Genomic DNA, 223,520 nt, shown 5'->3' on the forward strand with positions numbered 1-223,520 from the left:
GTGTCGGACGCGACGGCTGGGAGCCGGGCGGAATGCCGCGAGTTCGTACGGAGGGGGAGGTGTGAGGTGGGGGGGGGGGGGGCGCCGCGGCGGGGGGGCGGGGGGGGGGGCGCCCCCCCCCCCCCCCCCCCCCCCCCCCCCGTCCGCACCCTCCCGGGAGCCGCCGTATGACCGTGATCCTCGGTCAGACCTTCACCGGCATCAGCATCGGTGCCGTCCTGCTGCTCATCGCGCTCGGTCTCTCGCTCACCTTCGGCCAGATGAATGTCATCAACATGGCGCACGGTGAGTTCATCATGGCCGGCGCTTACACCACGTACGTCCTCCAGAAGTCCATTTCCAGCGCGGGAATTTCACTTCTTCTCGCGCTGCCCATCGCCTTTCTTGTCTCCGGCGCCCTGGGCGCGCTGCTCGAATGGCTCTTGATACGACGCCTGTATCTGAGGCCACTTGACACTCTTCTCGTCACGTGGGGTGTCTCGCTGATGCTTCAGCAACTCGCTCGGGACGTTTTCGGTGCGCCGAATGTGCAGACCCGGGCGCCCGACTGGCTCACCGGGAACATCACCGTGCTCGGTGGCGACGACCCTCTCACCTTCGCCAGCAGTCGGCTGTTCATCCTGGGCCTGGCGGTCGCGGCGGTGGTCGCGCTGTCGCTCACGCTGCGGCTGACGCCGCTGGGCCGCCGGGTGCGGGCCGTGGTGCAGAACCGGGACCTCGCCGAGGTGTCGGGCATCTCCACGAGCCGGGTCGACCGCACCGCCTTCTTCCTCGGGTCCGGGCTCGCGGGGGTCGCCGGGGTGGCGCTGACCCTGGTCGGTCCGATCGGGCCGACGATGGGCACCAACGTCATCATCGACGCCTTCCTGGTCATCGTGGTCGGCGGCATCGGGCAGCTCAAGGGCACGGTCATCGTCGCCTTCGTGCTGGGCGTACTGCAGTCGGTGCTCGAGTACTCCACCACCGTCAGCGTGGCCAAGGTCCTGGTGCTCGTCGCCATCGTCGCGTTCCTCCAGTGGCGGCCCCAGGGGCTGTACACGCTGCGGACGAGGAGTCTGGTATGAACCTGCTGAAAGGCCGTCCGGCGCGGGCCGCGGCAGGCTTCGCGTCGGCCGCCGTCGTGCTGTTCGCCGTCGCCCCGCTCGTGCTGTCCGACTTCCGGCTCGGGCTGCTCGCCAAGTACCTGTGCACCGCGATGGTCGCCGTCGGCATCTGCCTGGCCTGGGGCCGCGGCGGGCTGCTGACGCTCGGTCAGGGCGTGTTCTTCGGGCTCGGCGGCTACGCCATGGCGATGCATCTGAAGATCGCCGACGCCGGCCCGGGCAACCTTCCCGACTTCATGCAGCTGTACGGCACGGCCACCGAACTCCCCTGGTGGTGGCAGCCGTTCGGCAACCCGCTGTTCGCCATCGCCGCGACCGTGCTGCTGCCGATGACCGTGGCCGCGCTGCTCGGCCTGTTCATCTTCCGGCGCCGGGTCAAGGGCGCCTACTTCGCGATCCTCAGCCAGGCCCTCGCCGCCGCGTTCGCGATCTGGCTGGTCGGCCAACAGGCCACGACCGGCGGCACCAACGGGCTCACCGACATCCAGGGCTTCTTCGGCTACTCCCTCGACGACCCGGTCAACCAGCGGATGGTGTACTTCGTCATCGCCGCCGTCCTGCTGCTCCTCATCGCCCTGGCGCGTCAGCTGATCCAGAGCCGCTACGGCGAACTCCTGGTCGCCGTACGGGACTCGGAGGAGCGGGTGCGCTTCCTCGGCTACGACCCGGCGAACGTCAAGCTCGTCGCGTACGTCGTCGCGGCCGGCATGGCGGGCCTCGCCGGCGCGCTGTTCGTACCGGCGGTCGGCATCATCTCGCCCGCGCTGATCGGCATCGTGCCGTCCATCGAGTTCGTCATCGGCGCCGCCGTGGGCGGCCGGGCGAGCCTCGCCGGCGCCGTACTCGGCGCGGTCGCGGTCGCCTGGGCGAAGACGGCCCTGTCGGAGGAGTTCCCGGCGGCCTGGACGTACTTCCAGGGCCTGCTGTTCATCGTCGCCCTGGCGTTCCTGCCCGGCGGCCTCGCCTCGCTGGCGGTGTTCGTACGGCGCCGCAGGGCCCCGAAGGCGCCGGAGCAGACGGCGCCCGTCGTACCGGTGGGAGAAGCGGCATGAGTGAGCTCTCAGGTCTCGAGATACGGCAACTGCGGGTGTCCTTCGACGGTTTCACCGCCGTCGACGGGGTGGACCTCGACGTCCGTCCGGGCGATCTGCGCTTCCTGATCGGGCCGAACGGCGCGGGCAAGACCACTCTGGTCGACGCGGTCACCGGCCTGGTGAGGGCGACGGGCTCGGTGCGCTTCGGCGAGCAGGAGCTGCTCGGGCGGAGCGTCCACAAGATCGCCCGGTTGGGGATCGGGCGCACCTTCCAGACGGCCACCGTCTTCGAGGAGTTGACGGTCCTGCAGAACCTGGACATCGCCGCGGGCGCCGGCCGGAGCATGTGGACCATGCTGCGGCGCCGCAAGGACGTCCCCGAGCCGGTCGCCGAGGCGCTGGAGACGGTCGGGCTCACCGAGCTCGCCGATTCCCTGGCCGGGACGCTCGCGCACGGCCAGAAGCAGTGGCTGGAGATCGGCATGCTGCTCGTGCAGGACGTACGGCTGCTGCTGCTCGACGAGCCGGTCGCCGGCATGAGCCACGACGAGCGCCAGGCGACCGGCGAGCTCCTTGAGCGGATCAGCGAGGAGCGGACCGTGGTGGTCATCGAGCACGACATGGACTTCATGCGGTCTTTCGCGCGCAGCGTCAGCGTGCTGCACGCGGGCAAGGTGCTCAGCGAGGGCACGGTGGCCGAGGTCCAGGCCGATCCCAAGGTGCAGGAGGTGTACCTCGGGCACACGGTGGCCGAGGACGCCTCCGACACCGCGGTCGCACAGGAGGCGTGATGCTGCAGATCGAAGACGTCCGGGTCGGCTACCACCGCAGCAGCGTCCTGCACGGGGTCACCGTCGAGGTGCCGAAGGACGGCGTGGCCGCGGTGCTCGGTCACAACGGTGCCGGCAAGAGCACCCTGCTGCGGGCCGCCGTCGGGCTGCTCACGCCGAGCAGCGGCACGATCCGCCTCGACGGCGAGGACATCACCCGGCGCAGGCCGCACGAGCGGGTGGCGCGCGGGATGGCGTACGTCCCGCAGGGCCAGCAGGCGTTCCCGCACCTGACCACCGCGGAGAACCTCCAGCTCGTCGCGGACGGCCGCAAGCGCGGAAAGGCCGCGGTCGCCGAGGCGCTCGACCTCTTCCCGGCGCTGCGGACCCTGTCCCACCGCCGGGCGGGCCTGCTCTCCGGCGGGCAGCGGCAGCAACTCGCCATCGCCAGGGCCCTGGTGACGGAGCCTCGGATCCTGCTCCTGGACGAGCCGACCGAGGGCATCCAGCCGACGGTGGTCGCCGAGATCGAGGAGACGATCCTGGCCCTGGCCGCCCGCGGGGGACTGTCGGTGCTCCTGGTCGAGCAGCACGTCGGCTTCGCGATGCGGGCGGCGCAGCGGTACTACGTTCTGGAGGCCGGCCGGGTCACCTCCTCGGGTGAGGGTGGCCAGGACGCCGAGCGGTCCGTGCGTCAGGCGTTGAGCGTGTGATGCGGTGGTGGTCTCGTGCGACGGGATCCTCGCCCCTGCCGCCCCTTCCCGTCCCGTCCCTGGGGGCTGCCGCGCTCGTCCTCAAACTCCCCCAGAGGGGGGGACCCCCAGACGGGCTGAAATCAGCCCCTCCGGCGTTTGAGGAGCGGGGGTTTGGGGGCGGAGCCCCCAAGGTCGGGAACGGGAAGGGGCGGCGGGGGCGGAACCCCCTGTGAGCAGCACGGGCTAGGCGCGGTCCAGGGTCCGCCGGGCGCGTTCGAGGTAGGCGCGTTGGGCCGGGTTCTCGGTCAGGGCGACGGCCGTCGCGTACGCGTCGGCGGCCTCGGCTGCTCGGCCGAGGCGCCGCAGCAGGTCCGCCCGTACGGCGTGGAAGACGTGGTAGCGCTCCAGGCCGAGGCCGTCCACCAGGCCGAGGGCCGGCCCCGGACCCTCCACCTCGGCCACCGCGACCGCCCGGTTGAGGGCCACCACGGGACCGGGTGCCACCGCCATGAGCTGGTCGTACAGCTGAAGGATCTGCCCCCAGTCGGTGGCGTCGGCGGTCGGCGCGTCGCTGTGAACGGCCTGGATGGCGGCCTGGATCTGATACGGCCCGGGCCGGTTCCGGCGCAGACAGCGACGCACGAGCGACTGGCCCTCGGTGATCAGGGCACCGGCCCAGCGGCCGCGGTCCTGCTCGGGCAACGGCACGAGCACTCCGTCGCCGTCCTGCCGCGCCGCCCGGCGGGACTCGACGAGGAGCATCAGCGCGAGCAGCCCGGTGACCTCGGGCTCGTCCGGCATGAGGTCGCTCAGGAGGCGTCCGAGGCGTATGGCTTCCGCGCACAGTTCGGCCGGACCGTCGTATCCCTCGTTGAAGATCAGGTAGACGACGGCGAGGACCCCTTTGAGGCGGTCCGGGAGATCCGCGTCGCGCGGCACGCGGTACGGGATCCGGGCGTCGCGGATCTTCGCCTTGGCGCGCACGAGCCGCTGGGCCATGGTCGGCTCGGGCACCAGGAAGGCGCGGGCGATCCGGGCCGTGCTGAGCCCGCCGAGGAGGCGCAGGGTGAGGGCGACCTGTGCCTGGGGTGCGAGGGCGGGGTGGCAGCAGGTGAAGATGAGCCGGAGCCGGTCGTCGCGCACGGGTCCCTCCTCGGGCGGCTCGTCGGAGGCGTGCAGCAGGGCGGCCTCGGCGTGGTGTGCGGCGCGCCCGGCCTCCCGGCGCAGCCGGTCGATCGCTCTGTTGCGTGCGGTGGTGATGATCCACCCGGCCGGGCTCGGCGGCACACCGGTCTCCGGCCAGCGCTGCACGGCCGTGGTGAAGGCGTCCTGGACCGCTTCCTCCGCGAGGTCGATGTCGCCGAGGAAGCGGACCAGGACCGAGACCGCACGGCCGTACTCCGCACGGAAGACGGCCTCGACGTCAGCGGTCATCAGGCTTCCGCGCCGTGCATGAACGGCCGCACCTCGATCGGCAGCGTGGTCGCGAGGGCGGCCTTGCGACCCCATTCCAGGGCCGCGTCCAGGTCGGGCGCCTTGACGAGGCAGATGCCGCCGAGCATCTCCTTGCCCTCCGCGTACGGGCCGTCGGTGACGAGGACGTCGCCGTCACGCGGCCGCAGCACGGTCGAGGACTCCGGGCCGTGCAGTCCCCCGGCGAAGACCCAGGCGCCCGCCTCGCGCAGCTCCTGATGGAAGACGTCGAGGTTCTTGCCGATCTCCGCGAGGACCTCCGGCGGGGGCGGGTCGCCCACCGGCTGCATCACGCTGAGCAGGTAGTACTTCATGACGGCCTCCTTGCCACTCCGGTGTGTCCGTGCCCGTCTCCGGGGCGTTCTCTCACCTCCTACACGAACGGCGGCCCCCCGGATCGACACCGCGCACGACGACATCGGGAGAATTTCCTCCATGACCATCGCCCCGCACCCGCACCCCCTGGTCGTCCGCGCCCGCCGACTCGCCGACGACCTGCTCGCACCGCACGCCGAACGGGTCGACCAGGAGGGCGTGCCCGCCACGCACATGGAGGCGATCCGGCGATCGGGACTGCTGGGGCTGAACGCGCCCGAGGAGTACGGCGGCGCGGCGGCGCCCGCGGCGGTCGCGAGGGAGATCGCGGAGATCCTGGCCGGGGCGTGCTGCTCGACCTGGTTCGTGCAGACCCAGCACCACACACCCGTGACGACCCTGTCCAAGAGCGACGGCCCGGTGCGGGACCGTCTGCTGGGCCCGCTGGCACGCGGCGAACTGCTGTCCGGGGTGGCCTACGCCCACCTCCGGGCACACCCCCGGACCCCGGTACGGGTCACCCGGGAGCGGGGCGGCCGGCGCTTCGACGGCACCGTGCCCTGGTACACCGGCTGGGGCCTCAACGACGTCATGCTCCTCGCCGGGGTGACGGACACCGACGAGGCGCTCTTCGCCTTCACCGAGGCCCGCGAGCAGCCGGGCCTGCGCGCCTCACCACCCATGCGCCTCGCGGCGCTCACCGCCGCGCACACGGTGTCGCTGGAACTGGACGGCCTGTGGCTGCCCGAGGAGGCCGTGGTCCTCCGGCAGCCCTACGAGCGGTGGGCCGCGGCGGACCGTACGAAAACGGCGAACACCTCCCCGGCGGTCTTCGGAATCACGGAGACCGCACTCGCCCTGCTGGACGACACCACGGCCGAACCCCTGCGCGCCCGCCTCACCGACATCCGCGCTCGCGCCTACGCCCTGGCCGACCACCCCGCACCGGACGAGCACCGGGAGGAGCGCCTGGCCCTGCGCACCCAGGCGTACGAGCTGATGCGCGCGGCCACCACGGCGGCGGTGGTGGCCGGCGGCGGCAGATCGCTGACCCTCACCAACACGGCCCAACGCCTGGCCCGAGAGGGCCTGTTCCTGTTGGTCCAGGGCCAGACGCCGGAATCACGCGCGGCACACCTGAAAGCACTGGCCGGCTGAAACCCGCCAGGGGCGCGGGGCTGTGACACATGCGGCTCCGCCGCGTGGGCGCGACCAGCCACAGGCAGCCCGCACACGCCGGACGACAGTAACCACCCCACTCAGCCGGCGAACGGCACCTGGGCCGACGACACGGCCCGGTCGCCGTATGGATGCCGCCACAAGCCCTGCGCGGCCAACCGCGGCAGCACCCCCTCTCCGAACCAGTACGCCTCCTCCAGATGCGGATACCCGGAGAAGATGAACTCCTCGATTCCCAGCGCGTGATACTCCTCGATCCGCTCGGCGACCTCCTCGTGGCTGCCGACCAGCGCCGTCCCCGCGCCACCCCGCACCAGCCCGATGCCGGCCCAGAGGTTGGGATAGATCTCCAGCCCGTCCCTGCCACCGCCCCCGTGCAGCGCCAGCATCCGCTGCTGCCCCTCGGACTCACTGCGGGCCAGCCCCGCCTGCACGGACTTCACGGTCTCCGTGTCGAAGCCCTCGAGCAGACGGTTCGCCTCCGCCCACGCCTGCTCGGACGTGTCGCGGGTGATCACATGCAGCCGAATGCCGAAGCGCAACGTACGCCCCTGCTCCGCCGCCAGCTCCCGAATCCAGGCGATCTTCTCGGCGACCTGCGCGGGCGGTTCCCCCCAGGTGAGGTACACGTCGGCATGCCGGGCGGCGACCTCCCCGGCGACCGGCGAGGAACCGCCGAAGTACACCTCGGGCACCGGATCCGGCACGCGTGCCAGCTTCGCGTCCTCGACCTGGAGGTGCTCGCCGTGCAGATCGACGGTCTTGCCCTCCCACAACGCCCGGACGATTTCGAGGAATTCACCGGTACGGCGATACCGCGCGTCCTTGTCGAGGAGGTCACCGTAGGCCCGCTGCTCGTGGCTCTCGCCGCCGGTGACGACGTTGAGCAGGAGCCGCCCGCCGGTCTGCCGCTGGAACGTGGAGGCCATCTGCGCGGCGAGCGTCGGTGAGACGAAGCCGGGGCGGAAGGCGACCAGGAACTTCAGGCGTTCGCTGTGCTGGGCGACCATCGCGGTGGTCAGCCACGCGTCCTCGCACCAGGCGCCGGTGGGGGTGAGCGCACCCTCGAAGCCCAGGTCCTCGGCGGCGCGGGCGATCTGGCCCAGGTAGGCGACCGTCGGGGGCCGGTCCCGCCCGGAGGCGGTGGCCGGCGTGCCGTGGCCGCCGCCGACGACATGGCGGCTGTCGCCGTTGGTGGGGAGGAACCAGTGGAAGGTGAGGGACACGTGTGGTCTCCGTTCCGGAAGATCTTCTAAAGGAGGCCGTGGCGTGGTGGCCGCGTGCCGTTCAGCACGTACCTGCCGATGTGCTGGACCTTCCAGCGGGCGGGATCGTGCAGGGTGTGGGTGCGCGCATCGCGCCAGTGCCGGTGCAGATTGAGGGAGTCGAGTGCGGCACGGGTGCCGGACACCTCGAACACGGCACTCCCGGCCTCCACGGCGGTCTGCGCGGCGTGCGCCTTGGCCGCGGCGACCGCGATGGATGCCTCGGCCGCCGAGTCGTCGGTGAGGTCGGCGCGGGCCGCGTCCACGGCACGGGCGGCCTCCCGCAGGAGCGCCTCGGATGCCCGTACCTGGATGGCGAGTTCACCGAACCGCTGGATCAGCAGCGGGTCCTCGGCGGCCGTCTCGACGCCGCTCTCGAACCAGGGCCGGCTCTTGGTGCGGACGAACTCGGCGGCCTCGGCCAGCGCTCCCTGCGCGATGCCCACGTCGATGGCCGCGTGGAGCAACTGGGCGACCGCGCCGTGGAGTTGGGGTCCTCGGAAGGTGAGGTGGTGCGGCAGCACCCGGTCGGCCGGTACCGGCACCGCCTCCAGTCGTACGGTGCCGCTGGCGGTCGTACGCTGGCCCATGCCGTCCCAGTCGTCGATGACCGTGAGCCCCGGGGCGTCCCTGGGCACGTACGCGACGTGCAGGTTGTCGTCCTCGGTGCGGGCGAGCACCGGGATCCAGTCGGCGAAGAGGGCACCGGTGGAGTAGTGCTTGACGCCGGTCAGCGTGTACGAGCCGTCGGGGTGGGGTTCCAGGCGGGTGCGGATGTCCTGGACGTGCTTCGTGCCCGCCTCCGACTGTGCGTTGCCGAAGCGGCGCCCGGCGAGGACCTCGTCGAAGAAGAAGTCCCGCTGCTCCGGTGTGCCCTGATGGCGAATCACGTTGACGTACACGAAGTGGCTCTGCGGGATCTGGGCGAGGCTCGCGTCGGCCGAGGCGAGCAGCCGGAAGATCTCGGCGAGGGTCTCCTGGCGTACGTCCGCTCCCCCGTACTCGGCGGGCACGGTGACCGCCAGCAGTCCAAAGGCGCTGAGGCGGTCCAACTCCTCCCGGGGCAGGCGGCGTTCGGCGTCCCGCTCGGACGCGGTGGCGCGGAACTCGTCGGCGAGGTCCCGGGCCACGGTCAGGGCCTCCAGGTCGTCGGCGATGACTTTCGCGGTCATGGGGTCAGCCCGCCGCGGCCAGCAGCGGCGTACGGCCGAGGGCGGTGGAGAACTGGTCGAGCACCTGGGTCAGGGCCTCGCGCGCGGTGGGGGCGACGGTGAGGGAGCCGTCCTCGTGGGCGGTGATGTCCTTGTCCAGGGTGAACCAGCCCTGCACGATGTGGCCCGCGCCCATGGAGCTCAACACCGGGCGCAGGGCGTAGTCGATGGCCAGCACATGGGCGGTCGAACCGCCCGTGGCCAGCGGGAGGACGGTCTTGCCGGCGAGGGCGTACTGCGGGAGCAGGTCGAGGAGCGCCTTGAGGACACCGGAGTAGGCCGCCTTGTAGACGGGGGTGCCGATGACGACACCGTCCGCGCGCTCGAAGAGCTCGGTCGCCTCGACGATCGCGGGATGCCGGAAGTCGGCACCGAGCAGGGCCTGGGCCGGGATGGTGCGCACGTCGAGCGGGATCACCTCGTGGCCCTGGGCGGCGAGGCGGCCGTCGAGGTGGCGCAGGAGCCTGGCGGTGCGGGAGGAGGCGGAGGGGCTGCCGGAGACGGACAGGACGGTGGCCATGGGCCCTCTTTCGGGGAGGAGGGGCGCCCCCGCGCGGGAGGCGCCCCCGGTGGTCAGGAGTACCAGGTGGGTTCGGGCAGTTCGCCTTCGAGGACCCAGCGGCCGACCTCGCGCCGCTTGTAGGCGACGGGGTCGTGGAGGGTGTGGGTGCGGACGTTGCGCCAGAAGCGGTCGAGGCCCTCGGCACTGGCTGTGGAGCGGGCTCCGGTCACCTCGAAGACGCGGTTCGCGATCTCCAACGAGACGTCGGTGGCGCGGGCCTTCACCGCGGCCACCCGGACCTCGAAGTCGCCGCGGGCCTGCTCGGTCACGGCGTCGGGGTCGTCGTGCAGCTTCTGTCCCTCGGCGGCGACGGTGTCGGCGAGGGCCTCGACCGCCCAGAGCTTGGCGGTGAGGTCGCCGTAGGTGTCGATGACGTACGGCTCGTCGACCGCGCGTTCGTGGCCGCCGTGCAGCCAGGATCGCGCCTTGGTGCGGGTGTAGGTGGCGGCCGTCTCCAGCGCGCCGCCCGCGATGCCGAGGTAGAAGTTGACGAAGACCAGCTGGATGGTCGGGACGTTGAGGGTGTTGTAGGTGCGCGGCTGGAACTGCTTGTCGACGTAACCGGCCGCCGAGGACCAGGGCGTGCGGACCCCGTCGATCGTGACGCCGCCGCTCTCGGTGAGGCGCTGGCCGATGTTGTCCCAGTCGTCGTGGAAGGTCAGGCCCTCGGAGTCCGAGGGCACGATCGCGAAGACGTGCTGGTCGGTGCCTTCCAGGACGCCTTCGAGGACGGTGACGTCGGAGACCTTGCTGCCGGTGGAGAAGGATTTGCGGCCGGTGAAGACGAGGTCGTCGCCGTCCTCGGTGACGGTCACGTCCTTGTCGCGGGGGTTGACCGCTCCGCCGAAGAACCAGCGGTTCTTGGCGGCCTCGGCCTCGAGGTACTCCCATTGTTCGCGGGTGCCGACCAGGCGGGCGGCCCAGTTCCACAGGTAGTGGTAGCCGAGGAGCTGGCCGATGGATCCGTCGGCCTTGGCGACCTCGCGGACCACCCGGTAGGCGGTCGGCCAGTCCTGCCCCGCGCCGCCGTGCTCCGTGGGGCCGAGCAGGGTGACCAGGCCGGAGTCCTTGAGGAGCTGGACCTCGGCGTACGGGGTGGCGCCGGCCCGGTCGCGTGCGGCGGCGTCGGTGGCGAGGACTGCGGCGACCTCGGCGGCGCGGGCGATCCAGTCCTCGGCGGTCCGCGGGGCGGGGCTCTGCTGCCAGTGGGTGGGCGTGACGGTGCTCATGCTGGGGTGACCTCTCTCGCAGTGCGGTGCGGAAGCTGTGGGGGCGGTCAGGCGTGGGCGTGGGCGTGGGCGTGGACGGATTCGGGCTCGCTGTCCGGGAGTTGGGCCTCCAGCTCGCGGACGAGGGGCAGCACCCGACGGCCGAAGTACTCGACTTCCTCGTGGTAGTGCAGGAAGCCCAGGAGGAAGAGGTCGACGCCGAGCTTCTTGTAGGCGACGATGCGCTCGGCGATCTGCTCCGGGGTACCGATCAGGCCGGTGCGAAAGCCGTCGTTGTACTGCACCAGATCGGCGAAGCTGGAGTCCTGCCACATGCCCTTGCCGTCGGCGGCGGACTGCCCCGCCTGCTTCACGGCGGCACCGAAGCCCTCCACGGCCTCGGTGTCGGCCTGCGCGACGATCTCCCGGAGGGTCTCGCGGGCGTCGGCCTCGGTGTCGCGGGCGATGAGGAAGCCGTTGAGCCCGAACTTCGGTGCGCGGCGGCCGACTTCGGCGGCGGACTTGCGTACGTCCTCGATCTGTTCGACGACCCCGTCGAAGTCCTTGCCGTTGGAGAAGTACCAGTCCGAGACGCGGCCGGCCATGGTGCGGGCGGCGGTGGAGTTGCCGCCCTGGAAGATCTCCGGGTGCGGGCGCTCGGGGGTGTTGAGCGGCTTGGGCTTGAGGGAGAAGTCGCGCAACCGGTAGAAGTCACCGGCGAGTTCGGTGTGGTCCTCGGTCCAGATCTGGCGCAGGGCGCGGATGAACTCCTCGGAGCGGCGGTAGCGTTCGTCGTGCTCCAGCCAGGGCTCGCCGAGGGCGGTGAACTCGCCCTTGAACCAGCCGGAGACGACGTTGACGGCGAAGCGGCCCTTCGACAGGTGGTCGTTGGTGGCGCCGAGCTTGGCCAGGACGCCGGGGTGCCACAGGCCGGGGTGGACGGCGGCGATGACCTTCAGGCGCTCGGTGGCGAGCAGCAGGGCGAGGCTGAAGCTGGTCGACTCGTGCTGGTACTCGGCACCGTAGCTGGCCATGTAGCGGACCTGGCTGAGGGCGTACTCGAAGCCGTTGTTCTCGGCCAAGACGGCGAGTTCGCGGTTGTAGTCGTATCCCCAGTCGGTGCGCTGCTCGATCTTGCTGGTGACGAGGCCACCACTGACGTTGGGGACCCAGTAGGCGAATTTCAGGGGTGCTGCGGGCATGCGGAACTCCTGTTGCGGAATACGCGGGGATTTTCGGGGACGCCGAATCGAAAGGGCGCGAAAATTCGCTGCATTCAGGCGGTGAAGGGAAAACGCGAGAGGCTCCTGTCCCAGGCCAGGACAGGGCGGGCGCGGAAGGAGGAGCGGCGGCGGATCAGGCCGCGGCGCAACAGGAGGCGCTGGAGACGCGCGCGAGGTCGACGTGGCGTCGCCGCGTGAGGTCCAGTCGCATCTTCATGCCGTCGATGGTCGCAGTCGGCCGCGACGGGCGTCAAGGAAAACCCGACCGGTCTCGTATCGCGGACCATTGAATTTCACGAACGTGTGACAGGGAAACCCTTGAACTGCCCGTGAAATCACCCGCATTCTGCTGCGGTGCGGACCGAACAGCTGGAATACATTGCGGCGGTGACACGGCTCGGCTCGCTGCGCCGGGCGGCGGACGAACTGCGCCTGTCGCAGCCCGCGTTGAGCGAGACCGTCAGAAATCTGGAGCGGGAGCTGGGAGTCGGCCTCCTGGAGCGCAAGCGGTCCGGCGCGACGATGAGCGCGGAGGGCCGGGAGCTGCTGCCGTACATCGTCCATGTGCTGGAGGCGGTGGACCGGCTGCGGGCGGCGGCCGGTGAACAGCACCGCATCAGCCGTATGGTGCGCGTCGGCACGGTGAACGCGGCGACCGTGCCATTGCTCGTACCGGTGGTGCGAGAGTTCCGTGCGGCGCATCCGGTCACGCAGGTCGAGGTGGTCGGCGCGCAGCAGACGGAGATCCACCGGGCCCTGTCCGAGGGCGGGTTCGACCTCGGTCTGGTGAACCACCTGGACGGTGACGACGTGCCCGCCGACGTCGAGTCGACCCAGTTGCTGTGCGGCCGGCCCGTGGTGTGCGTGCGTCCCGACAGTCCGCTCGCGTCCCGGTCCGCGGTGACGGTGGAGGAACTGCTCGCCGAGCCCCTGATCGCGATGCGCTCCGGTTACGTCATGCACCGCTATGTCCACCGGCTCCTGGACGGCCGCACCCCGTCCTTCTCCTACTCCACCGACGGCGCCGAGATGGGCAAGCTGATGGTCGCCGAGGGGCTCGGCGCGACGGTTCTGCCGGACTTCAGCGTGGCCGGGGATCCGCTGGAGCGGCTCGGCACGATCGCCTACCGGCCGATCGCGGGCGACACCACCCGGGTGCTGCTGATGCTGCAACGCCGGAAGGCCGAGTCGGTGCCGCGGGCCGCGCAGGACCTGTACGAGGTGTTTCTGCGGAGGGCGGGGGACCTGGGAGGCACCCTGTCCGACCGTCCCCTCAGTCTTCCCCGCGCCACGGAACCACCACCAGGAACGCGTCCGACTTCAGGTCCATGACGACGGTCGCGTCCTCGCCCTCGGCCCGGCGCGCCGCGGCGTACTCCTCCGCCGGCCACGATCCGCGCGGAGATCCCGCAGGAAACCGCTCCAACACCTTTGCGCCCATAAGGCAGACACCTCCAGCATCGACCGTCGCCCCGAACGACAACGCTCGTATCCATGCGCCTGCCCGCGATCGAGCCGGACATGTACCTTTCACGGCCGGTAGTCGCGAGATCGCGGGCCGAGCCGCCCCGGTCGTCCGCCGGGCCCTCTGACCACTACACATAAGGATGAAATAAGCGCAGAATAAACGTACGCGGCGCTCTACCGCATACCGCACCAGACGCGGTCAGACCTGCAAAGTCAGGAGGAGACGACTCATGGCCAACGTCTCTCACACCAGAGGGGACATCACCACCCACCCCGACGCTTCGGAAATGCGGGAACGCTACGACCGCGTGCTCGGCGGTCGCGATGTGGCACTCGTGGACGGACCGGTGTTCCTGCTCGGTCTGTACTGTGCCGTATCCCCGTGGGTGGTCCACTACACGACGAGCCAGCCCGACCTCGTGATCCACAACCTCATCATGGGGATAGCGATCGGCCTGCTGGCCCTCGGGTTCACCCGGGCTCCGGAGCGCATGTACGGCCTGAGCTGGGCCATGTGCGCGCTGGGCGTGTGGATGATCGTGTCGCCGTGGATCGTCGGCGAGAGCCCGGACGCCGGGGTCATCTGGAACAACATCGTCATCGGTGCCCTCGCTGTGATCCTCGGGCTGATGTGCACCATCACGGCGGCGAGGAGCGCCCCGAGGGCATAGGAGCCCGTGAGGAAGGACAGACGCACCCACAGGCCGGTCCGCGCCCGCGCGGACCGGCCCTCTCGAACCGAGGTGTCAGCCCAGCAGGGCCCCGAGCTCGCGACGATGCTCGGCGACCCACTCCCAGGCACTCCGCACCTCGTCGACGGCTCCGGCGTCGCGCAGCGCGGCCATGGCGGGTTCGCCGCGGTCCGCGGCGGCGTCGATTCCCCGCCAACAGCGGTCCTGCCACCACAGGACGGTGTCGACGAGGACACCGCGCTCGTCGAGGTCGTAGGCGTCGCACACGAGACGGATCCGGCGCGCAGCCTCCGGCATGTCGGTCACCTCGGGGCCCAGGTCCAGGTACTGCCAGCACAGGTGGGCGACGTCGTGGACGCGCTCACCGGGAGCGGCGAGATCCCAGTCGACGAACGCCAGCGGCCGCCAGTCGTCGCCCCGCACGGCGTACACGGTGTTCTTGGGGGCGAGGTCGTTGTGGCAGACGACGTCCCGGTCGCCGGCCGACGGGGTGCCGTGTGTCAGGTCGTGGAAGGCGCGGACGAGCCGCGCGACACGGACCAGGTTCGCGTCGGTGCGGGCGGCGGCCCGTTCCTCGGGGGTCACGGCCGCCCGACCCTCGATGTAGCCGAACGTCTCGCGGCCTCGCTCGTCCATGCCCAGGTGGCGCGGCGCCCCCGGCCATCCTCGCCGCTCGAACAGCGCGAGCAGGTCCCGCACGTAGTCCGACCGTGCCGTCGGCGTTCGCCGCACGGTCGCGCCGATCCGCACGACCACGTTGAAGGCACCGCCTTCGAGCGATGTCTCCTCCATCTTGAACGCCTCCACATACCGCTCGACTCCGAAAGAAGTATCCAGGGTCGGGGAACAGAGCGCGCGAGGCGCGGCTGCCGGACGAGCGTGCGCCCGCCGGCACCCTACGGGTGGTGACCGACGGGCGCCCGGTGCCCGACATCGCGGCCGAGGTACCGGCAGCGACCGGATGGGCTTCGCTGCGGATCAACTCACGTCGAGCGCCGTGTCGTCGAGCACGAACGATGTCTGGAGCTTGGAGCCCTCCGTGCCGGTGAGCTTGACCGTGACGGTCTGCCCGGCGTAGCCGCTGAGGCTGAATCCGCGCTGGGCGTATCCGGAGGCGGCGTTGAGGTTCGAGTACGTCGCAAGGGTGCCGAGGACGGTGCCGGAACTGTTCAGGACCTGCACCTTCAGGGTGTCGTAGGCCGTGCTGGTGGTGGTCTCCGCGGTGTCGATGTGCAGGTAGAAGCTCAGGGTCGCGGCGCAGCCGGACGGGATGGCCACCGACTGGGCGAGGGTGTCGGTGGCGGCGGTGCCGCTGCCACCGAGCCAGGAGTAGTACGAGCCCGAACGGGCGGACTGGCCGCTGGAGTTGGTGATGACACCGCTGGTGGCGGTCCAGGTCGTGGCGCCGGATTCGAAGCCGGCGTTGCCGAGGAGCTGGGCGTCGGTGCAGGCGGTTCCGCCCCCGCCTCCGTCGCCACTCGCGCCGGAGAGCCATTCGGTGGCGTTCAGGGCGAGGGGCCCGTTGGTGGCGCCAGTGTCGTTCCAGCCGTCGTAGAGGGTGTTTCCGGACTGTCCGGTGCCGTCGTCGATCGGCGAGCTGTCGCCCCAGAAGGCGACCCGGCCGCTCCCGAAGGTGCTGGTGGCGAAGAAGGCACCGGTGTTGCCGGAGTAACCGCTGCGGTAGAGCAGCCCCTTGACGCCGGCGTTGTCGGCGGGCTTGAGGGTGGCGGTGGTACCGCTGGCGATCAGGCTCTTGGTGACGGTGCCGAAGGAGCCGTGCAGCACGGGGTCGCCGCTGTCGCTGATGGCGGCCGGGTAGCCGGAGCTGATGCTGAGCGAGTCGACGGAGAAGCCGAACGGGTCGGTCGAGTCGACGCTGTTGTTGGTCATCAGGTCGTTGAGGATCTCGACCGCGTCCTCGCCGTCGTTGTTGCGGTCGGCGCCGGTGTGGTCGGAGATCATGAACAGGCCGCCGCCGTTCTTGACGAACGTCATGATGGCGGTCTTCTCGGCCGTGGTGAACAGCGTGTTCGGCTCGGGCAGGACCAGCGTGTCGAAGTTCGACAGGTCGTTCGTCGCCGAGGCGCCGTAGGTGAGGGCGGAGCCCGAGGGCAAGGTCTTCAGGCTGTAGTCGCCGGTCTTCTGCAGGGCGACACCCCAGGAGGACAGCGCGCCGGTCCAGTCCGTCTCGGCGGAGGGCGTGGAGTCCTGGCCGAGCGGGTCGGGCTGGCTGGTGGAGACGATCCAGTCGGCATTGCCGGCCGTCTCCGCGTGAGCGTTGTCGAACAGGACGCGGTGGGGGGTGGCCGCGTGGGCGAGCGTCGTGGTGGCGGCGGACTGGACGGCGACGCCCGTGGCGAGCAGCCCGAGGGCGGCGAGAGCGGTGCCGAGTCTGTGGCGGGGCCCAGTGAGTCCGAGCATCCGGCATACCTCCGTGAGGGGTTGGGGAAGGAGCGGTGCGGGGCCGGACCTACGCGCGTAGATAGAGCGCACATCTGCGCGCGTAGAGCATCGGCCGTACGTACTCTCCGCGCGACCGACGGCTTGAACCGTACATGGCAACCAGAGGCCTGAACAGGCGCCATCGGACCGCGGGACCAGACGTTGACCCGGCTTTGGCCATTGGTTGAAGCACCGGCGGACTGTCCGTGGTTCCAGGGGGCACACGCACTGATGCGGGGGTCTTGACAACAATGCGTGGGTTTTGACGAAAAGGGGCGGAGATGGAGATCGACGGCATCATCAGTGCCATCGTGATCGGCATCGTCATCGGTGTCCTGGGCCGGCTCGTGATCCCCGGGCGCCAGCGCATCGGAATCCTGTGGACGATCCTCGTCGGCATCATTGCGGCGCTGATCGGTTCCGCGATCGCCGGCGCCTTCGACGTGGCCGACACCAAGGGCGTGGACTGGGTCGAGTGGCTCATCCAGATCGGCCTCGCCGCACTCGGCGTGAGCGCGCTGGACCGGTCGAAGGCACGCCGCCGCTGAGGCGCGCGATGGGCGGCGTACGGCAGGCGCCACAGGCGTAGGTCGCGGCGACGGAGATGAAGCGAGGCGCAGTACGTGACACGAGGCGGGCGCCGCATATGAGCTGAGGCGCGCCCGCGCACACAGGGCGCGCCTTGTATGCGAGACGGGGGCGCAGCGGACCCGAGCAGCGCTCGGCGTGTCCCGGGCTCCTGAAGACCGCTCAGTGAGCCCCGCCGCTCATCGCCGCGAGTCCGTCCCGGGTGGACGGGAACGTCGGCGTCCACCCCAGTTCCCGCTCCGCCTTCGCCGTGGAGACCCGCAGGGTCGTCGACATCATGGTGTGCGCGTACGACATCGGCTTCATGAGCAACAGCGGTACGGTCATCGGCTTCGGCAGTCCGAACCGCTCGGCCACGCAGAGCACATGGGCCCGGAAGCCCAGAGGCGTGCGGTCGGCGACGTTGTACGCCTGGCCGGGCCGGCCGCGTTCGACGGCGGCCACCACCGCCCGCGCCGCGTCGGTGAGTTCCACCCACGGCAGGACCCGGCCGTGGTCGTCGGGGACGAGCAGCTGCCGCTTGCGGAGCAGGGGCAGGAGGGCGTCGGTGCCGCCGGGGCCGTAGAAGAGGCCGAAGCGGAGGGCGATGCCCTCCAACCCCGGAGTACCGAAGGTGAGTTGCTCCTTGGTGCGCATGGCCGCGAGGTGTCTTTCCAATTCCGGTGACGTGCCGTGCGGGCCGAAGGGGTCGTCCTCGGCGACCGGGTGGTCACCGTGGTCGCCGTAGCCGTATCCGAAGACCATCGACTCGGTAACGAAGCGGCGGGCGCCGACGGCCTGCGCGGCCTCGACGAGATGGGCCGTCCCCTCGGTGCGCAGGGCGTCGGTGGCGTACATGTCGCGGTGGCGCATGGGGGCCTTGCGCAGGGCGGTCGCGGCGTGGATCACCGCGTCGAACCGCTGTCCGTCAACGGCGCGCAGCAGGCCGTCGCGGTCCATGAGGTCGGCGCGGATGCCGGCCGCCGGTCCGCGGCCGAGTCCCGTGACCTTGTGACCGGCCTCGGTCAGGGCGTGGGCGATGTGCCGGCCGAGGACACCGGTCGCGCCCGCCAAGAGGATGCTCTGGTTCTGGTGGATCGTGTCGTTGGTCGCCATACCCGTACGACGGATCGGACCGCCGGGGATGTGACATCCCCGGCGGCATCGACCCCACGTCGCGTCACTGCCGCGCGAGCCACTCGCCGTACCAGGCCACGGTGGCGTCGACCGTCTCGGCGAGCGGTGTCGGAGTGACGCCGAAAGCCTGCTCGAAGGCGGAGGAGTCCACGATCTGCGGCTCGGTGTGCTGGTAGAACATCTCCGCGTACTCGGCCACGAACTGTTCGTCGAACGGCCCGAACGGGCGGAGCTCCGCCAGGACCACGACGTCGAGCAGTCGGCCGACCCGCTTCTCGATCATGGTGTGGATCTCGCGGGTGCTGACGGCGGGCGCGGTGGGCAGGTGCCAGACGCGACCGTCGCCCTCCGGGTGCTCACCCAGGGTGGCGAGCCCGGCGGCCACGTCCTGGATGCTCGTGTAGCTGTGCGGGAGGTCGATGTCGCCCAGCCCGAGGACCGTGCCGCCGGTGAGCGCTCCCGGGAAGGTGGTCGCGCCAAGGCTCGAGTTGAGCACCCCCGGGCCGACGAAGTCGGCGGAGCGGCCCAGGGACACCCGAACCCGGCCCTCGCGGTGTGCGGCGAGGTACTTCTCGTCGAGTTCGGCGCGCATCCGGCCCTTACGGGTCGTCGCCTTCCACGGGGTGTCCTCGGTCATCACCGCTCCCCCGGTCTCGCCGTAGGGGTAGAGGGTGTCGAGGACGACCAGGCGACTGCCGGACACCTCCGCGGCGCCGAGGACGGCGTCCAGGATGCGGGGCATCACCTCCACCTGGAGGTGATAGCCGACGTTGACGCAGTGATACACGACGGCGGCTGCGGCTGTCGCCTCTCGCGCCCCCTCGGCCGTGCTGACGTCGGCGGCGTACCGCTCGACCCCTTGGATCGCCGGCCCGTCGCCGTTCCGGTCGACGAGGCGTACGGCGTGGCCCCGGCGCACCAGTTCGCGGGCCAGTGCGGTGCCGGCCGGGCCCGATCCGAGGACGGTGTGCAGGGAGCGAGCGGCGTTGGCGTGGGCAGTCACGGTGATCCCTTTCCCGAAGGAGCAAGTGGTCGTCACTTATGTTAGAGACTGTAACTCTTCCAAATACCTCTCGCAAGAGTGGTGTGCTCGGACTGCCGTTATGGTGTGTCACGAGGTTCGAGAAGGGAGCCACCCATGGCCGGGAGCGTGCAGAGTCCGAGGGCCCGTTACCGCGAGCAGACGCGTACGGAGATCAAGGAGATCGCGCTGCGGCAGCTGGCCGAGGGGGGCACGGCGGCCGTGGCCCTGAGCCGGATCGCCAAGGAGGTCGGCCTCTCCGGGCCGGCCCTGTACCGCTACTTCGACAGCCGTGACGCGCTGCTGACGGACCTGATCCGCGACGCGTACGCCGACCTGGCGGCGGCCGTCGTGGCCGTCGGTGCGGCCCTTCCGCCGGACACGGCGCCGCGCGCCAGGCTGCGGGCGCTCGCGGCGGCCTGCCTGGACTGGGCGGCGAGTCAGCCGCACCGCTATCTGCTGATCCAGGGCACGCCCGTACCGGGATACACGGCGCCCGCGGACACGCTGGACAGCGCGCGGGCAGTGCTCTCGCCCTTCCTGCCGGCCTTCGAGGGGTCCGAGCCGTCGGCGGCGGTGGCGCCGGTGGTGGCGCAGATGAGGACTTGGGCGGACGACGACCCCGCGGTGGCGGAGTGGGCGCGCGGGCACGTGGCAGCCGGGGCCGAGGGCCCTGCGCTGGCCGGAGCGGTGCTCGCCTGGGCGCACATGCACGGGGCGGTCAGCCTGGAGGTGTCCGGCCAGTTCGAGGGCATGGGCCATGACGGGGGCACGCTGCTCACAGCTCAGATCGACGCGCTCGCGGACGCGTTCGGCCTGGACTGAGCCGCTCCGGCGCCGCCGAGGGACGTAGGAAGCCAGGGACTACGGGAAGCGACGGACTACGGGCACGACGGACTACGCGTAGCGAGGGACTGCGTGAGGGACAGCGCGAACAGCGCGCCTACGGCACGTACACGTACGGCGTCGTCGTGCTCAGCGGATGGAAGCCGAGGCGTTCCAGGATGGGCCTGCTCTGGCTGGAGGCGTCGACCTGGAGGTAGCGGTAGCCGCGGTCGACGGCGGCACGGGCCCGCTGGGCGACCAGCGCGCGGTAGATGCCGCGGCCGCGGCAGGCCTCGACCGTGCCGCCGCCCCAGAGGCCGGCGAAGCGGGTGCCGGGCACGAGCTCCATGCGGGCGGCGCTGACCGGCGTGTCACCGGCGAGCGCCACGACGGCGACGACGGTGTCCGGGTCGTCCGCCAGCCGGGCGAGCAGCTGGTGGCGCAGCCGGGAGCTGTCGGTGCCGAAGGCCTTCTCGTGGACCTCCGCCACGAGGTCGACGCCCGCCCGGTCGGTGGCCGGAAGGAAGCGGATGCCCTCGGGCGGCTCGGTGTCCAGGATCAGATCGGCGACCTCGGCGATCATCAGCGTCTCCTCGGGCTCGGGCGTGAACCCGGCGGCCCCGAGCCGCGGTCCGAGGTCCATGGGCAGGTCGTGCCCGTAGAGCTTCCACTCGAAGTCGAGGCCGAGACCGGAGTAGCGGGCGACCTGCTCGGCGATCGCCGCGTCGGCGCTCGCCTCGTCCAGGTCCGACCAGACGACGCCGTTCCAGCCGTGCGCGGCGGCGACCTGACGGACCACCCGCCCCGACCGCTCGATCCGTGCACCGGGGCCGTCCGGCTGAGCGCCTTCGCGCATGTCCCGGTCGTACAGGGCCAGTACCGCGGCATGATCCATGCGTTCACTCCAGCACCCGGCCCTGGCCGGGGCAACAGCTTTACAAGGTCCTCCCTGTTCGGCCGCACGGCTGAGATACGCGCGCAGCCGGTTGCGGACCAGACAGGGGATGCGCGCCTGGAGGCGGTCGATCTCGTCGCGCAGCAGAGTCGCGATCTGGGGGGGGCAGGTACTGCGGGGGCAGGTGGATCTCGTCGGGGCCGGACAGATCGGGCAGGATCGCCCGGATCATCTCCGTGGTCAGTCCGGAGTCGAGGGTTCGCGGATCTGCTGGACGTCCCGGAGTGCTGCTGGCGTTGGGGGCGGCCACGGTGGCCGGGATCTGGATCACTGGCGTCCTGGTCGACCGGCGGTTCGGCCGACCCTGCTCGCCTCTCTCTCGCTCTGCGCGCCGTGATGCTCGCGCTCGGCCTGTGCGCCGGCATGCCCGCCGTGCTGCTGGTCTCCGTGGCCCTGTGTGGGGTCGGGCACCTTTCGCCCCCGCTCGTCCGGAGGCGCGTCCTTGGCTGTGCACCTATCGTGATCGAGGGCGCTCGGACCGAGCGCCGGTCCCGGTCCGCGGCAGGCGTCCCTGGAGGCATCCATGCCGGCCAAGCTGTCGACACGGCCCACGCTCCGGCGCTGCGCGCTCACCGGAGGCGTCGGTCTGGCCCTGCTCGGCGCGGGACTGCCGGCGGTGGTCTCTGCGAGCTCCGAGACCGACCTGTCACGCTTCTACCGCCAGGAAGTCGCCTGGTCGAAGTGCGACGGCGTGGAGATGCCCGAGGACCTCCAGTGCGGGAAGGTCACCGTCCCCCTCGACTACTCCAGACCGCGGGCAGGCACCCTCGAGCTGGCTCTCGCCCGCTACCGGGCGACGGGGAAGTCACGCGGCTCGGTCCTGCTGAACTTCGGCGGCCCCGGCGGCGCGGGCGTGAGTGAACTAGCGGCCGGCGGCAAGGACTTCATGAGCCTGACCAACGGCTACGACGTGGTGTCCTTCGATCCCCGCGGCGTCGGCCGGTCCTCACCGGTGACCTGCGGCGACGCCTCCGACGAGGTGGCGGCGACGACGGACGAGGTCATCGGCGTCGATCCCGAGGCCGTCCTCAAGCAGTTGCGCAAGGCGGCCGACACCTGCGCCAGGCACTCCGGTCCCGTCCTGGCGCACATCGGCACGGTCAACGCCTCGCGTGACCTCGACGTGATGCGCCAGGCCGTCGGCGACAAGAAGCTCAACTACCTCGGCTTCTCCTACGGGAGCCGGCTCGGCGCGGTGTACGCGGCCCAGTTCCCCAAGAAGGTCGGGCGGATGGTGCTCGACGGCGTGGACACCCTCACCGAGCCGCTGACCGAGCAGGGCGTGGCGGGCGCCGCGGGTCAGCAGACCGCGCTGGAGGACTTCGTCGACTGGTGCGTGAAGGACATCGCCTGCCCGTTCGGTACGGACGCGCGCACGGCCCGGGAGGAGGTCGTACGCCTCGTCGAGTCGCTCGACCAGGACCCGGTGCCGACCGACTTCGGCGAGGACTTCACCGGGCAGGACCTGGTGGGCGCCATCGGCCAGGCCCTCTACAGCAGGGAGTTGTGGCCGTCCCTGGAGCGGGCGCTCGCCTCGCTGGTCGAGGACGGCGACACCGGGCCACTGCTCTGGTTCTCCGGCGGTGGATCGGGCGTCCGTGCAGGTGCGGGCCCCGCGCTGCACGCCGACGACGGTACGGACGGCGGCCTGGTCGACCAGGAGGACGTACCACTGGACAATCTTCCGGCGGCGCTGATGGCGATCAACTGCGCGGACGATCCCGACCGCCCCAGCGCCCGCCGGATCACCAGGGAACTCGGCCGGCTGCGCGCCGCCTACGAGCAGGCGTCGCCGGTGTTCGGCCGCTACCGGCTCACCGAGGTGCTGACGTGCTACGGCCGCCCCAAGGGCACCGACTTCATCCGCGAGGAGGTGCGTGACGTCCGCACCCCGAAGATGCTCCTCGTGGGCACCCGGGGCGACCCGGCGACGCCGTACCGCTGGACCGTGGAGACGGCCGAGCGTCTGGGCGACTCGGCCGTCGTGCTCGACAACAAGGGCGATGGCCACACCGGTTACGCGTCCTCCAAGTGCGTGCACCGCAAGATCGACACGTTCCTCCTCTACGGCTCCCTGCCACCCGACGGCAGCTCCTGCGGGCCGGAGGACGACGACCGCTGAGGTACGCCCCCGGCTGGGCAGGACCGATCCGCCCCGCCCGGCTCCCGGGGTGACCGCATTGTTGCCGCGAGCAAGTTGCCGGTATTGCCCGACTTGGTTGCCCCTAATGCCCGATCGGCGATTCGGCCCTATCGTGCTGTTATGGAGCACGCACTCAGTCCCACGACCCTCACCGAGCTGCGCCGCCCGCGCCCCTATCCGGCGGTGTCCGTGCTGACGCCGACGCATCGCCGGGAACCCGAGAACGCCCAGGACCGGGTCCGGCTGCGCAATGTCGTGGCCGAGGCCAAGAAGCAGCTGGAGGCCGATCCCGCGATCCCCCGGGATCGGCGCCTCGACGTCTCCCGGCAGCTCGACCAGGCCCTTACCGAGATCGACCTGACGCACGCCGAGGACGGCCTGGTCATCTTCGCCGCTCCCGGTGAGCACCAGGTGTGGTCGCTGGCCCGTCCCGTTCCCGAACGCGTGGTGCTGTCGGACACCTTCCTGACCCGCAACCTGGTCTCCGCACAGGCCGCCGAGCAACCGTTCTGGGTGCTTACGGTCTCCGCCGACCAGGTCACTCTGTGGAGCGGCGGTACGGACCGCGTCACCGAGGAACGTACCGGCGGCTTCCCCCTGACGCGGAGCCGCGAGAACTTCGACGCCGAACGTCAGGAACGGATCGGCGATCTGCGGAGTACGTTCCGGGACGAGGGCACCCGCCAGTTCCTGCGTGAGGCGGACACCGCGATGAACACGGTGCTGCGCGATCGGGCGAGGCCGCTGTACGTCACCGGCGAGACGGCCGCGCTGTCCCTGCTGGACGAGGTCGGCAGCGTCACCAAGAACGCCGTCCACGTGCCGCACGGCGGGCTCGCGCACGGCACCCCCGACGCCGTGTGGCAGGCGGTGCGGCCGCTGGTCGCCGCGGAGGCGCGCAAGAGCACCGACTCCGTGACGCGGGAGCTCGAATCGGCCCGCGGTCACCGGGCGTTCGCGGCCGGGGTCGACGAGCTGTGGCAGAACGCCCGCCAGGGCCGCGTACGGCTGCTGGCCGTCGAGGAGAACTACCGGGTGACGGTCCGCGACGACGGCGGCGACCATCTGATCCCGGCCGCGGGCGGCGACCTCGACGCCCGCGAGGACATCGTGGACGAGATCGTCGAACAGTGCCTGGAGACCGGCGCCGAGGTGCGTTTCGTCCCGGACGGCACACTGGGCGACGCGGCCGGGATCGCGGGAGTACTGCGGTACTGAAGCCCGGCGGGGCACATCAGACGCCGCCGAAGAGCGAGGCCGGCCCCTGCTCGACGGCGGCGCCGACATCCTCCCGACCGGCGCCCGCGACCGCGAAGGTCCGCAGCAGGGCGCGGGCGGGCCGCACGTCCGTGATGTCCATGCCCTTACGAGCTCGCAGGTGCCGTTCGCATTGCACCTGACCCTGACCTATTAATGTGACCTGCATCACGCAGCCTGGAGTGCGCCGCCCCGATTCCCGAGCAGGTCCATATATGCCAGACTCCCCATAGCGAACACAGTGCCGTCGAACACACAGATGAACGCCGCGCCGGGCCCCCGCCCGTCCCTCAAGTCACGTACCTCTTCTACGACTTGAACCACCCGGCGCCCCACGCCGGACGTACGTCGGCCTCACCTCGTGAAGACTGTGGCATATGCCAGAAGCACCACCGTATCGGGTGTTGCCAAATCTCTTACAGGGCGTCGCGGGCTGTGCAACAGTCGTAACGGTCCTTCCGTCCGCCCTGGTCGTACCGTCCCCCATCGGAGTGCGTCATGCCGTCCCATCTCTCTGCGGACCGCCCAGCCGCCCAGCCGCCCGGACGTGGCTCGGTCGACGCGCTCATCTCGCAGGCGCGCCGCCTCAAGGGCGACATGGACGCCGTACGCCGGGACACGCGGAGTGACGGTTCCGATCCGGAGGACCGGTGGCAGCGCGCGCTGTACGACCTCGCGCTGCACCAACTCAACGACTTGGACGAACACTTGGCACAGCTGCGGGACGGCCCGCCGCCCGTGCCCCCGTCCAAGGAGGCGGCGCCCGCCACCCGAGCCGTGCCGCCCGCTCCCCGGCGCGGCTCGCTCCTCAGCCGGGTCGGCAGCGCGGAGTGGAACCTGCTGACGGACGAGGCGAGTTGGTCCGGCGAGCTGTACCAGATCCTGGGCCGTGATCCCGCCGCTCCTCCGCTGACCCTCGACGAGCTGCCGTCCCTGGTGCTCGACGAGGACCGGCTGAAGCTGACGGCGATGGTCACCGACTGCCTCGTCGACGCCAAGCCCATCGACGGCGAGTTCCGCGTGGTGCGCCCGGACGGCGACGTGCGGACCGTGCACATGATGGGCGAGCCCGTGCTCGACACCGACGGAAGCACCGCGTCCATGTGGGCGGTGCTGCGGGACGTCAGTGAACTGCGCCGCAGCCAGCGGGCGGTGAGCGAGACCCGTGACTCCTTACAGCGTCACCGGCACCGCGCGCAGGCCGAGCACACGCTCGCGGTCGAGCTGCAGGAAGCTGTGCTGCCTCCGTGGCGCGGGTCCCTGCGGCTCCCGCACCAGGGACCCGAGACACTGGACCTCGCGGCCCACTATCTGCCGTCGTCGGCGAGCGCGCTGATCGGCGGCGACTGGTACGACGCGCTGCAACTCGCCGACGGCGAGACGCTGCTCAGCGTCGGCGACCTCACCGGCCACGGAGTCGCCGTGGCCTCGGGCATGGCGACCCTGCTGGGCGCCGTACGCGGCATGGCGATGGCCGGCACCCAGCCGGGCCAACTGATGGCCTTGCTCAACCAGTTGCTCGACGCCACCGTGCAACCGGCCCTCGGCAGCGCGGTCTGCTGCCGCTACCGGCCCGAGACCCGCACCCTGGTGTGGGCACAGGCCGGACACCCCGCCCCGCTGCTGTTCCGCGACGGGACGGGGCGCAGGCTGCACGCACCGGACGGCGTCCTGCTCGGCGCCACCTCGGGAGCCGTGTACGAGCAGGCCGAGGAAACCCTCCGGCCGGGCGACCTGCTCCTGCTGCACACCGACGGACTGGTGCCGAGGCACAGCGATGGAGAGGCCGTGAACCGCCTCCTCGACCTGGGCTCGCGGTTCGCCGAGGCGCGCACCGCACAGGACTGCGTACGGATCGTCATGGAGGAGTTCGGCGAGGCCGAGCGCGAGGACGACGCCTGCGTGCTCCTCGCCAGGGTGACCGCTTGACGTCGCCAGGGTGACCGCTTGACATCAACGGCAGGTCAGGGGCGCAGCAGGGGCGCAGTCCCCCGGTTTTCTATGCCCTGGCGCTGCTGCCGCCCTTCCCCTTCGTCTTGGGCAGCGCCAGCCTGATCTCCTCGCGCAGTTCGTGGATCTTCGGGTAGTTGGAGTACTCGGCGGTGAGCCGGTACATCTGACCCAGCCGGTCCCAGGTACGGCGCGAGGAGTTCGACCCCATCGCCATCAGGGCCAGCCGCGCGTACCGGTCCGCCTGTTCGGGGTCGTCCGCGATGAAGCAGGCGGAGGCCATGGACAGATGGTCGAAGATTTTCGACCGTTCCCGTCCGTCGACCCGCAGGACCAGGGCCTTCTCCGCGTAGTGCTGGGCGTGCACGGCCGCGCCCGGCTCGTGCTCGGCCAGCGTGCGGTAGGCCAGGGCCTGCATGCCGTACAGGTCCTCCTCCTTGAAGGTCTGCATCCAGCTCGGCGGCGGCACGTCGCCCCGGTCGGAGACGAAGAGGTCCTCCGCCTGGCCGAGGGTGCGGCGCATGGCCTGGCCCTTGCCCATCGATGCCTGCGCCCAGGCCTCGATCGTGTAGAGCATCGCCTTGGTGCGGGGCAGCACCTGGTCGCCGGAGCCGGACTTGGCCAGCTTCATCAGGTCCAGCGCGTCGTCGGGCCGGCCCAGGTGCACCATCTGGCGAGCCGCTCGGGAGAGCGCCTCCCCGGCGCGGGGCCGGTCGCCGCCCTCTCTGGCGGCATGGGCGGCGATGACGAAGTACTTCTGGGCCGTGGGCTCCAGGCCGACGTCGTGCGACATCCAGCCCGCGAGGACGGCGAGGTTGGCGGCGACGCCCCACAGGCGCCGCTGGAGATGGTCGGGATGTCGGTAGGCGAGCATGCCGCCCACCTCGTTGAGCTGGCCCACGACTGCCTTGCGTTGCAGTCCGCCGCCGCGGGCCGCGTCCCAGGCCCGGAAGACTTCGACGGAGCGCTCCAGTTCCTCGATCTCCTGCGACCCGATGGGGGCGGCCTCGTAGCGGTCGAACCCGGCGGGGTCGGCGTGCAGGGGGTCGTCGTACTGGGGAGCGTCGGCGGTCAGGGCCGGATCGGTGTGCAGCCAGTCGTACATGGCACTGCTGAGTGCTGATCCCGCGGCGAGCGCGGCACCCGCGCCCACCAAGCCGCGTCGGTTGAGCATGAGGTCCATTCCCGTGAATTCGGTGAGGACCGCAGCAGTCCGCTCGGGCGCCCACGGCACTGAGTCGGGATGTTCCGCATTCCCGCCGCGTGGCCGTTTCCCCGTACGCCCGTGCCGGACCAGACCGAGGTCCTCGATGGTCACGACACGGCCGAGACGCTCGGTGAACAGGGCTGCCAACACCCGCGGCACCGGATCGCGCGGGATCTCTCCCATGTCGATCCAACGCCGCACCCGGGAGGTGTCGGTCGAAAGCTGGGGGTGGCCCATGGCCGCCGCCTGCCGGTTGACCAGCCTCGCGAGTTCACCCTTGGACCAGCCGGCCAGGCCGAACAGGTCCGAAAGACGGGTGTTGGGTTGTCCGCTCACGTCAAGCCCCCAGGTTCTCGGCTGAGTTGACAGTAGCCCGGTGAGAGTTGCCGGGCGACTATTCGCCAGGGTTCGCCAGGGCACGCCAGATGGTGTGCCACTGGGCATCTGGTGTCAGGTAGGAAAGCGCCACCCCGACCCGGTCGCCTTCTTGGAACCCTTCTTGGAACAAGGGATGCATTCCCCAGGGTGCACCCGGGCGACCGGGTCGGGCAGCGCACTGTCGTCGCAGGCACACGAAGGGATCTGTTTCGCCCATGTACGCAGCATCGTCCTCCGTGTCCGCCCCGCCCCGGTCGTTGCATCCCCGTCCGGTGGGTGGCGGCCCCTACCTCGACCCCGCGCGTCCGGCGGCCCCCGTACTCGGTGCGGGCCGGCCGCGCCGCGCCGCGGGCCTCGGCCCTCAACCGCTCAGCGGGAGACTCGACTTGTCCGGCCCTCAGGGCGCCCAGCTGCGCACGGCGATCGCGTCGGTGCACCGGATCTGCCCGGAGTTCGCCCCGGTGCAGGTGTTGCGCCGCAGCGGACGCTCCGTACTCCTGGTCGGCACGACCGGACGCAGCACCGCCGTCGCCAAGTGTTTACTGGACCACTCCCCCGCGTGGGCCGAGCGGGTCCGCCACGAGATAGCCGCATACCGCTCGTTCGTCCGGCACCGCCCTCCAGTGCGCGTGCCGAGACTGATCGCGGCGGACCCGGACAACTGCACGCTGGTGATCGAGCGGATGCCGGGACGGGTGGCGGCGCTGCACCGGCACCCGGCGGAGGCCCCGCCCCGCGCGGACATCAGGGCGGCACTCGGCGCGATCTGCCGGGTGAACGCCTGGCGGCCGCCGGCGGGCACCTTCGACGCCCCGCTGGACTACGCGACCCGCATCAACCGCTACCACGAGCTGGGCCTGCTCACCGACCGGGATCTGGGCGACCTGCAGAAACTGCTGCACGGCATCGCGGCGAGCGCGGGTCGCCACGGCATGGGCCAGTTCTGCCACGGCGACGCACTGTTGTCGAACATCCTCCTGTCACCGGCCGGTCCGGTGCTGGTGGACTGGGAGCACGCGGGCTGGTACCTGCCGGGCTACGACCTGGCGACGCTGTGGTCGGTCCTCGGCGACGCGCCGGTGGCCCGTCGGCAGATCAGCCAGATCGCCCAGTCGGCGGGCCTCGCCTCACGGGACGCGTTCCTGGTGAACCTGATGCTCGTGCTGACCCGTGAGATCCGCACCTACGAGATGGCCGTGCAGCGTTCCATGCACGACACGACCCCGGCGGCACCGGGTATGGCCCATCCGGGTGCTGCGCCGTCCGGCGAGGAACAGCGGCTGCTGCTCAGGCGGCTGCACGACGACTGCCAGCTGGCCCGCCGGGCCGTGCGCGCGGCGGTCGGCACTCGCTGACGGGGACAGCGGTCCGCGGTGCGCCACGTCAGCGGCGCACCGCGGACCGTCGTATGTCCGGGTGTACTGGCCGTCCTGTACGGCCCATTGGTGTACGCCAGTGACGCCCCGCAGGCCCGCCCGCCTTCGCCGCGAAACACCCCGCCCACCTGGATTGACGAGGGAAATCAGCTGCCTCTGGGCATCATTGACGGATCGTCGGCAGGCCGGTACCACTGACGGATCCGGCCCGGCACGGCGCATCGCGCTCGACCGTCCCAGGAGGCTGCATTGCGAGGATCCGCCACCGCCACCGACCGAGCCGCCGGGCGCAGACGTATCCGAAGAACCGCGGGCGCGGTGGGCTGTGCCGCCCTGCTGTTGCCGCTGCTCGGTGCGGCCCCGTCCGACGCCCGGGGCTCCGCGGCCGGCCTGCAGCAGGCGTTCGCCGCCGCGGCCGCCGAGTACCACGTGCCGCAGAGCGTGCTCCTCGGCGTCTCCTACCTGCAGTCCCGATGGGACGCGCATGCCGGGGCGCCCAGCGTGACCGGCGGGTACGGCCCGATGCACCTCACCGACGCCCGCGCCGCCCTCGCCGAGGCGCCGCCGCACCACGGCGAGGGCACGGAGGACGCGCGCGGCGACAGCGCCCGCACGCCTGTGTACCCCGAGGCGAAGGTTCCCGAGAACTCCGAACTCCCGGACCGGCTCAAGACCCTGGCGAAGGCGGCCGAGCTCACCGGCCTGCCCGCCGAGCGGTTGCGGACCGATCCCACCGCGAACGTGGCCGGCGGTGCCGCGCTGCTCGCCGCCGCGCAGAAGGACCTCGGCGAACCCCTGAGCAAGGATCCGGCGGACTGGTACGGCGCGGTGGCGCGCTTCTCGGGCGCGGACGACAGCGCGACAGGAGCGGCGTACGCCGGCGACGTCTTCGACGTGCTGCGCACCGGTGCACAGCGCACCACCGACGCCGGTCAACAGGTTGCCTTGGCCGCCCGGCCGGACCTCACCCCCGACACCGCCCAGCTCGCGCGGACGGGGCTGCGCACGCTCGACGCGGACGGCACCCAGTGCCCGACAACGGTGTCCTGCGAGTGGATCCCGGCTCCCTACGAGGAGTTCGGCGAAGGCGACTACGGCAACCACGACCTGGGGAACCGTCCGGCGTCCCAGAGCATCAGGTACATCGTCATCCATGACACGGAAGGCGCCTGGGAGGGTGTCCTCAACCTGGTGCAGGACCCGACCTATGTGTCGTGGAACTACTCGCTGCGCTCCACGGACGGCCACATCGCCCAGCACGTGAAGGCCAAGGACGTGGCGTGGCACGCGGGCAACTGGTATGTCAACGCCAAGTCGATCGGCCTGGAGCACGAGGGCTTCCTGGCGAACCCGGACGCCTGGTACACCGAGGCGATGTACCGGTCGTCGGCGCGGCTGGTGACATACCTGTCCGAGAAGTACGACATCCCGCTCGACCGGCAGCACATCCTCGGCCATGACAACGTGCCCGGCCCCACCACCGGGACCATCGCCACCATGCACACCGACCCGGGCCCGTACTGGGACTGGGGCCACTACTTCGCGCTGCTGGGCCGCCCCTTCGAAGCCACCGCCGAAAAGAACGGCGGACTGGTGACGATCCGCCCCGACTACGCAGCCAACCAGCCCGAATACACGGGCTGCGTCGCCGCGGGCGAGCCGTGCGCGGCCCACGGTTCGAGCGCGGTGCGGCTCCACTCCGGGCCCGGCAAGTCCTACCCCCTGATCAAGGACGTCGGCCTGGGTACCACGCCGACCACCGGGGTGAACGACCTGTCCTCACGGGTCTCCACCGGCCAGCAGTACGCGGTCGCGGACCGCGACGGCGACTGGACGGCGATCTGGTACCTCGGCCAGAAGGCCTGGTTCAAGAACCCGAAGAAGGACCCGACCGCGGTGGACGCGACCGGCCTCGTAGTGACACCCAGAAAGGGCCTCACGAGCGTTCCGGTCTACGGGCGCGCCTACCCGGAGGCGTCCGCGTACCCGGCGGGAGTGCCCGCCCAGTCGGTGTCGCCGCTGCCGTACAAGCTGCTCAAGGGCCAGCGGTATGTGGTCGGCGACAAGGTGCCCGGCCAGTACTACTACGCGGTGACCTTCGACGAGGAATCCCACAAGGTGGTGGTCGGCAAGGATCTGTACTACGAGATCCAGTTCGGCCACCGGGTGGCGTTCGTGCGTGCGGCGGACGTACGCGTCGGGCAGTCGGCCGGGTAGGCGCCCTCAGCCCTGCTGGAAAAGCTCCGCGGGGAGCGGCTTCAGCAGGGCGTACAGGTCGTCGGTGATGGGGCGGTCCCAGGCGGCGATGGTCACCAGGACGTTGTCGCTGCGGTCGAACTGCACGCAGGAGATCCGGCTCTCCGACAGCTTCAGGCGGCGCACGATCAGGAGATTGTCGCCCTGCATCACCGGCATGTCCTCGACGCCGACGACGGTGACCTCCTCGTCGTTCTCCAGCGCCAGCAGGAGCTGGCCGACCTCGAAGGGGATCTCGTCCTCGGCGACCTCGCGGGCCGGGGAGCCCTCCGGAAGGTTGCCGATGATCATCGCGGGGCCGCGTCCGCCGAACAGGTCGTAGCGCAGGTAGACGCCCTGGCAGGTGCCGTCGGGGGCGGGCAGCAGGCCGGCGCCCAGATTGCCGGGCCAGTCGCCCGGGTCCATGGCCAGTACGTCGAAGTCGGGCCCGGCGGGCGTGGCGCTACGGCGGCGGAGGAACGACATGCCGCAATGGTACGTGCCCGGGGCCCTCGCGTGACGTGCGGGCGGCCCTTCCGCGCCGAGCAGGTCGGGCGAAGTCGGCTGCGGTTGTGCAGCGTGCCGAAGGGGCGCGGTGGACTGTGCGACCAGTGACGACGGATCCGCGGGTGAAGCCCCGGACTTCCGGCGGAGCGCTCAGGGGTTCTTGCGGTGCCGTTCGTGGTGGCGGGCGACGCGGGCGCGGTTGGGGTGTTCCAAGGTGTCTCAGTCCTCCGCCGGCGCCGGTGGCACCACCGCGACCGGGCTCGCCGCGTGCAGCAGGACGGCCTGGGTGACGGAGCCCATCATGCGGGCGGGGGCCAGCAAGCGGCGTCGGTGGCGGCCGACGACGACCAGGTCGGCGTCCTTCGAGGCGGCGACGAGGTGACCGGCCGCGTCGCCCGGTGCGACGTACGGCTCGGCCCGGACCTCGGGGTGCCGGGCGCCATGCGGGGCGAGGAAGCCCTCGGCGAGGGCGCGGGTCTCGCTCTCGACGGCGTCCTGGTCGATCATCGCCGGGACGAGTTCGCCGGGGGCCGCCCAGCTCTCGATCGGCCACGGGTAGGCGGCGACGACCTGGAGGCGCGCACCGCGCAGGGCTGCCTCGGTGAAGGCGAAGTCGAGCGTGGCCTCGTCGGGGCCGTCCACCTTGAGGCCGACCACCACGCGGGGGCCGGGCCCGGCCGGCGCCTCGCCGTGCACCTCGCGTCCGGGGCGGGGCACCACGACGACGGGGCACTCGGCGTCGCGGGCGGCGGCCATGCTGGTGGAGCCGAGCAGCAGACTGGCGAAGCCGCCGCGGCCCCGGGAGCCGAGCACCATCAGCTGTGCGGTGGAGCCGAGTTCGAGCAGCAGGACGCCGACGGCGCCGTCCAGACCCATGTACTCCGTGTCGGGCAGGTCGGCCCGGTTCTCCAGGTGGGCGCGCACGTCGGCGAGCACCTGGTCGTCCTTGGCGGCCGGCGCTGCGACGACCGGGGCGCCGGGCGGGGTCCAGGCGGCGTACTGCCGCACATGGGCCACCCGCAGTGGCGCCTCGCGCCGGCGGGCGGCGTCGACGGCCCAGTCCAGGGCGCGCAGGCTGTCGTCCGAACCGTCGACCGCCGCGACCACCGCCAGAGTGCTCATGCGTTCCTCACCTCCGGAGTACGACCTTCCGCGTTCCGGGGTCAGCCTTGCTCAGCATCGGCCCCAGGAGAGCGCTCAAGGTCGCGTGTCCGGAAAAACGGTCGGAACACCGCCGGATCGGCCCGTCGGCACACGTGTCGGCCCGTCGGCCCGTCGGTTCGGGCGTCGGCCCGTCGGTTCGGGCGTCGGCCCGTCGGTTCGGGCGTCGGCCCGTCGGTTCAGGTCAGGTCGAACTCCCCTTCCCTCGCGCCCGACACGAACGCGCCCCACTCCGCGGGTGTGAAGATCAGGGAGGGGCTCTCGGGCCGACCGCTGTTGCGCATCGCGATGAATCCCTCGACAAAGGCGATCTGGACATCCCCCAGGCCACGGCTGCTGGAGTGCCAGTCGGCGTTGCTGAGGTCCAGCTCGGGCTTGTCCCAGCCCATGAGCGGCTGCTGCTGGATGGTGGTCTCGGCCACGTCCGTGCTCCTCCCGATTGCGTCGTCCGCGGCCAGCCTAGCGATCGGTCCCGGGTGCCAACAGGCCACGTGAGCGGGACCTTTCAGGAGGCGGGGGGCTCGGACCCCACGAGCCACATGGAGAAGAACTGCGATCCGCCGCCGTAGGCGTGCCCGAGCACCCGTCGCGCCCCCTCCACCTGGTGTTCCCCGGCCAGTCCGCGTACCTGGAGCGCGGCCTCCGCGAAGCGGATCATGCCGGAGGCGCCGATGGGATTGGTCGACAGGACGCCCCCCGACATGTTGACGGGCAGGTCCCCGTCGAGCTCGGTCACCCCGGACTCGGTCAGCTTCCAGCCCTCGCCCTCGTCGGCGAAGCCGAGGTTCTCCAACCACATGGGCTCGTACCAGGAGAACGGCACATACATCTCGACGGCGTCGATCTCCCGGCGCGGATCGCCGATCTGGGCCTGCCGGTACACGTCGGCCGCGCAGTCCTTGCCGGCCTGCGGGGACACGGCGTCCTTGCCGGCGAAGAGGGTGGGTTCGCTGCGCATCGCGCCGCCGTGCATCCAGGCGGGCGGCCGGGGCGAGCGGGCTGCTCCCGCGCGGTCGGTCAGGACCATCGCACAGGCGCCGTCCGAGGACGGGCAGGTCTCCGAGTAGCGGATCGGGTCCCAGAGCATGGGCGAGGCCTGAACCTTGTCGAGGGTGATGTCGTGCTCGTGCAGGTGCGCGTACGGGTTCTTCAGCGCGTTGCGCCGGTCCTTGTACGCGACCAGGGAGCCGACGGTGTCGGGCGCGCCGCTGCGGCGCATGTACGCGCGCACGTGCGGGGCGAAGAACCCGCCGGCCCCGGCCAGCAGCGGCTGCTGGAAGGGGATCGGCAGGGACAGTCCCCACATGGCGTTGGACTCGGACTGCTTTTCGAAGGCGAGGGTGAGCACGGTGCCGTGGACGCGGGCGGCGATCAGATTCGCGGCGACCAGCGCGGTCGACCCGCCGACCGAGCCCGCCGTGTGCACCCGCAGCATGGGCTTGCCCACGGCACCCAGCGCGTCCGCCAGGTACAGCTCCGGCATCATCACGCCCTCGAAGAAGTCGGGCGCCTTGCCGATGACGACGGCGTCGATGTCCGCCCAGTCCAGCTCGGCGTCGTCCAGGGCCCGTCGGGCGGCCTCCCGCACGAGCCCCGCGATGGACACGTCCCGGCGTGCCGCCACGTGCTTGGTCTGGCCGATTCCTACGACGGCCACGGGCTCCTTGCTCATCGCGGATCCCCTTCGAGTACGGCGACCAGGTTCTGTTGGAGGCAGGGGCCGGACGTGGCGTGGGCGAGGGCCCGGTCCGACTCGCCGCGGTGGATGCGAACGGCGGCCTCGCCGATGCGGATGAGCCCGGCGGCCATGACCGGGTTGGCGGCGAGGGCTCCGCCGGAGGGGTTGACGCGCACGTCGTCGTCCAGCCCGAGCGCGGCGCGCAGGACTACCTCCTGCGAGCTGAACGGCGCGTGCAGCTCGGCGGTGTCGACGGGTCGTTCGAAGGCTCCGGCCTTCTCGGCGGCCAGTCGGGTGGACGGTGACTCGGTGAGGTTGCGGACGCCGAGGCCGTGGGCCTCGATGCGGTGGTCGATGCCGCGGATCCAGGCGGGCCGCGCGCACAGGTCCCGGGCCCGCTCCCCGGCCGCGAGGACGACCGCGGCGGCGCCGTCACCGACGGGCGGGCAGTCGCCGGTGCGCAGGGGGCGTACGACGTAGTCGCCCTGGGACGCCGTACCGGCCCGGGAGTTGCGGCCGCGGGACGCCACGGCCGCCGGCGCGGGCTCGTCCGTCATGCCCTTGTCGATGAGTGCCTGCGCCTGGAGGGCGGCGAGGGCGACGGAGTCGGGCCACAGGGGTGCCAGGTAGTACGGGTCGAGCTGGCGGGTCAGGACGTCGCGGACGGAGCCGGGTGACGACTTGCCGTAGGAGTACACGAGGGCGGTGTCGGCGTCGCCGGTCAGCAGCTTGGTCCAGGCTTCGTACAGCGCCCACGCGCCGTCCATCTCGACGTGTGACTCGGAGATCGGCGGCCAGGCGCCCACTCCGTCGAGGGCGAGGGTGAAGGAGAAGGCGCGGCCGGCGAGGTAGTCGCAGGAGCCGGAGCAGGTGAAGTCGATGTCCGCGGTCTTCAGGCCCGTCCGGTCGAGCACCTCGTGCAGGACGGGCATGAGCATCTCCACCTCGGAGAGCTCGTCGGCGGTGCGCAGGTGGCCGGTGTGCGCGAAGGCGACGACGGCAACGTCCCTGAGTGGCCGCATCTACAACAGCTCCTTGTACGTCTCGTAGTCCGCGTCGGGCTCACCGGTCGGCCGGTAGTGGTCGGGGTGGCGGGCCCCTTCCGTCCACACGGGTTCGACGCGCAGGCCCATGCGGACCTGGTCGTAGGGGATGCCTCCGATGCGGCCGTGCAGGGCGAGGTCGGCGCCGTCGAGGGCGATGTGCGCGTAGACGTACGGCACCTCTATGTCGAGGTTCTTGGCCTTGATGTTGACGATGCAGAAGGTGGTGACCGTGCCGCGGGGACCCACTTCCACCTGTTCCGATGTGGCCACGCCACATGTGGGGCACGCACCCCTCGGCGGGACGTACACCTTGTGGCAGGACGGGCAGCGCTCGCCGACCATCCGCTGGTCGGAGAGGGCGTGGAGGTAGGCGGACTGGGCGCGGCCGGGCGTGTAGGTGTAGTCGAGTCGGGCCGGGGCGACGATGCCGGTGACCGGGTTGTCGAACTCGCCGGTGTGGCCCGCCACCTGGGCGGCGTCACCGTCGTACGGCTCGAAGCAGGCGATGTCCGTGATGGTGCCGGCGCGTTCGTCGGCCCAGCGGACGCGGACGCGCATGCCGGTGTGGACGGCGTCGGGGCCGGGGGCGTCGAGGGCGTGCAGGAGGGCGGTGTCGGCGCCGTCGAGGCGGACCAGGACCCAGGCGAAGGGGGTGGACAGGGGCTGGCCGCGGCGGGGGGCGTGGTTCCAGGCCCAGGTGGTGACCGTGCCGGTGGGGGCGACCTCGACGAGGTCGCGTATCTCCTCGGCGGTGACGGGGTCGTACTCGACGGGTGGGACGACAACACGGCCGTCGCCGGTCTTCACCCCGAGGAGGACGCTTTCGCGCAGGCCGGTGAGGAAGGCGCTCTGGACGGGGCCGAGGGAGCGGGTGAAAGGGAACTCCACGACGAGGGGCGCTGTGAGGACTTCGGGCATCCCGGGTGTCTCCTTCTGCTGCGGGAGGTCGGACGCGCTGCACGAGAGGTCAGGCGCGCTTGTACTCGGGCGGTCGTTTCTCCGCGAAGGCGCGGGCGCCCTCCTTGGCGTCGGCCGTGTCGAAGATCGGCCAGCCGCGCTTCAGTTCGGCGGCGAGTCCGTCGGCCTCGGTCAGCTCCGCGGTCTCGTACACGGACGCCTTGACGGCCTCGACGGCGAGCGGGCCGCAGGCGTTGACCTGTTCGGCGATCTCGAGGGCCTTGTCGAGAGCGGTCCCCTCGGGCACGACGTGGCCGATCAGGCCGATGGCCGCGGCCTCGCGGGCGGTGTACGGACGGCCGGTGAGCAGCATCTCCAGGGCGTGGGTGCGCGGGATCTGCCGTTGCAGCCGGACGGTGGAGCCGCCGATCGGGAACAGCCCGCGTTTGACCTCGAACAGCCCGAAGGTCGCCGACTCGCCCGCGACCCGGATGTCGGTGCCCTGGAGGATCTCCGTGCCACCGGCGACGCAGTACCCCTCGACGGCGGCGATCACCGGCTTGCGGGGGCGGTGGTGGCGCAGCATCGCCTTCCAGTGGAGGTCCGGGTCGGCCTTGAGGCGGTCCCGGTGCTGCTCGCCCTCCATGCCCTGCCCGGCGAGGGCCTTGAGATCCATGCCGGCGCAGAACGCGCCGCCCGCGCCGGTCAGCACGATCGAGCGGACCGCATCGTCCTCGTCGGCTTCCACCCAGCCGTCGTACAGGCCGACGAGCATGGACAGCGAGAGCGCGTTCCTGGCGTCGGGCCTGTTGAGCGTGAGCACCAGTGTGGCGCCCTCGCGCCGCACGGTGAGGTGTTCCGTCCCACCCATTGCCCATCTCCCCTCTGAAAGAACGAGAACAGGTTGCAGGAGGCGCCTGGGCACTTCAAGGGTTTTCTGACACTCAGTCAGATTTCTTCGACGCGGACCCTTCACAGTTGCGGCGCCCTTTGCTCTGATGACCGGCGAACCGTCCGACAGCCAGGGCCCGTCCGAGGTCAGGAGGAGCGGTGGAGTACAACCTTGCCGACCTGTTCGAGTCGGTCGTCGACGTGGTCCCGGACCGCGAGGCGCTCGTGTACATCGACCACCCCGGTACGGGCGCGGAGCGCCGTCTGACGTACGCGGAACTGGACGCCGCCGCCAATCGCGTCGGCCACCATCTCCTCGACAGCGGGGTGCGTCCCGGCGAGCATGTCGGGCTGCACCTCTACAACGGTGTGGAGTACCTCCAGACCGTGCTGGGGTGCCTGAAGGCGCGGATCGTGCCGGTGAACGTCAACTACCGTTATGTAGAAGAAGAGTTGGTCTATCTGTATCGGGATGCCGATCTGGTGGCCGTGGTCTTCGACGCGGAGTTCACCGACCGGGTGGCGGCGGCGCTGCCGCACACGGACGCGCTGCGGCACCTGGTGCGGGTCGGGGCGCCCGGGCCGGGAGCGGCCGCGGTGGCTGCCGTGGACTTCGCAGACGCGGAGGCTTCCGGGTCCACGGAGCGCGGGTTCGCGTCCCGGTCGGGCGACGACCAGTTCATCATCTACACCGGTGGCACCACCGGCATGCCCAAGGGTGTGATGTGGCGCCAGGAGGACCTGTTCTTCTCGGGGCTCGGCGGTGGCGCGCCGACCGGCGAGCCGGTGAAGAAGCCGGAGGAGCTGGCCGAGCGGGTCGCGGCCGGCGGCGCGGGGATCACCTTCTTGCCCGCTCCCCCGCTGATGCACGGCACCTCCACGCTGACCGCGTTCATCGGGTTCAACTTCGGGCAACGGGTCGTACTGCACCGCAAGTTCGTGCCCGAGGAAGTGCTGCGGACGATCGAGCGGGAGAAGGTCACCAGCATGTCGCTGGTGGGCGACGCGATGCTGCGGCCGCTGATCGACGCGCTCGAAGGCCCGCTGAAGGGCACCGACATGTCGTCGATGTTCAGCGTGTCGTCCTCGGGGGCGATCATGTCGGACACGGTGCGCAGGCAGTTCCAGGCGCTCGTCCCGAACGTGATGCTGCTCAACAACTTCGGCTCCTCCGAGTCCGGCTTCAACGGCACGGCGACGGAGGACTCCGGCCCCGAACGCGGCTTCCGCGTCCGCGTCAACTCTCGTACGCAGGTGGTCGACCCGGCCACGCACGAGCCGGTCGCCTTCGGGGAGGTGGGCCGGGTCGCCCAGTGCGGCCATGTGCCGCTCGGCTACTACAACGACCCGCAAAAGACCGCCGAGACCTTCTTCGAGAAGGACGGCGAGCGCTGGGTGCTGCTCGGCGACATGGCCACCGTCGACGAGGAGGGCGTGGTCACCGTCCTCGGCCGCGGCTCCCAGTGCATCAACACCGGTGGCGAGAAGGTGTATCCGGAGGAGGTCGAGCAGGCGCTCAAGTCCCATCCGGACGTGTACGACGCGCTGGTCGCCGGGGTGCCGGACGCGAAGTGGGGCCACCGTGTGGCGGCGGTGGTGCAGTTGCGCGAGGGGGCGGTACGGCCGTCCCTGGAGGACATCCAGACGCACTGCCGTTCCCGGCTCGCCGGTTACAAGATCCCGCGCCGGCTGGTGATCGCGGAGACGCTTCGTCGGTCACCCAGCGGCAAGGCGGACTACCGGTGGGCCCGGGAGGTGGCGGCGTCTGCGGACGGATCAATTCCGGGGCCGTCGGCTTGAACCGAAGGTGACGTGCGGACGTACTGGGGGGTGGCAGGCTGGGCCTTCGGGCCACGGTTGCCATGCCATCGCACGACCGCACGGAAGGACCTCCGGGTGTCACTCTTCACTCGCTCTCGTCAACTGCCGGGTACCGCCGAGGGCGAGGCGGATGCGGATGGTGGAGGGGCTGCGGGGGAAGAGGTTGCCGAGGACGTCGTGAAGGAGACCGGGTCGGGCGAGGTCGGCGAGGCACCGGAGCACGAGGAGTCCGCCGACGAAACCCGCCCCGTCGCCCCCTCCCCCGGCTGGTTCGGCTGGCGGCGTCGCTGGCCCCGCGCGTCGCGTGGCGTGTCCGTGGGGACGAGCGTGCTGGCCGGTGTGCTGGTGGCGCTCGCGCTGCTCCTGCCCAACCGCCTCGACAAGACCTCCCTCGTCTCGTTCGTCCGCCTCCCTGTCGAGGGGATTCTTCTCGCGGTCGTGCTGCTCGCGCTGCCGCCGAAACCACGTCGGTTCACGGCGATCGGTGCGGGCTTGTTCCTCGGGCTGTTCACCGTCCTGAAATTCATCGACATGGGCTTCTACCAGTTCCTGGCCCGGCCGTTCGACCTCGTCTTCGACTGGATCCTGCTGGACGACGCGACGGACTTCCTCAGGGAGTCGTTCGGGCGATCGGGTCAGGTGCTCGTGGTGACCGGGGTGATCGTCCTCCTCGTCGCCGTGCTCACGCTCAGCACGTGGGCGGTGGCGCGGCTGGCGAAGGTCATGGACCGACACCGCACCGTGGCGGTCCCCACCACCCTCGTCCTCGGCACCGCGTGGGTCGCCTGCTTCACCCTGGGCGTGCAGTCCGGCTCAGTCCCCTTCGCCAGCAAGGGCAACTCCGAGGTCCTCGCCAACCGTGTGGAGTACATCCGCAACGGCCTCGGGGACGCCAAGGTCTTCCAGAAGCAGGCCGCTGTCGACGCCTTCGCCGACACCCCGCCCGACCAGCTGCTGACCGGACTGCGCGGCAAGGACGTCCTGTTCACCTTCGTCGAGAGCTACGGCCGCGTCGCGATCGACGACCCGGCGATGGCGCCCGAGATGGACGCGACCCTCGCGGAGGGCACGAGCCGGCTCAAGTCGGCCGGCTTCGACTCGCGCAGCGGCTGGCTGAGGTCGCCCGTGACGGGCGCCGGCAGCTGGATGGCCCACTCGACCTTCCTGTCCGGTCTGTGGATCAAGAACCAGCAGCGGTACCTGAGCCTGACCACCGGCGACCGCGCGACCCTCACCAGCTACTTCCAAAAGACCGGCGCCTGGCGCACGGTCGGCATCGTCCCCGGCGTACGCAAGGCCTGGCCCGAGGGCAAGTACTTCGGCCTCGACCACATCTACGACTCCACCCACCTCGGCTACCAGGGCCCCTACTTCAGCTGGACGCCGGTGCCGGACCAGTTCAGCCTGGAGGCCTTCCAGCGCCTGGAGCACGGCAAGAAGAACCGCGACCCGATCATGGCGGAGATCATCCTGGCCTCCAGCCACAACCCCTGGTCGCCGATCGCCCACACGATCGACTGGGAGGACCTCGGTGACGGCACGGTCTTCAACCAGATCAAGAAGGAGGGCACGAATCCGACGGAGGTCTGGAAGAGCCGGGAGCGCGTGCGTACCGAGTACCGCAAGGCCGTCCAGTACTCCGTGGACAGCCTCACCCAATGGCTCGAGCGCTACGGCGACGAGAACACGGTCCTCGTCTTCCTCGGCGACCACCAGCCGGTTCCGACCGTCACCAAGGGCAGCGCGAGCAGGGACGTGCCGATCACGATCGTCGCCAAGGACCCGAAGGTGCTCGACCGGATCTCCGACTGGGGCTGGACGGACGGCCTCAAGCCCGCGGAGAACGCGCCGGAGTGGGGCATGGACAAGTTCCGCGACCGCTTCATGACGGCGTACGGGAAGTGAGGTCTCGCTCCTCCAGGAATGCCTCCACGACGGCCAGGAACTCCTCCGGCCGGCCCCGTGCACCAGATGCCCGGCGTCGATGGTCACCAGGCGTACGTCGCACGGCGGCTCGGCGAGCGCCGTGACCTGGTCCTGCGGTGTCAGACCGGTCGGCCCGCCCGCGATGAGGAGCGTGGGCATGGTGATCCGCCCCATGTGAGCCCACCACACGGGATGGGGGGGCGTTCCGCTGTGCGTCGGTCGCCCGCACCATGGCCCAGTCGAACGGCAGGGCTCCGTCGGGTCGTTCGGTGGGCGGCCGGGGCGGATCGAGGGACAGCGGCGCGGGTACGTCCTCCAGCACGAGGCGACGTACCACCTCGGGCGCGTGCTGCGCGCGCAGGTGGGCGACGGCACCGCCCAACGAGTGCCCGACGATGTCGACGCGGCCGATGCCGAGGCAGGTGGGAAAAGCGAGGACATCGTCGCGCATGGCTTCGTACGCGTACGTCTCGGGCCCGGCACCCGGTTCCGTGCCGGGGCGGTCGCTGCCCCGTGGCCGCGCAGGTCAGGGGCGTACACCCGGCGCGGGCGCGGACCGGCGGCGAGCCGTTCGGCGTTGTGGGCCCAGTCCGTGCCGTCGGCGCAGCGGGAGTGCAGCAGGACGACGGGCGGCGCGGCCTGCGGAGTACGTCCGTCGCGGCACCGTCTCGGTCACCGCCGCGCTCGATGCGCACCCCGAAGCGAGCCGAGGTGGACTGCCTTCCCGAATACTTGGCTAGCCACATGATTGCTGCTACCTTGATTATGTGGCTGGCCACGCTTTTGGTGGCCGAAGGGAATGGAGTCATCATGAAAGCAATCGTTTTCGACCAGTTCGGCGGCCCGGACGTGCTGCACGAGGCGGACATCGAGGTCCCGCAGCCCGGCCCCGGCCAGGTCCGGGTCCGCGTGAAGGCCGCCGGGCTGAACGCGCTGGACGGCAAGATCCGCGCCGGGATGCTGGAGGCCGTCCGCCCGACGACCTTCCCCGCCGTCCCCGGTGGCGAGCTCGCCGGCGTGGTGGACGCCCTGGGTGAGGGCGTGAGCGACGTGCAGGTCGGCGATGAGGTGCTGGGCTGGTCGGACACCGGCTCGTACGCCCAGTACGCGCTGGCCACCACCGTGGCCCCCAAGCCCGCCGGCCTCGACTGGCAGCACGCGGTCGCGCTGCCGGTGGCCGGCGAGACGGCCGAGCGGGTCCTGAACCTGCTGGAGGTGGCCGCCGGGGAGACCGTGCTGATGCACGGCGCGTCCGGAGCGGTGGGAACCCTGGCGGTCCAGCTCGCCACCGCCCGCGGAGCACGCGTGATTGCCACCGCGGGCCCCTCCAACCAGGACTACCTCACCTCGCTCGGCGCCACCGCGACCGTGTACGGCGACGGTCTGGTCGAGCGGGTGCGAGCGCTGGCCCCCGACGGCGTGGACGCGGTGTTCGACCTGGCCGGGAAGGGCGCCCTGGAGGACTCCATCACCCTGCGGGACGGCCCCGACCGCATCGTCACCATCGCCGACTTCGGTGCACGGCAGCTGGGCATCACCTTCTCCCAGGGGTCCCAGGAACGCTCGACCGCCCGCCTGGCCGCCCTGGCCCAGGACGCCGCGGCCGGCAAGCTCGTCACCACCGTCACCGCCTACCCGCTCGACCAGGCGGCCACGGCCCAGCAGGTCAGCGACGCCGGGCATGTGCGGGGCAAGCTCGTCCTGAGCGTCGACTGAGCACGCCCGCCCACCGGCTCCCCACGACCACCCGCTGCCTTTACGGTGACCGGCCGGTCACCGCCCTATCGAAGGACCCCCTCATGCTGGATTCCCTGTGGACGCCGACCACTCTCGGCGGCAGATCTCTGCCGCACCGCCTGGTCATGGCCCCCATGACCCGTGACCGCTCCACGCCAGAAGGCGTACCGACCGAGCTGAACGCCGAGTACTACGCCCAGCGGGCCTCGCATGCGCTCGTCATCACCGAGGGAACCCAGCCCTCCGCCGACGGCCAGGGCTACCTCCTGACCCCCGGCATCCACAATGACGAGCAGATCGCCGGGTGGCGCAAGGTCACCGACGCCGTGCACGCGGCCGACGGCCGGATCGTCATCCAGCTGATGCATACCGGACGCATCGCCCACCCCGACAACACCCCCCACGGGCGCCGGCCGGTCGCCCCTTCGGCAATCCAGGCGCAGGGCGCGATGTTCACCGCGTCGGGGCCCCAGGAGATGCCGACCCCCCGTGCTCTGTCGACGCAGGAGGTCGCGGCGACCGTCGACGACTTCCGGCGCGCCGCAGCGGCTGCCGTCGCGGCAGGCGCCGACGGCGTGGAGATCCACGGCGCCAACGGCTACCTGGTGCACCAGTTCCTGTCCGACAACACCAATCAGCGCACCGATGGCTACGGCGGCTCGATCGAGGGCCGCATCCGCTTCGCCGTCGAGGTCGCCGCCGCGGTGGCCGACGAGATCGGCGCCGAGCGCACCGGCATCCGTATCTCCCCCGGCAACCCCTACAACGACATCGCCGAGTCCGACACCGCCGAGCTGTATCCGGCACTCCTGGACGCCCTGCGCCCCCTGGACCTGGCCTACCTCCACGTGCTCCACGCGGGCGACGAGGAGCTGCTGGGCACCCTGCGCGCGCTGTGGCCGACCACGCTGATCCTCAACCGGGGCGGCACCGACCTGCCCGCCCGTGCCAAGGACATCGACAACGGCACGGCCGACCTTGTCTCCGTCGGCGCCCTCGCGCTCGCCAACCCGGACCTGGTCGAGCGGCTCCGCGCCGGCGCGCCGCTGAACACCCCCGACCCGGCGACCTTCTACGGCGGAGGAGTGGCCGGCTACACCGACTACCCCACCCACACCGACTGAGGACCGAACCATGCCCACCCCCGAACCCCGCATCCCCACGACGGCCGGCGCAGGACCGATGAGCTACGCGATCTTCCAACTCGCCCGCGCCCACCGCGCCTACGCCGCCGCCATGCTCCGCGAGATGGACCTGCATCCCGGACAGGAGCTGCTGCTGATGCACCTTCTTGACCGGGACGGCCAGACCCAGTCCGAACTGCTCGACAGCGTCGGCCTGGACCACTCCACCGTCTCCAAGTCCCTTCGCCGCATGCAGGACGCCGGCCTGCTCATCCGTGAGCCGGCCGCACATGACCGGCGCGTCATGGTGGTCCACCTCACCGACAAGGGCCGGGCGATGCGCGAGCCCCTGGCAGCCCTGTGGCAGGCCCTGGAGGAGACCTCTGCCCGGAATCTGTCGGAGCAGCAGGCGGAGTCCTTCGTCGAGACCGCGTACGCCATCACCGAGGCGATCAGCAGCCGCGCGCTGCCGGAAGAAGAGTCCGCGTGACTCCCCGGTGTGCACCCCACGCGGACTGGGGTGCACACCGTCCCGCATGCGGCGCGACCACCGCCAGGTCGGCCCTATCACCCATCCCGTAGTGGCTGCCTTCGGACGCGGCACGTTCCGGCGGCGAGGCGCACTGCGGATCCGCCCCCACGGCCCGCCTCCATTGGCCCGCCCGGCACGCAGGCGCCCCAGGTCTGCAGCCGCGCCTGCCCCGCCCACCAAGCCCCTCGCTGATGACCTGACTGAAAGTGAGACTCCCATGCCTGCCACCGACTCAACCGCCCTCCCGGTCCTCGTCGTCGGGGCGACCGGCTCCCTGGGAAGCAAGGTCGTCGACGAACTTCTGGGGCGCGGCAAGAACGTCCGCGCCCTGGTGAGGCCGGCCAGCGACGCCAGCCGGCTCGAAAGCCGGGGTGTGGAGATCGCCCGCGGCGACATGCTCGACGTCGACTCGCTCGTGGCCGCGATGAACGGCGCCGATGCCGTCATCACCACCGCCGCCGGCTACACCCGCGGCGGCAAGAACGCCCACGACATCGACACCATCGGCAACGCCAACCTTGCCGAGGCCGCCCACCGCACCGGCATCCGGCGGTTCGTCCTGACCAGCATCCTCACCAGCGACCAGACGCCCCAAGTCCCGCACTTCTGGCACAAGAAGCTCGCCGAGGACAAGCTCGAACAGCTCGGCGTCCCGTTCGTCGCCCTGCGCCCGGGAGCGTTCCTCGACCAGGTCGCGAGCATGGCGGGCGACCCGGTCGACAAGGGCCGCATGTTGTGGATCGGCAAGGCCACCGTCCCGCTGACCTTCGTCCACACCTCCGACCTCGCGGCGTACCTGGCAGCCGCAGTCGACGCCGAAGCCGAGGCCGGTGAGCGGATCGACATCGGCTGGGACCGTCCGGTCAGCATGCGAGAGGTGGCCGACGTGATGGGCAGCCGGGCCGGAAAGAAGATCAAGGTGTGGGCCGTCCCGTCCGCCGTCGCCCGCGCCGCAGGAGCCGTCGCCGGCCGCTTCATGCCCCTGATCAAGGACATGGCCGCGATGTTCCGCTGGTTCGAGACCGGACGTTATGTCGCCGACCCCCGCCGCCAAGAGCAGCTGTTCGGTCCCGTCCCCACGGCCGAGGACGCCCTCGCCCGGTTCACCGACGAGCTGCGCACCGCACAGCACCGGTGACAGGCCCGCGTCCCATTCTCGCCGCCCGGCGCCTGACCAGGACGCCTCGGGCCCATCCTTCCCAGACCAGACCCGAGGAAGGAAACACTCATCAACGGGTCGACCCTGCAGACGTTCGCCGCCGCGTGCGCGGAGGAACTTCCCGGAGCCCAGCTGGAGCATCCTTTCGGCCCCGACTGGGAGGTCTACAAGGTACGCGGCAAGGTGTTCATGCTGATGACCGACGTCCCGGGGCGGCCCGTGGTGATCCTCAAGGCGGACCCCGGCGAGGCCCACGCCCTGCGGGAGCAGTACAGCCACATCACCCCCGGCTACCACATGAACAAGAAGCACTGGATCACCCTGGAGAGCGGAGAAGGCGTCGACAAGGAGCTCGTCAGGGAACTCGTCACCGACTCCTACCGGCTCGTCGTCGCCCACCTGTCCAAGGCCGAGCAGCCCGTCGACCCGCACACCTACGGCACCAGCACGCGGGCGGCCCGGTGAGCACGGCCGGTGACCGCCTCCAGGACACCGCCCGCAAGGCGGCCCTCGCCCTCCCCGACGTCAGCCACGGCCGCCCTTTCACCCCCAGACTCGACGTGTACAAGGTCGCGGACAAGGTGTTCCTGATCGTCACCGACGACCCGGAGGAACAGATCATCACGGTCAAGTGCGAGCCCGAGCGCGCGCGGGCACTGGAGCGCGGCTACGCCTCGATCACCCCGGGCCGCTGTCTGGACAAGAGGCACTGGATCTCGCTGGGGCCCGGGCGGGGCATCACGAAGCAGCTGATCAACGATGCGGTCGAACACTCCTACGACCTGGTCATCGACGGTCTGCCACAGAGCGAGCGCCCGCCGCGAGCCCCTGGCCCGGACGCGGCCGCCAGGTGAACGTTGGCCGCGCCCCCTTGGACACTGGCTGGCCTCAGGCCAGCCCGGCAGCTCTGGGAGCTGGGCGATGACGTCGCCTCATCGCGTCTCCGTGGCCGACCGGTCGGCGTCCGCCGGGTTCCGGGACGGCAGCAGCCGGCCCCCGGTGACCGATGTGCGCAACGCGCTGGAGCACCTGGATGCCAGCGTCGTCAGCGGCAACGCGGGATTCGGCTACGGCATCGGGGAGGACAGGGTGCTCATTACCCACAACGGCACCCGACTCGACCTTGCTCGTCTGTCGCTTCTGGGTCGAGTGATCAACGAACCGGCCTGTGGCAGGTTCTCTGCGACCTGGAAACTGTGCTTCCAAGGGCGTGTCCGTGCACCAAAGTTGCATGCGCTATCGTCGTCTTGACCGCTTCTGAGCTGCGTGAATCCCTACCGCACACTCAGGGCGCCCCAGAGAAGGCACTACGGCAGACAGGCCCCGTCTGCGTCCAGGAACGCGACGGTACGCCGTACGAACCACTCGGGGTCGTCCAGCCAGGGGTAGTGCCCGGCAGCGGGCTGGACCACGAACTCGGCGTTGGGGAACACCTCGGCGGAGCGGCGGGCGAGATCGGGCCGCGGGCCGCCGTCGAGTTCACCGGCGAGGACGAGGACCGGCGCGGTGAGCCGGGAGAGCGCGGCCCGGGTCGCGGGCGGGTCGTAGGCCCCTTCCGAGCCGTACCCGTCGGCCGCGTCGTCGTTCGTCTCCTCATCTGTGTGGGCGTCGTGCTCCTCGGCCGCCTTGTCCCAGCGGCCGTAGAAGAAGGGCCCGAACACGGGGTCGAAGTCGCCCGTCCCCGCCGCCCAGGCCTCGAACGCCGGATACAGCTGCGCGAACCACGGCTCCCCGTCCCGCAGCCGCGCCGCGGCCAGCCGGTCCTCAGCTGTGGCATGCATGCCCAGGGCCCGGGGGATGGCGGTGATCAACGCGAGACGGCGCACCCGCTGCGGGTACCGGGCGGCGTACAGCATGGCGAGACTCCCGCCTGCCGAGTGCGCGAGCACGTCCATGCGCTCCAGGCCCAGGTGAGCCCGCAACGCCTCCACGTCACCCACGAGCCGGTCGCACCGGTACGTGGCCGGATCCACGGGCACCCCGGAGTCGCCGGTGCCCCGCAGGTCCAGAAGGATCAGACGCCGGCGGGTGGTCAGACCCCCGAGGCCCCCGAGATAGACGGAGGCTCGCATAGGGCCTCCCGGCAGGACGACGAGGGACTCACCCTCACCCCGCACGTGATAGGCGAGTTCGGTCCCGTCGGCTGCGGCGAAGGTCGGCATGGTGCCGATCTTCGCGGCCCGCCACCCCGGCCGCAACGAAGTTGTGGGAAGGCAGGGCGAAAGTGCGTACCGACCCCTTGCCTGCGTCCGGGCATCCTGGATTACTGATCCGGAGCAGCTCGACCGAATGATCGGTCGCCCGGAATATTGTGGTTGGTGAGGGAGAAGACCTCATGTCGGACGCGAAGGACCTGCTGGACACCGGCGAGCGGCTGGACTCGGAAGGGCTGCGGGCACTGCAGCTGGAGCGGCTACGGGCGTCGCTGCGGCACGCGTACGGCAATGTGCCCTTCTACCGGGAGTCCTTCGACAAGGCGGGCCTGCATCCGGACGACTGCCGGTCTCTTGCCGACCTGGCCCTTTTCCCCTTCACCACCAAGGCGGACCTGCGCGAGAACTACCCGTACGGCATGTTCGCCGTGCCGCAGGACCGCATCCGCCGCATCCACGCCTCCAGCGGCACGACCGGCCGACCCACGGTCGTCGGCTACACGGAAGGCGACCTTTCCCTGTGGGCCGACATGGTGGCCCGCTCGATCCGCGCGGCGGGCGGCAGGCCCGGCGACAAGGTTCATGTGGCATACGGCTACGGCCTGTTCACCGGCGGACTCGGCGCGCACTACGGTGCCGAACGACTGGGCTGTACGGTCATCCCCGCGTCCGGCGGGATGACCGTCCGCCAGGTCCAGCTGATCCAGGACCTGGGGCCCGAGATCATCATGGTGACGCCCTCCTACATGCTGACCATCCTCGACGAGTTCGAGCGGCAGGGCGTGGACCCGCGCGGCACCTCCCTGCGCGTGGGGATCTTCGGCGCCGAGCCCTGGACCGAGCGGATGCGGCAGGAGATCGAGGAGCGGTTCGCGATCGACGCGGTCGACATATACGGGCTGTCGGAGGTGATGGGCCCGGGGGTCGCGCAGGAGTGCGTGGAGACCAAGGACGGACTGCACGTGTGGGAGGACCACTTCTTCCCCGAGGTCGTCGACCCGATCACCGGCGAGGTCCTGCCGGACGGCGAGAAGGGCGAGCTGGTCTTCACCTCTCTCACCAAGGAGGCGATGCCTGTCATTCGCTACCGGACCCGGGACCTGACGCGGCTGCTGCCGGGCACCGCTCGTGTCTTCCGGCGGATGGAGAAGGTCACCGGGCGCAGCGACGACATGGTGATCCTGCGCGGGGTGAACCTCTTCCCCACGCAGATCGAGGAGATCGTGCTGCGCACGCCGGGTGTCGCGCCCCACTTCCAGCTCCGGCTCACCCGCGAGGGGCGCCTCGACGCCCTCACCGTACGGGCGGAGGCCCGGCCCGGCGCCACGCCCGAGGACCGGGACGCGGCCGCGCGGGCCATCGCCGCGGCGGTGAAGGACGGCATCGGCGTGTCCGTCGAGGTGGAGATCGTCGAGCCGGAGTCCCTGGAGAGGTCCGTGGGCAAGATCCGCCGGATCGTGGACCTGCGGTCGCGTCAACAGCAGGGGCAGCCTAGGTGAGCGAGCGGCGGGAGGCCTCACCTGGGCAGTAGTCGGGCTCATCCACATGGATGAGTGCGCAATGGCGTTTGCGACGACTCCGTGCGCGATTGTGGCCGGTGCCGCCGGCTCGGCCCGCTCAGGGTTGGCGAACGTGCTGCCACCATGTGCGCCATGGTGGATTCGGGGGAGCACCGGTACGACGTCTTTCTGTCCTACGCCCGCGCCGACGATCCGAACTTCAGGCAGGCTCTGTCGGACGGCCTTGCCCGGGCAGGGTGCCGGGTCTGGCTCGATCGGGAGGTGATGCCCAATCGAGGGACCACGTTCGGGCAGGAGATCCGACGTGCCATCGAGGCCTGCGACCGCCTCGTCCTTCTGGCCGGGCCCGGAGCCCTGTCCTCCGAATACGTCACCCAGGAGTGGCGATACGCGGACGACATCGGCAAGCCCGTCGTGCCAGTCGTCCGGTCGACCGCCTTCCACGATCTTCCCGAACGGCTGCGCCACTACCACGGAGTAGAAGCACGGCAGCAGACGGTGGACACGGTGGTCGCCGACCTGGCCAGACTGCTGGGCGAGCCGGTGCGGCCGCTCGGGCCGATCACGACCCGAACCGGAGATCACGGAATTCGGCGAACTCCCGCCTGCGGGCGTGTTGATCGCGTCCTGAGTGTGCTTCCACCTCCCGTGACAGCCCCCGCACGCCCGCGACCGCGGCGAGCTGACCGGACACCTGTCGCGCACACTCCTGCCGGACCGGATGCGCCCACAGGACGTCGGCCGGGCGCCACGCGTGGCGGTGCTCTACGGCGTCCCAGGATCCGGGAAGAACACGGTTGCCGCCGCCTTCGCCGCGGCCATCCGCACCCGTCGGGTGTTCTCCGACGGCATCGTCTGGCTCACCGGAGGAACCGAGTTCGCCGGTGCGCGCTCCGACATCGGACCCGAGGCTGCAGATACCCTCCCATGCCGCTGCCTCCTGATCCGCCAAGCAGGAAGACCGTCCACGAAGACTCCCGCGGCTTCCGAGCCGTCGCGTCGGTCGCCGACCGGCCCACGGCTCCGCGCTCTCCCGCCGCCTTCGCCGGTACGCGATCGACCGCCCACGGCGCACGAAGGCCGCCGCCCGGGCTCCCGTAGTCAGCGCAACCGGTCCCGCAGCTCCCGCTTGAGGATCTTCCCGCTCGCGTTGCGCGGCAGCTCCTCCACGAACACCACCCGCTTCGGCGCCTTGAAGTGGGGGAGCTTCTCGCGGGCGTGGGCGATGAGTTCCTCCTCGGTGACCTCGCCGCGGGGGACGACGACCGCCGTGACGGCCTCGATCCACCGCTCGTCGGGCAGGCCGATCACCGCGACCTCGGCGACCGCGTGATGCGTGTACAGCGCGTCCTCGACCTGGCGTGAAGCGACCAGTACGCCACCGGAGTTGATGACGTCCTTCACCCGGTCGACGATGGTGAAGTAGCCGTGGGCGTCGCGCACCGCGAGGTCGCCGGAGCGGAACCAGCCGTCACGGAAGGCCGCGGCGGTCTCCTCGGGCTTGTCCCAGTAGCCCTCGCACAACTGCGGGGAGCGGTAGACGATCTCGCCGGGTGTGCCGTCGGGCACGTCCTTGCCGTCCTCGTCGACCACGCGGGCGTCCACGAACAGGACGGGCCGCCCGCAGGAGTCCATGCGGCCCTTGTGCTCGTCGGGTGCGAGGACGGTGGCCAGGGGGCCGATCTCGCTCTGCCCGAAGCAGTTGTAGAAGGCGAGTTTCGGGAGGCGTTCGCGCAGCCGCTCCAATACGGGCACCGGCATGATCGACGCGCCGTAGTACGCCTTGCGCAGACCGCTCAGGTCACGAGCCGCGAAGTCGGCACGGTTCGCCAGGCCGATCCACACAGTGGGCGGGGCGAAGAGGCTGTCCGCGCGGCCGGTCTCGATCAGGTCGAAGAGGCGGTCGCCGTCCGGCGCGTCGAGGATGACGTTGGTGGCCCCCACCGCGAGGTACGGCAGCAGGAACACGTGCATCTGCGCCGAGTGGTACAGCGGCAGCGAGTGCACCGGCCGGTCGCCCGCGCTGAGGTCGAGGGCGGCGATCGCGCTCAGGTACTCGTGCACCAGGGCGCGGTGCGTCATCATCGCGCCCTTGGGCAGCGCCGTCGTCCCGGAGGTGTACAGCAGCTGCACCAGGTCCTCGCTGCGCGGTTCGGGACCGTCGTACGCGGGCGTCGTGGCCAGCCGCGCCAGCAGGGAGTCCTCGGCGTCGCGCAGGGGCACCGTGCGGACCCCCTCGGGGAGTCGCGCGGCCAGGTCCGGGTCGGTGAGGACCAGGGAGCTGCCGGACTGGCCGACGAGGTACGCCAGGTCGTCGCCGGTGAGGTTCTGGTTGACCGGCACGTGGACGAGGCCCGCGCGGGCGCAGGCGAGGAAACCGATCAGATAGGCGTCGGAGTTGTGTCCGTAGGCGCCGACCCGGTCGCCGGGGTCGAGTCCCTGGTCGAGCAGGAGGCTCGCCGCGCGGGACACGGCCTCGTCGAGTTGCTCGTAGGTCCAGGAGCGGTCGCCGTACTCCACCGCCACCCGCGCCGGGGTGCGTCGGGCGCTGCGTCGCAGTACCCCGTCTACCGTGCTGCCGTGTCCGGGCGTCATGACACATGATCCTGGGTCCGGGAAAGGGGGAGGTCAAGCACCGGGGCTCAGGACGGATACCTGCCAGTACGGGGACGTCCCGTCCTCGCCCCGGTACGGGATGTCCTGTCCTCGCCGACGCCGGTGATCGTCCTCGTACGCGAGCGCTGACCATGTGGTCCCATCCCACATGGGGCGGGACCACACCCCGTCAGATGGTGATGTGGCCGAGCTTGTCCGGGTTGAGGATCACGTAGATGGCGTCGATGCGGCCGTCACACACGTCGATCGTGACGAACTGGTCGACGCCGTCGACCGTGATCGCGAGGGCGGGACGGCCGTTGACGTCCACGCGGCGCGGTGTCCCGAACGAGTAGCGGGCGACCAGGTCCGCGGCGAAGGCGATGACCTGCTGGCCGCCCTCGATGGGCCACAGGGCCGCCCGGACCTTGCCGCCGCCGTCGTTCCAGGCGACGACGTCCTCGGTCAGCAGGTCGGCCAGTCGGGCCGCGTCGCGGTTCTGCGCGGCCTCCAGGAACCGGGCCAGAAGTTTGGCGTGGTCGTCCTCGGAGAGGGCGAACCGGTCGCGTCCGGCGGCGAGCCGGCGGCCGGTGCGCAAGTGCATCCGACGGCAGTTCGTCTCGGTGGAGTCGAGCAGGCGGGCGATCTCGCCGTACGAAAATTCGAGTGCCTCGTGCAGCACGAAAACCGCGCGTTCCGCAGGTGACAGACGCTCCATCAGGTGGAGGGTGGCATAGGCGACGGTGTTCCGCAGCCCGGCGGTGTCCAGCGGGCCCAGTGCGGCGGTGGCCACCGGATCGGGCAGCCACGGCCCGGTGTACGCCTCGCGCAATGCCTTGGCCGACGTGAGCCGCTCGAGGGCGAGCCGCGCGACGACGGTGACGAGGAAGGCCCGGGGGGCACGGGTCTGGACGGGCTCGGTGCCCGTCCACCGCAGGTGGGCGTCCTGGACGACGTCCGCGGCGTCCCCCATGGTGCCGAGCAGCCGGTAGGCGAGCCCGAGCAGCAGGGGACGGTAGGTCTCGAACTGCTCGGTCGCCGGCTCCGGGATTTCCAATTTCCGTGTCCTTCCCAGTCGTTCGGTGCGGTGGTCGGCATCGGTGTGGGGTGCCCAGTCAACTCCGCCGCGTCCCCGTCGCGCCACTCGGCGTGACGGGAGCGCCGATCTGGAGTAAGGGCGGCGTGCGCGGACCGCCCCACGCACGCCGTTCACGATGCCGACCTGCCGAACGAAGGATCCGCCGGTGGTCCGGATCGACTCGGGAAGGTCACGCCGGTCATACGGGGCGCGTACGGCCCTCCCAGTACGGATCCCGCAGCCGACGCTTGTACAGCTTGCCGTTGGGGTCCCGGGGCATCTCCGCGACGAAGTCGAGGCTCTTGGGCCGCTTGTAGCCGGCGAGTTGCCCGGCGCAGTGGTCGAGCAGCGCGGCGGCGAGGGCGGGGCCCGGCTCGAAGCCGGGGGCGGGTTCGACGACGGCCTTGACCTCCTCGCCCCAGTCGTCGTGGGGGATGCCGAAGGCGGCGGCGTCGGCGACGGCCGGGTGGGCGAGCAGGGCGGACTCGATCTCGGCCGGGTAGATGTTGACGCCGCCCGAGATGATCATGTCGATCTTGCGGTCCCGGAGGAAGAGGTAGCCGTCCTCGTCGAGGAGACCGAGGTCGCCGACGGTGAAGAAGTCGCCGATGCGGTTCTTCCGAGTCTTGTCCTCGTCCTTGTGGTACGAGAAGCCGCCCGTGTTCATCTTCAGGTAGACGGTGCCGAGTTCGCCGGGCGGCAGCCGGTTGCCGTCGTCGTCGAAGATGGCGAGTTCGCTGATGGGCCAGGCCTTGCCGACGGTGCCGGGTTTCTTCAGCCAGTCCTCGGCGGTGGCGAAGGCGCCGCCGCCCTCGCTGGCCGCGTAGTACTCCTCCACGCAGTGGCCCCACCAGTCGATCACGGCCCGCTTGACGTGGTCGGGGCAGGGCGCGGCGCCGTGGATGGCGTGCCGCATGGAGGAGACGTCGTAGCGCGCCTTGATGTCGTCCGGGAGGGCCAGCAGGCGGTGGAACTGGGTCGGGACCATATGGGTGTGCGTGCACGTGTGGGTGTCGATGAGGCGGAGCATCTCCTCGGGTGTCCACTTGTCCATCAGGACCAGGCGGTGGCCGATGTGCAGGGACGCGCCGGCGAACTGGAGCACGGCCGTGTGGTAGAGCGGTGAGCAGACGAGGTGCACGTTGTCGTCGAACGGCCGGATGCCGAAGATGCCGAGGAAGCCGCCGAGGTACGCCTCCTCGGGGAGCTTGCCGGGCAGGGGGCGCCGGATGCCGCGCGGGCGGCCGGTGGTGCCCGAGGTGTAGTTCATGACCCAGCCGAGGGTGCGGTCGGCGGGCGGCGACTCCGGTTGCCCGTCGAGGAGTTCGGCGTACGGCCTGAAGCCCTCGACCGTGCCGACGGCGTACCGGTGGGCGGCCGGGAGTCCGGCCTCGTCGGCGGCGTGGCGGGCGGGGCCGGCGAACCGTTCGTGGGCGAGGAGCACCTTGGCGCCGGAGTCGGCGACGATCCAGGCGATCTCGGGGCCGACGAGATGGTGGTTGACGGGGACGAGGTAGAACCCGGCCTGGGTGGCGGCGAGGTACGCGGTGAGGAATTCCGTACCGTTGGGCAGGACGACGGCGAAGGCGTCGCCGCGTTCCAGCCCGGCCGCGCGCAGGCCGTGGACGAGCCGGTTGGCGGCGGCGTGCAGACGCCCGGCGCTCCACTGTTCGCCGTCGGGGGCGACGAGCACCCCACGTGTCGGGTCTTGGGTGGCCTGGGCCCAGAAGCCCACGGGAGGTGTGCTCGTCACGTGCCGCTCCTTCCGGCGATGCGGTTGACGCGGTCGACGGCTCGCTCGAAGCCGCTGGTGAGGTCGTCGAAGACGGCCTGGACGCTGCGTTCGCTGGTCATCCGGCCGACGATCTGGCCGACGGGCGTCCCCAGCAGCGGCTCGACCTCGTACTTCTGGATGCGCGAGACGGCTTCGGCGACGAGCAGGCCCTGCAGGGGCATGGGGAGGGTGCCGGGGCCGGCCGGGTCGTCCCAGGCGTCGGTCCACTCGGTGCGCAGTTGGCGGGCGGGTTTCCCGGTGAGTGCGCGGGAGCGGACGGTGTCCCCGGAACCGGCGGCGAGCAGCTTCCGGGTCAGGGCGGGCGAGTGCATGTCGGCTTCGGTGGTGGTCAGCCATATGGAGCCCAGCCACACACCCTGGGCGCCGAGTGCCAGCGCGGCCGCCACCTGCTGACCGCTCCCGATGCCCCCGGCCGCCAGCACGGGCAGCGGATCGACGGCCTCGACGACCTCGGGCGTGAGCACCATGGAGGCGATCTCGCCGGTGTGGCCGCCTGCCTCGTGCCCCTGGGCGACGACGACGTCGATGCCCGCCTCCTTGTGCTTGCGGGCGTGCCGGGCACTGCCGGCGAGCGCGGCGACAAGCACGTTCTGGTCGTGGGCGCGGGCGACCACGTCGGCGGGCGGGGAGCCGAGGGCGTTGGCGAGCAGCTTGATCGGATAGTCGAAGGCGACGTCGAGCTGGTTGCGGGCGACCTGCTCCATCCATCCGGTGATACGCCAGCCGGAGGCCTCGCCCTCGGCGAGTTCGGGGACTGCGTGCTTGGCGAGGGTGTCCTGGACGAACTGCCGGTGCGTCTCGGGGATCATCGCCTCGACGTCGGCTTCGGTGACGCCTTCGACCTTCTTGGCGGGCATGACGACGTCGAGGCCGTACGGCTTCCCGTCGACATGCGCCTCGATCCAGTCGAGGTCGCGTTTGAGGTCGTCGGGGGCGGTGTAGCGGACCGCGCCGAGCACTCCGAAGCCGCCGGCCCGGCTGATGGCCGCGGCGACGGCGGGGAACGGCGTGAAGCCGAAGACGGCGTGCTCGACTCCGAGTGTCTTGCTCAGCTCCGTCTGCATGGGCGCAGAATGCCTCAGTACTCCGACCGACGGAAGAGCTTTTCTGATACTCCGTCAGGTTTCTGCGCCGGCAACGTGAAGACGTACTTGTCCGTGGACATCCGCAGGGCCGAGATCAGCCGCATCCGGCTGTCGAAGTCGAACCAGTACCCCGCAAGGGGCCGGACGTCGGCATCGACGTGGGCGTTGGCGTGGCTCTTACCCTCTCCGACGGGAACGCCTGGCCGTGAGGACGGGCTTGAAGAAGCCGCTCGTGTCCGGGGCCAGGCCGCGGCGCTGGACGGCCTCGTCCGCCGGCGGCTCGGCCCGGGGCCGCACCGGGCGAGTCGTAGAAGTCCCGGGCCGAGAAGGTCACTCGCCCGTCGCCTCCAGCACCGCCATCGCAGCGTTGTGCCCCGGTACTCCGCTCACTCCCCCGCCCCGCACCGCGCCCGCCCCGCACAGCAGCACGTTCGCGTGGCGGGTCTCCACGCCCCAGCGGCCGGTGTCCTCCTGGGCGTAGGGCCAGGTGAGTTCGCGGTGGAAGATGTTGCCGCCGGGGAGCCGGAGGTCGCGCTCCAGGTCCAGCGGCGTCTTGGCCTCGATGCAGGGCCGTCCGTCGGCATCGGTGGCCAGGCAGTCGGCGAGGGGCTCGGCGAGGTGGGCGTCCAGCTGCGCGAGCGTGGACTTGAGGAGTTCCTCGCGTACGGCGTCGTTGTCCCGGTCGAAGAGCCGGGCGGGTGTGTGCAGGCCGAACAACGTCAAGGTCTGGTAGCCCTGTTCGACGAGGTCGGGGCCGAGGATCGTCGGGTCGGTGAGGGAGTGGCAGTAGATCTCGGAGGGCGGGGCGGCGGGCAGTTCACCGGCGGCGGCCTGGGTGTGGGCGGTGGCCAGTTGCTCGTAGCCCTCGGCGATGTGGAAGGTGCCGGAGAACGCCTCGCGAGGGTCGACGGAGTCGTCGCGCAGCCTCGGGAGCCGGGTGAGGAGCATGTTCACCTTGAGCTGGGCGCCCTCGGCGGGGGTGGGCGGCTCGTCGCCGGTGAGTGCCGCCAGTTCCTGCGGGGAGGCGTTGACGAGGACGTGCCGGGCGCCGGCGACGCCCTCTCCGTCGGCGGTGCGGTACGTGATCTCGGCGGTACGCCCGTCCGTGTCGATCCGCACGGCCTCGTGTCCGGTGGCGAGGACGGCGCCCGCGTCGCGTGCCGCCGCGGCGAGGGCGTCGGTGAGGGCGCCCATGCCGCCGACGGGTACGTCCCAGGCGCCGGTGCCGCCGCCGATCACGTGGTAGAGGAAGCAGCGGTTCTGCGGGAGGTCGGGGTCGTGGGCGTCGGCGAAGGTTCCGATGAGGGCGTCGGTGAGGACCACGCCCCGCACCAGGTCGTCGCTGAAGCGGTCCTCGATCGTCGCCCCGATGGGCTCCTCGAAGAGGGTCCGCCAGGCGTCCTCGTCGTCGATGCGGTCGCGCAGCTCGTCGCGGGTGGGCAGCGGTTCGGTCAGGGTCGGGAAGACCCGCTGGGCCACGTGGGCGGTCATGGCGTAGAAGCGCTGCCAGGCCTGGTGCTCGCGCTCACCGCCGGTCAGCCGCGCGAACGCCTCCCGGGTACGGCGTTCGCCGCCGCCGACCAGGAGTCCGGTCGGCCGGCCGTCCCGTTCGACGGGGGTGTACGACGAGACGGTGCGGGTGCGGACCCGGAAGTCCAGCCCGAGGTCGCGCACGATCTTCTTCGGCAGCAGGCTCACCAGGTACGAGTAGCGCGACAGCCGCGCGTCGACGCCGGCGAACGGCCGCGTGGAGACGGCGGCGCCACCGGTGTGGTCCAGCCGCTCGAGGACCAGTACGGACCGTCCGGCCCGGGCCAGGTAGGCGGCGGCGACCAGGCCGTTGTGGCCCCCGCCGACGACCACGACGTCGTACCCCCGGCGTCTGTGGAGGACTCGGTCTTCCCGGTGTCCTTCGCGTGCAGGCATGGTTCTTGGTAACACGCCTTGATCCAGGTCGGCCAGAGGTGCGGGCACAGGACCCAGAGTTCTCTTTCCTCGTTCATGCAGGGCTCGTGATGGTTCTTGATGCGAGCCGGCACCACGCCAGAGCGATTGCAATACTTTCGCCTCCGCCTGGAAAATTCCCCCCGACCGAAGCAAGAACAAGAATTTCGAGCGCCATTTCCTATATTCACTCGCATTGCCAAATCTGCGGCAACTAGGTGATGTTCGCGCGTCTCGGCATTTCGGTGCACCAACTGGTTCTTTCCGCTCTCCATGATGACCCCCGGGAATTCCGATATCAGCCTCCATGGCTGCGCATCAAGGAAAGAAGGTCACGTTGACGACCAGACGAAGCGTTCGTCGAGTCCTGCCACTCGTGCTGGCAGCACTCACGCTGGCCTTGGGTCTGCCCGAGGCGGCTACGAGCGCCCCAGCGGGGGACCAGGGGGCCGCCGTGGTGGCGACCGACCAAGTCGCACTGCCCGCGACGAAGGCCGTGACCCCCCGGGGACATGCCGAGTCCAAGGACACCCGCAAGCCCAAGGGGCCGCTCCGCACCAGCACAGGCGAGCAGCTTGCCGCGGCCCAGCGATTTTCTCGGCAGAAGCGGCCGGAGGTCGGCAGCCCGAGGTCCGCGCGCCTGGCGCCGCCCGCCGGTCAGCTCAGCTTCGAAGGGCTCAACCAGGGGACCACTGGCCTGCGCCCACCGGACACGCACGGCGCCGCGGGCCTGAGCTACTACACGGAGGTCACCAACGGCGCGGGCATCGGCGTCTTCCGGAAGTCCGACGGTGTCAAGGTGCTGGGCGTGTCGTTCGCCAGCTTCTTCAACTACACCACGTCGACGATCTTCGACCCGCGGGTCGTCTACGACAGGAAGTGGAACCGCTGGGTCATCGTCGCCGAGGCGTTCCCCGAGCCGAGCAACCCGTCGGTTCAGAACGTCTTCGTCGCGGTGTCCCAGTCGTCCGACCCGACCGGCGGGTGGTTCCGCTACCGGCTCGACCTGCCGGAGGGCACCGACTTCTTCGACTACCCGCAGGTGGGCCTCGACCAGGATGCCGTGATCATCACGGGCAACGTCTTCAACGCGGCCGGCACCGCCTACCTCCGCACGCGTGCGTTCGGACTCGCCAAGGCCGACATCTACAACGGGCGCGCCACCGGGTTCCCGTACTTCAACCTCGGGGCGCCGGGTACGGTGGCTCCTCCCATCGTGGAGGACAACAACTCGAACGCCTTCCTCGCCTCGGCCAGCCTCGCCACCCCCACCGCCGTGAAGCTGTGGCGGGCCTCGGGCCTGGGCAGGAGCGGTGCGAGCATCGCTGCCCCGGTCAACGTGGCTGTGCCCGGGTTCGCCGCACCGCCGAACGCGCGCCAGCCCGGATCGGCCGACCGGCTCGACTCGCTGGACGCCCGCTTCCAGAACGCCAGCACCCAGATCGGCAACCAGCTGCTCAACATCCACACCATCGCGACCGGCTCGTTCCCGACGCCGAAGTGGTACCAGATCAACACCAGCACCAACGCCGTGACCAGCTCCGGATTGGTCTTGGAGTCCGGTGACTCGGACGACTTCAACCCCTCGGTGGTCGGCTCCTCGGTGGGCGGCACCTCGACCAACCCCATCGGGCGTATGTTCTTCACCTGGTCTGCGACCGACGCGGTGGGCTCCAACCTCCACCAGGCTGCCGTCAAGGGGAGCGGCCGCCTCGCGACCGATCCGACGAACACCACCGGAGGCGTGACCCTCGCGCAGGCATCCGTCGCCTACAACCCGTCGTCGAGCACGGTCGAGCGTTGGGGTGACTACTCCGCGGTCACGATCGACCCGGTGGCCGTCACCGGCTGTTCTGCCGGCCAGCGTGCCTGGCTGGTGAACGAGCGACAGACGAGCTCGACCCTGTGGGGCTCGCGGTTCGGACGGCTCGGTTTCTGCTAGCTGAGCAGAGCTGAATCGCCGTCGAGGGCGGAGGGGTGGCGCGGCGCCACCCCTCCGCCCTCGTTCTGCCCGTCACGCATCGGGCGTGGCGCTCGCACCTCCTACAGTGGAGTCATGAGGGGCCTGTGAGCGGTACGGAGAGACAGCCTGAGCCAAGGGAGGCGCATTGTGCATTCAAGTGCCTCGACCGCGCGGGTCGCCCCACCCCGCCAGGAGAAGCCTGGGGGCCGGCGCCACGCGCGCGCCGCCGTCACGTCGCTGATCGTGCTGGCGGCACTCGCCTCGTGCGGGGGTTCGCCGCGCGAGGAACCCAGCAGCTCGCCGACGGATGCCGGGGCAGGGATCACAGGGGTCGTCGTTCTGTGGCCTACCTGTCCCGTCGAGGGAATCCCGGAGCAGCGCGAGGACGACTGCCGGGGCCTGCCGACCGAGGCGACCCTGCGCGTGCGTGACCGCGGCGCGGACACCGTCGCCGCGACGGTGCACGTCGGGCAGGACGGCCGGTTCCGGGTCGCGCTGCGCCCCAGCGAGTACACCGTGACGTCCGAGGCTCCAGGGACTGAATACTGCCACCCGGTCGACGTCACCGTCCGTTCAGGCGAGTACACGGACGTGGTCGTCAAATGCGACACGGGCCTCCGCTGACGGCAGGACATACCGCCGTGGCCGGTCGCGCGGGCAAGGCCGTGAGGGCACCAGGCCCCAGTGTCCGCCAGGCCTCAGTGTCCGCCCGCCGCCTGCTGCTGCCGCAGCACCGCCACCCTGCGGTACAGCTCGACGGCTTCCGCACTGCGGCCGAGTTGTTCCAGGCAATGGGCCTCGTCGTTGCGGCTGGCGAGGGTGTCGGGGTGGTCCGGGCCCAGGACGCGCTCGCGCGCCGTGGCCACCCGACGGTACTCCGTCAGCGCGTCCGCCCAGCGGCCCAGCCAGCCCAGGCCGACGGCGACCTCGCGGCGGCTGACCAGGGTGTCGGGGTGATCGGAACCGAGGACGCGCTCGCGGATCGCGCACACGTCGCGGGACTCGGCGAGGGCCTCCTCCCAGCGACCGAGGCGCCCGAGGTTGACGCCGAGGCCGTGGCGGGCGCGGAGGGTCTCCGGGTGGGCGGCGCCGTGGACGCGGGTGCGGTCGTCCATGAGGTCGCGGTAGAGCTGGAGGGCTTCCGCGCTGCGGCCGAGGCGGCCGAGGCTGATGCCGATCTCGTAGCGGGCGGCGAGGGTGTCGGCGTGGTCGGGGCCGAGGGCCTGGGCGCGGGCCTCGGCGACCTGGCGGTAGGTCTGCAGGGCCTCCGTCCAGCGCCCCAACTGGCCCAGGGCGTAGGCGACTTCGTAGCGGGTGACCAGTGTGTCGGGGTGGTGTGGGCCGAGCACCCGGGCGCGGGCGGCCGCCACCTCGCAGGCCATCCGGTACGAGTCCTCCAGGCGGCCGAGCCTGCTGAGGTTGAAGGCGAGGTTGTGGCGGCAGCGCAGGGTGTCGGGGTGGTCGGCGCCCATGGCGCGCTCGCGGGCGGCGAGGACCGAGTTGTAGACCTGGTGGGCGTCGAAGTAGCGGCCCAGCTGGCCCAGTACGTAGGCCATTTCCTGGCGGGCGGCGAGGGTGTCGGGGTGGTCGGGGCCGAGCGCGAGGCTTCTGGCGCGGGTGACGTGTTTGTACTCGCGCAGCGCGTCGGCGGCACGGCCGGTGCGGCTGAGAGTGAAGGCGACCTCGTAGCGGCTGGCCAGGGTGTCGGGGTGGTCGGGGCCGAGCAGGTGTTCGCGTTCGGCGGCGACCGCGCGGTGCACCTCGCCGGCCTCGGCCCAGCGCCCCAGCCGCCCCAGACTGAGCCCGGCGTTGTGACGTCCGGCCAGTGCGGTGACCGCCTGCGCGGACGGGGTGGGCGGCGCGTCCGGTACGGGGTCGACGACCCGCCCCGTGAGGGAGCGCGGGATCCACTCGCCGGTCAGGCCCGCTCCGGCGTCCGGGGGCGGGGTGCCGAGGCCGGCTCCGGTGGCCTTGTGGCCGGTGGTCATGCCGCGGGTCCAGGACGGCAGCCGCACCTCGCGCGGCCGTGCGGGCTCGGGCGGGCGGAACTCCGGCTGCGGGGTGACGACGGTCGGCACATACGTCGGGGTGGACCGGCCGAGGTTGATCCGGCGGCCCAGCTCGCGGGCGTCGTGCGGGCGTTGCTCGGGCTCCTTGGCCAGCAGGTCGAGGATGACCTGGTCCAGGTACCCGGGCAGCTCGGAGCGGTGGCTGCGCGGCGGGCGGGGCGGTGTGTCGCGGTGGCCGATGAGGATCGCCCAGGCGTCGTCGAGGTCGAACGGCGGTGCCCCGGTGGCGATCTCGTACAGCACGCAGCCCAGCGAGTACAGGTCGCTGCGCTGGTCGACCTCGGAACCGCCGATCTGTTCGGGCGACATGTAGTGCGGGGTGCCCATCGCGATGCCGGTGCCGGTCAGCCGTGAGCTGAAGCCGATGTCCGCGCCGAGACGGGCGATGCCGAAGTCGCAGATCTTCACCGTGCCGTCGGTGAGCCGCACGATGTTCGCCGGCTTCAGGTCGCGGTGCACGATGCCCTGCCGGTGCGTGTACGCGAGGGCGTCGGCGACCTGGTCGGCGATCTCCACGACGTCGGCCACGGGCAGGGGATGGTGCTTGTTGTCCTCCAGGAGCTGGCTGAGGTTGCGGCCCTCCAGGAGTTCCATGACCAGGTAGAGGACGCCGTCGTCCTCGCCGAAGTCGTGGACGACGGTCACCCCGCGATGCTGGAGCGCGGCGGCCACCCGGGCCTCACGCCGGAACCGCTCTCGCAGGACCCGGGTGAAGGCCTGGTCGTGCTGGGCACCCAGCGGCTTGAGGCACTTCACGGCGACCTGCCGGCCCAGCGACTCGTCCCGCGCCCGCCAGACCTCGCCCATGCCGCCGCGCCCGATCAGATCGAGCAGCCGGTACCGGCCCTGGACAATCCTGCTGTCCCCCATCTCCTGCGCCCGCCCCCGTCGTCACCGCGTCCCGCCCTCCCCTGGCTTGTCCAGTATGGCGAGCTGTCGTCCGAGTTTGTACGGCGCGGGGCGGGAGTCCGGGCCGAGGCGGGACATGGCCCGCAGGATGTGTTTGGGCGGGAGCTGCCAGCGCAGACGTGCGGGGATGCAGCGCAGCAGGGTGCCCGTGGCACGCAACCGGCGGGTGACGGTGGAGGGTTGCGGGGCCGGCCTGCCGTACAACTCGTGGGCGTACGGCGGCAGGGCGCCGTACGCCAGATGCGCCACGCGCCGCCACAGCAGCTCGCGCGCCGGGATGAGAAGGAAGTACGTCGGAGGGCGGAGGAGGAAGTCGTCCACCGCGCGTGCCTCTTCTGCGACGGCCAGTTCGGGCCGTACCTTCTCGAAGTAGGCGTTCAGCTCTGCCTGACTGGCCGGTACGGCGTCCGGGTCGAGGCCCGCCAGACGGGCGCTGACCCGGTGTTCGGCTATGTAGCGGTCGGCCTGCGCATCGGTGAGCGGAAACCCGGAGCGGCGTGCGACGTGCAGATACGAGTCGATCTCGGCGCAGTGCACCCACAGCAGCAGCTCGGGTTCGTCCACGCCGTAGCGTTCGCCGGTATCGGGGTCGGTCGCCCCCAGCTTGCTGTGGATCTTCCGGACGCGGGCGCCCGCCTTCTCGGCGGCCTCGGTGGTGCCGTACGTCGTCGTGCCGACGAAACTGGCGGTGCGGAACAGCCGGCCCCAGGCGTCGGCCCGGAAGTCCGAGTTCTGCATGACGCCCCGGACCGCGCGCGGGTGCAGTGCCTGGAGGTAGAGGGCGCGGACACCGGCGACCCACATCATCGGATCGCTGTGGACCTGCCAGGTCACCGAGTCGGGCCCGAACAGACCCGGGTCACCTTCCCGCGGATCCGCCGTGTCAGCAGATGTGACCACAACCGCTGGGTGTCTCCGGAGCATCACGTTGACCTGCGCTTTTCATCCGCAACTATGAACCCCCTCGGTTCCTTCCCACAGCGTCGCCGGATCACTCCCCCGAAAGCGGGTCGGCCATGGGACGGGGCCTCCTGGTACTCGGTCCGCATCGCGATTCCGAGCCGGCAGGAGGCCCTTCATGAAGCCCAGTGGTGAGCAGGACGACAGCCGCTCAGTTGATGCGGACGATCTTCCAGAGCTGGTCGTCGACGGTCACGTCGTTCCACTGGACGACGGCAGCGCCGTTGCTGGTGGAGGACTGGGCGACGCCGGCGGTGAAGCCGCTGTTCACGTTCTTGAGCTTGCAGTAGCCGTTGCCCGCGTCGGTGAGGGTCCACTTCTGTGAGTCGGCGGCGGAGGCCGTGTTCTGGACGACGGCGGCTCCCGCGGTGGTGGAGCTGCTGCGGATGTCCAGGTTGAGGTTGCTGTTGGCGTTGCGGGCGGGGCTCCCTGCCGTGCGGGTTGTCGCCCGAGGCCCCGACAAGGAGGCGGCGCAAGGCGTCCGGGATGTCCTGCGTGCTACTGCTTCAGCTGGGCGTACATGGCTTCCAGGTCGGCGGACAGCTGGGACTTGACCCAGCGGGTGGTGTCGTCGGCCAGCACCTCGTGCGCCCCTGCCTCGATGCCGTCGAGTGCGGCCACGGCGATGTCGCGGGGGTCGGCCTTGGGTGCGTCGACGCCCGAGGTCATGTCGGTGTCCACGTAGGCCATGTGGAGCCCGGTCACCGCGATGCCGCGCGGCTGCAGCTCCAGGCGCAGGGAGTTGGTCTGCGACCACAGGGCGGCCTTGGAGGCGCCGTAGGGCGTGCCGTCGGCCAGCCAGGACAGGACGGAGTGGGCGTTGAGGATGTGGCCCCCGCCGTTGCGCTCGATGATCGGCACGAAGGTCCGGGTGACCAGCAGCGGCCCGTAGAAGTTGGTCTCCAGGTCCCGGCGCACCTCCTCCATCGGGGAGTTGAGGTACGAAGCGCGGACGGAGGCCCCGGCGTTGTTGATCAGGATGGTGACGTCCTGGGCCTGCTCGGCGGCGGCGGCCACGGATGCCGGGTCAGTGGCCTCGAGCGCCAGCGGAACGGCATCGGGGTGGGTCACCGTGCGGGGGTCACGGGCCGTGGCGTAGACCTTGCCGGCGCCGCGCGCGTAGAGCTCCTCGACCAGCACCTTGCCGATGCCCCGGCTGCCTCCGGTGACGAAGACGTTGGCGCCCTTGATTGCTGTCATAGCTGCCTCCACGAAGATGAAAACCGATCGGTTTCACCACCGTAAACCGATCGGTTTCCGTCATGCAAGTCGGAGCGGCGGGATGACTACGGCGCGCGGTGTCGAGGTGGTGTCGGGCGAGTTCAGGCTTCGAGGGCCGGCCTCCTGTCCATCGGCGGAGTCCGTCCCGTGCTCGCCCGGCGCCGGCCGGTGAAGCCGCGAGCCCGCCGAGAGTGATCGACGTGGCCTGGCTGGACCTCAGGCGGAGTTCAGCGAAGGGACGTGAGGAGTGGCGCGCCGTGCGGCTCGGTGTCGCCGGCGTGCCCGGCCGGCGCCCCCCTTGCTGGCCGGTCCGGGGTCGGCGACCAAGGCGGCCGACCGTCGGCGGCTCAAGGACCGGTCAAGTACTGCGGGCATGTCGGCGAGGCGCGCGAGCGGAGACGGACATCAACCCGGACGAGCGCTTCGGTCGCCGGGCCTGCTCGAAGGCGGGGCACGTCAGCGCATGTCTGCCGCATCAAGCAGGGCGGCCACAGTGGGCGTGATGAGCCCGGTCAGATTGTCGGCCTGAATGCCCGCGCGGGCGCTGGCGCCGTCGAAGACCAGGATGAGCTGGCGGGCCAGCAGGTCGGGATCGCTTGCGCCACCCTGTTCGGCCTCGGAACGGAAAAAGGCCGTCAGGTTCGCTTTGATCTGGTGGGCCACCCGGCTCGCGGGGTGGGCCTTGTCCTTGAGCTCGATCTGCACAGCCAGGTACCGGCAGCCCCGGAACTCGGGGACACCCGCCTGCGACTCCAACCGCTCGAAGACATGCAGGACCCGCTCACGGGGTGAGCGGCCGTCGTCCGCCGACGGCAGGAGCCCGGCCACGAAGTCAGCGGCGCGCTCCTCCAGGCTCGCTGCCAGCAGTTCGTCCTTACTGTCGAACAGCTGGTACATGGAGCGCTTGGACACCCCCGCCGCCTTGCACAGCGCCTCGACGCCGATGCCGACACCGTCGCGGTAGGTGAGCGTGGCCGCTGCCTCCAGCAGCCGCTCTCTGGGACTTGGCTTCACTTTGGTGGTCATACCGTGAGGTTAACTCGAATCGGACGAAATAGAAACCGATCGGTTTCCAGGGTGCCGGCGAGATGCCCGGCGCCGCGCGGACGCCTGAAGGCCACTCAGAGGCTCGGCAACGGTCTTGGGGAAGAGGCCGTCGCCGAGCCGTGACGTTGTGCGCGCCTGTCCACCCCGCGGGGCGACACACACCGGCGGCACTCCGGGTAATGGCCCCGTCGGGGTGAGCCGCCTTCCGCTACGCCGGGGCAGCGGCCTTCTCGGGCTCCGCCTCGGCGGGGATGCGGTGCAGCCCCTTGCGGTCGTACCAGCTCGTCATACCGAAGCCGAAGAGGGCGGCTGCCGCGAGGCCGACGGCCATCATGACCCAGCCCCGGGTCAGGTCGGCGTCGGCCTGGGCGTCGTAGTACAGGATCGAGCGGATGCCACCGGTGATCTGCCGCAGTGGCTCGAACTCCGCCAGGAAGCGGTAGAAGCCGGGCAGCGCCTGAATCGGCGTGGTGGCGCCCGCCGTCGGCACCGCCATCCCGATGAAGACCAGCGTGACCACCAGCATGCCCGGCGTGCCGAACACGGCGAGGAGGGTGAGCGCACCGATCCCCGAGACCGCGATGGCGCACACCGAGTACAGCCACAGCAGCGCCAGGTGGGAGGCGTCCATGCCCATGAGGCCGACCGCGCCCGCCATGACCAGCGTGCCCATCAGCAGGGACAGGCCGGCCATGAGGGTGCTGCTGATGGCGAGGGTCTGCACCCGGGTGGCCCGGATCAGCGGGCGGTGCAGGCGGAGCGGGCCCATGTCGTTGTGGGTGTAGCCGAGGGCGTGGTCGACCTGGCCGCTGATGACGTTGGCGGAGAGCATGCCGCACACGACCAGGACGAGCGCGTAGTAGAACGCCGTCAGGCCCAGGCCGCTGTGCGAGTCGAGCGGATGGCCGTCCTTGACCGTGACGGCGGCCGGGTCGGCCAGGAGGACACGTGCCGCGGCGGGCAGCTTCGCCTGCCCGGTCCCGCTCTGGGCCGTCAGCTCCTTGCCCACCTGGAGCGAGGCGGTCTCGGCCGCCTGCGTCGTCGCCGTCCGGGCCAGGCTGGAGCCCACGCTGCCGGCCGACTGGTTGGTCAGCACCGTCAGCGTCGGGCGGGCCGGGGTCCCGGCGGTCGCGGTGCCGGTCAGTGCGGTGGTGGCGGAGGTGAAGTCGGCGGGGACGACGAGCGCCCCGTACAGCTTGCCCTCGCCGAGCTCCTCCTTCACCCCCTTCTCGTCCATCACCCTCCAGTCGATCTTGTCCCCGCTCGCGGTGGACTTCTTGATCGACTCGGTGATCCGAGCCCCCAGGTTGACCTGCTTGCCGCCGACCGCGGCCCCCTTGTCGGCGTTGACCAGGCCGACGGGCAGCTTGGTCATGTGATCGACCGGATCGATGTTGGCACCGACGTAGAACACGGTGAACAGCAGCGCCAGGACGCCCGTGATGACGCCGTTGGCGATCCACAGGGATTTGGCACGCAGGACGCGGAACGGGTGAATCCCACTCATGACTTACTCCGGTCTCGGACAACACGCTCATATCCGGAGAAGGGCGGACCGCTTCATTGCGGCCCGGCGACCCTCGGAACGTTGAATCTCGGCACACACGGCCGCCGACGCGGAACCGGAGGCGCAGATTCAGCACCCTGCCGGGACTTCGGCTGATGAAGCCGGCCGGTTTCAACCCATCGTAAACCGATCGGTTTCCAAATTCCAAGTCGAGGCGCTGACCCATGTTCCAGCAGCGCCAGCAAGCCGCGTGCCGGCGCCATCCCTGCCGTCGGGTCGCTTCGAGCCACGAGTGGGGCGGCTCGCTTGAGGTCGCGCAGGCGGTCCAGGTCCGTCGCGCCGAACACGGCCATCGGGCCGCCCCACCCAGCGGTCGGCATTGCCGGCGCCCGGCGACCTGCCGGCTCCAGGGGGTAGGGCCTCGATCTGCATGTGTTCGGATGAAGTCGACATCGTGCTCCACCCGCTCGATCGACACCGGCTCCCTGCGAAGCTGGAAGTGCACGGCCGGTTCCGCGGTGGTGGCGAAGGCCCACAGCCATCGCATCGCGGTGCACTCGTGGCCGCGGGTCGACTCGAACCCGCCCGCACGCCCATGGAAGGGTCTCGCATCCCCCACCAGCCGTCCGACTCGTAGCGGGTGCCGTGGAGATCGATCCACCCCACCCATCGGCCGACCTGGTCGTAGCGGCCGGTGTCCCGAAATGATGAAATGATCAGTTGGACAGCAGCGGGTGAACCCAGGCCGGTCGGATTCTGGGAAGACAACGGACGGACTCGGCGCTGTGAGCGGTCACGTACCGCTGTACCGCAGACTGGCACCGATCACTTGACCGACCAGGGGATGGATTTCATGGCTGACCGGCCTTTGACGCTGATGGCAGTGCACGCGCATCCGGACGACGAGGCTACGGGAACAGGCGGTGTCCTCAGGCGTTATGCGGCGGAGGGCATCCGCACGGTGCTTGTCACGTGCACCGACGGTAGCTGCGGTGACGGTCCGGGGGGTGCCAAGCCGGGTGACCCCGGGCATGATCCGGCTGCCGTTGCCGAAATGCGTCGAGGCGAGCTCGAAGCCAGCTGTGACGTCCTGGGGGTCGGTCATCTTGAACTGCTCGGGTACGCCGACTCCGGGATGATGGGCTGGCCGGCCAACACCGCGCCCGGATCGTTCTGGAGTACACCCGTGGATGAGGCAGCCGCTCGGCTGGCCGAACTGATGCTGCGTTACCAGCCTGACGTCGTCGTGACCTACGACGAGTACGGGTTCTACGGCCATCCCGATCACATCCAGGCGAACCGGATCACGATGGCAGCGCTGTCGCTGACCGGCGTGGCGTCGAAGGTGTACTGGACGACGGCGCCGCGCTCGATGATGAAGGAGTTCGGGCAGATCATGCGTGAGTTCGGCGCGGACTGGGAGGAGCCGGATCCGTCCGAGGCCGGAGAGGGGCCCGAAATCGGCCTGCCCGACGAGGAGATCACCACGTGGGTGGACACCACTGAGTTCGGCAGCCAGAAGTTCGACGCGCTGGCCGCGCATGCCAGCCAGGGTGAGAACATCTTCTTCCTGCGGATGGGCAAGGAGAGGTTCACGCAGCTCATGGGCGTGGAGACGTTCGTCCGGGTCCACGACACCACCGGCGCGCCCCTGCCCGAGAACGACCTCTTCGCCGGCCTGCGCTGAGCTCCGGCCGGCGGTCGTATCACCACGGGGCACGCGCCGTCGAGCTGTACGAGGACGAGGACGAGGGTCTGGCCGACGGCGACCGCATCGCCGCGCACCACACCGGCAGGCCCTGCCTCGACCGGGTCCGCGACCGGGGCAGCGCCCGGGTCGAGGTCGACCGCTGCACGGCTGGGTTGGCACCGGGACGGCGACCAGGCGGCCGCCTGACGCGAGCCGGAGAGGTCACACGAGCCTGACCGGCCCGGCGTCGATCGGCAGGCGGACCAGGAGGTAGGGCTTGCGGCGTAGGTCCTTGCCCTCGTGGAAGGGCGACAGCCGGTTGAGCTGGTTGGCGATGGCGTACAGGTGCCGGTCCGAGGCGACGGACAGGGTGTCGATCCAGAGCAGGTCGCTCCCTTGGGCGAGGGTGCGGTAGGTGCCGTTCGGGCTTCGGCGCCAGAGGGAGCTGTGTTCCAGGTCGCCGCCGTAGAGCCGCCCCTTGTCGTCGCTCTCCAGGCCGTCGGCCATCGGCTTGAACCCGAGGTCCTCGACCGTCGCCGCCACCTCGGCGTCCGTGGCGTCCGGATCGGCGAGGGCGTCGGTGGACACGCTGTGCAGTCGGCGGCTGGACAGCGGGCAGTAGTAGAGGCGCGTGCCGTCGGCGCTGAGAGCGATGCCGTCAGAACCGGTCTCGTAGTACGTGGGCTCGCCGCACGCGGGGCGGACCATGAAGGGCTCGCCCTCGATGACCGGAAGGAACTGCTCGTCCGCGAGCGCCGAGGGATGCCCGGCCAGTCGCCGCCAGGACCGGCCGGTGGCGAGGTCGACCACGATGATGCCGTTCGAGCCGCCCGAGTCGGTGGTGAACGCCATGCCCCCGGCGCCGCGCCGCAGGTCGAAGCGCACGTCGTTGGAGTAGCTGTTCGCCGGCACCACCTCGGGCGGGAAGAGGATCTTCCGTACGATCCGGTCGGTGCGCAGGTCGACCGCCGCGAGCTTGGGACCGCCGTAGGAGGACCCGGCGAACAGCGGGCTTCCGGTGTCGAGGATCCACAGCCGGTCGGCCCCATCGACGACGACGCTCTGCACCGACTGGAAGTGCCCGGCCAGGTCGGAGGCGTCCTCGCGGTTCACCTCGGCGTCGGGGTGGGCCACCGGCTTCCCGCCCCGCAGTTCGGCGACGGTGAACGGGACGTCGTCGCCCCAGCGGGAAAGTTGACGAAGATCCGGCCGCGGCGCGAGACGGTGACACCCGTCGGCATCGCGCCCCAGAAGCGGGCAACGACCTCGTAGTGACCGGCTGTTGAACCGGAGGGGGAGGCGGAGGCGTAGGCGGGTCCGCCGGGCGGTTCGACCTGCAGCTCCCCCTCTTGCGGGCACCGGCCGCGTGCTGGTGGGCCCGGGCGATCGTTGAGTCCACGGAGACGTCCCAGGTGATCAGGCCCTGCATCGGCCCGGGCCTGGAATTGCTCGAAGATGCGGTGCCAGGTGCCGTCCCGCTGCCAGCGGCGGAACAGCCCGTACGCCGTTTCCCAAGGCCCGTAGCGTTCGGGCAGATCCCGCCACGGTATGCCGGTCCGTGTCCGGAACCGTATGCCGTTGATCAGCTGCCGCTTGGTATGTACCGGGGGGCGGCCGGACTTGACGCCCTGCGGCATCAGCGGTTCCAGCACCGCCCACTGAGCGTCTGTCAGATCTCCCCGAGACATGAAGCGTGATCATCACATGACCGTGATCCACTTCTGAAACACGCCCTGGCACGCCCTGGCCGATGACGGTGTTCGCGGCAGTGAGGCCATCGTCGATGGCGTCCCCGATCGGCATGTGACCGCGTCCCATAAACGGCCTCCTCCCTTGACAGGAATTATGAGTACACTCATAATTGAGCGTACTCGGATTATTTCAGGTAGGACGAGACCCCGCGAAGTCGCACTGCGGATCATGTCTCACTTAGGCATAAAATCGAACAATTAAATAGGAAAGGAAGGAGCGCCGACGGCTCAATCACGGGCTTCGTGCGCGGGTTCGGGGCAGACACGGTGATCGACCACCGCATCCAGAACTTCGAGCATCACCTGGATGGCTACGACCTGGTGCCGGACAGCCCCCGCGGCGAGAACCTGGAGAACCTACGGGTGCTCAAACCCGGCGGTAAAGCCATCGGGACCGCCGGTCCCCAACCCCGCGTTCACCCGCGAGGCCAGCCTGAACCCGCTGATGCCCTTGGCCGTCGCAGGCCTCAGCGGCAAGATCCGCAAGCAGGCGAAGAACCTCGGCGAGACGTACGAGTTCCTGTTCATACACGCCGGCGGCGATCAGCTTCGCCAGGTCACCGCCCTCGTCGGCCAAGGGATGGTGCGCCCGGTCTTGGAAAAGGTGCCCGGTTTTGACCAGGCCCCACAGGCGTGGCAGTCCCTGTCCCATGGCGGCGTCCGCGGCAAGGCAAGTCATCACCGGCAACAGCTGATCCAGCCGCGACCACGACGGGCGGCACAGACCGCACCGACACAAAACAGCAAGGAGAAGCGGTCATGAGCACCAACATCACCCCGAACGAACCCGTCATCACCTCCTACGCGAATGCCCCGGCGCGCACCATCACCGCCGGCGGCGTGACCTACGCCTACCGCGAGCTGGGGCCCAAGGGCGGCATCCCCGTCGTCTTCTTCGTCCACCTCGCCGCGACCCTGGACAACTGGGACCCCCGCATCATCGACCCCATCGCCAAGGGCCGTCACGTCATCGCCTTCGACAACCGCGGTGTCGGAGCCTCCACCGGCCAGGTGCCGGACAGCGTCGAGGCCATGGCCGACGACGCCTACGCCTTCATCTCGGCGCTCGGGTTCGACAAGATCGACATCTTCTCCTTCTCTCTCGGCGGCATGGCCGCCCAGGCCCTCGTGGTGAAGCACCCGGCGCTCGTCCGCAAGCTCGTCCTCACCGGCACCGGGCCCAAGGGCGGCAAGGACATCGACAAGGTCGCCCGCACCACGTACTGGGACATCCTGCGCGCCACCCTGACCCGGTCCGACCCCAAGGAGTTCCTGTTCTTCAACCGCAACGCCACCGGCAAGCCCGCAGCCCGCGCGTTCGTCAACCGCCTCAAGGAACGCACCGTCGACCGCGACGCGCCGATCAAGACGAAGGCGTTCCAGACGCAGCTGAAGGCGATCAAGAAGTGGGGGCGCTCCACCCCCGACGACCTGTCGAAGATCACCCATCCCACGCTGATCGCCAACGGCGACAACGACCGCATGGTCCCCTCGAACCTCTCCGAGGACCTGCACCGGCGCATCAAGGACAGCGAACTGATCATCTACCCCGACTCCGGTCACGGCGGCATCTTCCAGTACTACGAGGAGTTCGCCCCGGTCGCGGTCGAATTCCTCGCCCGATGACCACCGTCTGACCAGGAAGAGAACGGCAACACCATGAGCATGCCATCGACCGCCGCGCAACTGGACGTGAAGAAGCACCTCACCTCCTCGATCCTGTTGTGGGTGCGCACCGACCAGCCCCGTCAGACCGGCATGGACTACTGGAAGGGCCCGCACTCAGGGATCATCTCCGCCACCCCGGGCCTGGAGGAGTACCGCCAGATCCACCTCGCCGCGCCCAACCCGGGCCGGTGGCCGGCGACCGGCGGAGTGGAGACCTCGATCCCCGTCGACCGGAAGATCGACGGCGTCGCGGAAGTCACCTTCCGATCGGCGCTCGCGCCCTCGCAGGGGCGCAAGCAGACGAAGCTGGCCTACAAGGACGAGATCAACGTATTCCGCCGCACCCTGCTCTACGCCGGCCCGCCGAACTCGTCCCGCTGGTACAACGTCGCAGGCCCGGAAGAAATGGTCGGTGCCCGCGTCCTGGTCTACCTGCGCCGCAGAGACGGGGCCGGCGCAGGTGAGTTCCGGAAGTTCATCAAGAAGCAGCTCGTCCCCGCACTCGCCGGCACCGGAGTGCTGAAGGAGCTGCGCACGCAGACGTTCCTGCCCTGGATCGAAAAGCTCTGGGACACCCCGAACGTCGCCCACGACAACCCGCACGACCAGCGTTTCCACGCCTCCCTCATTCTCGGGTTCACCGACACCGCGGCACGGGACGCCTTCTTCACCGGCAACGTGATCCAGGACCTGTCCAACCAGCTGGCACCGCTGGTCTCCGCGATCCACGCCTACGACGTCGACGCCGCCCTCACCTACGTCAAGAACGGCGACATCCTCCCGCGTTACCAGGAGTGAGCGGCAACGGCCGGGAGCAGGACCGCCGGACCTGCTCGGCAATCCACCGCCCGGGCTTCCCCGCCCTGCTGACGCCCTGTCGCCAGGATCGCGGCCATCCGCGGACGCACCCGCGGCGGCGGAAACGAACTCGCCCTCGCCCTCGCCCTCGATCTGCGATACGCCAGCCGGGAGAAAGCGATCTTCGGGCAACCGGAGGTCGGCAGCGGACTACTCCCCGGCGGTGGCGGCACCGAACGCCTCCCGCGCGCCATCGGACGCGACCGCGCCCTGGAAGCCATCCTCACCAGCGACGACTACGACGCCAACACCGCAGAACACTGGGGCTGGACCACCCGTACTCTCCCCGACAGCGAACTCGACGCCTTCGTCGACACGATCGTCGGTCGGCTCGCCTCCTTCGACCGCACCTCACTCGCCTCGGCCAAAGCCCAGATCAACCGGGCATCCCTGCCCCCGGACGCGGATCTGGTCGCCGCCTACGGCGAGTTCGCCCACTCCCTCACCCTCCCCGGGTTCCTCGCCCGCGCCGCAGGCACGCAGGCCATCGTCGAGCAGGCCGGCATCGACTTCGAGTACCGCCTCGGGCAGCATCGGCATCGCCAACCAGCAACGCTGACACCCCGTCACTAAACGAACGCGGACGGAGCAGATGCCGCGGCGGTGCTCGTTTGTCGTGGGGGCTGCCTGGTTCGTCGTCGCATCCGTGCCGATCAGGAGAAAAACGTTGGCCCGAAACCCCGTCAGCACCGAAGACTGCCGATGGATTGGCGCTGCTGTAGACGCGGTGGTGTTCGACGTCTTCGGCACCGTGGTCGACTGGCGCACCGGCGTCGCGGGCGAATTCGAGCGCGTCGGCACCCGCGTCGGGGTACAGGCCGATTGGCTGGGGCTCACCACCGCGTGGCGCAGCCGGTACCCGCCGACACTGCTGCGGGTAGTGTCGGGGGAAGTGCCTTGGCGGTCGCTGGACGCCCTGCACCGGATGATGCTCGACGAAGTGCTCACCGAGCACGACCTGACCGAGTTCACCGACACCGACCGGGCCGAACTCGTCAACGCCTGGCACCGCCTGAGCCCATGGCCGGACAGCCGCGACGGTCTCTCCCAGCTGCGCGAGACCCATATCACCGCCACCCTGTCCAATGGCAGCACCGCGCTACTCATCCACCTTGCCCGCGCCGGCAGATTGCCGCTCGACACCATCCTGTCGGCCGAACTGATCCACAGCTATAAGCCCGATCCAAAGGTGTACCTGATGGCCGCCGAACTACTGGAAGTCTCACCGCCGCGGCTGCTGATGACCGCCTGCCATCTCGAGGACCTGCGTGCCGCCGCCGACGCCGGACTGCGCACCGCATACATTCCACGCCCGCTGGAATGGGGCCCCGGCCATCCGGTCCCACCGGTGCCGGACTGGGTCGATCTGACCGCCACCGACATCCCCGACCTGGCCCGACGACTCGCTCCATAGCGGCCCGTCCGACGACGCCAGGCCCATTCTCACCCTCGCGGGCCAAGGAATCTCCTCTCCATGTTCCGACGGATCTCCTCGTCGGAATGGGTGAGGATCCCGGCGCTCGAGACCGACGCCCGGCATTTGATCAGCACGGTCGCACCACCACTGCGTGGTGATCGATACCGACGGCAAGCGGCTGCTGTCGCGCCGAATGCGGAAAGACCACGTCGGGACCGAAGCACAAGCTCAGGTGTTCGTGCTGCGCAGGTCCGGGTAGAGCGCCTCGACCGGGCCGCCCAGGGCCGCCTTGACCTGCGCGGTCAACTCGTCGGCCAGGACCTCGTACTCGTCGGCCTCAACGGCGTCGTAGACCCTCGTCACCAGCTCTGCCGGCAGCATCTTGGGTCCGCCGGCGTGCGCGGCCATAGGGGTGTCGACGTAGCTCATGTGCACCCCCGCCACGTGGACGCCCTTGGGCGCGAGCTCGATGCGCAAAGAGTTGGTGGCCGACCACAGTGCCGCCTTGGACGCGCTGTAGATGCCGCCGAAGGCGTACCAGCTGGCAACGGAGTGCAAGTCGACGAGCGTTGACTCCGGCTTGGCAGCGAGGATCGGTGCGAAGGCGCGGGCGACGAAGACGGGGCCGAAGAAGTTCGTCTCCATGTTCACCCGGATGTCTGCCTCGGTGACGTCGAGCAGGCTCGCGCTCGGCGGGTTCGCGCCCGCGTTGTTGACGAGCATGGTGACATCCGGCGCCGCGGCGACGGCCGCGTCGATCGACGCGGGGTCGGTGACATCAAGCGTGAGGGGGACGACGCGTTCATCGTCCCAGGCGCGGGGGGAGCGGGCGGTGGCGTAGACCTTGGCGGCTCCACGAGCCAGGGCGTCGCGGACGAAGTGGGTACCAATGCCGCCGTTTGCTCCGGTGACAAAGACGACTGCTCCGTTGAGGGAGGGCATTGGTGTTCCATTCCAAGAGGCATGAAGCGCGGCCGACGCGACTACCGCGCACGGATGGCGCAATGGCTCCGCGCCCTGCTGTGGCAGCATGAGCAAGGCATTTCCGAGCCGACACGTTAGTGACTACTCTCATAACTGAGTTGAGTCAGAATCTATTCCCGGAGGATACCGTCATGCCTGCCGCCTCCCAGCCGACAGGACGGCGCGAGCGGAACAAACAGGACAAACTGGACCGTATCATCGCCGCTGCCAGCGAGCTGTTCGCCGAACGCGGCGTCCATGAGGTCACGACCCAGCAGATCGCCGACAAGGCTGACATCGGCACCGGGACACTGTTCCTGTATGCCAAGACCAAGGGCGAGCTCCTCCTGCTTGTGCAGAACGTCAAGTACACCGAAGCGCTCGACCGGGGCCGGGCGGATGCCGAGGCCGTCCCGGGCGTGCTGGACGCGGTGCTGGCGATCATCCGGCCGATCGTGGAATGCAACCGCACCCAGATCGACAACGGACGCACCTACCTGCGAGAGACGGTCTTCGGCGACCCCGAGGAGCCCCGGCACGGCGAAGCGCTCGCCATCGCCGCGCAGGCCGAAGAGGCCATCGCCGCCGTGCTGCGCCGGGACGAGCGGGTCACAGAGGGCGATGCCGCGACGCTGGCGCACATCGTGTCCGCCGTGATGTTCCTCAGCATGGCGGCGAGCATGAACATCGCCTTGAGCGTCGAAGAGATCGTGCAGGACATCCGAGGGCAGGTCAGCGTCCTGCTGCCTCGCTGAAGCGCGGTCCAGGTTCTGCGAGCGAGCGCATCCCAGGAGGCAATCACATGCGAGCGAGAGAGAACAGCCGTACGGCGTCATGGGATCCGGAGCGGTTCCAGCGCAGACGAGGGTCCCAGCACCAGCCCGCCGCCCCCGGAGTTGCCGGGCGCCCGCATCCCCCCCGCCGGCCCTGGTCCGGCCGGCCGCGCCGCCTGACGACCACGGTGACGAGCAGCAGCCAGGCGCGGACGGGACGGCCGACGTGACGCGCCCGGGCCGGCGAGGAGCGGAAGGCCGGGAGGCTTCGCGCCAGAGCGATCAGCACCTCGGTCGAGCACAGGGCCAGCCCTGAGCCGGGAGGGCGTGTGCCCCTGTCGGAGCCGCGTGCGGGGGCTGTGCCGGTTCCCCAGCAGCGTCGGGTCCGGGCCCGGGGCCCGCAGGGGCACAGCCTGGGGCTGAGGCCGGGCGCGTCAGACGCGCTGCCCGGCGTCCAGCATGGCGAGGGCGTTGATGATCCCTTGATCGAGGAGTTCGTTGGCGAGTTGGCGGTCGGTCAAGGCGCGGGAAAGCTGCAGCGTGCCGGCCATCAGGCCGAGGAGGCTGAGCGCCTTCACGCGTGCGGAGGACGGATCCTCGGGCGTTATACGGGCGGCAATGCCGTCGATGAGGACCAGCACGCCGTCGGTGTACGCCTGCCTGGTCGTGTCGGCGCAGCGCCCGATCTCGTCGAGCAGAGCGGCGTTGGGGCAGCCGTCGCCAAGGCTGTCGCGGTGCTTGGGCGACAGGTACCCCCACACGATCTGCTCGATTCCGGCGCGGCCGGGTGCAGCCCGGGCGACGACGCTCTCGGCCTGCGCCTTCAACTGTTCGGCGATTGCCGTGGTGACGAGGTCATCCTTGGACTCGAAGTGAGTGTAGAAGGCGCCGTTGGTCAGCCCCGCGTCCTTCATGAGCGCCGCGACCCCGGAGCCGTCGATCCCGTCTCGCTTGAACCGGCGGCCCGCCGTCTCGACGATCCGCCGCCTCGTCTCTTGCTTGTGCTCTGTTCCGTACCGCACCGCACACGCTCCTTAGCTGGCCGGAAGGCCCGGTGGCTTTTCACTGGCCCCCCCCCAGTCTATGGTATTGCGAACGTAATCCAATGGGCCGGCAGCGGCAAATGTCGGCCGCCTCCCGCCGGTTGACCTCTGCGGCAAGGACGACGGGCGAGAGTCGGTCTTCATCAACGAGGGCAACCACGGACCCAGCGCCTGCACGCGACCTCCGCCCGGTTCTTCGCCGCGGTCGGCGACACCTCGCCCGGGAGCGTCCGCGAGTCACCCAAGACTATGAGAGAGCCTCCGAGTGCCTCTGACCTGGGGCGACAGGCTTGCTTGAGGCTTATGGCGCCCACGGACAGACAGTTTCTCCGCGCGCACACGGGTCATGTCCCCGACTTGCGCAGGCTGGCTCTGCCCTCAGCCCGCAGTGCACACGTAATTCCCCATGGCCGGGGCCGTATCGGAAGCGGAGGAGGACGGCCCCGCCACGTGCCGACCGGGGGGACGGGGACAGGTACGTGAGACAGGCCCGGCGGCCGATTCCGTATCACCGGAGCGACCGCCGGGCCCTGTCGAAGCACATCACTTCCATGGAAAGAAAACGTGTCGGCAGGTGGCCGGAAGACGGGGGCGGGGGCGGTCAGCCACGCCCGATCCCCTCCACCGGCCCACTCGCCGATGCACTGACTTCCGGAAAATCGTCGTCGACGGCGGCACACTCGCCCTGGGCACCGACGCCCCCCTGACCCCCACCGGCCTCCAACTCCATCTCGGCCTCCGCGTCCTGCACCGCTCCGCCGGTCTGTCCGCCGCGGCAGCGCTGCGCACAGCGACTGCCATCCCCGCAGAGCTGTTCGGAGTCAGTGACGACCTCGCACCCTGGAACCAGGAAAGCTCGCCGACCTCGTGGCGGTCGACGGGAACCCCTTCCAGAACTTCGACGACCTGGCCCGTACTTCGTGGGTCATGAGCGACGGCGTCGTTCACCGCCAGGAGGACCTGGTCGGCACGTTCGCCACGGGGCCCGCGGAAGACCGCACCACAGACCACACCGACTGGGTCACCGTCAGCCGGGAGCTACGCCGCGAACCCTGCTGTTCGCAGCACGCCTTCGACCTCTGGTGCTGCAGCTGCCGTTCGACGAAGCGGCCGTGCCGACGGCCACCGGCCGCTTGCCCTAACCAGTGGTGGACTTGTCGCTCGGCCGTGTTTTCGCACGCCGGGAACCACCACGGTGTGGTCGGCTCCGAGATCGGTCGGTGCGGGCCGTCGGCAGTCGGAGGCCTGCGGCCGGCCGTGGGCCGGACAAGCAGGGGCCGGGTCCCGCTGGGACCCGGTGCAGGCAGACCCGTCCCGTTGTCACCGGCCACTCTGCTCGGAACGGGCGCCACCGGATCCGCCAGGGCGGCCGTCCTCACGTCCGCCCGACGACGTGACGCTGCTCAACCGGTCGGCGGCGGCCGCTCCGAGATCCGCCTTCATCGGGCGTGAGCCAGGCGGAGTGACCGCATCTCAGAGGAGTGAGCGTTCACGTCCACTGCTCCGCACACAGCCGTGTGACACGGCGCCGGGACCGGAAACCGCAGAGCACCTGAGGCATGTGTTCATGGCACGGCTACTCAGACGGGCCGATGGCCGCTTCGGGGCACAAACCGATCGGCACGCGATGACTATACATTTCGTATAGCCATTGCTAGCGTCCGCTACACGACGAAGGGCGTCGCTGGGCGGTCAACGTGCGCTTCCAACCGGAGCGGCGCTCCAGCGGTGCAACGCGAAGTCCCGCCAGTCGGCCCCGAATCCGGGCTCGCCGCAAGAACGTGGACGCGGACGAACCATCCCCTTGACTGAAGACGAGGCATCCGCATGACCAAATATGAACTCGACGGCAAGGTCGTACTCATCACCGGCGGCACCGGCGGACTCGGCAGCGCGACGGCTCGGGCTCTCATCTCTCGCGGCGCACGCGTCGGCATCGTGGATCTGCATCCGCAGACGCCGGAGATCGCCACACGCATATCACCGTCCGCCGCCGTCGGCGTCACGGCGGACGTCTGCGCCCCCGACGCGCTCCATGATGCCGTCGCCCTCATCTGTGAGCGGTTCGGCCGGGTCGACGTCGCGATCGCGAACGCCGGCGTCATGGGGCGCGGCTCCACATTCCGCACCATGCCCGCACCCGCGGCGGAGAAAGTGCTGGCCGTGAACATCAACGGTGTCATCAACACCGTAAACGCGGCCATGAAGCAGGTCGTCGCCAACCAGGGGCAGATCGTATTGATCAGTTCGGTATTCGCGTTCCTCAACGGCACAGGGGCCATCCCCTACGCGATGAGCAAAGCCGCGGTTGAGCAGCTCGGACGCGGACTCCGAGTGGAACTCGCCCAGCACGGCGTCTCTGCCACTACCGCGTACTTCTCGCTCATCCAGACAGACATGATCAGACACGGTGTCGATGAGGATCCGACGATCGCCGAGCTTCTGTCGAGGACGGCGCCTCGACCACTGCTCAAGCGCATCGAGCCGGACCAGGCCGCACATGCCGTCGCACATGCCATTGAGCACCGATCGCCCCGCGTGATCCGGCCGGCTCGCTGGACCCCGCTGTCCGTCTTGCGAGGGTTGATCAACCCGGTAATTGACGCACGCCTGGCACGTGATCCCGCAGTGCGCGCCCTTCTCCGCAAGCTCGAAGCGCGGTGAGCCAGGCGGCTGCTGAGACCAGACCTCGGTACGGCCTTGCACATCTCGCGAGATCCGCGAACCACGTCACCCGAAGGCAGCGATGTCCGATCCGCCCTTGACCTCGGCGACCAGCTGGCTCAAGGCGACATGACGAGGCATGCCTTGAACCGCTGCACATCTATCTGCAGCGCGTCGAGGTGTACAACACGGCCCTGAACACAGTCGTGACGCTCGTTGCCGAGAATGTCCGGGTGCCGAGTTCGCGGCAGGGCCGACCGCCTACCTGCTCCAACATCCGCAGGGGGATGCCCTTCGGCAATGGGCCTGCCGAGGGTGACCTCACAACCTCGAATGCGCCGCGTTGGGTCGCGCCCAACTCGGCCGGTTCAGCGGCCACTGCCCTTCGCGGAGTGAAAGACAGGCGCGAAATACTCCACGCCTATCATGTGACCTTCGCAGTGGCCCGGCGTGCGGGCGTGGCCGACCCCTTGTCAGGGGGCGTCAGTAGGGTGGATCACATGGGAGCGGTACGCAAATACGGGCAGGCCTGTCCTCTCGCCACGGCGATGGATGTGCTCGGCGAGCGTTGGACCGTCCTCATCCTCCGTGAACTCCTGCTGGGCCCGAAGCGGTTCACGGAAATCCTCAGCCGCATGCCCTCGATCGGACCGAATCGTCTCACTGACCGGCTTCGAACCCTGCATGCGATCGGCGTCGTCTCCAAGTCCGAGCCAACGACGGAGTACACCCTTACCGAGTTCGGTGAAGGACTGAGAGTCCCGATCATCGGGCTCGGACTGTGGGGCCTGGGTCTGATGAGCGACGGCGTCGATCACTCAACCGCTCGCGCGGACATGGTGGCGCTGTGCATGACAGTAGCGATCGACCCCCGTCACCTGGCCGGCCTTGCTCTTGAGTGCGACGTCGATGCCGGGGAACGGTTCTCCATGACCGTCAGCGACGGAGCACTCCGGGTCCGGTCCGGACCGTCACTGTCATCATCGCCCACCACTGTCGCCTGCGACGCAGGCACGTTCATCGCACTCTCGCTCGGGACAGAGAAGCCGTCCACCGCCGGTGAGTCCGGCCGCCTCGCGGTCGACGGCGACGTCGAGGCGGCCGGTCGTCTTTTCGAGGCCTTCGCCGACGCGGCCCGACGGCACACGGCAGGGCAGTCAGCCTGATCAGAGCATCTCAGAACCGACTGGAGCTGCACGCATCGATCGTGAGGTCACGTCTGCCTCAGGCCCCGCGCTTACGACGGAAGGACGTCCTCCCGTTTCGTCGCACCATCGAGACAGTGGCGGCGAAACGACCGCGGGCCAGGTCGGGTTCGAGGCCGGCGCCCAGCCGGTGCAGCTGGTCCGCGTGCCAACTGAGGTCGAGCACGCCGTCGAGTGCCTTGAGGTCGGCGATCCTGCCCAGCACACGGCGCATGCCATAGCGCATCTGATGTGCGACGACCGCCTCGGCGCGGCCCGTGAGGATGACGTCCGCGGCATCAGGCGTCGTGGCGGTGGGCCGGCCGATACCGACGACGTCGCACTCACCCCTGGCGACGGCGTCCTCCATCGCGTCACGGGTACGGAAGCCTCCCGTGACGGCCAGCGGGATGTCGCCCACCAGGCCGCGCACCGTGCGGGCGTACTCCAGGAAGTAGGCCTCGCGGGCGCGCGTCGACGCCGCGGCGGAACCCGACATCGCCGGCGACTCATAGCTGCCGCCGCTGATCTCGATCAGGTCGAGTCCTTCTTGCGCCAGAGCCGCGACGACTGCGCGGGACTCCTCCTCGGTGAAGCCACCGCGCTGGAAGTCGGCCGAGTTGAGCTTCACGGCGACGGCGAAGCCGGGTGACACCCGTGACCGGATACGGCGCACGACCTCCAGGACGAACCGCATCCGCCGCTCAGGGTCGCCGCCCCACTCGTCGTCGCGCCGGTTCGACAGCGGCGAAAGGAATTGCGACACAAGGTAGCCATGAGCTGCGTGCACCTGTACCCCGGCGAAGCCGGCCGCTTCGCACACCGCCGCCGCGGTTGCGAACCGTTCGATGATGTCCTCGATCTCCGCGGACGTCAGCTCGCGGGGCTTGGCGGCGCCGGGCAGGTTGAGGGCGACCGGGCTGGGCGCGACCGGCGTGTGCCCGAGTGCGAGCAAGTTGGCCTGGCGGCCCGGATGGTTGAGCTGCACCCAGGTGGGGATGCCGCCGTCCTTGGTCGCCGCGGCCCATCGGGTGAGAGCGGCGAGATCGCGGTCGTCCTCTATGACGACGTTGCCCGGCTCGCCGAGCTGGGTGCGGTCGACCATGACATTGCCGGTGATGATCAGTCCGTACCCGCCCTGGCTCCATGTCCGGTAGAGCTGTTCGAGGCGGTGATCGGGGGCGTTGCGCTTGTCGGCGAGTGCCTCGCTCAACGCGGATTTCATGATCCGGTTCGGCAGCACCTGACCGTTGGGCAGGGTCAGGTGGTCGGACAGGGAGTCCATGGGCGGTTGTCCTTCGGTGAAGTGGGTGCCTGGCAGGGCACATCGATCTCTGAGAAGCGTTCGGTCGCCTCAGCCGCGAGGGCGTCCAGCGTGCTCAGGCGAGTCCGCGTTTGAGGATCTTGCCGGTGGGGGTCAAGGGCAGTGCGTCGACGAACTGGACGACGCGCGGGTATTTGTACGCGGCCAGCCGCTCCTTCGCCCAGGCGGCGAGCTCCGCCTCCGTCGTGCCGCTCCCGGCCTTCTTCACCACGACGGCCTTGACCTCCTGACCGTGGGATTCGTGCGGTACGCCGATCACGGCGACCAACGAGACGGCGGGGTGCTCCATGAGGACTTCCTCGATCTCGCGCGGGTAGACGTTGAAGCCGCCGCGGATGATCATGTCCTTGGACCGGTCGACGATGTAGTAGAAGCCGTCCTTGTCCTTGCGGGCGAGGTCGCCGGAGCGGAACCAGCCCTCCCTGATCGCCTCGGCCGTCGCCTCGGGCCGTTTGTAATAACCCTTCATGACGTTGTGCCCCTTGATCGCGATCTCCCCGATCTCGTCGGCGCCGCCCTCGGCCTCGGACCAGTCGTCGCGGATCAGCTTCATCTCCACGCCCGGGATCGGCACGCCGATCGACCCGACGCGGGGCTCCTCCCCGAACCGGGAGAAGGAGGCGACCGGGGAGGTCTCGGACAGTCCGTATCCCTCGAGGATCGTGACGCCGAAGCGGTCCTTGAACTGCTTGTGGATCTCGGCGGGCAGCGCTGAGCCACCGGCCACCGCCACGCGAAGATTCATGGCCAGGCGGGCGACGTCGACCGTGTCGTCGAGGGCGGCGAGAAGGCCCCAGTACATCGTCGGGACGCCGGCGAAGAACGTCACGTCGTGGTCGAGCATGAGACGCAAGGCTGCCCGCGCCTCGAACCTCGGCTGCATCACGATGGTGCCGCCGAAGGTGAGGGCGCCGTTCTGGATCACCGTCTGGCCGAAGGCATGGAACAGCGGCAGCACACACAGGTACGTGTCGGGGCGCTCGGGGTCCGCGGCGAACAGGTCGATGCCGGCGAGCGCGTTGTCGTAGACGTTGCGGTGACGCAGCTCCGCACCCTTGGGCCGGCCGGTCGTGCCGGAGGTGTAGAGGACCACAGCGGTGTCGTCCTCGTCGCGCTCGACCGTCTGGAAGGTCACCGGCTGCCCGGCGACTGCCGCGGCGTACGACTGAGGCGTCCCGTCCGCGGCCCACGGCGCGCCACCGCCCTCGATCAGGAAGAACTCGCTACAGCCCTCGGTGGCCTGGAACCCCTCCCACGCGGTCTGCCCGATCGGCAACTCCGCCGTGCCTTCGAACGCGAAGTACGCCTTCGCGTCGGAGTCGGTGAGGTGGTAGGCGACCTCTCGAGCCTTCAACAGCACGTTCAGCGGCACGACCGCCGCCCCGGCCTTGAGGATGCCGAAGTAGACGCTGGTGAACTGGGGCAGGTTGGGGCAGGACAGCGCGACCTTGTCACCCGGCTGGATGCCGCGCGAGACGAGCAGGTTCGCGACCCGGTTGGCCGCGGCGTCGAGGGCGCCGTAGGTGATGCGGTCGTCACCGAAGATGATCGCGTTGCGCTCCGGGTACCGGGACACGGAATCCGTCAGTATGCGTGGCACGTTGCGGCTCGGGCTGTGCATTGTCGTTCTCCTGGTGGTCGGGAGGGCGGGGTCTAGACGAAGGCCGGAGGCGGCACGAAGCCGTCGACTTCCCGGCCCAGCAGGGCGGCGAACTCGATGGTGGTCAGATCGCCACCGCCCGGGCCCATGGCCTGCAGACCGATGGGCAGCCCGCTCCTGCCCTTGCGCACCGGGATGGTCGTCGCCGGACCGCCGGAGACGTTGGCGACGGCGTTCCACTTGACCTGATCCCAGTAAGGGCGTCGCACACCGTCGACTTCATAGGGCCGCCCGAACCGGTCGATCGGCTTGTTGTGGTGGGCGGGGGCGGCCGTCGGGGCGACCGGCATGAGCACGATGTCGAAGTCCTGGAAGAACTCGAACCATCGCTGCCGGAGCTCGTTGCGCAACGCGTGGGCCTGCAGCCAGTGGTAGTGGGACTGGAAGGTTCCCCGCAGGGCGGGACCCGCGTCGCCGCGCGGGTGTTGGAGGAGCCGGGCCAGCAGGGCGGCGTTGGAGGCAGGAGTGAGGCCGGTGCGGTCGTAGGTGAACGCGCCGAAGAGCAAGGGCAGGAAGGCTTTCCGGTGATTCGTCGCGATGTCGACGGGGAGGGTCGCGGGCTGGACTGTGACCTTCGCGCCGGCCGCCCGCAGCACAGTGACCGCGTCGTCCATGGCTGCCTCGACGTCGCTGTCGACCGGACACGAGGGGTCCTCACGCCAGACGGCGACCCGGAAGTCGGCGAGCCTGGTCGCGCGCGGCGGTGCGAGCGTGTAGCTGAAGCCGCCGTCGTAGTCGGCCGCCCCGACCGTTGCCTGCAGGATCGGGACGAGGTCGCGGGCGTCGCGGACCTGCGCGCCGCCGCAGGCCATGTCGGCGTCCGTCCATCGTCCCGTGCCCGGGCCGTAGGGAACATGGCCGATGAGGGGTATCGACCGCCAGGTCGACTTGTGCCCGTACAGGCCGTTGAAGTGGGAGGGGATCCTGGTCGATCCGCCGATCTCCGACCCGAAGTCGAACGCCGCGAGGCCCGCGGCGGTGGCGACGGCGCCGCCCCCGGCGGACCCGCCCGAGGTGCGGGTCGTGTCCCACGGGTTCGACGAAGGACCGAACACCGGGTTGTCGGCCTGGACGTCCTGGTTGCCCGCGGGCATGTTGCTCTTCCCCATGATCACGGCACCGGCCGAACGCAGCCGCTTGACGGCCTCGGCGTCCTGGTCGGGCACGTAGTCCTTCAGGTCCGTGCGGCCGCAGACGGTGCGCATCCCGGCTGTCTCGAAGCTGTCCTTGACCGTGATCGGCACGCCGTGCAGCGGACCGAGGTCCCGCCCCGCCGCCCGTGCGGCGTCCGCCTCCCTGGCCTCGCGGCGGGCACGCTCGGGGTCGAGGGTCACCACCGCGTTCAGCGCGGTGTTGTGGACAGCGATCCGCTGGAGGTAGAGCTCGACGAGTTCCTGGCTCGAGACCTCACCCGAGGCCAGCGCACGCGTGTGTTCCACAGCGGGTCGAAAGGGGACGTCGCTCACGGAATGCCTCACCCCTGACGGTGACGGATCGATCAGAATTTACCTGCTGATCGTAATATTACGTGCGTCAGACCATAGACTAGGATGGGATGCCAGGCAATGGCCCCACGGAACCGAAACGGAGGAGCCCTGTGGCGCGGTACGCCAAGGAGCACAAGCAGGTCACGCGGCAGCGGATCATCGAGCGGGCCGGCCACCGGTTCAAGCGGGACGGGATAGACGGCTCCGGTATCTCCACGCTGATGTCGGATGCCGGGCTCACCAACGGAGCGTTCTACGCCCACTTCGCGTCCAAGGACGACCTCGTCGCGACCGTTGTCACCGAGGAACTGCGCAAGCAGGCGGCGAAGTACGGCACCCTACGACCGGGCCGCCAGGGACTCGAGGACCTCATTCGCGAGTATCTGGCGCCTGAGCACAGAGACCACCCCGGCTTTGGATGCCCCTCCGCCGCCCTGCTCGACGAGATCGGCCGCTGCGAGGGCACCACCAAGGATGCCTACACCGACGGCACGCGGGCCATCCTGGACGAGATCGCCGCCCGCCTGGTCCCTGAGGATCCGCAGTCCGCACACGGTAAGGCACTTGGACTCGTCACCATGATGGTGGGGACGTTGCAACTGTCCCGCGCCCTCTCGGATCCGAAAATCTCCGACGAGGTCCTCGAGCAGGGAATTGAGAACGCCCTCACCTTCATGCGCTGAGGGCCACGGTCAATCCGCGGGCAAAACGGCCAGACGGCCCGAGACCATAGCCGAACGTGACCAGGCCAGACCATAAAGAACAAGGTCAGGCTCCCGCGTTTGGCTCTGGGGCTGGCAAGTGCTTATGCCGCTCCTTTGCCAATGGGCCCCGTACTTTGCCCCACCGTTCAGGAGAGCGTCCGGACACGCACACAAACGCGGAGCTGCGGTCGTGCGTCACAGCGGAGAGGCTGCCCGATCATCAGCCAGGTCCAGGGACGGCCGAGATCGCTGTCACGTTGTTGGGTGGGTAGGTGTCTGATGGTGTGTCGCGGTGTGGTAGAGCCCGGTTCCGGGCTGTGCTCAGGCCGTGGTGGACAGGCCGGCAACTTGGGTGATCTGCTCCCAGATTGCGAAGCGGACGGTCATCTCGGCTCGGTAGTGGTGTGCGGCCATCAGATGGCGGCGGGGCCGGAAGTGGGGCGAGATGCCGCTGAACGCGGACAGGAACCGCTGGGCTGCGCCGGTGTGCGGAAGCCTTTGACCGGGGCTGCCGGCGGCGCAGCGCGCCTGCAAGGGCTACTCGCGCTGGAAGTTCCTCCACTACCACCGACGAGGGCCGGCGGCATCGCCAACCATCGTCCCTGGCAGGGAAGATGGTAGGAAAGGGCATCTCGGATATGCGACCTGAAGAGCTGCGGTACCCCGTCATCGTCGTGGACGACGACCAGTGGATGTACGTCTACTCGTCCCCGGACCAACTGGTCCAGGACATCGAGCCGACGTTCCTGGACGACATCACCGCGACGTTCGACGGGCTGGCCAGACCCTTGCGCATCGCACTGGATGAGTCCGGCGAGGGCGTTTTCGCCGAACTGCGAAGTTCTGATTCTGTACTCAGTCGACTACAGGACGATCCACCGGAACGCCTGACCGACCCTCGCGAGTACACGACGTCGGTGTCACAGGCATACGAACGCAAACGGGAACGGCGCAAGAAGCGCGCCTGACCTCTGGGGGCTGCGGGTCCACCCGCAGCCCCCCCTAGCGATTACCTCGTCGCGGTGACGACTGGCCAAGGGGTTCCTACCACCCGAGACGTCCTGGCGATGTGGGTCAGTCAAAGAGAGCAACGACTCCATTCACCCAGATCGCGAGGAAGGCAAGGGCCCCCACCAGGCAACCGACTCCCGCCAGCACACCGCTGACCGTCCACGGCTCGGAGGGCGCCTCGTAGTTCTCCTCCAGGCCGTCCCGGTAGGACGCGGGGTCGTCCCAGTCGACGGGGTGCCCCAGGTCCTCGGCGCAGGCGCTCCGCACAGCGACCAGCTGCCCCTCCGCGAAAGCGGTGGCAGCCATCGCCTCGGGGCCGCGCCAGGCGAGGGCCTTCATCCGCCCCCCGGCAGACCCGTACCGCGCCTCGAAGGCGGCGGTCTCGTCGGCGTTGCGGTCCGCTTCGAGGTACATCCAGCGTCCGGCCTCGGCGGCGTCGCCGTAGAGCCGGTACACCTCGGCCAGACGCCGGCGTAGCGTCAGGTCGTACGGGAAGGATGAGACGAGACCGCGCAAACGCTGGCGCGCGACGGGAACCCGGCCGGCGGCCAGGTCAGCATCGACCCGGGCAAGGGTCTCTCTGAGTGGCATGAACACATGATCGGGTACCACACTGATCCACGTCGACCTGGTTTGTTGCTCCGCACTCGCTCGCTATCAACGGTATCGACTGGACCCCTCCCTCCGGACAACGGTGCACGCGTCCTGCACGGCTCAACGCTTTTGGGGCGGAACAAGTCACCGAGGCGTCAACCGGCGGCGTCACCGTCGGAATCAACATCAGCAGCGGGCACCGCACTGCGCAGCGGCCCCAGAGCCCCATACAGGGCAGCATGGAAGGCAGCGGCGAGCTCGAGGGCCCGCCCCTCGCTCGGCACCCCGTGCAACATGAAGTACACCGGCCCCGCAAAGGCGTCCACGCCCGCCGCCCGCTCGCGGACCAAGCGAACGATGGCCGCCCGCATCGCGACGTTCACGGCGTCCTCAACGACATGGCCCGGGCCGGCCGTCAGCGCACCCGCCTTCACCGCCCACCCTCGCGCTCAATGCGCATAACGAGCATAGTGCCAGGAATCAGCCTGATTCGTCGCACACGTCCCGCAGTGCGGACGAGGGGCCATCGATGCTCTGCAGTTCACGAACAGTCACATAATCCGACCCGACCTGCATCATTGTTGCGTCCAGGCTGAGCGGTGCTGTTCAGCCACCGAAGAAGGCTCAGGGCGGGTAGGGCGACGTATCGGGGTCCTGGCAGCGTGAACTGGTGGTCCGGGGTTCAGGTTCCGGCGCGATAACGGGTGAGCATGAGGGCGACGGCTTCGTCCACGATCGTGGTGTCGGTGGGGTCGGGCGGGACGAAGTCGGTCCGTACGAGTTGAGGCCACAGGAGCTGGCCGCAGATCATGCCGAGGAACTGTTCGGCCACTGCGGATGCCTGCTGTGCCTGTCCGCCGGCCGAACGGAAGTCGAGTGTGCCGGCCTGTGCTTCGGCGTCCAGGTAGTCGCGGAGCCGGTCGAAGAAGGGTCCGCGGTCGATGGCGAAGCCGGTGCCGACGATGTCGGCGAGTTCCGGCATCTGGGGAAGTTCGGTGATGATGAGGCGGCACAGCGCCGCCGTGCCGGGCCGCGCGACCAGGCAGGCGTAGTCGCGGCCGATGTGGTCCAGCCCGTAGCGGGGATCACCGGGCGGGGGCGGTTCGGCGTACTGCACATCCAGCTGCCACTGTTCGGAGGTGACGGCCGCGAACAGTGCAGCCTTGGAGGGGTATCGCTTGAAGAGGGTGCCGGTGGAGACGCGGGCCTCCCTGGCAATCTGGGCCAGGGAGGTCTTGTCGTATCCCCGGGCGAGGAAGAGGTCGCGGGCGGCGCGGATGATGCGCGCGCGGTTCTCCGCTTTGATCTGCGCGTGATACCCGGCCTGGCACGTATCGCCACCGGTTTCCGCTCGGTCACGGTCCGCCGCCGTCATACCCACGCCCCTCACCCGTCTCCCAGCCGCATCCTCGCTGTCAGAGGACGGTCTGGCCGCCGTCCAGGATAAGGTCCAGGCCCACAGCGAAGGCGGAGACATCGGAGGCCAGGTACACGACGGCCTCCGCGACCTCCTCGGGCATACCCATGCGACCCAGCGGGATGCCGGCGCTGATCCCCTCCAGCACCGCCGTCTGCTGCGCGGGATCCTCGATCCCGAGCTTGGAGTACAGCGGGGTGTCCACCGGGCCGGGGCTGACCGCGTTGAACCGGATGCCGTGCGACCTGAGCAGGTCCGCGTTCCACGACCGCATCAGAGAGGAGACAGCCGCCTTGGTCGCGGCGTAGGCGTTCGACTGCCCGTAGCCGCCGTGCGCGCTGTTGGACGCGTTGAGGATGACCGAGGACGGGTTGGCCAGCACGGGCACCAGGGCCTGCGTGAGAAAGAAGACGCTCTTGACGTTGATGTCGAAGAGCCGGTCGAAACTGTCCTCCGTGTGGTCCTCGAACGGCCGCCAGTCCGAGACGCCGGCGTTCAGGAAGGCCACGTCCAGCTCCCCGAAGTGCTCACGCACCCGCTTGGCCAGGCCGCGCTGCGCATCGAGATCGCGCGCATCGGCCTGCACCACCGGCACCTTGTCCCCGAGGATCTGCCGGGCCTTGTCGATGCTGGCCGGGGTTACGCCTGTGACCAGCACGTCGGCCCCCTCCGCGATAAAACGCTGCGCGGTCACCAGGCCGATCCCACTCGTGCCGCCGGTGATGAGGGCGCGCTTGCCCGTAAGACGATTCATGTTCACTGATCCTTGCCGAGTCGTAAGGTAAGTCAAAGAACTCACCATGCGAAGGTATCTCCCGCACCACCCTTGAGGCAAGTCGATCCACTTACCATCTGGGGCCTGGAGTGGTTCGGCCACGCCGAGGAGGGCGGCCGATACCGGCTCGAAGGCCATGCCGCTGCCGTCGGCGAGGAGCCGGATGATGGTGGTCTTCCCGACACCGGGCGGCCCCGCAGGAGGGCGGAGCCGAGGCGCTGCGAGGCGGCCATGCGGGCCCAGCAGCGGCGTCCGCGGCCAGGAGGTGGTCCTGCCCGACAACTCCTTCCAGCTTTGTGGGGCGCAGGCGGTCGGCAACCGGCCGGGAGGGCTCCTCGTCGAAGAGAGCCAGGGTCACTACGGTCCGTTCCATCGCTCGCTCGGGTCACAGGCGGGCGTGTGCGGACGGGGCGAGCCCTTGCACAGGACGCTGACGAACGAGGGCTCGCCGTTCGCGGGGAAGCTCGCGCGCTCATCGGGCACCGGGGCGTTCGCGTCGCGGCAGCCGCTCGGCGACCAGGTCGTAGGAATCCTCGACCGCGTCGCTGATCAGCCGCTCGGTGATGCCAGGTCCCGGCCCCAGCGAGACCCAGTGGCGTTTGTCGAGGTAGCGGCCCGGTGTGATCGAGGCGTAGCCGCGTACTTGCGCGCGGGCGTGTTCGGGTTCGCACTTGACCGTGATGATCTGTTCGTCCGGGTCGTCGGTGACGATCAGGAACACCTTGCCCGCGACCTTGTACACGTCGAGTCCCGGGGTGAAGGGGTATCCGTGGCTGACGTCGGGGAGGGCCAGGGCCGCCTGGCGGGCGGTGTCCTGGAGCCGGTCACCGGCCGCGCTCACCGGGCCGCCCGCGTGCCGGTGCCGTAGGTGTGCGGGTCGACAGGCCGCTCGGCCCGGGGCAGATGGGCGACGACGAGCCGGTAGGAGTCGGTGACGAGCTCCCTGACGAGCTCCTTGTCGACACCTTCTCCGCTCTCCAGGGTGATCCAGTGCTTCTTGTTCATGTGGTAGCCGGGGGTGATGTGGCTGTACTGCTCCCGCAGGGCGTGGGCCTCGCCGGGGTCCGCCTTGAGGATCACCACGGGCCGCCCCGGGACGTCGGTCATCAGCATGAACACCTTGCCGCGTACCTTGTAGACCTCCCAGGCGGGGCCGAAGGGGTGCTCCAGCTGGGCTCCGGGGAGTTCCTCCGCGCAGTCGGCGGCGGTCTTGTGCAGGGCCGATCCGTTCATGGATGGTGAGCCTTCTCAGGTGGTGACGGGCTGGGGCATCGAAGGAGGCGGAGGGCGCGCCGCGCGGGCGCGGTGGCACGTCCCATCCTTCCGTCGCAGCCGACCAGAAGGGCGGTAGGCTGCGGACACGTGATGGTCGACAAGCGACACTCCGGGCCGAGCAGGCAGGCCGGACCAGCCGCGGTTCCGCTGTACGGTTTCCAGCCCCCGGTCGGTACTCCGTACGGCCTTGAGGTGAGTACCGTCGAGGACTTCTTCGCCCAGCACGCCGACTGGCCGTGGAACCCGCCCCGTCCGGGCCGTGCCACCTTCCACTACCTCATCGCGATCACCAAGGGTGAGCTGCGGCACGACGTCGACCACGTCACACGGACCGTCGCCACCGGCCAGTGGCTGTGGGTGCGTCCCGGGCACGCGCAGCGCTGGCATCCGCCCGGCGCGGCCCGCGGCCCGTTCATCCTGTTCGAACCGGACGTGCTGCGGCCCGACCTCGCCCGTCTCCTGGCCCCGCTCACCGCGCACGAGGCCCCTGCCGTGCTCAGCCCGCACCCCGACGACACCGCCTGGCTCCAGCAGACGGCACTCCAGCTCCTGGACGAACACCGCGCACTGGGGCGCCGCCCCCTCGACATCCACCACGCCCTGCGGCGCAGCCTGCTCGAATCGCTGCTGCTGCGCCTGGCCAACTCCCCGGGCATCGCCCCCATCGGCACGGCCACGGCCGGCACCGGCCGCGCCGACAGGTACGGACGCTTCCTGGACGCCGTGGAGCTGCACTTTCGCGAACTGCACCAAGCCGCGGACTACGCCGAGTTGCTCGGCTGCTCGGTCCGCACCCTCAGCCGCGCCGCCCGGGACGCCACCGGCAAGGGAGTACGCGAACTCATCGACGAGCGGCGCCTCCTGGAAGCCCGGCGCCTGCTGGGAGCTGCCCGATGGGATGCCCGGGCTGTGGCCGTCCACCTCGGCTTCACCGATCCGGCGAACTTCGGCCGCTTCTTCCGCGACCGCACCGGTCTCACCCCGGCCGCCTTCGCGGCCGGCGAGGCCGCGACCGTCGCCCCTTCTCTCCTTGGTTGACGATCTCGGTGGTTTCCGGCTGAGTCTCAGTCGACGGCCTCGATGGTGACGTCGACCGTGCCGTCGCACTTCTTGAAGGCATCGGCCCCCGAGTTGATTTCGCCGAGGATGACGATGCCGGGGGCGGGGATGGACTGGCCGTCGTGGTCATAGAAGATGGCGATGTCGGGACCGGGTGACCAGTAGACGATGTTGCCGATCTCGTAGCTGGACTGCGGCTTGCCTCCGGTGAGAGACCGGGGCAGGTGACCGTACTTCTCGCGCCTGAACAGGTCGTTCATCTGCAGCGTCAGCGGAAGCAGCGAGGCGAAATCGCGTGCCGTCGCGTTGTCGTCGAGGGTTGCGTTGAGGACGGTCTCTCCGGCGGTCAGTCGGATTCTCATATGGGTTCCGCTCTCTGGCGTGTTGTCGGAGTGATCGTCGGCAGTCGACACGTACGCCATGTTCATCGGGGTACGAATTTCAGTTCGGCGCGGACCCCGTGAAGGTGACTTCCACGCCACCGCGATGGCAAGTTGATCCACTTGCCATTCGGGCTTGGGGCTGTTCGGCCATGTGCCCGGCACGGCCACGGCCGGCACCGGCCGCGCCGACAGGTACAGGCGCTTCCTGGACGCCGTGGAGCTGCACTTTCGCGAACTGCACCAAGCCGCGGACTACGCCGAGTTGCTCGGCTGCTCGGTCCGCAACCTCAACCGCGCCGCCCGGGACGCCACCGGCTTCGCGGCCCGAGCAGTGAGGACCGACGCGTGACGGAAACGCGGCGGAGGCCCCTTGCCCGCCAGGAGGCGATGGCTCCCGTCGCGGTCTGCGTGAACCCCCAGTTGGAGTGCACGATGTGCCACTCGCCGTCGATCAGCCGGTACGCCTCGGTGGCGTTCCAGGCGCGCCGGTGCCGTTCGTTGCCGTTGTCGTCGAGGACGTAGGTGTTCAGGTTGTAGCCCAGGACCGCGAAGTTACCGCTGTCGGCGACGCTCACCGCCGGGTTGAGGTACTCACGCACGATGTGCGGGTTCGAGTAGATCGACTCGAGGTGTGCGATGACCTTGTCGCCTCCCACGATCAGTTCCTTGAGGATCGGGTCGCAGTAGCTGACTTCCTCGGCGTAGTTGTCGAGGTAGCCGCGGTTGTCGCCGACGCTCCACCGTTCGTTGAAGGACTTCTCCAACTCCTCTGCCAGTTCCTCTTACGGATGCTGTGGCCGGCCGTTGGCGACCGTCGCGCATCGTGGGTGGTTGTTGTCGTTTCTCAGTTGCCCGGGTCTCAGTCGTCCAGGACGACGACGTGCTTGCCCGGCGTGGTGCCGGACTCGACGTCGGCCTGGGCGTCATGGACCTGTTCCAGGCCGTGGTAGACCTTCGCGACCGGGACTTGGAGACGCCCTGCGGCGATGGCCTGGAGCTGGCGGGCGAAGACGTCGGCCGGGAGGTCGGCGGCCTGACCGCCGTAGGACGTCAGCCGCACCCCGTTGGGGATCATGAACGGGGTGAAATCGGGGATCGTCCACTGACCCGCCAGGGCTCCGGTGAAGCAGACCGTGCCGTGCCGGCGGACGGTACGGAGGGTGTCGGCGAGGACCGAGCAGCCCACCAGCTCCAGTACGGCGTCGACACCCTCCGGCATCAACTCGCTCACCTCGTCGGCGATCGTGCCGCTGTCGAAGAGGGGATGGTCGACGCCCGCGGCCCGCAGTCCCCCGGCCCTCTCCGGGCTGCGGGTGGTGGACAGCACGGTGGCTCCGAGGTCCTTCGCGATCGTGGCCGCGCTCAGCCCGACCGTGGAGGTGCCGCCGCGGATCAGCAGCGTCTGCCCGGCCTTGAGGCCCAGGCCGGTGGTCAGCGATCCGTAGGCGGTCTGGAACATCTCCGGCAGCGCACCGACGACCTCCCACGGCAGGCCGGTCTCAAACGGGATGACCTGCGCCGCGGGGACGGTCACGTACTGGGCGTACGCGCCGTCGTACGAGCGGCCCATGCCGCCCATCATCGTGGCCACCTGCTGTCCCGGCCGCAGCTCGCTGTCCTCGTCGGCCTCATCGACCACGCCGACGCCCTCGATGCCGGGCACACGCGGGTAGGTGACCACCGCGTCCGACTCGCCCTCGCGGGTGGTGACCTCGGACTCGTTGACGCCGAACGCCTTCACCCTGATCCGCACCCAGCCGGGCTTGCGTACGGGCACCGGCACATCCTTGATCTCCAGTGCGTCGAGGCCGCCGGGCCGGGTGACGACGACGGCCCGCATCGTCCCCGGTGCGGCGTCACCGCCTGCTGTCGGCTGGCTCATGTCGAGTTCCTTACTCTGTTCGCCCCCTGGTGCGCTGTTCCGGATCGCCCGGTGACCGTCAGGGGCGGGCGATGTTCTCGAACAGGTCGAGGACCGCCTGGTAGTGGGAGCTGGGCTCGTAGGGAGGGTTGCCGACACTTCCCGAGGTGGGCCGGTCCGTGACGGCGGGCCACAGGCGGGTCTGCTCGCCGGTGACGAAGTCGAGCACGATGTCGCGGATACGCGTGTCACGGCCGGCCTGTTCGGGGCTGCGGCCCGGCTGTTCCTGGCCGACCAGGGCGTACATCTCGGTGCCGTGCACGGCGGGCGCGCCCTCGGCGGGCCCGATCGCGAGGAGATGGGCGTTGCCGCCCGCGGCGGCGTGGGCCAGAGCGCCGCGGGCTGCGGGGAGCGGGGAGCGGGGAGCGGGGAGCGGGGAGCGGGAAGCGGGAAAATGTAGTCCGTCAGGAGCGCGGCGCGGACCTCGGCAGGGGTGCGGCCGCCCTGGTCGTAGATGGCGACGATCTTCTTGGCACGGGAGCGGGGAATGCGCCACCCCGCGACTTCGTCGGTGACGCGGTCGACAGTGTGCGGGTCGAACCGGTCGAGGTCGTTCGCCACCCACCAGCCCATCTCGTCGCCGGCCGTGCTCAGGAGCACGTCGATGTCCCGGTGCGAGACCGAGGCCAGGACGTCCAGGGGGTGGGCGTGCAGCACCCCGCCGGGCTGTTCGGCGTCCAGGACGACGCCGATGCTCTGGTTGTCCATCCCGCCACGGACTCCGAGATCCGTCGGACAGACCTTGCGCAGGGCGGCCACCAGGGAGGCCGCGTCGAGATCGATCAGCTTGTCGGGGTTGCCCGCGACACCGAGTTCGGTGACGAACCGCTCCGCGAGCTCCTCGGCCCACCAGGCCGGGACCAGACGCGAGGGCGCGCCGGAGAATTTACTCTACTGATATTTTCCGTTACGACAAGATATTGTATAAGGAGGAGCGGGCTCCCCTGAGGAAAGGCTTGGCTCCGGCCTGTCGTGCCGGAGCGCCCTGGATACGCTGATGACGTCGATGTCACGCGGCGGCGTGATACATCGGATCGGCCGGCAGCAAGGGAAGTGAAGGACCATGGTGGATCGTGCGTCGCGCGGACCGGGCCGGAGGGAGCGTGCCGGCGTGGCTGCAGCGGTGAGCACACGGCCGGTGGTCAGCCGGCGCCGGGAGGTCGGTGACGCCAGCGCGCGGTCGCTGCTGATGACCATGCTCGGCGAGTACGTACTGCCCATGGGCGCGCCGGTGTGGACCTCCGCGCTGGTGAACGCGCTGGCGATGTTCGGTGTCGAGGAGAAGTCGGCCCGCCAGTCGCTCGCCCGGACCGCGGCGGAGGGCTGGCTGGCCTCCGAGCGGGTGGGCCGCCGGGTGCGCTGGGCGCTCACCCCGCCGGGACGGCGGCTGCTGACCGAGGGCGCGGAGCGCATCTACGACTTCGGCAGCGGGGAGCGCCCCTGGAACGGCACCTGGCTGGTGATCCTGGTTTCGGTGCCGGAGGCCAAGCGGGACCTGCGGCACCGGGTGCGCACCCGGTTCACCTGGGTCGGCTTCGGCTCCCCGGACCCCGGGGTGTGGATCACGCCCCACGCCGACCGGGAGCCGGAGGCGCTCGGCGTCCTGAAGGAACTCGGGCTCGCCGACGACGCGATGTCCTTCACCGCCACGTACGGTGCCGTCGGCAGCGAGGCGGCCATGGTGGCCCGCGCCTGGGACCTCAGCGAGGTGGAGGACCGCTACGAGGCGTTCATCGACGAGTTCACCGGGCTGCGCCCCGCCGACGGTGACGCCGTCCTGCATGCCCAGACCATGCTGGTGCACGAGTGGCGCCGCTTCCCCTTCCTCGATCCGCGGCTTCCGTCGAAGCTGCTGCCCGCCAACTGGAGCGGCGCCAAGGCGGCCGAACTCTTCCACGGCAGGCACGCCGAATGGAGTCCGGTGGCGCTGCGGCGCTGGGGGGAGCTGGTCGAGGGGCACGGCGAGAGGTGAGATCGCGCGGGCGCATCGTACGAACCGCCCGGCTTACCGGGGTGGTGCGGTACGGGTCGTGGCGCCCGGCCCCGCCGGACGGCAGGCGCGGGGCCGGTGGGCCCAGCCGTAGAAGCGTCTCTGGAACTCTTGAGGATCCTGGGTTGCGGCGTGGCCTCGAGGGGCGGAAGAGGTAACGAGCGTGGATGAGTCCGGTCCTTACACTCCGAGGCCCGGGAAGACCTTGGCCGCGTTGCCGGACAGCACGGCGCGCACGGTGTCGCCGGGCAGGCCCAGCGCACGCAGCGCGGCGATGTTGCGGGACTGGCCCGGCACCCCGGGCCAGTCGGTTCCGAAGATCCACCGGGTGGCCAGCCTCGGCAGGTCGAACCGGGCGTAGTACTCGGGCAGTTTCCTCGGCGGCAGTCCGGCCAGGTCCAGCCAGACGTTGGGCCTGGCCAGGGCGAGGAACGCCGCGGTGTCGTACCACCAGCCCCGCCCGCCGTGGGCGAAGACGAACTGCACGTCCGGGAAGTCCTCCACGGCGTCGAGCAGGAGCTGCGGGTCGCCGAACCGGGCCCGGGCGCCCGGGAAGCTGGAGGTGCCCGAGTGCACGACGACCGGGACGCCGCGTTCGGCGCAGAGCGCGTACAGCGGGTAGAACTCCTTGTCGGCCGGGTCGAATCCGCCGTGCACGGGGTGCAGTTTGAGCGCGACCGCGCCCAGGTCCAGTTGGCGTTCGGCCTCTGTCACCAGCGGGTGGTGCAGGTGCGGGTTGACGTTTGCCACCAGGCGGAAGCGGACCGGGTTGTACGCGACGATCGGCAGTAGGTCCTCGATGGGCTGGATCCCGGTGGCGCGTGGGCTGTACTCGCAGAACAGCAGCGCACGGTCCACGCCCTCGGACTCCAGCAGGGCGTCCAGCCGCTCGGGAACGGGGTCGCCCCGCTCGTCGTAGGCGTCGCGCCAGGGGTGGTCGCCGGAGAACGTGTCCGCCCACTCGAACCAGGCCGGCTTGAGTGTGGACAGCCTCGGGGCGTGGACGTGCGCGTCGACCACGGTCTCGCCGTCGATCACTGCGCCTCCTCGGGATGTGCCGATGGGTCAGCCGCGCGGGTCGTACCCGGCGACGAGTTCGGTGTCCGCGCCGACCGGGCCGTGGCCGGCGGCGCCGCCCGGCAGGCCGATCGGCTCGTCACGCCCCAGCAGGGGTTCGGTGAAGAACCGCTTGTTGTCGGCGACGAAGTCCTTCAGCTCCGGCGGCACCCGGCGGTCCTGGGAGATCGCCTGGACCGGGCAGACGGGTTCACAGTTGCCACAGTCGATGCATTCCATCGGGTTGATGTAGAGCTTGCGGTCGCCTTCGTAGATGCAGTCGACGGGGCACTCCTCCATACAGGAGCGGTCCATGACGTCGATGCACGCCTCGGCTATGACATAGGGCATGGGCTATCGGTCCTCTTCGGTGCTACGCGACGGCGGGGGCAGCCGTGGATCCGTCGGTGGAGTGGCCGGGGAACACCGGCTGCTCGGGGTCGATGTGGTGAGCGGCGTTGTTGACGGCGGTCGCCGCTTCCCCGAAGCCGACCGCGATCAGCCGCACCTTGCCGGGGTAGTCGTTGATGTCCCCGGCCGCGTAGACCCCCGGGAGAGAGGTCCGCATGGCCGAGTCGACCGGGATGTGGCGCCGGTGGGCGATGTCGATGCCCCAGCCGAGCAGCGGGCCGAGGTTGGCGGTAAAGCCGAGGGCGGCGATGATCCCCCGGCAGGGCAGGCGGTGCTTCTGTCCGTCGCGCCGGGTGATCTCCACTGCCTCGATGTCCCCGCCGTAGCCGATGACCTTCGACAACTCGGCTTCGGTGAGGATCTCCACGCCCGCGGCCCGTACGGCGGCCACGGTGGCCGGGTGCGCGCGGAAGGTGTCGCGGCGGTGGACCAGGGTCACGGAGGCGGCCAGTGGGTGGAGGGTGTTTGCCCAGTCGAAGGCGCTGTCACCGCCCCCGACGATCACCACGTCCCGGCCCGCGTAGTCGTCCGGCCTGCGCACGAAGTACGCCGGCCCGGCTCCCTCGTACGCGGCGGCGGCCGGCAGCGGGCGGGGCGTGAAGGTGCCGATGCCGCCGGTGATGAGCACGGCCCTGGCCCGCACCCGCGCCCCTTGGTGCGTAGTCACGGCGAAGGTGTCCGGCCCGCCGCCGGCCCCGGGGATCCGCTCCATCGTCTCGGCCCGGTGGCCGAGCAGATAGCACGGGTCGTACGGTGCGGCCTGCTCCAGGAGCCGGTCCACGAGCTCACGTCCCCGCACCGCCGGGAATCCGGCGATGTCGAAGATCTGCTTCTCCGGGTACATGGCGTTGATCTGGCCACCGGGCTCGGGCAGCGAGTCCAGCACCGTCACCGACAGACCGCGGAAGCCGGCGTAGTAGGTGGCGAACAGGCCCGTGGGGCCGGCTCCCACGATGAGCAGATCCGTGCTGTGATCCGCTGGGCGCGGGGACATGCACGTCCTCCTTGGTGCAGAGGGAAGAGAGTGACTTGCCGAGTGGCAGGGAGAACGTCAGCCTGATGCCGACACAGGCCCTGGCTGGGGCGTCTCCGCCCAGGAACCCTCGCGGACCATGGCACGCAGCACGTTGCGGCGGATCTTGCCGGTGGGCGTACGGGGCAGCTCGGGCAGCCCGATCACCCCGCGCGGGCGTTTGAAGGCGGCCAGGCCCTCCCGGCACCAGGCGACGAGGGCGTCCGGATCGACCTCACGGCCGGGCCTGGGCACCACGCAGGCGACCGGTTTGTCCAGGCCGTCCGCGTCCGGTACGCCGACCACGGCGACCTCGGCCACGTCCGGATGGGCGAGGAGGCGCTCCTCGACCTCGGCGGGCGCGACCCAGATGCCGCCCGCCTTGAGCAGGTCGTTGGTGCGGCCCATGCACGTGTAGGTGCCGTCGGCGTTGCGGATGTAGGTGTCTCCGGTGCGCACCCAGTCGCCGAGGAAGACCTGACGCGTGGTCTCGGCACGGCACCAGTAGCCGGTGGCCGCGGACTCCCCGCGCACGTGGAGCTCGCCCGGTGTGCCCTCGCTCTCCACCACGCTGCCGTCGACGTCGCGCAGCTCCACCTTGTACCCGGGAACGGGTTCGCCGGAGGAGCCCGGGTGAACCCGACCCGAACGGTTGGAGACGAAGATGTGCAGCATCTCGGTGGACCCGATACCGTCGAGCACCTCCACACCGAACCGTTTCAGCATTCCCTCGTACATCCGCGCGGGCAGCGCTTCTCCGGCCGCGACGCCCACCCGCACCGTCGCGAAGGCGTCGTCCGGGATGTCGGCGCTCGCGAGCAGCGGCCCGAAGAAGCTGGGTGTGCCGAACAGGACCGTGGCCCGGTCGCCGGCCGCCCGCTTCGCGAACAGCGCGGGAGAGGGCCTGGAAGGTTCCAGCAGCGCCGTCCCGCCCGCCGCCAGCGGGAAGAACAGCGAGTTGCCGATGCCGTACGCGAAGAAGAGCTTGGCGACCGACAGGCAGCGGTCCTCCGGAACGATGCCCAGCACCCGCTGCCCGTAGTTCTCCGATACGAACTTGATGTCGACGTGGCGGTGCATGGCCGCCTTGGGCGTGCCCGTGGTGCCAGACGTGTACAGCCACAGGGCGGGCGAGTCCGGCCAGGTCGGATACGGCCCGTCGTCTGTACCGGTGCCGGCGTCCAGCAGCTGCTGCCAGGTGCGGCCCTGGACGTGGCCGGGCAGTCCTGTGCTGTCTTCTCCGGTCAGGACGGCGTGCTCGACCTCCGGCGCCTGCTGGAGCGCCGCGCGTACGACCGGGGCGAACTCGGTGGAGCCCAGAACCACCCGGCAGCGTGCGTCGGCCACCAGCTTGCCCAGCTCCGGACCGGTGAGCATGGTCGACGAGGGGACGGCCACGGCGCCGATGTGGAAGGCGGCGAGGATGCCGGTGAAGAGCTCGATGTCGTCCACCATGCACAGCAAGACGCGCTCCTCGGGGCGTACGCCGAGGGCCCGCAGCCCGGCGGCCACCCGGCGGACCTCCGCCGACAGTTGCTCGTAGGTCAGCGTCCGCGTGGGAGTGACGAGCGCCGTGCGGGCGCCGTTGCCCTCCCGCACGTGCCGGTCGACCAAGTAGTCCGCCGTGTTGAACGCCTCAGGCATCCGGCTCACCTCACACCAGTCGGACGTACTCGTAGTCGAACGGCTGGCCGTTGATGCCGTTGACCGGCGGCGCGACCCAGTTCGCGATCTTGCCGCGTTCGTACACAGGCTGCATCAGCGACCGCACGAACGCCAGGTCCTCGGCGGTGGGCAGCCAGTGCTGGCGGCCGGCCTCCCAGGTCTGCTCGTCGACGATCGTGCCGTCGGGGGTCACGTGGTGACCGGCGGCGAGGCCGACGTTCCGGTTGAAGCCCGGGTGCGGCAGCTTCAGCCGGTAGTCGATCCCGTGGTCCTCCAGGATCCGGTTCCAGCGGGTGATGCCGTTCTTGCAGTCGGAGATGTACTCGTCGCGCAGGTCCAGGTTGAGGGCGAGCAGCGCGGGGACCTCGTCGACCGCCCAGGTGCCGTCGGCGTTCGGCTTGTCCAGGAAGGCGCTGTGGTCGGTGAGCCGGTGGTCGTCCTTGCGGCGCTCCTCCTGCCAGCGGCCCTTGAGCCCGGCGGTGTAGTAGTTGGCCGCGTTGGTGGAGGTCTCGCTGCCGAAGAGGTCCAGGGAGACCGTGTAGTGGAAGTTGATGTACTTCTGGATGATGTCGAGCGGGATGCCGCCGCAGGCGGCGATGTCCGGGGTGTCGTGCTCGCGGACCAGCTGGGCGCTACGGGTCACCACGCGGTCGACGCCCGTGGTGCCGACCATCATGTGGTGCGCCTCTTCCTTCAGCATGAAGGTGCAGGTCCGCGACAGCGGGTCGAAGGCGCTCTCCTTGAGCGAGCCGAGCTGGTACTTGCCGTCCCGGTCGGTGAAGTACGTGAACATGAAGAAGGCCAGCCAGTCGGCGGTCTCCTCGTTGAACGCGCCCAGGATGCGTGGCGAGTCGGGGCTGCCGGAGTTGCGGTGGAGCAGCGCCTCGGCCTCCTCGCGGCCCTCCCGGCCGAAGTAGGCGTGCAGCAGGTAGACCATCGCCCACAGGTGCCGGCCCTCCTCCACGTTGACCTGGAAGAGGTTGCGCAGGTCGTACAGGCTCGGGGCGGTCAGGCCAAGGAGGCGCTGCTGCTCGACGGAGGCCGGCTCGGTGTCGCCCTGGACGACGATCAGTCGTTGCAGGTCGGCGCGGTACTCGCCGGGTACCTGCTGCCAGACCGGCTGCCCCTTGTGCTCGCCGAAGGCGACGCGGCGGTCGAGGTCGCGCTCGGCGAGGAAGATGCCCCACCGGTAGTCGGGCACGTTGACGTGGTCGAAGTGGGCCCAGCCGTCGCGACCGACCGACACGGCGGTACGCAGGTAGACGCCTCGGTTCTCCAGCTCCGGGCCCATTTCGCCCCACCAGTTGAGGAACTTGGGCTGCCAGCCCTCCAGCGCCCGCTGCAGACGGCGGTCGTCGGCGAGAGCGACGTTGTTGGGGATCTTGGAGTCGTAGTCGATCTTCGTGGGCATCGGGTCACACTCGCTTCCGGTCGTAGACCGCCTTCTGGCCGGTGCCGTAGCGGCGCAGCGCGCCCTCGGGACCGGCGGCGTTCGGGCGTATGAAGATCCAGTTCTGCCAGGCGGTGAGCCGTCCGAAGATCTTGGTCTCGATGGTCTCTGGGCCGACGAACCGGTGGTTGGCCTCCATGCCGGTCAGCGCGTCCGGGCTGAGCGCCGCCCTGCTCTCCAGGACGATGCGGATCTCGTCCTCCCAGTCGATGTCGTCCGGCGCGTCGGTGACGAGGCCGAGCTCGCGCGCCTGGGCCGCGCTCAGGGGTTGCCCGGCCTCCCGGCGCAGCCACTCGATGTGGTCGTCCTCCTGGTAGAAGCGGGACTGGAGGCGGGTGAGGCCGTTGCCCATGGGGAAGGTGCCGAAGTTCGCCTCGGAGAGAGTGAGTTGGGCGCGCTCGTCGCTGTCCGGGTCCTCGATGGGCGGGCCGTCCAGCATGTACTGCAGATCGCTGGCCAGGGCCAGCTCCAGCAGCAGCCCCGCGAAGCAGCTGCCCGGCTCGATGAGCGCCACCAGGCTGCGGCTGGTGACGTCGAGCCGCTTCAGGGTGCGCTTGTAGTAGTGCGCGATTTCGTTGCTGAGCCAGTCGCCCTCGGCGGCGGCGCCCAACACCGCCTGCTCGTGGGCCAGTACGAGCGCGGAATCGCCCTTGGTGCGTAGCACCCAGGTGCCCAGCTCGGTCTCGTTCGCCCGCAGCCGCAGGATCAGGTCGTCGAGCTCGCGGGTGAGGGCCAGCAGCCACCCGTCGGCGCCCTCGTCGTGGATGGCGGCGGCGTCGGCGGGGGCGTCCTCGACGGGGCCCCGTACGGTGATGCGGACCAGGCCCAGCGGACGGTCGTACGCGGCGCGCACGTACTGGTAGGTGATGCCGTCCTCGGTGACGACCCGCTCCAGCGGTGTCAGTTCGATGCCCTCGGCGTCCGTCGGCCGGGTGCTGTGCTCGGCCGCTTCCAGGGCGCGCTGTTCAACGACTGTACGGAAGTCCCGGCGCGGGACGACCTCGTCGACCAGCCGCCAGTCCACCGCCGTCTTGCCCCGTACGCCGTCGCTGCGGGTGGCGAAGAGATCGGCCAGATCCTTGCGGACGCGGCGTTTGTCGGTGACCCGGGTCAGGCCGCCGGTCCCGGGCAGCACGCCCAGGAGCGGGACCTCGGGCAGGGCCACCGCCGAGGAGTTGTCGTCGATCAGCAGGATCCGGTCGCAGGCCAGCGCCAGCTCGTAACCGCCGCCCGCACAGGAGCCGTTGACCGCGGCGATGAAGGTCAGCCCGGAGTGCTCCGAGGCGTCCTCCATGCCGTTGCGGGTCTCGTTGGTGAACTTGCAGAAGTTCACCTTCCAGTGGTGCGGGGAGGCCGCCAGCATCCGGATGTTCGCCCCGGCGCAGAAGACTCGCTCCTTGGCGCTGGTCACCACCACCGACCGCACCTCTGGGTGCTCGAACCGCAGCCGCTGGAGGGCGTCGTACAGTTCGATGTCCACGCCCAGGTCGTAGGAGTTGAGCTTCAGCTCGTAGCCCGGGACCAGGCCGCCCTGCTCGTCGACGTCCATCTCCAGCCACGCGACGGGCCCGTCGGTCCGAAGCTTCCAGTGCCGGTACGCGTCCGGGCTCCGGTCGAAGGTCACCACCACCGTGCCTGTGGACTCCGGCGCTCCGTGCGCGGCATCGGCCACGCCCGGCTTGCTTGCCACCACCATGACGAGCGCCTCCTCGCGCTAGCACAGGTACCTACAGGGGAATCTTCTACAGAAGTTCCTCAGTGCGTCAAGGTTCTGTAGAGCATTGCCTTGATGGGTTCCTGAGGAACTAACGCCGCTGCGGGCCGTACGTCTTGGCGCAGCGGAAATTGGCGGCGTCGTCCGTACTGTCGTGGCCCGTGCAACGGGCGACGGCAGGCCAGCTGACGCGGCTGTATGAACCGGCCGAAATCGCCAGGTAGGCCCGCTGCTGCTCCGGCGTGGGGGGGGGTGGGGGGGGGGGGGGGGGCCCGCGGGCCTCCCCCCCCCCCCGCGCCGCGGGTCCCGGGGGGGGGGGGGCGCGCGCCCGCGCCCCCCCCCCCCCCCCCCCCCCCCCCCCCCCCCCCCCCCCCCCCCCCCCCCCGCACAGTGGTCAGACATCGAGTACAGTTCGGCAGCTGCTCCCCGGATGGCTAGAAGGGGAAGGCGTGCGCCTGCTCGCGGAAGGTGACCCACTGCCACTGGGTGAATTCGTCCCAGCTGCTCTGGGAGCCGAACCGGCTGCCGTTGCCGGAGGCGCCCGTACCGCCGAAGGGCGCGTACGCGTCGTTGTTCAAGGTCTGGTCGTTGATGTGGACGATGCCGGTCCGCAGCCGTCGCGCCAGATCGCGGCCACGGTCCGGGGATCCCGTCTGCAGTGCGGCGACAAGCCCGTACTCGGTGTCGTTCGCGACCGCGACCGCTTCGTCCTCGTCGCGTACGACGACGACCGGTGCGACGGGTCCGAAGATCTCCTCACGGAACGCGGGCATCGACGTGGTCACGCCGGCCAGCACGGTGGGCTGGTAGAACAGCCCGTCGTACGTGCCGCCGGCCCTGACCTCGGCCCCCGCCCCGACGCTCTCCTCCACGATCCGGTGCACATTGTCCCGCTGCCGCTCGTTGATCAGCGGCCCGAGGGCCACCTGCCCCGTGAACGGATCGCCCACCGGAAGTCCCTGCGCCCGCTTGGCCAGCCGGTCGAGGTATTCGTCGGCGACGGATTCGAGCACGATGTGCCGGCCCGCGGTCATACAGACCTGGCCCTGGTGCAGGAACGCGCCCCAGGCTCCCGCCGAACTGGCGATCTCCAGGTCGGCGTCGTCCAGCACGATCAGGGCGTTGTTGCCGCCGAGTTCGAGCGAGACCCGCTTCAGCGTGCGCCCGGCGGTGGCGCCGACCTCACGGCCGACCGCCGTCGAGCCGGTGAAGGCGATCATGGCGACGTTCGGGTCCTCGGCCAGCGCCGCGCCGGGCCCGGCGCCCCCGGGCAGCACATGCAGTACCCCGTCGGGCAGGCCGGCCGCCTCGAACAGCCGCGCGACCAGTGTGCCTCCAGACACCGCCGTCTGTACGTCCGGTTTCAGGACGACCGCATTGCCCAGCGCCAGCGCCGGCGCGACGGCCCGGACGGAGAGGATCAGCGGGAAGTTCCACGGACTGATCACGCCGACCACGCCGAGCGGCACCCGGCGGGCGACGCTCTCCCGGCCGGGCTCACTGGCCGGCAGCAGGTGCCCCCAGGGCTGGGTGGGCAGCGCCGCCGCCTCCCACAACTCCCCCAGCACCAGGTCGACTTCGAACGCCGCCTTGCCCGGCACCGCGCCGCCCTCGCGGACGAGCCAGCGCTCGAACTCCGCACGGTTGTCCGCGAGGACGGCGGCGGCCTTGCGGATCACGGCGGCGCGGGCCGGGCCGGTCGCCGCGGCCCAGTCGGCTTGTGCCTGGACGGCTCGGGCGGTCGCGGCCGCCACGTCGTCGGCATCGGCCAGGCCGACCTGGGCCAGGAAGGCACCCGTCGCCGGTTCGGTGCTGTCCAGCACACCGCCGTGGGCGGTGGTCCAGCCATTGCTGTAGATCTTGCCCTGCCAGGAAACGTCGTCGAGAAGTTCGGTCATCGCGGGGTTCTCCTCAGCTTCGCGTGAGCTCGGGTTGTCAGGCGCCGGGCCGGCGGATGAGGTCCGCTGCCTTCTCGCCGATCATGATCGTGGCGGCGTTGGTGTTGACGCAGACGAGCCTCGGCATGACCGAGGCGTCCGCCACACGCAAGCCGTCCAGGCCGTGCACCCGCAGATCGGGCCCCACGACGGCCTCCGGCCCGACGCCCATCGCGCACGTGCCGACCGGGTGGTAGTAGGTTCCAGTGCCCCGGGCGACGAACTCCCGCAGACCGGCCTCGTCCGTGACGTCGGGTCCGGGAAGCACCTCGCGGGCACGCCAGGGAGCGAACGGTTCGGAGGCGGCGATCTCCCGGGCGACCTCGATGCCGTGCAGCAGCCGGCGCACGTCGGACTCCGCGCCCAGATAGTTCGGATCGATCATCGGCGGTGTCCGTGGATCGGGCCCCGCGATCCGGATCGAGCCGCGTGCCTCGGGCACAGTGGCGACGCCGAAGGTGAAGCTGTTCTCCGGGGCCTGAAGCGCCGGAGGGTGGAACGGCACGTGGATGAACATCAGCTGCATGTCCGGGCCCGCGAGGGCCTGGTCACTGCGCCACAGCATCGACGTCTCGGCATGGTTGGCGAGCCCCGGCGGGATGGGCCGGCTCGCCTCGTACACGATCCCGCACAGCGGATGGTCGTGCAGATTGCGGCCTACACCGGGCAGGTCGTGCACGACCGCGACACCCGCCTGCTCCAACTCGTCGGCAGCGCCCACACCGGAGAGAAGCAGAAGCCGAGGCGAGTCGACCGCGCCCGCGCTGACCACCACCTCCGCATCCGCGTACGCGGTGACGACCTCGCCGCGGCGTTCGTACTCGACACCGGTGCAGCGTGTGCCGTCGAACAGCAGCCTGTGGGCACGGGACTCCGTCGCGACCGTGAGATTCGGACGGCTGCCACGGACCGGATGCAGATAGGCCGCCGCGGTGCTCTGGCGGTGCCCATCCGTGATCGACAGATCGTGCCAGCCGGCACCCTCCTGCACCGCTCCGTTGAAGTCGTCCGTCAGTGGATGACCGGTCGCCGCCGCCGCGTCGAGGAAGACCTGCGACAGCGGATTCGGCTGCGCCGACGGAGCCGGACGCATCGGGCCGTCCTCACCCCGGTACTGCGGATCCCGGCCGCTGACGGTCTCCATGCGCCGGAAGTAGGGCAACAGGGAGGCGTAATCCCAGCCGTCGCAGCCCGCCTTGGCCCACTCGTCGAAGTCCGCGCCGTGCCCACGCAGGTACACCATCGCGTTGATGCTGCTCGACCCGCCGAGCGTGCACCCCCGAGGCCAGTTGTGGACCACCCCGCCAGTGCCGGCCTGGGGAACGGTGTCGTAGGAGTAGTCGATCTCCGTGCCCCACAGCGCGGGCCACGCGGGGGGCACGTCAATCTCCGGCGCGTCGTCGGCAGGACCGGATTCGAGCAGGAGAACGCGGGTGTCGCGATCTTCCGACAGCCGCGCGGCCAGAACGCAGCCGGCCGACCCGGCACCGATCACCACGTAGTCGTAACGAGAAGCCATGGCCAAGCCCACCTCTGATTCGGCGGTCCGGCGGGCCCCGTCGCCCGCGCGGTGAAAAAGCTGCTACAGATTCTTGTCAGTCACGTTGCAGAGTTGTTGACTGATCCCGCCTCGGCCTTTGTCGTGCACGGACAAGTCTGGTGGGAGGGCGCACACAGTGATGTGGTCGACCGCATGGACAGAACAGTCAAGCTCTCACCCGGCCGAACTCTGGCGAGAGCAGTTGGGCAGTGCTTTCGGCCGGCTCGTCCCGGAGGCCATCGGAGCGCGGGCCGCCCATGGGCAGATGGCCGGTACTCAGCTCGGGGTGATCGCTGCCTACCGGGTGAGCGGCACGCCGCAGGTCGTGCGGCGCACCCCCAGGGCCGTACGGCAGACACCGATCGACCTGCTCAAGGTCTGCGTACAGCTGAGCGGGTACGCCACCGTGTGCCAGGACGATCGCGAGATCTCGATCGCGCCCGGGCAGATGGCGATCTACGACACCGGCAGGCCCTACCATCTGCGTCTGGAGCGGCAATGGTCGTGCGCGGTCATGGCTTTTCCCCGGGGCGCGTTGAGCCTGCCCGAGCGCATGGTCGTCACGTCGATGAACCGTGCCCATCCACTCGCGGACGGACCCGGCGCGGTGCTGGCCGGCTTCGTGTCAACCGCGGTATCGCAGCGAGAATTGATCCTCCGGACATCCGCCAACCGGCTCGGCGAAGCGGGACTGCATCTGGTGGCAGCGGCACTGAGCGACGTCACCACCTGTGGCAACGATGGCGCAGCGGACGCATTGCGGCTGCAGATCCTGAACTACATCAGAGCGCACCTCGCCGAACCGGATCTGACCCATGCGCGGGTCGCCGCCGTGCACCACATGAGCGCGCGCACACTGCACCGACTGTTCGAACACGAGTCATGCACAGTCACCGACTACATCCGATCTCGCCGCCTCGAAGCGGCGATGCGTGACCTGGCCGACCCGCTGCTCGCCCATCGCAGCATCGCGGCGATCGCCGCCCACTGGTGCTTCGTCGGCCAGGCGCACTTCACCCGCGCCTTCCACGCGAAGTACGGCGTGAACCCCTCGGCTGCCCGTCGCGACGCCGTGTAGTCGCCGGACCTCACGAGAGCCGCGCTGCCCCGCGGATCCGGCCATGAAGAAGGGTGAGAAAGACGGGGTGAGCACCGAACTCGCCTCACACAAGCCTGATGTCCGATCTCGGCGAGCACCCGGGCTCCGAGCTGGATGCCGAGTCCGGGGAAGCTGAGGATGATTTCAGCGTCCGGGTGTTGAGGGAAAGCTTCCTCCACCGCCTCGGCCAGATTGTCGGCGGCGGTGCAGGCGGCCTCCAGCTGGACCAGGAGCGCGAGCATCTGTTTGCCGAGCGCGTCCTCCACCAGCGATGGCTGGTGCGCCCAGTCGGGTAGCCGTTCGTGGCACCAGCTCGTCCCACGGGCCTCGGTCTCTGCGGGAGCTCGGACGGCTCGGGCTTCACAAGAGGTCACCATGGAGCGGGCTCGCACCACCAATACCCAGGAGTGATCTTTCGGTGGGTGTGGACGCCCGGCGGCACTGGACGGCGCCGATCTTTCGGCCGACCTCGCGTGCCGGGAGGGACGTCAAACGGCCGTCCAGCACCAACGGGCGCCAACACCGGCTGGACGGCGACAGGTGCGTGGACGCCGGCGCCGCCGATCTACCCTTGGGCATCGAGGCCGGGAAACCAATAGGCGTCCGTCCGACGCCCGCGCAGCTGCCACCACCGTGAGTACGAGGCCCGCGCGCCGATCTATGCGGAGGTCTCAGCAGACCCGGTTCGCCGTAGGCATCGCAGCCCTCTACTCGAACCTCCCCAGAAGCTTCCGCTCCATCGGGACGCCCTTACCTACGGATTAGGTTCGCCGGGGTGGCGGTCGTGGCGGTTGGATGTGCGGTGACGTCCGATCCGACTGCTGGAAGCGCGGTGGCCGAGCCTGTCCGTGTGCGCAGACTGACCGACCAGGAAGGGCAGCGTCTGCAGCAGATCGTGCGCCGGGGCAGCACGAGTTCGGTTCGCTATCGGCGCGCGATGATGCTGCTGGCCTCGGCCGACGGGAACCGGGTAGCGGTGATGTGGTGTTGGGACCGCGTTCGATCCGGTGCTCAACCGTGTGGCGGTCAACGCCGGGCCAGGGCATGGGCGCACAGCAACTCCCCGACGAGGCTCGGGGCTTCGACTGCAAGGTGGCCCGTGTCGATCAATGTGAGTCCTGCTCAGGCACGCCGGCCGCGAGTTCCTCGGCGTGGTGCGACGGAGTTGCCGTGTCCTCGGTCCCACCGATCACCAGTGTGGGGGCACTTATGAGAGCGAGACTCTCTCGTAGGTCGTATTGAGCCAGCGCATCGCAGCATGCCGCATAGCCGTGCGCGTCAGCGCCGGCGAGATCCTGGAGGAGGGCGCTGCCGAGCGGCGTACGCGCGGTCGTCGCCCGATCGGCGAACCAGCGCGCTGGGCTGGAGTCCAGCACGGCACTGGTGCCCATCTCCCGTACAAGGGCAGCACGATGCTGCCAGGGCGCTGCTTCGCCGAAGTGCGCGGAGGCGCAGACCAGCGTGAGGGAGACAACGGCATCCGGGCGCATCGCGGCGACGGTGGCGCCGATGGCGCCACCCTCGGTGGTCACATCTGGTGTGACCGGGCTCGCTAGTTGGCACCAGGCCACGTTCACGACCTGCACTGATGCCAAGTATCTTCAGCGGCCGGAGCCGCAGAATCAGCGAAATAGTTGGCACTTTGGTACAGCGCAGGTCATGAGGCGTGTGTCGCCATAGCGGGGCCAGAGATCTTCGGCGGCGACAGCCTTGATATGAACGCGGCAGCCACGCCGTGTTCCTGCGAAGCGAGAAGCTGTGCTGGACGGCAAGCCGTACCGCTCGCGCCAGCATGCGCAGCTTCGTGGACACCAGCCGTCGGTTCTGGCCGAGCAATCGGCGTTCCAGCGCGGCGCCGAGGCCTTGGGCGTCACGGACGACGGTGAGGTTGAGGAGCCTCCGTCCCAACGCATCGCTGCCTACGTCGCCGCGCTTCTTGAGCGGTGGTGCGACACCACCGAGGACGAGGAAGGCACCTCGCCCTGGTCGAGCGGTCCTCTGATCGGCAATGCAAAAGAAGCTCGCGGGGTCCCTGCGGGGGTACGAGGCCGGCGCCACGGTGCCGGACCTCGCTGCGGAGTGCAGCTACTCCGTCGGCACCGTCTATCGGCTCCTGCACCAAGCGGGCACCCGCATGCGGCCCAAGCACAACCACGGCCCGGCCCGCACCCCGAAGAAGCGGTCATGAGCGCCCCTGCAGGCATCCCCGGCAGGGCCCGGCAGTCAGGGGGCCCATGGTGCGCCATCCGGGATCCAGCGCTGCTCGGGCCCCTCCTTCGTCGGCCATCAGCCGCCATCGCTGTCGGCCTTCTCGCCAGCGCACCCTACGGTCAGCTCGCCCATGCGGGCCGTGCGCTCGGCGACCTTGCTCCCGGCGTCTCGCGACCGCTGAACGGTGACATCGGCGAAGGAGACCGTCAGGCCGCTGCCCTTCACCGGTACGAGCCGAAAGTGGTAAAGACGCTGGTCGGTCGGCCAGCGCAGGTCGAAGGCGATCGGTGTGCCTTCGGCGGACGCCCGTCGGCACTGGGCTTCCAGACCTCGCACCCGACCCGCGGGGAGGTCCCACAGAGTGCTCCCGAGCGGTGACTGACCAGTGCCGATGACACGCTCCGCCTCCTTGTTGCAGAAGGTGATCGTCCAGTCCTCGTCGACCGTCAGCAAGCCGTCGCCCATATTGCGGAGGACGGGCCGGGAAGCCGAGTCCAGCGCTTCCCCGGAGGGAAAACCGGCGGTGAGGGCGGAGGTCTCTTCCAGATACGCGGAGGCCCAGTCCGCCACCGCGCGGAGAAAGGATTGCCGGGCGGGACCCGGCTCACCGGGCTCCGCTGTGAGCACCGACAGTGCGCCGGCGGGACCGGCGGGACCCGGCACCGGAACCGAGGCCATTCCGGAGGCCCCGGTCCCCGCGGTGTCCTCGTCCTGCCACACGTAGGCACCGCGGCGCACCGCCCGCGCGGGAGCGGTGTCCTCGTCCTGCCGGAGCCAGGCCCATGCCTCGCCGGTCTTCGGCGCCAGCCCGCTCACCGCCACGAGGCGAAGCAGTCCGGAACGGGGCTCGCGCCGGTGTACCAGCCCGCCGAGGCCGCCCAGGCCGGCCGTCGCCTGCTGGAGGGCCAGCAGCAGGCTGTCGGTGCTGGACAGTCCGGCGTCCACCGCATGATGGACCAGCAGCTGCGGCTGATCGGCTCCGGCGCTCGACGAATGGGTCCGCGAGGAGACCGGCGGCTACGGCGCCGACATCAGCGTTGTCAGCGGTCACGTCGAGCACGAGGTCTTTCCCGCTGGAGCAGGTCAACGAGTTCGCGGTCGCGGCCGGTGCCGTAGACATGGGTGAGTCCCATCGCGGGCGCGAGCAGGGCGGCGGCGATGCCCAGGGTCCCGCTGATGCCGTTGATCAGGATCGTCTTGCCGGGGCCGGCCTCCGCCTTGCGCAGCGCCGAGTACATCGTGCCGATGTACCCGAAGCGGGCTGCGGCGTTGAAGGAGAGCTGGTCGGGCAGTTTCACCAGGGCGTACGCGGGCGCCACCATGTACTCCGCGAGCCCGCCCTGGTAGCGGTCGAGGAGGCCGACGGCGCTCTTGGAGAAGCCGAAGTAGCCGGCGAAGGCGTAGCTGGCGCAGCTGATCGAGTCGTTGTTGCGGCAGGACCGGCACGAGCCGCAGGAGCGGCCCGGGTTGACGTACACCCGGTCGCCCACCTCGAAGCCCTCGACTCCCTCGCCCACCGCCTCGATGACGCCTGCCGGGTCCAGGCCGAAGATCGCCGGCAGGGTCGGGAGGGGGCTGTGCGGGAACCACGTCGTCCACATGTTCAGGATGTTGGCGACATTGGGGACGATGTTGACGGCGTGCACCGCCACCCGGACGTCGCCGGGGCCCGGCTGCGGGACGGGGATCCGCTCGATCCTCATGGGCTCGCCGACGTCGTGCATCCGCGCTGCGCGCATGGTGGCGGTCATGGTCTCTCCTCGGTGTCGGGGGCTCCGTCGCCCCCGGTTCGGTCGGTGGCCAGCTCTGCGAGGGATCGCCGCTGGAGTTTTCCGGTCGCGCCGCGGGGCAGCGCCGGGACGACGCACAGCTTGCGCGGCCACTTGTGCCGGGCCAGCCTGCCGTCGAGGTGCTTGCGGATGTCGTCCAGGGTCGGTCCGGGGCCGCTCGCGACCACGAAGGCGGTGACGAGTTCGCCCCAGACCGGGTGGGGCGATCCGCCTACGGCGACTTCCAGCACGCCGGGGAGGTCGGCCAGGGCGTTCTCGACCTCGGCGGGGTCGATGTTCTCTCCTCCGGTGATGATCAGTTCCTTGGTGCGCCCGACGACCTCCAGCCGACCCTGTGCGTCGTAGCGGCCGCGGTCGCCGGTGTGGAACCATCTGTCCGGGTCGGTGGCGGGCCGCGGACCCTCGCGCGTCCAGTACGAGGCGGCGACGGACGGGCCGCGCACCCAGATCTCACCGACGGTCCCGGCCGGGGCGGGCGCGCCCCGGTCGTCGACGACGATCAGCTCGACGTGGGGCACGGGCGGTCCGGCGGAGGTCGGCCGGTCGGCGATCTCGTCGCCCGACGCGTAGGTGATGCCGGCGCTGCTCTCGGTCAGGCCGTAGGAGTTGACCACCTTGACGCCCCGCTTGAGCAGGCGTGTGGTCGTCGACGACATCGCCGGTGAGCCGCCCGCCAGGACCCAGCGCAGAGAGCCAAGGTCCGGGGTGTCGAAGCGGGAGTGCCGAGCCAGCAGAGACAGCATCGCGGGGACGGCGAAGGCCGCCGTCACCCGGTGGTCGCGGACCAGGTCGATGAACAGGTCGGGGTCGAACCCCGGCGCGAGGACCACGGTCCCGCCCGCGGCCCACGTGTACTGCGGCAGTCCGCCGAGGACGGCCACATGGGCCAGGGGTGTGGCCACCAGTACGACGTCGTCCTCGGTCACGGGCAGCCGGGCCATCCCGTTGGCCATGCTCCAGTACAGGTTGTCGTGGGTGAGCGCGGCGCCCTTGGGCCGTCCCGACGTGCCGGAGGTGAACGCGATGACCGCCACGTCCGGGCCCGCCGGGGGTACGGGGTTGTCCGGTGCGGCGACCTGTCCTTCGGCGGGGCAGACCTCCTCCCACGTCAGACGGAGACTGCCGCTGTCGTCGGGCGGCAGGCCGTCCACGAACGTCCGGTCGGCCACGATGGCGCGTGGCACGGTCTCGTCGCACACGACGGCGAGTTCCTGCCCGGTCAGTTCCGGATGGACGGGGACGAGGAGGGCTCCATGCGCGTCACGGCGGGCATCGTGATCAGCGCCTCCGGTCGGGCCTCGCCCCGCATCACCACGCCGTCGCCCTTGCCGACGCCGAGGTCCGCGAGATGACCGAGCGTGCGCCGGACCGCGCGGTCCAGTTGCGCGTAGGTCCAGATCCGGTCCTCGAAGATGAGGGCGGTCCGGTCGGGGACCTCGGCCGCGTTCGCGACGAGCCGGGCGCCGAACCAGGTGTTCTCGGGCAACGTGGCTCCTTCCACAGTCAGAACACGGTCAGGACCGCTGCCAGCGGACGGGCAGGGTGAGCAGCCCACGGGAGACCCATCCGCCGACATCGACCGGCCGGTCCGGGTCAAGGGCGAGGCCCGGCAGCCGCCGGAAGAGGGTCGGCCAGGCGATCTCGCCGACCTCGTGCCACGCCACCCAGGTGCCCATGCAGTAGTGGGGTCCGCCGCCGAAGGCGAGGTGGTTGCGCTGGGCGCGGTGGATGTCGAAGCGGTCGGGGTCGGGGAAGACGTCCGGCGCCCTGGTAGGTGCGGTCGGCGAGGACGGGCATGCCTTGACGTTCGCGGATCCGGATGATCCGGTGGGTGCGGGCCGAGGTCAGGTCGTGGCACCAGCCTGGCAAGGCGGGCGAGATCCACAGCACCTGTCGCACTCGGCGAACGTCCCGTCGAGCAGTACGTACTCCGGTTTGTGCTCGCGCAGGACCTTGAGCAGGCCGGGCGCCTGGGCGACCAGGAGGTCGATCACCGCCGTGGTGCAGGTGTGGGCCGTGCCGGCCGATATGTCGAAGCCGACGGCGAGCTGGGCCAGGGCGTGACCCACTCGACCAGCGCATGAGGCAAGTTGAGTGCAGCAGGACAAGGAACCAACGAGGCACCTGCGCCGGTCAGTTGAGACGTCGAACACCTCCCTCAACGGCACGGGTACCTCGTGTGTTGTGCACACCGACTCCATCACTCCATCGGTGGCCACTCTGAAAACGCTCAGTTAATCCGCACCGCCGTCCGGCCACGGCTGGTCGCCGACTATCCAGCGCCACCAACGCCTGTCATGCCAACTAGCCCACACTCAAGCCAAATCAAGGTTTACGACCGCCCCCGCCAAGGGGGTACTGACAGACCCCTGGACGAAGGGGGCCCCCTCCAGCCATCGGCACCGGGTTTGCAAATGCTTTACTTAATTCGAGCAGGGATCACGCCTATCGCGAGCTGTCTGCGTCTTTCGCGCTCAACAATCAGCCTCCTTCAGTGAACCCGATTCGAAGTCAAGAACAAAGAGGAGAAGAACTGTCGTGAACCGCCGTGGATTCATGGCTGCCGGCCTTGGAGTTGGCGCAGCGTCCTTCCTACCTGTTTCAGCCGCGCAGGCAACAACCCCTAAACCTTCCGCGCCCAGTTCACACCCGATGAGCACAGAGCGCCGCATGCTCGGCTCGCTGGAAGTCTCCGCCCTGGGGATGGGCTGCCAGAACTTCGCCGGGATGTACGGGCCGCCGACCGACACCAAGGAAGCGGTCCGGGTGATCCGGGCGGCCTATGACCGGGGTGTCACGTTTTTCGATATCGCCGAAGTCTACGGGCCGTACCTTGGCGAGGAGATAGTCGGCAAGGCACTGAAGCCGGTACGCGACAAGGTGGTGATCGCTACCAAGTTCGGGTTCGACATCGGTCGGGACGGCCAGATTCAGGGCCTCAACAGCCGTCCCGAGCACATCAGGCAGGTGACCAAGGAATCACTCCGGCGCCTGAAGACCGACTACGTCGATCTCATGTATCAACACCGCGTCGATCCCAAGGTGCCCATCGAGGAAGTGGCCGGGACGGTCCAGGAGTTGATCGCCGAGGGCAAGATCCGCCACTTCGGCCTGTCCGCTGCTGGCGGGGCGACCATTCGTCGCGCGCACAAGGTTCAGCGGGTCACGGCGGTGCAGAACGAATACTCCGTCTGGACACGCGATCCGGAGATAGAAGCACTGCGGGCCTGCGAAGAGCTGGGCATCGGGTTCGTGCCGTGGAGTCCGCTCGGAATGGGGTATCTGACCGGCACTGTCACTCCGATGATGGTGCACGGCCCCGCGGATCTGAGGGCTTCACTGCCCCGCTTCACTCCGGAGGCGCGTCGCGCGAACTGGCCCGTTGTCGAACTGCTGCAGCGTGTGGGAGCACGCCACCAGGCGACGCCTGCCCAGACAGCACTGGCCTGGCTGCTCGCCCGCAAGCCGTGGATCGTGCCCATTCCGGGGCCGATCACGCAGGGGCACATGGAAGAAAACATGGACGCTGTGCAGGTCCGGCTGACCACCGCCGACATCGCGGATATCGAGGACGGCTTCGCTCAGATCAAGGTGCAGGGCGCGCGATTGAGCGAGCCGATGCTCGCCATGATCGACGTCGGGGCCAAGCTGGGGACGAGCTCGGAAGGCGGGCACGGCAATTCGCCCCTGCCGTAAGCTTGGGAATTGCCATCACAGGTCACTCGACCTGCTGAGATCCCAGGAAACCGACGGCACCTGACGTGGCCGTTCTTCACGCTTCGAGATGTCGAGCAACGAAGCGCGAAAGAACGGCCGCTTCCTATGAGGCTCCCCGTCGACGTGCGTCTCGGTCGGCCGCATCGACGCCGTGATGGTGCGTCCATCCCCTGGGAACAGGACGAAATACAGCCCGGGCCGTTCAGCCTGCCGGACTGAGGTTCTCGGCGGCCTCTCGCACACAGGCGTCGAGGAAGCCCGGGAACCGGGCGTTCAGTTCGTCGGCGCGCAGAGCGTTCATCTTGGATGTGCCCGCGTAGTACTGGCGGATGATGCCCGCCGCACGCAGGACGTTGAAGTGGTGCGTGGCGGTGGAGCGGGCCACCGGCAGATCGAGGCCTCCGCATCTGACGTGCTGCCCGGCGCGGTACAGCTGGGCAGTGATGCTGCGGCGCACCGGATCCACGAGCGCGTCCAGCACCGCCTGGAGGGTGAACTCGTGCGGCTCGGGGTGTGCGGGAATCCGGTCGGTGTACTGGGTCACCCGTACCTCCTTCATGGCGGATGGCTGCTGCGATCCCCGCGTCCTCCGGCAAGACCAGCCGCCACCGCCTCAACCGCGGAGGCGACCGTCAGGCCAACCACGCCCGCTACATGATCACCGTCAGCCGCATGGCCTGGGAGCCACGCACACGCGCCTACGTGGCCCGCAGGACAGCCGAAGGCAAGGCGAAGACCGAGATCATCCGCTGCTTCAAGCGACACATCGCCCGTGAGGTCTACGGCCTACTCGTCCCGCGCCCCCAGCGCACCCACCTGCCCGCGAAGATCTGGCAACCGCAGCCTGACCTTCCTTGACAGCTATAGGAGCATCGGCAAGGTCGAACGCTTCCACCGCACCCTGCTCGACGAATGGGCTACCACCGGCCCTACACCTCAGACGCCGAACGCCGAGCCGCGTTTCCCGACTGACTGGACTGGTACAACTACCACCGACCCCACACCGGAATCAGCGGCCAACCCCCAGCCAGCCGCGTCACCAACCTGTCCGAACAGCACACCTAGGCCCTCGCGACCTCCCCCTTCTCCCCTCCCCCATGTCGCTTCCGGAGCTCCGAGACCACCCCGAACGCGGCCGCGGTCAGCGGCACCGACAGCAGCATGCCGAGGATCCCGGCGACGGAGGCGCCGGCAGTGAGAGCCAGCAGGACCACTGCTGGGTGCATCTGCAGCGTGCGGCTCTGGATCATCGGCTGGAGCACGTTCCCCTCAATGGTCTGCACCGCGAGCACCAGTCCGAGGACCCACAGCGCGGTGCCGAGACCGCCGTCGGCGAACGCTACGAGGACCGCGACCGCGCCCGAGAGAAGCGCACCGAGGTAGGGGATGTACGCACCGATGAACACCAGCGCCCCCAGCCCGGCGGCATTCGGGACCTGGAGGACCAGCAGACCGACGGTGATGCAGACGGCGTTGATGAAGGCGATGATCGTGGTTCCGCGCATGAAGCCCTCGATCGCCTGGAAGGCCCGGCGGGCCATGGCTACGACGGTGTCCCCGGAGCCGCGGGGTGCCAGTGAGTGCAGCGCGGCGACGGCCCTGTCGGAGTCCCGCAGGAAGAAGAAGAGCAGCAGGATCGCGAGAAAGCCTGTCGCGATCATCTCCGTGAGCACGCTGACGCCGCTCATCACGCCGGCGACAGCGTTACCTCCGAACTGGGACGCCAGGTCCTTGGCGTTCTTGGCGATCTCGTCCAGGGAGGTCCCCGCCGCCTCGAACGTCCCACTGAGCGACTGCGCCGCGTCCCGCAGCGAGGAGATGATCTGGTCGCCGGTGTCGATCAGGGCGGTCACCACGATGTAGGAGGCTCCGCCCATGACCAGGACCACGGTGGTGCAGGTCAGCCCGGCGGCAAGGGACTTGTTGATCTTCATGGCGACGAGTCGCCGGTAGAGCGGGCCGAGCAGGGCCGCACCCAGCAGCGCGAGCAGTACGGGTGTGACGACGGCCTGGAACGTGATGCAGAACCAGACGATCAGGGAAACGACACCGCTCAGGAGGAGCACCAGTGCGCTGCCTGCGGCGAGGCGCCGGGCGGGCTCCGGCAGCGGGCTCTGACGGCTTTCCGCCCGGCTCCATCCCGCTTCTGCCGACTGACTCACGGATACGACCGTGGTGCGTATCACCGGTCGCGGTCGGTGCACCTGCAGGCGCCGACGGCGCGGGTGTCGCCCGCGAAGGTCTCTTCGAGGGGTTCCCCTACGGCTGTTCATGGTGTTTCTGTCTCCGCTCGCACTCGGCCGCCGACCGCGGCCGGCCTCGACTCTGCTGCAGCTCGCGCGCGAGCGCCTTCACCTGCTGACGCCAGAAGTCCCGGGAGACCTCGACATCGGGAAACACCGCGTCGAACCCGTGAAAAGCCCCGGGGACGACGTGAAGTTCACACGGGACCCCGCTGTCGTCCAGTCGGCGCGCGTACTCGACGTCCTCGTCGTGGAAAAGGTCGAGGGTGCCCACTCCGATCCAGGCCGGAGGAAGGCCGCTGAGGTCCTCGCGGCGCGCCGCGGCCGCGTACGGGGAGACGTCCGGGCCCGCGACGGCGTCGCCGAGGTAGGACGACCAGCCGTACCTGTTGCTCTTGGCCGTCCACAGGCGCACGTCGAGGGCGTAGGGGTCGGTTCGCGTTGTCGTGCGGTCGTCCAGCATCGGGTAGACCAGCAGTTGGAACACCGGACGGATCTCGGCACGGTCATGGGCGTGCAGCGCGAGGCCCGCGGCGATGCCGCCGCCCGCGCTGGCACCGCCGATCGCGATGCGGTCGATGTCGATGTGGAGGTGGCGCGCCTGCGCGACCAGGCCACGCAGCGCGGCGTAGGCGTCCTCCACCGCGGCGGGTGCGGGACTGTGTGACGCCAGCCGGTAGCGAACCGCGGCGACGGTGATGCCGAGTTCACGGGCGAAGGCGATGCTCGTGCGGTCGTCGTTCTCCGGGGCTCCGAAGATGAGGCCGCCTCCGTGTACCCACAGCAGGGCCGGCGCCGTCGTCTTCAGGCCGGCCGGCTGGAAGACGCGCAGAGAGACGTCCGGCACCCCCTCGGGGCCGGGCACGACAAAGCGGCCCCGCGCGAGATCGGGATGGATGTCGTTCATCGGATCCTCGTCAGCCCGCTCGGCAGGGGGAACGATGTCATCAGGTGGTCTCCTCGTCGGGCGCTTTCGGAATCGTCCGGACACCCTGCGGGCGAACGCCGGACCGGTGGGCGGTCGTTCCACCCGCACCGACCGGGAGGCTGTCACGCAGTTGCGCCAGGCCCTCGCGGACCAGGTCCGGCAGTGTGGCGCCGGTTTCGCCTCTGGCCCCGATCTCGACCGACGTCCGCAGCACTGCGGCTGCCGTGGCGGCCAGGAGTCGCGGAGCCAGGTCCCGCTCGACATCGGTGCCGGTACGGTCGGCGATGAACTCGGCGAGTCGCTGATGGGCGTCCTCGTGGGCGACAAAATGCTGGGCCCGCATCGCCGGGTTCTCGGCCACTGCGCGCATCAACACCGCGATGTCGTCGCGCTGAACGGCGAACGTCGCTGTGAAGGCCGGAAGCACCTTGACCAGGGAATCCCACCCCGGTTCCTCCGCAGGCCTGGCCCGCATGGTGTCGACGAGGATGGTGCCCCGCGAGACCAATCCGTGGAGGATCGCCTTCTCACGGCTCCCGAAGTAGTTGCGGAACGTCCGCGGCGCCCCATTCGCCGCCTCGGCGACGGCCTCCGGGGGCGCCGCGTCCAGACCCTGCTCCGCCATCAATGACCACGCGGCGTGGCTCAACGCGGAGCGCGTCGCCAGCTTCTTCCGCTGTCGCAGGCTCAACTCGGATGTCACGCCGGTGATCATCCAGGATTCTTTCTATTTTGGCAATCTTTCCTTCTCGGCAAATTTTTTCCCATGGGCCCACGCTGTGCGCACGGGTCAGCAGGCGTCCATCGGAGCTGTGCATACAGCTACTCGGCGGGGCTCTGTCACACCGATAAGGAACTGTCATTTGCCAAGGCACGACGGCGTCGATGGCGCTGGCATGGGGGCGCTGTGGGTAGCCGCCGTCCAGGCAACCGCCCGCGGTCCCCACGCGCCGCCACACTTCCGGGGGGGTCCGCCAGTACCCCTTTCAGGGCCCGACGGGGCGGGAGGCCGTCCTACGGTGGTTCCCATGGACCGCAGCAGCGAGATCCGTGAGTTCCTGCGCACCCGCCGGGCCCGGATCACTCCCGAGCAGGCCGGCCTCACCCCACACCCGGGGCCCCGCCGCGTGCCGGGGCTGCGCCGCGAGGAAGTCGCCCAGCTAGCCGGAGTCAGCGTCGACTACTACGTCCGCCTGGAGCGCGGCCGCACCCAGGGCGTCTCCGAGGCCGTCCTGGACGCCGTCGCCCGCGCCCTGCACCTCGACGACGTCGAACGCGCCCATTTCTTCACCCTCGCGCAGCCCAAGCCCACCGCCCGAACCCGCCGCCAGCGCCCTCTCGCCCCCCAAAGGGTCCACCCGGTCCTCTACCGCACCCTGGACGCGCTCAGCGTTCCCGCGGTGATCGAGGGGCGACGGCTGGACATCCTGGCCGCCAACAAGCTCGCCTGCGCCCTCTACACCGACTTCGAAGCCCGACCCCACCGCGAGCGCAACTTCGCCCGCTACGTCTTCCTCGACGAGGCCGCCCGCACCCTGTACACCGACTGGGACGAGGTCGCCGAGACCTGCGTGTCCAGGCTCCGCCTGTACGCCGGCCGCCACCCCGACGACCCTCAGCTCACCGAGCTGATCGGCGAACTGTCCCTGCACAGCGACATCTTCCGCAGCCTGTGGGCCGACCACGACGTCGTCGCGCACACCACCGGTACCAAACGCCTGCACCACCCTCTCGTCGGCGACCTCACTCTCGAATTCGCGGTCCTCGCCGTCGAAGGCGACCCCGAACAGTGCCTCGTCATCTACACGCCCGAACCCTCCTCCCCCACCGCCGAAGCCCTGGGCATCCTCTCCAGCTGGACCACCACGTCCGCCACCAACCCCCACACCACCCGACAGACACGCAACCCGGCCGGCTGACACCCGCGGCGCAACCGCAGGATCACATCCCGAGCAGCGGGGCAACGACGGCCCGCGCCGGATGGAGTGCAGCGGCCCTGCCGCCGCAGGCCCTCACGCACCGAGGCAGCATCCGTCATCTCAGGCGACGGGGTGGGCCGGCCGGTTGCCACACTTGGGAGACGACACCAGTTCTCCTGCAAGCGCGCCGATGAGCAAGGCCGTTGACCTTCCACCGAGTAGAAAGCGTACGCATGTCTACTGAAGTCACTGATTCAGCTGCCCCTCCGCCGACCGCACCCCCGTCGGAACCGTCCACGTCGGAACCGTCCCGGCGCACCTTCGTCGCCACGACCGCCGTCGTCGGTGGTGCTGTGATGGCGGGCGGTCTGGCGGGACCACTCGGCCTGGGCGCCGAGGAGGCGGTCGCCGCTGACGGACCACCCAGCGGCCGTGTCTCCCTGACCGTCAACGGCAAGCGGCACACCGTCACAGTAGACAACCGGACCTCGCTGCTGGATCTGCTGCGCGAGCATCTGGAGCTGACCGGCAGCAAGAAGGGCTGCAACGCAGGTGCCTGCGGGGCCTGCACGGTCCTGGTCGACGGACGGCGGGTCAACTCCTGCCTGACGCTGGCGATACGGCTGGAGGGCGCCGAGGTCACCACCATCGAGGGCCTGTCCGACGGCGACGAACTGCACCCGCTCCAGCAGGCGTTCATCGAACAGGACGCCTTCCAGTGCGGCTACTGCACCCCCGGCCAGATCATGTCCGGCGTCGGCTGCATCCAGGAGGGGCACACCGGCTCCAAGGACGAGATCCGGGAGTTCATGAGCGGCAACATCTGCCGCTGCGGCTGTTACGTCAAGATCGTGCGCGCGGTCGAGCAGACCGCGCACGGGAAGTGAGCGCCATGTACCCCTTCTCGTACACCACGGCGGAGAACACCCGCGAGGCCCTGGACGCGGGTCGACGCGGCGGACGCTACATCGCCGGCGGCACCACCCTGGTCGACCTGATGCGCGAGACCGTCGAACGGCCCAGAACCCTGGTCGACATCAGTGCCCTGCCGCTGCGCGAGATCGTCGTCACCCGGCACGGGGGCCTGCGCATCGGGGCGTTGGTCCGGATGTCCGAAGCCGCCGCCCACTCCGGGGTGCGCGCCCTGTATCCGGTGGTCTCACAGGCCCTGGAGCTGAGCGCCTCCGCCCAGTTGCGGAACATGGCCACCATCGGCGGCAACATCATGCAGCGCACCCGGTGCACGTACTTCCGTGACGTCACCGCGAACTGCAACAAGCGCGAACCCGGATCGGGCTGCGCCGCGTTGGAGGGCTTCAACCGCACCCACGCGATCCTCGGCACCTCCGAGAACTGCGTGGCCACCCATCCCTCGGACGTGGCCGTCGCCTTCGCCGCACTGGAGGCGACCGTGCACCTGCTCGGCCCGGACGGACAGCGCACTGTGCCCTTCGCCGACTTCCTGCTCCGGCCGGGCAACACCCCCAACCGCGAACAGGCCATCCGGCAGGGCGAGTTGATCAGTGCCGTGGAGATCCCGCCGCTTCCCCGCCCCCTGAAGTCCGGCTATCTGAAGGTCCGAGACCGGCAGTCCTACGAATTCGCCCTCACCTCCGCGGCCGTCGCCCTGCACATCCGCGGCGGGCGGATCCAGGAGGCCAAGGTCGCCGCCGGAGGCGTCGGCACCGTGCCATGGAAGCTGCCCGCCGTCGAGAGGCACCTCATCGGCGAACGACCGTCGGCAAGCCTGTGGGCTGCGGCGGCCGAACGCGCGGCCGACGGGGCCCGCCCCCTGGAGCACAACCGCTTCAAAGTCGAGTTGGTGAAGCGCACCGTCGAACGCCAGCTGCGCGTCGTAGGAGGTACCAAGTGAGCCCTCAGCCGCAGGCAGCCGTGGGAGCGCCGCTGTCCCGTGTGGACGGCCGGCTGAAGGTGACCGGGAAGGCGACGTACGCCGCCGAGCACGACATCGGCGGCGTGGTCCACGCGGTCGTCGTCGACAGCACGGTCGCTCGCGGCCGGATCACCGGCATCGACACCCGCGCCGCCCTCGCCCAGCCCGGCGTCCTGAAGGTGATCAGCCACCTCAACGCGCCCAAGCTGGCCTACCGCGACAACCCCGCCTCGATCGACCCGCTGGAAGGCGACAGACTGCACGTCTTCCAGGACGACCAGGTCCGCTTCCACGGGCAGCCGGTCGCGGCCGTCGTCGCCACCACGCTGGAGACGGCGCAGCACGCGGCGAGCCTGGTGAAGGTCTCCTACGACGCCCGGCAGCCGTCGACCGACATGGCCGACCCGGCCGACCGCCCGGACTGGAAGCCCATCACCTACGCGCGCGGTGACGCGGACAAGGCGCTCGCCTCCGCCGCCGTACAGCTGGATGTTACGTACCATCTGGGCCGCAACCACCACAACCCGATGGAGCCGCACGCCACCATCGCCCGCTGGGACGGGGACAAGCTGACCCTGTGGGACAAGACCCAGTGGGTGCCCGGCACGCAGGTCGAGCTGGCCGCCGTGTTCGGTATCCCGCAGGAGTCGATCCGGGTCATCTCGCCGTTCGTCGGCGGCGGGTTCGGCGGCGCGATCCGCTCCTGGCCGCACGTCACGATCGCGGCCGTCGCCGCCCGTGAGACGGGCCGCCCGGTCAAACTCGTGCTCTCGCGCAAGCAGCTCTACTTCGGGGTCGGTTACCGGCCCACGTACGAGTTCCGGCTGGGCCTGGGCAGTGACCGGCGCGGGCGCCTGACCGCCATGGTCAACGACGTCACGGCCGAGACCTCGACATACGAGAACTTCGTGGAAGAGGGCGTCCTGGCCCCCGGCAACATGTTCTACAGCACCCCCAACGTCCGCCAGGAGTACCGGACGGTGTCGCTCGACGTGAACACACCGTGCTGGATGCGCGGGCCCGGCTACGCCACCGGCTCCTTCGCCGTCGAGTCGGCGATGGACGAACTCGCCCACGAACTCGGCATCGACCCGATCGAGCTGCGCCGGCGCAACGAGCCGGCCGAGGACGAGTCGAACGGACTGCCGTTCTCCACCCGGCGGCTGCGCGAGTGCTACACCACCGGCGCCCGCGAGTTCGGCTGGGACCGCCGCAACCCCAAGCCCCGCTCGACCCGCGACGGGGACTGGCTGATCGGCACCGGCATGGCCGCCGGCGTCTACCACCACCTCTACTGGGCGGCCCAGGCGTCGGTCCGGCTCAACGCCGACGGCACGGCCCTGGTCGAGGCCGCGACCAGCGACATGGGCCCGGGCACCTACACCTCCCAGAGCCAGCTCGCCGCCGACGCCCTCGGCCTGACCATGCGCAACGTGACCTTCCGGCTCGGCGACTCCCGCATGCCCGTGACCCCGCCGCACGGCGGCTCCATGACCATGGCCAACGTCGGCTCCGCAGTCCAGGACGGCTGCGACAAGCTGCGCAAGCAGGCGATCGAACTCGCCGTCGAGGACGAGGACTCGCCGCTGTACGGCGCCGACACCGTCGTCGTACGCGGTGGGCGGCTGTACGTGAAGGACAATCCCGCGCGCGGGGAGACCTACCAGCGGCTGCTGGCCCGCAACAACCGCACCCACCTCGAGGTGCTCGGCTCCTACACTCCCGAAGAGTCCCACCGGGCCTCGGTGCACTCCTACGGCGCGGTGTTCGCCGAGGTCGCCGTCGACGCCCGCCTCGGTCTTGTCCGGGTGCGGCGGATGCTCGGCGTGTACGACGTGGGCCGCGTCATCAGCCCCAAACTCGCCGACAGCCAGGCCCTGGGCGGCATGGTCGGCGGCATCGGGCAGGCCCTGCTTGAGCACATGGTCATGGACCAGCGCGACGGCCGAATCGTGAACGCCGACCTCGCCAACTACCTCGTCCCCGTCAACGCCGACATCCCCGACCTCAAGGCCATCTACCTCGACGGCGAGGACCACGAGGCCGACCCCATCGGCGTCAAGGGCATCGGCGAAGTCGTCCAGCTCGGGGTGGCCGCCTCCCTCGCCAACGCGGTCTTCCACGCCACCGGACGCCGCATCCGCACCCTGCCCATCACGGCCGAAGCCCTGCTCTGAGCAACCGGGCCCGCCACGACCGCCCTGCGGGCCGCCCCGCCACGCAGGGCACACCAGGGCCGCCGCCGCGACTCCGTCCCCCCGGCGGTGCGGCGGCGGCCCGTTCACCACATCCCTCGAGGAAGACCCGGTGAGGAAGACCCGTCCATGCTGAACATCGCGGAAACGCTGTACGCCTGGTGCCGGGAAGCCCGTCCCTTCGCCCTCGCCACCGTCGTCGACGTCAGCGGCAGCGCACCCCTGCCACCCGGCACCGCACTCGCCGTGAGCGCCGACGGCGACGTGATCGGCAGCGTCTCCGGCGGCTGCGTGGAGGCAGCGGTCTACGAACTGTGCCGGGAGACCCTCGAATCCGCCGGCGCTCCGGTACTGACGCGCTTCGGCTACTCGGACTCCGACGCCTTCGCCGTGGGCCTGACCTGCGGTGGCGAGATCGAGATCCTGGTACAGCGGCTGGATCCCGCGGTGCAGCCCCAACTCACCGCAGCCCTCGCCGAGATGGCGGCGGATCGGCCCGCCGCGGTGGCCCAGATCGTGAACGGCCCGGAAGAACTACTCGGCGGCACCCTTTACGTGCCTGCCGAGGGCCCGTACGGCGGAACACTGGGCGGGCGACGCGAGGACGAGGCCGTGGCGGCGCAGGCACATGCCCTGCTGCGGGCGGGCCGCACCGGCCGGATCGAGGTCGGCGGGGACGCCGACACCTGCCCCGAGCGGTTGTCCGTGCTCGTCCACACCAGTGCCCGCGCTCCCCGCATGCTGATCTTCGGTGCCGTCGACTTCGCCGACGCGCTGAGCGAGGTGGGGCGTTTTCTGGGCTACCGGGTCACGGTCTGCGACGCCCGCCCCGTCTTCGCCACCCGCGCCCGCTTCCCTCACGCGGACGAGGTCGTGACCGACTGGCCGCACCGGTACCTGGCCGCCACCGAAGTGGACGCCCGCACCGCCGTCTGTGTCCTCACCCACGACGCCAAGTTCGACATCCCCCTCCTGCGCCTCGCGCTGAGCCTGCCGGTCGGCTACGTCGGGGCCATGGGCTCGCGGCGCACTCACGAACAGCGCCTGGAACTACTGCGGGAGGCCGGCGTACCGGAGGCAGACCTCGCCCGCCTCAACTCCCCGATAGGGCTCGACCTGTGCGCCCGCACACCCCAGGAAACGGCCATCTCCATCACCGCCGAGATCATCGCCCACGCCAACGAGGGCACCGGCCTGTCCCTGTCCCGCCGCACCGGCCCGATCCATGCCCCAGTCTCGGCGTCGTGGAAGGGGGCACTGGCGGACCCCCCGAAAAGCAGTACCCCATACGCGGGCCCGGTGGCGGTCGACGGGTGGTTGCCTGGATGAGGAAACCAAAGAACGGAGCAATCTGATGCAGCACGTCTCACTCGGTGGGCTGAACGTCTCCCGGATCGGCCTGGGCGCCATGGGGATGTCCGCCTTCTACTCCGGTGCGAGCACCGATGACGCCGAGTCGGTCCGCGCCATCCACCGGGCACTGGACCTGGGCGTCACACATCTCGACACGGCCGAGATCTACGGGCCGTTCATCAACGAAGAACTGGTCGGCGAGGCCCTCCGCGGCCGCCGCGACCAGGTCGTGCTGGCGACGAAGTTCGGCATGTTCTCGCACTCCGGCGCCGGAGCCTACGTCCTGGACAGCAGCCCGGCGAACATCCGCACCTCTGTCGAAGGCTCCCTGAAGCGGCTCGGCACCGACTACATCGACCTGTACTACCAGCACCGGGTCGACCCCGACACCCCGATCGAGGAGACCGTCGGCACCCTCGCCGAGCTGGTCACCGAGGGCAAGATCCGGCACATCGGCCTGTCCGAGGCCGGGGCCGAGACGATCCGCCGCGCCCACGCCGTCCACCCGGTCGCCGCCCTGCAGACCGAGTACTCCCTGTGGACACGCGACGTGGAGGCCGAACTGCTGCCACTGCTGCGCGAACTCGGCATCGGCCTGGTTCCCTACTCGCCGCTCGGCCACGGCTTCCTCACTGGCGCGTTCCGCTCCACCGAGGACATCGCCGACGACGACTGGCGCAAGACCAACCCGCGCTTCACTGGTGAGAACCTCAAGCTCAACCTGCGCATCGTCGACGAGGTCCAGGCCATCGCCACCGAGGTCGACGCCACGACGGCCCAGATCGCCCTGGCCTGGCTTCTCGCGCAGGGCGACGACGTCGCCCCGATCCCAGGCACCAAGCGCGCCGCCCGCGTCGAGGAGAACAGCGCCGCCGACGGCATCAAGCTCAGCACCGACCAGATCGAGCGGCTCAACAACCTCACCCCGCCGGCCGGCGCCCGCCATGACGAGGCGAACATGGCCTCCATCGAGCACTGACCGACCACACCGGGGCATCGGCGCCCGTCCAGCGCCGAACCGCCCTCAGGCTCACGCGGCTCAGGCTCTCTGAGCTCCCACTGCTGCCCCGGCACGTCCGCCGGGGCAGCAGCTCGTTTTCCACCACGGGCAGCCGAGGTCGTGCGGGAGACGTCCGAGGCGAGGGTCATATAGGTGGTCAGGCCTCGTTCAGGGCCGTGGTGGCCGGCCCGACGTTGCCCGGCGGGATGCCCCGATGGCTGAGGGCGTCTTCGACGGCCTGGACGCAGGGCCAGTGCGGTATTGCCTGGGGTGTGCCGCGTAATCCTGGCGGGTCCAGCAGCACGGGTCCCCGAGCAGCGGGAGCAGGTCAGGGGTGGGGTTAGGAGGCACGGCGGAAGACGACGGCGGGGCCGATGACCTGCGGGCCGAACTTGTCACACGAATCCGGTCGACGGCGCCTTCCGCGGCAAGACGGGCCTCGTGGGCGTCATCGAGGGACAGCTGCCGGGCCACCTGGTCGGCGTCGAGGAGGTCGTCGCCCTTCAGGATCAGACCGGTCAGGCGGCCGCGCTGCAGGCCGGCGGCGTCCATCAACTGGTAGGCGAGCTGGCGCAGGTCGTCCTCATGGGCGGAAGGGGCCGTCGGGCGGCGGGTCCTGTCCCAGCTGCCGCCGTCGTCTTCTTCGCCGCCGTCTTCATGGCCGGCTGCTTCTTTGCGGTCTTCTTCTTCGGCAGCTCGTGGACGTCGGCGTCCTCGCCGCGGGAGGCCTTGGCCTGCTGGCCGGACTCGGTCAGGGCGGCCATGAGATCGAGGACCTTGCCCGGCTGCTCGGGCTCCGGGGCTGGCGCGGTTGAAGCAAAAGTGTTCGCCGAGACGCACGTCGCGCGGTGGCGGCGCGGGTGTTGGTCGCCGTGGTGGTGGCGGTGAGGGTGGCCCGGCCAGCTACAGCGTTCGTCGGACCCGGAAGGGGTGGTGGGGGGCCGGGCAGTCCGGCATTGGAAACATCAGGAACCAGCCGCCGAGGAAGAGGTGGTCGTCGAACGTCCTGATGGACGTCTCGTCGGCCGGACCCAGGTCGGGGTCGGCTGCGCTCCGCATCCACCGCAGGTTGGCTTCACCCGCGCGTGGGGTGGGCGGTGACGCGAAGCTGCGGGTTTCGTCATCGGGTCTGCGCCGCCGAGTCGGCCGGAGGGGTCCGGGCGGGTGGCGTGACCGGTCGCAGGTGGTTCTCGGCCGACAGCAGCCCCTCCCCCGACCAACGCAGCGACCGCAGGTCGGCGACCACGACGTCCGCGTCCGTCACCAGTGCCCGTTCGCCGACGCCGACGACGCCGCCCACTCCGGCTCGGCGGGCGGCCTCGATGCCGGACGTGCTGTCCTCCAGGACGACGGTGTGCTCGATCGGGGTGCCCAGCGCCTTGGCGCCGGAGAGATACCCCTCGGGATGCGGCTTGCCGTCCGTGACGTCGTCCGCGGTGACCAGTACGGACGGCACCGGGAGCCCTGAGGCTTTCAGGCGGGTGGTGGCCAGTGCCTGGGTCCCGGACGTGACCACCGCCCACGTGCCCTGCGGCAGTGACGTGAGGAGGTCGGCGGCTCCGGGGACCGCCGTGACCTGGGCAGCGTCCTCCAGTTCGAAGGCGTCGATGGCGGTAAGTGCCTCGGCGCGCAAAGCCGGCGGGATCAACAGCCGCACGGTGTCGGCGGATCGGCGGCCGTGGACGGCGGCGGCTACTTCGTCGGGATCGAGGCCGTAGGCCTGGGCCCAGCGGCTCCAGGAGGCGATGACGCTCTTGTCGGAGTCGACCAGGACGCCGTCGCAGTCGAAGAGCAGGGCTCGGGCGGGGAGGGTGACGGACATGGCGGTCCTTGGGTGCGAAGGTGGTCGGGCAGGCCGGTGCGCTCCGGGGAGGGCCGGGCCTGCCCGTGAGTCGGTTACGTGCGTGTGGTGCCGCCGGTGCTCAGTTCGCGTCCGCGTGGTCGAGCGCGTCGTCGAGGGATGGGTATCCACGGTCCGCGCCGAAGGCTTCAGCCGCGGACCGCCCCTTTTCTCCGTCCGGGTGCACCGCGGCCACCAGGTGCGCCCCGGCGCCTCGGGCTGCGCGGGTATGCACGACGGCCATGAAGCCGGCACCGGCCACGGCGACTCGCATGGCACTCATGCGTTCCTCGCACCCGCCGCGGTGGTGACCGGACGGCTGCGGTAGCGGTGGACGAGCTCCCGGGCCGCCACCTGCATACGCACCGGCGGCAGGCCCGCCCTGATCTGCAAGAGGTCGTCGAGGACCATCTCCCCGATCTTCTCGAAGGCCGCGGGGATACCGCCGGCCCGGTGCGCGGACAGCACGAGTCCTTCCACCGCACGCGCCGGGTGATCGGCCGTCACCGGCTCCTCGGGCCAGACGTCCAGTGCCGCGAGGAAGTGGCCCTGGCTGACGAGTTCGATCAGGGCCGTGAAGTCGGCGACCGCGGCCCGGCTGACCAGGACCAGGCGGGCACCGGGGCGCAGTCGGCGCAGCCGTGCCTCGCTGAGCAGCCGCTCGCTCTCCTCGGTGATCGTGGCCAGGACGAACAGGACCTGGCTGGTCTCCAGTACCTCGTCGAGCGAGGCCGGGATCACTCCGTGCTCCTCCAGGTGGCGCTCCGGCAGCCACGGGTCGTAGACACGGATGGTGGCCCGGAACGGCACGAGCAGCTCGTGCAGCGCGCGCCCGAGGTTGCCGAAGCCGATAAGGCCGATTTCGGCGCCGCGCAGCAGGATTGAGTCGGTGTTGGACGCGAAGGTGTACCCCTCGGCGCCGGCCCGGAAGGCGCGGTCCTCGCGGGTGATGCCCCGGGCCAGGTCGAGCGCGAGGCCGAGGGAGTACTCGGCGACGGCCTGTGCGTAAGCGGGTCCGCAGCCGAGCACGTGGACACCGCGGTCGGCGCAGGCGGCGTAGTCAACGTTGGGGAAGAAGTTGCCCTCGACGTTGCACAGGGCCCGCAGGCTCACGGCACGCTCGACGCGTTCGGCGGGCAGGTCGGGCTGGCCGACCACGGCGAAGGCTCGGGGAAGCGCCAGGTCCAGCTGCCGTTCGGCGTCGGGATCGCCTTCGAGGTCGAGCACCTCGAACTCCTCGTGCAGTCGACGCAGGGTCACCGGGGCGAAGATCCGCTCGGTGGACTGGGGCGCGGGGTAAAGGACGACCAGTTCCTTGAGATGTGTCATCGGGCGGCTTTCTGTGGGGGCGGAGAAAGGGGGCCGGGCGCGGTGCGTTCTTCGGAGCGCAGACGGAGCATGACGTTCTCGGCCTTTGTGGGCTTGGCCGGGCCAGGGTCGCGGCAGCAAAGGCATCAAGGGACTTGACCGGGGCCAACGGGCTCGAAATCTCATGGTCGCGGGCAGTTTGCTCGCTGAGTACGAGGAACGGCACGTGCGGACCGTCAGGGGGTGTCTCGACGTTCCGCATGTGCCGTTCCTCGTACTCAGCGCGTCAGCTCAAGCTCCCTCTCCTCGAGATCGAGTCTGCCCGCTGAGGGCCCACCTCCCGCCGCAGTGTCGCCCCGCAGCACGACCAGGACGACAGCGGTGATCAGCAGCCCAACTGCGGTCAACGCGGCCACGGCGATCACCGCCGTCCCCATGCCGGGGAGCAGTTCCCCGGCCCGGGCCCCGCCCGAGCTCGACATGATGGCGGTGACGACGGCCATCATCACGGCCCCACCGACCTGGATGAAGGTGTTGAGCAGTCCTGAAGCCAACCCCTGCTCGTCATCCGAAACGCCTGCGGTCGCCTGCGAGTTGACCGCGGGAAACAACACCGCGAATCCGATCCCGAGCAGCACCATGGTCGGGAACATGAAGTTCCAGTAGCTCATGCCCGGCGACGTACGCAGGAACAACAGATAAGCCGCACCGAACGCCAGCAGGCCCACCCCCACCAGGACCGTGGTGTTGAACCGGTCGAGGACGCGTTCGATCTTGATCGCGGAGATCACGACGATCAGCCCGACCGGCAGGAAGGCCACCGCCATGCTGATAGGGCTCCACCCGAGCGAACCCTGGACGTAGAGCGTGGCGAGGAACTGGAAGGCGGCATAGCCGCCGAACATCACGAAGCCGGCGACGTTCGCATGCACCAGCCGCACCGAACGCAGGATGCCCAGGCGGAGGAGCGGGTGGGGGTGGCGCAGCTCGATGACGACGAACGACACCGCGAGCAGGGTTGAGATCGCGAAGAGGGCCAGTGTCTGGGCGCTGGCCCAGCCGACCTCGGGAGCCTGTACGACGGCATACACCAGGATCAGCAGGGACGCTGTGGAACTCAGCGCGCCGAGCAGGTCGAACTGCGCGAAGCTGAACTTCTCCCGGGCCACCCTCGGCACGACCCGCATTCCGATCACGAGCAGGAGCAGCGCGACCGGGCCGGGGAAGAGCAGGGTGGCACGCCACGAGAGCTCGGTGAGGAAACCTCCGAAGACCAGCCCGAGCGAGAACCCGGAGGCTCCGCAGGCGGAGTAGATCGAGAACGCCTTGTTGCGGGCGGGGCCTTCGGCGAACGTGGTGGTGATGATCGACAGGCCGGCCGGCACGGTGAACCCGGCACTCACACCCTTGACGAAGCGCAGCGCGATGATCAGCGCGTCCAATGTCGACAGGGCACTGATGACCGAGGCGACACCGAAGACGCCGACCGCCGCGAGGAACACCCGGCGGCGACCCAGGAGGTCCGAGACCCGCCCACCGAGGAGCAGGAAACCGCCGTAGCCGAGGACGTACGCGGAGACGATCCATTGGAGGATGGCCGTGTCCATGGCCAGGTCCCTGCCGATGGAGGGGAGGGCGACTCCGACCATGGATATGTCGAGGGCGTCGAGGAAGAGTGCCCCGCACAAGGTGACCAGAAGCAGCCAGGTCCGGCTGTTCCAGCCCGTCGACGCGGAGACCGCGAAACCCTGCGGGTCACTGGTCTGGGGGATGGGTGAGGTGGTGTTGGGCAAGGAAGGCAAGGGAGTCTGGTGCCCTTCGGTACAGGGAGATACTGGTGGGTCCGCCTGGTGTGTGGGGTGGTTCAGGCGTTGGTGTCGTCGTGGCCGAGGTTGCCGCCCAGTGCGCGGGAGGCTTCGACCTGGGCGAGGAGTTCGCGGGCCTTGGCCGTGACGCCCTCGATGGCGTCGGCGCCGGCGACGAAGCGCACCGGCGGCTGCTCCTGCCCGACAACGGTCAGCAGGGCGCGGGCGAGCTTGACGGGATCACCCGGCTGCTGCCCGTTGATGCTCTTCCACGCCGCGACCGTGGCAGTGGTGCGCTCGGCGTAGTCGGCGATGGTCGGCTCGGGCCAAGTGGTGGAGGCATCCACCAGCAGCTCGGTACGGAAGTAACCGGGCTCCACGATCGTGGTGCGGATGTTGTACGGCGCGATGTCCTGGTGCAGGGCCTCCATCCAGCCCTCCACGGCGAACTTGGAAGCCGCGTAGGCGGCGGTGAACTCCGTGCCCACCTGACCGGCCAGCGAGGAGATCGACACGACGTGACCGTCGCGCTGAGCACGCATCACGGGCAGGACCGCACGGGTGACGTTCATCGGGCCGAACAGGTTGGTCTCGATCTGCTGGCGCATGTGCTCCGGGGAGACCTCCTCGAAGTAGCCGGCGAAGAAGTTCCCCGCATTGTTGATCAGCACGTCGATACGGCCGAACCGCTCGACCGCCGCCTGCGCGGCCGCCTGCGCCTCCTCCAGACTGGTCACATCCAGCCTCACGGTCAGCAGGTTGTCCTGCGGCCCGCCCAGCGTCTTCTCAACCTCCTCGGGGCGCCGCCCGGTGGCCACGACCTGGTGACCGGCCGCCAGAGCCTCACGGACGATGTCCGTGCCCAGACCGCGCCCGGCACCAGTGACAAAAATGACCTTGCTCATAACCATTCCTTTCACGCGTCGCACGAGACGCCGGGGAGTGGGGGTGGTCGAGGGGGGGGCCGATCAGTGCCGTACGGCCGGCCCGCTATCCAGGCAACCATCCGCAGGCTCTGCCTGGGGCGCCGTAAGGGGCATGGCTCTTCGGGGGGTCTGCCAGTCCCCCCCTCGCAGACTCGGGAGGCAGGTCAGCCGTGCTCAGCCCGTCTTCGGCGTACGGAGACGAAGTGTCGCCGCACCCGTGACGGCGAGGAGTGCCGCACCGAACAGCAGGCTGAGCTGTATCCCCTGCTCAAAGCGACCGGCGCCCGCGATCAGCGAACCGAAGACTGCCACGGCCAGGGCTCCGCCGAGCTGGCGGCTGGTGTTGAGCACACCGCTCGCCAGGCCGGCGCGCGCCACGGGGACGCACTCGAGCAGCAGCCCTGTCATCGCCGGCATGGCAGCACCATTCCCGCAGCGAACGCCTGCCGCGCACCGATCCGGTCCGATACGGCCCCCGTCGAGAGCAGCAGTGCGGCGAGCAGCAGGGTGTAGCCGCCCACGACCCACTGCAGACCGGTCAGGCCGCCACCGAGCTCGTCGGCGATCGTGGGCAGCGCGACGCTGACGATCAGTGCGTCGAGAGCGATCACGAAGAAGCGGATCAGCGCGGCGGCCAGCGCCCAGGAGGTGCGCGGGGCGCGTGACGCGGCACCGTTGGGCGAGGCCTGCGCCGGTGCCATCGGCGGTGTGGCGGTGGATTGGGCGTGGGCATTTCCGTGGCTCCTGCGGACGGGGCGTAGGTCTCTGGGGCCGCAGCAGAGTTCTGCGAGCTCACCCAGAGTGCGTCCGCTCGCCCGCGCGCGGCAGGGCGAGGTGTGCCGGGGAGCGCGGTGCGGGGGTATGACAGGACCCCCCTTGGACCTGCCGTCGGGCATCCGCCCGATCCATAGTGGATGTATGACGAATCCAGCGCAGCCGAAGGGCACCGAGCTGGGCCGCTTTCTGCGCGCCCGCCGCGCTCGCGTCACGGCGGAGGATGTCGGGCTGCCGACCGGCGGTGGGCTGCGTCGCACCCCCGGGCTGCGCCGTGAGGAGCTGGCCACCCTGTCCGGCATCAGCATCGACTACTTCACGCGCCTGGAACGTGGCCGCGAAGACCCGCCCCAGCCCTTCCGTCGTCGATGCCCTTGCCCGCGCGCTGCTGCTCGACGAGACCGAGCTCGACCACCTGCGGAGCCTGGCCACTCGCGCTGCCCGCAGCGCGTCGGAGCCGCCCACCGCACCCTCCCGGACCGTCAGTTCGGGGACGCGGCTCATCCTGGACAGCCTGCGCCCGAATCCGGCGATGGTCCTCAGCCGTGCGGGCGACATCCTCGCCGCCAACCCCGGGGGCCTGCACCTGTACGCGGGCATGGAGGACTGGCCGGCCAGCCGGCGCAACATCTCGCAGTACATCTTTCTCCACCCCGCCGCCCGCGATCTGTTCAGCAACTGGGCCGTCCAGGTGCGTAGCTGCGTCGCCCGCCTGCGTGCCGTGGCCGGGACGGACCCGGACGCCCCGGACCTGGCCCGGCTCGCGGGCGAACTCATCCTGAGAGCCCGGAGTTCGCGCGCCTCTGGGAGGGCTACGACGTCAAGAGCCGCCCGACCGGGCGGAAGACGTTAGGCAATCCCGGAGTCGGTGAACTGACCCTCGGCTACCAGTCGATGGCCCTCGAGGGGACGCCTGGGCACCGCTTGGTGGCGTACTACGCCGAGCCGGGAACCGCGGACCACGATGTGATGGTGCTGCTCGATCTGCTGGGACAAGGGGACGAGACGGCTGAGGCTCCGGCATCGGATACGGCTGTCACTCACGCGTCGGATCAGCCGCAGCTCCCATGAGCGACGGGAAGTCGCCACCCGACGGGCAGCCGTCAAAGAAATGAGCCATGGAACACGTCACCTCCGCCCCCACCATGAAGGCACCGGCCGAGCGTTTCCGGGAGCCCGAGAATCGTCATCAGCTTTCGCAGACCATTGATAGGGGACCGCATGACCACCGCACTCGTCACCGGCGGCAACAGGGGCATCGGCAAGGAAGTGTGCCGACAGCTCGCCGGCGCCGGACACCACGTGATCCTCACCGCCCGGCGGGCCGAGACTGCCGAGAACGCGGCCCGGGAACTCGGGCGGGGCGGGCTGGACGTGACGCCGCTCGTGCTGGACGTGACAGACCCGGGCAGCGTCGCAGGCGCCGCGCAGCAGGTCCCCGAGCTGGACGTTCTCGTCAACAACGCCGGCATCCTCTACGACACCTGGCAGACCGCCACCACCGCGGACCTCGCGACCGTCCACGAAGCCTTCGAGACGAACACCAGCGGACCGTGGCGGTGCATCCAGGCGTTCCTTCCCCAGCTGCGGCGCAGCACCCACGCCCGCGTCGTCAACGTGAGCAGCGGTTCGGGTGCCTTCGAGAACCTGAGCGGCGCCACCCCGGCGTACAGCGTGAGCAAGGTCGCCCTCAACGCCCTCACCGTGATGCTCGCAGCCGAACTACGGCGCGACGGCATCCTCGTCAACGCCGTCTGCCCCGGGTACGTCAACACCGACATGGGCGGTCCCGGCGGACGGCCGGTGGCGGAGGGCGCCCGGGGCGTCGTATGGGCCACCGCCCTGCCGGACAACGGTCCTACGGGCGGGTTCTTCAGGGACGGGAAGCGCCTGGAGTTCTGACCTGCCCAGGGCAGTGGGGCCTCCCCCACGGTCCGATGCGCACTTCGGTCAGTGGCCCGACGCCGTCCCTGGACGACGTCCGCGTATCCGCCGAACAGCAGGGCCTCGCTGGGGACATCGCGCGTGGCGCGCAGGCGCGGGTGAGTGGTCGTGTGCGGCCTCTCAGGTGACGGGACGGCTGCGGCAGCGGCCCACGACTTCACGCGCGGCCACCTGCTTGCGGGCCGGTGGCAGTTCCGGCGCTGTGCGCCGAGAGGACCAAGCCCTCGAGCTGCGTACGGGGGTCGGCGCCAGCATGCGTTCCTCGGGGGCGGCCATACGTCGATGCCGACGAGCAGCCGTCCGCGCTCGATGTGAGCGATCGTCCAGCGCGGCGGCAGCCAAGGGTCGTGGCCCGGAGCGTGGGCCGGAACGGTGCGAGGAGGCGGTGCCGGCGGAGATGTACCGTTTCCGTCCGGCGCGAAAGGCATGATCCTCGCGGTTCATGCCGGGTGCGAGATCGAGGGCCGGCGGCCTGGACGGATCGGCAGCGCGTCTGAACCGGAGTGGGCCTGTAGATCGCCACGCTCGGGGTCCATCGTCCGCCGAGTGCTTCCCCGCCCGGCGTGCCCCGGTCTGCTTGCCTTGCCAGTTCAATGCCTGTGCGGGCGACGTCGTAAGCCACATCCGGTTCACGCAACAACTGGGCGATGTGGCCGTCACGGCCACGGACCAGGTGGTGCGCGGCCACTCCGTGGCAAAGTCGCGCGTTGGGGGCGCCGGACGGTGTCATCCGGCGCCCCCAACGGTTGCCGACTGCCTCCTGCGGGGAGAGGTCAGCGGGCGAGGTTCTCGTTGAAGAACGGGGTGGCCTCGGCGACGGCCCGGTCGACGTACTGGGGGATGTCGTAGAAGTCCATGTGTGTGCCGCCGTCGACGACCACGAGCTTCTTGGGGCTGCGGGCCCGGCTGTACAGCTCGGTGGAGTGCCACAGCGATCCCGCCTCGCTGCCGGCCACGATCAGAATCGGCTGGGTGAGCAGGTCTTCGACCAGGTGGAAGGCGTCAAACGCGGCGATCTTGGAGAAGCTGCGGGTGAAGAGGAACTGGTTCTTGGTGTTCGGGTGCTGGGCGCGGGAGGTGAGGTAGTACTCGTGGGCCTCCCGCATGTCGCGGTTGGTGTTCTCGTCGATCTCGGCCGGCACGTACGGGGCCGTGGCGGGCTCGGCGCCCTGGGCCTCGGCGGTGCGCTGCTTGGCGGCCTCGTCGAGCACCGCTGCCGCGGCGGAATCGGGGTTGAGGCCGTACCAGTCGCGGCGGAAGCCGGTGCCCATGTTGAAGGCGCTGACGGTGGCGAGCGCCTTGATGCGGTGGTCGGTCATGGTGGCGTTCACGGTGTAGCCGCCGCCCGCGCAGATGCCCAGCGCGCCGATGCGCTCGGCGTCCACGTAGTCGAGCGACTGCAGGTAGTCGACGGCCGCGCGGACGTCCTCGACGCGTGCGTAGGGGTCCTCCAGGAAGTGTGGTGCGCCACCGCTTTCGCCCTGGTAGGAGGCGTCGGCGGCGAGGGCGATGAAGCCCTGCTCGGCCAGTCGGCCGGCGTACAGGCCCGCGGTCTGCTCCTTGACACCGCCGGCCGGGTGGGCGACGACGATCGCCGGGTAGCTGCCGGCCGGATCGAAGTCCTCGGGCAGGTGGAGGTTGCCCGTCAGCATCCGCTGGTCGTCGGTGGGGAAGGTGACGCTCTGCATTGTCTGCTCCATGCCTAGGTGTCGGTGGCTGTATTGGTGTCTGGACGTACTGCGCAGGTACCGGCCGGAGGGCCGCGACATCGAATACCGGGCGAAATGGCAGAATCCGGCGTCTTCCGACCTGTCGTGCGCGTTCATGATCAGAGGGCTTCCATCGGCCCGCAATCCAGACAACCACCTGCGGGACCGGCGTAGGACGCCACAAAGGGCACCGCTCTTCCAGGGGAACGCCAGTACCTCCCTCAACACGCTGACCTGCCCGATACGGCCGTACCGTGGTCGTATGGACAGCAGCAGCGAGATCCGTGAGTTCCTGCGCACCCGCCGGGCCCGGATCACCCCCGAACAGGCCGGCCTCACCCCGCACGGCGGCGCCCGCCGCGTGCAGGGCCTGCGCCGCGAAGAAGTCGCCCAGCTCGCCGGAGTGAGCGTCGACTACTACGTCCGACTTGAGCGCGGCCGCACCCAGGGCGTCTCGGAAACCGTCCTGGACTCCGTCGCCCGCGCCCTCCAGCTCGACGACACCGAACGCACCCACCTCTTCGACCTCACCCAGCCCAAGGCCACCACCCGGACCCGCCGCAAGCGGCATCTCGCTCCCCAAAGGGTCCACCCGGTGCTGTACCGGACCCTGGACTCCCTCAGCGTCCCCGCGATGGTCATGGGCAGACGCATGGACGTCCTGGCCGCCAACCGGCTCGCGTCCGCTCTCTACATCGACTTCCAGGACCGTCCCCACCGGGAGCGCAACTTCGCCCGTTACGTCTTCCTGGACGAGTCCGCCCGCACGCTCTACCACGACTGGGAGAAGGCCGCCGCCGACTGCGTGGCCACGCTCCACGTCTACGCCGGACGCCACCCCGACGACCCGCAACTCACCGAACTCATAGGGGAGTTGTCGGTGCTCAGTGACACCTTCCGCCGTCTGTGGGCCGACCACGACGTCCTCGTCCACACCACGGGCAGCAAGCGCCTGAACCACCCGCTCGTCGGCGACCTCAGCCTCGACTACCTGGGCCTGGCCGTCGAGGGCGACCCCGACCAGTCCCTGATCATCCTGACCCCCGAACCCGCCTCCTCCACCGCCGAAGCCCTCAGCATCCTCGCCAGCTGGACCGGCACCCCCGTCACCCGGCCGCAGACCCCCGAAGGCACGCGCAAGTCGGCCGGCTGACGCCCGGCACCCGAGACGCCACCGGGGAACCGCGATGACGGGCCCGCGGGTCAGGCGTTGACGGCGGCGGCGTACTGCTCGTCGGTGACCGACTCCAACCAGGTGGTGCCGTCCCCGTTGCCGTCGCCGACCACCAGGGCGATGTGCGCCATGAGGGTGGTGTCGGTGGCACCGTGCCAGTGCTCCTCGCCGGCCGGGCACTTGACGGTCTCGCCGGCGCTCGCGCGTACGACCTGTCCGTCGCGGGTGCCGACCAGGCCGACGCCGTCGGTCACATGGAGGACTTGGCCGAGTGCGTGGGAATGCCAGTTGGTGCGGGCGCCCGGAGTGAAGCGCGCAGCCTGGCCTCACCCTCACCGCCTACAGCGCCGCACCGCACACCCCCGCCCACAACAGCCTGCAACTCCTGGCCGCCTGGGCTGCCACCGAGGATGCGGACTCGCGGCCCACCGTCAGCGCCGAACCATCCTGACCGTCCCCCGCCGCGGGTTCCACTCCCCCGGCCTCGGCGTCGGGCGCCGGACCCCTCATGTGCGCCGCCGGGTTCAAGGTGCCGCAGGGGCCGCGAGCAGGGACTCGCTGGTCGCCAGGTCGGCGAGTACGTCGGCGTAGAGATGCCTGGGAGCCGCGGTGCCGTTGAGCGTCGCGTGGACCGAGCGCCACAGTGCGCGGCGCGGCGACTCGAAGCGGGGGCGAGTCGTGTGCCGCCCCTCGCCGTCGAAGCGCGAAATGACTGCGGGCCGGGCGGTTCCCGGGGGGTGCATGGCGACGTGCCACCGCTCGCTGGGGCCGATCGTGTCGAGGGTGAGTCCGGGTGACCCGACCGTGCCGGACAGGGAGACGACGGCGGAGCCCGCGGCGCCGGTCAGGACGTGGCCACGGCCGGGCGCGACGGCGGAGGGTGCGAAGTCGACCGTGCCCAGCAGGGCGCGTACGAGGGTGAGCTGCCAGAAGAGGGCGTCGGCCAGTTCGCCGGCATCGGTGACGGCCACGGTGGATTCGACGACTCCCGCGGAGTGTTGGGTCAAAGAGTCCCGGATGCGGGGCAGTTCGGTCGCCCAGGCCGGGTCAGCGGCATATCCGGTGTCGGCGAACACCATGGCCGTGTCCGGGAGTTGGCCGAGGCCTGCGCGGGGACGGTCGACCAGGATCGCGCCGGTGGACGGTGCGGCGGCGGGGCGGACGGTGGTGGTGCCGTCGACGACGAGGATGTCGGCGGGGGCCCCGGATTCCGCGGTGCGGAAATGTCCGGGCAGCCCGGCGAGTACCGGGGCGTGCCGGGCGGCGGTGACGGGGCCGTCGAAGGCGACCGTGAGCGGACGCGGGGTCATGAGGGGTCCTCCAGCAGGGCGGTGGCGCCGTCGGCGAGTTCGAGGGCGTACACCATGTCGGCGATGGCCGTGGGCATCCCGATCAGCGGTTCGGCGCGGCCGTCGACGATGTCGGCGAGGTGCAGCCACTCCGCCTGATAACCGTTGACCGGGAACTGCCAGTCGCGACTGCTTCCGGAGGCGTCCGTCAGCGTCGCGGTGGCGGAGCCCGCGAGGACGTACGAGGGCGGATAGGCGACCCGCAGCCGGGTGCCGGGCGCCCATGCCTCGAAGGTCCAGTCGGGTTCCCAGACACCCGGCACGAGGGCGGTCAGTTCGGCGGTGCGCGCGGCGCCGTGCTCGTCGTCGGCGGTGAGCACGAGCCGGTAGCCGAAGGGGCTCAGGAACCGCGCGGACACCACACGTACCGGGCCGGGCAGGAAGTGCCGCAGCTGCGGCACCACGTGCGTGGCCAGGCCGAGGATGCCGGCGCGCAGCATGTCGGCGTCCGAGCCCGGGCCCCCGGCCGGCGGCGGGGCGGCCGGGGCCGGGTCGGTGGCGAGCGCGACGAACTCCTCGTTGCCGGGCAGGTAGACCCGAGAGCGTATGAGATGGGCACGTTCGGGCAGGTCACCCCACTCCCGGCGAACGGCGTTCCACGCAGGGTCGTACGCCTGCATCGCACCGACGACGACCGGGACGCCGCTGTCGGACGTCACCTTGGCGATCCGCTCGGCCTCGTCCCTGGTGGTGGCGAGGGGCTTCTCGCACAGGATGCCGCGCTTGCCCGCGGCCACGGCGGCGGCTATCTGCTCGGCGTGGAAGGCGTGGGGGCTGCAGATCGCCACGACGTCCACGGCGTCGTCGGCGAGCAGTTCGGCGGCGGTGGTGCTGTGCCGGACACCGCGCCGCGGCCCACTGCCGGCTCCGGTCTCCGTCGCCGCACGGGCGGCGACACTCGCGGCGACGTCCGGATCGACGTCCATCACGTGGGTGACGCGCAGCCGGTCCCCGAGGGTGGCCAGCGTCGGCAGATGAATGGCCTGGGTGACCGGTCCGGCGCCGATCAGCCCGACGCCGAGCGGCCTGCCGGGCATCCGGTGCGCGCTGCTGCCGGGGCTCATGCGGAGGCTCGCAGACGGTTCTTCACCCAGCGTGCGCTGACGGCGGCGGTGTCCTTCGGCGTCGGCTGGTCGGCGATGTCGACCTCGACGACGTACCAGCCGTCGAAGCGGGCGAGCACGGCGAGTACGGCGTCGAAGTCGATGTCTCCCCGGCCCGGTTCGGTCCACAGACGGCGGGCGGTGGCGGTGCCGTAGTCCAGGGACTCGGCCAGCGCCTCGGTCTGCACGGCGCCGTGCACGTCCTTCAGGTGCACCGCGCCGACGCGGTCCAGGTGCTTCTCGATGAGGGCGGCCGGGTCCACTCCCGCCCAGGCCAGATGCCCGGTGTCCGGGCCGAGCAGCAGGAGTGCGGGGTCGATGGCGGCGAGTACGGCCTCCGTCTCGGCCTCGGTCTCGATCCAGGTGCCGACGTGCTGGTGCAGACAGGGGGTGACGCCCTCGGCGACCATCGCCTCGGCCGCCGCTCCGAGGGCCTGGGCGATCCGGTCCAGCCGGGCCGCGTCCGCGTCCACGCCCTGCGCGGGGGCCGCGAGCCGGGGTTCGGCGGGGAAGCCGTCCGCGATGAAGATCCGGGAGAGTCCGAGCTCGGCGTGGTGGGCGGCTACGCGCCTGGCCGCCTCGATGGTCGCCGGCAGGGCGGCCGGGTCGCTGAAGGCGGCCTGGAAGTAGCCGGGGGCGGGGGCGAGTCCGGAGTCGTCGAGGAGCCGTCGGTAGTCGGGCACTCGCATGCCCTCGGGGATCTCGACGTGTACGGCGTCGAATCCGGCCTCGCGGATCTCCCGGTAGATCTCCGGCAGTGGCGGCGCGAACGCCGGATCGTACTGACCTTCGGGCGAGAAGAACCAGGTGAGGGGATTGAAGGCGACCTGTGCGGTATCGCTCATGGAGGAAGAGCCCTTCCCGGGTATGGAGGTGGCTTGAGTGGACAGGAGCGGTCTTTCACCGACCGGCCGGTGGTGTCACCGGCCGGGTTGTCACTGACCGGCCAGCGATCCTCCGATGCCGCCGACGCTGAAGAACTTGTTGAGCGTGGCGAACACGAGGATCGGCGGGATCATCATGAGGACGGCGACCGACATGACCGGTCCCCAGTCGGTGGTGTTCTGCTGGAAGAAGGTCTGGAGCCCGACGGGGAGCGTGAACCTGTCGGCGCTGCGCAGGAACACCAGGGCGACCAGGTAGTCGTTCCACGCCAGCAGGAAGCTGAAGATCGCCGTGGACAGAACTCCGGGCAGCGAGTTGCGCAGAACGATCTTCACGAATCCGCCGAACACGGAGCAACCATCGATCCACGCGGCCTCTTCCAGTGAGGCAGGGATCGAGTCCATGTAGGAGGCCATCATCCAGCAGGCGACGGACATGGTGGACGCCACGTACACAATGGTCAGTCCGGCGATGGAGTCGGCCAGACCGAGGTCTGCGAAGAGGATGAACAGCGGGACGACGAAGACGACCACGGGGAAGGCCTGGATCACGAAGAGCAGCAGCGAGTAGCCGGAGACGGCCTTGCCGCGGCCCCGGGACAGAACGTATCCGGCGGGAGCGGCGACCAGTACGGCGGCGGTCGTGGAGATCAGTGCGGCCAGCACGCTGTTGCCGAGCCAGGTGACGGCCTCGGTCTGCGTCAGGACGTACCAGAGCGTGTTCAGGGTGAGTCCGCTGTCGCCGCTGCCGACGCGGGGGCGCAGCGCCAGCAGCATCACGGCGCCGAGGGGTACGAGGACGACGGCGGTGAAGAGCGCCAGCAGGAAGAATCGCCACCAGCGGGTGGACGCCTTGGGAGAAGCCCCGGTCCTACGGGGAGCCTCGGGAGCGTGTGTGCTCACAGTGCCGCCCTCCTGATCTGGCGGTAGAGGACGGCCGCGACGGCACTGAGCACAGCGGTCATCAGGAACGCGACGGCCACTCCGTAGCCGGTCTGGAAGTTCTGGAAGACCAGCCGGTAGGAGTAGACGACCAGTGAGTTGGTGGCGTCGGCCGGGCCGCCGCCGGTCAGCAGGTAGATGGTGGGAAAGTCGTTGACGCAGAAGATGGCCATCAGGATCCAGCTGATGTACGTGGGCCGGGCGATCAGCGGCAGCGTGATGTGGCGGAACTGCCGGTAGGCGGACGCCCCGTCCATCCGGGCGGCTTCGTACACGGTGTTGTCGACCGCTTCCAGCGCGGCGCCGGTGACCATCATCATGAACGGGAAGCTCACCCACACCTTGAACGCGAAGACCGTCAGCGCCGCGAGCGTCGGGTCGGCGAGGAACAGCACGTCGCCGAAGCCGAGGGCGCGGGTCAGTGAGGGCAGCGGGCTGTCCTGGGTGCTGACCAGCCAGTTCCAGCTGGTGGCCGAGACCACGACGGGCACGACCCAGGGCAGCAGCAGAAGCACCCGGAACACGGACTTGCCGGGTACGTCGCTGCGGAGCAGCAACGCGAGCCCGAGGCCAACCGCCCAACTGCCGAACACGCCGATGAGCGTGAAGTACAGCGTGAAGCGTGCGGCCTTCCAGAAGGCGGGGTCGGACAGGACGGAGCCGAAGTTGTCGAGGCCGACGTACGGCCCTGAGCTGATCAGGGAGCCGTTGTGGGTCGCCTGGATGGCCGCGTAGACGAGCGGATAGGCGTTGACCAGGACGACGAGGACGATGGAGGGGGCTACCAGGGCGCCCATCGTCAGTTGGCGCCGGCCGCTGGGGCGTCGGCCCCGTCGGGGCACGAGGGCTCTGGGTGGCCCGCCGCGCCGCGGGACGGCGGCGGGAGAGAGGGTCTGCGGGTGAGTCATGACGTCTCCGAAGCCGGGTCCGGGGGAATGGGGTCAGCCGGAAACTGCCGTGATGCCCTTTTGAAGGTTTTCCAGGAGCGTCCTGGACGAGGTCCTGCCCTGGATGACCTGCTGGCTGAAGGTGGTGAGCGCCTGGCCGCCGTCGACGGCGTTGAGGCTCGGGAAGAGGTGCGTGCCGACCGACGCCTCGGTCCGCCCGACGGGCTGCCACTCGGCGGCGATCTTGACGCGGTTGGCGTTCTTCTGGAACTCCGGCAGGTCGATGATGCTCTTGCGGACCGGGAGGGTGAAGACGATGCCCTGTTTCCAGTACTCCTGCATGTTGTCGAGGTAGTAGGTCAGGAACGCCTCGGTGTCCTCCTGGGGCACCGGAGTCTTGTACATCATGAGGTTGTTGAGGAAGTAGAGCGTGCCCTTGTCGCCGTGCGGACCGGTGAGCGGGCTCGCGACGAGCACGTCGTCCCGGTCCGCGGGAGGGACGAAGAGGTCCTGGCCGCCGGTGTTGAACGCCATGGCGACCTTCCCGGAGGCGAAGTCGGCGTTGAGGTTGTCAGGGGTGTAGCTGACGTACCGCTGCTGGATCGCGCCCACGGAGACCAGCTCACGCAGGAGGTCGAGAGTCTCGATGTTGCGGTCGGTGACGCAGTCCGGCTTGCCGTCCTGGTCGAACATTCCGCCGCCGTTGTTGAACATCAACGACAGCACCTGCTGGGAGGCGAGGCCGCTGCCGCCCGCCATTCCGAAGCCGGAGACACCGATCTTGTTCAGCTTCACGCAGGCCGCCCTGAGGCTGTCCCAGTCGGTCGGGACGTCCGCGCCGGCCTTCTCCAGGAGCGACTTGCGGTAGTAGAGCACGCGGAAATCCATCGCCCAGGGGACGGCCACGTACGAGCCCTGGTACTTCAGCGGTTCGATGATGCCGTCCAGGTAGTCCTGGGTCTTCATCTTCGCGACGAGCTTGTCCGCCGGGGCGATGGCACCCTGCTTGAAGTACTGCAGGGCCTGGTAGGCCGCGCCGGAGCTGGCCGTGGGGCCGGTCTTGGAGGCGATGGCGGAGGAGAAGGTCTGGAGGAAGTTCGCCCAGGGGATGGTCTGGTAGGAGGCCTTGGCGTGGCCGGAGGACGGCTTGTAGTCCTGAACCAGCGTCTTGGCGGCGTTAATGTAGGAGTCCGGGCCCCAGGGCGTGTCCCAGAACTTCACGGTGTTGCCGCCACCTCCCGACCCGCCGGACGAGCCCGACCCGCACGCGGCGAGGAACGTGCTGCCCAGCGCGGCGCCGGCGAGGCCCATGAAGCCTCTTCGTGAGTACCGGCCTGGTATCGGGGAGTGCTGTCTGGCGGTCATGGTGGTTCTCCTTGCTGTTACGTCCCTGTACGGAGTGCGGGATCCGGTGTGCGCGCAAGTGGTGCAGGCGGCGGCACGGCGCCGGGGTACGGAGGCACGGGGCGGCCGTGGGTCAGGCGACCAGGAGCGGGCGCAGGGTGCGGTGGGCGACCTCGAGTCCGGTGCGGATCCGTTCCTCGGTGCCGCCCCAGACGGGGTCCTCGTGCTCCACGGAGAGGACGCCGGTGTAACCGCCCTCGTAGAGCGCGTCGGTCACGCCCCGCCAGTCGACGTCGCCGAGGCCGGGGACGCGGTAACGCCACCATCCGGTGTCCCAGGGGTCCTCACGCACGACGGCCTTGCCGGGCCAGCCGTAGCGGTTGCGGCGCTCGGGGAAGAGCTGGATGTCCTTCGCCTGCGCGTGCGCGATCCGGTCCACGTACGGGCGCAGCGCCTCGACCGGGTCGATGCCCATCCATACCAGGTGGGAGGGGTCGTAGTTGAGGTACAGACCGAGGGAGAACATCCACTCCCACAGCTCCGGCGAGTAGGCGAGGTTGCCGGGGTAGCCGTCCGGATGCCAGCCCTCCATCACACAGTTCTCAATGACGAGCTTGACGCCCTTCTCGCCGGCGTGCTCGACCAGCGGCGCGAAGACCTTCTCGGCGTCCAGGAGGTTCTCGGCGACCGAACGGCCGGGGTGGCGGCCGACAAACGTGCCCACGGTCGGGCACCCGAGCAGCGCGGCGGCGTCGATGCACGCGTGCACATGGGCGTTGACCGCCGCGCGCTCCGCGGGGTCGGGGTGCAGGTTGTTGTCGTAGTACGCGAGCGAGGACAGCGTCAGATCATGCTGGTCGAACAGCTCACGTATGGTGTAGGCGGCGCCGCCGTCGAAGCCGACCGCGTCGATGTGGGTGGCGGTGAACGGCCGGTCACCGAGGGCCGGCCACGCGGCCACCTCCAGGGCCTCGTAGCCCTGTCCGGCGGCCCATGCGGCGATCTCGGGGAGTGCGAGCCGGGGCAGACAAGCGGTCAGGAAGCCGAGCCGCACGTCGCCACCTCCTTCCAACTGCCGCCGTCGGCGGCCGATTCGAGTACGGCGTCGGTGAGCAGGGCGGCGCGCAGTCCGTCGGCGAAGGTCGGCAGCCCGTCCGGTGGATCACCGGCGATCGCGGCGTGCACATCCGCGACGAAGGACGTGAAGCAGTCCTGGTAGCCCTGCGGATGCCCGGTGGGGACCATGTCGTAGCGGTGCGCGGGGGCGGTGGTGGTCTCGGCGCCGCGCGGGACGACGGTGTTGCCGCCCCGCCCGCCGATCCACAGGGCGTCCGGTTCCTCCTGGTTGAACTGGACGGAGGCGTCGGCGCCGTCGAGCGAGAACCACAGGCGGTTCTTGCGGCCCGGCGAGACCTGGCTGACGACGGCGGAGCCGAGGGCGCCGCGGTCGGTCTCGAACTGGACCACCACACCGTCCTCCGTGCCGGTGCCGGTGCCGGTGCCGGACTCGACCGCGGTGTCGGCCGTGCCACGCGGGACGTGCAGCAGCCGGGCGGCGAGCCGGGTGATCCGGTGGCCGCTGGTGAACTCCACCAGGTCGCACCAGTGCACTCCGATGTCGCCGAAGGCGCGGGACCGGCCGCCGAGCGCCGGGTCGGTGCGCCAGTTGTCGTCCTCCGGCCGGGACAGCCAGTCCTGCAGGTAGGTGCCGTGCAGCAGCCGGAGCGGTCCGGTGTCGCCGCGCGCGATCCGGCCGCGGGCGTCGCGCACGGTGGAGTAGAAGCGGTAGACGAACGGCACCGCCGTGACCGTCCCGACTGTCGCGGCCAGCTCCGCCAGCAGGCGGGCGTCGGCCGTGCTGGTCGCGAGCGGCTTCTCGCAGACGACGTGCTTGCCCGCGGCCAGTGCGCGTTCGACGAGGGGGGCGTGCAGGTGGTTCGGCGTGCAGATGTGCACGAGGTCCACGTCGTCGGCGGTCACGATGTCCTCGGCGGTGCCGCTGCGGTCCGCACGCAGCCGCAGGGCGGCCTCCGCGCCGCGTTCGGGCGTGGTCGCGGCGACCGCGGTGACCACACCCCCGGCGGCGTGTACGGCACGGGCGTGGACGGCGCCGATGAATCCGGTGCCCACGATGGCTGAGCGAATGCGATCTGACACGGGTGGGTCTCCGTAGCCTCTTACGCCTACATGAGGTTCGCCCTTGAGCAGTTTGTCCGTCGAAGGGCGAAAGAGTTATGACCTGAGGCACACTGTTTGGTGCGACAGGGAGCAAGTTATGTTCCTATGGAGCAGAAGTCAACGCCTCAGGCGTCATATAAATGCTCCGCTGCACGGATAGGCTGAGGGTCGCCCAGGCACAGGCATGACACAGCGCAACGACGGAGGAGATCGACCATTGAGCGTCGACCAGGACGGCAGGACGGAACTTCCCACTGGGGAACGGACGGACGACGCGGCCGCACTGCTCGCTCTCGTCCGCACCCGGCAGGCCATCACCCGGAGGGAGTTGGGGCTGCGCCTGCGGCTCGGCCGCAAGGCACTCACCCCGCTGGTGACGGCGCTGCTCGACCGGGGACTGCTCACCGAGCACGGCCCGGGAACACCGGACGGGAGCCGGTCAGGCACCTTGAACGGGGCCCGGGCAGGCGCCTCCGCTGGTGGCCGGTTGCCTCGCACGCTGGGATTCGGGGCCGACGCCGGCACCCTGTTGGTCACCCAGTTCGGTGCCACCGGCCTCAGCGCCGCCGTCGCCGACCTCGACGGTCGACTGCTGCGCCGCCATCACGAACCGCACGACATCGCCGCCGGCCCCGAACCGGCGCTGACCCGCGCCGGTGAGCTGTTCGACCGGCTGCTGTCCGAACTGCCCGCCGGAGCGCCCCCGGTATGGGGGATCGGGGTCGGGCTGCCCGGCCCCGTGGAGTTCCGCTCGCGCCCGGTCGCGCCGCCGATCATGCCCGGCTGGGACGACTACCCCGTACGCGAGCACCTCACCGCCCGCTTCCAGGCCCCGGCCTGGGTCGACAACGATGCCAACGTCATGGCACTCGGGGAACTGCACGGTGGGGCCGCGACGGGCCAGGAGGACGTCGTCTACGTCAAGATCGGCACCGGTATCGGTGCCGGGCTGCTGACCGGAGGCCGGCTGCACCGCGGTGCCCAGGGGGCGGCGGGCGATGTCGGGCACGTCGCCGTGCGCAGCGAGTCGCCTGTGGTGTGCCGCTGCGGCAAGTACGACTGCCTGGAGGCGCTGGCCGGTGGTGCCGCGCTGGCCCGCGACGGAACGGCCGCCGCACGCGACGGGTCCAGCCCTTTCCTGGCGGAGCGGTTGAAGAGTCGCGGCACAGTGACCGCCCGGGACGTTGCCGACGCCGCCCACGATGGGGACACGGTGGCCGTCGAACTGCTCACGCGCAGTGGCCGGTTGGTGGGTGAGATGCTGGCGACCATCGTCAATTTCTACAATCCGACCATGATTGTCGTCGGGGGTGGGGTGGCGGCCGCGGGTGACCTGGTGCTGGCCGCCGTGCGACGCACGGTGTACGAGCGGTCGTTGCCGCTCGCCACCCGTGATCTGCGCATCGCGCGATCGGCGAACAGCGTCGACGTGGGGCTGACCGGCGCCGCCTGCATGGTGACCGACGAGTTGTTCGCCGCGCCCGCGCTGGCACACTGGCTTCCCGCCGGCTCACCCGCCGGACGCCCCGGACTCATCACGGCCGACTGACCCGATTCCATCCGGCCGCGCCCCGAGCGCGCCGACGTGCCGACGCCCCGCAGGAGGACCCCGCATGACCGTCCCGGCGCCCGACGCCGCACAGACCCTGTGCACCCTGCTCGACATGGTCCGTACAGGAACGGCGGTCACGCGGCCCGCACTGATCGCACGCTCCGGGCTCGGCCGCAAACTGGTCACCCAGCGGGTCGCCGACCTGCTGGAGCGCGGGCTCCTGGAGGAAGAGGGCCTGACGCCCTCTACGGGCGGCCGGGCGGCACGTCGGCTGCGATTCCGCCACGACGCGGGCTGCCTGCTCGTCGCCGAGCTGGGCGGCACCGGCCTCAGTGTGGGACTGGCCGACCTCGGGGGCGAGCTGCTGGCCCATCAGGAGGTGCCGTGCCGCATCCTCGACGGTCCCGAATCCGTACTGGCCCGCGTCGAGGAGCTGTTCGACGGTCTCCTGGCCAACCGTCCTTCACACGCGCCGGAGCTGTGGGGGGTGGGGATCGGCGTCCTCGGCCCGGTCGACGCCCGTACCGGCTCCCCCATCCTCATGAGCTCGATGAAGAGCTGGGGCGGCTACCCGGTCCGCGATCGGCTCGCCGCCCGGTTCCGTGTGCCGGCCTTGGTCGACAACGAGGTGAACCTCATGGCACTCGGGGAGTACCGAGGCGGCCTCGGACGGGGTGTCGACGACCTCGCCTACGTCAAACTCGGCTCCGGTATCGGCGCGGGCCTGATCTCCGGCGGCCGGCTCACCCACGGAGCGCGCGGCAGCGCCGGCGAGATCGGCCACATCAGCGTCGCTCCCGGAGCCGACGCCGGCTGCTGGTGCGGCGGCAACGGATGCCTGGTCCGCTTCGCCGGCGGTGACGCACTCGCCGCGACCGCCGAGCACGGGGCGACCACTGGTGAGAGCCCCGCCCTGGCGGACCGACTGGCGGCACACGGCAGCCTCGACGCCCGCGATCTCGCCGAAGCCGCGCGCGAGGGCGATCCGTTCTCCGTCGAGCAGCTCACGCGGGTCGGCAACCTCGTCGGCCGAGCGCTGGCCTCCCTGATCAACATCACCAACCCGTCGCTCGTCCTCATCGGGGGCGGGGTCGCGAACAGCGGCGATCTGCTGCTCGCCGCCATACGGAAAGAGGTCTACCGGCTGACCTACTCCACCGCCGCCGACAACCTGCGGATCGCCCTGTCGCCGCTCAGTGACCTCGCCGGCCTCGTCGGCGCGGCATTCATGGTCGTGGACGAACTGCTGTCCGCCGAGCGCCTTCCCCACTGGATCGACGCGGGCTCCCCGGCAGGCCTCATGGACATCGTGAACTGAGGAACGGGCGAAGGGCTGGAGCGGATGTCAGCGTTCTGACCCCGCCCGACCGATACCGGTCACCGTCAGTCGGACATGGCCTACACCGTCGACAGTTCGGTCAGCCGCACGGGCTCGGTGCCTGCGGAGCTGTGCCGCGCCGCCCAGTTCTCCAGCGCTGTTCGGCAGGCATGGTCCAGGTGGCGCAGGCCCGACAGGTTCAACTCGACGGGCCGGTCCTGGGGCAGCGCCTCCAGGCTGTCGAGAATCTTCGGCAGCCGCAGAAAGGTCGCGTAGCCGGACAGACACGCCTGGACAGGGCCTGTGCCCCTGTCGACAACCACCAGCTTGATGTGCGATGCCTGCCAGGCCGTCTTGACCACGGACAGGGCCAGACCGATCAGGACGCCCTCGAACATGTTCACCGCGACGATCGCCACGGCCGTGACCACCAGGATCAACGCCTCGCCCCGGTGCTGGCGCCACAGGGGTGCGATCGTGTGCAGCGGGATCAGCTTCCAGCCCGCATGGACGAGGATGCCGGCGAGGGCCGGCAGCGGGATGAGCGCCAGAACGAAGGGCACCAGCGCCGCGAACAGCAGCAGCCACACGCCGTGCAGGACCCGGGACGCCTTGGTCTTCGCGCCGGCCTGGACGTTGGCGGAGCTCCGCACGATCACGGCGGTCATCGGCAGTGCGCCCAGCAGCCCGCTCACGGTGTTGCCAGCGCCCTGGGCCATCAGTTCCCTGTCGTATTCAGTGCGTGGTCCGTCATGCAGCCGGTCCACGGCTGCCGCGCTGAACAGGCTCTCCGCGGAGGCGATCAGAGTGAAGGCCAGAACGGTGCCGAGCAGACTCACGTTCGCCAGTTCGGCGAATGTGTCGGGGTTCGGGGGCTGGACGGCACCGAGCAGACCCTGCACCTCGACCGTGGCGACGGGGGCGTCGTACGCCAGTGAGGCGAGCGTGGCCAGCGCTACCGCGGCGAGCGCGCCCGGAACGGCCTGCACCCGCTTGGGCATCCGCTTCCACAGCACCAGCACCACGATGGTTCCGGCACCGATCGCGAGCGAGGTGAGCGCCGCCGTGCTGGCAGCAGCCTCGGCCACAACCTCGGGCAGTCCCGCTATCTTGCCCAGACCGGAGGCCGGAGCCTCCATACCGGCTGCCGCGTACAGCTGGCCCGCGATGATGACGAGCCCGATGCCGGCGAGCATGCCCTCGACGACCGAGACCGAGATGGCCCGGAACCAGCGCCCCAGCTTCAGGGCACCCATGGCGAGCTGGAACAGCCCGGTGGCCAGCACGATCACTCCGAGCGCGGGGAGCCCGAAGGTCCGTACGGCTTCGAAGACCAGCACCGTCAGGCCGGCGGCCGGACCCGACACCTGGAGACTGCTGCCGCGCATCATGCCGGTGACGAGTCCGCCGACGATGCCGGTGATCAGGCCCAGTTCCGCCGGAACACCGGAGGCCACGGCGACGCCGACACACAGCGGCAGGGCGACGAGGAAAACGACGAGCGAGGCGGCGAAGTCCTGCCGCAGATGGGGAAACCTCGACTGACGGTCCATGCCGGGCCTCACAGCGCCCTGAAGGACTGCAAGTTATGGGCCAGCACGGATCCTGTGTGCACCTCGTAGAACCAGCCGTGCAGACGCACTTCCCGATCCACCAGTCGCTTCTCGACGCACGGGTACGAACGCAACCTCAGCAACTGTGTCAGTACATGGCCCTGCACGGCCTCGGCGACGGCCGGGTCGCCGACCGCCCCTTTAGGGCGCGGAGTCGCATGGGCGAGCCAGTCGCGTACCGCGGGCACGGCGGTCAGGTCCTCGTCTCGCACCAGTGCTCCGACGGCGCCACAGTGCGAGTGGCCGCAGACGACGATGTCCGTCACCCCGAGCACCTCCACCGCGTATTCGATCGTGGCCGCCTCGCTCGTGGGCTGCTGGGAGGCGTACGGGGGGACGATGTTCCCGGCGGTCCGCAGTTCGAAGAGCTCACCGGGCCGGGCGCCGGTGATCAGGGCGGGCACGATGCGGGAGTCGGAGCAGGTGATGAACAGGACGTGCGGTGACTGGCCCTTGGCCAGCCGGGCGAACTCCTCGGGGCGCTCCACGGACTGCTCGCGGAAGGATCGGGCGTGGTCGATGAGGGGCTGCATATCAGTTGTCCTCCTGGCGCGCCGCAGACGGCGCGTCGGTCTGTCTGAGTACGGAGCGCAGGCGGGCGAGCGGCGACATGACTCCACGGAGGCGCACCAGAAGGCGCGAACATGGCAAGCATCGAATACGACATGTCGGCTCGGCCCGCAGGCCCTCTCAGCAGCGGAATGCCTGAAGTGCCACTAGTGCATGGGTACTTGAGGATCTCGACTCGGGGCGTGAGACGGTGATCACGGCCGGAGGCGGCGCGGTGCATGCGTGCGCCCGCGCGCCCCCGGCGGAAGGCTTCGCGGCGGGACGGTGGCGGTCACGGCCTCCCGCCCGGATGGTCGGAGCAACGGTAAGCCCCGGGTCACCGCAGGTGGCGAACTCGCCCGCACCCTCTACGACGAGCACGTCGGCAAACCCCTCCGCGGACTCCACGGCCGAGCTGTACGGGACGTTCCCGGACGCGGCGGGCACCATCACGCCGACGAACTGCAACGCCACAAGGAGAGCAGCCAGAGCGACCACGAACCGGGGTGTCCAGTCTCGCAGCATATTTAAGCGAGGCTGTCGAGCCACTCCCCCACCTCGCCCTCGGCACTGTCCATGTCATCACGCAGGATCGAGAACGCGTTGCTCACCACAGTGGAGTCAGGGAGTTTCTCGGTGACCTTTTCAACGGTTCCGGACAGCCCGTTTCCACCGTGAGTACTGAACAGAACGATGTTTTTCCCGCTGAAGTCATGCTCCTCGAGGAATGTGTACACCGGCATCGGCAGGTCGTACCACCAGATCGGGTATCCAATGAACACGGTGTCATAGTCTTCGAGGTTCGGAATCAGGGCTTTGAGCTTCGGCCTTTCGTCTCCCTCCTGCATTTCGAGCGCGAGGTCTTCGAGCCTTCCGTGCTCAAGGGGCAGCTCTTCCGCCGTCTCGATGCGGAACATTTCGGCTCCGATGCGCGCCTCAATGAGTTGCGCGACGTACTGGGTGTTTCCGAGGACCTTGCCGTCGACGACATGCGTACTGCCCGCCTCTTCTTCGCTCATGTTGTTCGGGTCATCGGTCTCGGGCACCGAAAAGTAGGCGACCAAAGTACGTGACTCGTCAATCGGAGCGGAAACTCTCGAGGGACCCGAAGCCTTGGAGTCGTCATCTCCCCCGATCATGGAACAACCCGCGACGCCGGCCCCTGCGACTGCGGCGGCCAGTGCGAGAAAACCGCGGCGTGTCGTGCTTGTCATCTCAGTGACTCCGTATCTTCAAATGTCGATGATGGCGGTGCACCGTTTACATGGTGAGCCGTTCCTGGTGTATTCGCCGTGCCGAGACTCCGATTCGCCGCAGCAGACGCTGGTTTGCCAGCACGGCCGGATTGGGACCCACTATGAAGAAGGCGCCCTTGGAAATCGCCTCGGTTGACAAAATTCCGGCCAGATCCTCGCGTCGGAACCGGCCGACGCTGGTGGTGACCTGCAAACGGCCACCGGACGCTTCCTGGTACTCCTCCAGCACATCGCGGTAATAGGCGTCTTCCGGACTTCGCACGGCCCACAGCAGGTGAATGTTTCGCGTAGCGTGATGGGCCGCTGTCAGGCTGAGCAGGGGTGCCACGCCCGCGCCCATTCCGAGGAAGACGAGCGGAGCATCCCGGTATCGATTCCGGATGATCGATTCGAAGCGGCCGAACGGCCCCTCCAGGCGCACGCGAGTTCCCTTCTCGACCTTGCTGATACGCCGAGTGAAGTCTCCGTGCTGACGAATTGTGAAGGTCAGGGTTTCCTGGTTGTCATCCGTCACTGAGAAGGGATGCCACTCTCTGCTCACGGAAGAGGATCCCTCAAAGCGGAGGAAGAAGAAGTCGCCCGGCTGCAAGGCCGCTGCTCTGCGGTCGAGATCCACCGACACCCTGCGAGTCGAACCACCGCGCGCGTCATTGCCCGTGACGGTGCCCGTCAGATAGGTGTCGGGCTCAATCCATTTCCTCCATACATAGATGCCCAGCACGATCACCGTGTACAAATCCAGGAGCACCATGAACTCAAAGTGCCGGTTCACTCGCACGAGGAGGTGAGCGTGCAGCCAGATCATCGCGACGATCACCAGGTTCAGTCGATGAATCCATACGGAGAGCTGGCGTCGGAAGACCACCTCCAGAAGTCCCTTGGCCTTCAGCAGCAGTCTCGACCTATCGACCAGCCACCCGCTCATGAAAAACACCGAGAAGCAGAGCACACCGAGAGACCCGTAGAACGCCCAATCCCCCAGGTCCCGAGCCAGCGGGCTCGGCGAGTAGGAGGAGTCACGATGCAAATAGGCCGCGACGACAGCCAGCACGCCGAGCATCCCATGCAAGCCGTAAACAGACGGCAGCCCCACGAAACGGTCCAGCCAGTACGGCCTCACGCTGAGCAGGATGGACAGCAGCCACCATGCATAAGCGATCAGACCGAGCAAGATGTAGAGTTTAAGGGGCCCAGGCTCAGTGGCGAGGTAGTCGTAAGTGAGCACCAGCGGGAGCGGAAAAACGACTGTGAAGCTCCAGAACAGCAGCTTACGCAGCATCGCTGAGACTCCCGAGTGTGCCGCCTTCGCTCACCGAGGAGGGTCCTCGCCGCCCCGTGTCCCGCACGTTTTGCAGGTTGACATAGATCAGTGCCGCCGTAGCCACGACCACAACAGAAATCAGAACGGCAACCTTGAATTTCCGCTTCACCCGCAAGCCCTTTTCGGCGGGCTTCGAGGTCTGACTCATCGAGAGTTCTTCCTGTTTGCGTTGCGTTGATTACCGCAGGACGGAGAGGGGAGTCGGCGGGCGGCGTACGCAGCCCCACCAGCTGCGTCAGCGCGTGCCTCTGTAATGCCCCGGCGATGGGGAAACGGAGCCAACAGGCACGGCCGCACAACCCGCAACGACGCACCTGAGGGTGCGCGTGGGGGCATCAGCTCAGCAGGTGCCGATGGAACTCAGCGGCGAGATCCCTGAAGTGGCCCGTCGAGGACGGGGCATGACGTCCTTCGGGCACTCATCCAGGTACACGTTCCGTCGCGTGTGCTCGGCGTTGCTTCAATCGGACGCTTTGTCAGCCGGACGAGTTCGCCTGGCTGGTCATCGCGGTCTGGGCGCGCCGACCGGTGAGGCTGTGATCGCCGTGGCTGACTTTCTCGCCACTGGCCATCTCAGCGCAACCGGGCGCGGATTCGGCGCCCCAGCCGCGGTGTGACACACCGGGCGGGAGTGGGGTCCGCCTGGTGTGTGGGGTGGTTCAGGCGTTGGTGTCGTCGTGGCCGAGGTTGCCGCCCAGTGCGCGGGAGGCTTCGACCTGGGCGAGGAGTTCGCGGGCCTTGGCCGTGACGCCCTCGATGGCGTCGGCGCCGGCGACGAAGCGCACCGGCGGCTGCTCCTGCCCGACAACGGTCAGCAGGGCGCGGGCGAGCTTGACGGGATCACCCGGCTGCTGCCCGTTGATGCTCTTCCACGCCGCGACCGTGGCAGTGGTGCGCTCGGCGTAGTCGGCGATGGTCGGCTCGGGCCAAGTGGTGGAGGCATCCACCAGCAGCTCGGTACGGAAGTAACCGGGCTCCACGATCGTGGTGCGGATGTTGTACGGCGCGATGTCCTGGTGCAGGGCCTCCATCCAGCCCTCCACGGCGAACTTGGAAGCCGCGTAGGCGGCGGTGAACTCCGTGCCCACCTGACCGGCCAGCGAGGAGATCGACACGACGTGACCGTCGCGCTGAGCACGCATCACGGGCAGGACCGCACGGGTGACGTTCATCGGGCCGAACAGGTTGGTCTCGATCTGCTGGCGCATGTGCTCCGGGGAGACCTCCTCGAAGTAGCCGGCGAAGAAGTTCCCCGCATTGTTGATCAGCACGTCGATACGGCCGAACCGCTCGACCGCCGCCTGCGCGGCCGCCTGCGCCTCCTCCAGACTGGTCACATCCAGCCTCACGGTCAGCAGGTTGTCCTGCGGCCCGCCCAGCGTCTTCTCAACCTCCTCGGGGCGCCGCCCGGTGGCCACGACCTGGTGACCGGCCGCCAGAGCCTCACGGACGATGTCCGTGCCCAGACCGCGCCCGGCACCAGTGACAAAAATGACCTTGCTCATGAGGACTCCTTTCCGGGGCCGATGCGGCCCGGGTGATGGGGTGTTGATGCGTTGCCCTGGCCGGGGAGGCCGCGCGATGGAGGTGCTCAGGCTTGCTCGGTGGGCATGATCCACAGCTCGCCGACGGCGGCGTGCCGGGGACGGGTGACCATGTAGGTGACACCGTCCGCGATGTCCTCGGGCGCGAGGACCTCGGTTCCATCGAAGAAGGGGTTGATCACCTCGTCGCGGATCTCGGGCTTGTTGTGCGTGCCCAGTTCGCTCTCCACGGCACCCGGCTCGACGACACCGACGCGTACGTGGCGCTGGGTGACTTCCTGGCGCAGGGACTCGGTGAAGGCGTGCACGCCGAACTTGGTGGCGTTGTAGACACCGAACCCGCTGCTCGCCACGCGACCGGCGTAGGAGCCGATGTTGACGATGTCGGCGACCTGGCGCGGCGCCTGTTCGGCAGCCTTCAGCAGATGCGGCAGGGCGGCGCGGGTGGTGTAGAGCAGACCCTGGACGTTGACCGCGATCATGCGGTCCCACTCCTCGGCGTCCGCCCCGACGACAGGCCCGACGAGCATCAGACCGGCATTGTTGACCAGGGTGTCCAGCCGCCCGAACCGCTCGACGACCTGCCCCACGGCCACTTCTGCCTGGTGACGGTCGGTGATGTCCGCTTCCACCGCCAGCGCGGTGCCACCGGCTTTCTCGATCTCGGCAGCAAGAGCTTCCAGGCGGTCCTTGCGGCGAGCCACGAGCGCCACCGAGGCGCCCTGCCCGGCGAGCTCGCGGGCGGTGGCGGCGCCGATCCCGCTGCTCGCGCCGGTGACGAGAGCGACGGTTCCGGTCAGTTTCATAGCCATGGGGGGGTGTCCTCATCTCCAAACGTGGGGTGAAAGGGCAGACGGCGGGGCTGCGGCGGCGACAATCTCCTGCGTGCCGTTACGGCGCGTACTACTCGAATGATCGATGCCGTGCAGTAGGCCCGCTATCCAGGCAACCACCCGCCTGCCCTGCCCGGGCCCCTGTACGGGGCACGCCTCTTCCTGGGGTCTGCCAGTACCTCCCTCGCCGGTTCCGGCGAGGGGGGCGCCGTACGGACCCCATCGACCGCCGTGGCCAGGCGCCGTCGCCGCCGGCGACCAGGTCCAAGCGGCCACGGCCTGAGGGTCGGCTCAAGCGAGCGTGGCGGTGTCGATCACGAAGCGGTAGCGCACGTCCGAGGCGAGGACGCGCTCGTAGGCGTCGTTGATCTTCGAGGCGGGGATGACCTCGATTTCGGCACCGAGGCCGTGCTCGCCACAGAAGTCGAGCATCTCCTGGGTTTCGCGGATGCCTCCGATCGCCGAGCCGGCGTAGGAGCGTCGGCCGAGGATCAACGAGAAGGCGTTGACCGACAGCGGCTCCGCCGGGGCGCCGACGTTGACCATCGTGCCGTCGATGGCCAGCAGCGAGAGATAAGCGCTGACGTCGAGCGGCGCGCTGACGGTATTGACGATCAGGTCGAAGGTGCCGGCCAGCTTCTCGAAGGTGTCCGGGTCGCTGGTGGCGTGGTAGGCGTCCGCGCCGAGGCGCAGTCCGTCGTCGATCTTCTTCAGTGACTGGGACAGGACGGTGACCTCCGCACCCATGGCGTGGGCGAGCTTGACGGCCATGTGGCCGAGTCCGCCCAGGCCGACGACGGCGACCTTCCGGCCCGGCCCGGCACCCCAGTGACGCAGCGGGGAGTAGGTGGTGATGCCTGCGCACAGCAGTGGCGCGGCCTCGTCCAGGCCCAGGGTCTGGGGAATCTTGACCACGAAGTCCTCGGTGACCACGACGTGGGTCGAGTAGCCGCCCTGGGTGATCGTGCCGTCCCGGTCGACGGAGCCGTAGGTGAGGATGTTGCCGCGCAGGCAGTACTGCTCTTCGCCCTTGAGGCAGCTCGTGCACTCACCGCAGGAGCCGACCATGCAGCCGACGCCCACCCGGTCGCCGACGGCGTGACGGGTGACCGCGGGGCCGATCTCGGTGACGATACCGGCGATCTCGTGACCGGGGACCAGCGGATACGGGACCTCGCCCCACTCGCTGCGGACGTGGTGGATGTCGGAGTGGCAGATCCCGGCGTACTTGACCTCGATCAGGACATCGTGCGGACCCAGGTCGCGGCGCTGGATCGTGGTGGGGACGAGCGGCGCGGTCGCGGAGACCGCGGCATAGGCGTTGACGGTGAGCACAGGTTCTCCTGGTCTGGCGTGTGCGGTTCCCACGGCGGTCACACCGCGGGGGCCTGACGGACGGCCGGTGGAGGTTCCCCGCCGACGGGGCGTCACATCAGGTCTTGCGGGCCGGCGTAGCGGGCCCGATATCCACGCAACCACGCGGCGGCCCCCGCCCGAGCCCCCGTAGGGGGCACTGCTCACAGGGGGGTCCGGCAGTGCCCCTTTCCAGCACCTGACGCGTCCGGGATCGCCGTACGGTAGTTCTATGGACCGCAGCAGCGAGATCCGTGAGTTCCTGCGCACCCGCCGGGCTCGGATCACCCCCGAACAGGCCGGTCTCGCCCCGCACGGCGGCGCCCGCCGCGTGCAGGGCCTGCGCCGCGAAGAAGTCGCCCAGCTCGCCGGGGTCAGCGTCGACTACTACGTCCGCCTGGAGCGCGGCCGCACCCAGGGCGTCTCCGAGGCCGTCCTGGACTCCGTCGCCCGCGCCCTGCACCTCGACGACACCGAACGCGCCCATCTCTTCGACCTCACCCAGCCCAAGGCCACCACCCGGACCCGCCGCAAGCGGCCGCTCGCCCCCCAGCGAGTCCACCCGGTCCTGTACCGGACCCTGGACTCCCTCAGCGTCCCCGCGATGGTCATGGGCAGACGCATGGACGTCCTGGCCGCCAACAAGCTCGCCCACGCCCTCTACACCGACTTCGAAGCCCGGCCCCGCCGCGAACGCAACTTCGCCCGCTTCGTCTTCCTCGACGAGGCCGCCCGCACGCTGTACGCCGACTGGGACCAGGTCGCCGGCGACTGCTTGGCCTTGCTGCGCATGTACGCCGGCCGCCACCCCGACGACCCGCAGCTCACGGAGCTGATCGGCGAGCTGTCCCTGCACAGCGACACCTTCCGCCGCCTGTGGGCCGACCACGACGTCATCGCCCACACCAGCGGCACCAAACGCCTGCACCACCCGCTCGTCGGCGACCTCACCCTCGACTACGTGGTTCTGGCAGTAGAAGGCGACCCCGAGCAGACCCTGGTCATCTACACCCCGGAGCCGGCGTCCCGCTCTGCCGAAGCCCTGGGCATCCTCGCCAGCTGGACCAGCACGTCCACCACCCGCCCCCAGACCTCCGGACAGACACACAACCCAGCCGGCTGACACCCGCGGACATTCGCAGCACGAGCGCCCGAAGCGGCCCAGCGCCGCATCACGGCCGCATCCCAGCGCCTTCGCCAGGAGAAACAGCATGGAATTCGCCAAGCAGCAGCCAACCGTCAAGGCACCGGCAGACTGGTTCACGGGTGACGTGTGGTTCGACGTGATCCACGCCGGCCAGGAGCCGTCCCGGATGCGCGCCAACCTGGTGCGTTTCTCGCCCGGCGCGCGCACGCACTGGCACTCTCACGCCATGGGTCAGGCCCTGTACGTCGTCTCCGGCACAGCCCTGATCGGTACCCGCGACGGCACGGTCTTCGAGGCTCACCCGGGCGAGACCGTCACCTGTCCGCCCGGCGAGGAGCACTGGCACGGCGCCGTGTCCGACCGTTTCATGGAGCACATCGCCATGTGGGAGGGCCTCGGCGACGGCACCCCGGAGACCGAGTGGCGGGAGCCGGTCACCGAGGAGCAGTACAACGGGCCGCGCACCACCAGCCGGGCCTGAACCGGCAACCGCCCTGTGAGGGGGCGGGTTCATGCCGGCCGGACCAGTCCCACGTCGTAGGCGAAGACCACGGCCTGGACGCGGTCGCGGGCACCGGTCTTGGCGAGGATGCGGCCGACGTGGGACTTGACGGTGGTTTCGGCGACATGGAGGTGCGCGGCGATCTCGGCGTTGCTGTAGCCGCAGGCGATGGCGTTGAGGACCTCGCGTTCGCGGTCGGTGAGGGAGGCGAGCCGGCGTTCCTGATCACGACTGCGGTGGCTCATCTTCTGGCTGAAGACGTCGATGAGTTTCCGCGTGAGGCCGGGCGCGATGACGGCGTCTCCGGCAGCCACCGCGCGGATGGCGGCGACGAGTTCACCGGGCTCGGCATCCTTCAGGAGGAACCCGCTGGCGCCCGCACGCAGGGCCGCGTAGGCGTCTTCGTCGAGGTCGAAGGTGGTCAGGACCAGAACGTGGGAGCGGCTGCCGGAGGTGACGATGCGTCGGGTGGCCTCGATGCCGTCCATGCCGGGCATGCGGATGTCCATGATGACGACGTCGGGGCGGAGTTCAGCGGCCAGCTTGACCGCTTCGGCTCCGTTGGCGGCCTCGCCGACCACGGTCAGGTCGGGGTGTTGTTCGAGGAGCAAGGCGAAGCCGAATCGGTGCAGGGCCTGGTCGTCGACGACGAGGACGGTGGTCATGACGGGCAGCTTCTCGTGAACGGTGCTGGGGCGGTGAGGACGGCTCCATGCTCGTGGGCGTCCTTTCGCTGCGGGCGAGTCCGGCGGCTTGGCGGAGGTTTCGGGGGCGTGAAGGGTGCCGCGGTGGGGATGAGGAGGGCGCGGACGGTCCAGCCGCCGCGGGTGTTGGGGCCGGCGGTGATGCTGCCCTGGTAGAGGGCGGCACGCTGGCGCATGCCGACCAGACCCTGGCCTCCGCCATCGCTCCGGTCGGCCCGATGTCGGAGGCGATGGGGGCCGGTGTCCTCGATGGTGACGTGGACCAGGTCGTGGTCCACGCAGACGGCGACCTGGATGGTCGGGTCGGGTGCGGCGTGTTTGAGGGTGTTGGTGAGGGCCTCTTGCACGATGCGGTAGACGACCAGTTGGAGTCCCGTGGCGAGTCCTTCCAGGTCGCCCTCGGTGTGCAGGGTGACGCTGGGGCCCGCTGCCCTCACCCGTTCCAGCAGGGCGTCGAGGTCGGCCAGACCCGGCTGGGGGGCGAGCGGCGGGGCGGTGCCGGGTTCGCCGGGCTCGTGGTGGATGACGGTGAGGAGGCGGCGCAGGTCGCCCAGGGCGCCGCGCCCGCTGTCGGCGATGAGCCGCAGGGTGTCGGCGCCGCGCCTGGGTTCGTTCTCGGTGAGTCCGGCGGCACCGTTGGCCAGGCCCACGACGACGGACAGGGTGTGGCCGAGGATGTCGTGCATCTCGCGGGCGATGCGGGCGCGTTCGGCGGCTGCGGCAAGGCGGGCACGCTGGTCGCGTTCCACTTCCAGGCGCACGGCACGGTCCTGCAGGGCCGTGATGTAGGAGTTCACGAGTCGGCTGATAACACCCAGTCCGGCGATCGCCACGACGTCGAGCAGCATGATCAGGATCAGCGCGGGAGCCTGCAGGAAGTGGTCGAGCTGCCCGTCGGACGAATAGACCACGTACGCCGCGATCCCTTGCGCGAGGCCGACGGCCAGGGCAACGACCAGTTGGCGGGCGGTTCCACGGCGGCCCACGTTGAGCAGGGCCACCAGGCGCCCGGCGTCCGCGGCCGTCAGGATTCCCAGGGGGAGTGCCGCCACGGCGGTGGCGGTGGTGATGGCGTAGACCGTCATGGGGTGCTGCTTGCGCCAGAGCAGCGGGACGGTGAGCCCGGCGATCAGCGCCAGGACCGCCGGGACGCCGGGTCCGTCGGCCGCGTCCAGGAGGGAGGGCAGGCCGAACGCGGTGCACAGGGCCGGCACGCCCCAGCGTGTGACCTGCGGATGGGCCTTTTCCGCACGATTCATCGACGCCAGCCAGCACAGCAGAGGGCGGAACGTGCGGTGTTCCGGACCACTCAGCAGGGTCCGTGGATCTACGGGATGAGCCGTCGGTGCTGGTGCGGTCACTGTCGTACATCCTTCATGGTGTGAGCGGGCCTTCCAGCGGTCCTGGCGGTGACGGCCGAGGGCAGGATTTGGAGACCGGCCGGGGCGGTTTCCCGCCCGTGCGGCCAGCGGCCCGAACCCGCGCCCGGGGTGTCGGCCGGAGCGCGGGGCGGCTCGTCAGACGGCGGACCAGCCGTCGTCGACGGGCAGGACAGCGCCGTTGATCATCTCGGCGGCATCGGAGGCGAGGAAGACGATGGCGGCGGCCTGCTCCTCGGGGGTGGACCGTCGGCCGGAGTTGGTGCGGAGGAAGTCGCGCATGACGGTCGGCCCGTGCGGGGCCGGCCCGCCGTCGGGTTGGGCCTCGCCCAGCATGGTGTTCACGAGGGCCGTGATCTTGGCGGGTTCCAGGGAGTTGGTGAGGTTGTTGGTCTGTGTCCCGCCAGGGGCGATGGCGTTGGTGCGGATGCCCTGCCCCCGGTACATCACGGCGAGGCTCTTGACCAGGCCCACGACGCCGTGCTTGGAGGCGGTGTAGGCGGTACCGGACGCGCTGCCGCGGAACCCGGCCTCGGACGCGGTGAAGACGATCGTGCCGTGGCCCGCTTCAAGCATGTGCGGCAACGCGGCCCGGGTCAGCAGGAAGGGCGCCGTCAGGTTGATCCGTATGACGCGTTCCCACTCGGCGTCCTCGACGTCGGCCAGAGCCGACATGCTGTCTGTGATGCCGGCGTTGTTCACCAGGACGTCCAGGCTGCCGAAGGTCCGGATGGCGGTGGCCACGACCTCGTCGACCACCTGCGGGTCACTGAGGTCGCCGGCGACTGCGACGGCGGTGCTACCCGCCGCCTCGATCGCCTTGGCGGTCTCCTCGGCGCCGTCCTTGTTCAGGTCCGCGACCAGGACCTTGGCTCCCTCCTTGGCGAACATCAGGGCCGCGGCCCTGCCGATGCCCGAGGCCGCCCCGGTGACGATGACGCTGCGTCCTTCAAATCCCGTGCCACTCATGGGTATTCCTCTTCTCTATGTGCGTTTCACGCCTCTGTGCGTGCGGTCTCATCCCGCCTGATGGTCGGCGGTGGTCCTTGCGTTGCGGACCGGTGTCCGCGGGCCCGGCGGCGGTGGGACATGTGATCCGCCGCCAGGCCCGGGATGCGCGCCGTACCCCCTGTCCCCACGGAGCACGGCGCGGTGGGGCCGCCGCCGCTCAGGACGGCCCCGTTCGGTGTGCCCCGGGCTCAGTGAGCCGGGGCCTGCGGTCGCTGACCGCGCAGGGCGCTGTCCGCCTCGCCGGTCACCATGTGACCGGCAGTTCGCGGACGCCGTAGACGGCCATGTCGTGCCGGAGCCGCAGCTCCTCCAGCGGCACCGCCAGCCGCAGCTCGGGCAGCCTGCGCAGCAGGGTGGGCAGCGCCACCTGCAGCTCCATCCGCGCCAGGGACTGGCCCAGGCACTGGTGGGTGCCGTAGCCGAAGGCGACGTGGCCGCGGGAGTTGCGGTCGACGTCCAGGGTGTCGGGCCGGTCGAGGAAGGCCGTGTCGCGGTTGCCGGCGGGCAGGTTGATGGACACGCCCTCACCGGCCCGGATGAGCTGTCCGCCGAGGGTGAGGTCCTCGGTGGCGACGCGCCAGACGTGGTCCTGGGGGACCGTCAGGTAGCGCAGCAGTTCCTCGACCGCGTTCGCGACCACGGCCGGGTCGTCGGTGTCGCGGATGCGGGCTGCCTGATCGGGGTGGACCAGCAGGGCCAGGGTGCTCAGGGCGGTCATGTTGGCCGTGGTCTCGTGGCCGGCGATCAGCAGCATGAGGCCGTCCATCGCCACGTCTTCACGGGTGAGTTCGCCGGTGGCGACCCGCTCACCGATCAGACGGCTGATGAGGTCGTCGCCCGGCTCGCGCTCCTTGCGCCCCACCAGCTCCAGCAGGTAGCCGAAGAGGGCGCCGCTGGCCACCCGCTTGCCCTGCTCCGTGGTGTTCGCGTCGGTCAGGGTGTTGCTGTGATGCTGGAAGAACTCGTGGTCGGAGTAGGGCACTCCGAGCAACAGGGAGATCACCAGGGACGGGATGGGCAGCGCGTAGTCCCGGACCAGGTCCGCCGGCTGTCCCTTGGCGATCATCTGGTCGAGGAAGTCGTCCGCCATCTTCTGAACGTCCGGGCGCATCCGCTCCACCCGTTTGATCGTCAATTCCCCGGTGAGCATCATCCGCAGCCGGGCGTGCTCGGGGTCGTCCATCCGCTGGAAACTCTGGGGCAGGTCACCGGCCTTCCCGGAAGAATCCGGGTAGCCGGGACGCCGGTCGTCCGAGCTGAGGCGCGGGTCGCTCAGAGCCGCGCGGATGTCCGCATACCGGCTCACCACCCACAGCGGCTCGCCATGTGACACCGCCCGCTGGAGCCCTTCGGCCGCACGCCAGTCGGTGTACTCCTGGGGCGGGTCGAAGGGGCAGCGCGCGTCACGCTTGCCGGGGAAGGCGGGTAGGCCGGTCGGGTCGTTCGTGGGGGTTGATGTACTCATGGATGCTCCTGTGGGGGGGGGGGATTGCTGTGGGGGTGTCGGCACCGCACACGGTTGGCGGTGCCTGGTGAGGTGTCGGCGGCGACGGTCGGCAGGCGTCACTCCGCCAGGTGGATGGCGGCGGCCGGGCAGACCATGGCCGACTCGCGGACCGCCTCGTGCACCTCCGGCGCGGGCGTCTCGTCCAGCAGTACGACCATGCCGTCCTCGTCGCGCTGGTCGAACACCTCGGGCGCGATCATCACGCACTGCCCGGAGGCGACACATTTGGGAACGTCTACTTCAACCTTCATGGCATCTCCATTCGTTGGACTGCCTCCCCGCCCCGGCCGGGTGGGGGGGCTCTGGTCAGAAAGCGGTCAGGGCCTGCGGTCGGCCCGGTTCGTGTCATCAGGCGGCCGGCAGTTCGTGCAGGCCGTAGGTGACCAAGTCGTGCCGGAACCGCAGCTCCGCCGGCGGCGCCGCGAGCCGCAGCCCGGGCAGCCTGCTCAGCAGGGTGGAAAGGGCCACCTGGAGTTCGACGCGGGCCAGGGGCCGGCCCAGGCACTGGTGGATGCCGTAGCCGAAGGCGACGTCGCTGAGTCGTTGAGCTCGCGGTCAGGCGGCGGCTGCGTCACTGGCGGCCGACTCCCATGCGGTGCCGGCCGCGACGAGGGCCCGCAGGGCTCGGACGGTCTTCGGCGGCAGGCCCACGGCGAGTGCGCCGGCCAGCCGGTCCCCTGTCCGGTAGGCGACGAGGAGCCGCCGCTGCGCCGGGTCGTGTTCCATGACCATCGCCTCGTCGTGGCCACGGAGGTATCCGTACGCCTGGATCCTCATCGTGTACTGGTCGGACCAGAAGTACGGCACCGGCGCGAACGGCCGCCGCGCGTCCGGGTTCAGCAGGTTGCGGGCGACGGCCATGCCCTGCTCGGCGGCGTTGGTGCGGTGCTCGATGCGCATCGCCGTACCGAAGAGCGGGTTGTGCCAGCGCGCCACGTCCCCGACCCCGTACACGCCGGGTGCGGCCGCGCTGAACTCGTCGCAGACCAGTCCGTTGTCCACGGTGAGCCCGCTGCCGGCCAACCACTCGGTGTTGGGCAGGGAGCCGATGGCGACCAGCACGTCGTCCGCCGGGAGGACGGTTCCGTCGGCCAGCCCGACGCCACGGACCTCGCCGTCGGCCCCGAGGATTCCGGCGACCTGGGCTCTGGTGTGCAGCAGGACCCCGTGGTCACGGTGGATCTGGGCCAGGAACTGACCGGCCTGTTCACCGACGGCCTGCGCCAGAGGGAGGGGAGCCGCCTCCAGGAGCGTGACCTCTACCCCGAGCCTTCGGGCCACGGCGGCCGCCTCGGCACCGATGAACCCGGCGCCGACGATCACCATTCTCCGCCCGGGCCGCAGCCGCGCCTTGAACGCCAGAGCGTCCTCCAGGGTGCGCAGCGTGTGCACTCCGGCCAGCCCTTCGGTTCCGGGCAGGCCGCGGGGACGGACTCCGGTCGCGATGACCAGGGCGTCGTACGACACGCGGGTGCCGTCGGCCAGAGCCACGGTCCGCCTGGCCGTATCCAGCCCGGTCGCGGTCATGCCCAGGCGCAGGTCCAGGTCCAGCGCGTCGATGTCCTCCTCCGGGCGCAGCGGGAGCCGGTCCGGCTGCCACTCCCCCGTCAGGATCTGCTTCGACAACGGCGGGCGATCGTACGGCAGATGCTTCTCGCCGCCGACGAGTGTGAGCCCACCCTTGTACCCCAGCCTGCGCAGCGCCTCCGCAGTGGCCAGCCCGCCCGCCGACGCGCCGACGATGACGACCCGGTTCACGACTCCGCCAGGTCGACGGCGGCGGCCGGGCAGACCATCGCCGACTCTCGGACCGCGTCGTGCAGGTGGGGCGCGATCAGCAGGTACTGCCCGGAGGCAACAGACTTGGGAACATCGACCTTCTCTTTCATCTGAATCTCCTTCGTTGAATCGCCGGTTCGCGTCCGGATCGCCCAGGTGCGGTGGACACCGGTTCAGGAAGTCGCCGGCCGCGACCACTACTTACGGCTTCGTGACCTCGCACCGCTCCGGCCGAGATGGGCACGGCCCGCGCCGGGCCGACAGCGGCCCTGTGCGTTCCCGAAGAGCGCGCTGTGCCGCAGCGCGTCGCAGACCATGACCGCGCGTCGGAATACGGCACCGAGGGGCGCGCACGGTGAGCTGCCCCAAAGGGGGGCCGGCGACCGGCTTGCCATGGCGATGACCATCGGCGGCATGGGCGTTCGAACAGCCGTGACTGGCGTTTGGTGGAGTGCCAGGCTCATAACGAGCTGCCGCCGCGGCCCACACTAGGCACACTCACCAGATCTTGCCAAGAAGGAAAACTTGCCAAGCCGGAAAAAATCCTGGATGGTGGTCGGCATGACGAAAGAGCCGAGCCTGCGCGAACGGAAGAAGCTGGCGACCCGGGCGGCATTGAGCCGTGCGGCCTGGTCCCTGATGGTCGAGCGGGGACTCGACGCGGCGACCCCGGAGGCGATCGCTGCGGCAGTGGATGTGTCGCCGCGCACGTTTCGCAACTACTTCGCCAGTCGCGAGGCGGCGATCCTCGACGGCCTGGTACGGAGCGGCACTTCCCTGCTCGACGCCATGCGCGCCAGGCCCGTGGAGGAGCCGCCGTGGGACTCCCTGACACAGGTGCTGCCGTCCTTCGCCGCGCAATACGTCGGTCAACGGGACAACATCGCGGTGCTGATGCGCGTGGTCGGCGAGCAACCGTCGATGCGGGCGCAGCACCTGGTCACGTACGAGCAGACCGATCAGCAGCTCGCGGAACTCTTCGCCGAACGCACCGGCACCGACGCCGAGCGGGACTTGACTCCCCGCCTGCTGGCCGCCGCAGCAGCTGCCGTGCTGCGGACGTCCATGGAGATGTGGGCACAAGGCCACACCGACGTCGCGTTGCCCGATCTTGTCCGAGAGGGCCTTCTGCACGTGCGCGCCGGCCTTCCCACCGGTGCCGCCGTGGCGGCTTCCTAGCCATCCCCACCTGTGTCGCTGTCCACGCGCCGGGGCGCGTGATCTCGCAAACCCTTGATGAGGAGGAGCGCTTCATGGTCTCGATTCCATGCACGCTGAACCGATCCGCATTCCGTCGGCAACGGCTTGCCACGGCACCAGCCGGGCGCCACCGCGCCAACGCATACCGGTCTGCCGGTGTGGCAGCAGAGAGCCCGAGAAACCGATGAGTGCCTTCCACTCCGATCTCCTGCTCGGACGCTTCATCCCCAAGATGTCGTACGGACCCTTGTCCTCGCGCGTCATGCGGAGCCTGAAGCCGCGCCCGACCGCCCCTGGGACCGACCTCACCGTTCAGGAAATAGTCGTACCCGGGCCGAAGGGCGCACCGTCCGTCTCGCTCCGCGTCTTCCAGCCGACCGGCTTGAAGGCTGCTGCTCCGGCCCTGCTGTGGATACACGGCGGCGGCCTCATCTTCGGAGCCCCGGAACAAGACGACCGGACGAGCATCGCCTTCGCCCGCGAACTCGGCATCACCGTCGCCGCGGTCCGTTATCGACGGGCGTCGGACAGTCCCGCGCCCGCGGCCGTCGAGGACGCCTACGCCGCACTGCGCGGCCTGATCGCGCGGGCGAGCGAACTCCACATCGACATCGACCGCATCGCGATCGGGGGTGCCAGCGCGGGTGGCGGAATCGCCGCGGCCCTCGCGCTGCTCGCCCATGACCGTGCCGAGATCCGGCCGGTGTTCCAACTGCTGGTCTACCCGATGCTCGACGACCGCACGACGACGAGAACGGACCTGGACGCGCGGAACATGCGTCTTTGGACTCCCAAGAGCAACCAGTACGGCTGGTCGTCCTACCTCGGCGACGCCGTAGCGGGCCCGGACGTCTCCCCGTACGCGGCCGCAGCCCGCCGCGAGGACCTCACCGGGCTCCCCCCGGCCTGGATCGGCGTCGGCACCCTCGATCTCTTCCATGACGAAGACGTGGAGTACGCGCGCCGCCTCAGCGACAGCAAGGTCCCCTGCGAACTCCACATTGTTCCGGGCGCGTTCCACGGGTTCGACGCGGTGTTCCCCAAGGCCGACGTTTCCCAGCAGTTCTGGCGCCTGCAGGCGCGGGCGCTGGATGCCGCGCTGTACGGCTGACACACACCGGCGCGCCACTCCGCGCCACGTACGGGACGGCCCCCTCGGCCAGCACCCGCATCGCCATCGAAGTCCTTCAGACCCCGACGACTGCACCTGCGCCAGAGCGCTGCCACTTTCGGGCTGAACACCACACCTTTGCACAGCGCGGAGAAGGCGCCTGCGCCTTGCGCCCAGCACATCCACCAGGAGCACATCATGGAAACACCGACCCCCGTCCGCGATGCCGGCGGACGCGAGCCGGGTTCGCCCGAGGCGGGTACATCCGACGCGGACAGGAAGATGAAGATCGTCAAGTACGTCTTCCTCTTCGTCATGCCCTTCCTCATGGTCACGATGATGTACGCGACGTACATGGGCACCATGCACTCGCCGCAGACCCGGGACATGCCGGTCGCCGTCGTCGGCTCGGGGGCCGTGGCCCAGTCCGTCGTCGACGAGCTGGAGACCGCCAAGGACGGCGCCGCCGAACCCCGGCTGGTCGCCGACCGCACGGAGGCACTCGGCCAGCTCAAGGACCGTGACGTCGCCGGCGTCCTGCAGCTCCCCGCGGACGGCGCCACCGAGGCGACTCTCTACACGGCCCAGGGAGCCGGCGCCTCACAGGCATCAACGGTCAAGCAGCTCCTCGCCCCGGTGGCAGCGGGTCACGACTGGACGACCAAGACCGAGGACATCGCGCCCCTGCCCGCCGGTGACAGCGCGGGCATCGCGGTGTTGTTCGCCGCGATCGGCATGATGATGGTCGGGTACTCCCCGCTGAGCGGCATGATCGCGGCGGTGCCCCATCTGCTCTCCGTGCGCAGGTTCCTGCCGATACTGGCCGGCTGGGCGGTGGCGACCAGCTCGCTGATCTGGCTGATCCTGGGGCCGATCGTGGGCGCCATCGACGGCCACTATCTGCAGTTCGTCGGAGTCGGCCTGCTCGCGACCGGCGCGGTGGCCCTCGGCCAGCTGCTGTTCGTGAAACTCATCGGCGGACTGGCGGTGCTGCCCGGCATGCTGCTGTGGATGGTCTTCGGGGTGCCCGCCTCCAACCTCGCCATGCCGATCCACTCGATGCCCGGCTTCTTCGGCTTCCTGCACAACGTGCTGCCGCTGCCGGCCGCGGGCGAGGCGCTGCGCTCCATCGTCTACTTCAACGGCCGCGGCGTCGGCACCCACCTGCTCACCCTCGCCGTCTGGGTCGTCGCCGCCCTCGCGCTCAACCTCCTGGTGGAGCGCCGCAAGGGGCTCACCATTCCGAACACCGAGGCGACCGACGACCCCCACTTCCCCCGGCCCGCGATGGCCGGTGGACCGGTGCGCTCCAAGCGGCTCCGGTACTTCGCGGTGGCCGCCTTCCCGCTGACCATCCTCACCGCCGTCGTCGGCCTGATGAGCGCCTCCCTGCACGAGCCGCAGGTCCGCGACATGCCCGTCGTGGTCGTCGGCGCCTCGCAGGAACAGGCCACGCAGGCGGCCCGCGGTCTTGAGGACGGCCTGGGCGACCTGCTCTCCCTGACCACCAGCACCTCCCTCGACGCGGCGACGGACCAGATCCGCGAGGGCAAGACCGTCGGCGTGTACGTCCTGCCCACCTCAAGGGGCGGCGAGGCCTCGCTGTACACCTCCTCGGCCGCGGGCGTGAGCCAGAACACCGCGCTGCAGGCGATGTTCCAACAGATCTCGGCGAGCCAGAAGGCCCCGCTGGAACTGACCGACGTCCAGCCGCTGAACGCTTCCGACTCCAACGGCAGCAACAGCATGTACGCGGCCATGTCCTGGATCATGGCCGGCTTCCTGATCATGGCGGTGCTGCGCGGCGGCGCGCCCGAGATCAACCGGCTGCGACAGCTGCTGCCGATGCTGGCCGGCTGGGCGGTCGGCATGGCCGTATGGCTGTGGTTCCTCTTCGACGTCCTGATCGGCGCGATCAACGGCCACGCCTGGGCGATGATCGGCTTCGGAGCACTGACGATCTTCTGCATCTCGATGTTCACCGGAGTCTTCACTCGCACCCTCGGCATCGCCGGCATCATCCCCGTGCTGGTGATCGCGATATTGGTCGGGGTCCCCGCCTCCGGCGGAGGTATCTCGCTCTACATGGTCCCCGAACCCTTCCGCGACCTGAACGACCTCCTGCCCCTGCCCGCCGCCGTCGACATCGTCCGCGCCACGGTCTACTTCGACCACTCCGGTGTCGCCGGCCACCTCGCGACCATCGCCGCCTGGGGCGCCGTGTGCCTGCTGCTGCATGTGCTGATCGACCGGGGCATCGCCCGCCGCAACCGCAAGGCCGGTGCGGACGGCGGCCCCGACACTCCCCGGGGCGGTCAGGAGGCCGAGAGGCCCGCCCCCGAGCCGCTCGACCGGACCGGCATCGCCTGAGGCACCCTGCGCGCTGTCGCCCCGGGTAGCAGGCGGACCACGCGCCGACGTTCCTGACCGGGGTCCCCGTCCGACGGGACGGGGATCCCACACGATGCACCGATGCAGCAGAAGCGGCTCCGGTGCAGGTGCACCGGGCCCGCCAGGAGGTCAACGCGGGAGCGGGCTGGTGGCCGAGGCGACGGCCCGTGCCGCCGCGACCTGTCGGACACGGAACAGCCCTGACCGCCGACCTCAAACTCCCGAGCGTAGGAAGCCTCCCGGCAGATGCCGGGAGGCTTCCTCTCGGGCCCGTCACTCTCGTTGTGCCTGAGGCTGTCGATCTGCTGTCCTCTACCGCTCAGAGCACGGTGCCCACCTCCTCGGTCAACGTCCGCAGGAGGTTGTCCTGGAACGCCTCGTCGTGCACTGCGCGGTGCGGCTGCTGCCGCCGGCGGTGATACCAGTAGCCGCCGGTCGTCAGGGCCTGCGGTTCGTCGCTCGACGCAAGCCACTCTTGCGTTTGACGACCGAGCTCCAGATCATCCGGTGCGTTCGGTCCGCCCATCTTCGTCGGCACCCAGCCCGGGTCCACGGCGTTGCTCAGCACTCCTGGGCGCAGACGGGCCACCGCGGCCGCAAGCGTCGTGACGAACAGCTTGCTGTCGGAGTACGAGCCCGCGCTCTCGCCCCGCCAGTCGAGCCGGCGAGCGCGGGGCGCCCACCGAAATGTGAGCCGCTGCTCAGGTACACCAGCCGACGCGGCCCGCGGAGCAGGGCCGTGAGCAGGTACGGCGCGATGATGTTGACCGGCATGACCGCCGGTCCGCTCCACACGCCGGCGTTGTGGATGACCGCGTCGAGAGGCTTGGCGTCATTCAGTTCGGCGGCGATGCGCCGTACGGCGTCACGGTCGGTGAAGTCGCCCACCACAAGGTGCGCCCCACGGGCGACCAGCGCGTCGAGGCCCGCCGCGCGCTCCCGGTTCCGGGCGTGCACCACCACGTCGTGGCCCGCGGACAACAGTGAGGCCGCCGCGGCGCGTCCAAGGCCGTCCGCGGAACCGGTCACCAGGATGCGACTCACCATCGCACCGCCCCTCGGACGCGCGAGCCCGCTCGTCGGCGCGGACGTTGTCGGCAGTGCGCATGTCCGCTCTTCGCATGGACGTGTCTCCTTGCTTTCATGGGGCCCAGTCGCGCTTTGCGCCGGTTCGAAGATCGAGAACGTCAGGGAAGGGCGGTCTTGTTTCCGTGACTGGCATGAGCCTCGCACTCACGGACCGAGATCAACTCCCTCAACGTCGGCCACGCGTGGCGGTGGTGAGTCCGTGACGACGCTCCGCTGCACACACGCAGCTTGTTTCGTCATGGCCCTCCGCTGACGGTCACACCGCACGGACCACTCGCACACCGACGACACCGCAGTCACTTGGTACGCAAGGCGTCGAGGAGTCGGGGCGATACCTGGAGTGCCGTGCGTTGCATCAGGTCGAGGACTCCTCGGGTGCCTGCCATCTCCGATCCCCCGCCGGCCCGGCCGGGGCCCCCGTGTCGCAGGGCGGGGAGCGGTGATCCGTGGCCGGTGGTCTGCGTCATGTTCGCCGAGTCCATGAGGTGCAGCCGGCCGTGCCAGGGGGCCGCCTCCCGTACGAAGGCGGTCGTCCAGGCGAGGTCGTCGCCGACGACCGAGGCGGCGAGGCTGCCCCGGCCGCGCGCCACCAGGTCCATGGCGTGGGCGGTGTCGCGGTAGGCCAGCACGGTCGCGGCCGGTCCGAAGGGCTCCACCTCGTGGGGCGCGGCGGCGTCCGGGTCGGCGGAGATGAGGAGGGTGTCCAGGAAAGCCCCCCGCTGCGGGTCGGCGTCGACCACCCGCACCTTGTCCGGGTCACCGTGGACGAGGCGCCCGGACTCCGCGATCCGCCGCACCGCGCGGCGTACGTCGTCGCGCTGCGCGAGGCTGACGACCGCCCCCATCCGCACTCCTTCCGCGGCGGGGTTGCCGATGGTCACCCCGGCGAGCTCGGATGCGACGGCGTCGAGCGTGGCTGCCTCGTGCTCCCGTGGGACGAGGACGCGGCGGATCGCGGTGCACTTCTGGCCCGCCTTGACCGTCATCTCGGTCACGACCTCGCGTACGAACGCCTCGAAGAGCGGCGTTCCGGGCGTGACGTCCGGGGCCAGCACGATGGCGTTGACGGAGTCGGCCTCCGCGTTGAAGCGTACGGAGCGGGCCACCAGGTTGGGATGTGTGCGCAGCGTCTGTGCGGTGGCGGCCGAGCCGGTGAAGGAGAGGATGTCCTGCTCCCCGAGCAGACCGAGTGCCGGACGCACCGAGCCGACGACCAGCTGCAGGGAGCCGGGCGGCAGGACGCCGGCGTCGGTGATGATCCGCACGAGGTGTTCGGTGAGGTAGGCGGTGGGGGTGGCCGGCTTGATCACGCTGGGCAGGCCGGCCAGCAGCGCCTGGGCCAGCTTCTCCAAGGGTGCCCAGACCGGGAAGTTGAAGGCGTTCACCTGAAGCATCAGGCCCGGTGAGGGGGTGACGAGGTGGACGCCGAGGAAGTCCTCGCCCCGGGCGAGGCGTTCGGCGGGACCTTCGAGAAGGTGGGGCGCGTCCGGCAGTTCGGTGCGTGTCCGGGTCGCGTAGTCGCGCAGGACGCGGATGCCGCCGTCGACGTCGTAGCGGGCGTCCGCCAGGGTGGCTCCGGCGCGGGTCGACAGGGCGTACAACTCCTCGCGGCGTGCGCGGACAGCCGCGGCGACCGCGTCCAGCAGGTCTGCTCGCTGGTGGAAGGTCAGCATCCGGAGTGCCTGGCCGCCGGCGCGGCGGGCGTGGTCGAACGCGGCCACCAGGTCGAGGCCCGTGGAGGAGACGCGGCAGACCAACTCTCCCGTGACGGCGTCGTGCACGTCGGCCGCCGAGGCGTCGGTGGTCGTCGGCGCGGCCCAGGTGTCCTGCAGATAGCTCTCGAGAAGCATGGGATGCGGCCCGCTTTCGTCGGAGGGGTCGGGGGTTGACTGCTGGGAGGGGCGGATCGCCCCGCAGTCCTCTACGGGACCGGGTGGTGACCCCAGATGTCGGCCGTGTACGTACGGCTCACCCAGGTGCTCTCGTCGACCTGTACGCCGCCCGCGCCGATCTCGATGCCGAAGCCGGCCGGTGAGGTCATGTAGAAGGAGAACATCCCGTCGTTGGCGTGCTTGCCGAGCGTGGCCATGAGTTCGACGTCGTGTTCGCGCGTCCGGTCCAGGGCGCGGCCGACCTCTTCCGGGGTGGTCACCTCGCACAGGATGTGGTGGGTGCCCTCGTTCTTGTACGAGCGGATGAAGGCGATGCTGTGGTGCCGGGGGTTGCAGCCGAGGAAGTAGAACGTGCCCCAGGGGTAGTCGGCGGTGTCGCTGAGCCGGAAGCCCAGGACATCGCAGTAGAAGTCGACCGCCTCCTGGACGTGCGGCGTCTTCATCACCACGTGCCCGAGTCCCTGCTCGCCGGTCACGAAGTCGACGCCCAGCGGTGACACGAACTGGCTCGGGGCGAGACGACGGCCGCAGAACAGCTCGGTGCGGATGCCGAGGGGGCCACCGAAGTGCACCATGCGGGCCACCTGCCGGTCCCGGCACTCCTCCTCGGTGCCGGCCGTCACGTCGACGCCGGACTCCTTGAGGCGCACCGTCATCTCGTCGATCGCCGCCCCGTCACGGACCTCCCAGCCGATGACCGTGACACCACCGGCCTCCGCCTCCGTCAGCCACATGCGGAACGGATGCTGGTCCATCCGCAGGCGATGGCGCACGGGCCCACCAGGGTCCCCGGTCTCGACCGCGAGACCTATCACTGTGCGGGCGTACTCCGCCCACGCTGTCGGATCGGGCGTGCCGATCCCCACATAACCAAGGCTCTGGATCGTCATGCCGAGGACGATATTTGTTAGACCCTTGACGGTCAAGGCTCTGACGAATACCTTGCCGTCATCGAGCCGAGGAGGACTCCGATGCCGGAGAAACCCCGCCTGCAGCCCGTCGACGAGACCGACCTGCAGGAGAAGACACTGGCGTCACTGGCGCCGTACCGCGACCAGGACGGCCGGATCCACACGATCTGGGCGACCCTGGCCCACCATGAGGACGCACTGCGCCGCTACCTCGTCTTCAGCAACCACGTGCTGGGCAAGAACACCCTGCCGCTGCCGTCCCGGGAGCTGATGATCCTGCGGATCGCCGCCCGGGCGCAGGCGGCCTACGAGTGGGACCAGCACGTGCGTATCGCCCGCCGGGCCGGCCTGTCCGACGCGACGATCCTGGCCGCCGCGACCGGCGCCTGGGACGGACTCGACGACCTCGACCGGGTGCTGCTCACCGCCACCGACTCGCTCGTCGACCGGCAGGGCGTGGACGACGAGCTGTGGAACCGGCTGACGGACCACCTGAGTACCGAGCAGGTCATCGACGTCCTCTACACCGTCGGCCAGTACCTGACCATCGCCACCGTCATCAACACGCTCGGCGTCCAGGTCGAGGGCGACCTCACCTTGCCCCTCCCCCACCCCGCCGACCAGGCCGTTCAGAAGGAAGTGCCCGCATGAAGCTCGCCAACCTCGCCGGCCGCCCCGTCGTCGTACGCGACGACCGTGCCCTCGACATCGCCGACGCGAGCAAGGGGGCGATCGAGCCGCGCCTGGAGGTGCTGGCCGACCTGTCCCTCCAGGACGAGCTGCGCACCCTCGCCGAGCGGGCCGCGGAGGCGGACTGGCGGGAGTTCGACCCGCGCGAACTGGGCCGGGTCGCCAAGCCGTACAAGGCCATCGGGGTCGCCCTCAACTACCGGGCGCACGCCGAGGAGTCGAATCTCCCGGTCCCCGACGAGCCGTCGGTGTTCGCCAAGTTCGCGTCGTCCGTGGTCGGCCCCTACGACGCGATCGTCGTGGAGCCGCAGTACGACAAGGTCGACTACGAGGCGGAACTCGTGGTCGTCATGGGCCGCACCGGCAAGAACATCTCGCAGGCCGACGCCTGGTCGTACGTGGCGGGCGTGACCGCCGGCCAGGACATCAGCGACCGCAGGGAGCAGTGGCGCAAGCCGATCAACCAGTTCACGCTGCCGAAGTCGTACGACACCTTCAGCCCGATCGGCCCCTACCTGGTGACTCTCGACGAGTTCGAGGACCCGGACGACATCGAGGTGGCCGGCTGGGTCGACGACCTCGAGGTGCAGCGCGGCCGCACCTCCGACCTCATCTTCAGCGTGCCCGAACTGATCGCCTGGCTGTCGAAGCGGGTGACGTTCGAGCCGGGCGACCTGATCTTCACCGGCACCCCGGCCGGCTGCGGAGTCCGCCGTACACCCCGCCTCTACCTCACCGAGGGCAAGGTCCTGCGGACCGAGGTCACCGGCGTCGGCACTATGGTCAACCCGGTCATCGCCGGTTGAAATCGAACGGAAGGCGCGAGATCGTGACGGACACCGTGCGCGAGCCGGGCACCACGGGTACCAGCCGAACCCGGGAGTTCTCCGAGCTCCTGCGCCACCACCATCGTGAGCTGGGCACCACTGATCCGCGGGACCTCGACGCGATCGAGATGGTCACCGACCTCACCCGTCTCGAGGCCCGGCTGACCAAGGACTTCGAGAAGCACGTCCACCGGCCGCTCGGCCTGACCTGGGCGGGCTTCCGGATCCTGAACGCCCTGTGGATCTACGGCCCGCTCGGCCAACAGGACATCGGCCGGGTCTCGGGGTCCACCCGCGCCAGCATCTCGAGCGCGCTGGCGACCCTGGAGAGCCGTGGCCTGGTCACACGTGAACGCGTCGAGACCGACCGCCGTCAGCTGTTCGTCGAGCTCACCCCGGAGGGCCAGGAGACACTGCGGCTCGCGATCCAGGCGCAGACCAAGCGCGAGCGGGCGTGGACCGCCGTACTCCGCGACGATCAGCTCAGTGAACTGGTCCACCTGCTGCGTACGCTGGTCAACCAGGAGACCCCGCCCGCGGAGTGACAGGGCCCGGGAAACCGGCCCACCGACTCGTGCTCGGAGCCGTCGTAGCCCGACCCTCGGAATTAATCAGAACCCTTACCGTCAAGCATCTGACAGTAGGTTGGTTTCTCAAGGGAGAGAATCATGGTCCGTCGAGTCGTCACCGGTGTCAGCCCGAGCGGCAAGCCCGTGATCGTCAGTGACGGCGAGCCGCCGCGCACCCTTCAGTTCACCCACACCGCCGGCTTCGCCCGGTCCCTCGTGTGGAACACGGCCGCACCCGCCGTCCCGTCGGCCGACCCGACGGCGTCCCTGAAGTCCTTCGTGCCCGCTCCGGGCGAGACCGTCGCGCTGACCGTCACCTTCCCGCCGGCCAGTGTCTACGCCGACCCGAGCTGGGACCCCGCGGCCGCGGCCGCCGAGCAGCTGGAGGCCAGCCCCGGCCTCGCCGAGCTCTTCGAGCCCGACAACCCCGGCATGCACACCACGCCCACCGTCGACTACGGCGTCGTCCTGAGCGGCGAGATCGTCCTCGACCTCGACGGCGGCGAGACCGCGGTGCTGAAGCCCGGTGACCTCATCGTGCAGAACGCCACCCGGCACGCCTGGCGCAACCTCGGCGCGGAGCCCGCCACGGTGTTCTTCGTCCTGATGGGCGCGGGAGGCACCTCATGAGCGCCCTGACGACGGCGGCGCCCGGCGCGCCCGTCGTCGAGCTCGATCTCGCCGAGCTGCGCCGCGACCCCTACCCCGCCTACGCAGAGCTGCGCCGCACCGCCCCGCTCGCCTGGGTCCCCTCCGTGGGGCGGCACCTGCTCACCCGGTACGACGACATCGTCCACGCCGAGAAGCTGCCCGAGGTCTTCAGCTCCCGCGAGGAGGGCTCGCTGCTGCTGCGCACGGTCGGCCCGAACATGCTCCGCGAGGACGACCCGGAACACCGGCGTCTGCGAGCCGCGGCCGAGCCGCCCACCCGCCCCCGCCAGGTCCGCGACCTGTGGGCCGGTGAGTTCGAGCGCACCGCGCACGAGCTGCTCGACCGGATCGCCGGCCGCGGCGAGGGCGATCTCATAGGCGACTTCGCCGAGCCGCTCGTCGCCGCCAACCTGGCCCTGGTACTGGGCCTGCGCAACGCGAGCGCCGACGACATCGCCGACTGGTCGCGGGCGATGATGGACGGCAACAGCAACTACGCCGACGACCCCGACATCTGGCTCCGCGCCGAGCGCGCGACCCGGGCCATCGAGGAAGCGGTGGCCGAGATGGCGGACGTCACACGCCGCGAGCCCGACGGCTCGGTGATCTCCTCCATGGTCCACGCGGCCGACCCGGTGGAACTCGCCGAGATCCAGAACAACGTCAAGGTCATCATCGGCGGAGGCGTCAACGAGCCGCGCGACGTGTTCGGCGTGGGCGCCTGGGCGCTGCTTCAACGGCCCGACGCTCTGGACCGGGCACTCAAGGACCCATCGGCCTGGAAGCGGGTCTTCGAGGAGACCGCCCGCTGGATCTCGCCGATCGGCATGTATCCACGCCAGCTCACCCAGGACCACGAGATCGCCGGCGTCACCCTGCCCGCGGGCAGCCGCGTCGCCCTCGTCATCGCCTCGGGCAACCGCGACGAGTCGGTCTTCGAACGGGCCGACGAGTTCGACCTCGACCGCCCGCACCGCCCCCACCTCGCCTTCGGCGGCGGACCGCACTTCTGCATGGGCGCATGGGTCGCGCGCCACGAGGTCAGCGCCATCGCCTGGCCCCTCGTCTTCAGCCGTCTGAAGGGACTCCGCCTCGACGACGGCGCGACAGCATCCGACAGCGGCTCCGCCGCGGGCAGCCTGGACGGCTGGGTCTTCCGCGGGCTCACCTCGCTCGACGTCACCTGGCAAGCAACCGCCTGACAGCCACACCCAGCACCCTGGGCGACCCAACTGCACGAATGGCTCGATCGACCGATCAAGAAGGTAGAGCCGCCTGAGCCGTCCCCATCGGGAGGACTTCATGCCCACCGTCATCTTCCAGCTGCCCGACGGGACCGAACGCAAAGTCATTGCCGCGTCGGGGACCGTGCTCATGCAGGCGGCCGTCTCAGGCGGCGTCGAAGGCATCGTCGCCGAGTGCGGCGGCAACGCCTCCTGTGCCACCTGCCACGTCTACGTCGACTCGGCACAGGCCGAGCTGGTAGGCCCGCCGAACGACGTCGAGGACGAGATGCTGGACTTCACCGCCGCCGAACGGCGGCCCACCAGCCGGCTCAGCTGCCAGATCAACCTCTCCGACGCCCTCGACGGCCTGGTCGTCCACGTACCCGAGGAGCAGGTATGACGAGCGCGGCGGGCGTGGTCGTCGTCGGCGGCGGACAGGCCGCATTCAGCGTCGTGTCGACACTGCGCGCATCCGGCTACGACGCTCCGGTCACCGTATTCGCCGCCGAGCCCCATCTGCCTTACCAGCGGCCGCCGTTGTCGAAAGCCGCCCACACCGAGCCGGACGGCCTGCGCGTCGAGCTGGTGCCGGAGTCCTTCTACCGCGAGCGGAACATCGACTTGCGGCTCGGGGACGACGTGGTCGCCCTCGACACCGCCGCCGCCACGGTCGTCTCCCGCACCGGGGCCCGCGTTCCCTACGCCCATCTCGTGCTGGCGACCGGCGCCCGCAACCGTCCGCTGCCCGTCCCCGGCGCCGAGCTGAACGGCGTCCACGCCCTGCGCTCGCTCGACGACGCCCTGACCATCGGCCGGGCACTGACGACGGCCCGTGACGTGGTCGTCGTGGGCGGCGGGTTCATCGGCCTCGAGCTGGCCCGGGTCGCGCTGGCACGCGGCGCACGGGTGACCGTGGTGGAGCTGGCCGACCGGCTGCTGAGCCGGGCCGTGTCACGGGAGCTGGAGCTCCCTCTGCGGGAACGGCACGAGCATGCCGGTGTCCGGGTCCTGACCGGGACGGGCGTACGGGCCCTGGAGGGGCCGGGCCGGGTGGATCGGGTCGTCACGGACCGCGAGATCCTGCCCGCCGACCTCGTCGTCTACGGCATCGGCGCCATTCCTCGCGACGACCTGGCACGGGAGGCCGGACTGGCCGTGGACGACGGCGTGGTCGTGGACGAGCAGCTGCGCTCGGTCACCGATCCCCGGATCTCCGCCGTCGGTGACTGCGCTCGCCATCCGCATCCGCATGCGGAGGGGCCGGTCCGGCTGGAGTCGGTGCAGAACGCCATCGACCAGGGGACGCTGGTCGGCCGACGCATCGCCGGCTCGCCCTCCTCGTACGAGAGTCTGCCGTGGTTCTGGAGCGACCAGGGCGACCTCAAATTGCAGATCGCCGGGCTGCGTTCCCCTGCCGACGAGGTGCGCCTCGTGCCCGGCGACTCCCCGGAGCGGCTGGCCGGGTACGCCTTCCGCGACGGTCTGCTGGTGGCCGTGGAGACCTTGAACTGGCCCGCCGAACATCTGGCGGCACGCCGGTTGCTGGAGCGTCGGACGCCGGTCTTGGCCGGCGACCTGGCGGGGACGACTCTCGGCGCTCTCGCCCGGGCCAGACGCGCGGCGGAGGTGAGGGCATGACGAGCACCTTCGGCGCCCACCTCCTCACCACCGCGGTCGAGGCCGGGTCCCGGACCGCCCTCGTCTTCGAGGACCGGACCTGGACCTATGCCGAACTGGACCTGGCCGTACGGCGGACCGCGGCCCGCCTCGACAAGTACGGGGTGCGCAAGGGCGATCGGGTGGTGATGCAGGGCGCGGCCCGGCCCGAAGCCCTGATCACGCTGTTCGCGGTGACGCGGATGGGGGCGGTGCTCGTGCCGCTGCACCCGCAGGTGACCGAGGGCGAGCTCACCGTCGTCTGCGAGGAAACCGCGCCGCGTGCGGTGGTGGGCGGCGAGGGATTCCCGGACGGGACGGGCATCCGCCTGACGTGGGACGACCTGCACGTCGACGACGAGCCGTCCGCGCCCGTCGCCGGAGAGCCCCCGACCGGCTCGGACATCGCGATCATCGCGTTCACGTCCGGCACCTCCGGACGCCCCAAGGGAGTCGCGCTGACCCACGACAACCTGTACTGGAGCATGGCGGGCGGCCTGTCGCGGCTGCCCGTCGGCGAGGACGCCACCGCCCTCGTCTCCACGCCGCTGGCCCACGTCGCCGTGCTCGGCGGGCTTCCGCAGTACACCTGGGCGCGGCGCGGGACGGTGATCCTGGCCCCGCGCTTCGACCCGGACCTGTTCATCGACCTGGTCCTCGACCACAAGGTCACCTGTGCCTTCGCCGTACCGGCCATGTCCGCCCTGCTGGCCCGCCACCCCCGCTTCGGCAGCGGCGACCTGGACAGCCTGCGGTGGATCCTGTCCGGCGGGTCACCGGCCCAGACCGCCACCCGCGAGCAGTTCCGGGCGCGCGGGATCGGTGTGGTCAACTCCTACGGGCTGACGGAGACCGCGGCCGGGGTGACGTACTCCGCGCCCGACGAGACGGCTGACTCCACCGGATCGCCGGTTCCCCAGGTCGAGTTGCAGGTCGTGGACGCGACCGGGTCGACCGCCCTGGCCGGTTCCTCCGGTGAGATCTGGGTGCGCGGGCCGTCGGTGGCGGACGCGTACTGGACCGCCGCCGGAACGGTGCCCGTGACCGACCGGGAGGGCTGGTTCCACACCGGGGACCGCGGACGGTTCGACGCGGAGGGCCGCCTCTCGGTCGTCGGCCGGCTCAAGGACACCATCATCACCGGCGGGGAGAACGTCGATCCCGCCGAGGTCGAGAACGCCCTCGCCGACTTCCCCGATGTCGTCGAGGTAGCCGTGTCCGGGGCGCCGGACCCGGTCTGGGGCGAGGTCGTGACCGCCTTCCTCGTCACCGACTCCGGTACTCCGACCCTGGACGACGTCCGCGGACATCTCGACGGCCGGCTCGCCCGGCACAAGTGGCCCCGGCGCCTGTGCGTCGTCCCCGCACTGCCCCGCGGGGCCACCGGAAAGCTGCAGCGCGCGCGGCTGACGACGCTGCTGGACAACTGACCCACCCTCCACACCTCCCAGAGACCGCGCCGCAGTGGGCGCCGTCTCCCCCAGCCATACCCGAGGAGACGCCATGAGTGCGACCATGCGAGCCGCGCGGATGCACGCCGTCGGCGAGCCGATGAGGATCGAGGAACTCCCCGTTCCCGAGCCCGGCCCCGGTGACGTCCGCGTGGCCGTCCACGCCGTCAACATCGTTCCGAACCTGGCCAACATCCTGAACATGTGGACGACCTGGTTCCCGCACAGCCCGCTGCCGACCCTGCCGGCGATCTTCGGACTGGACCCGGCGGGCGTGGTTGAGGCCGTCGGTGAGGGCGTCCAGGCGTTCAAGCCGGGCGACCGGGTGTACGTCAACCCGGGCCGTTCCTGCGGGTCGTGCCGGTCCTGTCGCAACGACGACTCGATCAACTGCGCCAGCTACGCCTTCGCCGGATATTTCGGCTTCTCACCGACCGCGCTCGACCTGCTCGACCGCTACCAGGGCGGCCTCGCCGAGTACATGGTGGCGCCCGCCTACAGCCTGGTGAAGCTGCCGGACGCACTGTCGTTCAACGCAGCCGCCCGCTTCGGCTACCTCGGCACCATGTACTCCGCTCTCCGCAAGGCCGGGGCAGGCCCGGGCAAGACGATTCTGATCAACGGCATCAGCGGCACCCTGGGCATCGGCGCCGCGCTCCTCGCCCCCGCCCTGGGCCTGACCCACGTATACGGCACCGGCCGCGACAAGGAACTGCTCGACCAGGTCGCCAAACTGGCGAACGGCCGGCTGAACCTGCACTCCCTCGACGACGGCCCGGTCGACGAGTGGATCCACGAGCAGACCGACGGCTACGGCGTCGACATCTACATCGACGCGCTCGGCCCCGGCGCCCCGCACGAGACCTTCCGGGCCGGCATGCGCGCCATGGCGCGCGGCGGCATCGCGGTGAACATCGGCGCCGTCGCCGGTGACCTGCCCATCGACATCCACCGGATGATGGACCAGCAGCTGCGGCTGATCGGCTCGGCGTGGTTCACCTCCGGCGAGGGCCAGGCCATGGCCGACATGGTCGAGGGGGGCCTGCTGGATCTCGGCCCGCTGGAACACCAGGTGTTCCCGCTGGAGCAGGTCAACGACGCCATCGGCGGAATCGCCCGACGCAACGGCGGCTTCAGCAACTTCATCATCAGCCCGACCCTCACCGCGTGAGCGACGTGACGATCTGACGGCCGCCTTCCGGCCGGGGGCCGTCGGTCCTCCCCTGACCGGCGGCCTCCTCCTCTCCCCCTCCCGATCCCTGGAGACCTGATGCACACCCCACACTCCCCGCGCCCGGCCGACCCCCTCGACCTACTGGAACTCGACAGCCTGCTGACGCCGGACGAGCGTGCCGTACGCGACGCCGTGCGCACCTTCTGCGACCGGCGCGTCGAACCGCACATCGCCGAGTGGTTCGAACAGGGCGAGATCGAGGACATCCGCGGCCTCACCAAGGAACTCGGCGAACTCGGCCTGCTGGGCATGCACTTGGAGGGCTACGGCTGCGCGGGGATGAGCGCCGTCGACTACGGCCTCGCCTGTCTGGAACTCGAGGCGACCGACTCCGGGCTGCGTTCCCTGGTGTCGGTCCAGGGCTCGCTGGCCATGTTCGCGATCCATGCCTTCGGCTCCGAGGAGCAGAAGGAGGAGTGGCTGCCGCGCCTCGCGGCAGGTACCGCCATCGGCTGCTTCGGCCTCACCGAGCCCGACTCCGGCTCCGATCCCGGCAGCATGCGCACCACCGCCCGCCGAGACGGCGACGACTGGCTCCTCGACGGGCGCAAGATGTGGATCACCAACGGCTCGGTCGCCGACGTGGCCGTCGTCTGGGCCCGCACCGAGGACGGCGTACGCGGCTTCGTCGTCCCCACCGACACCCCCGGTTTCTCGGCACCCGCCATCAAGCACAAGATGTCACTGAGGGCCTCGGTGACCAGCGAGCTCGTGCTCGACTCGATACGACTGCCCGGATCCGCCGTGCTGCCTGAGGTACGCGGACTGCGCGGGCCGCTGTCATGCCTCAACGAGGCGCGGTACGGGATCGCGTGGGGCGCGATGGGCGCCGCACGGTCCTCCTTCCGGGCGGCGCTGGCCTACGCGGGCGACCGGGTCCAGTTCGGCCGCCCGATCAGCTCCTTCCAGTTGACCCAGGCCAAACTGACCGACATGGCGCTTGAGTTGGCCAAGGGCACGCTGCTGGCCTTCCACCTGGGCCGCGTCAAGGACGACCGGGGCCTGCGCCCCGAACAGGTCAGCTACGGCAAGCTCAACAACACCCGTGCCGCACTGGAGATCTGCCGCACGGCCCGCACCGTCCTGGGCGCCAACGGCATTTCACTGGAGTACCCGGTGATCCGGCACGCCAACAACCTGGAGTCGATCCTCACCTACGAGGGCACCGTCGAGATGCACACCCTCATGATCGGCCAGGCGCTGACGGGGCAGGCGGCCTTCCGGTGAGCGGTGCGCCGGGCGCCGACATCCGTCGGGTCGGTGTCATCGGCTGCGGTCTGATGGGCGCGGGCATCGCCGAAGTGTGCGCCCGGGCCGGGCTGGACGTGGTGGTCCACGAGGTGAGTCCGGGGGCGGCCGATGCCGGGCGGGTCCGGATCACCGCCTCGCTCGACCGGGGCGTACGGCGCGGCAAGCTCACCGGCGAGGAACGCGACGCCGCACTCGCCCGGGTCCGGGTCACCCCCGACCTCACCGAGTTGGCCGACCGGGACCTGCTGGTGGAGGCGGCGACAGAGGATGAGAAGACCAAGGTCGAACTGTTCGCCGAGCTCGACCGGGTCGTCACCCGCGAGGACGCGCTGCTCGCGTCGAACACCTCGTCCCTCCCCATCATGAAACTGGGCATGGCCACCACACGACCACACCAGGTGATCGGGGTGCACTTCTTCAACCCGGTCCCGGTACTCGGCCTGGTGGAGATCGTGCCGTCCCTGCTGACGAGCACTCACACCCGACATCGCGCGGAGGAGTTCGTCACCGACGTGCTCGGCAAGCAGGTGATCCGCTCCCAGGACCGGGCCGGGTTCGTGGTGAACGCCCTCCTGGTGCCGTACCTGCTCTCCGCGATCCGCATGCTGGAGTCCGGCTTCGCCTCCGCGGAGGACATCGACACCGGCATGGTCCTCGGCTGCGCCCACCCCCTGGGCCCGCTGAGCCTGGCCGACCTGATCGGCCTGGACACCCTCGGGGCGATCGCCGACGCGATGTACGCCGACTTCAAGGAACCGCTGCACGCCGCGCCTCCGCTGCTGCTGCGCATGGTGGAGGCCGGGTTGCTCGGACGAAAGTCCGGGCGCGGCTTCCACGACTACTCGGAATCGAAGAAGGGCGACTGACCCCATGGCGCAGGAAGTACTCGGCGTGATCGCACCGGGCAAGGGCGAGCCGGTGCGGGTGGAGACGATCGTCGTGCCCGACCCAGGGCCCGGGGAGGCGGTCGTACGCATCCAGGCGTGCGGGGTGTGTCATACCGACCTGCACTACAAACAGGGCGGGATCAGCGACGAGTTCCCCTTCCTGCTCGGCCATGAGGCGGCGGGCGTCGTGGAGTCGGTCGGCGAGGGCCTCACCGATGTGGCGCCCGGGGACTTCGTGATCCTCAACTGGCGTGCCGTGTGCGGGCAGTGCCGCGCCTGTCTGCGGGGGCGCCCGTGGTTCTGCTTCGACACCCGCAACGCCGAGCAGAGGATGACCCTCGCGGGCAGCGGCCGGGAGCTGTCTCCGGCCCTCGGTATCGGTGCCTTCGCCGAGAAGACCCTGGTCGCCGCCGGGCAGTGCACCAAGGTCGACCCGGCGGTCGCCCCGCAGGTGGCCGGGCTCCTCGGCTGCGGCGTGATGGCCGGCATAGGTGCCGCCATCAACACCGGCGGCGTCGGCCGCGGTGACAGCGTCGCCGTCATCGGCTGCGGGGGTGTCGGCGCCGCGGCGATCGTCGGCTCACACCTGGCGGGTGCGGCGAAGATCATCGCGATCGACATCGACGAGCGGAAACTGGAGACGGCCCGCACCATGGGCGCCACCCATACCGTCAACGCCAAGGAGATCGACCCCGTCGAGGCGACCCGTGAGCTGACGGGCGGCTTCGGCGCCGACGTGGTCATCGAGGCCGTGGGCCGCCCGGAGACGTACAAGCAGGCGTTCTACGCACGCGACCTCGCCGGCACCGTCGTCCTCGTCGGCGTCCCCACGCCCGAGATGAAGCTCGAACTACCGCTGCTGGACATCTTCGGTCGCGGCGGAGCGCTCAAATCCTCCTGGTACGGCGACTGCCTGCCCTCCCGCGACTTCCCCCTGCTCATCGACCTGCACCTGCAAGGCCGCCTACCGCTGGAGAAGTTCGTCACCGAGACCATCCAACTGGACGAAGTGGAGGCTGCGTTCCAGCGGATGCACCACGGCGACGTGCTGCGCTCGGTGGTGGTGCTGTGACGATGGGGCTCTGCCGGGGGCCACCCCAGGACGACCCCAGCGCGGGAGCGCCATCCCAGCACCCGAGGGCTCAGACACCCCTCGGCACTCCTACGCGGCTTGCGCGCAGGCGCCCGCGCTTGTCTCCTCCGAGAGCTGGGCGCCATGTCGAGGGGCACGGGCCGCACGCCGGGTCGGTGAACATCGGCGAGTACCAGCGCGTCTCAGGGCCGGGTGAACGGGCTGTGCAGCTCCGGCGGCGCCAGCAGGGCGCCGCGGCGGCGGGATCGTTCCAGCCAGTCGACGCGTGTCTGGCGGGCCAGGGGGAGTGTCGGATTCCCCCACCTAGGCGATACCCGAGTTGGCCAGGTAGGGCGCGTGCACGAGCAGGAGACCCGTTACGAGGACCTCGTTGCGGCCCGCCGCGACCATCATCGACTGATGGCCTGATGTGTGGTCCAGGGCCAATACGGCGGTCACCGATCTGGCGCTGGAGGCCAGCACTCGACCACGTCTCCGTCCGGCATCACGCTGTCTCCCACCGCTGGAACGGACCCCACGCATGCAACGACTCTGCCCTGTCTTGGTGAACAAGGCAGAGGATGGGTCACGCAGCAATGGTGAGCGGTGCTTCCAGACGTTCCCAAGCTCCGAGGACGGCCTTGTGGGCGTCCGGTTGCAGGTGGGCGTAGCGCTGGGTGGTCTGGAAGCTCTCGTGGCCGAGGATGTGCTGGACCTCGTAGTCCATTGAGCAGCGCCGGATCCAAGCCGACCCTGCCACGTGGCATCAGCCCGCTCCACAAGGGACACGCCGGACGATACTTGCGAGTGCGCTCGAGGCTTTCCGTCCTGCCGTCCGCCGCCTTCCGATCACCCTTACATCCCAGGGCACCCGATATGACCCGCCTGCCCCTCGACGGCTGGGACGCGGCGGACAATACGCGAGGGCAAATTCGACCCGGATTCAACCCGACGGGTTTGTTTAATCACAAGACATGGGCTCTCACCTGCTAAAATGTCGAGCGGCAGACGAGTCGGGCTGTACGCCGGGTTCTGACACAGATTGGACGCCTGTTCGCTCGTGGCAACACCACGGCATAGGGCCCTGAAGCCGAAATACGGGCCAGCCAACCCAGTGCTTCGGCTCATCACGCGCCGTCGACAGCAGCTGGGTGGTTCTCGATCCATGCGAGCCCTCCAAGGTCCAGCTGGCGCCGGGCGCGAGTGACGGCGACGTAGGCGAGGCGTGATCGCCGCCACTCCAGCCACATCGACGTCTCAGGTGTTCCATGGTCCGACGCCACTCCCCTGAACCCGAACCCTCACCTCCCGTACAAGCGCGCAACACGAAGCTCACCTCCGCCATAACCGCCCGTTCCGCCGCTGCCGACGTCTGAACCCCTACGCGACGTATGTGATGAAAACCTGCGACCAAGGCACGGAGCTTCCGCTCGACATAGCCGTCGCAGCCCCGGAGGAAACGGCCATCCGTGCCTCAATCACTGCAGCCCCGCCCCGACACAACAGCAGTTCAAAGCTCAGTCAGCAGCATCACTGAGGGATCTGCACGGCCACCGCCGAACGCTGAGCTCAGTGCCAACTATCCCGCTTTTGTGCCAACTAAAAAGCTTCGTCACATCTGGCTAACGCCGTACCCTCGGCATCCCCAGGCCGATCCACGAGATGATCTCCCGCTGGATCTCGTTGTTGCCGCCGCCGAAGGTGAAGATGACCGCCGAGCGGTAGCCGCGCTCCAGCTCGCCGTGGAGCACCGCGCCCGCCGAGCCCTCCTTCAGCGCGCCCGCGGCGCCGACGATCTCCATCAGCCAGGCGTACGCGTCCCGGCGGGCCTCGGAGCCGTACACCTTGACCGCGGAGGCGTCTTGCGGGGTGAGGGTGCCGTCCTCGACGGCACCCACCATGCGCCAGTTGAGGAGCTTGAGGGCGTCGAGCCGGGTGTGGGTGCGGGCGAGGAGGCGGCGTACCCAGGGCAGGTCGACGACGCGGCGGCCGTCGGCGAGCTTGGTCTCCATGGCCCAGCGCTGCACATCGTGCAGGGCGCGGATGGCCATGGTGCCGTGCGCGGCGAGGGTGACGCGTTCGTGGTTGAGCTGGTTGGTGATCAGCCGCCAGCCCTGGTTCTCCTCGCCGACCCGGTGGGAGACGGGGACGCGGACGTTCTCGTAGTAGCTGGCCGTCGTGTCGTGCGAGGCGAGGGTGTGGATGAGGGTGCAGGAGTAGCCGGGGTCGGTGGTCGGCATGAGGAGCATGGTGATGCCCTTGTGCGGCGGGGCGTCGGGGTCGGTGCGGACCGCGAGCCAGACCCAGTCCGCGGTGTCGCCGTTGGTGGTCCAGATCTTGTGGCCGTTGACGACGTATTCGTCGCCGTCCCGCACGGCACGGGTCTTGAGGGATGCCAGGTCGGTGCCCGCGTCCGGCTCGCTGTAGCCGATCGCGAAGTCGATCTCACCGGAGAGGATCTTCGGGAGGAAGTACGCCTTCTGTTCCTCCGTGCCGTACCGCATGATCGTCGGGCCCACGGTGTTCAGGGCCATGAGCGGTAGCGGGACGCCGGCCTGGGCGGCCTCGTCGAAGAAGATGAACTGCTCCATCGCGGTCAGGCCCTGGCCGCCGTACTCCTTCGGCCAGCCGACGCCGAGCCGGCCGTCCGCGCCGAGGCGGCGGATGGTGTCGCGGTAGAAGCGCTTCTGGGCGGCCCGGTCGGTGAAGCGCGCGTGCGCGTTTTCCGGCACCAACTCAGCGAAATAGGCGCGCAGTTCGGTGCGCAGCCGCTGCTGCTCGGGCGTGTGGTCGAGATGCACGGCGCCTCCAGGCTCCCGGGCCGGTCCTGACGGCGCACACGGTAGAACGTGTTCCAGAAATTGGGAATGGGCATGCTCGAGCCATCCCTCGGACGCCCCGGCTGCCGGACGCTCAGACGAGGGTGGCGATGAAGTCCGAGCAGGCCTGTGCGCACTCCCGACACGCCTTCGCGCTGTCCTCGGCGCCCGCGTACCGGTCGAAGACGTGCGCGCACTCCAGGCACACGGACCGGCACCACTCCAGCTGTACGCGCATGCCCTCCTCGTCGAGACAGTTCTGCTCGGAGAGCACCCGGCAGGTCGCGTCGCAGACCTCCGCGCACATGATGCCCTTGCGTCGTACGAGTTCCTGTTCCTCTGTGCCGTCCGGATCCACGAGGCTCGCGCGCAGCGCACACGCCCGCGCACACTCGGTGCACGCCTGGGCACAGGCGAACCTGTCCTCCAGGAACCGGAAGAGCTCCTGCTGGGATGTCGTCGATGTCACACCGGGCGGGTAGCCCCCGCCGACCGGGCCAAACCCGGTGTTTCCAAGAGCTCCGGCCGGTTTTCGGGGGCCGCCGCCCGGGCCGTGCGAGGCACCCGGTTCGTCGGCGGTGCCAGGGGTACTCGCGTGCCATGAATACCTCATGGATGGACATCGCCGCAGGCCGGGGCGCTCTCGCCCTCGGCCTGATCGTGGCGGGTGTGGTGGTCGTGGGAGTACTGATCGGCGCCTTCGCTCTCGGTGTCCGTGTCAAGCGCCGGGAGCCGCCGACGCCGACGCCCGAGGAGCAGCCGCGGCTGCCCGAGGAGGGTCCGGTCCGCGAGGTCCGGGAGAACCGGGAGCCCGACGAGGTGCCGCGGAGCAACGACCGCTTCACCCCGCACCAGATCCCCAAACACGGCAACGCCGGAACCCGCACCAGCTCGTCGACGCACCGGCCCCGCTGGGACGAGGGCAGCAGCGGTTCCTTCGGGAGCGGCGGGGCGGGCGGGCGCTGAGGGGGGCGGGCGCGAGGGGGGGCGGCGGGCGCTTGACACCACCGACGGCGCCGAGCCTCCGTAGCACCGCCGCGTTGGCAGGGCCACCGCGTTGCCAGGGCCATCACAGGCTCGTAGAGGCCATCGCACCACATCGCACAGAGGGAAGTGAGACCCATGGCCGACTCCGGCCGCGACAGCCTGCCTCTGCCCGACTACGACCAGCTGACGATCGGTGGCCTGGAGAGCCGCGTACGGTCGCTGACCGCCCAGGACGTCGAGGAGCTGCTGGCATACGAGCGGACGCACGCCGACCGCGTCCCGGTGACCGAAGTGCTGACGGCACGTCTGGAGCAGCTGGAGGCGGGCGCCGAGCCGACGTCCGGCGATCCGGACGCCCTGCGCCCCGAACAGGTCGCGCACCAGTCCGGATCCCGCGTGTCGCCCGCGACCTCGCCGCAGCCCTTCAGCCCGCCGCCGCACGGCACACCGGACCAGCGGGGCAAGCCGAAGGGTGACCGGGCGACCTGACGGTTTCGGCACCGGCGCGCGGGCACCTACGCGCCGTGCTGTCGAGAGGGCGAAGGGCCCGGGCCGGCGCTCGGGCCCGGCACGCGGCGGGTCCGCTGGACGTCACACAGGCTTCAGGGCGTACCGCCGAAGTCGACGTCCTTGGTCCCGACGGTCCCGGCCGTCCGTCCCGGTGCCGTCTGGTAGGTCCAGTACAGGTTCGTGTGGGCGATGACCTGGTCCGGCGGCGGCGCTCCCCATGCCGTCTGGTCGTCCGTCGTATGGGCGTCGCTGACGAGGATCGTGTCGTACCCCCTGACGAGCGCACCGTGGATTGTCGAGCGGACGCACGCGTCGGTCGACGCGCCGACGACGATGAGTCGCCCGGCTCCAAGTCCCGAGAGCACGGTCTCCAGCATGGTGTCCTCGAACGAGTCGGCGTAGTTCTTCTCGACGAGCGGCTCGGCGATGCCCGGAGTCAGTTCCGGGACGATCCGCCAGCCGTCGCTCCCCTTCACGATCTGTTCGTCGGAGTGCTGGACCCAGACGACGGGAACCCGTTCCCGCCGCGCCTTCTCGACGAGACTGCCGACGTTGGCGACGACCGTGTCGCGCTCGTGTGCCCCTTCGACGACGCCCTTCTGCACGTCGACGACGAGGAGTGCCGTATTCGGACGGTTGTCGAGTGTGGTCATGGGCTCCCCCTTGGTCAGGCCGGGTTCCGGTGTCCATGCACAGTAGCCCCGCCCACTGACAAGCAGGCCGGCACCAACTCCGCACCGCAGGCCCCTCATCCCGGCCCGACCGCCACCTCCCCCACCGCAACCGTCCTTCCGGCGCCGGAGAAGATGACGCCGGGGTCGGCCGGCGCCTGGTTGAGAACCCACAGGCCGATCAGCGTGGCCAGGGTGAAGACGACGGCGATCAGGACGGCGAGGACGAGTCGGCGGCGGCGTTCGCGGCGCAGCCACTCACCGCGGGCCGTGCGGTAGGCGTCGGGCGCGGCCTGTACTCCGCCGGCCAACCTCTCCAGGGCTTCGCGCAGTTCGCGTTCCGTGCGGCCCACGTCCACCACGCCTCGCGGTGCCCGGCCGCGCTCGTGTTCCACGCGGTCCATCTCCGTGCGGTTCTTCCCCGGGTCTTCGGTCTCGGAGCGCTGGTTTTCGGTGCGTTCGTTCTCGGTGCGCTCGTTTTCCGTGCGTCCGTTCTCCGCCCGCTCGTCTTCCATGCGTTCGTTCTCGGTGCGGCCCCGGCCGGTGTCGTTCATCGCCGAGCCTCCATCGCCTTGCTCAGGGCGGCGATGCCGCGCGAGGTGTGTGTCTTGACCGACCCGCAGGAGATCCCCATCGCGGCGGCGATCTCGCTCTCCTTCAGCCCGAGCCAGTGCCGCAGCACGAGCGCCTCGCGCTGCCGGGCCGGCAACTGCTGGAGCGCGTCGATCAGCACGCGCTGGTCGTCGTGCAGGAGGGCGGTGCTCTCGGCGGAGGCGATGACCTCCTCGGGCGGGTTCTCCACATGTCTGCGGGCCACCTGAAGGTGACGTATGCGCATCCGGGTCAGATTGCACACGGTGGAGCGCAGGTACGCCTCCGCCGCCCCGGTCTCCCGCAGCCTGCGCCACTTGCGGTAGATCTGGTAGTACGCCTCAGCCACCACGTTCTCCGGGTCGTCGGCACCGAGCAGTACGGCCAGGCGCAGCATGGAGGCGTAGTGCAGCTCGAACAGGCGGGCCAGGGCTGCCTCCCGCTCCACGTCGGCCGGGTCGCTCACCGTGGGCACGAGGGGATCGGCCGGAGGGGCGGGCGGCGGCACGGGCGGCAGCGTGAGGGGGATGTTCTGTCTGCGTCTCACGGGTTGTTCGCTCCCGTCTCGGGGCGCCGCCTGACGGCCAGGCGGGTCGGTAGGTCGGTGAGGTCGGCGCCGCGCGGGACGCCGAGACGTTCCAGGGCCAGGGTCGCGGCCACGGCGACGGTCAGATTGAGCAGGAGGGCGACGAGCCCGGCGTAGATCTCCACGGACGGGCCGCCGAAGCCGACCGGCACGACGGACGAGAACCCCTCCCGCACCACCAGGACGGTTCCGGCCGCCATGCCCGCGGCCCAGCCGGCCAGCAGCGCCCGAGGATGCAGCCGGCCGGTGAACAGTCCGACGGCCACGGCGGGGAAGATCTGCAGGATCCAGACGCCGCCGAGCAGTTGGAGATTGATCGCGTCCTGGTCGCGCAGGCCGAACACGAACGCGACCGCGCCCACCTTCGCGGTCAGCGACACCGCCTTGGCGACGCGCACCTGCCGTTTGGGCGTGGCGGTCGGGTGGACGTACTCGACGTACACGTTCCGGACGAAGCTGGTGGCGGCGGCGATGGACATCACGGCGGCCGGCACCAGCGCCCCCACGGTGATCGCGGCGAACACCAGCCCGGCCAGCGGTCCCGGCATCAGCCGGTCGACCAGCATCGGCACGGCGGCCTCGGCACCGCCCTCGGGCGCCCGTACGCCCACCGCGAGGGCGGCGACACCGAGGAAACCGAAGAGCGCGAGCAGCGCCGTCCAGGCGGGCAGCGCCACGGAGACCTTGCGGAGGGTGTGGGGCCCGTCGGCGGCGAACCCGGCGGTGAGGACGTGTGGGTACATCAGCAGGGCCAGCGCGGAACCGAGGGCGAGGGTGGCGTAGGCGGGCTGCTGGGCGGGCGACAGCAGCAGTGCGGAGTGCGCCGCGTCCGTCCCGCCGAGCCGCAGGGCGGCGCCCTCGAAGACCGGCCCGGGGCCGCCGAGCCGGTCGATGACCAGCCAGCAGACGGCGGTGAGCGACACGAACACGGCAACCGCCTTGAGCGCGGAGATCACGGTGGGCGCGCGCAGCCCGTGCCGGTAGGTCGCCACCGCGAGCCCCGCGAAGAGCGCCACCATCACCAGGTCCCCGCCCGCCCCGCGCGGGTACACGCCCCCGGCCGTCAGCACCGCACGTATGCCAAGCAGCTGCAACGCCAGGTACGGCATCGTCGCGAGTATCCCGGTCAGCGCGACCACCAGGGCCAGCGGCGGCGACCCGTAGCGTCCGCGCACGAAGTCGGCGGCGGTGATGTAGCCGTGTCGGCGGGCCACGGTCCACAGGCGGCTCAGCAGCACGAAGGCGAGCGGACAGACGATCACCGTGTACGGCACCGCGAAGAAGGCGGGCGCCCCGTTGCCGTACGCCAGTCCGGGGACGGCGGTGAAGGTGTACGCGGTGAAGATCGTGCCGCCGAGCAGGACCCAGGTCCACACCGGGCCCAGACTCCGGTCGGCCAGGGCCCAGCCCTCCAGGGAGGGCAGCCGGTCGCTGGGGTGCAGACGGCGTGCCGTCACGGCGAGCAGCGACGCTCCGCCGATCACGGCGAGAAACGTCGCGGTCATGGCGCCGTCGGCCATGGGTCACCGTCCTTGGTGTGCCTGGATCTCACCGGTTGGTTGCGCAGACGGCTGGTTCGGTTGACGGAACACCGGCGGAAATCTTCTGGAAATCCGCTGTCAACCACTTCCGGCGGGTGGGCAACTCTTGCACAGACCCACAGCGAGCGGGAGAGGAGCGCAGGTCATGGCACGGACCGGTCATCCCCGGCTACGGCGCGTCGCCGTAGCCGTGCTGCTCCTCGCGCCCGCGGCGGGGCTGCTGTGGGTCCCCTGGTACGCCGGTGCGAGCCCACGGCTCGCGGGCACGCCGTTCTTCTACTGGTACCAGCTCGCCTGGGTGCCGGGGTGCGGCCTCTGCCTGCTCGCCGCGTACGCGCTGACCAGGCACGAACACCGCGATCCCTGATCCGGCCTGACTCGTTCTGCCCCTGCCTGATCAGTTCTGCCCCGTCCTGCCCCGTCCTGATCCGGACGGCCGGGAGTCACCCACCGGTAGCCGATCTTCACGCCCTCCTGTCCCACATCACCCCCGAGGTGAGGAGCCGCCATGCCTACGTCAGCCATGCCCGAAACCGGTCTCACGGCGCAACAGGACCCGCCACCCGTACGGTCCCGCATGTCCCCACGGTCGATCCTGCTGTGGGCCACCGTCTCGCTGCTGGGCGCCGTCGCCTGGGGCGTGCTCGCCCTGGCCCGCGGCGAGAAGGTCTCCGCGGTCTGGCTGGTGGTGGCCGCGCTCGGCTCGTACGCCATCGCCTACCGCTTCTACTCCCGCTTCATCGCGCGCCGCGTGCTGAAGCCGGACGATCGCCGGGCCACCCCCGCCGAACGTCTGGAGGACGGCGTCGACTTCCAGCCGACCGACCGCCGGGTCCTGCTCGGCCACCACTTCGCCGCGATCGCCGGCGCCGGACCGCTGGTGGGACCCGTGCTCGCGGCGCAGATGGGATACCTCCCCGGCACCCTGTGGATCGTCGCCGGAGTGATCTTCGCGGGAGCCGTACAGGACATGGTGGTGCTGTTCCTGTCGATGCGGCGGGACGGTACCTCACTGGGGCAGATGGCGCGCGACGAGATCGGCCGGGCGGGCGGCGCCGCCGCACTGATCGCCGTATTCGCCATCATGATCATCCTGCTGGGTGTGCTGGCCCTGGTCGTGGTCAACGCCCTCGCGCACTCCCCCTGGGGCACCTTCTCAGTCGCCATGACCGTCCCCATCGCCCTGTTCATGGGCTTCTGGATGCACCGCATCCGGCCCGGCCGGGTCGTCGAGACCAGTTTCATCGGGGTGGCGCTGCTGCTGCTCGCCATCGCCGGCGGCAGCTGGATCCAGAACTCCTCGCTCGCGGGCACCTTCACCCTCAGCCCGACGACCCTCGTCTTCTGTCTGATCGGATACGGCTTCGTCGCCTCGGTCCTGCCGGTGTGGATGCTGCTCGCGCCGCGCGACTACCTGTCCACCTTCATGAAGATCGGCACCATCGCGCTGCTCGCGGTCGGCGTCGTGGTCGCCGCCCCCGTGTTGCACGCCGACGCGGTCAGCGAGTTCGCGACCTCGGGCGCCGGTCCGGTCTTCGCCGGCTCCCTCTTCCCCTTCCTCTTCATCACCATCGCCTGCGGCGCGCTGTCCGGCTTCCACGCCCTGGTCGCCTCGGGCACCACCCCGAAGCTGATCCAGAAGGAGTCGCAGGTCCGGCTGATCGGCTACGGCGCCATGCTGATGGAGTCGTTCGTCGCGATCATGGCGCTGATCGCCGCGGCCACCCTCGAACCCGGCCTGTACTACGCGATGAACGCCCCTGCGGGCCTGCTCGGCACGACGGCCGAGTCCGCGTCCCACGCGGTGGCCGGACTCGGCTTCACCATCACCCCCGACCAGCTGACCCAGGCGGCCAAGGCGGTGGAGGAACAGACCCTGATCGCCCGCTCGGGCGGGGCGCCGACCCTCGCCGTCGGCATGTCGGAGATCTTCTCCGGGGTGTTCGGCGGTACCGCCATGAAGGCCTTCTGGTACCACTTCGCGATCATGTTCGAGGCCCTGTTCATTCTGACGACGGTCGACGCGGGCACCCGGGTCGGGCGGTTCATGCTGCAGGACATGCTGGGCAACGTGTGGAAGCCCATCGGCCGGGTCAACTGGAAGCCCGGCATCTGGCTGTGCAGCGCCCTTGTCGTCGGCGCCTGGGGCTACTTCCTGCACAGCGGCGCCACCGACCCGCTGGGCGGGATCAACCAGCTGTTCCCGCTCTTCGGCATCGCCAACCAGCTGCTCGCCGCCATCGCCCTCACCGTCTGCACCACGGTCCTGATCAAGTCCGGACGGCTGCGCTGGGCCTGGGTCACCGGCGTCCCGCTGGCGTGGGTGGTCGCGGTCACCTTCACCGCCGGCTGGCAGAAGATCTTCTCCGACGACCCCAAGGTGGGCTTCTTCACCCAGCGCACGCGGTACGCCGACGCCATCCAGGCCGGTCAGGTCCTGCCGCCCGCCAAGACCGTCGACGACATGCACACCGTGGTCACCAACTCCACCGTCGACGGCGTACTCATCATCGTCTTCCTGCTGCTGGTCACCGTGGTGATCGTGAACGCGGCGGTGGTGTGCGTACGGGCCGTAAGGTCCCCGTCCCCGCTCCCGACCACCGAGGCGCCGTACGTCGTGTCACGCCTCGACGTACCCGAGCAGGTCGCCGAGCCGCTGGCGGGAGCCCGCTCATGAGCGTCCGGCGGTGGGCCCGGGCGGTGCGCTGGTATCTGCGCGAGCTGACGGGCGAGGCCGAGTACGACCGCTACCGCGACCGGCACCGACGCCACCACCCGCTCGCACCGGTACCCACCCGCCGTGAGTACGAGGCGCAACGCACGCTCCACCGGGAGAGCCACCCGCAGAGCCGCTGCTGCTGACAACCCGATCACCGACCGTGGGGGGGGGGGGGGGGGGGGGGGGGGCGCGGGGGGGGGGGGGGCGCCCCCCGGGGGGGGGGGGGCGCCCGCCGCCCCCCCCCCCCCCCCCCCCCCCCCCCCCCCCCCCCCCACCCGCCTTCGTGCCCAGCTCAGCGCATAAACTGTGCCCTCTGTACGCGATCCAGCCGGAGGCCGCCGCATGAGGATCTCGCAACGCGCCCAGGCCGTCGCCCCGTTCTACGCCATGGAGTTCGGCAAGCATGCCGCGGCGCTGGAGGCCCAGGGCCACCACGTCGTCAAACTCAGCCTCGGCGAACCGGACTTCGGCGCGCCCCCGGCCGTACGGGACGCCATGCGTGAGGCCATGGACGGCCGGCCGATGGCCTACACCGCGGCGCTCGGGCTGCCCGCCCTGCGGGAGGCGATCGCGCGGTTCTACCGGGACCGGCACGATGTGGAGGTCGACCCCGCCCGGGTCGTCGTGACCGCGGGCGCCTCCGCCGCCCTGGTTCTGACCACGGCCGCCCTCGTCGACACCGGCGACGAGGTACTCATCGCGGACCCCTCCTACCCCTGCAACCGGCAGATCGTCGAGAGCTTCGGCGCCCGGGTCACCCTCGTTCCCACCAGCGCCGAGACCCGCTTCCAGCTGGACGCCTCGTCGGTACGGTCCAGTTGGACGGACCGGACCCGCGGCGTCATGATCGCCACCCCGTCGAACCCGACGGGTACCTCCGTCCCGGCCGACGAGCTCGCGGCGATCTGCGAACTCGCCCGCGAGCGCGACGCATGGCGCATCGTCGACGAGATCTACCTCGACCTGAGCGACCACGACGCGCAGGGGGCGCCGCCGCGCAGCGCACTGTCGTCGGACCCCGACGCCGTCGTCATCAACAGCTTCTCGAAGTACTTCGGCATGACCGGCTGGCGCCTGGGCTGGTGCGTCGTGCCCGAGGCGCTCGTGCCTGCGCTGGAGCGTCTGGCCCAGAACTACTTCCTGTGCGCCTCCACTCCCGCGCAGCACGCGGCTCTGTCCTGCTTCACCCCCGAGTCCCTCGCGGTCTGCGAACAGCGCCACGTCGAGTTCGCCGAGCGGCGCGCGCTCGTCCTCGACGGCCTGGCACGGATCGGGCTGCCGGTCCCCGTTCCGCCCGACGGCGCGTTCTACGTCTACTTCGACGTCGGCCACACCGGACTCACCTCCTGGCAGTTCTGCGAACGAGCGCTCCAGGAGGCACACGTCGCCCTCACCCCGGGCAGGGACTTCGGCGTCCACACGGCGCAGACGCACGTCCGCCTCTCCTACGCGGCGTCAGCCGACGACCTTCGCGAGGGGATCGCCCGGCTCGGGAAGTTCGTGGCCACGCTTCGGTAGGCCGGTCGGCAGCCGTTTCCTCTCGTGCGTACGTGACCGGCGCTGTCTCAGCGTCGATACTTCCACCAGAGGTCAGAGGCTCATCGTCCCGTGTCACCAGGAGGTACCCATGAGGATGCTCATCAACGTCCCCGAGACCGTGGTCACCGATGCGCTGCGTGGCCTGGCGGCCGCCCATCCCGAGTTGACCGTCGACGTCGAGAACCGGGTGATCGTACGGCGGGACGCTCCCGTGGCCGGGAAGGTCGCCCTGGTGTCCGGCGGAGGTTCGGGGCACGAACCGCTGCACGGTGGTTTCGTGGGGCCCGGGATGCTCTCGGCGGCCTGCCCGGGCGAGGTGTTCACGTCGCCGGTGCCCGACCAGATGGTGCGGGCGGCGGCGGCCGTGGACAGCGGTGCCGGCGTGCTGTTCATCGTGAAGAACTACACGGGTGACGTGCTCAACTTCGACATGGCGGCCGAACTCGCCGAGGACGAGGGCATCCAGGTCGCCAAGGTGCTGGTCGACGACGACGTGGCGGTCACCGACAGCCTCTACACGGCCGGGCGGCGCGGCACGGGCGCGACGCTGTTCGTCGAGAAGATCGCGGGGGCCGCGGCCGACGAGGGGCAGCCCCTGGAGCGGGTGGAGGCGGTGGCCCGTCAGGTCAACGAGAACTCCCGCAGCTTCGGGGTCGCGCTCAGCGCCTGCACCACGCCGGCCAAGGGCAGCCCGACCTTCGATCTGCCGCCGGGAGAGCTGGAGTTGGGCATCGGCATCCACGGCGAGCCCGGCCGGGAGCGGCGCGCGATGATGACCTCGCGGGAGATCGCTGACTTCGCGGTCGGCGCGATCCTGGACGACATGACCCCGCGCAATCCGGTCCTCGTCCTGGTCAACGGCATGGGTGCGACCCCGCTGCTGGAGCTGTACGGCTTCAACGCCGAGGTGCATCGGGTGCTCGCCGAGCGCGGTGTCGCCGTCGCCCGCGTGCTGGTCGGCAACTACGTCACCTCCCTCGACATGGCCGGCGCCTCGATCACCCTGTGCCAGATCGACGAGGAGCTGCTGCGCCTGTGGGACGCACCGGTGAAGACGGCGGGGCTGCGCTGGGGAGTGTGAGCCGGGCGAGGGCCGACGATCACGACGTACCGACCACGCAAGGAGATCCAGTGCTCGACGCCGACTTCTTCCGCCGTTGGATGACGGCGACCGCCACGTCCGTCGATCGCGAGGCGGAACGGCTCACCACCCTCGACTCAGCCATCGGGGACGCCGACCACGGCAGCAATCTGCAGCGCGGGTTCACCGCGGTGACCGCGACGCTGGAGAAGGAGGCGCCGGACACGCCGGGTGCGGTCCTCATGCTGGCCGGTCGCACTCTGATCTCGACCGTCGGTGGCGCGTCGGGGCCGCTGTACGGCACGCTGCTGCGCCGCACCGGCAAGGCCCTCGGGGACGCCGCCGAGGTCGGCGAGGAGCAGTTCGCGAAGGCGCTGCGCGAGGGCGTGGACGCCGTCCGGACGCTCGGCGGAGCCGCGCCCGGCGACAAGACCATGATCGACGCCCTGGTGCCGGCTCTCGACGCGCTGGGCGACGGCTTCACCGCGGCCCGTACCGCCGCCGAGGAAGGCGCCCTGGCCACCACGCCCTTGCAGGCCCGCAAGGGACGGGCGAGTTACCTCGGGGAGCGCAGCATCGGACACCAGGATCCCGGGGCCACGTCGGCCTCGCTGCTCGTCGCGGGACTCGTGGAGGCGGCCGGTGAGTGACGAGAAGCTGGTCGGGATCGTGCTGGTGTCGCACAGCGCGGCGGTCGCCGAGTCGGTGGCCGAGTTGGCCAAGGGGCTGGCGGGCGGCGGCACCGAAGTGCCCGTCGCCCCGGCGGGCGGCACCGAGGGCGGCGAGCTCGGCACGAGCGCGGAGCTGATCGCCGCAGCGGCCGCCGCCGTGGACCGGGGTGCCGGAGTCGCCGTCCTCACCGACCTCGGCAGCGCGGTCCTCACCGTGAAGGCGCTGCTCGCCGAGGGCGACGAACTCCCGGGCAACACCCGCCTGGTGGACGCCCCGTTCGTCGAGGGGGCGGTGGCCGCGGTCGTCACGGCGGCCACCGGAGCCGACCTCGCGGCGGTGGAGGCGGCGGCCGCGGAGGCATACACGTACCGAAAGGTATGACGTTCCTTCGGACAGCTAGATGACGCCTTCCGCCACGACGGCGAGAGCCGAGCGCAGGGTTGCCTCCAGCTCGGCCTCCGCCGTCGCGCGGGTGAGGACACCCCGGCACCCGCCTGCGGAGAAACCGACAGGAGCACTCATGGTCAGCGGACTCCACGGACGCAGCGTCATCGTCACCGGCGCGGGCTCGGGCATCGGGCGGGCCGCGGCCCTGGCCTTCGCCGCGGAGGGCGCGCGCGTAGTGGTGGCGGATCTCAACGCCGAGGGCGCCGAGGCGGTCGTCAGGCAGATCGAGCAGGCGGGCGGGAGCGCGGTCGCCGTCACCGGCGATCTGAGCGAACAGGCCGTCGTCGACCGGGTGGCCGAGACCGCCGTGGAGCGCTTCGGCGGGGTGGACGTCCTGGTGAACAACGCCGGGATCATGGACCGCATGTCGGCGGTCGCGGACGTGAGCGACGCGGAGTGGGAGCGGGTCATCCGGGTCAACCTCACCGCACCCTTCCTGCTCACACGGGCGGTGCTGCCGCACATGCTGGCGGCGGGCAAGGGCGCCATCGTGAGCACCGCGTCCGAGGCCGGCCTGCGCGGCAGCGCGGCGGGCGCCGCCTACACGGCCTCCAAGCACGGGGTGGTGGGGCTGACGAAGAACCTCGCGGTGATGTACCGCAAGCAGGGCATCCGCGCCAACGCCATCGCCCCGGGCGGTACCGCCACCGCCATCGTCGTGGACGCCGAGCAGGGCGCGCACGGGCCGTCGACGCTCGGCCCGCACTTCGTGAACCTCGGCCGCGTCGCCCAGCCCGAGGAGCAGGCCGCCGCCATCGTGTTCCTCGCCTCGGACGCGGCGAGCAACATCAACGGCGTGGTCCTGCCGGTCGACGACGGCTGGTCGGCGGTCTGACGCACCACCAGGCGCCCACCGGCTCGCACGAACCGCCTCGCCGGGCCCCCAACGCCTCCACGCCGACTGCCTCGATGCGCCCGCCGCCTCCGCTCCAACTGCCTTGCCCCGCGTTCACCCGCTGCTCAAGAACTGCCTCGCCAGCCGCTCCCCGATCATCACGGCGGCCTCATGGTTCTCGATGGGCGCCACCCGTGTGCCCTTGAAGACGATGTAGGTGATGCCGGAATCCGTGCCGCCGCCGCGCGGGTCGGGGCGGATACCGAGGGCCTTGGCGGTGGCGTAGGACGCCTCACCGATGAGGTCCTGCGGGCCCACGTCGCCGACGACCGCGTACCGAACCCGGTCCCGGTGCACGACGGCCGCCACCGATCCGCCGCGCACGCCGTCCTCTCCGTGGTTCCAGATGCGGCTCGGGCCCGGCACGACGATGTACGGGAGGCGTTCGGCGCTCAACGGGCGGCCGTCGGGCTGCCGGTATGCCGTGCTGTCGGAGAAGAGCGGGTCGGTGCGGTCGTTGCAGCGGCGGCCGGGCCGGCCGTCGCAGTCGATGTCCAGGTCGGCCTTCCAGAACACGGCGTCCCGGGTGCCGCAGACCGGGGTCCTCGCGGGCGTGCCGTCGTCGTTGCGGAAGCGGCCGCGGGAGACGGGGACACAGTCACGCACCCTGGCCAGCAGGTCGGCGGCGCGGACGTCGCCCGCGCGCCGCACCGTCGGCTGTTGCCGGACGACCTCGGGTCCGGCGGCGGACGCGGCGACCGGCACGGTCGCCGGCGCTGTCGACGGGGCGAGCAGCGCGGCACCTGCCGCGGCCACCGTCAGCGGCTGGGCACGCACGATAGGGACCCCTCTCCTGGGGGACATGGCCGCACACCCGGCCCAATCTGACGCCGTATCCGTCGTCCGGCCACCAGTAGGGGGCCGGACGACGGATACGGCCCCGAGCTGCCGACGGGGGCCGGAAGCCGGGGCCCGCCAGGGACTCCGGCCTCCCGGCCGCCCGCACCGGCGCGGGATCAGCGACGACAGCGGCCCGCGCAGCGGCGTGAACTACCCACATCTGACGGTGAGTTCAGCCGCGAGAGGCTTCAGCATACGAAACCCCCGGCGAACGGCGGCCAGTACCCCGGCAGACGGCACTCGGCGGACGGCCACGGCACCGCTCCCACCGACTTCCGACGGCACCTGGGGCGGCTTCTCGGCGGAACGGAAGGTGACCACGGGCACAAGCCCGCAGCCGTGACAACGGCTCGCGCCTCCTCCGGACGAGGGAATCCGTCACCTGCCCGGTGGCCGTCCGCATGCGGGACCCGCCGAGTGCACGTTGGCTTCCCCTGAGGGCAGCACGGGCCTTCCCCGACCCTCGGCGGCACAAGGGACGTACCGCCGACCGTGCCGCCGGAGGACAGGTCCATGCACACTACTCAGCTACTCCTCCGCTCCGGCCTGACCGTGGCAGCCGCCGCGCTGCCGCTCGCCCTGACCGCCACGCCGGCCACCGCCGCTCCGGGGATCTCCGTGAGCACCACCGGCTCCACGGTCTCCGTCACGACCAGCGCCTGTAGGCAGGTCAACGGCAGTTGGGGCACCGCCTCGCTTCTGAACAGCAGCCAGGCGAACTTCTCCCAGGGCCGCCAGGTGGCGCTCTCGGGGACGAGCGCCCTTCAGTCGGCGGCCTGGTCGGGCGTGAGCGCGGGTACCTACACCGTCATCGTCCAGTGCGCGGACAACACCACCGCGGGCACCCAGTCGGTCATCGTGTCCCCCGTGTCGAGTCCCACGATCTCCGCCACGGCCTCGCCCTCGCCGTCCCGCGGTGTCATGGGCGGCACGGGCAGCACCACGAAGGACTACGGCACTCTCACGCTGGTGGCCGGCGGGACCCTGGTGGGAGCGGGCGCCCTGGCCACGGCCTGGTTGCTGCGCCGCCGCTCGAAGCCGTACCGGCTCTAGCTAGCCCACCCCTTCCTCCAGGACAGGCAGCTCCGCCAGGGCCTCGGTGAGCCACTGCGTCCAGAAGGTCTCCAGTTCGATGCCCGCGCGCAGGACCAGGTGCTGGAGCCTGGCCTGCGCGCTGTCGTTGCCGGGCGGGAAGTCGCGCTTCTCGATCTGCTGGTATTCGGCCAACTGCAGCCGGTGCAGGTCGAGGTGGCGGCGCAGGTCGGCCTCCAGCCCCGCGGTGCCGACGACGGCCGCGGCACGCAGGCGCAGCAGGAGCGCGTCGCGGTGCGGCCTCGGGTCCTGCGCGGCGGCCGTCCACCGCCGGAGTTCGGCACGGCCCGCGGGCAGGACCTCGTAGCTCTTCTTCTGCCCGCGCGCGGGCTGCTCGGCGGGCAGGGCGCGGATGTGTCCCGCGGCCTCCAGTTTTCCCAGTTCGCGGTAGATCTGCTGATGCGTCGCCGACCAGAAGTAACCGATCGACCTGTCGAACCTGCGCGTCAGATCGAGGCCCGACGACGGCTTCTCGAGCAGGGCGGTGAGGATCGCGTGCGGGAGTGACATGAGGTCATCCTAGGGAGGCCGCCCCACGGCCCTACAGCGTCGCCGCCAGCTCGGTGCCCTGCTTGATGGCGCGCTTGGCGTCCAGTTCGGCGGCGAGGTCGGCGCCGCCGATGAGGTGGGCGCCACGGCCCGCGGCGAGCAGTGCCTCGTACAGGTCGCGGCGCGGGTCCTGTCCCGTGCACAGCACGACGGTGTCGACCTCCAGGACCGTGCTCGTGTCACCGACGGTGACATGCAGGCCGGCGTCGTCGATCCGGTCGTAGCGCACGCCCGGGACCATCGTGACGCCGCGGTGCTTGAGTTCAGTGCGGTGGATCCAGCCGGTGGTCTTGCCGAGGCCGGCGCCGACCTTGGTGGTCTTGCGCTGGAGGAGGTGGACGGTCCGCGGCGGGGCGGGGCGCTCGGGGGCGGCGAGTCCGCCGGGTGCCGCGTAGTCCATGTCGACGCCCCACTGGCGGAAGTACGTCGCCGGGTCCTCGCTCGCCTTGTCGCCGCCGTCGGTGAGGAACTCGGCGACGTCGAAGCCGATGCCGCCCGCGCCGAGGATCGCGACCCGGTCGCCGACGGGGGCACCGTCGCGCAGGACGTCGAGGTAGCCGACGACGCTCGGGTGGTCGGCGCCGGGGATGTCGGGGGTGCGCGGGGAGACGCCGGTGGCGACGACGACCTCGTCGTAGTCGGCGAGGTCGTCGGCGGCCACCCAGGTGTTGAGCCGTACGTCGACGCTGTGGGCGTCGAGCTGGTGGCGGAAGTAGCGCAGGGTCTCGTCGAACTCCTGCTTGCCGGGGACCTTGCGGGCGACGTTGAGCTGACCGCCGATCTCGCTCGCGGCGTCGAAGAGGGTCACCTCGTGGCCGCGCTCGGCCGCGCTGACGGCGCAGGCGAGACCCGCGGGGCCCGCGCCCACCACGGCCACGCGCTTGCGCAGCCGGGTCGGGGAGAGGACCAGCTCGGTCTCGTGGCAGGCGCGCGGGTTGACCAGGCAGGAGGTGATCTGGCCGCTGAAGGTGTGGTCGAGGCAAGCCTGATTGCAGCCGATGCAGGTGTTGATCGCCTCGGGTCGGCCGGCCGCGGCCTTGGCGACGAAGTCGGGGTCGGCGAGCATCGGGCGGGCCATCGACACCATGTCCGCGCAGCCGGAGGCCAGCAACTCCTCGGCGACTTCGGGGGTGTTGATGCGGTTGGTCGTCACGAGCGGGACGGACACCTCGCCCATGAGCCGCTTGGTCACCCATGTGTAGGCGCCGCGCGGCACCGAGGTGGCGATGGTGGGGATGCGGGCCTCGTGCCAGCCGATGCCGGTGTTGATGATGGTCGCCCCGGCGGCCTCGACGGCCTTGGCCAGGGTGATGACCTCGTCGAGGGTCGAGCCGCCCGGTACCAGGTCCAGCATGGACAGCCGGTAGATGATGACGAAGTCCTCGCCGACGGCCTCGCGCACCCGCCGGACGATCTCGACGGGGAAGCGCATGCGGTTCTCGTACGAGCCGCCCCAGCCGTCGGTGCGGTGGTTGGTCTGCGCGGCGATGAACTCGTTGATGAGGTAGCCCTCGGAGCCCATGATCTCCACGCCGTCGTAGCCGGCCTGCCGGGCCAGGCGGGCGGCGCGGGCATAGTCGTCGATGGTCTTCTCGACCTCGGCGTCGGTGAGTTCGCGGGGCGGGAAGGGGCTGATCGGCGCCTGGAGGGGGCTCGGTGCGACGAGGTCCCGGTGGTAGGCGTACCGGCCGAAGTGCAGGATCTGCATGGCGATGCGGCCGCCCTCGTGGTGCACGGCCTCGGTGATCTGCCGGTGCTGCTCGGCCTCCGCATCGGTGGTGAGCTTCGCGCCGCCCTCGTACGGTCGTCCCTCGTCGTTGGGGGCGATGCCCCCGGTGACGATGAGGCCCACTCCCCCGCGCGCGCGGGCGGCGTAGAACTCCGCCATCCGCTCGAAGCCCCGCTCGGCCTCCTCCAGGCCGACGTGCATCGAGCCCATGAGGACGCGGTTGGGCAGCGTGGTGAAGCCCAGGTCGAGCGGGGACAGCAGGTGCGGGTAACGGCTCATCGGGCCCTCCGTGCGCGGCGGTGTCGTGCCCTCTTGTTGTAGAGGACCGGACCCGCTTTATGCAACTAGTTGCACAATCGAGGAGGGGTGATGCCGACCACGTCAGGGCGGCGGGAGGTTCCGCACCGGGCGTAACCGCCCGGGCGGAGCGCCGGACCCGCCGACAGGGCTGATCCGCGCCTCGGTCTAGTGGCTCTCCAGCCGAACGTGCAGCTCCCGCTCCTGGTCGCCGGAGGCCGTGGCCAGGTCGTGCACGCTGAAGAGGGAGTCGAGGGTCTCGCGGAACCGGTCGACGGCCCAGTAGCCGCCCTGTACGTCGGCCGTGACGGATGCTCCGAGGCTGGCGGGCGGGCAGCCCTCGTGTTCGTCGGCCACGTCGAAGGTGCCGAGCCACACGGTCGGACGTACCTCGTGGTGGTCCCGGGGTACGTCGTCCGCGCACCGGTCGGACCCGAAGCACGCACAGAGGGTGTCGAACACGATCCGGGCGTCCTCCTTGCTGCCGCTCAGTTCGACGGAGACGGATTCCGGGTGCGGTCGCTCGCTGTCCATCGTGATCGCTCCTCTCGTGGCCGCGCTGCGGTGCCGCGGGCAGACCCTGCGGTACCGCACCCCACCCCCCAGATAAGCACCACCTCGAGCAGAGCACTACCGGCCCGCCCCACCTGCCGGCCGGCGCGGTCAGCCCCGCGTGCGGTACGTCTTGCTGTCGGTCAGGACGCACAATCCCGGCGACACGACGATCACGCGCAGGGTGTCGAGTGCCTCCCCGGAGCTCAGCGTGTCGACGTACTCCGACCAGGTCCCGCCCCGCGACTGCGCGCGGAACACGCACGGGTATGGAGGAGCTCCTCGGGGGGCGGCGCACTCGGCGGCCAGTCCGGCCCGACCGGGTGGTCATGTGCAGACCCATGCCATAACGCTGAGCGTCGGCTCGGTCACAGTGCCGTGATCCGGCTTCGCCGGACGGCCGCCGCCGTGTTGAGGGATGGTGGAAGAAGCCGCCGGTGACGTCCCAGAGACGACTGGACGCGGTAGAACAGGGGAGTCGGCACGGGGGAACGACGTGCCGCGAGGACGGCCGAAGGCGGTGCGTGCAATGAGAGCAGCCGGGAGACTCCGGTGACCGAAGGCGGCGAGCAGCAGGTACGGCGCGGCGGACCCGCCGATGGGCCGGTGCGCGGGCCGGTGCAGCCGAGCGGGCTCCTCGACGTGCTCGGTGTGGCCTCGATCGTCCTGGACACCGAAGGACGCATCGTGCTGTGGAGCCCACAGGCCGAGGAACTGTTCGGCTACCCGGCCCAGGAGGCGCTCGGGCACTACGCGGCCCATCTGATGATCCACGAGCAGCATGTCGACCTGGTGGTCAAGCTGTTCGCCGACGTCATGGAGACCGGTCAGGGCTGGGCCGGCGCGTTCCCCGTCCGGCACAAGGACGGCAGTACGAAGCTGGTGGAGTTCCGCAACATGCGGCTGCTGGACGACCGGGGCGACGTCTACGCTCTGGGACTCGCCGCCGACCAGTCGACCGTACGCCGGCTGGAGCGGGACGTGGCGCTGTCCACGCGGATGGTCGAGCAGTCCCCGACCGGGCTGGCCGTCCTCGACACCGACCTGCGGTACGTCTCCGTCAACCCGGCCCTGGAGCGGCTCAACGGCATCCCGGCCGAGGAGCACCTCGGACGTGCCGTCGGCGAGGTCCTGCCGGACGTCGACGCCGCCGCCATCGAAGCCGCGGCGCGTCGGGTACTGGACACCGGACAGCCGCTGGTCTCCCAGCAGACGGTGGGCCGGACACCTGCCGATCCGGGCGCGGAGCACGCCTGGTCGATCTCGCTCTACCGGCTGGAGGACGCCCTCGGGACCGTGCTGGGCGTGGCCTGCTCGGTGGCGGACATCACCGAGCAGCACCGGTCGGCCGCCGAGGCCGAGACCGCGCGCCGGCGCCTGGCGCTCGTCGCCGACGCCTCCACCCGGATCGGCACCACCCTGGACCTGGACCGCACCGCTCGTGAGCTGGCCGAGGTCGCGGTGCCCGACCTCGCCGACATAGCGGCCGTGGATCTGCTGGAGGCGGTGGTGCAGGGCAGGCCCAGCACGCTCGGGCCTGCCGAACCGGCCGTCATCCGGGCACTGGCCGTGGAGGCGGACCGCGCCCCGGACGCCCTCCGTGCGGCCGACCCGCCCGGAGAGGTGGTCCGGTACGCACCCGACCGCCTGGTCACCGAGTGCGTCAGGACCGGACAGCCGGTCTTCGTGGCCCAGGTCGGGGCCGGAGACCTGGCCCGCATCGCGCGCTCCCCCGAGGCGGCCGAACTGCTGGCCCGGGCGGGCGTGCACTCCTATCTGGCGGTGCCGCTGATCGCGCGCGGCGAGGTGCTCGGCGCCCTCGATCTCAAGCGCACCCGCAACCCACTGCCGTTCACCGAGGACGACCTGCTGCTCGCCCGTGAGCTGGCATCCCGCGCTGCCTTGCAGATCGACAACGCGCGCTGGTACCAGAACGCCCGCGACACCGCCCTCACCCTCCAGCGCAGCCTGCTGCCCAGCCATCCGCCCGTGACGGGCGGCCTGGAGGTCGCCTCGCGCTACCAGCCCGCGGGAGCCACCACCGAGGTCGGCGGCGACTGGTTCGACGTGATCCCGCTGGAGGGCGGCAAGACCGCGCTCGTGGTGGGCGACGTGATGGGCAGCGGCCTCAACGCCGCGGCGACCATGGGCCGGCTGCGCACCGCGACGAACACCCTGGCCTCCCTCGACCTCGATCCGGCCCGGCTCCTGGAGCACCTCGACCGGATCACCGAGGGCCTGGACCACTCGATCGCGACCTGTGTGTACGTCGTCCACGACCCGAAACTGCGGCAGTGCCGGATCGCCAACGCCGGGCACCTGCCGCCCGCCCGGCTGCGTACGGGATGTGCGCCGGAGCTGCTCGATCTGCCCACCGGTGCGCCGCTGGGCGTGGGCGGTGTCGCCTTCTCCACCACCACCGTCGACCTGGAACCCGGCGACCGGCTGGTGCTCTACACCGACGGCCTCGTCGAAACCCGGCAACACCCGCTCGACGAACGGCTCGACGCCCTGCTGGCGCTGCTCGACGGCCCCGACCGCCCGTTGGAAGAGGTGTGCGACCTGCTGCTGCGCACCCTGCACCAGCCGGACAACTCCGACGACGTGGCGCTGCTCATCGCGCGGGTGCAGACGTCCGGTTGACCGTCCTGGGCGGTTCGACCGTCCTGGGCGGTGTCAGGTGCGGCTGGGGTCCGGTTCCGGTGCCGCCTCGTGCCGCTGCCGCACTGCCCGGTCGTGGCGCGGGAGCAGCAGTGGGGTCGCCGGCAGGAGGAGACCGGCGGCCGCGATCGCGGTGCGGGTTCCGACGAGGGCGGTCAGCAGGCCCCACAGGGCGGTCAGGGCCGCGGTGGTGAGCTTGCCGGTGACCGACCACGCGGACAGGGTGCGGGCCACCCCGCCCGTCCGCCTTCGAACAGCCTCATGCCGGCCGGTGTGTTCGGCGCGGCCGAGAACCCCGATCGGCAACCGTCGCGGCGGGGCGCCACAACCTCACGGTCGCGCCACGGCCTCTACGGCCGGGTCCCGACCACCACGTTGGCGTAGAGCTCCTCCGACACGGCGAGGCGTGCGGTCAGGCCGCTGCGGGTGAAGGCCTCGACGGCCGTCGGCGCCTGGCGTTCGCTCGTCTCGACCAGGAGGCAGCCGCCGGGGGCCAGCCATCGGGGTGCCTCGGCCGCGACCCGGCGCAGGACGTCCAGGCCGTCCGCCCCGCCGTCGAGGGCGACCAGCGGCTCATGGTCGCGTGCCTCGGCGGGCAGGAGGGGGACCTCGCCGGTGGGGACGTACGGCACGTTGGCCGCCAGAATGTCGATGCGACCGCGCAGTTCGGCGGGGAGGGCGTCGAACAGGTCGCCCGTGTGGACGTGACCGCCGACGGCGGCGACGTTGCGGCGGGCGCAGCGCACCGCGGCCGGTTCGATGTCGGCGGCGTGCAGTTCGACCAGGCCGAGCCCGGTGGCGAGGGCGGCGCCGACGGCACCCGAGCCGCAGCACAGGTCCACCACGACGGACGCGTCGGGGACGTGGGCCAGGGCCTGGTCGACGAGGAACTCGGTTCGGCGGCGGGGTACGAAGACGCCGGGGTCCACGGCGATGCGCAGCCCTCCGAACTCGGCCCAGCCCAGGACGAGTTCGAGGGGCCGGCCCTGGACGCGGCCGTCGACCATGGCGGCCAGCTCGTCCGGAGTGCCGGCCGCGGCCAGCATCAACCGCGCCTCGTCCTCCGCGAAGACACAGCCGGCGGCGCGCAGCGCGGCCACGACGGAGTCACGGGAGGAGGACGAGGACTGCGGTGAGGAGGGAGGAGGGGGTGTGGACGGAGAAAGTGGAGGCATGAAGCCGAGGGCCTTTCGGGAGCCGAAGGGCGCTCTCGCGGCCGCCTACTGGCGGTGATCCGCGCCGGTTCCAGGAGAGAGCACCCGACCTGACACAGCGGTAATGGGTCTCACCTCCTCGGTCGTCACGACGGACACAGCGCGGCCACACTACCCCAACGATCAGCCGATGAGGGCCCATTCCGTCCCGAGTTGTATTATGCAACCAGTGGCGTGAGGGAGGCCCCGTGAACGCATCCGCACCGACCGGCGGCGACGCAGCCGTGGAGACCATCCACCGCGAGATGACGTCGTTCGCACGTCGGGCCCGGGCCTCGGCCGGGCGTATGCACCCCGAGTTGTCACTGGTGTCGTACACCCTGCTCGGACATCTGGAGGAGAGCGGCGGCTGCCGCGCCACCGACCTGGCCGCGCACTACGCCCTCGACAAGTCCACGGTCAGCCGCCAGGTGGCCGCGCTGGCGCGCGCCGGGCTCGTCGATCGGCGCCAGGACTCCGAGGACCACCGCGTCCAGGTCCTGTACCTGACCGACGCCGGCAGGCGCATCCTCGCCCAGGTCAGCGAGAGCCGCCGGGCGGCCTTCCGGGACCGGCTCGCGGACTGGCCGGCGGAGGATCTGGAGCGGTTCGCCCGGTATCTCGTGCGGTACAACGCCTGGTCGGCGGCCTACTCGGGGGAGGACTGACCGCTCCCCCACCCCTGCGACCGCCTCCACGACTACGACGCCGGTACGGCCGTACGTCCCTCCGGGAGCCGTTGCGGTGCCCGTGCCGTCATGAAGGCGGTGGTGCGGCGCAGGCGGAAGCCCAGGGACTCGTAGAGCCGGATGGCGTTGGTGTTGCCGGCGCCGGTGTGCAGGAACGGGGTCTCGCCGCGTTCCCGGATGCCGTGGGCGACGGCGAGGATCAGCCGGGTGGCCAGGCCCTCACCGCGGAAGGCGGGGTCGGTGCAGACGGCGCTGATCTCGGTCCAGCCCGGCGGGCGCAGCCGCTCCCCCGCCATGGCCACGAGAGCACCGTCACGCCGGATGCCGAGGTAGGTGCCGAGTTCGATGGTGCGGGGCAGGAAAGGGCCGGGCCGGGTCCGGGCGACCAGGTGGAGCATCTCGGGCATGTCGTCGGCGCCGAGTCGGACCGCCTCGGGTTCCGGCGCGGTGACCAGGCCGTCGTCCTCGAACTGGACGCCCTCTATTCGGAACGTGACCTCCCAGTCGTCGGGGACCCGCCCCCGGAACCCGAGCAGCGGCACCTCGGCGCCGGGGCCCGCGAAGGCCGCGAGGTCGGCCCAGTCGTCGGCGTCGGGCTCGTCGGGCAGGGCCAGCCACGGCGTGACGTCCACGGGGTAGCGAAGGATCCGACCGTGCCGCTCGGCGAAGTGGGCATGCGGTCCGGTGAGGGCGGCGCGGGCTGGGTTGTCGAGGACGTGGGGTGCGTCGGTGGCGGGCCGCGGCTGACCGACGCTCTGTGATTGACCGGGGGTCTGCGGTTGACCGGGGGCCTGCCGTCCACGGCCGATCTGCGGTTGACCGGTGGTATGCGGCCCATGGCCGGTCTGCGGCCGGTTGACGGCCCGTTGTCCGGTGGTGGTCTGTCGTGCTTCGGGGCTCATCGGGCGACCTCGATCACGACCTTGCCGCGGGCGTGGCCGTCCTCGACGGTGCGCAGGGCCTCGCCGGCCCGGTCGAGCGGGAAGGTTCCCGTGATGTGCGGGTTCAGATCGCCGTTCACCACGAGGTGCGCCACCGCCTCCAGGACGGCCGCGTTGCGGGCCCGGGCCACCCGCGCGCCGCCCAGCCGCTCCACGTCCTCGGGCGGGGCGCCGGCGGTGATGAGCTTCGTCCCGTCGGTGAGCAGCTGTGCCGCCTCGGTCAGTACGTCGCCGCCCACGAGGTCGTAGACCCCGTCGATCCCGTCCGGGGCGGCGGCCCGCGCCCGCTCGGCCCAGCCCGGCCCCGAGGGGACGTGCACGGCGCCGAGCGACTCGACGAAGTCCTTCTTGCCCTCGCTCGCGACGCCGATGACGCCCAGGCCGACGGCCCGGGCGATCTGCACGGCCGCCGCACCGACGCCGCCGCCCGCGCCGGTGACCAGCACGGTCGCGCCGGAGGGCAGGCCGAGCTGGCGGATCCCGTCGTACGCGGTCGCGGCGGCGACGGGCAGGGTCGCGGCATCGGCGAAGGACAGCTCGGCCGGCTTGTGCGCGGTCACCGAGGCGGGCAGCAAGGCGTACTCGGCGTAGCCGCCGGCCACCGTGTTGCCGAAGACCTCGTCCCCCACGGCGAACCCCTCGACGCCCTCGCCGACCTCTTCGACGACCCCGGACACCTCGCTGCCGAGGACGGCGGGGAACGCCCGGTCGCCGCTCTCGCCCGGCCGGCGGTACCCGGTGCGCAGCTTCCAGTCCACCGGGTTGACCCCGGCTGTTCGCACCGCGACCAGGACCTGACCCGGGCCGGGCACCGGCCGGTCCACCTCGACGAGGGCCTCGGTGTCCGGGCCGCCGTACCGCGTGAAGACGTACGCCTTGGGCACTGCTCCCACTCTCCTTCGCTGTCGCCGGTCGGGCGGTTGTATGAGCCACCGGTTGCGACATCAGTCGGCAAGGAGGATCGGCGGTGCGCTATTCCCGGGGCGGTGGAGAGTTCATGCGGCCTTAATGATCGTGGACCGCCCCGGAGGCTGGGCATGGGTGACGTGCGCGTACGGTTGAACGCGTTAGCAATTGCCGTCGCTGTCACGCTGGACCCATATGAACGTCACTCGAGGCTTCACCGGACGCGCCCGTGTCCACAATCCGGGGCTGCCGCCCGGCCAGTACGACGCGGGCGACGACTGGCCCGTCCTGTCCGCGGAGGTCACGCCCGAGCTCGCACCCGCCGACTGGACGTTCCGTGTCGACGGGCTGGTCGAGGCGCCCCGTACCTGGGACTGGGCGCAGGCACACGAACTGCCCTCGTCCGCCTACGAGGGCGACATCCACTGTGTGACGAGCTGGTCGAAGTTCGGGGTGCGATTCGGGGGCGTATCGCTGGACGCGTTCCTGGATGTGGTGCGGCCACATGGGTCCGCCACCCATGCCGTCGCCTACTCGCACACCGGCTACACCACGAACCTCCCGCTCGAAGACCTGACCGGCCGGCGCGCCTGGATCGCCTGGGAGTACGACGGAAAACCGCTCGCCGCCGAGCACGGCGGGCCGGCGCGACTGCTGGTGCCGCACCTGTACTTCTGGAAGAGCGCCAAGTGGATCGCGGGCCTGCGGATCCTCGACCACGACGAGCCCGGTTTCTGGGAGCAGAACGGCTACCACGAGCGGGGCAATCCCTGGGAGGAGCAGCGGTACTCCGGTGACTGAGACGTCCGCCTCCCCTGGCTTCACTTCTTCCCCTGGCTTCACTTCCTCCGGATTCACTGCCTGCGGCTTCACTCCTGCTACACGGTTCGCCGTGCCCGGGCGGATCGCCGTGAGCAACCGGACCGCCGCGACGTGGCAGACCGCCACGCTCACCGAGATCCGCCGCGAGACTTCGCGCGCCTCCACCTACCGGTTCGCGGTTCCCGCCTGGGCCGGGCATCTGCCCGGCCAGCACCTGATGCTGCGGCTGACCGCCGAGGACGGCTACGCGGCCCAGCGCCACTACTCGATCGCATCCGCGCCCGACGACTCCGGGCACATCGAGCTGACCCTGGACCACGTCGAGGGCGGTGAGGTCTCGGGGTGGTTCCACACGGTGGCGGCGCCCGGGGACGCGGTTCAGGTACGCGGCCCGCTGAGCGGCTTCTTCGCCTGGCCCGGCGACCGGCCGGCGCTGCTCATCGGCGCCGGCTCCGGGGTCGTACCGCTGATGTCGATGGTGCGACACCACCGGGCGCGGGACCTGTCCGTGCCGTTGCGACTGCTGGTGTCCGCGCGCAGTCCCGAAGAGCTGATCTACGCGCCGGAGTTGGGCGAGGAGACGACGCCCGTGTTCACGCGGAGCGCGCCCGTGGGTGTGCCGGTGGGACGTATGGGGGCCGCACATGTGGCCCCGCTCCTGGCCGAGCAGCCTCCTGGCGGGTGGGAGGCCTATGTGTGCGGCTCCAATGCCTTCGCCGAACACGCCTCGCGCCTGCTGGTCGAGGCCGGTCAGCCGGTGGACCGTATCCGGATCGAACGCTTCGGCTGACGACGCGGCCGTTCACACGAGGCGTCCGGGACGATGACGTCACGCCGCCGGGACCGTCGACGCCACATGGCCGGGACCGTTCGTGTCGCGCGGGCGGAATCCGTCGCGCCCCGTGTGGCCGGTTCCCCGTGGTCTCGCATCGCCCCCCGCGTTTCGGCACCACCCTGCCGGGCACTTGTGCGGCGGCCCCGCGCGGGGCCGTTGGTGAACGATGCCGGTAGAACGGGTACTGAATCCTTGAGGGCACTCGCAGTTGTGCGCGGTGCGGAGGTCGACATGCGAACCCGGGTGCGCGGCTGGCGCTGGCGGCGCAGTCCGCTACGGCGCCGGTCGGATGTCGTCGAGGCGTGGACGGTCCTGGTCGTCGGGGTGCTGCTGTGGGCGGGCGCTCCCCTCGTCGGGGCGTTCGCGGCCTCGTGGGCACACTCGGAGGCGCGCGCGGTCCAGGCGGAGCAGCGTGCCGATCGTCATCGTGTCCGTGCCATGGTCGTCGGCAGGACCGCCGGTTCGCTGCCCGCGGTGCAGGGCGGTCGGGATCACGCGTACCGGGCGACCGTGCGCTGGACCGAGCCGGGCGTCGGTTCGCGGACGGCCTCGGCACGGGTCCCGGGCGGTACACGCCGGGGGGAGTTGGTGGACGTGTGGTTCGACGGCCGGGGCCGCAGTGTGCCACCGCCGCCGGACGAGACCGCGGTGTGGCAGCACACGCTCACCATCGGCGCGTGCGCGGCGGGCGGTGCGGTCGCGGTGCTGCTCCTCGGCCACTCCGTCGTACGGAGTGCGGCCAACCGCCACCGGATGGCCGAGTGGGAACGCGAGTGGGCCCTCACCGAGCCGCAGTGGACGCGCCGCCGGGCGTAACCGGCGGCCCACGCCGAACGCGCCGCCGGGTACGACCGACCCACGGTGGGCGCGCTCCGTGTCCGGACGCCCGCTCCTCGGCAGCTAGCCCTGCTGCATCCTCCGTGCGATCCCGCCATGTGTCCGCAGCGCGTCCGCCAGTCCCGGCAGGACCGGTTCGCCCCGGTCGACCAGCACCTTCCCGGCGACCACCGTCGTCCACGCCCGGGCGGGCCCGCAGCGCAGCCATGCCTCAACCGGGTCGCTCAAGGCGCCGGCCAGGGCGACCTGGTGCAGGTCCCAGACCACCAGGTCGGCGCATGCGCCGGGCCGCAGGTGGCCCAGTTCGTCCGCGCGGCCCAGACAGCGGGCCGAGCCCCGGGTGGCGATGTCGAGGGCGTCGCGTGCGGTCATCGCGCCGGGTCCGCCGCGGTAGCGGCCGAGAAGGAGCGCCCCGCGGGTCTCCATCCAGAGCGAGGCGTGGTCGGTGGAGGCGGAGCCGTCGCAGCCGATACCGACGGGCAGGCCCAGTTCACGCATCTCCTTGACCCGGGCCGTGCCGCCGCCGATGAGCATGTTGGAGCTCGGGCAGTGCGCCACGCCGACACCCGCGGCGGCGAGGCGGCGCAACTCGTCGTCGTTCGGGTAGATGCAGTGGGCGACCCAGGTGCGGTCGCTCATCCACCCGGTCTGCTCGAAGTACTCGACGGGGCGGCAGCCGTACGTCTCCAGGCAGTACGTGTCCTCGTCGTGGTCCTCGGCGAGGTGCGTGTGCAGCCGTACGTCGTGGCGCTCGGCGAGTTCGGCGGTCGCCGTCATCAGCTCCCTGGTCACCGAGAACGGCGAGCAGGGCGCGAGCGCGACTCGGACCAGGGCGCCGGGTTCGGGGTCGTGGTGGGCCTGGATGAGCCGCTCGCTGTCGGCGAGGACCTCCTCGTCGGTCTGCGTGACGCTCCTCGGCGGCAGTCCCCCGTCCTCGACGGAGCGGGTCATCGAGCCGCGGGTGGCGTGGAAGCGGAAGCCGATGTCGCGGGCGGCGCGGATCTCGGCGTCGACCAGGCGGGGGCGGGGGTGGACGTAGAGGTGGTCCGAGGACGTGGTGCAGCCGCCCATCAGCAGCTCGGCCATGCCGACGTACGCCGAGACGTAGGCGGCCTCCTCGTCGAGGGCCGCCCACAGTGGGTACAGGGTGGTGAGCCAGTCGAAGAGGGAACCGTTCACGGCGGGCGAGTAGGAGCGGGTGAGGTTCTGGTAGATGTGGTGGTGCGTGTTGATCAGGCCCGGGGTGACGAGCCGGCCGGCCGCGGAGACGGTGGTCCGGGCGTCGGGTTCGGTCCCGGGGGATCCGACGCCGGTGACCCGACCACCCGTGACGGTGAGCCAGCCGCCGGGGATCTCCCGCTCCCCGTCCACGACAAGCAGTCCGGCATCCCTGACCAGCAGGTCCACTTCCTCGACCGGCGCTTCGGCGGCAGACGTCATGTCGTCATCGTAGGCGCGTGGAGGGGCAAAGACCTGGCGAGTCGTCCGACCATCCACGTACGGTGTGATCATCCGCACTCACTTTTTTCACAAAGGCGGTCCTACATGGCCCTGTTCGACCTTCCGATCGACGAGCTCCGCGAGTACCGCAGCAAGTCCGCCGAGCCCGAGGACTTCGACGCCTTCTGGTCCAAGACGCTCGAGGAAGCCCGCGAGCACGACCTGGACGCCCGGTTCGAACTGGTCGACACGGGTCTGACCACGGTGAAGGTGTACGACGTGACGTTCGCCGGGTTCGGTGGGCACCCGGTGAAGGGCTGGTTCACACTCCCCGCCGAGGTCTCCGCGCCGATCCCGGTGGTCGTGGAGTTCGTGGGCTACGGCGGCGGACGCGGTCTGCCGCACGAGCATCTGCTGTGGGCGTCCACGGGCCGGGCGCACTTCGTGATGGACACCCGCGGCCAGGGCAGCGCCTGGGGCGGTGGCGGCGGCACCGCCGACCCGGTGGGCGGCGCGCCCTCGTACCCGGGTTTCATGACGCGGGGCATGGACGCGCCCGAGAACTACTACTACCGCCGGGTGTTCACGGACGCGGTGCGTGCCGTGGAGGCGGCCCGCTCGCATCCTCTGGCCGATCCCGCACGCACGGTGGTGATCGGTGCCAGCCAGGGCGGCGGCATCACCATCGCGGTGGGCGGTCTGGTCCCGGACCTGGCGGCCGTCGCGCCGGACGTGCCGTTCCTGTGCGACTACCCGCGCGCGGCCACGCTGACCGACCGTCACCCGTACCGGGAGATCGGCCTCTACCTCAAGACGCACCGCGGCCGTACCGAGGACGCCCTGCGCACCCTCTCCTACTTCGACGGCGTGCACTTCGCGTCCCGCGGCCGGGCCCCCGCCCTGTTCTCGGTGGCCCTGGAGGACCAGACCTGCCCGCCCTCCACCGTGTTCGCGGCCTTCAACGGCTGGGCGCACGACGAGAAGGCGATCGAGGTGTACGACTTCAACGACCACGAGGGCGGCGGGCCGTACCAGGAGGCGGCCAAGGTGCGCTGGCTGCGGGCATACGCCTGAGGGATCCCGCGGTGGAGACGGGTGAGGCCGCGGAGCGGTTCGTGCGGGTGTGGGAGCGGGCCTGGGCCGGGCACGAGGTGGAGGCGCTGCTGGAGCTGTACGCCGAGGACTGTGTGCACCGCTCCATGCCGTTCCGCGCGCCGCACCGCGGCCGGGCCGAACTGGCGGCATACCTGCGCTGGTCGTTCGCCGCAGAGCGGGTGACGGACGTCCGGTTCTCGTCACCCGTCTTCGGCCCGGGCGGGGTCGCGGTGGCCGAGTTCCTGGTGTTCGCGGAGGAGGGCGGCGAGGCGTCGACGCCGGCGGGCTGTGTCTTCGTGCGGTTCGACGCCGCCGGGCTGGCCGTCGAGACCCGCGACTACTGGCACACCATTCCGGGCCACCGGGAACCGGAAGAACCGCTGTTCTTCGTCTGAGGCCCTCGCGTACGACGTCTTCCGTCCAGTCCGACCAGTCGGTACGTTCATGTGGCCCGGGTCGCAGTGTCGCGGCCCGGGCTTCCGGCGGACGACGGAGGGTCCATGTCCCAGTACGAGTCGGCGGTCCACGGTCAATGCGACGAGCGCTTCGGCGCGGTGCGGACGGCGTTCGAGGAGAACTTCCGCGACCGCGGGGAGCTGGGCGCCGCGGTGACCGTCGTGGTCGACGGCGAGAGTGTGGTGGACCTGTGGGGCGGCTGGTCCGACGCGGCGGGCACCCGCCCGTGGGAGCGCGACACGCTGGTCAACGTCTGGTCCACGACCAAGGGCCCGGTCGCCCTGTGCGCGCACATCCTCGCCGACCGCGGGCTGCTCGACCTCGACGCGCCGGTGGCCGTGTACTGGCCGGAGTTCGCCGCGGCCGGCAAGGAGAAGGTCCTCGTACGGCATCTGCTCTCGCACCGGTCCGCGCTGGCCGGCCTGCGCGAGCCGCACACGCTCGCACAGCTCTGCGACTGGGAGTTGACCGTGGAGCGGCTCGCCGCCACGGAGCCCTGGTGGGAGCCGGGAACCCGGTCCGGGTATCACGCGCTGACGTACGGCTTCCTGGTCGGGGAGGTCGTCCGGCGCGTCTCGGGGCTGCTGCCGGGGGCGTTCCTGGAGCGGGAGGTGACCGGGCCGCTCGGGATCGACTTCACCGTCGGGCTGCCGGAGAAGGAGGCCGGGCGGGCCGCCGAGCTGGTGCATCCGCCGGCCGCGTCGAGCAGTGAACAGGCCGCGATCTTCAGCCAGTTGACACCCACCGCGCTAGCCGCGCTGGCCAACCCCCTGGTCGGCGCGACCGAGGCCAACCTGCCCGAATGGCGGGCCGCCGAGATCCCCGCCGCGAACGGCCACGGCACCGCGCGGGCCGTCGCCGCCCTCTACGGCATCTTCGCGGGCCGGGGATCGTACGACGGTCACCGCGTCCTGTCCCCCGAGGCCGCCGAGCGCGTGCGCGAGGGGCAGGGCAGCTGCCGCGACCTGGTGCTGGGCGCCGGTTTCGTGAACGAGACCGAGGTCGCGCTGGGCCTGTGGCTCAGCGGGCCGAACGGGTCGTACGGGCCCAACCCGCGGGCTTTCGGACACGACGGGTTCGGCGGCTCGTGCGGACTCGCCGACCCGGAGGCGGGCGTGTCACTGGGGTACGTGATGAACCGGATGGGGCCGCACATCGCCGACGACCCGCGGAAGATGGCGCTGGTCAACGCCCTGTACCGAGTGCTCTGAGTACGAGCGGGCCTTCGACGCCGACCTGCTCGCCTTCGTCCGCGCTTGACGCCCGGCTCGGCTACGGCAGCCGACGGGCCACGACCATCCGGACCCGCGGGCTGCCGTCCCGCCGGTGCCCGAACTCGGGCAGGGCGTGCAGGTCCACCTCGAATCCGGTCCGCTCCAACTCCCGCCGTACGTCCGACAACCGGAAGGCCCGGTAGTACATGACGAACGGCGGCCGCCACACGGCGTTGCGCACCCGCATCACCGCGTCGAAGCCCAGCAGCATCCAGTAGGCACGGGATGCGGGGCGCGGTGGGGCGAGGACGGGGAAGGCGAAGCGCCCGCCGGGGCGCAGTACGCCGTGAACCTGGGCGAACAGGCCCGGCAGTTCGCGCGGCAGGAAGTGCCCGAACGCCCCGAAGCTCACGACGAGATCGAAGGCGGGGCCGAACGGCAGTGCGCGGGCGTCCGCGCGCACCCAGGAGACGTGCGGGCCGGCGGGCCTGGTGCGCTGGCGTGCCACGTCGAGCATGCCCGCGCTGAAGTCGACCCCCGTGACGCTCTCCCGGCACACCTGCGCCAGCACGGGTACGCCGGCGCCGGTCCCGCAGCACAGATCGAGCCCGGCGTCGAACGGACCCGTGCGCCGGAGCGCCGAGGCGACCGCGTCCAGCACCGAGTCGGGCGTGCGGAACGGCGTGTGGTCGAACTTCGGGGCGAGCAGGTCGTAGCCGCGTTCGACGGACGACAGCGCCTGGACGGCGAGTTCGCGGAGACTGGGGCCTTCGGGGCTGAACATCCGGGTCAGCTTAGTTCCAACCAGGCGACGGAGGCGCGGCCCGGATGGGTGGCCACGCCTTCGCCCGGTCTGTCGGTCTGCCGTCCCACGAGTCGTCCTAGGTCGACGCCGAGATCAGGTGTGCGGCAGGGGCTGCTCGGTCCAGATGATCTTGGCGTTCGGGGTGTAGCGGGTCCCCCAGCGTTCGGTCAGCTGGGCGACGAGGAAGAGGCCGCGGCCGCCCTCGTCCTCGGTGCGGGCGCGGCGCAGCCGGGGCGAGGTGCTGCTGCCGTCGGAGACCTCGCAGATCAGCGCACGGTCGCGGAGCAGGCGGAGCTGGACCGGGCCGGCGGCGTGGCGGATGGCGTTGGTGACCAGTTCGCTGGCGACGAGTTCGGTGGTGAAGGCCAGCTCGTCCAGGCCCCAGGAGGCCAGCTGCTCGGTGACCAGCGCGCGGCAGCGGGAGACGACCGCCGGATCGCTGGGCAGGTCCCACTGGGCGACCCGCTCTGGTCCCAGGGCGTGCGTACGGGCGACGAGGAGCGCCACGTCGTCGCTGGGCCGCTCCGGCAGCAGGGCGTCGAGGACCGCCTCACAGGTGTCCTCGGGGGCCCGGCCGGCGTGGGCGAGGACGGTCCGCAACTGGTCGAGGCCGGCGTCGATGTCCCGGTGCCGGTCCTCGATCAAGCCGTCGGTGTAGAGGACGAGTTGGCTGCCTTCGGCCAGCTCCAGTTCGACGGTCTCGAAGGGCATCCCGCCGAGTCCGAGCGGCGGTGCCGAGGGCAGGTCGACGAACTCGACCGTGCCGTCGGGTGCGACGACCGCGGGAAAGGGGTGCCCGGCGCGGGTGAGGGTGCAGCGCCGGGACACCGGGTCGTAGACGGCGTACAGACAGGTGGCTCCGACGATTCCGCAGTCGGCCTGGCTGTTGTCCACCGCCCACCCCTCCCCCCGGTCGAGGCGCCCGACCAGGTCGTCGAGGTGGGTGAGGAGGTCGTCGGGCGGCAGGTCCAGGGAACAGAAGTTGTGTACGGCGGTCCGCAGCCGTCCCATGGTGGCGGCGGCGTGCAGTCCGTGGCCGACGACGTCGCCGACGACGAGGGCGACCCGGGCGCCGGAGAGCGGGATGACGTCGAACCAGTCGCCGC

The 223,520-nt window shown here is 70.2% G+C and carries 215 protein-coding genes and 13 pseudogenes (1 of these 228 running past the window's edge); 95 read left to right on the forward strand and 133 right to left on the reverse strand.

The genetic code is table 11. The annotated features are described in order from the left end of the window. Window positions 1-167: 167 nt before the first annotated feature. From urtB to urtE, 4 genes are read left to right on the forward strand one after another with little or no spacing between them, the layout of a single operon-like run. Complete coding sequence (gene urtB / locus ACFYO2_RS04600; RefSeq protein ID WP_388344035.1) at window positions 168-1,064, forward strand: urea ABC transporter permease subunit UrtB; 897 nt, start codon at window positions 168-170, stop codon at window positions 1,062-1,064. Continuing rightward, window positions 1,061-2,155, forward strand: coding sequence for an urea ABC transporter permease subunit UrtC (gene urtC / locus ACFYO2_RS04605; protein WP_388344038.1), 1,095 nt, complete (start codon window positions 1,061-1,063; stop codon window positions 2,153-2,155). Before urtB ends, urtC begins: the two co-directional genes overlap by 4 nt. Further along, window positions 2,152-2,928 carry an urea ABC transporter ATP-binding protein UrtD gene (gene urtD / locus ACFYO2_RS04610; RefSeq protein WP_388344041.1) on the forward strand — a complete coding sequence of 259 codons (777 nt, stop codon included), beginning with the start codon at window positions 2,152-2,154 and terminating at the stop codon, window positions 2,926-2,928. Before urtC ends, urtD begins: the two co-directional genes overlap by 4 nt. Continuing rightward, window positions 2,928-3,620: an urea ABC transporter ATP-binding subunit UrtE gene (gene urtE, locus ACFYO2_RS04615; protein ID WP_388344044.1), complete on the forward strand. Its 693-nt coding sequence runs from the start codon at window positions 2,928-2,930 to the stop codon at window positions 3,618-3,620. Before urtD ends, urtE begins: the two co-directional genes overlap by 1 nt. 225 nt (window positions 3,621-3,845) lie before the next feature. On the opposite strand, the gene ACFYO2_RS04620 is transcribed toward urtE, so the two are convergent. Both ACFYO2_RS04620 and ACFYO2_RS04625 read right to left on the reverse strand, forming a co-directional pair. After that, entirely contained in the window at window positions 3,846-5,036 is a 1,191-nt protein-coding gene (locus tag ACFYO2_RS04620) for an RNA polymerase sigma factor (protein ID WP_388344047.1), read from the reverse strand. Beyond that, a complete protein-coding gene (locus ACFYO2_RS04625; protein ID WP_388344050.1) occupies window positions 5,036-5,389 on the reverse strand; it encodes a YciI family protein in 354 nt (117 codons plus the stop codon). Before ACFYO2_RS04625 ends, ACFYO2_RS04620 begins: the two co-directional genes overlap by 1 nt. A 121-nt stretch (window positions 5,390-5,510) precedes the next feature. Between ACFYO2_RS04625 and ACFYO2_RS04630 the strand changes: the two genes are divergently transcribed. After that, on the forward strand, window positions 5,511-6,548 hold the full coding sequence (locus ACFYO2_RS04630) for an acyl-CoA dehydrogenase family protein (RefSeq protein WP_388344052.1): 1,038 nt from the start codon (window positions 5,511-5,513) through the stop codon (window positions 6,546-6,548). A 101-nt stretch (window positions 6,549-6,649) separates the two neighbouring features. Here the strand turns inward: ACFYO2_RS04630 and ACFYO2_RS04635 are convergent, their stop codons facing one another. The 6 genes from ACFYO2_RS04635 to ACFYO2_RS04660 form a co-directional block, all read right to left on the reverse strand. Further along, a complete protein-coding gene (locus tag ACFYO2_RS04635) occupies window positions 6,650-7,795 on the reverse strand; it encodes an LLM class flavin-dependent oxidoreductase (protein ID WP_388344054.1) in 1,146 nt (381 codons plus the stop codon). A 26-nt stretch (window positions 7,796-7,821) separates the two neighbouring features. Next, a complete protein-coding gene (locus ACFYO2_RS04640; RefSeq protein ID WP_388344056.1) occupies window positions 7,822-9,006 on the reverse strand; it encodes an SfnB family sulfur acquisition oxidoreductase in 1,185 nt (394 codons plus the stop codon). A gap of 4 nt (window positions 9,007-9,010) precedes the next feature. Continuing rightward, the gene (ssuE, locus tag ACFYO2_RS04645) at window positions 9,011-9,565 is read right to left on the reverse strand and encodes an NADPH-dependent FMN reductase (protein ID WP_388344059.1); all 555 of its coding nucleotides are present in this window, start codon (window positions 9,563-9,565) and stop codon (window positions 9,011-9,013) included. 53 nt (window positions 9,566-9,618) lie between these two features. Beyond that, window positions 9,619-10,836 carry an acyl-CoA dehydrogenase family protein gene (locus ACFYO2_RS04650; protein WP_388344062.1) on the reverse strand — a complete coding sequence of 406 codons (1,218 nt, stop codon included), beginning with the start codon at window positions 10,834-10,836 and terminating at the stop codon, window positions 9,619-9,621. A 47-nt stretch (window positions 10,837-10,883) separates the two neighbouring features. Continuing rightward, window positions 10,884-12,017 carry a dimethylsulfone monooxygenase SfnG gene (gene sfnG, locus ACFYO2_RS04655; RefSeq protein WP_388344065.1) on the reverse strand — a complete coding sequence of 378 codons (1,134 nt, stop codon included), beginning with the start codon at window positions 12,015-12,017 and terminating at the stop codon, window positions 10,884-10,886. Window positions 12,018-12,171: 154 nt separating this feature from the next. Continuing rightward, window positions 12,172-12,255: a putative leader peptide gene (locus ACFYO2_RS04660; protein ID WP_350760414.1), complete on the reverse strand. Its 84-nt coding sequence runs from the start codon at window positions 12,253-12,255 to the stop codon at window positions 12,172-12,174. 137 nt (window positions 12,256-12,392) lie between these two features. Here ACFYO2_RS04660 and ACFYO2_RS04665 point away from each other — a divergent pair, with 137 nt between their 5' ends. Both ACFYO2_RS04665 and ACFYO2_RS04670 read left to right on the forward strand, forming a co-directional pair. Further along, window positions 12,393-13,370: a LysR family transcriptional regulator gene (locus ACFYO2_RS04665; RefSeq protein ID WP_388344067.1), complete on the forward strand. Its 978-nt coding sequence runs from the start codon at window positions 12,393-12,395 to the stop codon at window positions 13,368-13,370. 365 nt (window positions 13,371-13,735) lie between these two features. Beyond that, window positions 13,736-14,176, forward strand: coding sequence for an SPW repeat protein (locus ACFYO2_RS04670; RefSeq protein WP_388344070.1), 441 nt, complete (start codon window positions 13,736-13,738; stop codon window positions 14,174-14,176). A 75-nt stretch (window positions 14,177-14,251) separates the two neighbouring features. Here the strand turns inward: ACFYO2_RS04670 and ACFYO2_RS04675 are convergent, their stop codons facing one another. Continuing rightward, window positions 14,252-14,989, reverse strand: a complete 738-nt coding sequence (locus ACFYO2_RS04675; RefSeq protein ID WP_388344073.1) for a phosphotransferase — start codon at window positions 14,987-14,989, stop codon at window positions 14,252-14,254. A 186-nt stretch (window positions 14,990-15,175) separates the two neighbouring features. Next, window positions 15,176-16,618 (reverse strand): hydrolase, encoded by a 1,443-nt coding sequence (locus ACFYO2_RS04680; protein WP_388344076.1) that lies wholly within the window; start codon window positions 16,616-16,618, stop codon window positions 15,176-15,178. Between the two features lie 302 nt (window positions 16,619-16,920). On the opposite strand from ACFYO2_RS04680, the gene ACFYO2_RS04685 reads away from it, so the two are divergent. Then, window positions 16,921-17,187: a GlsB/YeaQ/YmgE family stress response membrane protein gene (locus ACFYO2_RS04685; RefSeq protein WP_388344078.1), complete on the forward strand. Its 267-nt coding sequence runs from the start codon at window positions 16,921-16,923 to the stop codon at window positions 17,185-17,187. A 202-nt stretch (window positions 17,188-17,389) separates the two neighbouring features. Here the strand turns inward: ACFYO2_RS04685 and ACFYO2_RS04690 are convergent, their stop codons facing one another. Together ACFYO2_RS04690 and ACFYO2_RS04695 are read right to left on the reverse strand one after the other, a co-directional pair. Beyond that, entirely contained in the window at window positions 17,390-18,322 is a 933-nt protein-coding gene (locus ACFYO2_RS04690; RefSeq protein ID WP_388344080.1) for an NAD-dependent epimerase/dehydratase family protein, read from the reverse strand. A 64-nt stretch (window positions 18,323-18,386) separates the two neighbouring features. Then, window positions 18,387-19,346 carry an NAD-dependent epimerase/dehydratase family protein gene (locus ACFYO2_RS04695; RefSeq protein ID WP_388344083.1) on the reverse strand — a complete coding sequence of 320 codons (960 nt, stop codon included), beginning with the start codon at window positions 19,344-19,346 and terminating at the stop codon, window positions 18,387-18,389. Window positions 19,347-19,481: 135 nt separating this feature from the next. Between ACFYO2_RS04695 and ACFYO2_RS04700 the strand changes: the two genes are divergently transcribed. Next, the gene (locus tag ACFYO2_RS04700; RefSeq protein WP_388344086.1) at window positions 19,482-20,189 is read left to right on the forward strand and encodes a TetR/AcrR family transcriptional regulator; all 708 of its coding nucleotides are present in this window, start codon (window positions 19,482-19,484) and stop codon (window positions 20,187-20,189) included. Between the two features lie 118 nt (window positions 20,190-20,307). On the opposite strand, the gene ACFYO2_RS04705 is transcribed toward ACFYO2_RS04700, so the two are convergent. Continuing rightward, the gene (locus tag ACFYO2_RS04705) at window positions 20,308-21,084 is read right to left on the reverse strand and encodes a GNAT family N-acetyltransferase (RefSeq protein WP_388344088.1); all 777 of its coding nucleotides are present in this window, start codon (window positions 21,082-21,084) and stop codon (window positions 20,308-20,310) included. A 583-nt stretch (window positions 21,085-21,667) separates the two neighbouring features. Here ACFYO2_RS04705 and ACFYO2_RS04710 point away from each other — a divergent pair. Then, window positions 21,668-23,266, forward strand: a complete 1,599-nt coding sequence (locus ACFYO2_RS04710; RefSeq protein WP_388344091.1) for an alpha/beta hydrolase — start codon at window positions 21,668-21,670, stop codon at window positions 23,264-23,266. Between the two features lie 141 nt (window positions 23,267-23,407). Beyond that, window positions 23,408-24,505 (forward strand): chemotaxis protein, encoded by a 1,098-nt coding sequence (locus ACFYO2_RS04715; protein ID WP_388344093.1) that lies wholly within the window; start codon window positions 23,408-23,410, stop codon window positions 24,503-24,505. A 16-nt stretch (window positions 24,506-24,521) separates the two neighbouring features. On the opposite strand, the gene ACFYO2_RS04720 is transcribed toward ACFYO2_RS04715, so the two are convergent. After that, window positions 24,522-24,647 carry a hypothetical protein gene (locus ACFYO2_RS04720; RefSeq protein ID WP_388344096.1) on the reverse strand — a complete coding sequence of 42 codons (126 nt, stop codon included), beginning with the start codon at window positions 24,645-24,647 and terminating at the stop codon, window positions 24,522-24,524. Window positions 24,648-25,042: 395 nt separating this feature from the next. Between ACFYO2_RS04720 and ACFYO2_RS04725 the strand changes: the two genes are divergently transcribed. Beyond that, a complete protein-coding gene (locus tag ACFYO2_RS04725) occupies window positions 25,043-26,473 on the forward strand; it encodes a PP2C family protein-serine/threonine phosphatase (protein ID WP_388344099.1) in 1,431 nt (476 codons plus the stop codon). A gap of 70 nt (window positions 26,474-26,543) precedes the next feature. Here the strand turns inward: ACFYO2_RS04725 and ACFYO2_RS04730 are convergent, their stop codons facing one another. Then, a complete protein-coding gene (locus ACFYO2_RS04730; RefSeq protein WP_388344102.1) occupies window positions 26,544-28,037 on the reverse strand; it encodes a hypothetical protein in 1,494 nt (497 codons plus the stop codon). A 257-nt stretch (window positions 28,038-28,294) separates the two neighbouring features. On the opposite strand from ACFYO2_RS04730, the gene ACFYO2_RS04735 reads away from it, so the two are divergent. After that, on the forward strand, window positions 28,295-29,434 hold the full coding sequence (locus ACFYO2_RS04735) for an aminoglycoside phosphotransferase family protein (RefSeq protein ID WP_388344104.1): 1,140 nt from the start codon (window positions 28,295-28,297) through the stop codon (window positions 29,432-29,434). Between the two features lie 270 nt (window positions 29,435-29,704). Beyond that, window positions 29,705-31,672: an N-acetylmuramoyl-L-alanine amidase gene (locus ACFYO2_RS04740; RefSeq protein ID WP_388344107.1), complete on the forward strand. Its 1,968-nt coding sequence runs from the start codon at window positions 29,705-29,707 to the stop codon at window positions 31,670-31,672. A 6-nt stretch (window positions 31,673-31,678) separates the two neighbouring features. Here ACFYO2_RS04740 and ACFYO2_RS04745 read toward each other — a convergent pair whose 3' ends face one another. From ACFYO2_RS04745 to ACFYO2_RS04775, 7 genes are all read right to left on the reverse strand, one after another. Continuing rightward, window positions 31,679-32,176 carry a hypothetical protein gene (locus ACFYO2_RS04745; protein ID WP_388344110.1) on the reverse strand — a complete coding sequence of 166 codons (498 nt, stop codon included), beginning with the start codon at window positions 32,174-32,176 and terminating at the stop codon, window positions 31,679-31,681. Between the two features lie 240 nt (window positions 32,177-32,416). Further along, on the reverse strand, window positions 32,417-33,319 hold the full coding sequence (locus tag ACFYO2_RS04750; protein ID WP_388344111.1) for a universal stress protein: 903 nt from the start codon (window positions 33,317-33,319) through the stop codon (window positions 32,417-32,419). Window positions 33,320-33,537: 218 nt separating this feature from the next. Next, on the reverse strand, window positions 33,538-33,780 hold the full coding sequence (locus ACFYO2_RS04755; RefSeq protein ID WP_053749912.1) for a DUF397 domain-containing protein: 243 nt from the start codon (window positions 33,778-33,780) through the stop codon (window positions 33,538-33,540). Window positions 33,781-33,863: 83 nt separating this feature from the next. Then, window positions 33,864-35,030, reverse strand: a complete 1,167-nt coding sequence (locus tag ACFYO2_RS04760) for a thiolase domain-containing protein (protein ID WP_388344115.1) — start codon at window positions 35,028-35,030, stop codon at window positions 33,864-33,866. Next, window positions 35,027-36,058 carry a thiolase domain-containing protein gene (locus tag ACFYO2_RS04765; RefSeq protein WP_388344118.1) on the reverse strand — a complete coding sequence of 344 codons (1,032 nt, stop codon included), beginning with the start codon at window positions 36,056-36,058 and terminating at the stop codon, window positions 35,027-35,029. The genes ACFYO2_RS04760 and ACFYO2_RS04765 overlap by 4 nt, the downstream gene beginning before the upstream one ends. Further along, window positions 36,059-37,000 (reverse strand): Zn-ribbon domain-containing OB-fold protein, encoded by a 942-nt coding sequence (locus ACFYO2_RS04770; protein WP_388344121.1) that lies wholly within the window; start codon window positions 36,998-37,000, stop codon window positions 36,059-36,061. A 49-nt stretch (window positions 37,001-37,049) separates the two neighbouring features. Continuing rightward, on the reverse strand, window positions 37,050-37,850 hold the full coding sequence (locus ACFYO2_RS04775) for a crotonase/enoyl-CoA hydratase family protein (RefSeq protein WP_388344124.1): 801 nt from the start codon (window positions 37,848-37,850) through the stop codon (window positions 37,050-37,052). Between the two features lie 179 nt (window positions 37,851-38,029). On the opposite strand from ACFYO2_RS04775, the gene ACFYO2_RS04780 reads away from it, so the two are divergent. Together ACFYO2_RS04780 and ACFYO2_RS04785 are read left to right on the forward strand one after the other, a co-directional pair. After that, window positions 38,030-39,670, forward strand: a complete 1,641-nt coding sequence (locus ACFYO2_RS04780; protein ID WP_388344127.1) for an acyl-CoA synthetase — start codon at window positions 38,030-38,032, stop codon at window positions 39,668-39,670. Window positions 39,671-39,766: 96 nt separating this feature from the next. Next, window positions 39,767-41,596, forward strand: a complete 1,830-nt coding sequence (locus ACFYO2_RS04785) for a sulfatase (RefSeq protein WP_388344131.1) — start codon at window positions 39,767-39,769, stop codon at window positions 41,594-41,596. Here ACFYO2_RS04785 and ACFYO2_RS04790 read toward each other — a convergent pair. Beyond that, window positions 41,574-42,068, reverse strand: a complete 495-nt coding sequence (locus tag ACFYO2_RS04790; RefSeq protein ID WP_388344133.1) for an alpha/beta fold hydrolase — start codon at window positions 42,066-42,068, stop codon at window positions 41,574-41,576. The genes ACFYO2_RS04785 and ACFYO2_RS04790 overlap by 23 nt on opposite strands. A gap of 359 nt (window positions 42,069-42,427) precedes the next feature. On the opposite strand from ACFYO2_RS04790, the gene ACFYO2_RS04795 reads away from it, so the two are divergent. The 7 genes from ACFYO2_RS04795 to ACFYO2_RS04825 all read left to right on the forward strand — a co-directional run bounded on the left by ACFYO2_RS04795 (window position 42,428) and on the right by ACFYO2_RS04825 (window position 47,420). Then, on the forward strand, window positions 42,428-43,333 hold the full coding sequence (locus ACFYO2_RS04795; RefSeq protein WP_388344135.1) for an NADP-dependent oxidoreductase: 906 nt from the start codon (window positions 42,428-42,430) through the stop codon (window positions 43,331-43,333). An 83-nt stretch (window positions 43,334-43,416) separates the two neighbouring features. Next, complete coding sequence (locus ACFYO2_RS04800; RefSeq protein WP_388344138.1) at window positions 43,417-44,478, forward strand: alkene reductase; 1,062 nt, start codon at window positions 43,417-43,419, stop codon at window positions 44,476-44,478. 10 nt (window positions 44,479-44,488) lie between these two features. Then, entirely contained in the window at window positions 44,489-44,968 is a 480-nt protein-coding gene (locus tag ACFYO2_RS04805; protein WP_388344141.1) for a MarR family winged helix-turn-helix transcriptional regulator, read from the forward strand. A 259-nt stretch (window positions 44,969-45,227) separates the two neighbouring features. After that, on the forward strand, window positions 45,228-46,148 hold the full coding sequence (locus tag ACFYO2_RS04810; protein WP_388344143.1) for an SDR family oxidoreductase: 921 nt from the start codon (window positions 45,228-45,230) through the stop codon (window positions 46,146-46,148). Window positions 46,149-46,238: 90 nt separating this feature from the next. Then, on the forward strand, window positions 46,239-46,634 hold the full coding sequence (locus ACFYO2_RS04815) for an MmcQ/YjbR family DNA-binding protein (protein WP_388346032.1): 396 nt from the start codon (window positions 46,239-46,241) through the stop codon (window positions 46,632-46,634). Beyond that, complete coding sequence (locus ACFYO2_RS04820; RefSeq protein WP_388344146.1) at window positions 46,631-47,023, forward strand: MmcQ/YjbR family DNA-binding protein; 393 nt, start codon at window positions 46,631-46,633, stop codon at window positions 47,021-47,023. Before ACFYO2_RS04815 ends, ACFYO2_RS04820 begins: the two co-directional genes overlap by 4 nt. A gap of 145 nt (window positions 47,024-47,168) precedes the next feature. After that, window positions 47,169-47,420 carry a hypothetical protein gene (locus tag ACFYO2_RS04825; protein WP_388344149.1) on the forward strand — a complete coding sequence of 84 codons (252 nt, stop codon included), beginning with the start codon at window positions 47,169-47,171 and terminating at the stop codon, window positions 47,418-47,420. Between the two features lie 56 nt (window positions 47,421-47,476). On the opposite strand, the gene ACFYO2_RS04830 is transcribed toward ACFYO2_RS04825, so the two are convergent. After that, window positions 47,477-48,331, reverse strand: a complete 855-nt coding sequence (locus ACFYO2_RS04830; protein WP_388344152.1) for an alpha/beta fold hydrolase — start codon at window positions 48,329-48,331, stop codon at window positions 47,477-47,479. Window positions 48,332-48,504: 173 nt separating this feature from the next. Here ACFYO2_RS04830 and paaK point away from each other — a divergent pair, with 173 nt between their 5' ends. After that, window positions 48,505-49,821 carry a phenylacetate--CoA ligase PaaK gene (gene paaK / locus ACFYO2_RS04835; protein WP_388344155.1) on the forward strand — a complete coding sequence of 439 codons (1,317 nt, stop codon included), beginning with the start codon at window positions 48,505-48,507 and terminating at the stop codon, window positions 49,819-49,821. A gap of 153 nt (window positions 49,822-49,974) precedes the next feature. Beyond that, window positions 49,975-50,943 (forward strand): toll/interleukin-1 receptor domain-containing protein, encoded by a 969-nt coding sequence (locus ACFYO2_RS04840; protein ID WP_388344157.1) that lies wholly within the window; start codon window positions 49,975-49,977, stop codon window positions 50,941-50,943. Here the strand turns inward: ACFYO2_RS04840 and ACFYO2_RS04845 are convergent, their stop codons facing one another. The 5 genes from ACFYO2_RS04845 to ACFYO2_RS04865 form a co-directional block, all read right to left on the reverse strand. After that, window positions 50,944-52,437: an acyl-CoA synthetase gene (locus tag ACFYO2_RS04845; RefSeq protein WP_388344160.1), complete on the reverse strand. Its 1,494-nt coding sequence runs from the start codon at window positions 52,435-52,437 to the stop codon at window positions 50,944-50,946. It abuts the gene before it with no gap. Between the two features lie 190 nt (window positions 52,438-52,627). Further along, window positions 52,628-53,494, reverse strand: coding sequence for an RNA polymerase sigma factor SigJ (gene sigJ / locus ACFYO2_RS04850; RefSeq protein ID WP_388344163.1), 867 nt, complete (start codon window positions 53,492-53,494; stop codon window positions 52,628-52,630). A 220-nt stretch (window positions 53,495-53,714) separates the two neighbouring features. Then, window positions 53,715-55,268, reverse strand: a complete 1,554-nt coding sequence (locus tag ACFYO2_RS04855; RefSeq protein WP_388344166.1) for an acyl-CoA synthetase — start codon at window positions 55,266-55,268, stop codon at window positions 53,715-53,717. After that, the gene (locus ACFYO2_RS04860) at window positions 55,265-56,374 is read right to left on the reverse strand and encodes a nitronate monooxygenase (protein ID WP_388344169.1); all 1,110 of its coding nucleotides are present in this window, start codon (window positions 56,372-56,374) and stop codon (window positions 55,265-55,267) included. Before ACFYO2_RS04860 ends, ACFYO2_RS04855 begins: the two co-directional genes overlap by 4 nt. A gap of 351 nt (window positions 56,375-56,725) precedes the next feature. Next, window positions 56,726-58,321 (reverse strand): phytoene desaturase family protein, encoded by a 1,596-nt coding sequence (locus ACFYO2_RS04865; protein ID WP_388344172.1) that lies wholly within the window; start codon window positions 58,319-58,321, stop codon window positions 56,726-56,728. Between the two features lie 394 nt (window positions 58,322-58,715). Between ACFYO2_RS04865 and ACFYO2_RS04870 the strand changes: the two genes are divergently transcribed. Beyond that, a complete protein-coding gene (locus ACFYO2_RS04870; protein ID WP_388344175.1) occupies window positions 58,716-60,281 on the forward strand; it encodes a hypothetical protein in 1,566 nt (521 codons plus the stop codon). Between the two features lie 168 nt (window positions 60,282-60,449). After that, window positions 60,450-60,926, forward strand: a complete 477-nt coding sequence (locus tag ACFYO2_RS04875) for a hypothetical protein (RefSeq protein ID WP_388344177.1) — start codon at window positions 60,450-60,452, stop codon at window positions 60,924-60,926. A gap of 74 nt (window positions 60,927-61,000) precedes the next feature. Here the strand turns inward: ACFYO2_RS04875 and ACFYO2_RS04880 are convergent, their stop codons facing one another. The 6 genes from ACFYO2_RS04880 to ACFYO2_RS04905 all read right to left on the reverse strand — a co-directional run bounded on the left by ACFYO2_RS04880 (window position 61,001) and on the right by ACFYO2_RS04905 (window position 68,015). After that, window positions 61,001-63,241: a tetratricopeptide repeat protein gene (locus tag ACFYO2_RS04880; protein WP_388344179.1), complete on the reverse strand. Its 2,241-nt coding sequence runs from the start codon at window positions 63,239-63,241 to the stop codon at window positions 61,001-61,003. A 21-nt stretch (window positions 63,242-63,262) separates the two neighbouring features. Beyond that, window positions 63,263-64,087: an oxygenase MpaB family protein gene (locus tag ACFYO2_RS04885; protein ID WP_388346034.1), complete on the reverse strand. Its 825-nt coding sequence runs from the start codon at window positions 64,085-64,087 to the stop codon at window positions 63,263-63,265. Window positions 64,088-64,391: 304 nt separating this feature from the next. Next, the gene (locus tag ACFYO2_RS04890; RefSeq protein ID WP_388344182.1) at window positions 64,392-64,703 is read right to left on the reverse strand and encodes an RICIN domain-containing protein; all 312 of its coding nucleotides are present in this window, start codon (window positions 64,701-64,703) and stop codon (window positions 64,392-64,394) included. A 35-nt stretch (window positions 64,704-64,738) separates the two neighbouring features. Next, window positions 64,739-65,440: an SDR family oxidoreductase gene (locus tag ACFYO2_RS04895; RefSeq protein WP_388344185.1), complete on the reverse strand. Its 702-nt coding sequence runs from the start codon at window positions 65,438-65,440 to the stop codon at window positions 64,739-64,741. Between the two features lie 477 nt (window positions 65,441-65,917). Beyond that, on the reverse strand, window positions 65,918-66,487 hold the full coding sequence (locus tag ACFYO2_RS04900) for a TetR/AcrR family transcriptional regulator (RefSeq protein ID WP_388344188.1): 570 nt from the start codon (window positions 66,485-66,487) through the stop codon (window positions 65,918-65,920). A gap of 229 nt (window positions 66,488-66,716) precedes the next feature. Beyond that, entirely contained in the window at window positions 66,717-68,015 is a 1,299-nt protein-coding gene (locus ACFYO2_RS04905) for a DUF3533 domain-containing protein (RefSeq protein WP_388344190.1), read from the reverse strand. A gap of 853 nt (window positions 68,016-68,868) precedes the next feature. Here ACFYO2_RS04905 and ACFYO2_RS04910 point away from each other — a divergent pair. Beyond that, window positions 68,869-69,702 (forward strand): PIG-L family deacetylase, encoded by an 834-nt coding sequence (locus ACFYO2_RS04910; RefSeq protein ID WP_388346036.1) that lies wholly within the window; start codon window positions 68,869-68,871, stop codon window positions 69,700-69,702. Window positions 69,703-69,927: 225 nt separating this feature from the next. Here ACFYO2_RS04910 and ACFYO2_RS04915 read toward each other — a convergent pair whose 3' ends face one another. Next, window positions 69,928-70,839 carry an L-dopachrome tautomerase-related protein gene (locus ACFYO2_RS04915; protein ID WP_388344192.1) on the reverse strand — a complete coding sequence of 304 codons (912 nt, stop codon included), beginning with the start codon at window positions 70,837-70,839 and terminating at the stop codon, window positions 69,928-69,930. Then, window positions 70,815-71,393, reverse strand: a complete 579-nt coding sequence (locus ACFYO2_RS04920; protein ID WP_388344195.1) for a transposase — start codon at window positions 71,391-71,393, stop codon at window positions 70,815-70,817. The genes ACFYO2_RS04915 and ACFYO2_RS04920 overlap by 25 nt, the downstream gene beginning before the upstream one ends. Window positions 71,394-71,901: 508 nt before the next feature. On the opposite strand from ACFYO2_RS04920, the gene ACFYO2_RS04925 reads away from it, so the two are divergent. The 4 genes and pseudogenes from ACFYO2_RS04925 to ACFYO2_RS04940 all read left to right on the forward strand — a co-directional run. Then, complete coding sequence (locus tag ACFYO2_RS04925) at window positions 71,902-72,219, forward strand: zinc-binding dehydrogenase (protein WP_388344198.1); 318 nt, start codon at window positions 71,902-71,904, stop codon at window positions 72,217-72,219. After that, a complete protein-coding gene (locus ACFYO2_RS04930; protein WP_388344200.1) occupies window positions 72,216-73,082 on the forward strand; it encodes an alpha/beta fold hydrolase in 867 nt (288 codons plus the stop codon). Before ACFYO2_RS04925 ends, ACFYO2_RS04930 begins: the two co-directional genes overlap by 4 nt. A gap of 33 nt (window positions 73,083-73,115) precedes the next feature. After that, entirely contained in the window at window positions 73,116-73,922 is an 807-nt protein-coding gene (locus tag ACFYO2_RS04935) for a strictosidine synthase (RefSeq protein ID WP_388344202.1), read from the forward strand. Between the two features lie 96 nt (window positions 73,923-74,018). Next, window positions 74,019-74,315 (forward strand): annotated as a pseudogene (locus ACFYO2_RS04940) (enoyl-CoA hydratase-related protein); the annotation flags it as partial. An 18-nt stretch (window positions 74,316-74,333) separates the two neighbouring features. Here the strand turns inward: ACFYO2_RS04940 and ACFYO2_RS04945 are convergent. Then, window positions 74,334-74,732, reverse strand: coding sequence for a hypothetical protein (locus ACFYO2_RS04945; RefSeq protein ID WP_388344204.1), 399 nt, complete (start codon window positions 74,730-74,732; stop codon window positions 74,334-74,336). Between ACFYO2_RS04945 and ACFYO2_RS04950 the strand changes: the two genes are divergently transcribed. Further along, the gene (locus ACFYO2_RS04950; RefSeq protein ID WP_388344207.1) at window positions 74,710-75,396 is read left to right on the forward strand and encodes a haloacid dehalogenase type II; all 687 of its coding nucleotides are present in this window, start codon (window positions 74,710-74,712) and stop codon (window positions 75,394-75,396) included. The two genes, ACFYO2_RS04945 and ACFYO2_RS04950, sit on opposite strands and share 23 nt — an antisense overlap. A 231-nt stretch (window positions 75,397-75,627) precedes the next feature. On the opposite strand, the gene ACFYO2_RS04955 is transcribed toward ACFYO2_RS04950, so the two are convergent. Further along, window positions 75,628-76,341, reverse strand: a complete 714-nt coding sequence (locus ACFYO2_RS04955) for an SDR family oxidoreductase (RefSeq protein ID WP_388344209.1) — start codon at window positions 76,339-76,341, stop codon at window positions 75,628-75,630. 173 nt (window positions 76,342-76,514) lie between these two features. Between ACFYO2_RS04955 and ACFYO2_RS04960 the strand changes: the two genes are divergently transcribed. Next, a complete protein-coding gene (locus tag ACFYO2_RS04960; protein ID WP_388344212.1) occupies window positions 76,515-77,117 on the forward strand; it encodes a TetR/AcrR family transcriptional regulator in 603 nt (200 codons plus the stop codon). Window positions 77,118-77,569: 452 nt separating this feature from the next. On the opposite strand, the gene ACFYO2_RS04965 is transcribed toward ACFYO2_RS04960, so the two are convergent. Further along, entirely contained in the window at window positions 77,570-78,157 is a 588-nt protein-coding gene (locus ACFYO2_RS04965) for a TetR/AcrR family transcriptional regulator (protein WP_388344215.1), read from the reverse strand. A gap of 1,848 nt (window positions 78,158-80,005) precedes the next feature. On the opposite strand from ACFYO2_RS04965, the gene ACFYO2_RS04970 reads away from it, so the two are divergent. Continuing rightward, a complete protein-coding gene (locus ACFYO2_RS04970; protein ID WP_388344218.1) occupies window positions 80,006-80,842 on the forward strand; it encodes an SDR family NAD(P)-dependent oxidoreductase in 837 nt (278 codons plus the stop codon). Window positions 80,843-81,234: 392 nt separating this feature from the next. Next, window positions 81,235-82,008, forward strand: coding sequence for a winged helix-turn-helix transcriptional regulator (locus ACFYO2_RS04975; protein ID WP_388344220.1), 774 nt, complete (start codon window positions 81,235-81,237; stop codon window positions 82,006-82,008). Between the two features lie 58 nt (window positions 82,009-82,066). Here the strand turns inward: ACFYO2_RS04975 and ACFYO2_RS04980 are convergent, their stop codons facing one another. The 3 genes from ACFYO2_RS04980 to ACFYO2_RS04990 form a co-directional block, all read right to left on the reverse strand. Next, window positions 82,067-83,311, reverse strand: coding sequence for an NADH:flavin oxidoreductase/NADH oxidase family protein (locus tag ACFYO2_RS04980; RefSeq protein ID WP_388344222.1), 1,245 nt, complete (start codon window positions 83,309-83,311; stop codon window positions 82,067-82,069). A gap of 94 nt (window positions 83,312-83,405) precedes the next feature. After that, window positions 83,406-84,971, reverse strand: coding sequence for a long-chain fatty acid--CoA ligase (locus ACFYO2_RS04985; protein ID WP_388344225.1), 1,566 nt, complete (start codon window positions 84,969-84,971; stop codon window positions 83,406-83,408). A gap of 32 nt (window positions 84,972-85,003) precedes the next feature. After that, window positions 85,004-86,488, reverse strand: a complete 1,485-nt coding sequence (locus ACFYO2_RS04990) for an amidase (protein ID WP_388344228.1) — start codon at window positions 86,486-86,488, stop codon at window positions 85,004-85,006. A 119-nt stretch (window positions 86,489-86,607) separates the two neighbouring features. On the opposite strand from ACFYO2_RS04990, the gene ACFYO2_RS04995 reads away from it, so the two are divergent. Then, window positions 86,608-87,180 (forward strand): TetR/AcrR family transcriptional regulator, encoded by a 573-nt coding sequence (locus ACFYO2_RS04995; protein ID WP_388344231.1) that lies wholly within the window; start codon window positions 86,608-86,610, stop codon window positions 87,178-87,180. A gap of 342 nt (window positions 87,181-87,522) precedes the next feature. On the opposite strand, the pseudogene ACFYO2_RS05000 reads toward ACFYO2_RS04995, so the two are convergent. Then, window positions 87,523-87,704: pseudogene (locus ACFYO2_RS05000) on the reverse strand (IS6 family transposase); the annotation flags it as partial. A 135-nt stretch (window positions 87,705-87,839) separates the two neighbouring features. On the opposite strand from ACFYO2_RS05000, the gene ACFYO2_RS05005 reads away from it, so the two are divergent. Further along, complete coding sequence (locus tag ACFYO2_RS05005; protein WP_388344233.1) at window positions 87,840-88,169, forward strand: hypothetical protein; 330 nt, start codon at window positions 87,840-87,842, stop codon at window positions 88,167-88,169. A gap of 106 nt (window positions 88,170-88,275) precedes the next feature. Here the strand turns inward: ACFYO2_RS05005 and ACFYO2_RS05010 are convergent, their stop codons facing one another. The 6 genes from ACFYO2_RS05010 to ACFYO2_RS05035 all read right to left on the reverse strand — a co-directional run bounded on the left by ACFYO2_RS05010 (window position 88,276) and on the right by ACFYO2_RS05035 (window position 92,231). Beyond that, window positions 88,276-88,803 carry a DUF6584 family protein gene (locus ACFYO2_RS05010; protein ID WP_388344236.1) on the reverse strand — a complete coding sequence of 176 codons (528 nt, stop codon included), beginning with the start codon at window positions 88,801-88,803 and terminating at the stop codon, window positions 88,276-88,278. A gap of 158 nt (window positions 88,804-88,961) precedes the next feature. Beyond that, window positions 88,962-89,240, reverse strand: a complete 279-nt coding sequence (locus ACFYO2_RS05015; RefSeq protein WP_388344238.1) for a hypothetical protein — start codon at window positions 89,238-89,240, stop codon at window positions 88,962-88,964. 248 nt (window positions 89,241-89,488) lie between these two features. Then, a complete protein-coding gene (locus ACFYO2_RS05020) occupies window positions 89,489-90,181 on the reverse strand; it encodes a TetR/AcrR family transcriptional regulator (RefSeq protein WP_388344240.1) in 693 nt (230 codons plus the stop codon). Between the two features lie 40 nt (window positions 90,182-90,221). Further along, window positions 90,222-90,977, reverse strand: a complete 756-nt coding sequence (locus ACFYO2_RS05025) for an SDR family oxidoreductase (protein WP_388344242.1) — start codon at window positions 90,975-90,977, stop codon at window positions 90,222-90,224. A 493-nt stretch (window positions 90,978-91,470) separates the two neighbouring features. Beyond that, complete coding sequence (locus ACFYO2_RS05030) at window positions 91,471-91,839, reverse strand: MmcQ/YjbR family DNA-binding protein (protein ID WP_388344244.1); 369 nt, start codon at window positions 91,837-91,839, stop codon at window positions 91,471-91,473. Then, window positions 91,836-92,231, reverse strand: coding sequence for an MmcQ/YjbR family DNA-binding protein (locus ACFYO2_RS05035; protein ID WP_388344245.1), 396 nt, complete (start codon window positions 92,229-92,231; stop codon window positions 91,836-91,838). Before ACFYO2_RS05035 ends, ACFYO2_RS05030 begins: the two co-directional genes overlap by 4 nt. A 234-nt stretch (window positions 92,232-92,465) precedes the next feature. On the opposite strand from ACFYO2_RS05035, the gene ACFYO2_RS05040 reads away from it, so the two are divergent. Continuing rightward, the gene (locus ACFYO2_RS05040; protein WP_388344247.1) at window positions 92,466-93,311 is read left to right on the forward strand and encodes a helix-turn-helix domain-containing protein; all 846 of its coding nucleotides are present in this window, start codon (window positions 92,466-92,468) and stop codon (window positions 93,309-93,311) included. A gap of 26 nt (window positions 93,312-93,337) precedes the next feature. Here ACFYO2_RS05040 and ACFYO2_RS05045 read toward each other — a convergent pair whose 3' ends face one another. Next, window positions 93,338-93,694: a cyclophilin-like fold protein gene (locus ACFYO2_RS05045; RefSeq protein WP_388344249.1), complete on the reverse strand. Its 357-nt coding sequence runs from the start codon at window positions 93,692-93,694 to the stop codon at window positions 93,338-93,340. 178 nt (window positions 93,695-93,872) lie between these two features. Here ACFYO2_RS05045 and ACFYO2_RS05050 point away from each other — a divergent pair. Next, a pseudogene (locus ACFYO2_RS05050) lies at window positions 93,873-94,043 on the forward strand (AraC family transcriptional regulator); the annotation flags it as partial. On the opposite strand, the gene ACFYO2_RS05055 reads toward ACFYO2_RS05050, so the two are convergent. The 3 genes from ACFYO2_RS05055 to ACFYO2_RS05065 all read right to left on the reverse strand — a co-directional run bounded on the left by ACFYO2_RS05055 (window position 94,003) and on the right by ACFYO2_RS05065 (window position 95,898). Further along, window positions 94,003-94,479, reverse strand: coding sequence for a DUF4440 domain-containing protein (locus ACFYO2_RS05055; protein ID WP_388344250.1), 477 nt, complete (start codon window positions 94,477-94,479; stop codon window positions 94,003-94,005). The pseudogene ACFYO2_RS05050 and the gene ACFYO2_RS05055 overlap by 41 nt on opposite strands. Before the next feature lie 95 nt (window positions 94,480-94,574). Next, complete coding sequence (locus ACFYO2_RS05060) at window positions 94,575-95,597, reverse strand: alcohol dehydrogenase catalytic domain-containing protein (protein ID WP_388344252.1); 1,023 nt, start codon at window positions 95,595-95,597, stop codon at window positions 94,575-94,577. Window positions 95,598-95,655: 58 nt separating this feature from the next. After that, window positions 95,656-95,898, reverse strand: coding sequence for a hypothetical protein (locus ACFYO2_RS05065; RefSeq protein ID WP_388344253.1), 243 nt, complete (start codon window positions 95,896-95,898; stop codon window positions 95,656-95,658). Between the two features lie 849 nt (window positions 95,899-96,747). Between ACFYO2_RS05065 and ACFYO2_RS05070 the strand changes: the two genes are divergently transcribed. Then, window positions 96,748-97,608 carry a PaaX family transcriptional regulator C-terminal domain-containing protein gene (locus ACFYO2_RS05070; RefSeq protein WP_388344255.1) on the forward strand — a complete coding sequence of 287 codons (861 nt, stop codon included), beginning with the start codon at window positions 96,748-96,750 and terminating at the stop codon, window positions 97,606-97,608. A 198-nt stretch (window positions 97,609-97,806) separates the two neighbouring features. Here the strand turns inward: ACFYO2_RS05070 and ACFYO2_RS05075 are convergent, their stop codons facing one another. From ACFYO2_RS05075 to ACFYO2_RS05110, 8 genes are all read right to left on the reverse strand, one after another. Further along, window positions 97,807-98,664 (reverse strand): amidohydrolase family protein, encoded by an 858-nt coding sequence (locus tag ACFYO2_RS05075; protein ID WP_388344258.1) that lies wholly within the window; start codon window positions 98,662-98,664, stop codon window positions 97,807-97,809. Window positions 98,665-98,691: 27 nt separating this feature from the next. After that, window positions 98,692-99,033 (reverse strand): ferredoxin, encoded by a 342-nt coding sequence (fdxA, locus tag ACFYO2_RS05080; RefSeq protein ID WP_388344261.1) that lies wholly within the window; start codon window positions 99,031-99,033, stop codon window positions 98,692-98,694. A gap of 22 nt (window positions 99,034-99,055) precedes the next feature. Then, on the reverse strand, window positions 99,056-100,087 hold the full coding sequence (locus ACFYO2_RS05085; protein WP_388344264.1) for an NAD(P)/FAD-dependent oxidoreductase: 1,032 nt from the start codon (window positions 100,085-100,087) through the stop codon (window positions 99,056-99,058). Window positions 100,088-100,144: 57 nt separating this feature from the next. Then, the gene (locus ACFYO2_RS05090) at window positions 100,145-101,749 is read right to left on the reverse strand and encodes a benzoate-CoA ligase family protein (protein WP_388344267.1); all 1,605 of its coding nucleotides are present in this window, start codon (window positions 101,747-101,749) and stop codon (window positions 100,145-100,147) included. Between the two features lie 10 nt (window positions 101,750-101,759). After that, the gene (gene boxB / locus ACFYO2_RS05095) at window positions 101,760-103,181 is read right to left on the reverse strand and encodes a benzoyl-CoA 2,3-epoxidase subunit BoxB (protein ID WP_388344270.1); all 1,422 of its coding nucleotides are present in this window, start codon (window positions 103,179-103,181) and stop codon (window positions 101,760-101,762) included. Window positions 103,182-103,185: 4 nt separating this feature from the next. After that, complete coding sequence (gene boxC, locus ACFYO2_RS05100; RefSeq protein WP_388344273.1) at window positions 103,186-104,916, reverse strand: 2,3-epoxybenzoyl-CoA dihydrolase; 1,731 nt, start codon at window positions 104,914-104,916, stop codon at window positions 103,186-103,188. A 452-nt stretch (window positions 104,917-105,368) separates the two neighbouring features. Then, window positions 105,369-106,832, reverse strand: a complete 1,464-nt coding sequence (locus tag ACFYO2_RS05105) for a benzaldehyde dehydrogenase (RefSeq protein WP_388344276.1) — start codon at window positions 106,830-106,832, stop codon at window positions 105,369-105,371. Window positions 106,833-106,869: 37 nt separating this feature from the next. Then, window positions 106,870-108,390: a GMC family oxidoreductase gene (locus ACFYO2_RS05110; RefSeq protein ID WP_388344279.1), complete on the reverse strand. Its 1,521-nt coding sequence runs from the start codon at window positions 108,388-108,390 to the stop codon at window positions 106,870-106,872. A gap of 160 nt (window positions 108,391-108,550) precedes the next feature. On the opposite strand from ACFYO2_RS05110, the gene ACFYO2_RS05115 reads away from it, so the two are divergent. Continuing rightward, window positions 108,551-109,489, forward strand: a complete 939-nt coding sequence (locus tag ACFYO2_RS05115; protein ID WP_388344282.1) for a helix-turn-helix domain-containing protein — start codon at window positions 108,551-108,553, stop codon at window positions 109,487-109,489. 101 nt (window positions 109,490-109,590) lie between these two features. Here ACFYO2_RS05115 and ACFYO2_RS05120 read toward each other — a convergent pair. After that, window positions 109,591-109,788 (reverse strand): annotated as a pseudogene (locus tag ACFYO2_RS05120) (IS110 family transposase); the annotation flags it as partial. A 554-nt stretch (window positions 109,789-110,342) separates the two neighbouring features. Here ACFYO2_RS05120 and ACFYO2_RS05125 point away from each other — a divergent pair. Further along, window positions 110,343-110,492, forward strand: a pseudogene (locus tag ACFYO2_RS05125) (IS630 family transposase); the annotation flags it as partial. A 124-nt stretch (window positions 110,493-110,616) separates the two neighbouring features. Here the strand turns inward: ACFYO2_RS05125 and ACFYO2_RS05130 are convergent. Beyond that, window positions 110,617-111,042 carry a hypothetical protein gene (locus ACFYO2_RS05130; protein WP_388346099.1) on the reverse strand — a complete coding sequence of 142 codons (426 nt, stop codon included), beginning with the start codon at window positions 111,040-111,042 and terminating at the stop codon, window positions 110,617-110,619. Window positions 111,043-111,518: 476 nt separating this feature from the next. Here ACFYO2_RS05130 and ACFYO2_RS05135 point away from each other — a divergent pair, with 476 nt between their 5' ends. Then, window positions 111,519-111,698, forward strand: coding sequence for a helix-turn-helix domain-containing protein (locus tag ACFYO2_RS05135; RefSeq protein WP_388344285.1), 180 nt, complete (start codon window positions 111,519-111,521; stop codon window positions 111,696-111,698). Between the two features lie 98 nt (window positions 111,699-111,796). Here the strand turns inward: ACFYO2_RS05135 and ACFYO2_RS05140 are convergent, their stop codons facing one another. The 6 genes and pseudogenes from ACFYO2_RS05140 to ACFYO2_RS05165 form a co-directional block, all read right to left on the reverse strand. Further along, on the reverse strand, window positions 111,797-112,666 hold the full coding sequence (locus ACFYO2_RS05140; protein WP_388344288.1) for a PAS domain-containing protein: 870 nt from the start codon (window positions 112,664-112,666) through the stop codon (window positions 111,797-111,799). A gap of 95 nt (window positions 112,667-112,761) precedes the next feature. Next, entirely contained in the window at window positions 112,762-113,472 is a 711-nt protein-coding gene (locus ACFYO2_RS05145; protein WP_388344291.1) for an alcohol dehydrogenase catalytic domain-containing protein, read from the reverse strand. Next, the gene (locus ACFYO2_RS05150) at window positions 113,469-113,954 is read right to left on the reverse strand and encodes a class I adenylate-forming enzyme family protein (RefSeq protein WP_388346038.1); all 486 of its coding nucleotides are present in this window, start codon (window positions 113,952-113,954) and stop codon (window positions 113,469-113,471) included. Before ACFYO2_RS05150 ends, ACFYO2_RS05145 begins: the two co-directional genes overlap by 4 nt. A 27-nt stretch (window positions 113,955-113,981) precedes the next feature. Next, window positions 113,982-115,087, reverse strand: a pseudogene (locus ACFYO2_RS05155) (class I adenylate-forming enzyme family protein); the annotation flags it as partial. Next, window positions 115,026-115,187: a hypothetical protein gene (locus ACFYO2_RS05160; RefSeq protein ID WP_388346101.1), complete on the reverse strand. Its 162-nt coding sequence runs from the start codon at window positions 115,185-115,187 to the stop codon at window positions 115,026-115,028. The gene ACFYO2_RS05160 and the pseudogene ACFYO2_RS05155, both read right to left, overlap by 62 nt. Before the next feature lie 82 nt (window positions 115,188-115,269). Next, window positions 115,270-115,627 (reverse strand): annotated as a pseudogene (locus ACFYO2_RS05165) (IS5/IS1182 family transposase); the annotation flags it as partial. A gap of 554 nt (window positions 115,628-116,181) precedes the next feature. Here ACFYO2_RS05165 and ACFYO2_RS05170 point away from each other — a divergent pair. After that, window positions 116,182-117,207, forward strand: coding sequence for an aldo/keto reductase (locus tag ACFYO2_RS05170; protein ID WP_388344294.1), 1,026 nt, complete (start codon window positions 116,182-116,184; stop codon window positions 117,205-117,207). A 223-nt stretch (window positions 117,208-117,430) separates the two neighbouring features. Here ACFYO2_RS05170 and ACFYO2_RS05175 read toward each other — a convergent pair whose 3' ends face one another. Continuing rightward, on the reverse strand, window positions 117,431-117,772 hold the full coding sequence (locus tag ACFYO2_RS05175; protein WP_388344297.1) for an ArsR/SmtB family transcription factor: 342 nt from the start codon (window positions 117,770-117,772) through the stop codon (window positions 117,431-117,433). 32 nt (window positions 117,773-117,804) lie between these two features. Between ACFYO2_RS05175 and ACFYO2_RS05180 the strand changes: the two are divergent. Both ACFYO2_RS05180 and ACFYO2_RS05185 read left to right on the forward strand, forming a co-directional pair. Beyond that, window positions 117,805-118,086 (forward strand): annotated as a pseudogene (locus ACFYO2_RS05180) (transposase); the annotation flags it as partial. Window positions 118,087-118,102: 16 nt separating this feature from the next. Continuing rightward, window positions 118,103-118,293: pseudogene (locus ACFYO2_RS05185) on the forward strand (integrase core domain-containing protein); the annotation flags it as partial. Here the strand turns inward: ACFYO2_RS05185 and ACFYO2_RS05190 are convergent. From ACFYO2_RS05190 to ACFYO2_RS05200, 3 genes are all read right to left on the reverse strand, one after another. Continuing rightward, a complete protein-coding gene (locus tag ACFYO2_RS05190; protein WP_388344300.1) occupies window positions 118,290-119,390 on the reverse strand; it encodes an AI-2E family transporter in 1,101 nt (366 codons plus the stop codon). The pseudogene ACFYO2_RS05185 and the gene ACFYO2_RS05190 overlap by 4 nt on opposite strands. Before the next feature lie 97 nt (window positions 119,391-119,487). Continuing rightward, window positions 119,488-120,378 (reverse strand): alpha/beta hydrolase, encoded by an 891-nt coding sequence (locus ACFYO2_RS05195; RefSeq protein ID WP_388344302.1) that lies wholly within the window; start codon window positions 120,376-120,378, stop codon window positions 119,488-119,490. Window positions 120,379-120,418: 40 nt separating this feature from the next. Beyond that, entirely contained in the window at window positions 120,419-121,102 is a 684-nt protein-coding gene (locus ACFYO2_RS05200; protein ID WP_388344305.1) for a TetR/AcrR family transcriptional regulator, read from the reverse strand. A gap of 325 nt (window positions 121,103-121,427) precedes the next feature. Between ACFYO2_RS05200 and ACFYO2_RS05205 the strand changes: the two genes are divergently transcribed. The 7 genes from ACFYO2_RS05205 to ACFYO2_RS05235 all read left to right on the forward strand — a co-directional run bounded on the left by ACFYO2_RS05205 (window position 121,428) and on the right by ACFYO2_RS05235 (window position 129,648). Further along, window positions 121,428-122,318: a helix-turn-helix transcriptional regulator gene (locus ACFYO2_RS05205; protein WP_307079924.1), complete on the forward strand. Its 891-nt coding sequence runs from the start codon at window positions 121,428-121,430 to the stop codon at window positions 122,316-122,318. Between the two features lie 233 nt (window positions 122,319-122,551). Continuing rightward, the gene (locus ACFYO2_RS05210) at window positions 122,552-123,205 is read left to right on the forward strand and encodes a (2Fe-2S)-binding protein (protein ID WP_307079922.1); all 654 of its coding nucleotides are present in this window, start codon (window positions 122,552-122,554) and stop codon (window positions 123,203-123,205) included. Between the two features lie 5 nt (window positions 123,206-123,210). After that, window positions 123,211-124,191: an FAD binding domain-containing protein gene (locus ACFYO2_RS05215; RefSeq protein WP_388344309.1), complete on the forward strand. Its 981-nt coding sequence runs from the start codon at window positions 123,211-123,213 to the stop codon at window positions 124,189-124,191. After that, on the forward strand, window positions 124,188-126,389 hold the full coding sequence (locus tag ACFYO2_RS05220; protein ID WP_388344312.1) for a xanthine dehydrogenase family protein molybdopterin-binding subunit: 2,202 nt from the start codon (window positions 124,188-124,190) through the stop codon (window positions 126,387-126,389). The genes ACFYO2_RS05215 and ACFYO2_RS05220 overlap by 4 nt, the downstream gene beginning before the upstream one ends. Window positions 126,390-126,536: 147 nt before the next feature. Beyond that, on the forward strand, window positions 126,537-127,736 hold the full coding sequence (locus ACFYO2_RS05225; protein ID WP_388344314.1) for an XdhC family protein: 1,200 nt from the start codon (window positions 126,537-126,539) through the stop codon (window positions 127,734-127,736). 25 nt (window positions 127,737-127,761) lie between these two features. Continuing rightward, window positions 127,762-128,739, forward strand: coding sequence for an aldo/keto reductase (locus tag ACFYO2_RS05230; RefSeq protein ID WP_388344317.1), 978 nt, complete (start codon window positions 127,762-127,764; stop codon window positions 128,737-128,739). 462 nt (window positions 128,740-129,201) lie between these two features. Then, on the forward strand, window positions 129,202-129,648 hold the full coding sequence (locus ACFYO2_RS05235; RefSeq protein WP_388344319.1) for a hypothetical protein: 447 nt from the start codon (window positions 129,202-129,204) through the stop codon (window positions 129,646-129,648). 15 nt (window positions 129,649-129,663) lie between these two features. On the opposite strand, the gene ACFYO2_RS05240 is transcribed toward ACFYO2_RS05235, so the two are convergent. From ACFYO2_RS05240 to ACFYO2_RS05275, 8 genes and pseudogenes are all read right to left on the reverse strand, one after another. Next, window positions 129,664-129,819, reverse strand: coding sequence for a hypothetical protein (locus ACFYO2_RS05240; protein ID WP_388344322.1), 156 nt, complete (start codon window positions 129,817-129,819; stop codon window positions 129,664-129,666). Between the two features lie 61 nt (window positions 129,820-129,880). Beyond that, complete coding sequence (locus ACFYO2_RS05245) at window positions 129,881-130,582, reverse strand: HAD-IA family hydrolase (protein ID WP_388344324.1); 702 nt, start codon at window positions 130,580-130,582, stop codon at window positions 129,881-129,883. A gap of 100 nt (window positions 130,583-130,682) precedes the next feature. Then, window positions 130,683-130,883, reverse strand: coding sequence for a Gfo/Idh/MocA family oxidoreductase (locus ACFYO2_RS05250; protein WP_307177921.1), 201 nt, complete (start codon window positions 130,881-130,883; stop codon window positions 130,683-130,685). Further along, window positions 130,880-131,929 (reverse strand): NAD(P)-dependent oxidoreductase, encoded by a 1,050-nt coding sequence (locus ACFYO2_RS05255; RefSeq protein ID WP_388344327.1) that lies wholly within the window; start codon window positions 131,927-131,929, stop codon window positions 130,880-130,882. The genes ACFYO2_RS05250 and ACFYO2_RS05255 overlap by 4 nt, the downstream gene beginning before the upstream one ends. Before the next feature lie 257 nt (window positions 131,930-132,186). Then, window positions 132,187-133,701, reverse strand: coding sequence for an MFS transporter (locus tag ACFYO2_RS05260; protein WP_388344330.1), 1,515 nt, complete (start codon window positions 133,699-133,701; stop codon window positions 132,187-132,189). Window positions 133,702-133,772: 71 nt separating this feature from the next. Further along, on the reverse strand, window positions 133,773-134,618 hold the full coding sequence (locus ACFYO2_RS05265) for an SDR family oxidoreductase (protein WP_307177918.1): 846 nt from the start codon (window positions 134,616-134,618) through the stop codon (window positions 133,773-133,775). A 195-nt stretch (window positions 134,619-134,813) separates the two neighbouring features. After that, window positions 134,814-135,056: a hypothetical protein gene (locus ACFYO2_RS05270; protein ID WP_388344333.1), complete on the reverse strand. Its 243-nt coding sequence runs from the start codon at window positions 135,054-135,056 to the stop codon at window positions 134,814-134,816. 2 nt (window positions 135,057-135,058) lie between these two features. After that, window positions 135,059-135,340 (reverse strand): annotated as a pseudogene (locus tag ACFYO2_RS05275) (MFS transporter); the annotation flags it as partial. 217 nt (window positions 135,341-135,557) lie between these two features. Between ACFYO2_RS05275 and ACFYO2_RS05280 the strand changes: the two are divergent. Both ACFYO2_RS05280 and ACFYO2_RS05285 read left to right on the forward strand, forming a co-directional pair. Continuing rightward, window positions 135,558-136,484: pseudogene (locus ACFYO2_RS05280) on the forward strand (helix-turn-helix transcriptional regulator). Between the two features lie 150 nt (window positions 136,485-136,634). After that, entirely contained in the window at window positions 136,635-137,315 is a 681-nt protein-coding gene (locus ACFYO2_RS05285; RefSeq protein WP_388344336.1) for an SDR family NAD(P)-dependent oxidoreductase, read from the forward strand. A gap of 815 nt (window positions 137,316-138,130) precedes the next feature. On the opposite strand, the gene ACFYO2_RS05290 is transcribed toward ACFYO2_RS05285, so the two are convergent. Continuing rightward, window positions 138,131-139,183 (reverse strand): alpha/beta hydrolase, encoded by a 1,053-nt coding sequence (locus tag ACFYO2_RS05290; protein WP_388344339.1) that lies wholly within the window; start codon window positions 139,181-139,183, stop codon window positions 138,131-138,133. A 145-nt stretch (window positions 139,184-139,328) separates the two neighbouring features. Here ACFYO2_RS05290 and ACFYO2_RS05295 point away from each other — a divergent pair, with 145 nt between their 5' ends. Then, window positions 139,329-140,219 carry a helix-turn-helix transcriptional regulator gene (locus ACFYO2_RS05295; protein WP_388344342.1) on the forward strand — a complete coding sequence of 297 codons (891 nt, stop codon included), beginning with the start codon at window positions 139,329-139,331 and terminating at the stop codon, window positions 140,217-140,219. 50 nt (window positions 140,220-140,269) lie between these two features. On the opposite strand, the pseudogene ACFYO2_RS05300 reads toward ACFYO2_RS05295, so the two are convergent. From ACFYO2_RS05300 to ACFYO2_RS05340, 9 genes and pseudogenes are all read right to left on the reverse strand, one after another. Then, window positions 140,270-140,554 (reverse strand): annotated as a pseudogene (locus ACFYO2_RS05300) (cupin domain-containing protein); the annotation flags it as partial. Window positions 140,555-140,764: 210 nt separating this feature from the next. Continuing rightward, the gene (locus ACFYO2_RS05305) at window positions 140,765-141,550 is read right to left on the reverse strand and encodes a hypothetical protein (RefSeq protein WP_388344345.1); all 786 of its coding nucleotides are present in this window, start codon (window positions 141,548-141,550) and stop codon (window positions 140,765-140,767) included. Then, entirely contained in the window at window positions 141,547-142,653 is a 1,107-nt protein-coding gene (locus ACFYO2_RS05310; RefSeq protein WP_388344347.1) for a Gfo/Idh/MocA family protein, read from the reverse strand. Before ACFYO2_RS05310 ends, ACFYO2_RS05305 begins: the two co-directional genes overlap by 4 nt. Then, entirely contained in the window at window positions 142,650-143,537 is an 888-nt protein-coding gene (locus ACFYO2_RS05315) for a sugar phosphate isomerase/epimerase family protein (protein ID WP_388344350.1), read from the reverse strand. Before ACFYO2_RS05315 ends, ACFYO2_RS05310 begins: the two co-directional genes overlap by 4 nt. A 90-nt stretch (window positions 143,538-143,627) precedes the next feature. Beyond that, window positions 143,628-144,479, reverse strand: a complete 852-nt coding sequence (locus tag ACFYO2_RS05320; protein ID WP_388344352.1) for a carbohydrate ABC transporter permease — start codon at window positions 144,477-144,479, stop codon at window positions 143,628-143,630. Then, on the reverse strand, window positions 144,476-145,426 hold the full coding sequence (locus ACFYO2_RS05325) for a carbohydrate ABC transporter permease (protein ID WP_388344355.1): 951 nt from the start codon (window positions 145,424-145,426) through the stop codon (window positions 144,476-144,478). Before ACFYO2_RS05325 ends, ACFYO2_RS05320 begins: the two co-directional genes overlap by 4 nt. A 33-nt stretch (window positions 145,427-145,459) precedes the next feature. Further along, window positions 145,460-146,770 (reverse strand): ABC transporter substrate-binding protein, encoded by a 1,311-nt coding sequence (locus ACFYO2_RS05330; protein WP_388344358.1) that lies wholly within the window; start codon window positions 146,768-146,770, stop codon window positions 145,460-145,462. 112 nt (window positions 146,771-146,882) lie between these two features. Next, entirely contained in the window at window positions 146,883-147,803 is a 921-nt protein-coding gene (locus ACFYO2_RS05335) for a sugar phosphate isomerase/epimerase family protein (protein WP_388344360.1), read from the reverse strand. Continuing rightward, complete coding sequence (locus ACFYO2_RS05340) at window positions 147,785-148,906, reverse strand: Gfo/Idh/MocA family protein (RefSeq protein ID WP_388344362.1); 1,122 nt, start codon at window positions 148,904-148,906, stop codon at window positions 147,785-147,787. The genes ACFYO2_RS05335 and ACFYO2_RS05340 overlap by 19 nt, the downstream gene beginning before the upstream one ends. 238 nt (window positions 148,907-149,144) lie before the next feature. Between ACFYO2_RS05340 and ACFYO2_RS05345 the strand changes: the two genes are divergently transcribed. Together ACFYO2_RS05345 and ACFYO2_RS05350 are read left to right on the forward strand one after the other, a co-directional pair. Next, window positions 149,145-150,476: an ROK family protein gene (locus ACFYO2_RS05345; protein ID WP_388344363.1), complete on the forward strand. Its 1,332-nt coding sequence runs from the start codon at window positions 149,145-149,147 to the stop codon at window positions 150,474-150,476. A 64-nt stretch (window positions 150,477-150,540) separates the two neighbouring features. Next, on the forward strand, window positions 150,541-151,797 hold the full coding sequence (locus tag ACFYO2_RS05350) for an ROK family protein (RefSeq protein WP_388344364.1): 1,257 nt from the start codon (window positions 150,541-150,543) through the stop codon (window positions 151,795-151,797). An 80-nt stretch (window positions 151,798-151,877) separates the two neighbouring features. On the opposite strand, the gene ACFYO2_RS05355 is transcribed toward ACFYO2_RS05350, so the two are convergent. The 8 genes from ACFYO2_RS05355 to ACFYO2_RS05390 all read right to left on the reverse strand — a co-directional run bounded on the left by ACFYO2_RS05355 (window position 151,878) and on the right by ACFYO2_RS05390 (window position 160,248). Continuing rightward, window positions 151,878-153,350 carry a SulP family inorganic anion transporter gene (locus tag ACFYO2_RS05355; RefSeq protein WP_388344367.1) on the reverse strand — a complete coding sequence of 491 codons (1,473 nt, stop codon included), beginning with the start codon at window positions 153,348-153,350 and terminating at the stop codon, window positions 151,878-151,880. 8 nt (window positions 153,351-153,358) lie between these two features. Next, a complete protein-coding gene (locus ACFYO2_RS05360) occupies window positions 153,359-153,943 on the reverse strand; it encodes a carbonic anhydrase (RefSeq protein ID WP_388344369.1) in 585 nt (194 codons plus the stop codon). A 543-nt stretch (window positions 153,944-154,486) separates the two neighbouring features. Beyond that, window positions 154,487-155,173: a flavodoxin gene (locus ACFYO2_RS05365; RefSeq protein WP_388344372.1), complete on the reverse strand. Its 687-nt coding sequence runs from the start codon at window positions 155,171-155,173 to the stop codon at window positions 154,487-154,489. Between the two features lie 46 nt (window positions 155,174-155,219). Then, window positions 155,220-156,494, reverse strand: a complete 1,275-nt coding sequence (locus ACFYO2_RS05370; protein ID WP_388344375.1) for an FAD-binding oxidoreductase — start codon at window positions 156,492-156,494, stop codon at window positions 155,220-155,222. Next, complete coding sequence (locus ACFYO2_RS05375) at window positions 156,484-156,684, reverse strand: hypothetical protein (RefSeq protein ID WP_388344378.1); 201 nt, start codon at window positions 156,682-156,684, stop codon at window positions 156,484-156,486. The genes ACFYO2_RS05370 and ACFYO2_RS05375 overlap by 11 nt, the downstream gene beginning before the upstream one ends. A 511-nt stretch (window positions 156,685-157,195) precedes the next feature. Next, entirely contained in the window at window positions 157,196-158,041 is an 846-nt protein-coding gene (locus ACFYO2_RS05380) for an SDR family oxidoreductase (protein ID WP_307177918.1), read from the reverse strand. A gap of 86 nt (window positions 158,042-158,127) precedes the next feature. Next, window positions 158,128-158,892, reverse strand: coding sequence for an SDR family NAD(P)-dependent oxidoreductase (locus ACFYO2_RS05385; protein WP_388344380.1), 765 nt, complete (start codon window positions 158,890-158,892; stop codon window positions 158,128-158,130). A gap of 312 nt (window positions 158,893-159,204) precedes the next feature. After that, window positions 159,205-160,248: an NAD(P)-dependent alcohol dehydrogenase gene (locus ACFYO2_RS05390; protein ID WP_307177916.1), complete on the reverse strand. Its 1,044-nt coding sequence runs from the start codon at window positions 160,246-160,248 to the stop codon at window positions 159,205-159,207. Window positions 160,249-160,498: 250 nt separating this feature from the next. Between ACFYO2_RS05390 and ACFYO2_RS05395 the strand changes: the two genes are divergently transcribed. Beyond that, window positions 160,499-161,389, forward strand: a complete 891-nt coding sequence (locus ACFYO2_RS05395; RefSeq protein WP_388344382.1) for a helix-turn-helix transcriptional regulator — start codon at window positions 160,499-160,501, stop codon at window positions 161,387-161,389. Window positions 161,390-161,477: 88 nt separating this feature from the next. Further along, window positions 161,478-161,894: a cupin domain-containing protein gene (locus ACFYO2_RS05400; protein WP_388344384.1), complete on the forward strand. Its 417-nt coding sequence runs from the start codon at window positions 161,478-161,480 to the stop codon at window positions 161,892-161,894. A 29-nt stretch (window positions 161,895-161,923) separates the two neighbouring features. Here ACFYO2_RS05400 and ACFYO2_RS05405 read toward each other — a convergent pair whose 3' ends face one another. From ACFYO2_RS05405 to ACFYO2_RS05440, 8 genes and pseudogenes are all read right to left on the reverse strand, one after another. Further along, on the reverse strand, window positions 161,924-162,580 hold the full coding sequence (locus tag ACFYO2_RS05405; protein WP_388344386.1) for a response regulator: 657 nt from the start codon (window positions 162,578-162,580) through the stop codon (window positions 161,924-161,926). Beyond that, window positions 162,577-163,878, reverse strand: coding sequence for a sensor histidine kinase (locus ACFYO2_RS05410; RefSeq protein WP_388344389.1), 1,302 nt, complete (start codon window positions 163,876-163,878; stop codon window positions 162,577-162,579). The genes ACFYO2_RS05405 and ACFYO2_RS05410 overlap by 4 nt, the downstream gene beginning before the upstream one ends. Window positions 163,879-164,136: 258 nt before the next feature. After that, on the reverse strand, window positions 164,137-164,967 hold the full coding sequence (locus tag ACFYO2_RS05415; RefSeq protein ID WP_388344391.1) for an SDR family NAD(P)-dependent oxidoreductase: 831 nt from the start codon (window positions 164,965-164,967) through the stop codon (window positions 164,137-164,139). A 286-nt stretch (window positions 164,968-165,253) separates the two neighbouring features. Then, window positions 165,254-166,474, reverse strand: a complete 1,221-nt coding sequence (locus ACFYO2_RS05420; RefSeq protein ID WP_388344394.1) for a cytochrome P450 — start codon at window positions 166,472-166,474, stop codon at window positions 165,254-165,256. Between the two features lie 98 nt (window positions 166,475-166,572). Further along, complete coding sequence (locus tag ACFYO2_RS05425; protein WP_307079882.1) at window positions 166,573-166,767, reverse strand: ferredoxin; 195 nt, start codon at window positions 166,765-166,767, stop codon at window positions 166,573-166,575. Between the two features lie 97 nt (window positions 166,768-166,864). Then, a pseudogene (locus ACFYO2_RS05430) lies at window positions 166,865-167,047 on the reverse strand (cytochrome P450); the annotation flags it as partial. A 24-nt stretch (window positions 167,048-167,071) separates the two neighbouring features. Then, window positions 167,072-168,274, reverse strand: a complete 1,203-nt coding sequence (locus tag ACFYO2_RS05435) for an NAD(P)/FAD-dependent oxidoreductase (RefSeq protein ID WP_388344396.1) — start codon at window positions 168,272-168,274, stop codon at window positions 167,072-167,074. Beyond that, window positions 168,271-168,405: a hypothetical protein gene (locus ACFYO2_RS05440; RefSeq protein WP_388344399.1), complete on the reverse strand. Its 135-nt coding sequence runs from the start codon at window positions 168,403-168,405 to the stop codon at window positions 168,271-168,273. Before ACFYO2_RS05440 ends, ACFYO2_RS05435 begins: the two co-directional genes overlap by 4 nt. A gap of 439 nt (window positions 168,406-168,844) precedes the next feature. On the opposite strand from ACFYO2_RS05440, the gene ACFYO2_RS05445 reads away from it, so the two are divergent. From ACFYO2_RS05445 to ACFYO2_RS05455, 3 genes are all read left to right on the forward strand, one after another. Further along, the gene (locus ACFYO2_RS05445) at window positions 168,845-169,474 is read left to right on the forward strand and encodes a TetR/AcrR family transcriptional regulator (RefSeq protein WP_388344402.1); all 630 of its coding nucleotides are present in this window, start codon (window positions 168,845-168,847) and stop codon (window positions 169,472-169,474) included. A gap of 205 nt (window positions 169,475-169,679) precedes the next feature. Next, window positions 169,680-170,606, forward strand: coding sequence for an alpha/beta hydrolase (locus tag ACFYO2_RS05450; protein ID WP_388344404.1), 927 nt, complete (start codon window positions 169,680-169,682; stop codon window positions 170,604-170,606). Between the two features lie 198 nt (window positions 170,607-170,804). Beyond that, entirely contained in the window at window positions 170,805-172,976 is a 2,172-nt protein-coding gene (locus ACFYO2_RS05455; RefSeq protein ID WP_388344406.1) for an ABC transporter permease, read from the forward strand. 340 nt (window positions 172,977-173,316) lie between these two features. Here the strand turns inward: ACFYO2_RS05455 and ACFYO2_RS05460 are convergent, their stop codons facing one another. The 4 genes from ACFYO2_RS05460 to ACFYO2_RS05475 form a co-directional block, all read right to left on the reverse strand. Further along, window positions 173,317-173,565, reverse strand: a complete 249-nt coding sequence (locus ACFYO2_RS05460; protein WP_388344409.1) for a hypothetical protein — start codon at window positions 173,563-173,565, stop codon at window positions 173,317-173,319. Next, window positions 173,559-174,044, reverse strand: a complete 486-nt coding sequence (locus ACFYO2_RS05465; RefSeq protein WP_388344411.1) for an SDR family NAD(P)-dependent oxidoreductase — start codon at window positions 174,042-174,044, stop codon at window positions 173,559-173,561. The genes ACFYO2_RS05460 and ACFYO2_RS05465 overlap by 7 nt, the downstream gene beginning before the upstream one ends. Window positions 174,045-174,382: 338 nt before the next feature. Beyond that, on the reverse strand, window positions 174,383-175,936 hold the full coding sequence (gene paaZ, locus ACFYO2_RS05470; protein ID WP_388344414.1) for a phenylacetic acid degradation bifunctional protein PaaZ: 1,554 nt from the start codon (window positions 175,934-175,936) through the stop codon (window positions 174,383-174,385). 71 nt (window positions 175,937-176,007) lie between these two features. Beyond that, window positions 176,008-176,868 carry a VOC family protein gene (locus ACFYO2_RS05475; protein WP_388344416.1) on the reverse strand — a complete coding sequence of 287 codons (861 nt, stop codon included), beginning with the start codon at window positions 176,866-176,868 and terminating at the stop codon, window positions 176,008-176,010. A gap of 81 nt (window positions 176,869-176,949) precedes the next feature. Between ACFYO2_RS05475 and ACFYO2_RS05480 the strand changes: the two genes are divergently transcribed. From ACFYO2_RS05480 to ACFYO2_RS05535, 12 genes are all read left to right on the forward strand, one after another. After that, window positions 176,950-177,540, forward strand: coding sequence for a carboxymuconolactone decarboxylase family protein (locus ACFYO2_RS05480; protein WP_388344418.1), 591 nt, complete (start codon window positions 176,950-176,952; stop codon window positions 177,538-177,540). Beyond that, window positions 177,537-178,385 carry a fumarylacetoacetate hydrolase family protein gene (locus tag ACFYO2_RS05485; protein WP_388344421.1) on the forward strand — a complete coding sequence of 283 codons (849 nt, stop codon included), beginning with the start codon at window positions 177,537-177,539 and terminating at the stop codon, window positions 178,383-178,385. The genes ACFYO2_RS05480 and ACFYO2_RS05485 overlap by 4 nt, the downstream gene beginning before the upstream one ends. A 23-nt stretch (window positions 178,386-178,408) precedes the next feature. Next, window positions 178,409-178,951 (forward strand): MarR family winged helix-turn-helix transcriptional regulator, encoded by a 543-nt coding sequence (locus ACFYO2_RS05490; protein WP_286068058.1) that lies wholly within the window; start codon window positions 178,409-178,411, stop codon window positions 178,949-178,951. 123 nt (window positions 178,952-179,074) lie between these two features. Next, window positions 179,075-179,605 (forward strand): cupin domain-containing protein, encoded by a 531-nt coding sequence (locus tag ACFYO2_RS05495; protein ID WP_388344425.1) that lies wholly within the window; start codon window positions 179,075-179,077, stop codon window positions 179,603-179,605. Continuing rightward, window positions 179,602-180,828: a cytochrome P450 gene (locus tag ACFYO2_RS05500; RefSeq protein ID WP_388344427.1), complete on the forward strand. Its 1,227-nt coding sequence runs from the start codon at window positions 179,602-179,604 to the stop codon at window positions 180,826-180,828. The genes ACFYO2_RS05495 and ACFYO2_RS05500 overlap by 4 nt, the downstream gene beginning before the upstream one ends. Before the next feature lie 100 nt (window positions 180,829-180,928). After that, on the forward strand, window positions 180,929-181,252 hold the full coding sequence (locus ACFYO2_RS05505) for a 2Fe-2S iron-sulfur cluster-binding protein (RefSeq protein ID WP_388344430.1): 324 nt from the start codon (window positions 180,929-180,931) through the stop codon (window positions 181,250-181,252). Continuing rightward, window positions 181,249-182,490: an NAD(P)/FAD-dependent oxidoreductase gene (locus tag ACFYO2_RS05510; protein WP_388344432.1), complete on the forward strand. Its 1,242-nt coding sequence runs from the start codon at window positions 181,249-181,251 to the stop codon at window positions 182,488-182,490. The genes ACFYO2_RS05505 and ACFYO2_RS05510 overlap by 4 nt, the downstream gene beginning before the upstream one ends. Continuing rightward, on the forward strand, window positions 182,487-183,938 hold the full coding sequence (locus ACFYO2_RS05515; protein WP_388344435.1) for a class I adenylate-forming enzyme family protein: 1,452 nt from the start codon (window positions 182,487-182,489) through the stop codon (window positions 183,936-183,938). Before ACFYO2_RS05510 ends, ACFYO2_RS05515 begins: the two co-directional genes overlap by 4 nt. Window positions 183,939-184,011: 73 nt before the next feature. After that, window positions 184,012-185,130: an alcohol dehydrogenase catalytic domain-containing protein gene (locus ACFYO2_RS05520; protein ID WP_388344437.1), complete on the forward strand. Its 1,119-nt coding sequence runs from the start codon at window positions 184,012-184,014 to the stop codon at window positions 185,128-185,130. Between the two features lie 99 nt (window positions 185,131-185,229). Continuing rightward, on the forward strand, window positions 185,230-186,420 hold the full coding sequence (locus ACFYO2_RS05525) for an acyl-CoA dehydrogenase family protein (RefSeq protein WP_388344440.1): 1,191 nt from the start codon (window positions 185,230-185,232) through the stop codon (window positions 186,418-186,420). Continuing rightward, window positions 186,417-187,310 carry a 3-hydroxybutyryl-CoA dehydrogenase gene (locus ACFYO2_RS05530; protein ID WP_388344443.1) on the forward strand — a complete coding sequence of 298 codons (894 nt, stop codon included), beginning with the start codon at window positions 186,417-186,419 and terminating at the stop codon, window positions 187,308-187,310. Before ACFYO2_RS05525 ends, ACFYO2_RS05530 begins: the two co-directional genes overlap by 4 nt. A gap of 4 nt (window positions 187,311-187,314) precedes the next feature. After that, window positions 187,315-188,403 carry an S-(hydroxymethyl)mycothiol dehydrogenase gene (locus tag ACFYO2_RS05535; RefSeq protein ID WP_388344445.1) on the forward strand — a complete coding sequence of 363 codons (1,089 nt, stop codon included), beginning with the start codon at window positions 187,315-187,317 and terminating at the stop codon, window positions 188,401-188,403. Between the two features lie 324 nt (window positions 188,404-188,727). Here ACFYO2_RS05535 and ACFYO2_RS05540 read toward each other — a convergent pair whose 3' ends face one another. From ACFYO2_RS05540 to ACFYO2_RS05555, 4 genes are all read right to left on the reverse strand, one after another. Next, the gene (locus ACFYO2_RS05540) at window positions 188,728-188,862 is read right to left on the reverse strand and encodes a hypothetical protein (RefSeq protein ID WP_388344448.1); all 135 of its coding nucleotides are present in this window, start codon (window positions 188,860-188,862) and stop codon (window positions 188,728-188,730) included. Between the two features lie 127 nt (window positions 188,863-188,989). Continuing rightward, window positions 188,990-189,163, reverse strand: coding sequence for a hypothetical protein (locus ACFYO2_RS05545; RefSeq protein ID WP_388344451.1), 174 nt, complete (start codon window positions 189,161-189,163; stop codon window positions 188,990-188,992). 862 nt (window positions 189,164-190,025) lie between these two features. Next, window positions 190,026-191,204, reverse strand: a complete 1,179-nt coding sequence (locus ACFYO2_RS05550) for an acyl-CoA dehydrogenase family protein (RefSeq protein ID WP_388344454.1) — start codon at window positions 191,202-191,204, stop codon at window positions 190,026-190,028. A 112-nt stretch (window positions 191,205-191,316) separates the two neighbouring features. Continuing rightward, window positions 191,317-191,691 carry a ferredoxin gene (locus tag ACFYO2_RS05555; RefSeq protein WP_388344457.1) on the reverse strand — a complete coding sequence of 125 codons (375 nt, stop codon included), beginning with the start codon at window positions 191,689-191,691 and terminating at the stop codon, window positions 191,317-191,319. 131 nt (window positions 191,692-191,822) lie between these two features. Between ACFYO2_RS05555 and ACFYO2_RS05560 the strand changes: the two genes are divergently transcribed. Together ACFYO2_RS05560 and ACFYO2_RS05565 are read left to right on the forward strand one after the other, a co-directional pair. Further along, on the forward strand, window positions 191,823-192,188 hold the full coding sequence (locus ACFYO2_RS05560) for a DUF6479 family protein (RefSeq protein ID WP_388344460.1): 366 nt from the start codon (window positions 191,823-191,825) through the stop codon (window positions 192,186-192,188). A gap of 156 nt (window positions 192,189-192,344) precedes the next feature. Next, window positions 192,345-192,698, forward strand: a complete 354-nt coding sequence (locus ACFYO2_RS05565) for a hypothetical protein (RefSeq protein ID WP_388344463.1) — start codon at window positions 192,345-192,347, stop codon at window positions 192,696-192,698. Window positions 192,699-192,811: 113 nt separating this feature from the next. Here ACFYO2_RS05565 and ACFYO2_RS05570 read toward each other — a convergent pair whose 3' ends face one another. The 4 genes from ACFYO2_RS05570 to ACFYO2_RS05585 form a co-directional block, all read right to left on the reverse strand. Next, window positions 192,812-193,372: an isochorismatase family protein gene (locus ACFYO2_RS05570; RefSeq protein ID WP_388344466.1), complete on the reverse strand. Its 561-nt coding sequence runs from the start codon at window positions 193,370-193,372 to the stop codon at window positions 192,812-192,814. 95 nt (window positions 193,373-193,467) lie between these two features. Next, window positions 193,468-193,794 carry a hypothetical protein gene (locus ACFYO2_RS05575; RefSeq protein ID WP_388346041.1) on the reverse strand — a complete coding sequence of 109 codons (327 nt, stop codon included), beginning with the start codon at window positions 193,792-193,794 and terminating at the stop codon, window positions 193,468-193,470. Window positions 193,795-193,940: 146 nt separating this feature from the next. Beyond that, the gene (locus tag ACFYO2_RS05580; RefSeq protein WP_388344468.1) at window positions 193,941-194,528 is read right to left on the reverse strand and encodes a SigE family RNA polymerase sigma factor; all 588 of its coding nucleotides are present in this window, start codon (window positions 194,526-194,528) and stop codon (window positions 193,941-193,943) included. Further along, on the reverse strand, window positions 194,525-196,087 hold the full coding sequence (locus ACFYO2_RS05585; RefSeq protein WP_388344470.1) for a sodium:solute symporter: 1,563 nt from the start codon (window positions 196,085-196,087) through the stop codon (window positions 194,525-194,527). The genes ACFYO2_RS05580 and ACFYO2_RS05585 overlap by 4 nt, the downstream gene beginning before the upstream one ends. A gap of 166 nt (window positions 196,088-196,253) precedes the next feature. Between ACFYO2_RS05585 and ACFYO2_RS05590 the strand changes: the two genes are divergently transcribed. From ACFYO2_RS05590 to dhaM, 7 genes are all read left to right on the forward strand, one after another. Next, window positions 196,254-196,475, forward strand: coding sequence for a DUF3311 domain-containing protein (locus ACFYO2_RS05590; RefSeq protein ID WP_388344473.1), 222 nt, complete (start codon window positions 196,254-196,256; stop codon window positions 196,473-196,475). A 141-nt stretch (window positions 196,476-196,616) separates the two neighbouring features. Next, entirely contained in the window at window positions 196,617-198,785 is a 2,169-nt protein-coding gene (locus ACFYO2_RS05595; RefSeq protein ID WP_388344475.1) for a carbon starvation CstA family protein, read from the forward strand. Continuing rightward, on the forward strand, window positions 198,782-198,970 hold the full coding sequence (locus ACFYO2_RS05600) for a CstA-like transporter-associated (seleno)protein (RefSeq protein WP_388344477.1): 189 nt from the start codon (window positions 198,782-198,784) through the stop codon (window positions 198,968-198,970). Before ACFYO2_RS05595 ends, ACFYO2_RS05600 begins: the two co-directional genes overlap by 4 nt. Before the next feature lie 199 nt (window positions 198,971-199,169). After that, on the forward strand, window positions 199,170-200,345 hold the full coding sequence (locus tag ACFYO2_RS05605; protein ID WP_388344480.1) for a pyridoxal phosphate-dependent aminotransferase: 1,176 nt from the start codon (window positions 199,170-199,172) through the stop codon (window positions 200,343-200,345). Window positions 200,346-200,454: 109 nt separating this feature from the next. Next, window positions 200,455-201,447 (forward strand): dihydroxyacetone kinase subunit DhaK, encoded by a 993-nt coding sequence (gene dhaK, locus ACFYO2_RS05610; RefSeq protein ID WP_388344482.1) that lies wholly within the window; start codon window positions 200,455-200,457, stop codon window positions 201,445-201,447. A gap of 50 nt (window positions 201,448-201,497) precedes the next feature. Continuing rightward, a complete protein-coding gene (gene dhaL / locus ACFYO2_RS05615) occupies window positions 201,498-202,097 on the forward strand; it encodes a dihydroxyacetone kinase subunit DhaL (RefSeq protein WP_388344485.1) in 600 nt (199 codons plus the stop codon). Then, window positions 202,090-202,500 (forward strand): dihydroxyacetone kinase phosphoryl donor subunit DhaM, encoded by a 411-nt coding sequence (dhaM, locus tag ACFYO2_RS05620; protein WP_388344488.1) that lies wholly within the window; start codon window positions 202,090-202,092, stop codon window positions 202,498-202,500. The genes dhaL and dhaM overlap by 8 nt, the downstream gene beginning before the upstream one ends. Before the next feature lie 15 nt (window positions 202,501-202,515). On the opposite strand, the gene ACFYO2_RS05625 is transcribed toward dhaM, so the two are convergent. Next, on the reverse strand, window positions 202,516-202,641 hold the full coding sequence (locus ACFYO2_RS05625; protein WP_388344491.1) for a hypothetical protein: 126 nt from the start codon (window positions 202,639-202,641) through the stop codon (window positions 202,516-202,518). Here ACFYO2_RS05625 and ACFYO2_RS05630 point away from each other — a divergent pair. Further along, complete coding sequence (locus ACFYO2_RS05630; RefSeq protein ID WP_388344493.1) at window positions 202,640-203,401, forward strand: SDR family NAD(P)-dependent oxidoreductase; 762 nt, start codon at window positions 202,640-202,642, stop codon at window positions 203,399-203,401. The genes ACFYO2_RS05625 and ACFYO2_RS05630 overlap by 2 nt on opposite strands. Before the next feature lie 114 nt (window positions 203,402-203,515). On the opposite strand, the gene ACFYO2_RS05635 is transcribed toward ACFYO2_RS05630, so the two are convergent. After that, window positions 203,516-204,238 (reverse strand): glycoside hydrolase family 75 protein, encoded by a 723-nt coding sequence (locus tag ACFYO2_RS05635; protein WP_388344495.1) that lies wholly within the window; start codon window positions 204,236-204,238, stop codon window positions 203,516-203,518. Between the two features lie 576 nt (window positions 204,239-204,814). Here ACFYO2_RS05635 and ACFYO2_RS05640 point away from each other — a divergent pair. Further along, window positions 204,815-205,354 carry a hypothetical protein gene (locus ACFYO2_RS05640; RefSeq protein WP_388344498.1) on the forward strand — a complete coding sequence of 180 codons (540 nt, stop codon included), beginning with the start codon at window positions 204,815-204,817 and terminating at the stop codon, window positions 205,352-205,354. Here ACFYO2_RS05640 and ACFYO2_RS05645 read toward each other — a convergent pair whose 3' ends face one another. From ACFYO2_RS05645 to ACFYO2_RS05660, 4 genes are all read right to left on the reverse strand, one after another. Further along, window positions 205,355-205,903 (reverse strand): PadR family transcriptional regulator, encoded by a 549-nt coding sequence (locus tag ACFYO2_RS05645; protein ID WP_388344500.1) that lies wholly within the window; start codon window positions 205,901-205,903, stop codon window positions 205,355-205,357. A gap of 31 nt (window positions 205,904-205,934) precedes the next feature. Next, window positions 205,935-207,950, reverse strand: a complete 2,016-nt coding sequence (locus ACFYO2_RS05650) for an FAD-dependent oxidoreductase (RefSeq protein ID WP_388344503.1) — start codon at window positions 207,948-207,950, stop codon at window positions 205,935-205,937. Window positions 207,951-208,136: 186 nt separating this feature from the next. Beyond that, window positions 208,137-208,502, reverse strand: coding sequence for a hypothetical protein (locus ACFYO2_RS05655; protein WP_388344506.1), 366 nt, complete (start codon window positions 208,500-208,502; stop codon window positions 208,137-208,139). A 129-nt stretch (window positions 208,503-208,631) separates the two neighbouring features. Then, window positions 208,632-208,781, reverse strand: coding sequence for a hypothetical protein (locus tag ACFYO2_RS05660; protein WP_388346104.1), 150 nt, complete (start codon window positions 208,779-208,781; stop codon window positions 208,632-208,634). Between the two features lie 291 nt (window positions 208,782-209,072). Between ACFYO2_RS05660 and ACFYO2_RS05665 the strand changes: the two genes are divergently transcribed. After that, the gene (locus tag ACFYO2_RS05665; RefSeq protein ID WP_388344509.1) at window positions 209,073-211,163 is read left to right on the forward strand and encodes a SpoIIE family protein phosphatase; all 2,091 of its coding nucleotides are present in this window, start codon (window positions 209,073-209,075) and stop codon (window positions 211,161-211,163) included. Between the two features lie 33 nt (window positions 211,164-211,196). Here the strand turns inward: ACFYO2_RS05665 and ACFYO2_RS05670 are convergent, their stop codons facing one another. Together ACFYO2_RS05670 and ACFYO2_RS05675 are read right to left on the reverse strand one after the other, a co-directional pair. Continuing rightward, a complete protein-coding gene (locus ACFYO2_RS05670; protein ID WP_388344511.1) occupies window positions 211,197-211,415 on the reverse strand; it encodes a hypothetical protein in 219 nt (72 codons plus the stop codon). Window positions 211,416-211,531: 116 nt separating this feature from the next. Then, complete coding sequence (locus ACFYO2_RS05675; RefSeq protein ID WP_388344512.1) at window positions 211,532-212,356, reverse strand: putative protein N(5)-glutamine methyltransferase; 825 nt, start codon at window positions 212,354-212,356, stop codon at window positions 211,532-211,534. Window positions 212,357-212,640: 284 nt separating this feature from the next. On the opposite strand from ACFYO2_RS05675, the gene ACFYO2_RS05680 reads away from it, so the two are divergent. Then, window positions 212,641-213,042 (forward strand): MarR family winged helix-turn-helix transcriptional regulator, encoded by a 402-nt coding sequence (locus ACFYO2_RS05680; protein WP_388346044.1) that lies wholly within the window; start codon window positions 212,641-212,643, stop codon window positions 213,040-213,042. Window positions 213,043-213,074: 32 nt separating this feature from the next. Here the strand turns inward: ACFYO2_RS05680 and ACFYO2_RS05685 are convergent, their stop codons facing one another. Together ACFYO2_RS05685 and ACFYO2_RS05690 are read right to left on the reverse strand one after the other, a co-directional pair. Then, window positions 213,075-213,965 carry a GNAT family N-acetyltransferase gene (locus ACFYO2_RS05685; protein ID WP_388344515.1) on the reverse strand — a complete coding sequence of 297 codons (891 nt, stop codon included), beginning with the start codon at window positions 213,963-213,965 and terminating at the stop codon, window positions 213,075-213,077. After that, window positions 213,962-214,888: an NADP-dependent oxidoreductase gene (locus ACFYO2_RS05690; protein ID WP_388344517.1), complete on the reverse strand. Its 927-nt coding sequence runs from the start codon at window positions 214,886-214,888 to the stop codon at window positions 213,962-213,964. The genes ACFYO2_RS05685 and ACFYO2_RS05690 overlap by 4 nt, the downstream gene beginning before the upstream one ends. Window positions 214,889-215,105: 217 nt before the next feature. On the opposite strand from ACFYO2_RS05690, the gene ACFYO2_RS05695 reads away from it, so the two are divergent. The 3 genes from ACFYO2_RS05695 (at window position 215,106) to ACFYO2_RS05705 (ending at window position 217,383) form a co-directional block, all read left to right on the forward strand. Continuing rightward, window positions 215,106-215,711, forward strand: a complete 606-nt coding sequence (locus tag ACFYO2_RS05695; protein ID WP_388344519.1) for a sulfite oxidase-like oxidoreductase — start codon at window positions 215,106-215,108, stop codon at window positions 215,709-215,711. A 103-nt stretch (window positions 215,712-215,814) separates the two neighbouring features. Then, entirely contained in the window at window positions 215,815-216,522 is a 708-nt protein-coding gene (locus ACFYO2_RS05700) for a ferredoxin reductase (protein WP_388346045.1), read from the forward strand. A gap of 276 nt (window positions 216,523-216,798) precedes the next feature. Next, on the forward strand, window positions 216,799-217,383 hold the full coding sequence (locus tag ACFYO2_RS05705) for a hypothetical protein (protein ID WP_388344522.1): 585 nt from the start codon (window positions 216,799-216,801) through the stop codon (window positions 217,381-217,383). A gap of 84 nt (window positions 217,384-217,467) precedes the next feature. On the opposite strand, the gene ACFYO2_RS05710 is transcribed toward ACFYO2_RS05705, so the two are convergent. Further along, complete coding sequence (locus ACFYO2_RS05710; RefSeq protein ID WP_388344524.1) at window positions 217,468-218,844, reverse strand: 8-oxoguanine deaminase; 1,377 nt, start codon at window positions 218,842-218,844, stop codon at window positions 217,468-217,470. A 105-nt stretch (window positions 218,845-218,949) separates the two neighbouring features. Between ACFYO2_RS05710 and ACFYO2_RS05715 the strand changes: the two genes are divergently transcribed. The 3 genes from ACFYO2_RS05715 to ACFYO2_RS05725 all read left to right on the forward strand — a co-directional run bounded on the left by ACFYO2_RS05715 (window position 218,950) and on the right by ACFYO2_RS05725 (window position 221,606). Next, window positions 218,950-219,918: an acetylxylan esterase gene (locus ACFYO2_RS05715; RefSeq protein ID WP_388344526.1), complete on the forward strand. Its 969-nt coding sequence runs from the start codon at window positions 218,950-218,952 to the stop codon at window positions 219,916-219,918. 11 nt (window positions 219,919-219,929) lie between these two features. After that, entirely contained in the window at window positions 219,930-220,334 is a 405-nt protein-coding gene (locus ACFYO2_RS05720; RefSeq protein WP_388344529.1) for a nuclear transport factor 2 family protein, read from the forward strand. 105 nt (window positions 220,335-220,439) lie between these two features. Then, window positions 220,440-221,606, forward strand: a complete 1,167-nt coding sequence (locus tag ACFYO2_RS05725) for a serine hydrolase domain-containing protein (RefSeq protein WP_388344532.1) — start codon at window positions 220,440-220,442, stop codon at window positions 221,604-221,606. 61 nt (window positions 221,607-221,667) lie between these two features. Here the strand turns inward: ACFYO2_RS05725 and ACFYO2_RS05730 are convergent, their stop codons facing one another. Both ACFYO2_RS05730 and ACFYO2_RS05735 read right to left on the reverse strand, forming a co-directional pair. After that, entirely contained in the window at window positions 221,668-222,393 is a 726-nt protein-coding gene (locus ACFYO2_RS05730) for a class I SAM-dependent methyltransferase (RefSeq protein WP_388344534.1), read from the reverse strand. A gap of 114 nt (window positions 222,394-222,507) precedes the next feature. Further along, window positions 222,508-223,520, reverse strand: the 3' end of a protein-coding gene (locus tag ACFYO2_RS05735) for a SpoIIE family protein phosphatase (RefSeq protein WP_388344537.1). It continues 2,038 nt past the right edge of the window; only the last 1,013 of its 3,051 coding nucleotides appear in the window; its start codon lies beyond the right edge, outside the window; it ends in the stop codon at window positions 222,508-222,510.

The sequence above is a fragment of the Streptomyces sp. NPDC006602 genome, from assembly GCF_042870385.1.
Classification (GTDB): domain Bacteria; phylum Actinomycetota; class Actinomycetes; order Streptomycetales; family Streptomycetaceae; genus Streptomyces.

Coding starts and splice junctions, on each gene's coding strand:
- ACFYO2_RS05495 (WP_388344425.1), top strand. CDS start 179,075: ATGGTCCGTCGAGTCGTCACCGGTGTCAGCCCGAGCGGCAAGCCCGTG.
- ACFYO2_RS04750 (WP_388344111.1), bottom strand. CDS start 33,319: ATGAGCACTCTGGCGGTGGTCGCGGCGGTCGACGGTTCGGACGACAGC.
- ACFYO2_RS04880 (WP_388344179.1), bottom strand. CDS start 63,241: ATGGGGGACAGCAGGATTGTCCAGGGCCGGTACCGGCTGCTCGATCTG.
- ACFYO2_RS05005 (WP_388344233.1), top strand. CDS start 87,840: ATGCGACCTGAAGAGCTGCGGTACCCCGTCATCGTCGTGGACGACGAC.
- ACFYO2_RS05705 (WP_388344522.1), top strand. CDS start 216,799: ATGCGAACCCGGGTGCGCGGCTGGCGCTGGCGGCGCAGTCCGCTACGG.
- ACFYO2_RS05370 (WP_388344375.1), bottom strand. CDS start 156,494: ATGCTGCGTAAGCTGCTGTTCTGGAGCTTCACAGTCGTTTTTCCGCTC.
- ACFYO2_RS05385 (WP_388344380.1), bottom strand. CDS start 158,892: ATGGCTATGAAACTGACCGGAACCGTCGCTCTCGTCACCGGCGCGAGC.
- ACFYO2_RS05225 (WP_388344314.1), top strand. CDS start 126,537: ATGCTGAACATCGCGGAAACGCTGTACGCCTGGTGCCGGGAAGCCCGT.
- ACFYO2_RS04960 (WP_388344212.1), top strand. CDS start 76,515: ATGCCTGCCGCCTCCCAGCCGACAGGACGGCGCGAGCGGAACAAACAG.
- ACFYO2_RS05245 (WP_388344324.1), bottom strand. CDS start 130,582: ATGTCCGTCACCCTCCCCGCCCGAGCCCTGCTCTTCGACTGCGACGGC.
- ACFYO2_RS05730 (WP_388344534.1), bottom strand. CDS start 222,393: ATGTTCAGCCCCGAAGGCCCCAGTCTCCGCGAACTCGCCGTCCAGGCG.
- ACFYO2_RS05210 (WP_307079922.1), top strand. CDS start 122,552: ATGTCTACTGAAGTCACTGATTCAGCTGCCCCTCCGCCGACCGCACCC.
- ACFYO2_RS05375 (WP_388344378.1), bottom strand. CDS start 156,684: ATGAGTCAGACCTCGAAGCCCGCCGAAAAGGGCTTGCGGGTGAAGCGG.
- ssuE (WP_388344059.1), bottom strand. CDS start 9,565: ATGGCCACCGTCCTGTCCGTCTCCGGCAGCCCCTCCGCCTCCTCCCGC.
- ACFYO2_RS05330 (WP_388344358.1), bottom strand. CDS start 146,770: ATGACCGCCAGACAGCACTCCCCGATACCAGGCCGGTACTCACGAAGA.
- ACFYO2_RS04660 (WP_350760414.1), bottom strand. CDS start 12,255: ATGAAGATGCGACTGGACCTCACGCGGCGACGCCACGTCGACCTCGCG.
- ACFYO2_RS05685 (WP_388344515.1), bottom strand. CDS start 213,965: ATGAGCCCCGAAGCACGACAGACCACCACCGGACAACGGGCCGTCAAC.
- ACFYO2_RS05365 (WP_388344372.1), bottom strand. CDS start 155,173: ATGACAAGCACGACACGCCGCGGTTTTCTCGCACTGGCCGCCGCAGTC.
- ACFYO2_RS05695 (WP_388344519.1), top strand. CDS start 215,106: ATGAACGTCACTCGAGGCTTCACCGGACGCGCCCGTGTCCACAATCCG.
- ACFYO2_RS04810 (WP_388344143.1), top strand. CDS start 45,228: ATGCCTGCCACCGACTCAACCGCCCTCCCGGTCCTCGTCGTCGGGGCG.
- ACFYO2_RS05060 (WP_388344252.1), bottom strand. CDS start 95,597: ATGAGCCAGCCGACAGCAGGCGGTGACGCCGCACCGGGGACGATGCGG.
- ACFYO2_RS04705 (WP_388344088.1), bottom strand. CDS start 21,084: ATGGATCATGCCGCGGTACTGGCCCTGTACGACCGGGACATGCGCGAA.
- ACFYO2_RS04675 (WP_388344073.1), bottom strand. CDS start 14,989: ATGGAGGAGACATCGCTCGAAGGCGGTGCCTTCAACGTGGTCGTGCGG.
- ACFYO2_RS05525 (WP_388344440.1), top strand. CDS start 185,230: ATGCACACCCCACACTCCCCGCGCCCGGCCGACCCCCTCGACCTACTG.
- ACFYO2_RS05630 (WP_388344493.1), top strand. CDS start 202,640: ATGGTCAGCGGACTCCACGGACGCAGCGTCATCGTCACCGGCGCGGGC.
- ACFYO2_RS05255 (WP_388344327.1), bottom strand. CDS start 131,929: ATGACACATCTCAAGGAACTGGTCGTCCTTTACCCCGCGCCCCAGTCC.
- ACFYO2_RS04885 (WP_388346034.1), bottom strand. CDS start 64,087: ATGATGTGGGTCGCCGGTGTCCGCGCCCTCTACCTCCAGGCACTGCAC.
- ACFYO2_RS04900 (WP_388344188.1), bottom strand. CDS start 66,487: ATGACCACCAAAGTGAAGCCAAGTCCCAGAGAGCGGCTGCTGGAGGCA.
- ACFYO2_RS05360 (WP_388344369.1), bottom strand. CDS start 153,943: ATGCAGCCCCTCATCGACCACGCCCGATCCTTCCGCGAGCAGTCCGTG.
- ACFYO2_RS05395 (WP_388344382.1), top strand. CDS start 160,499: ATGGACCGCAGCAGCGAGATCCGTGAGTTCCTGCGCACCCGCCGGGCT.
- ACFYO2_RS05380 (WP_307177918.1), bottom strand. CDS start 158,041: ATGAGCAAGGTCATTTTTGTCACTGGTGCCGGGCGCGGTCTGGGCACG.
- ACFYO2_RS05585 (WP_388344470.1), bottom strand. CDS start 196,087: ATGGCCGACGGCGCCATGACCGCGACGTTTCTCGCCGTGATCGGCGGA.
- ACFYO2_RS04700 (WP_388344086.1), top strand. CDS start 19,482: ATGGCCGGGAGCGTGCAGAGTCCGAGGGCCCGTTACCGCGAGCAGACG.
- ACFYO2_RS05650 (WP_388344503.1), bottom strand. CDS start 207,950: ATGAGCCGTTACCCGCACCTGCTGTCCCCGCTCGACCTGGGCTTCACC.
- ACFYO2_RS05350 (WP_388344364.1), top strand. CDS start 150,541: ATGACCGTCCCGGCGCCCGACGCCGCACAGACCCTGTGCACCCTGCTC.
- ACFYO2_RS05205 (WP_307079924.1), top strand. CDS start 121,428: ATGGACCGCAGCAGCGAGATCCGTGAGTTCCTGCGCACCCGCCGGGCC.
- ACFYO2_RS04630 (WP_388344052.1), top strand. CDS start 5,511: ATGACCATCGCCCCGCACCCGCACCCCCTGGTCGTCCGCGCCCGCCGA.
- paaK (WP_388344155.1), top strand. CDS start 48,505: ATGTCGGACGCGAAGGACCTGCTGGACACCGGCGAGCGGCTGGACTCG.
- ACFYO2_RS04895 (WP_388344185.1), bottom strand. CDS start 65,440: ATGACAGCAATCAAGGGCGCCAACGTCTTCGTCACCGGAGGCAGCCGG.
- ACFYO2_RS05195 (WP_388344302.1), bottom strand. CDS start 120,378: ATGAACGACATCCATCCCGATCTCGCGCGGGGCCGCTTTGTCGTGCCC.
- ACFYO2_RS04650 (WP_388344062.1), bottom strand. CDS start 10,836: ATGAGCACCGTCACGCCCACCCACTGGCAGCAGAGCCCCGCCCCGCGG.
- ACFYO2_RS05535 (WP_388344445.1), top strand. CDS start 187,315: ATGGCGCAGGAAGTACTCGGCGTGATCGCACCGGGCAAGGGCGAGCCG.
- ACFYO2_RS04690 (WP_388344080.1), bottom strand. CDS start 18,322: ATGGCGACCAACGACACGATCCACCAGAACCAGAGCATCCTCTTGGCG.
- ACFYO2_RS05725 (WP_388344532.1), top strand. CDS start 220,440: ATGTCCCAGTACGAGTCGGCGGTCCACGGTCAATGCGACGAGCGCTTC.
- ACFYO2_RS05325 (WP_388344355.1), bottom strand. CDS start 145,426: ATGACTCACCCGCAGACCCTCTCTCCCGCCGCCGTCCCGCGGCGCGGC.
- ACFYO2_RS05425 (WP_307079882.1), bottom strand. CDS start 166,767: ATGAAGGTTGAAGTAGACGTTCCCAAATGTGTCGCCTCCGGGCAGTGC.
- ACFYO2_RS05115 (WP_388344282.1), top strand. CDS start 108,551: ATGTGGTCGACCGCATGGACAGAACAGTCAAGCTCTCACCCGGCCGAA.
- boxB (WP_388344270.1), bottom strand. CDS start 103,181: ATGCCCACGAAGATCGACTACGACTCCAAGATCCCCAACAACGTCGCT.
- ACFYO2_RS04775 (WP_388344124.1), bottom strand. CDS start 37,850: ATGGGTGGGACGGAACACCTCACCGTGCGGCGCGAGGGCGCCACACTG.
- ACFYO2_RS05485 (WP_388344421.1), top strand. CDS start 177,537: ATGAAGCTCGCCAACCTCGCCGGCCGCCCCGTCGTCGTACGCGACGAC.
- ACFYO2_RS05600 (WP_388344477.1), top strand. CDS start 198,782: ATGAGCGTCCGGCGGTGGGCCCGGGCGGTGCGCTGGTATCTGCGCGAG.
- ACFYO2_RS04840 (WP_388344157.1), top strand. CDS start 49,975: ATGGTGGATTCGGGGGAGCACCGGTACGACGTCTTTCTGTCCTACGCC.
- ACFYO2_RS04625 (WP_388344050.1), bottom strand. CDS start 5,389: ATGAAGTACTACCTGCTCAGCGTGATGCAGCCGGTGGGCGACCCGCCC.
- ACFYO2_RS05475 (WP_388344416.1), bottom strand. CDS start 176,868: ATGACGATCCAGAGCCTTGGTTATGTGGGGATCGGCACGCCCGATCCG.
- urtD (WP_388344041.1), top strand. CDS start 2,152: ATGAGTGAGCTCTCAGGTCTCGAGATACGGCAACTGCGGGTGTCCTTC.
- ACFYO2_RS05465 (WP_388344411.1), bottom strand. CDS start 174,044: ATGGTGAGTCGCATCCTGGTGACCGGTTCCGCGGACGGCCTTGGACGC.
- ACFYO2_RS05605 (WP_388344480.1), top strand. CDS start 199,170: ATGAGGATCTCGCAACGCGCCCAGGCCGTCGCCCCGTTCTACGCCATG.
- ACFYO2_RS04865 (WP_388344172.1), bottom strand. CDS start 58,321: ATGCCTGCACGCGAAGGACACCGGGAAGACCGAGTCCTCCACAGACGC.
- ACFYO2_RS05640 (WP_388344498.1), top strand. CDS start 204,815: ATGCACACTACTCAGCTACTCCTCCGCTCCGGCCTGACCGTGGCAGCC.
- ACFYO2_RS05250 (WP_307177921.1), bottom strand. CDS start 130,883: ATGAGTGCCATGCGAGTCGCCGTGGCCGGTGCCGGCTTCATGGCCGTC.
- ACFYO2_RS04845 (WP_388344160.1), bottom strand. CDS start 52,437: ATGACGCCCGGACACGGCAGCACGGTAGACGGGGTACTGCGACGCAGC.
- ACFYO2_RS04680 (WP_388344076.1), bottom strand. CDS start 16,618: ATGCTCGGACTCACTGGGCCCCGCCACAGACTCGGCACCGCTCTCGCC.
- ACFYO2_RS05445 (WP_388344402.1), top strand. CDS start 168,845: ATGGTGGTCGGCATGACGAAAGAGCCGAGCCTGCGCGAACGGAAGAAG.
- ACFYO2_RS04745 (WP_388344110.1), bottom strand. CDS start 32,176: ATGTCGTTCCTCCGCCGCCGTAGCGCCACGCCCGCCGGGCCCGACTTC.
- ACFYO2_RS04760 (WP_388344115.1), bottom strand. CDS start 35,030: ATGAGCAAGGAGCCCGTGGCCGTCGTAGGAATCGGCCAGACCAAGCAC.
- ACFYO2_RS04620 (WP_388344047.1), bottom strand. CDS start 5,036: ATGACCGCTGACGTCGAGGCCGTCTTCCGTGCGGAGTACGGCCGTGCG.
- ACFYO2_RS05675 (WP_388344512.1), bottom strand. CDS start 212,356: ATGCCTCCACTTTCTCCGTCCACACCCCCTCCTCCCTCCTCACCGCAG.
- ACFYO2_RS05515 (WP_388344435.1), top strand. CDS start 182,487: ATGACGAGCACCTTCGGCGCCCACCTCCTCACCACCGCGGTCGAGGCC.
- ACFYO2_RS05290 (WP_388344339.1), bottom strand. CDS start 139,183: ATGAACGCGCACGACAGGTCGGAAGACGCCGGATTCTGCCATTTCGCC.
- ACFYO2_RS05595 (WP_388344475.1), top strand. CDS start 196,617: ATGCCTACGTCAGCCATGCCCGAAACCGGTCTCACGGCGCAACAGGAC.
- ACFYO2_RS05400 (WP_388344384.1), top strand. CDS start 161,478: ATGGAATTCGCCAAGCAGCAGCCAACCGTCAAGGCACCGGCAGACTGG.
- ACFYO2_RS04860 (WP_388344169.1), bottom strand. CDS start 56,374: ATGCAGACGGAGCTGAGCAAGACACTCGGAGTCGAGCACGCCGTCTTC.
- ACFYO2_RS05680 (WP_388346044.1), top strand. CDS start 212,641: ATGACGTCGTTCGCACGTCGGGCCCGGGCCTCGGCCGGGCGTATGCAC.
- ACFYO2_RS05230 (WP_388344317.1), top strand. CDS start 127,762: ATGCAGCACGTCTCACTCGGTGGGCTGAACGTCTCCCGGATCGGCCTG.
- ACFYO2_RS05315 (WP_388344350.1), bottom strand. CDS start 143,537: ATGAGCGATACCGCACAGGTCGCCTTCAATCCCCTCACCTGGTTCTTC.
- ACFYO2_RS04925 (WP_388344198.1), top strand. CDS start 71,902: ATGCCCTTGGCCGTCGCAGGCCTCAGCGGCAAGATCCGCAAGCAGGCG.
- ACFYO2_RS05090 (WP_388344267.1), bottom strand. CDS start 101,749: ATGCCTGAGGCGTTCAACACGGCGGACTACTTGGTCGACCGGCACGTG.
- ACFYO2_RS05160 (WP_388346101.1), bottom strand. CDS start 115,187: ATGGGCACCTGGGTGGCGTGGCACGAGGTCGGCGAGATCGCCTGGCCG.
- ACFYO2_RS05455 (WP_388344406.1), top strand. CDS start 170,805: ATGGAAACACCGACCCCCGTCCGCGATGCCGGCGGACGCGAGCCGGGT.
- boxC (WP_388344273.1), bottom strand. CDS start 104,916: ATGGTGGTGGCAAGCAAGCCGGGCGTGGCCGATGCCGCGCACGGAGCG.
- ACFYO2_RS05145 (WP_388344291.1), bottom strand. CDS start 113,472: ATGACCGCCACCATGCGCGCAGCGCGGATGCACGACGTCGGCGAGCCC.
- ACFYO2_RS05305 (WP_388344345.1), bottom strand. CDS start 141,550: ATGACCCCGCGTCCGCTCACGGTCGCCTTCGACGGCCCCGTCACCGCC.
- ACFYO2_RS04735 (WP_388344104.1), top strand. CDS start 28,295: ATGTACGCAGCATCGTCCTCCGTGTCCGCCCCGCCCCGGTCGTTGCAT.
- ACFYO2_RS05565 (WP_388344463.1), top strand. CDS start 192,345: ATGGCCGACTCCGGCCGCGACAGCCTGCCTCTGCCCGACTACGACCAG.
- ACFYO2_RS04910 (WP_388346036.1), top strand. CDS start 68,869: ATGGCTGACCGGCCTTTGACGCTGATGGCAGTGCACGCGCATCCGGAC.
- ACFYO2_RS05590 (WP_388344473.1), top strand. CDS start 196,254: ATGGCACGGACCGGTCATCCCCGGCTACGGCGCGTCGCCGTAGCCGTG.
- ACFYO2_RS05105 (WP_388344276.1), bottom strand. CDS start 106,832: ATGACCGAACTTCTCGACGACGTTTCCTGGCAGGGCAAGATCTACAGC.
- ACFYO2_RS04935 (WP_388344202.1), top strand. CDS start 73,116: ATGAGCATGCCATCGACCGCCGCGCAACTGGACGTGAAGAAGCACCTC.
- ACFYO2_RS05500 (WP_388344427.1), top strand. CDS start 179,602: ATGAGCGCCCTGACGACGGCGGCGCCCGGCGCGCCCGTCGTCGAGCTC.
- ACFYO2_RS04905 (WP_388344190.1), bottom strand. CDS start 68,015: ATGAGTGGGATTCACCCGTTCCGCGTCCTGCGTGCCAAATCCCTGTGG.
- ACFYO2_RS05285 (WP_388344336.1), top strand. CDS start 136,635: ATGACCACCGCACTCGTCACCGGCGGCAACAGGGGCATCGGCAAGGAA.
- ACFYO2_RS04670 (WP_388344070.1), top strand. CDS start 13,736: ATGGCCAACGTCTCTCACACCAGAGGGGACATCACCACCCACCCCGAC.
- ACFYO2_RS05020 (WP_388344240.1), bottom strand. CDS start 90,181: ATGACGGCGGCGGACCGTGACCGAGCGGAAACCGGTGGCGATACGTGC.
- ACFYO2_RS05715 (WP_388344526.1), top strand. CDS start 218,950: ATGGCCCTGTTCGACCTTCCGATCGACGAGCTCCGCGAGTACCGCAGC.
- ACFYO2_RS04830 (WP_388344152.1), bottom strand. CDS start 48,331: ATGCCGACCTTCGCCGCAGCCGACGGGACCGAACTCGCCTATCACGTG.
- ACFYO2_RS05270 (WP_388344333.1), bottom strand. CDS start 135,056: ATGCCGGCGATGACAGGGCTGCTGCTCGAGTGCGTCCCCGTGGCGCGC.
- ACFYO2_RS04770 (WP_388344121.1), bottom strand. CDS start 37,000: ATGCCCGAAGTCCTCACAGCGCCCCTCGTCGTGGAGTTCCCTTTCACC.
- ACFYO2_RS04790 (WP_388344133.1), bottom strand. CDS start 42,068: ATGCGCGACGATGTCCTCGCTTTTCCCACCTGCCTCGGCATCGGCCGC.
- paaZ (WP_388344414.1), bottom strand. CDS start 175,936: ATGCTTCTCGAGAGCTATCTGCAGGACACCTGGGCCGCGCCGACGACC.
- ACFYO2_RS05010 (WP_388344236.1), bottom strand. CDS start 88,803: ATGCCACTCAGAGAGACCCTTGCCCGGGTCGATGCTGACCTGGCCGCC.
- ACFYO2_RS04710 (WP_388344091.1), top strand. CDS start 21,668: ATGCCGGCCAAGCTGTCGACACGGCCCACGCTCCGGCGCTGCGCGCTC.
- ACFYO2_RS04985 (WP_388344225.1), bottom strand. CDS start 84,971: ATGCACAGCCCGAGCCGCAACGTGCCACGCATACTGACGGATTCCGTG.
- ACFYO2_RS05560 (WP_388344460.1), top strand. CDS start 191,823: ATGAATACCTCATGGATGGACATCGCCGCAGGCCGGGGCGCTCTCGCC.
- ACFYO2_RS04920 (WP_388344195.1), bottom strand. CDS start 71,393: ATGTCTCGGGGAGATCTGACAGACGCTCAGTGGGCGGTGCTGGAACCG.
- ACFYO2_RS05655 (WP_388344506.1), bottom strand. CDS start 208,502: ATGGACAGCGAGCGACCGCACCCGGAATCCGTCTCCGTCGAACTGAGC.
- ACFYO2_RS05625 (WP_388344491.1), bottom strand. CDS start 202,641: ATGAGTGCTCCTGTCGGTTTCTCCGCAGGCGGGTGCCGGGGTGTCCTC.
- ACFYO2_RS05510 (WP_388344432.1), top strand. CDS start 181,249: ATGACGAGCGCGGCGGGCGTGGTCGTCGTCGGCGGCGGACAGGCCGCA.
- ACFYO2_RS05295 (WP_388344342.1), top strand. CDS start 139,329: ATGGACAGCAGCAGCGAGATCCGTGAGTTCCTGCGCACCCGCCGGGCC.
- dhaK (WP_388344482.1), top strand. CDS start 200,455: ATGAGGATGCTCATCAACGTCCCCGAGACCGTGGTCACCGATGCGCTG.
- ACFYO2_RS05505 (WP_388344430.1), top strand. CDS start 180,929: ATGCCCACCGTCATCTTCCAGCTGCCCGACGGGACCGAACGCAAAGTC.
- ACFYO2_RS05520 (WP_388344437.1), top strand. CDS start 184,012: ATGAGTGCGACCATGCGAGCCGCGCGGATGCACGCCGTCGGCGAGCCG.
- ACFYO2_RS04930 (WP_388344200.1), top strand. CDS start 72,216: ATGAGCACCAACATCACCCCGAACGAACCCGTCATCACCTCCTACGCG.
- ACFYO2_RS05645 (WP_388344500.1), bottom strand. CDS start 205,903: ATGTCACTCCCGCACGCGATCCTCACCGCCCTGCTCGAGAAGCCGTCG.
- ACFYO2_RS05035 (WP_388344245.1), bottom strand. CDS start 92,231: ATGAACGGATCGGCCCTGCACAAGACCGCCGCCGACTGCGCGGAGGAA.
- ACFYO2_RS05710 (WP_388344524.1), bottom strand. CDS start 218,844: ATGACGTCTGCCGCCGAAGCGCCGGTCGAGGAAGTGGACCTGCTGGTC.
- ACFYO2_RS04765 (WP_388344118.1), bottom strand. CDS start 36,058: ATGCGGCCACTCAGGGACGTTGCCGTCGTCGCCTTCGCGCACACCGGC.
- ACFYO2_RS05170 (WP_388344294.1), top strand. CDS start 116,182: ATGCTCGGCTCGCTGGAAGTCTCCGCCCTGGGGATGGGCTGCCAGAAC.
- ACFYO2_RS05045 (WP_388344249.1), bottom strand. CDS start 93,694: ATGAGAATCCGACTGACCGCCGGAGAGACCGTCCTCAACGCAACCCTC.
- ACFYO2_RS04795 (WP_388344135.1), top strand. CDS start 42,428: ATGAAAGCAATCGTTTTCGACCAGTTCGGCGGCCCGGACGTGCTGCAC.
- urtB (WP_388344035.1), top strand. CDS start 168: ATGACCGTGATCCTCGGTCAGACCTTCACCGGCATCAGCATCGGTGCC.
- ACFYO2_RS05240 (WP_388344322.1), bottom strand. CDS start 129,819: ATGCGGAGCGCAGCCGACCCCGACCTGGGTCCGGCCGACGAGACGTCC.
- ACFYO2_RS05135 (WP_388344285.1), top strand. CDS start 111,519: ATGCAAAAGAAGCTCGCGGGGTCCCTGCGGGGGTACGAGGCCGGCGCC.
- ACFYO2_RS04725 (WP_388344099.1), top strand. CDS start 25,043: ATGCCGTCCCATCTCTCTGCGGACCGCCCAGCCGCCCAGCCGCCCGGA.
- urtE (WP_388344044.1), top strand. CDS start 2,928: ATGCTGCAGATCGAAGACGTCCGGGTCGGCTACCACCGCAGCAGCGTC.
- ACFYO2_RS04805 (WP_388344141.1), top strand. CDS start 44,489: ATGCCCACCCCCGAACCCCGCATCCCCACGACGGCCGGCGCAGGACCG.
- ACFYO2_RS05570 (WP_388344466.1), bottom strand. CDS start 193,372: ATGACCACACTCGACAACCGTCCGAATACGGCACTCCTCGTCGTCGAC.
- ACFYO2_RS05420 (WP_388344394.1), bottom strand. CDS start 166,474: ATGAGTACATCAACCCCCACGAACGACCCGACCGGCCTACCCGCCTTC.
- ACFYO2_RS05480 (WP_388344418.1), top strand. CDS start 176,950: ATGCCGGAGAAACCCCGCCTGCAGCCCGTCGACGAGACCGACCTGCAG.
- ACFYO2_RS04715 (WP_388344093.1), top strand. CDS start 23,408: ATGGAGCACGCACTCAGTCCCACGACCCTCACCGAGCTGCGCCGCCCG.
- ACFYO2_RS05450 (WP_388344404.1), top strand. CDS start 169,680: ATGAGTGCCTTCCACTCCGATCTCCTGCTCGGACGCTTCATCCCCAAG.
- ACFYO2_RS04980 (WP_388344222.1), bottom strand. CDS start 83,311: ATGGACTCCCTGTCCGACCACCTGACCCTGCCCAACGGTCAGGTGCTG.
- ACFYO2_RS05405 (WP_388344386.1), bottom strand. CDS start 162,580: ATGACCACCGTCCTCGTCGTCGACGACCAGGCCCTGCACCGATTCGGC.
- urtC (WP_388344038.1), top strand. CDS start 1,061: ATGAACCTGCTGAAAGGCCGTCCGGCGCGGGCCGCGGCAGGCTTCGCG.
- ACFYO2_RS05310 (WP_388344347.1), bottom strand. CDS start 142,653: ATGAGCCCCGGCAGCAGCGCGCACCGGATGCCCGGCAGGCCGCTCGGC.
- ACFYO2_RS05085 (WP_388344264.1), bottom strand. CDS start 100,087: ATGTCCCCGCGCCCAGCGGATCACAGCACGGATCTGCTCATCGTGGGA.
- ACFYO2_RS05415 (WP_388344391.1), bottom strand. CDS start 164,967: ATGAGTGGCACGGGATTTGAAGGACGCAGCGTCATCGTCACCGGGGCG.
- ACFYO2_RS04800 (WP_388344138.1), top strand. CDS start 43,417: ATGCTGGATTCCCTGTGGACGCCGACCACTCTCGGCGGCAGATCTCTG.
- ACFYO2_RS04970 (WP_388344218.1), top strand. CDS start 80,006: ATGACCAAATATGAACTCGACGGCAAGGTCGTACTCATCACCGGCGGC.
- ACFYO2_RS05410 (WP_388344389.1), bottom strand. CDS start 163,878: ATGAATCGTGCGGAAAAGGCCCATCCGCAGGTCACACGCTGGGGCGTG.
- ACFYO2_RS04955 (WP_388344209.1), bottom strand. CDS start 76,341: ATGCCCTCCCTCAACGGAGCAGTCGTCTTTGTCACCGGAGCAAACGGC.
- ACFYO2_RS04685 (WP_388344078.1), top strand. CDS start 16,921: ATGGAGATCGACGGCATCATCAGTGCCATCGTGATCGGCATCGTCATC.
- fdxA (WP_388344261.1), bottom strand. CDS start 99,033: ATGCCCTATGTCATAGCCGAGGCGTGCATCGACGTCATGGACCGCTCC.
- ACFYO2_RS05265 (WP_307177918.1), bottom strand. CDS start 134,618: ATGAGCAAGGTCATTTTTGTCACTGGTGCCGGGCGCGGTCTGGGCACG.
- sfnG (WP_388344065.1), bottom strand. CDS start 12,017: ATGCCCGCAGCACCCCTGAAATTCGCCTACTGGGTCCCCAACGTCAGT.
- ACFYO2_RS05440 (WP_388344399.1), bottom strand. CDS start 168,405: ATGAAAGAGAAGGTCGATGTTCCCAAGTCTGTTGCCTCCGGGCAGTAC.
- ACFYO2_RS04640 (WP_388344056.1), bottom strand. CDS start 9,006: ATGACCGCGAAAGTCATCGCCGACGACCTGGAGGCCCTGACCGTGGCC.
- ACFYO2_RS05110 (WP_388344279.1), bottom strand. CDS start 108,390: ATGGCTTCTCGTTACGACTACGTGGTGATCGGTGCCGGGTCGGCCGGC.
- ACFYO2_RS05575 (WP_388346041.1), bottom strand. CDS start 193,794: ATGGACCGCGTGGAACACGAGCGCGGCCGGGCACCGCGAGGCGTGGTG.
- ACFYO2_RS05025 (WP_388344242.1), bottom strand. CDS start 90,977: ATGAATCGTCTTACGGGCAAGCGCGCCCTCATCACCGGCGGCACGAGT.
- ACFYO2_RS05355 (WP_388344367.1), bottom strand. CDS start 153,350: ATGGACCGTCAGTCGAGGTTTCCCCATCTGCGGCAGGACTTCGCCGCC.
- ACFYO2_RS04720 (WP_388344096.1), bottom strand. CDS start 24,647: ATGGACATCACGGACGTGCGGCCCGCCCGCGCCCTGCTGCGGACCTTC.
- ACFYO2_RS05215 (WP_388344309.1), top strand. CDS start 123,211: ATGTACCCCTTCTCGTACACCACGGCGGAGAACACCCGCGAGGCCCTG.